Consider the following 230686-nt stretch of genomic DNA (forward strand, 5'->3'; position numbering starts at 1 on the left):
GGATAGTCGTAGAAGCCCTTGCCGTTCTTGCGGCCGTGGCGGCCGTGCTTGTCGACCATGGTGTTGATGAGCGCGAACTGGTCCTGGTCCACCGCCTTCTCGCCAAGATCGCGAATGGTCTGCTTCATGATCTTCTGCGCAAGGTCGATGGCCGTCTCATCGGTCAGCGCCAGCGGGCCGACCGGCATGCCGGCCATCTTGGCGGCGTTCTCGATCATCGCCGGAGGCACACCCTCGATCAGCATCTGGTAGGATTCCGACATGTAGCGCAGCACGCAGCGGTTCACGTAGAAGCCGCGCGTGTCGTTGACGACGATCGGCGTCTTCCTGATCGCGCGAACATAGTCGATGGCCACGGCCAGCGCCTTGTCGCCCGTCTTCTTGCCCAGAATGATCTCGACCAGCATCATCTTGTCGACCGGCGAGAAGAAGTGGATGCCGATGAAATTGTCCGGGCGCTTGGAGTTCTTCGCCAGCCCGGTGATCGGGATCGTCGAGGTGTTCGACGCGAAGACCGCGTCCTTGGCGATGACGGCTTCCGTCTGCTCGGTGGCGCTCTTCTTGACCTCCGAATCCTCGAACACCGCCTCGATGACGAGGTCGCAGCCTTCTAGGTCCTTGTAGTCGACCGTCGGGGTGATGAGCGAAAGGAGCTGTTCCTTCTGCTCCTCCGTTGCACGGCCCTTCTTGATGGCGCCGTCCATCAGGCCCGCCGAATGCGCCTTGCCCTTCTCGGCAGCAGCGATGTCACGGTCGAGAAGCACCACGGGAATGCCGGCCTTGGCCGTCACGAAGGCGATGCCCGCGCCCATGAAGCCCGCACCAAGGACACCGATCTTCTTGAACTTCGTCTCCGGTACGCCCTGCGGACGGCGCGCGCCCTTGTTGAGTTCCTGCAGCGAGACGAACAGCGAACGCACCATCATGGCGGCTTCGGTCGAGCGCAAGATTTCGGTGAAGTAGCGCTGCTCGATCCGGAGTGCCGTGTCGAAGGGCACCAGCAGGCCCTCATAGGCGCATTTCAGGATCGCCGCGGCAGCCGGATAGTTGCCGTAGGTCTCGCGGCGCAGGATGGCGATTGCCGGCGGCCACAGGTTGGCGCCGCGCGCCGAATAGACGGGTCCGCCTGGCAGCTTGAAACCCTTCTCATCCCATGGCTGCACCGGCTTCAGGCCGGCGGCGATCATCGCCTTGGCGGCATCGATGAGTTTGGCGGGCTCGACAACCTCGTGGATCAGCCCCATCTGTTTCGCCTTCTTCGGCGAGAGGTTCTGGCCCGAGGTCAGCATCTGCAAGGCGGACTGCGGATCGGTCAGGCGCGGCACGCGCTGGGTACCGCCGGCACCCGGGAAAATACCGACCTTCACCTCCGGCAGCGCCATCTTGACCTTGTCCGAGTCGGCGGCCACGCGCCCGTGGCAGGCGAGCGACAGTTCGAACGCGCCGCCCATGCAGGTGCCATTGATCGCCGAGACCCACGGCTTGCCGCAGGTTTCCAGCTTGCGCCAGAGCCAGCTCATCCGGCCGGCGCCGTCGAACAGCATCTTGATCGCCTTGTCGTGGTCGCGCGCCTCTTCCTCGCGGAAGAGCTTGAGCATGCGCTGCAGCATGGTCAGGTCGGCACCGCCGGAAAACGTGTCCTTGCCGGAGGTGATGACGGCACCCTTGACGGCCTCGTCGGCTACGACCTGGTCGATGATCTTGTCGAGTTCGTCCATCACCTCCTCGGTGAAGACGTTCATCGACTTGTCGGGCATGTCCCAGGTGACGAGGGCGATGCCGTCGGCATCGGTCTCGACGGTGAAATTCTTGTATTCAGCCATTTTTCTTATCCTCCGGACGGATCAGACGCGCTCGATGATCGTCGCGGTGCCCATGCCCGCGCCGATGCACAGCGTCACAAGTGCGGTGTTCAGGTCGCGGCGCTCCAGCTCGTCCAGCACGGTGCCGAAGATCATCGCGCCGGTCGCGCCGAGCGGATGGCCCATTGCGATCGCGCCGCCATTGACGTTGATCTTGTCGTGCGGAATGTCGAACGCCTGCATGTAGCGCAGCACCACGGACGCGAACGCCTCGTTCAGCTCGAACAGGTCGATGTCCGAGAGTTTCATCTTGGACTTGGCGAGCAGCTTCTCGGTCACATCCACCGGGCCGGTCAGCATGATCGCCGGCTCGGAGCCGATGTTGGTGAAAGCACGGATGCGCGCGCGCGGCTTGAGGCCCAGCGTCTTGCCGGCCTTCTTGGAGCCAAGCAGCACCGCGGCAGCACCATCGACGATGCCACTCGAATTGCCGGCGTGATGCACGTGATTGACCGCCTCTACTTCCGGGTGGCGCTGGATGGCGACGGCATCGAAGCCGCCCATCTCGCCCGGCATCACGAAGGACGGATTGAGCGAAGCCAGCGACTGCATGTCTGTCGAAGGCCGCATATGCTCGTCATGGTCGAGGATCGTCATGCCGTTCTGATCCTTGATCGGCACGACCGACTTCTTGAAGTAGCCCTTCTCCCACGACTTTGCCGCGCGCTTCTGGCTCTCGACCGCATAGGCGTCGACGTCGTCGCGCGAGAAGCCGTATTTGGTGGCGATCAGGTCTGCCGAAACACCCTGCGGCACGAAATAGCCGGGAAGCCCCACCGATGGATCCATGAACCACGCACCGCCCGACATGCCCATGCCGACGCGGCTCATCGATTCCACGCCGCCGGCAATCACGATGTCGTCGGAACCGCCGGCGATTTTGGCAGCACCGAGATTGATCGCATCGAGCCCGGACGCGCAGAAGCGCGAGATTTGGATGCCGGGCGCCTCGGTCGCGTAACCGGCCTCGAAGGTCGCGGCGCGCGGGATCACCGAGCCTGCTTCGCCGACAGGGTCGACACAGCCGAAGATGATGTCGTCGACGGTGGAGGTGTCAAGACCGTTGCGGTCGCGCACGGCCTCCAGCGTCTTTGCCGCAAGGCGAACCGCCGGCACTTCGTGCAGCGAGCCATCCTTCTTGCCGCGTCCGCGCGGGGTGCGCACGGCATCATAGACATATGCGTCTGCCATCTGTTTTCTCCCTTTCGACCGGCGGCGCCCTTGCGGCACCGCCCGGAGTTTCGTTGACGGTTTACTGCCCGGTCGGCATCAGCGCCTCGGGCGCAGCCCAGCCGGGCAGGTTGCGGATGCGGTCGAGCCAGTGCCCGATCGCGGGATAGTCTTTCCAGTCGGCATCGATCTGCTGCGGCCAGAAGAGATAGCCGCAAAGAGACAGGTCGGCGATGGTCGGGCGCGCGGCAGCGACCCATTCGCGGCCCGCAAGATGCGTTTCCAACACCTTCCACGCATCCTGCGCGCGACTGTAGATGAATTCGGCCGCCGGATCGCCCTTCTTGCCGCGGAAATGGCGCATGAAGCGCTCGGTTGCCGTGTAGCTGGTCAGCTTGTGGTTGTCGAAGAGGATCCAGCGCAGAATCTCGAACTCCTCGGCCTCGGTCTCGTGGCTGAACCTGCCGAAATGGCGGGCGAGATAGAGCAGGATCGCGCCCGACTGGCTGAGCGTGAAATCGCCCTCGTCGCGATGGTGGACAAGGATTGGGGCCTCACCCATCACATTGACCGCGCGATATTCGGGCGAGCGCGTCTCACCCTTGAAGAACTCGACGCCGCGAGCCTGCCAGTCGGCCCCGCAGAGCGTGAGCATCAGCGCCGGCTTGTAGGAATTACCGGATTCGAGAAGCAGTAGAGCGTGAATTCGGCCATCTTCACAGCCCCCTCGCGATCAGCAGCTTCATGATCTCGTTGGTACCGCCGTAGATGCGCTGGACGCGGGCGTCGCGATACATGCGCGCTATCGGATATTCGTTCATGTAGCCGTAGCCACCATGAAGCTGCAGGCACTCATCGACGACCTTGCATTGCAGGTCGGTCAGCCAGTATTTCGCCATCGAGGCGGTCGCCGGGTCGAGCCCGCCTTCGAGGTGACGCGCCACGCAGTCATTGTAGAAGACACGGCCGATGGTGGCCTCCGTCTTCAGTTCCGCCAGCTTGAACTGGGTATTCTGGAAGTCGATCACGGCCTTGCCGAAGGCCTTGCGTTCCTTGACATATTCGATGGTGACCGCCAGCGCCCGCTCGATCATGGCGATCGCCTGCGTGCCGATCAGCAGCCGCTCTTGGGGAAGCTGCTGCATGAGCTGGATGAAGCCCTGCCCTTCCTCATGACCCAGGAGGTTCGAGGTCGGAACCCGCACATCGTTGAAGAACAGCTCCGACGTGTCGTTGGACTTGAGCCCGACCTTGTCGAGGTTGCGGCCGCGCTCGAACCCGTCGGCATCGGCCGTCTCCAGCACGATCAGCGAGGTGCCCTTGGCGCCCTTCTCCGGGTCGGTCTTGGCGACGACGATGATCAGATCGGCAAGCTGTCCGTTGGTGATGAACGTTTTGGACCCGTTGATGCGGTACTGGTTGCCGTCCTTCTCGGCGCGCGTCTTGACGCCCTGAAGGTCGGAGCCGGCGCCCGGTTCCGTCATCGCGATAGCGCCGATCATCTCGCCGGTCGCCAGTTTCGGCAGCCACTTCTTCTTCTGCTCGTCGGAGCCATAGTGAAGAATGTAGGGCGCGACGATGGCGTTGTGCAGGGCAATGCCGAAACCATCGACGCCGACATGGCCGATCGCCTCGATGATGGCGCTCTCATGCGCGAAGGTTCCGCCCGAGCCGCCATATTCCTCGGGCATCGAAGCGCAGAGCAGGCCGTTGGCGCCCGCCTTCTCCCAGCTCTCGCGGTCGAACTTCTCGTTCTTCTCGAACTCCTCGTAGCGCGGCGCGATCTCTTCCGTCAGGAAACGGTTCGCCATGTCGTAGAGCATGCCGACTTCGTCGCCCGCCCAGGCGGGCCTTGGAAGACCGAGAATTTCTGCCGGTTGCATCGCCACGAAGACCTCCCTGATACTCTTCCGCAAGACGTTCAAGCTTGAACAGACTGGTGGAATAGTCCCTAGAAGGCGTCCTCCGCAAGAGCCATCATCGAATCCGCGCCTGCCGAAATGCGTGCCAGGTGCGCCCCGGTCTCCGGCATGACGCGCTCCATGAAATAGCGGGCCGTGACCAGCTTGGTCTCGTGCAGCGGCGTTGCCGCGCCCGCCTCGATCTTCTCCTGCGCGACCTTGACCATGCGGGCCCACATATAGCCGAGCGCCACGAGGCCGAAGAGGTGCAGGTAGTCGGTGGAGGCCGCACCCGCATTGTCGGGCTTCTGCATCGCGTTCTGCATCAGCCACATGGTTGCCGCCTGCAGATCGTTCAGCCCTTTCTTCAGCGCCTTGGTGAACGGCGCCATCTTCTCGTCGGCACGGTTCTCCTCGCAGAAGTCGCCGACTTCCTTGAAGAAGGCCTGCACCGCGCGGCCACCGTTGAGCGCCAGCTTGCGGCCGACGAGGTCGAGCGCCTGGATGCCGTTGGCACCCTCGTAAATCTGGGCGATGCGGGCGTCGCGCACGAACTGGCTCATGCCGTGCTCTTCGATGTAGCCGTGGCCACCGAAAACCTGCTGCGCCATCACCGCATGCTCGAAGCCCTTGTCGGTCAGCACGCCCTTGATTATCGGGGTCATCAGGCCGAGCAGGTCGTCAGCCGTCTGGCGGTCATTCTCGTCGCCCGAACGGTGCGCGACGTCGGACTTGAGCGCGGTCCACAGCACGAGCGCGCGGCCGGCCTCGTTGAACGCGCGCATCACCATCAACTTGCGGCGGATGTCCGGGTGGACGATGATCGGGTCGGCCTTCTTGTCAGGCGCCTTCGGACCGGAGAGCGAACGGCCCTGGATACGCTCCCGCGCATAGGCCACGGCATTCTGATAGGCGATCTCGCCCATCGAAAGACCCTGCAGCCCGACGCCGAGGCGCGCCTCGTTCATCATCACGAACATGGCCTTGAGGCCGCCATTCTCCTGGCCGATCAGGAAGCCCTCCGCCTCGTCGTAGTTCATCACGCAGGTCGAGTTGCCGTGAATGCCCATCTTTTCCTCGATGGAGCCGCAGGACACCGCGTTGCGCTCGCCGGGGTTGCCATCGGCATCCAGCTTGAACTTCGGCACGATGAACAGCGAGATGCCCTTCACGCCCTCCGGCGCGCCCTCGATGCGGGCCAGCACCAGATGGATGATGTTCTCGCTCATGTCGTGCTCGCCGGCCGAGATGAAAATCTTCTGGCCGGAAATCTTGTAGCTGCCGTCGCCGGCAGGCACCGCCTTGGTGCGCAGCATGCCGAGATCGGTGCCGCAATGCGGCTCCGTCAGGTTCATGGTGCCGGTCCAGACGCCGTCGGTCATCTTCGGCACGAAGGTCTGCTTCTGCTCGTCCGAGCCATGGGCGAGGATCGCGGCGATCGCACCCTGGGTGAGACCCGGATACATCATCAGCGCCATGTTGGCCGAAGAGAGGTATTCGCCAAGCGCCGTGTGAACCGCATAGGGCAGGCCCTGCCCGCCATATTCGGCCGGCACAGACAGGCCCATCCAGCCGCCTTCGCGATACTGGTCGTAGGCTTCCTTGAACCCCTTGGGCGTCGTCACCGAACCGTCGGCGTTGCGCGTGCAGCCCTGCTCGTCGCCCACACGGTTGAGCGGGTGCATGACGTTCTCGGCGAGCCTTGCCGCCTCTTCGAGGATCGCCTCGAGCACATCCGGCCCGGCATCCGAGAAGCCGGGTAGGTTGGCGTAGCGTTCATAGCCAAGCACATCATTGAGAACGAACAGCGTGTCCGCGACAGGCGCCTTGTAGGTCGGCATGAAAAGTCCTCCAGAGGTCGGGCAGATCTTCACCGCGCGGGATCGTTCCACGGCGAAGCCAGGATCGAAAGACACATTAACAACAATTGACGTTTGCGTAAACGTCAATTGTAAGGATGCGGCAATTTTCCACGCGGGTTTCACCCTGTCGGGCGTCTGTCACAAGGTCGCGCTAAGTGGCCGCATTCTCCATTGGAACCAGACCATGCAGACAGGCGACATAACACTGCGCCCGCACCGCCCCGACACACGGGAGATGCTCTGGAAGCCGGCGCGCTGACCAAAAGAAAAGGGGCCGCTTGAAGCGGCCCCTTTTTTCAAATTTCAAGCAATGCGGGGCCTTAGGCCGCTGCGCCCTGTCGTGCAGCCAGCGCCGAGCGCCACGTGTTCATCGCGCTTTTCAGGTCGCCGATCGCGTCCTCGATGGCGAGGCGCTGCTTCTCCAGCCGGCCGAGCTGGCGCTCGGACTTGTCGAGCAGCGTACGAAGCTGCTTCACGTTGCCGGAATCGGGATCATACATGTCCATGATCTGCTTGACCTCGCGGAGCGAGAAACCGACCTTTCGGCCGAGCATGATCAGCTTCAGGCGGGTCACGTCACGCTGCGTGTAGAGGCGCGTATTGCCCTCGCGCTTAGGGTTCAGCAGACCCTTGTCCTCGTAGAAGCGAAGGGTGCGCAGCGTCACGTCAAACTGCTTGGCCATGTCGCCAATACGTATGTACCCGTCGGAAAGCTCCGACGCATTGGCCATGCTTTCGCCGGCCGGCCTCATGTTCATCATTTCACAATTCCCCGTGGGTTGCGCTTCGGCTCGCCGGAAGCGCCGATTGGATGCGAGTGGGGCGAACAAGCATCCGATCAAGTGGACCAAACGTCGAAACGAACCGCAACGCGCGGCCCGTCAGTTGGCGCGCATATAGGCGCATATAAGTTATGCTGCAAGTGCGAAATCCTGCCGCAGGCAGTGCGCTCCGCAGGCAGCAATAAGCGAAATGGTAATTTAGGTTAACGGCTTGTTTACCACGTTCGGGGAATTGTGCGCAGGACGAAGTCCCGTGGTTATCCTGTTTTTTGTTGCTTACGGAGCCTTCCGCCGAGGGAAGCCCGGTCATGCCGATATCGGCAAAAGGGCAACCGTCGGAAAAGAGTGAAGCAACCCCCGGCCTTCCGGCTATCAAGCGGCGACGGACGTTTCGATGAACAACAGACGCTCCTATCTCGATTCGATCAACGCGGGCCGCAGGCGCAGGGCCAGCACTTCGCTCGAAGACATTGCCAGCAGCCTGGACGAGCTGGAAACGCGGATACGCAGACCTCTCGAAGATCAACGCGATCCCTATCGCCAGGGGCCGCGTGACACCCATCCCGATCAGTATGAACGCGCCTGGCGCGAGGATCGCCTATCGACTGCCGATCTTTCCTCGGAGTTGAACGCGCTTCGCCGCGACTTGCGCGACCAGATGGGTTCCGGGCTGCGCCGGGAGTTTACCGCGCTCAAGCAGGAAATCGAGGACGCAATGCAACGTTCGGGGCCGGTTGGCCAGACTGCAGACCTGAGCGCCGAGTTCGAACGCCTGTCCGGCATGATCCACAAGCTCGCCGAACAGAGTGACGACCGTCAGGTCAACATGCTGCGCCTCGAGATGGAGCAGGTGAAAAACGCGTTGGGCAAGCTGGCGCGGGAAGACACCGTGCAATCCTACGATCGCCGATGGAGCGAACTCGACCAGCGCTGGAGCAACATTGCCAGCCAGGTCGCCAATGTCGGTGGCGGCAACGCGGACGACCCTGCTTTGCAGGCGCTCAGCGCGCGCCTCGAGCAGATCGGCGACGCCGTCAACGCACTGCCGACCTCTGTCACGCTGCGCTCGCTCGAAGACAAGATGAAGATCCTGGCGACGACCGTCGACCAGTTCGCACACCAGCAGGACCGGATCGGACCGGAAGCGCTCGACGCGATCGAAGAGCGGCTGGACGAGATTTCCCGTGCCGTGGCAGCCTCTTCGGGCGCCGGCCGTCCAACGGCGTTCGATCCGGAACCGTTCGAGCGCATCGAGGCGCGAATCTCAGCGTTGGCCCGCCAGCTCGAAGACTCCGCTGTAGACAACCAGTCCGGCGTGCTTGTGGATCAGCTCGCCGCACTCTCCAGTCGTATCGAGGACATCTCCCAGCGCGTCGACCTGCCCGAGCAGGTTATCGAGCGCTTGGCCGAGCGGATCGACACGATCTCCTACAAGCTTGAGCAGGCTCCGGCTCAACCGGACATGGACCACGTTTTCCGTGGGCTCGACGATCGTTTCGCTTCCATCTCCGCGATGCTCGAGCAGCGTCACGAGGATTCCGTCGCGCAGGGTCAGGTTCTGTTCAGCGATCTGGAGCGCAGGCTGGAAAGCGTGGCCGCGCGCATTGACAACTCCGGTGCCGATGCTGCCCACGACGCCCGTTTCATCGAGGCGATGGACGCGCGCTTTGCCGATCTCGCCGCGCGGCTGGAACAGCAGCCTGCTGCGCCGGCGGACGAACAGGCTATCCGTTCGCTGGAAGCACGCATGGACACTATGTCCAGCAAGCTCGAATCCTCGCTGCTGCAAGCCCGGCATCGACAAGGACCTTATCCGCAGCCTGGAATCGCAGATCGCTGACCTCACATCACACCTTTCAAAGCCTTCGCCGGCCAGCGCAGACGAAGACATCCGTCCGCGGCTCGACAAGATCGAACAGTCCATCGTCGAAAGCCGCCGGGATGTGATCGAGGCGGCAAGACAGGCTGCCGAGGAAACGGTTCGCCATTTTGCGAGCACGGGCAGCGAGGGACCGCTGGTCGCGGGGCTCGTTGACGATCTGAAATCGCTGGAAGCGCTTACACGCCGCTCTGACGATCGCAACGCGAAGACGTTCGAGGCCATCCACGATACGCTCCTGAAGATCGTCGGCAGGCTCGGCACGATAGAGGCTGGCGGCGCGGCCGAACCAAAGCCTGCGGCGACGCCGCGCCAGACCCTTCTCGACGCCGACAGGACTCCGTCGCTCGAGCCTTCGAACGAGGCGTTGCCAATGGCTGCCACGAACGAAGTGGCTCCACCTGCAAGCGAGAAAGATACGGGCCGCACTGCCAGGCGAACCGCCGCGGCAGCCGCGGCACAGGCGGCCGCCGATGCCCTGCGCGACGATGCAGACGGAGCCAGCGCGAAAGCAGCCGGCGGACGCGTTTCGATGCTCGGCGGCTTGACGCGCGCGCTCTCGGGTCGCAAGACCAGCGCCAGCGAACAGGAACATCAGCCCCTTGCTGGTGACGCACAGGACGCCTCGCAGGCCGACAGTGTTGCGCCAAACGTCGAACTTGACAGCCGCCTGGACCCCGAGTTGGCGAACCAGCCGCTCGAGCCAGGCTCCGGAGCACCGGACCTGAACGCCATCATGAAGCGGGTGCGCGACGAGCGCGGTCAACCGCCAAAGCCCGGCGCCGACGCGGACACTGCCAAGGCTGACTTCATCGCCGCGGCGCGACGGGCTGCCCAGGCAGCAGCCGCTGAGGCCGAGATCATGAAGCGGCGGCCGGCAACCAAGGCGAAATCCGGTGGGTTCAGCCTCGGAGGTCTCCTCAAGCGCCGCCGCAAGCCGGTGCTGATGGGCGTTGCCGCAATCCTGATAGCCCTGGCCGGGCTACAGATCGGCCGGACCGTGATCGGAGGCAGCAGCGATGAGCCTGTTGCCGAAGCGCCAGCGCCGACCTCCGCACCTCTGGTTGCCGAAGCGGTTGAACCGGAGATGATCGCAGACGCGCCGGATCAGCCCGTGCGCATGGCCGGCGAAGAAGCGCCCGAAGCCAGCGACGCGATGATGACAACGGAAGCGCCGCAGGCGACCCAAGCTGCCTCAACGGACTGGCTCGAAGCCGACGCGGCCGCGCCATTGCCTGTCGAGGCTGAGGAGCAGCAACAGGAAGCAGCAGCCGCGCAGCCGGCCGAGATCGAGGAAAGCACCGCTCCGGCAGAGGAAACAACCGCCGAGATCGCGAGCATACCCGATGCCAGCGAGGAGGCCGTTGCGGCCATCCCCGTCGATGCCGGCCCGATCGCGCTGCGCGAGGCCGCCGCCGCCGGTGATCCCAAGGCGCTCTACCAGATCGGCAATCGTTACGCGGAAGGCCGCGGAACCCAGGAAGACATGGCCAAGGCGGCCGAGTGGTACCAGAAGGCGGCCGACCAGGGGCTGGCCCCTGCCCAGTACCGCATCGGCAACCTCTACGAGAAGGGCATTGGCGTCGAACGCGATGTGAAGGCGGCCAAGACCTGGTATCAGCTTGCGGCGGCACAGGGCAACGCCAGCGCCATGCACAATCTCGCCGTGCTCAATGCCATGGGCGCTGACGGCACGACCGACAACGATACGGCCGCGCGCTGGTTTGCCGAGGCAGCCGAATTCGGAGTGCAGGACAGCCAGTTCAACCTCGGCATCCTGGCGGCCAAGGGCGTCGGCATGCAGCAGAACCTCGAGGAAGCCTATAAGTGGTTCGCTCTGGTTGCCAAGGCCGGAGACAAGGACGCGGCCGCCAAGCGCGACGAGGTTGCCAAGGCACTGCGCCCCGAGCAGCTCGAGAATGCCCGTGCAGCGGTGGAACTCTGGCGCGCCAAGCCCGTCGATGCCGAAGCGAACACGGTCGAGGTTCCCGATAGCTGGAGCGAAGGCGAGGAGGTCACAGCCAGCGTCGACATGAAGCAGGCCGTCCGCAACATCCAGACAATCCTGAACAAGAACGGTTACGAGGCCGGCTCCGCCGACGGTGTCATGGGCGCGAAGACCAAGGCTGCGATCGCCGCATTCCAGGGTGACAACGGGATGAAAGCCACCGGCGAAGTCGACGAGCCGACAGTGCGCGCGCTGCTGGAACGCCGCTAATTGCGACACGGCGCGCCGCTTTAGCGCAAATACCTGCAAATCCCGGAGTTTTTCGGGATTCAATCGCCTTCGGGCGTTTGACTTCGTGGACTTGTCGGCGCAAGAACGGGGTACCGTCCTGGTCCGCTTCGAAAGCAGGAACGGTTCCAGGGTCCGGACACGAATAGTCGAGCTTGGCGGTGGGCATCTATCTCCCGATCGCGGAAATGTCGGTCAACATGGTCGTGCTTCTGGCCATGGGTGCTGCGGTGGGCTTCCTGTCGGGCTTGTTCGGTGTGGGCGGCGGATTTCTCATCACGCCGCTGCTGATCTTCTACAATATTCCGCCGGCAATCGCCGTCGCCACGGGTGCGAACCAGGTTATCGCCTCGTCCACCTCTGGCGCGCTTTCGCACTTCAAGAAGGGCACTATAGACTTCAAGCTCGGGACGGTGCTTCTGGCTGGCGGTGTCGTCGGCTCTACCGTCGGCGTATGGGTGTTCTCGCTGCTGCGTAGCGTCGGCCAGCTCGATCTCTTCGTCTCGCTGCTCTATGTCGCGCTCCTTGGCACTGTCGGCACCATGATGCTGATCGAGAGCGTGCGCGCGATGCGCCGGGCAGCGGGCGGCGCGGTTCCATCGCTGCGCAAGCCCGGCCAGCACAACTGGATCCACCGCCTGCCACTCAAGATGCGCTTCCGCGCTTCCAAGCTGTTTGTCAGCGTTATCCCCGTGCTCGGGCTGGGGGCAATTATCGGTTTCCTCGCCTCGATCATGGGCGTGGGCGGCGGCTTCATCATGGTGCCAGCCCTGATCTACCTGCTGAAAGTGCCGACAAACGTGGTTATCGGCACCTCGCTGTTCCAGATCGTCTTCACCGCCGCCTACACCACGATCGTGCACGCTACCACCAACCAGACGGTCGACGTGGTGCTGGCATTCCTCCTGATGATCGGTGGCGTTGCCGGCGCGCAGTACGGCGCCAAGGCGGGACAGAAACTGCGCGGCGAGCAATTGCGCGCACTACTCGCACTGCTGGTGGTAGCGGTGGCGCTGCGGCTGGCGTTCGACCTCTTCGTGCGTCCGAACTCGCTCTATTCCCTGTCTTCGCTGTCGGGGATCTGAAGCATGTCTGTCGTTCGCCTCCCAGCACTTGCCGGCACGCTGATGGCGATCCTGCTGCCGCTGATGCCGGCCGCGGCTCAGGCACCGGAGACCACCAATCCGGAGAACATCCAGATCGGCCTCTCCACCGACCGCGTGTCGATCACGGCAGACTTCTCCGGTGCCGATCTGACCATCTTCGGCGCGCTGGACAATGCCGATCCGCTGGTATCGCGCCACGGCCGCTACGATGTCATCGTGGTGCTGGAAGGTCCGCCCCGCCCCGTCGTCGTGCGCAAGAAGAACCGCGTGCTCGGCATGTGGATCAACACCCAGTCGGAGACCTTCGTCAGCGTTCCGGTATCCTATTCCGTCGCTACCACGCGTGCCTGGCAGGACGTGACCAATCCGGCGAGCTATCGTCAGATGGCGCTGGGAGCCGACAACATAACCCTGATACCGGCCGACAAGACTGGCGATGCGGAAACGATTGCCGAGTTCACTGCCGCTCTGCGTGAGCGCAAGAAGGCGTCCGAGCTGTTCAGCGAGCGCGTCGGCGGTGTGCATTTCCTGTCGCAAAGTCTGTTCCGGGCGACGCTGCACCTTGCACCCAACGTGCCGGTCGGCACGCACAGGGCGCGCGCCTTCCTTTTCAAGAACGGTGCTTTCATCGACGAAAGCTCCGCGCAGCTCTCGATCCAGAAGGCCGGTTTCGAGCAGCGCCTGTTCCGCGCCGCGCAGGAGAACAGCTTTCTGTACGGCGTCGCCGCCGTTGCGTTGGCCTTTCTCACCGGATGGGTCGGCCGCGTGGTCTTCCGCAAGGACTGACCGGCGTGAGCGATTGGGACGAAGACAGCAATAACGACGTCCCTCAAAACGGCCAGATCGGCAGTCTAGGCTACGCCACCCTGCTGCCGATGTGGCTACTGACAATCTGGCTTGCGAGCATCGACGCGACACATCCCTGGCGGGAACTGACGGCAGCATTGCTGTCGAGCTATGGCGCGCTGATGCTTACCTTCACTGCCGGCGCACATTGGGGTTTTGCGCCTTCGGTACGCGCGGCAGCCGGGGCGACAGCGCTCGTCATCATCGGCTGGATGGCGCCGCTTTTGCCAAGCAACGCCGCCTTCGTGCTGCTCGCCCTCGTGCTTGCGGCGCAGGGGACCTGGGATGCCTTTGCAGTCCACGAGGGCGACTTGCCGAAATGGTACGGGCGCATGCGCACCCGCATCACGTTCCTTTCCGTCATGGCTATGCTGGTCGCCTTCGTGGCAACAAACTGATCAGCGTCGCAGCCGGTGGTGCGCGACCGTATAGACCCGGTTGGTGCCGAGCATGTGGGCGAAGAAACGCTCCCAGCGGAACAGACCTTGATAGGCCTTGTCGAGCACGTTGAGGGAGCCGGTGTAGGCGCCGAAGGCCGGCATGACGAGCCGCTCGCCATCGGTCGCAAAACAGCGGCGACGCACGGCGCGGCCGCGCTGGACAACAACCGCCCCGGGGTGAAGGTGACCCGCAATCTCTCCAGGCTCGGCGCCGGCAAGCGGCTCGTGCCGGAAGCGCAGGTCGCCAAGCGCCAACTCGCCCGCGACGACGCCTGGAAGGTCAGCCGGCGCGTCCGGATCGTGATTTCCAGCAACCCAGATCCATTCACGGCCCGCCATCAGCGAAAGCAGCCTGTCACGATAGATGGACGGCATACGCTCCGCCCCGAAACCGTCGTGAAAGCTGTCGCCGAGGCTGATCACCGTCGCGGGACGGTGATCGGCTATCACCGTATCCAGAAGGTCGAGCGTCGCGCCTGTATCGTAGGGCGGCAGCAGCCGGCCGCGCCGCGCAAAGGCCGAACCCTTCTCAAGATGCAGATCGGAAACCACCAGCAGCCGCATGTCAGGAAAGAACAGTGCGCCACGCGGATCGCACAGCGCGACCTCACCGGCAATGGCGATCATGCCAGAGCCGCGCGTAAAGCCGTGTCTTTCCGGTGCGACGTTCATCAGTCTCCCATGGCCTCATGGACGAGGTCTTCCTCGACCTCCGAAAGCAGCATCTCGTCGGCATCGCCCTTCACCCGTTCCTTGCCGATCTCCAGCATGACGGGGACGGCGAGCGGCGAGATTCGATCCAGGTCCTTATGCATGATTCGTCCCCTGATCCGCGAGAGCATGTCGGCAAGCCTGCTGACATCCAGCAGTCCGGCCGCCGCATCCGCCCGCGTGGCGCGAAGCAGGATGTGGTCGGGATCATGCGTCCGCAGCACGTCGTAAATCAGGTCGGCCGAGACCGTCACCTGCCGGCCGGTCTTCTCCTGGCCGGGATGCCGCTTCTCGATCAGCCCGGCGATCACCGCGCAGGCGCGAAAGGTGCGCTTCAGCAGCCAGCTTTCGGCCAGCCAAGCGTCGAGGTCGTCGCCCAGCATGTCCTCGTCGAACAGGGCGGAGAGCGGCAACTCGCCGCTGCGGAAAAGGGCACCCATATCCGAATGCGCCCAGATGGCGAGGGCATAGTCGGTGGCGACGAAGCCCAGCGGATGGGCGCCGGCGCGTTCCAGCCTGCGCGTGAGCAGCATGCCCAGCGTCTGGTGCGCCAGCCTGCCTTCGAAAGGATAGGCGACCATGTAGTGTCGGTTGCCGCGCGGAAAGGTCTCGACCAGCAGGTCGCCTGCCTTGGGCAGCACGGATTTTTCCGACTGGATGGCAAGCCAGTCGGCCACCTGTTCGGGCAACTTCCGCCAGCGCTCGGAATCCGCCAGCATCGAACGAACCTCGGCCGCCAGATAGGTCGAGAGCGGAAATTTGCCGCCGGCATAGACCGGCACGCGCGCGCGTCCTGGCCGGTGGCGTTCGAGACGAAACACTCATTTTCGCGGATGCCCTCGAAACGGAGCATCTTGCCAGCAAACAAAAAGTGTCGCCGGGCGAGAGCGTTTCGAGGAAATACTCCTCCACCTTGCCGAGGACCGGGCCACCCGACACGTTTCCCCCTTTCCGCGCTGTCGGGTCATGCGCACGTTCAGCATCGGCGATTCGATGATCGTGCCGACGTTGAGCCTGTACTGCTGGGCGAAGCGCGGATGCGAGACGCGCCACAACCCGTCCCTGGTCTTGCGGATGCGCGCGTAGCGCTCATAGCTCCTGAGCGCGTAGCCGCCGGTTGCGACGAACTCGACGACGCGCGCGAACGTATCGGCATCGAGTTCGGCATAGGGCGCAGCACTTCTGACCTCATCCAGCAGGTCCGCCTCGTCGAACGGCTGGGCGCAGGCCATGCCCATCACGTGCTGGGCCAATACATCGAGCGCGCCCTGCTGCAGCGGCGGCGTGTCCTGCGCGCCGAGATAGTTCGCCTCCAGCGCCGCACGGCATTCCAGCACCTCGAAGCGGTTTGCCGGCACGAGTATGGCGCGGCTAGGCTCGTCCATGCGGTGGTTGGATCGCCCGATACGCTGGGCAAGGCGGCTCGCCCCTTTCGGCGCGCCAACGTGCACGACGAGATCGACATCGCCCCAGTCGATGCCGAGGTCGAGGGTCGATGTGGCCACCACGGCCCGCAGCGCATTGGCCTCCATTGCATTTTCCACCCGCCGACGCTGGGCGACATCGAGCGAACCGTGGTGAAGCGCGATCGGCAGCGTATCCTCGTTGACCCGCCACAGCTCCCGAAACAGGAATTCGGCCTGCGAGCGCGTGTTTACGAAAAGCAGCGTGGTGCGGTGCGCCTTGATCGCCTCGTAGATCTCGCCGATCGCATAACGAGCCGAGTGGCCGGCCCACGGCACCCGCTCCTCGGAATCCAAAATGGTGATGACCGGCTTGGCGCCGCCTTCGACGGTGATCACATCGGCCATCGCATCCGGCGAGCTCTGCGGAACGAGCCAGCGTCGCAAGGCGTCGGGTTCCGCCACCGTTGCCGACAGCCCGATCGTCCGCAACTCCGGCACGAAGCGCCGCAGCCGCGCGAGACCCAACGCAAGCAGGTGGCCGCGCTTCGAGGTCACCAGAGAATGCAGTTCGTCCAGAACCACATATTTCAGCCCGGCAAAGAAGCGTTCCGCATCCTTTGATGCGATCAGCAGCGCAAGCTGCTCCGGCGTCGTGAGCAATATGTCCGGCGGCACCAGCTTCTGGCGCTGGCGCTTGTGGGCCGGCGTGTCGCCGGTGCGGGTCTCGACGACGATGTCCAGCTCCATCTCGGCGACCGGCCGGCCGAGATTGCGCTCGATGTCGACGGCCAGCGCCTTCAGCGGCGAGATGTAAAGTGTGTGGATGCCGCGATAGCGCTCGCCCGGCTTGCGCCGTGGCCGCGACGCCAGATCGGTCAGCGACGGCAGGAAGCCGGCCAGCGTCTTGCCGGCGCCGGTCGGCGCAATCAGCAGCACCGAGGCTCCGCCCGAAGCCCGCGCCAGCAGGTCGAGCTGATGGGCGCGCGGCGCCCAGCCCCGGCTGGCGAACCAGCGAGCGAAGCTTTCCGGCAGAACGGTCGACGCGGCGAACGCGTCACTGGGCATAGGATTGTTCACCGCCAACAGGTAGCGCGGCGCGCGGCTATCGCCAAGGACGGGAAACCGTGCAGCGTCAATGCACCGCCGGCGTAAGCGCTTCGTCGCCGGTTTCGCCGGCGATTACCATGGCAGAGGTGGAGCTTCGCCTGGTTGCCAGCACCACCAGCCCGGCGATCGGGGCGCCACGGTCGCTGCGCAGATGCGCTTGCTCCATCGAGACGACATCGAAACCGCTCGCCTCCAGAAGCTCCGCTACATAGCGGCGGGAATGGGCATAGCGCCTCGATTCCCGCAGGATGAGGTCCTCAGGCCCGGCATGATTCTCGACGGAAAAGGCGAAGAGGCCGCCCGGCGCCAGCATTGCAGCCACCGCGCCGAACACGCGTTCGAGCCGGCCGAGATAGATCAGGACGTCGGCCGCCGTGACGAGGTCGACATGGTCTGTGCCCGAAGCCAGCATTTGCAGATCGCCCTGCTCGAGACGGTCGTAGACACCCTTCGCCCGGGCCCTGGCGAGCATGCCCGCCGAAATGTCGATCCCTTCGAGGAAGCTTGCGACGCGCCGCAGACGCTCGCCCATCAGACCGGTGCCACAGCCAAGATCGACGGCGTGCGCGAAGGCGGTGCGGCCGGAAGCGGCGATCGCCTCTGCGATCAGCTCGGGAACCCGATAGCCAAGCCGCTCCACCAGGGCGCTGTCGAACTCGCCGGCATACTGGTCGAACAGCGTTTCCACGAAGCCGCTCGGAGGCATTTCGGATACGGCCAGGACACCCGCAAGTTCGAGCTTCAGCGATGCACCCAGCCTGTCGGCGGGATCGAGGCGCAGGGCTTCCCGCCAGGCATCGACCGCCTCGCCCGGGCGGCCCGCCTCGTCCAGCATCTCGCCGAGGCGATACCAGCCCGCCACCCAGCCCGGCGCGATCGCGACCGTATCGCGCATCAGGTCGGCCGCGGCGGCAACGTCGCCACCATCGCGCAGCATCTCGGCATAGTCCGCGCGGCGATCGGCAACGAGATCGCCGGACGAGAGCGGAAGGATTTTCATGATGTGTCCGGAACCCGCGTGCATGCGGGCGGCTGGCATATGCGCCGTCAGCAGTGATTTTGCAAGGCCTTCCACAAACGCCGCGAAAGCCTATCTTTTCAGGACCATGCAAGCACGCGACCTGCTTCACCCCCGGCCGGAAGGCCTTTACTGTCCTCCGGGCGATTTCTTCATCGACCCGGTGCGACCGGTCGACCGTGCGCTCATCACGCACGGCCATTCCGACCACGCGCGTGCCGGCCACCGCCATGTGCTGGCCACGCAACAGACGCTCGAGATCATGGCTCTGCGCTACGGCGAAGACTTCGCGCACTCGTCACAGGCCGGATCGCTTGGCGAGACAATCGACGTCAACGGCGTACGCGTCTCGTTTCATCCGGCGGGTCATGTTCTCGGCTCGGCGCAGATCGCGGTCGAGCATGGTGGCATCCGCATCGTCGCCTCCGGCGACTACAAGCGGGCGCCGGACCCCACCTGCGCGGATTTCGAACTGGTGCCGTGCGACGTCTTCATCACCGAGGCGACCTTCGGACTGCCCGTCTTCCGCCACCCGCGCCCACGCGACGAAATCGGCCGGCTCCTGAAATCCGTGAGCCAGTTTCCCGAACGCGCGCATCTTGTCGGCGCCTACGCGCTCGGCAAGGCACAGCGCGTCATCAGGCTGATCCGCGATTGCGGCTACGACCATCCGATCTACATCCACGGCGCGCTCGCGCGGCTGTGCGACTACTACGACACGCAGGGCATAGACCTCGGGCCGCTCGAACCCGCGACCGTCGAGAGGTCGGCGAAACGGGATTTTTCCGGCGCGATCGTGGTGGGGCCGCCTTCGGCCTTCGCCGACCGGTGGGCACGCCGCTTTCCGGACCCCGTCACGGCGTTCGCGTCGGGTTGGATGCGCATCCGCCAGCGTGTGAAGCAGCGAGGCGTGGAACTGCCACTGATCCTGTCCGACCATTCGGATTGGGATGAACTTACCCGTACCATCACCGAAACGGGCGCCCGGGAAGTCTGGGTTACGCACGGGCGCGAGGAAGCTCTTGTGCGATGGTGCGAGTTGCAGGGCGTTACGGCCCGGCCGCTGCATCTCGTCGGCTATGAGGACGAGGCGGAATAGGATGCTCACCGACTCAAGTGCCAGCAGAGCCAGCGAATGCGCATCGGTGCGTCCTTCGAGGCTCGCTTCGCTCGCACCCCAGGATGAGGAACGCAGTGCATTGGCGCCTACTACGGGCGGGCTCCATCAAACCACCTCCCTCATCTTGAGGTGCGAGCGACGCGAGCCTCGAACCACGCAGATCGTATCTGAAGGCGGCAGGCGATGAAGTGCTTCGCCGAACTGCTGGACCGACTGCTCCTGACGCCGTCGCGCAATGCCAAGCTGAAGCTGATGGCGGACCATTTCCGCGAGGTTTCCGATCCTGATCGCGGCCTTGCGCTGGCAGCACTGACAGGCAATCTCTCCTTTGCCTCGGTCAAGCCCGCCCTGTTGCGGGCACTCATCGCCGAGCGCATGGATCCGGTGCTGTTCGCCTATTCCTACGACTATGTCGGCGATCTCGCCGAAACGATCTCACTCGTGTGGCCCGGCGCCGACGCGGCCGGCGACGAGGACATATCGCTGTCCGAGGCGGTCGAGCGGCTGCACGGCGCCAGCCGCTCGGATGCGCCGGCGGTGCTTGCCAATCTTCTCGACCAGTTGCAGCCGGACTCGCGCTTCGCCATCATCAAGCTGGTGACGGGTGGCTTGCGGGTCGGCGTCTCGGCCCGGCTCGCCAAGCAGGCGCTTGCCGATCTCGGCTCTGTCGACGTGCATGAGATAGAGGAAATCTGGCACGGGCTGGAGCCTCCCTACAACGATCTGTTCGCCTGGCTCGATGGCAAGGCGAACAAGCCGGAGCATGGCAGCCTGGCGCTGTTCCGCCCGGTCATGCTGTCGAACCCGGTGCAGGATGGCGATCTCGAACGGATCGATCCGGCCGACTACGTTGCCGAGTGGAAATGGGACGGCATCCGCGTGCAGGCAGTTTGCGAGGGCGATCTGCGGCGGCTCTATTCGCGCACCGGCGACGAGATTTCCGGGGCCTTTCCGGACCTGCTGGAAGCGCTCGACTTTTCCGGCGCGCTCGACGGCGAATTGCTCGTGGGCCACCCGCCCGACCATACCGGTTCATTCTCCGACCTTCAGCAGCGCCTCAACCGCAAGAGCGTGTCTGCCAAGACGATGCGCGACTATCCCGCGTTCATGCGCTGCTACGACCTGCTTCTCGACGGCGGCGAAGACACCCGCTCGCTTCCTTTCTCTGATCGCAGAGCAAGGCTGGAAGCCTTCGTGGGTGGGCTTGATCCGACGCGTTTCGACCTGTCGCCGATCGTCGCCTTCACCGACTGGCAGGAACTGGACCAGCTACGCAGCGAGCCGCCGCATCCGGTCATCGAAGGCATCATGCTCAAGCGCCGCGATGCGCCCTATGTGCCTGGCCGGCCCAAGGGACCGTGGTTCAAGTGGAAACGCGATCCCCACATCATCGATGCTGTGCTGATGTATGCGCAGCGCGGTCACGGCAAACGTTCGAGCTTCTATTCCGACTATACGTTCGGCGTCTGGACCGGACCCGAGACCCAGCCGGAGCTCGTGCCCGTCGGCAAGGCCTATTTCGGTTTCACCGACGAGGAATTGCGGCAGATCGACAAATATGTGCGCGACAATACTATCGACCGGTTCGGGCCGGTACGTTCCGTACGTGCGGAACGCGACCACGGGCTGGTTCTGGAAGTCGCGTTCGAGGGGCTCAATCGCTCGACGCGGCATAAATCGGGCGTCGCGATGCGTTTTCCGCGCATCTCCCGACTGCGCTGGGACAAGCCGCCGGCCGAGGCCGACCGGCTGGAAACGCTTGCCGCGATGCTCGACGGGTAGACGCTACTGCGCGGGCGTCACGCGGATGGCGTAGATGTCGACAGACTTGCCGCCATTTTCAATGTCGGGATTGATGGCGATCGTGCCACCTGCGCCGGGCTCGACCGAGGGCAGTTCGATCTCGAACAGGAACTCCTCGCGGGTGACGCCGACCGCATAGCGCTTGCGGCCGCAATCTCCCAGTTCGCCCAGGCTGCAGTCGACCGAAATCTGCGTCTCCTCGCCTTCCTGCGCGCGCGCCTCAATGTTGAAGACGGTGCGCCGGCCGGCGACCTGCTCAAGCACGCCCTGCCCCACGTCGAAAAGGATCGGCGCGCCGGAAGAGCCCGAGCGGATGCGGATGAACTGCTCGCCGTCGTCGTCCATCACCTCGGCGCCCGAATCGCCCGGCGCGGTCACCGTGGTGGGATCGGCCGGATCGAAGACCACGATCCAGTCATCGAGATTGTCGGCGCCGATTACACGCGGAGGTGCACCGGGCTCGGTCGGTTCCGGCGTGAAGTCCTCGGCATCCTCAGTGGGGCGCGGGAACGATTCGGGTCCGGGCGGTGCCAGCAACCACCATGCACCGATGCCGACAAGCGCCACGACTGCGATCGTGACCAGCGTGGCCACCCACGACCGGCTGCGACGCGGCGGCCTCGCATTCGGCACGTAGACACCCGGATCGATCTCGTCGTCGCGATAGTCCGGCCTGGAGGCTGAATCCCTTTCCTCACCCGCCAGCGTCGGTTCAAAAGACGGCTCCGCTCGCGCCGATGCCGATTGGCGCGTTTGCGGCTCGACGGTCTCGTGGCTACGTATTGTCGGCTCTACGGCTGGCACTGCGGGCAGGAATTCCGATTCGATGGCGGAAATTGTCGTCGAAAGCGCCTGACGCCGACGCGCCACCATGTCCTGAGTCACATTCGGATTTGACTGCAGCGCACGGTCGAGTGCGGCAAACGCCGAACGATAGACCTTCTCGCGATAGGCCCGCTCACTCGGGTCGCCTTTCTCGAAGGCACTTCGTATCGCTTTCTCGATCGAGTCCAAGGCCGTTCCGCCGCAAAGAATTCGTGTCTTCACGCATGGTTAGCCTTCCAGCGCCGTTCAATCAATCGCGCAGGACCGTTTGTAGGACACAATAGCGGACTGATGCTCGACGGTGTGCCGATCATTCGGCGGTTGCCCTCGTATGGTGATCTGCTAAAAAATGACGTTTACGCAAACGTCAATCGACCGATGGGGATGGAAGTTCATGGCGCTGCCCGACATTCTGAAGACCAACCTGCGCATTCCCGTCGTCGGCTCGCCGCTGTTCATCATCTCCCATCCGCCGCTGGTTTTGGCGCAGTGCAAGGCCGGCATCGTCGGCTCCTTCCCCGCACTCAATGCACGGCCGGAAGCCCAACTCGACGAATGGCTGGCGGAAATCACGGAAGACCTCGCGGCGCATGACGCGAAAAACCCCGATGCCATGGCCGCGCCCTTCGCGGTCAACCAGATCGTGCACAAATCCAACAAGCGGCTCGAGCACGACCTGTCGCTGTGCGTGAAATACAAGGTGCCGGTCGTGATCACCTCGCTCGGCGCGGTGCCCGAGGTCAACGAGGCCGTGCATTCCTATGGCGGCATCGTCCTGCACGACATCATCCACGACCGGCATGCCCGCAAGGCGATCGAAAAGGGCGCCGATGGCCTTATCGCGGTTGCGGCCGGTGCCGGTGGCCATGCCGGCACCTTGTCGCCGTTTGCGCTGGTACAGGAAATCCGCCAGTGGTTCGACGGCCCCCTGCTGCTGTCGGGCGCCATCGCCAATGGTGGCGCGGTCCTCGCCGCACAGGCGATGGGCGCCGACCTCGCCTATATCGGCTCGCCCTTCATCGCGACCCGTGAGGCTCGCGCGGCGGACGAATACAAGGAGATGATCGTCGAATCCCGAGCGGCCGACATCGTCTATTCCAACCTCTTCACCGGCGTTCACGGCAACTATCTCAAGGGCTCCATCAGCGCTGCCGGGCTGGACCCCGACAACCTGCCTCAATCGGACCCGTCGAAGATGGATTTCGGCGGCGACAAGACCAAGGCCTGGAAACACATCTGGGGCTGTGGCCAGGGCATCGGCGCCGTCAGCGAAGTGGTGGGCGCCGCCGAACTGGTCGACCGCCTCGCGCGCGAGTACGAGGCTGCGAAGAGCAAGATCGCGGCCTGATGACGCAGCCCGCGGCGCGAAGTTATTCCGGCCGCGACACGGGCATCGCAATTGCGCTGATGCTTCTGGCGTGTGCGCTGGTTGCGGCAACCACGCTGATTGCAAAGATGTTGGGATCGGGCTCCGGCACCGATGCGCTGCACCCGCTGCAGGTATCCGCCGGGCGTTTCGTCTTCGCGCTGGCGGCGTTGCTTCCACTGACCGCATGGCTCAGGCCACCGCTTTCCGGCGGAAACTGGCGAAACCACATCCTGCGCGTGCTGTTCGGATGGGCGGGCATCACCTGCCTGTTTGCCGCCTCCTCCGTCATGCGGCTGGCGGACGCGACGGCCATTTCGTTCCTCAACCCGATCGTGGCGATGATGCTCTCAATCCCCTTGCTCGGAGAACGCGTCGGGCCGTGGCGTTGGGCGGCGGCCGCGATTGCCTTTGCCGGCGCCGCGATCCTGTCCGAGCCGGGAACGGACGCGTTGCAGCCCATCGCACTGGTCGCGTTGACGGCGGCGTTCTTCATGGGCTTGGAGGCGATACTCATCAAGAAGCTGGCCGACACCGAACCGCCGCTGCGCATCCTCTTCATAAACAACCTGATCGGCGCATGCCTCGCGGCAACGGCAGCATCCTTCGTCTGGCGTATGCCCACCCCGGACCAGTGGGTGCTTCTGGCCGTTCTTGGCGTCACCATGGTGACGGTGCAGGCAATCTTCATACAGGCGATGCGGCGGGGCGAGGCGAGTTTCGTGATGCCATTCTTCTACACGACTCTGATATTCGCCGGTCTTTACGACTATCTGGTCTTTGACGAGCGCCCGACCGCAGCTGGCATCGTTGGCGCGGTGCTGATCGTCGCCGGCGCGCTGACCATCGCGTGGCGCGAGCGCATTCAACGGCGGCGCTGAACTGCTCGCGGCAAAAAGGCCGCCGGCTGATTCAACCGGCGGCCTTCCTGTTCCCTGAAGTACGGGTCAGTTCGCCTCGATAACCGTGATGCGGCCCTCGAGCTTCGGTTTGTAGGGAGCGTTGTTGGCGAGGTATTCCGCCACGATCTCCTCCATGCCGGGACCGTAGTCGTATGGGTCCACCGCGTTGGAGGCGAACAGCGCGTAGCCGTCGCCGCCCTTGCGCATGAAATCGTTGGTGCCGACGCCGTAGACCTTCTCCATCTCTATGGCCACCCACTGGTCACCGTCGAGCACTTCGACGTCCTTGATGCGGCCCTGGTCGGGCGCGACGGTCATGTCGAGCGTGTATTTGAGACCGCCGACCTGCGGGAACTTCCCGGCGCCGTTCTCGATGTCGTTCACCGCCGTTTCCAGCGAGGCGACGATGTCGGCACCCTTGAGCTTCATCGTTGCCAGCGTGTTCTGGAATGGGAGGACGGAGAGAACGTCGCCGACCGTCGCCATGCCCTCGTCGATGGAGGCACGCAGGCCGCCGCCGTTCTGTATCGCAATGGTCACGCCCTGGTCTGCCGTGCGCGCCAGAATGGCGTCGGTGACGAGGTTGCCCATCTCGCATTCCTTGGCACGGCAGCTCTCACGGCTGCCGTCGATCGGGGCCGCTACCTCTCCCACTTCCGTCGCCTTGAGCGTCTCGATCGGACCGGCCAGTTCCTTGATGCGCGCTTCGATTTCCGGATCTGGCTCGATCGAAGCATCGAGGATGCGGGTGTCGCCCGTGGCCTCCGCAACATAGCCATCGGCGTCGAAGACGAGCGTCAGATCGCCGAGATGCTTGGAATAGGCGCCTGCCTGCACGATCGGTACGGCGCGGCCGGCCGGATTTTCGACCAGCGTGGCATAGGCCGGCGCACCTTCCTCGGTGTTGGACAGCAGCGTGTGGCTATGACCGCCGATGATTGCCGAGATGCCTTCGACCGCCGCGGCGATCTCCTGATCGCGCGTGAAGCCGACATGCGACAGCAGCAACACCTTGTTGACCCCCTCGGCGCGAATACGCGACACGGCATCCGTGAGGTATTCGATCTCATCACCGAAGCTGACATTAGGGCCGGGCGACGAGGTGACGGCCGTGTCGGCGGTCAACACGGACAGGATGCCGATCTTCTCGCCGCCGGCTTCAAGGATCGACCATTCCGCGACCTTGCCGTGCAGCTTCTCCGATTCGGCGACGGTCAGGTTGCCGCAGACCACGGGGAACTCGACCAGATCGACGAAATCGGCCAGATTGTCCGGCCCGTTGTCGAATTCATGGTTGCCGAGGGCCATGGTGTCGAAGCCGATCTTGTTCATGAACTCGCCTTCCGCCTTGCCGCGGTAGGTGGTGTAGAACAGCGAACCCTGGAACTGGTCGCCCGCGTCGAGCGTGATCACATTCTCGCCGGCGTCCTCGATTTCCTTGCGGCGCTCGCGGATCTTCGTGGCAAGGCGGCCAAAGCCGCCGAAGCACTTGCCTTCCCCGGCATCCTCAGCCGAGCAGGTCGAATTGTACTTGCTGATCGATTCGACGCGCGAATGCATGTCGTTGATATGCAGCACGTTGAGTTTGTATGCCCCCTGCGCGCGGGCCGACGTCATCGAGAAATGGCCGGTCGAAACGCCGCCGGCGACGACCAGGCTGGCGCCCGCCACCTGCAGGAACCTGCGGCGGCTGAGTGCGGTTTCCGGTGTCCCGCCTGCGTTCTTCTTATCGTTGCTAGACATTTCGTGCGCCTCCTTTTTCGCGCTTTGATGTTCCCCGCGACGCCGGGCCTGGATGATGGTCGGGGACGGGTGTCCCCGGCCCGGATATGGCCCGGTTCTGTGATCGCTTGATGAATGTTCCCCTGCGTTGACCCTTTGGTCAAGAAATACCTTCGCAGCCGGCTAAAGGCAGCGGCTTTGCTGGCCCATCATCGGGGGCATGACGCGCGCGCGCGACACTGCTATTGCTGCGCCAAACATTGAAACGAAAGGCAGACAGCCGATGCTCAAGACGCCCTATCTCCTCTTTCTCGGCGACGCGCCGGACCAGCTTGCCGCGAAGGTTGCTCAGGGTATCAAGGACTGGCGGCCGGAGTTCTCGCTCGGCCAGCTCAAGCTGGAGGGCTGCAAGGCCGAGCTCGGCCTTCCCAACATGACGATCGCCGAGGCCAAGGCCGCCGGCGCGCAGACGCTCGTCGTTGGAGCCGCCAATCGCGGTGGTGTCATTTCGGACGCCTGGATCGCCACGCTGATCGAGGCCATCGAGGCCGGCATGGACATCGCCTCCGGCCTGCACAACCTTCTGCGCGATCGCAAGGAACTGGTGGACGCGGCGGCGAAGGCCGGCGTCGAGCTCTTCGACGTGCGCGTTCCGACCGTCGAATACCCGATCGCGGACGGCAAAAAGCGCACCGGCAAGCGCTGTCTGGCAGTCGGCACCGATTGCTCGGTCGGCAAGATGTACACCGCGCTTGCGATGGAAAAGGAAATGCGGGCGCGGGGCCTGAAGGCCAGCTTCCGCGCCACCGGACAGACCGGCATCCTGATCACCGGCTCCGGCGTGCCGCTCGATGCGGTTGTAGCGGACTTCATGGCCGGTGCGGTCGAGTGGCTGACGCCCGACAACGACGCGGACCACTGGGACCTCATCGAGGGCCAGGGCAGCCTGTTCCACCCGTCCTATTCGGGCGTGACGCTGGCGCTGGTGCATGGCGGCCAGCCCGACACGCTGGTTTTGTGCCACGAACCGACCCGCACACATATGCGCGGCCTGCCGCACTACCAGCTGCCGTCTCTCGAAACGCTGAGGGATACCGCGCTGGACATGGCGCGCGTGGTCAATCCCGACGTCAAGGTGATCGGCATATCGGTCAACACGGCAGGAATGCCGGTGGACGAGGCGCGCAGTTACCTCGCAGAGGTCGAGCAGCGCATGGGCCTGCCAGCGGTCGATCCGTTCCGCGACGGCGCGGCCCGTCTGGTCGACGCGCTGGGCTGAGCCCTATCAGCGTCCGAGGGCGGGACCGATGATCTCGATCCGGTTGGTCCAGACATAGCCGTCGAAGCTGGCCGGGACGCGATCCAGCGTCTCGAGGTCGTCGATGCCGGCGGTTCCCGGATCGCCGGCACTGTACGGCCCAAGCAGAATGATCTCGCTGCCGACGGCGGCGAGACGCTGCTGGAAGCGGTTCGGCCACCCCCATAGCCATGGCGCGACGTTGACCGGCAACATGACCATCGTGTTTCGGCAGGCCTCCGGCACATAGCCGGACCATCCGAGCGCGACGTATCGCCCTAGACAGGCGAAGAGGCCGCGGCGCGTCCAGGTCTTCAGCGCCGGCAGGCGTTTCTGGGCCGCGAGCGTGGGGGCGTCGCCGCCATAAGCACCCCAAAGCGATGCCCTCCACTCCGGCTCCCGCTCCGCCAGATCGGCCAGCATCGCCGCTTCTCTTTCTTCGTTGGACTTGAAATTGATCAGGAAGCGGCGTTCCGGCATGGCAGCCAGCACGTCCGCAAGTGACGGCATCAGACCCACGCCCTTGCCGCGCAGGGGAAAAGTCTCGCTGCCGTCGGCGCTATAGCCGTAGCCGACGTCCAGCGTTTTAAGATAGGCCATGTCGTGGCTGCGCGTCTCGCCAGTGCCCTCCGTCCGGCAATCGATCGTCCAGTCATGCATGACGGCGAACTGGCCATCGGTGGTCGGATGAACGTCTAGTTCGACGATTTCGGCGCCGGCAGCGAACGCGGCCTGCATGGACGGTATCGTGTTTTCGAAGAGGTCGTGCTCGGGCGGATGGATACGCAACGCCGTGCAGGTGTCGCTGTCGAGGTCGGTGCGATCGAAGGTGTGGTGAACGCCACGATGCGCGATCAGCTTCACGGCTGGCGTCTCCGGTGTGGCGGCGAGCCATGAAGCGTTCCAGAAATAGATCGCGAGCACGGCGAGCAGCGCAAGCGCGGCAAATTTCTTCATCGGCTATCCCCTTCGGCAACAGCCGAGGATAGATGCGGCGAGTGTGAACGAATTGAGGCACCGGCGCGCTTCGCTGTTCACAACCCTTCCGCGAGAAATTTTCGAACGCATGTCGGGTACCCGGCGGTGTGTGCGTCCTTGAGGCAGCAGCAACGAAGCCTCGTGAAGGAGGGACACATGAACACGACCGCGATGCTCTGGACTGGCCGCATTCTTTCAGGATTTTTCGTACTTTTCATGCTGGGTGCTTCCGTGGCGCCCAAGCTTGCTGGCATGCCAGTGGCGGAAGAGACCATGGCGCAGCTTGGCTGGCCGGCCGGCTACGCCATGATGATCGGCGTCATCGAACTCGTCTGCGTGATCCTCTACGTCTATCCGCGGACGAGCGTGCTTGGTGCGGTGCTGACCATGGGGCTTCTCGGCGGCGCGATGGCGACGCAGGTGCGAGCCGAAAGCCCGCTCTTCAGCCACGTCCTGTTCAGCCTCTATCTCGGCCTGTTCATGTGGGGCGGGCTGTGGTTGCGCGACCCGCGTCTGCGCGCGATCTTCCCCTTTGCCAGCACACGGTCAAAGACAGGAACCTAAACGGGACCGGAAACTGGTCTCATTCCTCCGGCTCGGTCGTGAACAGTAGCGGGTAGCCCTTGGCGCGACCCGCATCTGTCGCGCGCGTCGCCTTGGTTTCGGCCACATCCCGCGTAAAGACAGCCACGACGCAGACACCACGTTGGTGTGCGGTGATCATGACACGATGTGCCTGATCCTCGCTCATGCGGAACTCGCCCTTGAGCACGGTGACCACGAACTCGCGCGGGGTGAAATCGTCATTGACGAGGATCACCTTGTGCAGTCGTGGCCGCTCGATCTTCGGCTTGGTCCTGGTTTTCGGCGTCGTGGTTGGGTTGCTCGTTGGCATGACGGTTCCGCTCGTACGTCAGCGAAGCCGCATTGTCGCATTGGCGGGCGAGCCGGTCAAAGCTGCGATTCGATCGGCAGCCAGGAGACGATCCTGGCGATGATACGACGCGTCAAACCTGCCTCCGGCTCCCGATCGTAGATCTGCATCTTGCCATCACGCTCGCCTTCCCAACGCAGGTCTCCCCGGCATCGAGATAGACGCGGTAACTCATGGCGGGCGCCGTTTCCTCGGCGAAGACCTCACGCATCTGGCCGACGAGCCCTTCGTCCGCAAACAGCACGCCCATTTCCGTATTGAGCGACGCGGACCGTGGATCGAAGTTGAACGATCCGACAAAGCCGGTCTCGCCGTCCACCGTGAAGGCCTTGGTATGCAGGCTCGCCGCACTCGAGCCGAACAGCGACATGTCCGACGGGCGGGCATGCGGCTGCAGCTCGAAGAGCCGTACGCCTCCGGCAAGCAGTTGCGGACGGTAGGGCGCGTAGCCGCCATGGACCGCGGCGACGTCGGTTGCGGCGAGCGAGTTGGTGAGCACGGCCACGTCGACACCGTTCCGGACCATGCCGGTGAGGCCACCCGTTCCTTCCACACCGGGCACGAAATACGGCGATGTGATCTCGACGGAGCGGTCGGCGGAAGCGATGACCGGCATCAGCGTGGTCATCATCCAGTTATCCGGGTTCTTGGCCAGCGCCTTTTCCGGCGGATCCGAAATGACCTTGGCTTCGCTTGTCCAGTAGGTCGGCAAGCCGCCGTCGAGCATGGAAAGCACCGATATGCGTTCCAGAGCCCGATCGACATAGGGTGCTGCCTCACCGGTTCTGGACAGTTGGGAAAGACCTTTCTGCAGCGTTTCCAGTCCCCCTTCGCGCGCCGTGGCGAGCGCGCCGATCGGCATTGAGACGTCGCTGTTCCAGAAGCTGTCGAAGATGACTTCCGTCTGCCGGACCACCGGTCCCATCATGAGCATATCGATGTCGCGGAAGTTGGACGTTTCGGCCGCATCGAAATACTCGTCGCCGATGTTGCGCCCGCCGATGATGGCGAGCCTGCCATCGGCGATCCACGCCTTGTTGTGCATGCGCCGCGTCACGCTGAAAGCGCGCAGAACCATTTCAAGCCCACGCCGCAGCCCGCCATCGCGGGCCCGGCTGGGGTTGAACAGCCGAACGGAAATGCCGGGATGCGCATCAAGCGCGAGATAGATGCTGTCTTTGCCCGTGGCATTGATGTCGTCGAGCAGAAGCCGGACGCGCACGCCGCGATCGGCGGCTTCAATGAGTTCGTTGGCGAGGAGACGCCCGGTAAGGTCGTCCAGCCAGTAATAATACATGAGGTCGAGACTGCGGGCCGCCACGCGGGCGGTCAGGGCGCGCGCTGCGAAGGCATCGAGGTTGTCGGGCAGCAGGGTCAGGCCGCTGCGGCCATGCTGCGCTTCGACGCGCGGGCCGATGCCGCGATCCAAGACGGTGAAGGCAGGGTCGGTAGGCAGCGCCCACATGTCCTCGCCACGGGCATGGCGAGCGAAATGGCCATAAGAAAGCGCGGCGAGGAACGACGCCGCAACGAGAACGAGCGCACAGACCAGCAGAATCACGAACATGCGCATCGCCGCATCGCAGCTAGGAATTGACCGGATACATCATAGCCATCCCCTGCGCCTTGCCAAGGAGAAGGGGCGGAGCAGCCCCTTCCCTCGCCTTCGCGGAATGCCGCTCGTCACCCGTTTGCCGATGCCACCGCGCGCTTGGCCATGACGACGACCAGATTGGCACGATATTCGGCGTTCGCGTGGATGTCGCTCATCAACGTCCCTGCGGACACGGAAACGCCTTCCAGTGCAGAGGCGTCGAACTTCTTGGACAATGCCGCCTCGATTTCCTTCGAGCGGAAGACACCGTCCTCTCCCGCCCCGGTCACCGCCACGCGCACGCCATCTTTCGCCTTGGCAACGAACACGCCGGTCATCGCATAACGTGAAGCCGGATTCGGGAATTTCGCGTAGCCGCATTTTGCCGGCGCTGTGAAGGTGACGGCAGTGATGACCTCGTCATCCTTGAGCGCTGTCTCGAACAGGCCGGTGAAGAACTTGTCCGCGGCGATCTCGCGTTTGTTGGTGACGATGGTGGCCCCTAGTGCAAGCAGCGCCGCCGGATAGTCGGCCGCCGGATCGTTGTTGGCGACCGATCCGCCTATCGTGCCCATATGACGCACATGCGGGTCGCCGATATGCGCCGCAAGATTGCAGATCGCCGGGCAGACGGACGCCAGCTTGGCGTTCGCGGCGACCTCGGCGTGTGTCGTGGCGGCACCGATCGTCACCGTCTTTCCGGAAATCTTCACGCCTTTCAGCTCGGGCACATGGCGCAGGTCGACGAGATCGGACGGGGCCGCAAGCCGCGTCTTCATTGCCGGAATCAGCGTCATGCCCCCGGAGACGAACTTGCCGTCATCCGCCTTCTTGAGAAGCTTCACGGCGTCGGCGACGGAGGAAGCGCGATGGTAGTTGGTGGAATACATGGTCGTGTCTCCTCAGTGCTTCGTCGCGGCCTTTAGCGCCGACCAGACCTTCTGCGCCGTCGCCGGCATGGCCAGGTCGTTGTTGCCGATTGCATTCGTGATGGCATTGATGACCGCCGGCGGCGAGCCGATCGCGCCCGCTTCGCCACAGCCCTTGATACCGAGCGGGTTGCCTGGACACGGCGTGTTCGAGGTCGAGACCTTGAAGGACGGCAGATCGTCGGCGCGCGGCATGGTGTAGTCCATGTAGCTGGCCGTCAGAAGCTGGCCTGACGCGGGATCGTAGTGGGCGCCTTCCAGCAGCGCCTGGCCGATGCCCTGTGCGATGCCGCCATGCACCTGCCCCTCGACGATCATCGGGTTGATGATGTTGCCGAAATCGTCAGCGGCCACGAACTGCACAATCTCGGTCTCGCCCGTATCGGGATCGACCTCGACCTCGCAGATGTAGCAGCCGGCCGGGAAGGTGAAGTTGGTCGGGTCGTAGAACGCGCCTTCCTTCAGGCCCGGTTCCATGCCGTCCGGCAGGTTGTGGGCGGTGTAGGCAGCCAGCGCGAGCTGGAACCACGGCACCGACTTGTCGGTGCCGGCCACCTTGAGCTCGCCGTTCTCGATCACGATGTCGCCCTCGTCGGCCTCCATCAGGTGGGCGGCGATCTTCTTGGCTTTCGCTTCCACCTTGTCGAGCGCCTTGACCACGGCCGACATGCCGACAGCGCCGGAGCGAGAGCCGTAGGTGCCCATGCCCATCTGCACCTTGTCGGTATCGCCATGGACGATGGAGACGGAGTCGATCGGAACGCCGAAGCGATCCGCCACGATTTGCGAGAACGTCGTCTCGTGGCCCTGGCCGTGGCTGTGCGAACCGGTCAGCACCTCGATCGTGCCCACCGCGTTGACACGCACTTCCGCACTTTCCCATAGGCCGACGCCGGCGCCCAGCGAACCTACGGCCGCCGAAGGTGCGATGCCACAGGCCTCGATGTAGCAGCTCATGCCGATGCCGCGCAGCTTGCCCTGCTTCTTCGCCTTTTCACGGCGTTTCTCGAAGCCGGCGTAGTCAGCCTCCTTCATGGCCGCCTCCAGCGAGGTCTCGTAGTCGCCGGCGTCGTAGGCCATGATCACCGGCGTCTGGTACGGGAACTCGCGAATGAAATTCTTGCGCCGCAGCTCGGCAGGCGAAACGCCAAGCTCGCGCGCAGCCGTCTCAACCACCCGCTCCAGCAGATAGGTCGCCTCGGGTCGCCCCGCCCCGCGATAGGCGTCGACCGGCGCCGTATTGGTATAGACGGCGCGGACATTGGCGTGGATCGCCGGAATGGCGACTGGCCCGACAGCAACGTGGCGTAGAGATAGGTCGGCACCGAGGACGAGAACAACGACATGTAGGCGCCGAAATTGGCAACCGTGTCGACCTTCAACGCCGTCATCCTGTTGTCGGCGTCGAAGGCAAGCTGCACTTCGGATACGTGGTCGCGACCGTGCGCATCGGTCAGGAAGCTTTCGGTGCGGTCAGCCACCCATTTGACCGGGACGCCGGCGCGCTTGAGGCCCACAGACATACGATCTCCTCGGGATAGATGAAGATCTTGGAGCCGAAGCCGCCGCCGACATCGGGCGCGATCACCCGCAGCTTGTTCTCCGGCGCGACATTGTAGAAGGCGCTCATCACCAGTCGCGCGACGTGCGGGTTCTGCGACGTCGTCCAGCAGGTGTAGTGATCCTCGCCCTTGTCGTAGTGGCCAAGTGCCGCGCGTGGTTCCATCGCGTTTGGCACCAGCCGGTTGTTGACGATGTGCATCTTCGTGACGTGGGCCGCCTTGGCGATCGCCGCGTCGGTCGCAGCGGAATCGCCGATCTCCCAGTCGTAGATGAGGTTGCCGTCCGCTTCCGGGTGAAGCTGCGGCGCGCCTTTCTTGAGCGCCTCGACCGCATCGGCGACGGATTTCTTCTCCTTGTAGGTAACCTCGACCGCCTCCGCGGCGTCCCGCGCCTGGCCCTTCGTCTCGGCGACCACGATCGCCACGGCGTCGCCAACATAGCGCACGCGGTCTACGGCCATCGGGGACCATGCCCCCATCTTCATCGGCGAGCCGTCTTTGGAATGAATCATCCAGCCGCAGATCAGATTGCCGATCCCGTCGGCCTTGATCTCCTTGCCGGTCAGCACCGCGATCACGCCCGGCATCGCCTGCGCGGCCTTCACGTCGATCTTCTTTATGTCGGCATGCGCGTGCGGGGAACGCACGAATGCGGCATGTTTCATGCCCGGCACGACCATGTCGTCGACATAGCGGCCCGAGCCGGTGATGAACCTCTTGTCTTCCTTGCGCGCAACGCGTGCGCCGATGCCTTCAATTCCCATTGCTTCCTCCTCCGGAAGAAAGGGCAGTCGGGGAGTAAGGCAATAAGGCAGTAGGTAGGCCCGACACTTCGACAGGTATTTCCTACTGCCTTAATGCCCTACTGCCCTACTCCCGTTATTCAAGCAGCTTTCTTCGTCTTGCCCTTGGCGGCCTTGCCCATCGCCTTGGAGGCGGCAAGGATGGCCTTGACGATATTGTGATAGCCCGTGCAGCGGCAGATGTTGCCCTCGAGCTCGGCGCGCACGGTCTTTTCGTCCAGACCTTCGGGATGGCGCGCGATCATGTCGGTGGCCGCCATGATCATGCCTGGCGTGCAGAAGCCGCATTGAAGGCCGTGATGTTCTCTGAAAGCCGCCTGCACAGGATGCAGGTCCGCGCCGTTCGCCAGCCCTTCGATGGTGACGATATCCGATCCGGATGCCTGTGCGGCCAGGATCGAGCAGGACTTTACCGCCTTGCCGTCCATGTGAACGACACAGGCGCCGCACTGCGAGGTATCACAGCCGACATGCGTGCCCGTCATACCAAGATGCTCGCGCAGGTAGTGCACGAGCAAGGTGCGATCTTCCACGGTTCCGGACACCTTGCGCCCGTTCACCACCATTTCGACTTGCGACATGAATCTCCTCCAGATTGCCGGCCGGGCAAAACGCTTCTGGAGAATGGGGTCCGGACGCGCCTTACCTGAGGGCAGATTACCGCGCCTCGGCAAAGAGTCCATGGGGCCAAGGTCATAAGCGCAATAGATTTTTGGACATCAGGCAAAGGCGACGTGCGGCACCTGAACTACACACGCGCAAAATGCCAAATCTCGCGCTTGTCTTTCGTCTGCAATGACGCTATCACGCGCGCACTTTCGGCAGATGCGCAATCGCGCTGCCGAGGCGCCGCTTTAGCTCAGTTGGTAGAGCACATCATTCGTAATGATGGGGTCGCGTGTTCGAGTCACGCAAGCGGCACCACTTCCTCCCTACACCAGACCTCTATCCGCGTCGTCTCGGTACTACTGCGCCGTTCCCGTATTGTGACGCTATTTTCCCGACGCCGTGTTCTAACTCATCGCCGACATAAGCTGCTTTTGGGCACTCTACAGCATTGAAAGCTGCGCCTGCGTCCGGCGCCGGCACAGGTGACATTGGACACGAGCGGGGCGCAGGCTAATATCGAGCCGGCTTCATGGGAGAGAGCGACGATGGCAACGCGGCCGGGATCAAAGCTCGATCGTCGATCAGAGTATATCGGTCGCCTGGCGCCGGCTGCTGTAGTCGGCGCGTTGGTCGTCGTCGTGTATCTGACGATCTCACCATTTCTGCCCGCGATCATCTGGGGCGCTGTCGTCGCCATTGCGATCGATCCATGGTTTCGCTGGCTTGTCAGGAAGCTTGACGGGCGCCGTCTTCTGTCAGCGTGGATCGTGGGCGTTCTCCTCGCCGGAACCGTCGTCATTCCGGCGTTGGGCTAGCGGCTGCAATGCTCAACTTTTTACCGAATGCGCTTTCTTGGACGGGTCGTCTATCGGAGGTTGGCCCAACGGAGCCTCCGGCCATTCTTGCCGATCTCCCGGCGATCGGGCCTCAGGTTACGGCGTTTTGGCACGATCTGACGACCGATGCATCGCACGCCCTTTCTCTCTTCCGAGACGAGATCAAGACGGGTTTCCTCTGGCTGCTTGGAGAGGTCGAGATATTCGGGGTCTTCGTTGGCGAGTTCGCAATCGGCATTCTTCTGGCCGTGGTGTTCCTCTACGCGGGCGATCACCTGACGAGTGGCCTCGATAGGTTCTTTAACAGGCTGGGCGGCAGCTTCGCCCAGGAGATTGCCAGAGACTCGGCGCGCACCGCTCGGCAGACCGTTATCGGGGTACTTGGAGCTGCCCTTGTCCAGACTTTGGTGGCAACCATCGCCTTTCTTGTGGTGAGCGTTCCCAACTGGATGCTTCTGGCAGGCGTGATGTTCATGCTGGCTCTGATCCAGATCGGTCCCCTCCTTATATTCGTGCCGCTGGCGATATGGCTTTGGGCTGACGGCCATGGATGGCAGGCCGCCTACGTGCTCTTCTGGGGGATTGTGGTGGTTGGCCTCGCAGACAATATCGTGCGCCCCATGATTGCCAGCAAGGGAGGCGACGTTCCGGCCTCGCTGGCATTTCTTGGTGCTCTCGGCGGCTTCACACAATGGGGTGTGATCGGGGTCTTCATCGGACCGGTCATTCTGGCGGTAGGTTACGAGGTCGCATCGAGGTGGAGCGGGTTGCGAGCAGATCCACAAGGCGATGCTTTGCAGGACCCGGCGCCGGCGACTGCGGATCGGGAGAACGACCCCGGAACCGAGCCAAGGCCGTCGATCTGACAACGGGCTTCAGCCGGCTTTCACGCTGGCCTTTCTTCCTGCGCGCCACTCGCGCCGCGAGGGGACTTGATCACGACACGGTCGTCCGTGCTGCTGCCCTCGGCAGTTCCATTGCCAGTCAGCCGGCAAGAGAGCCTTGCTAGGCGTTTCCTTCCGAGCCGAGGAACATCAAGTCTGGATCGCGACCGCTGTTTGAGACATTGCAGCGCCATGGCGCGCGCTGCGCTCCAACCGTCATGTAGACGGTTACGGCCGCTTGTGAGGACTCAGTGCCCACGACTTCGACGCCCGCTTGGGTCATGCCCGCAAGCGCGCTCTGGCACGATTGGATCGCAGCGTTCGAGACGCTTGAATCAAATCCGACATCGGGAATTGCGCTTGCTGCCTGCTGGTCCATATTCCCGCCGGAAGGCATTTGGCCCATGTTGCCGTTACCAGTGTCAGTCTGGCAAGCGGCAAGAGCCAGGACGGCGGAAAAGGCAAATATCGGCTTCTTCATCGCAGGGAATCCTACATTATTGTTGATGGGCCGGGGTTGGCAATTGTCGCCCGAAAACCAGACAAAGCACCCTGTCGGTAAGACCATTCGTTCATCCGTCTGAACGCGTGCCGCTACCGCATTGGTGGTAGGCAACGGCGAGCCTTACCCATTCTGGTCCTTCGTAGTCCCTGCGAAGTAATATCGATGTGGCATATCACTCCCGGCGGAAATTGGCGGTCAAGGTGGCAAAACCTTTGTGCTTTTCTAAAGCCCCATCGAGGGCCTTCTCGTAATCGGGCCGGGCGGCTTCTGCGTGCGCACGGCCCTTGTCGGTGAGTACGGTGTAAACACCGCGCTTGTCGTCCGGGCAGAGGTCCCGAATCGTAAGGCCTCCTCGTTCCAAACGCTCCACCATTCGCGAGACAGAGCTTTGATTGAGCTGCAAATGGGCTGCCAGCTCCTGCATTCGCAGTTCGGATTTAGGCGATCGCGCAAGCACCTCCAGCGCCCGATAGTCCGACAGGCCGAGGCCGTGCCGATCCTGCAGAGTCCTGGCAATCTCGGCCTCGACATTGGCTATCGCGTGAATCAGCGTCAGCCATGAATCGCTTTTGTTCGACATGAGAAACCTCGATTCCTTTCCCGCCTGCACGAAGCCTGTTTTCACATATGTATGCTCATGCAGATAGAAAGCAAATGCCTATGGCTGACGCAATCTTGCTCGAAACTCCGTAAATGGGCGCAGCGCCCCGGAGACGGGAAGCTTGGCTACCGCAGGTGACCGCCAGTTCTGCGGATCATCTGCAAAGACGTGATATGCGCCGCGATAGTCGAAGCCGTGCGCGGCCACCTCGTCCCTGTCAGCCGCAAAGAGCACCTGCGAAATGCCCGCATAAAGCGCGCTCATGTAGCACATTGCGCATGGTTCTCCCGATGCTAGAAGCGTTGCGCCCCGCAGATGGGTCGCTCCATGCGTGCGGCAGGCATCGCGGATCGCCTCGACTTCCGCATGCGCTGTCGGATCGTGATGTTCCCGGACGCGGTTGACGCCGCGACCGAGAACAGCACCCCCTGATCGACCACCAAAGCAGTGAAGGGAATGCCGCCCTTGTGGACATGGTCCATGGAGAAGGCGACCGCCTCCTCCATGAGTCGCGCGAACCGCTCGGAAGGTTCGCCAACCATCAGGCCTGTCCCCGGAGCTTGGCGCTGTCGGCCAGCTTCAGCCAGACGACGCCGGCAATGATGACGCCCAGCCAGAATGCCTGGATCAGCGTCAATGGCTGGTCGAGCAGGATGCTACCGAAAGCAGCCGCTCCGACGGAGCCGATGCCAGCCCATACCGCATAGCCAATGCCCACGTCGATGGTGCGCAAGGCGACGCTCAGGAAGTAAAGCGTGAGGAGGAAGAAAATGACGGCAGCGACCGACCAGCTCAGGACTGTAAACGCCTGGCTGCCTCCAACGCTGAGCGCGTAGCCAATTTCGAAGGCGCTGGCGAGAAGCAGCATGCCCCATGCACTGCCGCTGCTCTGGGTCTTTTGAATCGTATCCATGATATTCAGTTCCTTTGAGTCAGGATGGAATTGGGGATGAAGGGTGGGCGCATCCACGTCAGGCGGCGCCGCTGAGGCGCAGGCCAACGACGCCTCCGATCACGCAGACGATGCCGACTGCCTTCTTCCAGTCCAGCTGTTGGCCGAAGAAGAGAGCTCCGAGAATGACGATTCCGACACCGGAGACGGACGTCCAGATCGCGTATCCGACACCGACATCGAAGGTGAGGAGCGCCAGGCTGAGGAAGAAGGTCGCGATGGCTCCGCTGACGAGTGTCGCGACAGTCCACCAGAGGCGCGTGAACCCCTTCGCATTGCCTGCGCTGATAGCGACCGCAATCTCAAAGACCACGGCGATCCGAGATAAAGCCAGCTCATTGCATGTATCCTTTTATGAGTGGTGAGCTTGTTAAGGCATATGCCTATGGTGGCGGCCGCTAGGCCGGATGGGAGAAACCCTGATTGACGGTTGCGCTTTCGAGCCGGTCGATTGCCTGCAGCAATTCGTGCGCCGGTGGCGTTCCCCGAAAAACCTGCTTGCCGACTACGATTGTGGGAACGGACGTGATCGCCATATCGTCCCGGGCATGGCGCAGCGCCTCGCGATGGCGCTCCGCATAGGCAGTGCTTTCCAGCGCCTGCCGAGCTTCGCCGGGATCCATTCCCGCGTTCGCGGCCAGTTCGATCAGGACTTCAGGACTGCCGATGTCGCGATCCTCCTGGAAGAACGCCCGCAGCACCCCCATCGAGTAAGGATGATCGAGCCCCCGATCCTGCGCCAGCAACAACAGTCGAAATGCCTTGTCTGTGCGCGGCTGTGGTGAGATCGACGGAAGCCGGATCGAAACTCCGAGCCTTTCGGCGAGCGGGTAAACGGACCGGCTCCAGATCGTCGGCAAATACGGATCTTCCGGCCGCAGCGTCGGCACCGGCTCGGGCCGCAGCTCGAAAGCCCGCCAGGATATGCGAATTTCACGGTCGCCGATCACATCGGAAAGAACCTGCTCCGCCAGCAGGCAGAACGGACAGACATAGTCGGCATAGACGGTCACGGAGCTCATTTGCGCCCTCCATTTGTATGCATGCACATACACTAACGTGCAACAAACAGGCTGTCAATATACATGTATGTGCAAGCATGCTCTGTCTGCAAGCACGACTGGCAGGGGCCTCAGGTGCGCTCCGTCGCCTTATGAACAGGGATCAGCGGACAATCCGATTGCTATCCGGCGGGACGAGTTGCGTCGCGAAGCCGGCAACACCGGATGGACACCGAATGTCTGCAGACATCGCGCCGCGCCGGTTGACCCCGATGGCGCACCCGGAATGGCAGGACGTGCTGCGTCATTCTTGACAGGCATCCGCCAATGACGGCGGTGCGGTCAATGGCCGAAATCGATCTGAATTCTTACCGTTTCCATTGCACGCCGCGCTCGACACAGAGTTACTTTAATGCGTCAATGCAACCTTGGCAGGCATAGAAACCTATCCCAGGGGGCGCATGAAAATCTTATCCATTCGTTCGCAGGACTTCGAGATTTCCCGGCGCGTGGAAGAATTTCAGAACGTGGTCGCTACGATTACTAAAGTGGACTTTGTTCCCGACGATCGTAAATCCTTTACCTCGGAGACGTCGATCGGCGTGTTGCAGAACATGATTGTCGGCTATGGCCGGCACTCTGCGTCAACGGCGATCCGCACGGTCTCTCATGCCGCCGAGACCGACGACAATGTGATGTTCCACGTTCCCCTGTCTGGAAGTTCTTCGATAGAACAGCGTGGAGGCGAATACACCGAGTTGAAGCCTGGGCTGGTCTACGCCGATCCTGGCGAGGTTCCCGGCGTCATCAGGTTTCATGGCGAACCTACGGAGGGATTTTATGTTTCCATTCCCCGCTCTCATTTCTCCGCCGCAGCACGCGGGCTGAATGCCATGCTGCGCCGCAGCGTGCCGCTGACGCCGCAATGGCGTGTGTTCTTCAACTATGCCCGCAGCCTGCATGCAGAAATGTCGGACCTCGCGCTTGAGGAGGCGGAGCAATGCGCAACGCATGTGCAGGACCTCGCTTTGATGGCGCTCGGCGCGACACGAGAAGCCGCTGAAATCGCAGCAGGTCGTGGCGTAAGGGCAGCCCGGCTCAAAGCCATCAAAGCCCATATCGAGCGAAATCTGACCGCACCAAATTTGACGGCGGACGGAGTAGCCAGCCGTCACGGCATCAGCCCGCGCTATCTGCGGTCGCTGTTCGAGACCGAGGGCACTTCGTTCGGCGATTTCGTCGCCGCACGGCGTTTGGCGCTCGCCTACCGGATGCTCTCCGATCCTTGCAATGCCACGAGCAGTATCGCCAGCATTGCCTTGGCCACTGGGTTCGGCGACCTATCCTGGTTCAACGTCCGCTTTCGCCGAGCCTATGGGATGACGCCCAAGGATGTCCGCGCGCTTGCGCGTTTGCGCTGAACCGTTCGCCCCGGACAACTGTTCCGCTCTCCCACAGTTTCACCTCCGCTCTCCCCAAGACGGTCGATGCAGACCCACCTACTGTGGCCCGCGCGCGCCTCAGGCGCCGGCGAGCGGTAAAACGCAGCTGGCCTTGCCGTGCAGTTCGCCAGGAGGGATCGACATCGTGACTTCGAAGAGAAAAATCGACCCGCTGTCGTGTTTGCAGCGCATCGGTTATATGGCCGCTTTCAGCGCATTGGCCGCTTTCGCGGTGCCCGTTGCGGCCCAGCAGACAGATAGCGCTTCGATTCTGATCTATGACGCCTCGGGATCGATGTGGGGCCAGATCGACGGTGGTATCACCAAGGTCGAAGTCGCCCGCGATGTGATCGGCGATTTCTTCGTCAGCCGCGACAATGCGGTCCCGCTCGGCGTCATCGCTTATGGTCATAATCGGCGCGGGGACTGCTCCGATATCGAAACGATTGCCAGTGTGGGGATGAACAACCCTTCGGATCTGTCTGCCCGGCTCAATCGTCTCAACCCGCGCGGCATGACCCCGATCACCGACTCCCTCACGCTTGCGGCCTCCATGATCCCGCCCACGGCGGAGTCGGCCGATATCATCCTCGTCACCGACGGGTTGGAAACCTGTGACGCCGATCCATGCGCGCTCGCCGCTCAGCTGGCGCAGGAGGGCATCGCCATTCGAGCACATGTCGTCGGTTTCGGGCTGACTTCGCAGGAGGCGGAGGCGATGAGCTGCGTGGCCGACGCCACAGGCGGCCTTCTGCTCACCCCGCAAACGGGACAGGAACTGGCCGACGCGCTCGACCAGATCGCGGCGGTCCAACCGGCGTCCGATGCCAAGCCGGCTCAGGAAGCATTCTTCGACATGGGGCCCAATGCCGAAGCTGGCCACACCTATGAAATAAGCTACCACGGCACCGCGCGGCCGGACTCTTATGCCGGGTTCACACCGCGCGGAGGAGACATGCCTTCGGTCAGCCCGTCATTTGGCGTTGTGGGCGGCGCCGGGGCGGCAGGGAACAATCCATTTTCAAAGACGGCACCGAGCGAGCCGGGTGAATACGATCTGATCATGGTGGCCTATGATGGATCGATCATTGCTCGTCAGCCTATTGAGGTCGTGGCGCCCTCCAACGGTTTCGACGCCATCGGGTCGGTGGAGCCGGACAAGCGCTTCCAGTTCAGTTGGCGCGGTCCCAATCAGGTCGGCCAGCGCATCGTGATCGCCCGCCCAGGTGCAGCACCCAATGACTATGAAAGTGACTGGGGTCAGCCCTACAGCAATCGCCAAACCCAGCGTATGGGCCTTCGGCCCCCGCCGAGCCCGGCGTCTATGAGCTCCGCTACATCTCGGGCAACCAGCAGGAGATCTTGTTCTTCCGTGAATTCGGCGTAGGCGTTCCCTTTGAGGACACGGACATCACCAATACCGCCGATCTGGCTGCCCAGGCCGCAGCGGCAACTCAGGCCGCGGCGGGGCAGGACGCGATGCCGCTGGTGCGAGCGACCTTCCGTATTCCAGACAATTTTCCGCGAACCCCGCTCTGGTGGTCAGCGGTTCCGCTCGACCCGGACATGAGCCCGGAGGCTTGGTCGCCCATCTCCGAAATGATCGTTGGCGAAGGCGAGTTCGAGCCCGGCCGCTATCGCATCTCGACCACGGGACCGGGTGAGGTCGAATTCAGCGCGGAAGTGGAAATCTACCCTGGCCAGAACAACGACTTCATCATCCCCCGGTTGGCGAGACCGACGACGAGGCTTCTGCGACGACACTCGGCGGCCCGTGGCAGGTGATCGGTGTGCCGCCTTATCAGGTGCAGGCGGGGGCGGATCAGTTGCTGACGCTGGCCCTAGAGCAGGCTCAGCCCAATGGCCCGATTGGCGGAAGCTGGACAGCCCAGGAGGGCCTCGCCGGACCACAGGCTACCGGCCGGGAAGGCGACTTCACGACTGCGACGCTGGATGGCGACGTGCTGCGCATGACCTTCACCGTGGGCGAGCCGATCCCGGCGCCCATGACCCTCTATCTCACACCTTACGGTATCGGTTATGCAGGCTCGCTTTCTTCGGCTGGGCAGGGCATGAGCGTCGTCATGTGGCCGGGGGCCATGTGCCCCCTTCGCTGGAGGAAATGCGCGAAGCCGTGCATGGTCAGGCGCCGTCCGATACCGCCGAGATGAGCACCACGCCCCCTATGCCATCCGGCAGACCCGCGCAGGATGGCGAAGCCGTTTCGGTGCGCCTGCTCACACCCTTCGAGATCGGCGGCAAGCGGGTGCAATGGTCGGCGATCCGCACCGACACGCCTGCCGCCGACGTCGCTTTCGCTATCAACGAGTTCGAGCACATGCTGATCATCGATCTCGCGCCGGGCACCTACGCTGTGGAAGGGATCAACGAGGCTGAAGGCATCTTCCTTGCCGAAACAATCACGGTGACCGCCGGGGGCGAAAACAGTTTTGAAATTCCTGTAGCAAGAGACGGCGATCGCAGCAGCGTTGAAACGGATCATGGCGAGGACGTCGCCTTTGTCTGCACGAACGCGCCCGGGGGCTGCGAGGTCCGGCACGAAGCAAGCGGCATCTCTCTGATGCTGCCCAACAGCTGGACCATGGGCGAACCCTATTTCTACGAAACGGCCGGCGCGCGCGCCGATCTGCCGACCGCCACATTCTTCGCGAAAGACCTGGGCAAGGTCGTAAGCGTGGAACTCAATCCGCGTCAATGGCTGGAATCGAACGGCCCTTGTCGAGCCATCGGCGCAAACCAGCTCTGCATGTTCGTTGGACAGGGTATGGGCGCGGAGATCGGTTTCGAAGCAATAGCGTCATCGCTCCAGATTTCACCATCTCGATCGGGCGACGTCGTCGCCGCGAATCGGATACCAGGATCCCCATCGATCTCGGCGGGCGCAATCCGGAATCCGTCCTGCGCGCCCTTTTCGGCAATCAGACGGGAAATTGAAGCCATGAAGAGCAAACTGGCATCTGTCCTCATCGGCTTGGCCTCGTGTTTCGGCTTAGCTCCTGCCGCACATGCACAGGCGGTACAGATCGCCATGTGCATGGAGGGCGGTTGTAGCTGCCATGTTCCAGGCACGACGCTGGCAGATGTCGAGATGATCCTTGGCATGCCAAATCCGGCGGGTGCCGCCGACATGACCCTCGTGATCTATGAAAATGAGTACAGCTGGCGCTCGCAGACACCCGAACAGATCGACGCGTCGTTCGGTGGGCCGGGCCAGTGTCCGATTCAACTGGAAGTGCCGCTAATTCCGGAAGATGGAATGTGGCGCATAACCACCGGCGCCACCGACGCCTCTGCCTGTCCTCTATTTGCGCTTGCGGGTCAGGCCGTACCGGGCCAGATGAGCGGCGAAACTCGCGAGATCAGGTGGCGGGGCTGGTTTTCCCCAGCAAACTCATGTCCGATGCCGTTGGCCATGTAAACTGGACGTTCACTGGCGGACATTCCTGGCGCGGCGTTGTCGTGGATGAACGCTTGTCAAACACATCCTCAACCACTGGGGCAAGCGTCGTTTGGCAGTTGACCTTGGTCAACTCGACCGAAATTACCGGGTCCAGTGTCTTTGAATACGACATCACATCGGGGCTCGCGGATGCAGCAGCACAGGCGATTCTTCAGAGCATGCGATGCCGCACAGTTACACCGTTTACTGCCCGAAAGGTGAGATAGCGGGCCAGAATCGTCGGCACAGCCAGCGAGGGCACTTTCCCAGACCTAGCGCAGCTCGGCTCATCGACTTTGCGTCTGATCGAGACCCGCTGCTGCGCGTCCGCTTCATAACACCTCGAAGAATGAGACCCTGACCCCATTCGCGAGCCTTGCTCCGGTTCCTATGCACACTATGCGGTTCAACCAGGCGTAGCGCGCATCGCCGGTCTCGAATCGCGGCTGCGTGCGCATGTAATATAGCGAAGGGTCCACGGCCTCGCCCCGCCCAAGCGCGTCCAGCACATCTTTCGGTCCGTGCCGATAGCCGAAATTGCGGATGTCGATACTGGCGCCGTCATGCGAGCGCATGGCGTAGCGCGTGTCGAGCTCGGCTGTGCCATCTGAAAGCACGGTCTGCCAGTCGGCGCCGAGGTTCAGGATTTCACCTGACAGCCGCTCGCCCGTCACCGTCCCGCCGATGATCGGAATGATGCGCCGGCGGCCGCGAGGACTGTCGCCCAGCTCGATAGGCGCGGCGAGTTCCACGTCGAGATGGGCAAGGTGGCGGAGCCCGGGAGCTTCTTGCATGGCGTCACTTCATCGTCATCGGGAGGTAGAGCACGATAGCCGGAAACGCGACCAGCAGGATAAGCCTGACGATGTCGCTCAGCACGAAGGGGATCACACCGCGAAAAATCGTGACGAGGCTCACGTCTCGGGCAATGGAATTGATGACAAAGACGTTCATGCCCACCGGCGGTGTGATGAGGCCTAGTTCCACCGTCATGACCACGACTACCCCGAACCAAATCGGGTCGAAACCGAGTTGCGTGACGACTGGATAGACGATCGGCACCAGAAGTATGATCATCGCCATCGCATCAAGTATGCAGCCCAGGACGAGAAACAGGCACAGAATGAGCGCCAGCGTGCCATAGGCGCCAAGGTCGAGCCCTACGAGCAAGGCGGTGATCTTCTGCGGCGTCTGTGTGATCGTCAGGAAGTAGCCAAACAGGATGGCGCCGATCAGCACCGTGTAGATGGCAACCGATGTCCGCAGCGCTTCGATCAGGCTGTCGAGAATGCGCGCCATATCAAGCCGCCCGCGCAGAATGCCGACAAGCGCGGTAAGCACCGACCCCGCTGCCGCCGCCTCCGTTGCGGTAACGAGGCCAAGATACATGCTGCCGATGATGGCAATGAACAGCAGCACGACAGCCCAGATACCCCGCAGGGATGCAAACGCTTCCGACGCGACGAAGCGCGCACCATCGGGCAGCGATCGCGCATAGGCGACCCGAACGGTAACCATGTACATCAGGATTGCGAGCAGCCCTGGGATAACCCCGGCAATGAACAGCCGGCTGACATCCTGCTCTGTTATGTAAGCATAGACGGCAAGCACGACAGACGGCGGGATGAGGATGCCCAGGGTGCCGCCGGCAGCGATGGTCCCGGTCGCGATGCGGTCCGAGTAACCGATACGACGCATCTCCGGCAGCGCGATCTTGGTCATCGTCGCAGCAGTCGCGACCGACGACCCGCAGATGGCGGCGAAGCCACCGCACGCCGCAATGGTCGACAGCGCCATTCCGCCGCGGAACTGGCCGAGCCAGGCCTGGCCGGCCCGGAAGAGTTCGCGCGAGATGCCGGAATTCGTCGCCAGCACGCCCATCAGAATGAAGAAGGGGATGAGCGTCAGGTTGAAATCGGTAATTGTTCGGATCGGCGACTGCGCCAGCAGATTGAGCGCCGGCTGCCAACCTGCGACCGCCGCAAACCCGCCGATGCCGACAACGCCCATTGCGATGCCGATAGGCACGCGCAGAGCCATCATCGCAAAGAGCGCGATAAAGCCGGCGAGCGCGACGAAATCGCCTTCAGACATCTTCGCGCCTCGTGGGGATGGTGGCGGTGTCCGCCGATTCGTGCGGATCGAGCCCGCCACGTCCCGCGCCTATAAGGAGTATGCGGGCTCCTATCGTGATGATGCTTACCGCTACGCCCGTCGCGATCAGCGCCAGAAATGGCCACGCAGGGAGCCGCAGGTCGAATGTCGCCTCGCCGCTCGCATAGGCACCAGCCACACGAGACGACATCTTCCAGAAAAGCAGGATCGCGAACGCCCAGAGGATGGTCCATGCAACGAAGTCGCAGATCCGCCTCACGCGCGACGGCATCATTTCCACGAATAGGTCAACTTTGATGTGAGACCCGCGATAACCGACGCTGGCGAAGCCCCACATGATCGCGGCCCCGATCAGGAACCTCGAAATGTCGAACGCATCAGGCACGGGCAAAGCAAACACATAGCGTCCGATCGAAGAGAGGACGATCAGCACCGTGACGATGGCAAGAAGTCCGCCGGCGATCTTCTCGATGCCGAGCGTAAATCGACCAAGGAAGTGGAAGAAGTTCATGAGTGAAGCCATGCCAAGGGCAAGGCGGCACGAGGGGTTCTCGTGCCGCCTTTGTGCCGATCACTCATAAAACGCGTCGTTGCGCTTCAGCGCTTCCACATAGGACTCGTAGATTGCGTCCGGGTCCGCCCCCTTTGCCGTTACGTCCGCGCGCCATGCCTCTATCAGAGGTTTCGAGGCTTCGCGCCACAACTGGACTTCCTCGTCGGTCGGCTTGTAGAGCGTGTGCTCGCTGGAATCGATCATCTTCTGACGCCCGGAGTACTCGTTGTCGGCCCACCCGATCGAAAACTTCTCCGACCAGTCTGCAGTGCAGTGGTCGTCAATGACCTTGCGGTTCTCCTCGCTCATGCCCTCATAGGTCGCCTTGTTAAGAAGCAACATCTGGGACGACAGATAGAATGGCATATCGAGATGATATTTCGTCGCCTGGTCGATGCCGAAGATATAGATGGAGTTCCAGGGGAACGTCATGGCATCGGCCGTGCCCTTGGTGATCGCCTCGCGGGCTTCCGGCGCCGGAACCTGCACGCTGGCACCACCCAGCTGGCTGATGAAGCGCGCCATCGTGGCGTGGGCCGGGCGAATATTCTTGCCCCTGATGTCCTCCGGCACCTTGATCGGCTCCTTGGAATGAAGCGTGCCGGGATCGTGCGGATTGATCAGACAGAACTTGACGTCCGCCATCTCGGTTTCAGCGATCGGCGCATACCATTCATGCAGCGCCTTTGCGCCGGACTTGGCATTGGTGGCGTGGAACGGAATCTCCGCCAGGCTGTAGATCGGGAAGCGGCCAGCCTGATAACCGGGGTTGACGTAAGAAATGTCTGCTATGCCGTCGCGCGCCATATCGTAGTGATCAGGTGCCGCGCCAAGCTGGCTCGCCGGGAATATCGTAACGTCGACGCGGCCCTCGGAAGCCTGCTTGATCGACTCGATCCAGGGCTCAATGCCAAGAGCCTGGACCGGATGTGTTGGTGGCAGCCAGTGGGCGAGCCTCAGCTCTACCTCTGCTGCGGCAGCCGGGATGGCCGTCGATGCAAGCAAGGTGGCGGCAACAGCCGCTGCAATCGTAAACTTCATGATCTCCTCCCATTGGTCGCTTCGCGACTATGTGTGCGATCGTCACTGAAGCGGAAGGAGATTGTTATTGAATAGAACTATACAATCAAGCGGAAACTCCAGCGCCTGATCGCGGCGAAAATAGACGGGCAGCTCCCTTCGAGCTGGAAGTTACAGGTGGGGCGAAGCCATGCCTCCGCCCCACCTGCTCACAGTATCAGCTATGGGTAATCTTGGTGCCCAGCACTTTCAGGCACTCGCGCATGAATGCGGCAAGGCCAGTCCAGCCCTTCGCCGAGACCATATTGCCATCGACATGGGCTTCCGTCGGCCCGACGTCGACATAGATTCCGCCAACGGCAGTTACTTCGGGTTCACACGCGCCAAGTCCGGCAACCTTCCTGCCCTTCAACACGCCCGGCACTGCCATGAGAATCTGGACGCCGTGGCAGATCGTGAAGATCGGCTTGCCGGTCTCGTGGAAGTGGCGAACCATATCCTGAATCCGCTTGTCGGTGCGGATGTATTCGGGGCCTCGTCCGCCGGCCGCGTAGACAGCGTCGTAATCCTCGACCTTCACCTCCGCGAACGTCTTGTTGATGTCGGCATAGTGACCGAGCTTCTCGGTGTAGGTCTGGTCACCTTCGAAATCGTGCAGCGAGGTCTTGATGCGGTCGCCGGCCTTCTTGTCGGGGCAGACGACATGGACGGTATGGCCGACGGCCTCCATGCCCTGTTGAAACACGTAAATCTCATACTCCTCGGTGAATTCACCGGTGAGCATGAGTATCTTCTTGCCGCTCATCGTGGCTCTCCTTGTCGTGGTCGTTGAACGGCGACGCCCGAAACGGTCCGGGCGCCGCCCGATTGTCAGAACGGGGAATCGGGGAAGTAGAACTGATCCGCGTTTTCCGGCGTGATCAACGGTGCATCAAGCAGGAAGGAACCGCGCATCGGAGCCTGACCAGCGAACTGCCCGGCGGTCATGTAGATCGCCGATTTGATCATCGACGGCGGATACGGTGTAGAGATCGGCGTGCGCTCGTTGCCTTCCTTCACCATCTCGATGACCTGCTTCATGCCGTTGCCGCCGAGCGCATATTTGATGTCCTCGCGTCCAGCCTGATCGACCGCCTCGATGACGCCCAGCAGCATGTCGTCGTCGTTCGCCCACACGGCATCGATCTTCGGATACTTGGCCAGGTAGTCCTGCATCAGCGTGAAGGCCTCGTCCTGGTTCCAGTTCGCATATTGGATGTCGAGAATCTTGATGTTGGTTTCCGCGATAACATCCGAAAAGCCCTTGATGCGCTCATCGTCGATGACGGTCGGAATGCCGCGCAGAACCACGATCTCACCCTCGCCGCCCAGCTTGTCGGAAAGCCAGCGGGCCGTGTTCGCTCCCACCGCTATGTTGTCACCGGCCACGTAAAGGTCCTGGATCGACGGATCGGTCAGCCCACGGTCCACAACCGCGATGAAGGTTCCCTTCGATTTGACCTGCTCAACCGGCCCGGTCAGCTCCTCCGAGGTGAATGGCAGGATGACGAGCGCGTTGAGGTCGCGGGTCGCCGAGAGATCTTCGAGAGCGGAAACCTGCGCCGTTGCCGAAGATGCCGTGGAAAGGACCACGTCGATATTGGGGAATGCCGCCTCGATCTCCTTCTCAGCCTGTTCGGCGTGATAGACGACACCGCCGGTCCAGCCGTGGGTCGCCGCCGGGATCGACACGGCTATCGTGATGTCCCGCTCCTGCGCGCCCGCCGATCCCACCGACATGGCGCAGGCCATGGCGATACCGGATACGAACATTCCTGCCTTGATCATGATGGATTTCATTTTCTTCTCCTCCGTTGAAGTCTTTTGCCGCCGCCTTCAGCGGCTGCTGGTGAAGCGATGCGCCAGCATGGCAATGATGATGATTGCGCCCTGCACGCGGCGACGAGGTATTCGGAAACCATGTCCGACAGGACCATCACGTTGGCGATCACCTCGAGAATGAGCGCGCCTGCGACGGTGCCCCAGATGCGTCCTCGACCGCCGCGCAGGAGCGTACCGCCGATGACGACGGCGGTAATGACCTGCAATTCCCAGAGCTGACCGGTCGTCGGCGTCGCTGCGCCGAGGCGCGGCACGTAGCAGATTGCCGCGACAGCCACGCACAGTCCCTGGATGACGTAGGCTATGGTGCGCACGCCGCCGACGTTGACGCCCGAGAAGCGCGCAACCTCCGCATTTGAACCCACCGACGTCAGGCGGCGCCCATATTTGGTGCGATAGAGCAGGAATGCGCCCAACAGCACGACGGCCAGCGTGATGAGCACCGGATAGGGGATGCCCATGAAATTGCCGAAATAGACGGGCCGATAGGCCTCGCGCAGGCTGCGGTCGATCGGCAGTGAGCCGCCATCGGTCATGAACGTGATGAAGGCGCGAAAGATGCCCATCGTACCGAGCGTGACGATAAACGGTTCTATGCGCCCGACAGTGACGATCAGCCCGTTGAAAAGGCCGCAAAGAGCGCCGACAACGAGGGCTACGCCCGCCCCCATGACGATCGCCCAGCCGCCATAGGACGGCGCCAGTCCGTTCATCGTCATGATCATGATGCCCGTGACGAACGCCATCATCGAGCCGACCGAGAGATCGAGGCCGCCCGAAGAGATGACGAAAGTGGCGCCCACGGCGATGATCGCGATGAATGCGCTGCGCGTGATGACATTGATGAGATTGGCGGAAGACGTGAAGTTGGAGTTTATCAGCGCACCCAGGATCACGATCACCGCGAGCGCGATGAACGGCGCGAGATCGGCCCAGCGAATGCGGCGGCGTTCGTCAGCGGTCGCGACGGTTGCGGTCGCTGTGGTCATGTGATCCCTCCCAGGTGCTGCCATGACCGCCGGTCGTCGCGGCATAGACAACGTTCTCTTCATTGATCTCGTCACCTGAAAGTTCGGCGACGATCCTCCCTGCACGCATCACCAGAACCCGATCGGCGAGACCGACCAGCTCCTGCATTTCCGACGAGATGACGATGCAGGCCTTGCCGGCCCTCACCATCCTGTCGATGAAGTCGTAGATCTGGCTCTTGTTGCCGATGTCGATGCCGCGCGTCGGCTCATCGATGATGACGACAGACGGGTCGGTCATCATCACCTTGGCTAGGAGCAGCTTCTGCTGGTTTCCGCCCGACAGCTTGCCGGCGTCCGACGCGAGCGACCCGACGCGGATGTCGTAATCGGCCACCGCCTTGCGCAGGGCCGCCATCTCCCTGCCACGGTCCAGAACCGCGCCGGGGTTGACGCTCTCAAGGGCCTGCAAGGTCAGGTTCGGCGCCAGCTTCTCGTCTAGAAGCAGGCCTTTGCCCTTGCGGTCCTCGGTGAGATAGACAAGCCCTGCGTCCATCATCGCCCCAACGGAGCGATGCGTCATCTCGCGGCCATTCACCACGACGCTGACCGCCTGCGACTGGCGAAGCCCCATCAACCCTTCAACGAGTTCCGTGCGACCCGAACCGATCATGCCGCCCAGCCCAAGCACCTCCCCAGGCCGCACGAAGAACGAAGCTTGCTGCGCGTGGTGGTCCACCTGCAGTTCGGTGACCGAGAGCAACGGCACGGCCGTACTCGCCTGGCGCTTGGCAGGATAAAGCATGTTGAGTTCACGGCCGACCATCAGTTCGGCCATCTGGCGCTGGCTGAGGTCGGCTGCCGGCCAGGTGCCGATCATGCGGCCATCACGCAGGACCGTAATCCGGTCCGCCAACATCTCGACCTCTTCGAGACGGTGGGAGATGTAGAGAACCGCCACACCGTGATCGCGAAGGCCGCGCACGATATCGAGCAGCGCCTCCACTTCGTCGTTCGCCAGGACAGCCGTCGGCTCGTCGAAGATGATGACCTTACGCTCGTCCAGCAGGGCGCGGGCGATCTGCACGAGTTGCCGCTGCGCCAAGGGAAGGTCGCCAACCCGGTCGCCCGGCCGAGCGACTGAGCCTACCCGCTCAAGCAACTGCGCAGTGACACGGTTCATCGCGCGATCGTCGACCATCCAGCCGCGACTGAGTTCGCGCCCGAGAAAAAGGTTCTGCGCCACCGTCAGGTCGGGAGCGAGCAGGATTTCCTGATGAACGAGGACTATGCCGGCATCCTCGGCATCGACCGCGTCGATGAAGGATGCCGACTGTCCATCCATCGCGATACGTCCCGCGGTCGGCTGGACATGGCCGGACAGGAGCTTCATCAGCGTGGATTTGCCGGCGCCGTTCTCGCCGATGATCGCATGGACCTCGCCGGCGCGGATCTCGAGGGTGACGTCGGACAGTACGTTCACGGCCCCGTAGGCCTTGCCCAGGCCCTCGGCGCGCAACGTTACCGCAGGCGGCGCCGGCTGGCCCGCCACGCGATCGGGTTGCGGTAACGCGCTCATTCGAATGCCGAAAGGAGCCTGTCGCGCGAACGCTCGATGTGTTCGTGCATGGCCTTGAACGCCGCGTCGGGATCGCCGGCCCGGAACGCCGCGAGCAGGCGCTCGTGCTCCTCGAGCGCTTCCTGGGTCACGCGGGTATGGAACATCAGCCTGAAGATGTGCAGGTGCACATGCTGGTTGAACAGCGTGCTACGGATCACCTCATTGCCGGCGATCTTCATGATGTCGTCGTGAAAATGGGCATCGGCGCGCGCAAAGCGCGAATAGCGGGTATTGCGGTCCACCGGCGCCGCGCCATGTCCCATGTCAGCTGCCGAATTCTCCAGCAGGGCGAGTGCTTCCGCAGACATATTGTGGACAGCAAGCCGCGCCGCCTCTGGCTCCAGCAGCAGCCGGAAGACGTAGAGGTCCTCGAACTGCTTGCGCGTCCACTGGGGTGCGGCGCTGTAGCCGATGAGATGCTCCTTGCGAACGAGGCCTTCGCGCTCAAGACGACTCAGAGCCTCACGAACCGGGGTCTGCGACACGCCAAGCTCACGTGCCAGAACATCTATGGGGATGCGCGCGCCCGGCGCGATCTCCAGCGACATGAGCCGGTGGTAGATGCCGTCGTAGACGCCCTCGACCACGCTGCTCGGCCTGAGACTTGCAGGCTTGTTTTCCCGTTCGGCTGCGAATGCCACGTGGGCTCTCCCGAATGTCCTGTTGACATGGGCGAAGGTGTTGCAGATAAGCTATCCGATGTCAAATACAATATCGTATACGATCTGATATAGGATTTTAGGTGAGAGCTTCGGCAGATCAGCTTCGGCAGATAGCGGTGGCATCGCTGGAACAACGCGGCGCGCCACGTCACAACGCCCAGCTTCAGGCCGAACTGCTGGTTGAAGCTGAGCTGCGGGGACTGTCTTCTCATGGCCTCCAAAGGCTGCCGACACTGCTGAAGCGCATTGAACGGGGACTGGCCGATCCCCGCGCCAGCGGCATTTGCCAGTGGCAGCGGCCAGCGCTGGTCAACATCGATGGCGAGCGCGGGCTTGGGCCTGTCGTGATGATGACCGCGATGAACGAACTGGCCTCTGCAGTGAGTTCCTGCGGGATCGTGATTGCAGCGATCCGCAACACCAACCACCTCGGCATGCTCGCCTACTACGCAGAGGCCGCCGCGATGGCAGGTCGCATCGGCATCGTCATGTCGACGAGCGAAGCCCTGGTGCACCCCCATGGCGGCACCAAGGCGATGCTGGGCACCAACCCGATTGCCATCGGCATTCCCACCGACGCCAAGCCCTTCGTGCTCGATCTTGCCACCAGCATCGTTTCGATGGGCAGGATTCACAGTCACGCGCTGCGCAACGAGCCGATCCCGGTGGGCTGGGCAGTCGACGCGACGGGTCGCCCGACGACCGATCCCGATGCTGCCAAGCTGGGCGCGATCGCGCCTTTCGGCGGCCCAAAAGGCTATGGGCTGGGCCTCGCCATCGAGCTTCTTGTAGCCACGCTGGCCGGCTCCGAAATGGCCCCGGATGTTCGCGGCACCTTGGACGACACCGACCCCGCAACCAAAGGCGACGTGTTGATCCTGATCGATCCGGCAGCCGGCGCGGGCAGCACGGCAGCGCTTACCTGCTATCTCGAAAGCCTGCGCTCCTCATGCCCCGCCGAACCTGGCCGCCCCGTTGCCATTCCCGGTGACGGCTCGCGTACGCGCCGCGCCGAAGCGCTGTCCGCGGGCGTCGAGGTGCCGGATGCGCTTTTCCACAAATTGTCGGCTCTCGCGGCCGCGTAAGTCTCTAGAGGAGGAAACGGCAGAATGAACTTTTTGGGACTATCAGGGCCCGCGGGAACTGGTCTTCGGGTCGGGCCAGCGGTACTCGCTGGGCCGTGTGGCCAGCAGGCTCGGAGGCCGCGCACTGGTCGTGACGGATGCACGGCTAGCAGCGGACGCGGAGTTTGCATCAACGGTAGAACAGCTGGAGAAGGCCGGACTTGCGGTGCGGGTCGACGATACGACCCTGCCCGACGTTCCAGTCGATTCCGCTGTGGCAAGTGCTGCCGCAGCTCGCGATTTCGCCCCTGACGTGGTCGTCGGCTTCGGCGGAGGCTCGTGCCTCGACATGGCAAAATGCGTTGCCGTTCTGCTCACCCACGGCGGCAGGCCACAGGACTATTACGGCGAGTACAATGTTCCGGGTCCGGTCATGCCGATCATCGCATTGCCGACGACAGCCGGTACCGGATCGGAGGTCACGCCGGTGGCGGTTCTCTCGGACGCGGAGCGCAGCCTCAAGGTCGGTATCTCCAGCCCGCACATCATTCCCACCGCCTCGATCTGCGATCCCGATTTGACGCTCACCTGCCCTCCTGGCTTGACCGCTGTCGCCGGCGCGGATGCGTTGACCCACGCCATCGAGGCCTTCACAGCCATACGGCGCGACCCAGTGGCCGGCATCGCGCAAGAGCGTGTTTTCATCGGCAAGAACGCCTTCTCCGATCACTTCGCACTACGTGCGATATCGCTTCTCTGGCAGGGGCTCGAGGCCGCCTACAAAGACGGCTCGAACACCCGCGCGCGTGAAAAGGTGATGATGGGGGCAACGTTCGCCGGTCTTGCCTTCGGTGTCGCGGGCACGGCCGCCGCACATGCGATACAGTACCCGGTAGGTGCGCTCACCCATACCGCGCACGGCGCGGGTGTCGCCTGCCTGATGCCCTATGTGATGCGCTGGAACGCGCCGCAAATCTCGGGAGAGCTGGCGGAGATCGCCGGTGCCACGGGACTGGATGGGGCTGATGAGGTGATCCCCGCCGTTGCCGCGCTGTTTTCAAGGTTGGGCATCGCGCCCACGCTGCGCGAGCTGGGCCTTGACGAAAACCGCCTCGACTGGGTCGCCGAACAGAGCTGCGGAATTGCCCGGCTGGTCCAGAACAACCCTCGTCCCCTGCCGCTGCCCGACATGCGCAGGCTGGTTGCCGCCGCTTACAGCGGCGATGTCTTGCAGCTCGCCTGATATCTGAAGGAAACCCATCCATGACCCTGCACACTAAGATTGCCGGCTACGCCGATCCTTCTCTTCACGCGCACGGCCTCTATATCGGCGGACAATGGGAGAAAGGTGCGGGCATTCCCGTGCTAGATCCCTCCACCGGCGAAGTGCTCGCCGAGGTTGCCGACGCGTCCGTGGAGAACGCGCTCCTCGCGGTCGACGCAGCCGAGGCGGCAGCTTCGCAGTGGCGTCAGACCCCACCACGCCAGCGCTCCGAGATCCTGCGCCGCTGGTTTCAAGTGATGAGCGACCGCGCGGAGGAACTGGCAACACTCATTTCGCTCGAAAACGGCAAGGCATTGGCCGATGCGCGCGGAGAGGTGGCTTACGCCGCTGAATTCTTCCGCTGGTATGCAGAGGAAGCCACCCGCATTCCAGGCGAATACCGGCACACGCCCTCCGGTTCCCACAACATCCTCGTCGACCATGAGCCCATCGGGATATCGGTACTCATCACCCCGTGGAACTTCCCGGCAGCAATGGCAACGCGCAAGATCGGCCCCGCACTGGCCGCAGGCTGCACCGTCATTCTCAAGCCGGCATCGGAAACACCGCTGACGGCCTACGCAATGGCACGGCTGGGCGAGGAGGCAGGGGTCCCGGCGGGAGTCGTGAACGTCGTGACCACGACCAACCCAGGCCCGGTGACGAATGCCATGCTGGCAGATCCTCGCGTGCGCAAGCTCTCCTTCACGGGCTCCACCGGCGTTGGCCGCATTCTGCTGGCGGAAGCGGCGAAATCAGTCGTCAGCTGTTCGATGGAGCTCGGCGGAAACGCGCCCTTCGTCGTTTTCGACGATGCCGATCTCGATGCCGCACTCGATGGCGCCATGGTTGCAAAGATGCGGAATGCCGGCGAAGCATGCACCGCGGCCAATCGCTTTTATGTGCAGGCCGGCATTCACGACGCCTTCGTCGAGGGACTGAGCAAGCGCATGGCGGGTCTCAAGATCGGGAAAGGCTACGACGCGGACACGCAATGCGGTCCGATGATCACGACCAAGGCCGTTCAGAAGATCGATCAGCTCGTTTCGGAGGCTGTCCGGCGCGGCGCTCGCGCGACGACAGGTGGTGCACCGTTGCCCGGCAGCGGCTATTTCTATCCGCCCACCGTCTTGGTGGACGTGCCGGTCGACGCATCCATCGCACACGAAGAAATCTTCGGCCCCGTTGCTCCCGTTTACAGGTTTGAGAGCGAAGAGGAGGCCATCCGCCTTGCCAACGACACCGAGTACGGCCTTGCCGCCTATGTCTATACACGGGATATGAAGCGCGCGATGCGTGTCGGCAGAGGCATCGAGACAGGCATGCTCGGCATCAATCGCGGGTTGATGTCAGACCCGGCGGCCCCATTCGGAGGTGTCAAACAAAGCGGGCTCGGTCGCGAGGGTGGTGTCACCGGCATTCTGGAGTTCATGGAGGCCAAGTATTACGCCATAGAGTTGTAGCCGCTTGCACGGCCGGCTGACCGATGTTCCGCCGTGCCGCCGATTGCAGCCAAGACACTCTGTTTCCGGAGAGGCATATGACTGGAACCGATCTCTACCGCATCCGCGATTTCGTGCCGGATTTCGACGCCATTGCGGCCGAGTTTGCTGCGCGCAGCCGGGGCATCGAGGCACGCGCCAGCATACGGACCGATGTGGCCTACGGCACGGGTACGCGCGAAACGCTCGATATCGTTTTTCCCGCAAATGCGACTGCGGACGCGCCACTGCATGTCTTCGTCCACGGAGGGTACTGGCGCTCCGGCGAGAAGAAGGACTATCGCTTCGTGGCCCAGCCGGTGCTGGCGGTCGGCGGCATCGCCGCCCTGGTGGAATACGATCTGATGCCCGGCCACAGGCTGCCGACCCTGGTCGATCAGGTGCGCCGCGCCGTCCTTTGGCTCCAAGACCATGCCCGCGAGTTTGGTGCCGATCCGGAACGCATCACCGTCAGCGGGCATTCGGCGGGCGCTCATCTGTCATCCTATCTGGCAGCGACGGGATCGCAAGACGCCTCGCCCTCTACCCTTCCCATCGTGAAAGGCCTGCTACTGGTCAGCGGTATCTACGACCTCTCCGGCATACCGGACAGCTTTCTGCGCCACGAGGCGGAAATGACACCGGCCGAAGCCGCTGACTGGTCACCGCTCGATGCGCAGGAGCACGCGGTGCCGGTTCGCATCGTTGCCTACGGCCAAGACGAAACAACGCCCTTCCACGAACAGGCCCGCGCGCTGCACGACAAGTTTTCCATCAACAGCCAACCGTCGGAACTTTTGCCGATACCCGCGCGCAATCACATGAACATCGTCCTGGATCTTGCCGATTCCGATACAACGCTGGGCGCCAGGCTCGCCGACCTCGCCGTATGCCGCTGACGCCGATCAGATAACGACGGCAAGGCGCGTGACTACGCGTCTTGCCGGTCCCCGTGATAGGATTTTCCGCCGGTGTCGAAAAGATGGAGCTCGCTCGTATCGAAGCTGACATTCACGACATCGCCGGGGCTGACCTGTGAGCGTCCCCCGTCCTGCGCGATGATCGGAGTGCCGTCGGCCAATTGCATATAGACCAGCGTCCTGTTGCCCAGATGCTCGACCACAGTGGCCTTGCCCGATGTCGTGCCCTCGCTTTCGGTCACACGCACAGCCTCGGGACGGATGCCCAGTTCGTAGCTGCCGCCGGCAGGAACGCGGATTTTCATGTCGATTTTCGACAATTCCACCTTCAGAAAGTTCATGGCCGGACTGCCGATGAATCCGGCGACGAAACGGGTGGCGGGATTGAGTAGACCTCCATCGGCGTCCCGATCTGCTCGATACGACAGTTGTTGAGCACAACGATCCGGTCGGCCAGCGGATGCGGCAGCGTCGACGTGCCGACTCCCCGCTCGGCCGAGACTTAGCGTGCCTCTTGCAGCCGTCAGGACGCGCGTTTTGCTTCGCTCTGATATGTCATCGTCCTCACCACCTGCTGCGAAGGGCGCTTCTCACCCGCGAGAACCTCGAAGTCGAGGTGGTTTTCCAGAGGAACCACCGGGCAGGTGACGAAGTTCGTGAACGCGCATGGCAACGCAACGGCATAGTTGAAGTCGATCCAGTCGATGCGGGTTTGCGCCTCATCGGCAAACTGCAATTCGATCACACGACCGGCGCCGTATGTGATCGGGCCACTGGTCTTGTCGCGAATGTGCGCCACAGGCTGCACGCCTGTCGCCGCCTGTTTGCCAATCAGCGTGAGGGTGTGGCTCCTGCCATTGTGCTCGAAGGTGAACGTGCCGATCCGCGGCGTCGATTCACGCACGCCGGCTTCAACGGTTTCCGCTTCGTAATCAGTAAGCTTGCTCGGCGTGTACACGCCCCGGATACGCCAAGCGTGATCGTAGTCGAAGGCCGTGACGCCAGCATCTTCCAGCCGAGTAGCCTGTCGCGGATCCCGCACGCGTACGCCATAGAGCGGCTTGCCATCATGCGTGCTGCGCAGGATCGTCTCGACCTCGTTCAGGCCGAAGTAGACCGGCTCGCTGTCGCCGTGGCCATAGGTCTGGTTGCGCCCCGGAACGATTTCGACCGGCTCCGACGGATACTCGCCGTTCACTGAAAGTGTCGGCCCAGAGGCCGGCGGGGTAAAAATGATCCGGCCGCCATCGACCGACCAGGTCCCGGGAAGCAGGTCGAAGCTGACATTCTTGTCATTGGCTTCAAGCCAGTACTGGGCAACGAGCGAGGTCCAGCCATACGGGCGAAACATCTTTGCGACATGAGCGTAGCGCCATTCACGCCACTGGCCTTCCAGATGTTCTTTCGTAGGCATGTTCGTCTCCATTTCGAAGGATTGAGGACCGGGCTCGTACGAGAGACCCGGCTGGCTTACTTTTGGCTTGAGGATCCGGTGACTTCGTCCAGGAAGGCGAGCATGCCTTTCCACGAGCCCTCGTTGGCTCTGGCATTGCCGGACGGCGTGCCGCCATTCGTGTAGGGCACCTTCGAGACCGGATGTTCACGGCTCAACTGTGTCGACGGTACAATCGGGAGGTTGATGGCATGCCCCGCATCGTCGAAGTCGAGATGGCGAACCAGTCCAGGATGGCCGGCGCGGTGCAGAGACGAGACAACCATGCGCGAGTACAAGCTGGAGGGCCAGGCGCGGTCGTCGCGTCCCGAGATCAGCAGCACCGGACCCGTGATGTTCTCTACCGGAATGCGTGCCTGCTCAACGAGAGCTTTATCCTTCAGCCCCTCGAAGAATACGGAGTGATGACGGCTCGGCGGAGTATCGCCGGCCCACGGATGCCAATGCACCGCTTGGTTGTCCTGCCAAAGATGCGTCAGGGGAACGCCGCCCCTTGTCCAGGTCGTACCCTGCCAGCCGCCTCGTGCCGGATCGCCTGCACCCTGGGCCCCATGCACGACGGCGCCCGGAACGAATGCGATCACGGCGGAAACCAGATGCGGGAACGTCGCCCCGAGCAGCAAAGCCAGTTCACCGCCTCGCGACTGACCGCTGACCGCAACGAAGCCGTCCTTGGGTTCGAGCTTACGGCGCGCCCAGTCAAGGCCGGTTTCGAGATATTCGAGGGGGTTTCGGTGATGAAGGGCGACAGCCCCGGCGCCTTGAAGTAGCCGAGCGCAAAAGCCTGGTACCCGCGTGAGGCAAGCAGAGCTCCGCGCGGTTCGTTGATGCCGCCACCGGAGCCGTTGAGCACCACCACGACTGGATGAGGGCCTGGGTCCGCCGGCGTGAACAGCGTGCCTACCAACCCCTCTTCGCGTATTTCCCGGCGATCGACACCTGGTCCGGCAAAACGCTGCAAAAGCTCGGCTTTGGCCTGGATACCGCCGGCGGTTTCGGCGGTCAGTGTCGTCCGCAGCGGCTCCATGACTTCATCGGCGAAGATTTCGTGATTGGCGCTTTCAACAGGCTGCTGGCTCCAGATCAGTCCCATGGCCGAGACTTCCGCGTAGTCACCGCCGACGGGCGCGTCGCGAGCAAGATCGATCACGCCATCCGCGTCGGCCATGAACGTCGCCTGACTCATCCAGACCGCTCCACGCGCGCGCTGCGTGTGTGCAGAAATGGCGACCAGTTCGTCGGAAACGAGACCCGAAACGACAATCCGACGGGGTTGGTCGATCAGCCCGTCGACAGGATCGATTGAAATGACCGGGGCGGAAACAGGATTCGTCATCGGGTCGTCATCTCTTCAGACAGCCGTGCAAGGTGCGCGTCCAGGCGCTCGCCAAAGTCACAACTCATCACCGTGTCCGGCGACACAGTTCCCCCTTGGGCCAGTGACCGCCGCCTTCCAGCCAATCGTTCTTCAGTCCCGCAAGCCTTTGCCGCCAATCGGTGTGCTCCTCCGCTGCGGCCGGATCGAGAGCAACGATGAACACCCCCGACCCGCCGGGTCGCCCCGGCCTCCGCCGGCGACGCCAGCCATGAGTTCGACCACAAGCCCAAGCAGGGAGCCAATCTGCCCGCCCCGCGGCAGCAATGCCGCAACGTCTGCGGCGGCGGTGGTTGGCTGCCCCGAGCCATCCACGGCGATCCCTGCTGGCAGTGACGCGCCGGACGCCCGAGCATTGCGGATAGCGGCCATTGTCGCCGTGCTGCTCGCAACGTCGATAACCACGCGATCCTCACCCTGGCCCATCGCAAATGCGAAAGGATTTGTGCCGATCACAGGACGGGTGCCACCTTGAGGTGCGACGAATGGCGGTCCTTCGGCGCCAGCTATGCCAAGGAGGCCGGCATCGGCAAGATGGCGAACGAACGGGGCAAGCCTACCAAACCCCCTCACCCCACGCAGGAAGACGGCGGCAACGCCGAATTGTCGAGCGGCCGCGGCCAGGTCGAGCGTCGCGCTTGCCACTGCGAGCGGCGCGAAACAGGACGAGCGGTCGAGCCAAGTTATGGCCTGGGAAACCTCCGCTCTCGGTGCGGAGGCGAGAGCAGGCGTCCACTCGTCAAGCATGGCGATACCGAAGCGTGGCAGCTCGAGGGCATCAGCCTCTATCAGGGCCGAAGCCGCAAGCGTCGCTGCCGGACCTCCTCCCAGTGCGGTTGCCAACCGCTCTGTCGCGTCGCAGATGGCGATCATTCGGATCCGCTCCGCGCTGCATTGCCGAGCTGGATTTCGCTTTGCGACAGATAGCCCAACGTCATCAAGCGCTCGATCAGGAATTCGCGGCTGTGCCCGATATGGTCCGCTTCTATCGCAGCAGCCCGTTCCCCATCACCGGCTTCGATTGCGTCGACGAGCGCTGTGTGTTCGTCGGAATGCTCACCCGTCTTCACCGTGAAATCGATGGCGAAGCGCAGCAGGCGTTCAAGCTCATCAAACAGGTTCTCCGAAAGCGCGACGACGCGCTTGTTGCGGCTGCAGCGGGCGATGGCGATGTGAAACCTGCGCGCAACCTGCTGCATCGCGCCGATATCGAGCGGAGCTGCGTATTCGCTGACGATCTGGCGCAGCAGGGCTATTTCGGCCGGCGTTGCGTAGCGCGCAGCCTGCCTCGCCGCATGCGGCCCGATCGCTGCGCGTAGATCGAGGATTTCATGCACGGCCTGGAAGGTGATCGGGGCGACTCGATAGCCACTGCGCGGCAGGATCGTAACCAGCCCGTCAGCGGCAAGTTTCTGCATGGCATCGCGTACCGGTGTCTTCGAAACCTCGTAACGGCGGGCGATGGACGCTGCGTCGAGCGTCGCTCCCGGGGCGATCTCACAGTGCATGATCTCCTGACGGAGACCAAGGTAGATGCGCTCCGAAACGGAACCATGGGAGGTTACATCGTGGCGGACATCGGCGGTCATGCGCTTGCTCTCAGCCGTTCAATGCTTTGCCCAGGGCACGAGGTGCCGCTCCAGCGCCTCGAGCGCCAGGATCGTCAGATAGCCCATGGCCGAAATCACAACTATTCCGACGAACATCCGCGACACGGCAAACGTCTGCCACGATGCCCATATGAAAAAGCCCACGCCGCCGCTGCGCGCACCCAGAAACTCCGCAGCCGCGATGATGATGAAGGAAGATCCAGCTGCAAGCTTGAGCCCTGTGAAGATGCTCGGCAGAGCCGACGGCAGGGCTACGCGACGGAAAGTCTGGAATTTCGTCGCGCCGGCGTTGCGGGCGACATCAAGATAAATCTGCGGTATCTGCATCACGCCGCCAAGCGTGTTGTAGAACATCAGGAAGAACACGCCGATTGCGATGACCACGAACTTCGACGCATCGCCAACGCCGAAGATCAGCAGGATAAGCGGCAGGATGGCGATCTTCGGTACAGGATAAAGCGCGGCAAAGATTGGCCCCAGGACGCGACGCGCGGGTGCGGAGAGGCCAAGTATGAGGCCGAGCAGCACTCCGGGTATCGCGCCCATGGCATAGCCAACCCAGACGCGGCGCAAGGTCGCCCCTATATGGTCGAAAAGTTCCAGGCTGGCGATCATCTGCCAGGCCGTGCCCGCAATGGCGCTCGGAGGAGGAAAGAAGCGGCGATCGATCAACGCGACCTGCGCTGCCACCTCCCAAAGCAGAAGCAGTAGCAACGGACTGAAGTAGGAGAAGATGCGATAGATCCGTTCGCGGCGCGCGGGTGCCTTCAGGCGTTCAATCTCATCGGGCGAGAGAGAAGGATGGGCGGTCGTCATATCAATGCTCCGGGGCTGCGGCCAGCAACCGCCAGACCTCATATGTGAGATCCCAGAAGCGCTTGTCGCGGCGCATTTCCACAACGTCGCGCGGTCGTTCGAAGGGCACCGAGAGGTCGGCAACCATTGTGCCCGGTCGCGGCGACATGACCAGCACGCGGTCCGCCAGTGTCAGCGCTTCGTCGACGCTGTGGGTGATGAACACCACGGTCTTGCCGGTACGCTCCCAGATGCGAAGCAGCTCCTGCTGCAGGGTGAGGCGCGTCTGCTCATCAAGAGCTCCGAAAGGCTCGTCCATGAGAAGAATGTCGCGATCGTCGACCAGCGCACGCGCCACCGACACGCGCTGTTTCATGCCGCCGGAAAGCTGATGCGGATGAGCATCGGCGAATTCGGTCAAACCCGTCAGCGCCAGCAGCTCGGCAACGCGCTCGCGCTGTTTCTGCGCGGACACACCCTTGAGGCTCAATGGAAAGGCAACGTTCTGCGACACCGTGAGCCAGGGAAACACAGATGCTTCCTGGAACACCATAGCGGGCTGAGTCATGCTGTCGATGCGGACCTCACCGCTCAACAGTTGCTCCAGACCCGCAAGGATCCGCAGGACCGTGGTCTTGCCGCACCCACTCGGTCCGACAATGCAGACGAACTCCCCTCGCCGGACGGTGAAGTTCACATCTGTGGCCGCAAGCGTAATGCGATCGCCGGAGGCGTCGTAGAACGCCTTGACGAGGTTCCGCACCTCGATCACCGAAGCGGCTTCGGCCGAACCGGAGGTCCGGCCTTCCTGTGGGACTGCCACGTTCATTGCTGTGCGAGCAGCGCGTTTGCCTTCTCCAGGAGATCGGTTCGATAGACGGATTCGATGTCGATCGGCCCCTCATATTCGAGGGCGCCACGTTCGCGGAAGAACTCTTCCTGCTCGCGAACCGACGTAAGGTCGATTGAGCCATCTTCCGAGCGGATCGTATAGGCGATACCCTTGAGCGTTTCCTTTTCCGTACCGGTGTACTCAGAAACGATGTCGAGAATCTTTTCGTCCTGCCAGCCGCCATTGTCGAGCTGACGAGCAGCCTTCAGGAACGCGGCGAGGAAGTTGACGACGGCGTCCTCATTCTCCACCGCAAACTCGTTGTTGAACGCGATGAAACCGAGTTCGGTGCCGAACGTGTGGTCTTCCACGAGGCGGCGCCCGAGACCTTCCTTCTCCAGTTGCAATGCGAAAGGTTCGATACTCCAGCCAGCCTCCAGCCCGCCATTGGCAAAGGCGGCCGCGGTTGCCGGTGGAGGCAGGTAGATTGCCTCAACGTCATCGACGGTGAGGCCACCTTTCTCCAAAGCCTTGGCGACCGAATACAGGCCGAACCCGCCCGGCCCGGGAATGCCAACGCGTTTTCCCTTAAGATCCTTCACGTCGCGGATGCCGTCCTGCCATGCCTGCTCGGAAACCATCAACGGTGAAGGCGACGGCACGGTATCGGGCATCTTGGCCAGCGTGGCGACAATGGTTACGGTCGCGCCGCTGTTGATGGAATTGAACAGCCCTGCGCCCCAAGTGGCCGCACCGGACACAACGTTGCCTGAGGCCAGCATCTGGATCGTTTCCGCCGTACCACTCTTGGGTGACAGCGTCACGTCCAAGCCGAATTCGTCGAAATAACCCAGCTCTTTCGCGACAAAAAACGGCGCATAGTCCGCAAAGGGCGAATAGAGGAATTCGATCTGCGGCTTCTCCTGACCCCAGGCCGGAGCAGAGAGCGAGAACGCCAGCGCGGCGGCTGTAGATACAATGAAATTACGACGGCTGATCGAAGACATTCCCGACAATCCTCCTGTGCCCAACGACCTCGACGGCCGCCTCCCGGACGTTTCAGTACTCACGCATGACGGTACATCTGATGTATCAATTATGCAATGTGATACTTCAATCAGCCTGATCACTTGGTGCAGGTTTCACCGATGGCCGCCCGCCGGCCGATTTCCCGCGTCGGCTGGTCCGGTGTCGAACGACTGATGGCTCGTCTCATACGCCAGGCGGCACCTATTCAACGATTCTCGGAACCTCCGCGGACTTTGACGATTGTGTCTGTGTTGAGGGAGGTGAAGGTGGACTTTTTAACGCGACGTCATGTGATGCGGTTGATGCTTCTTGGGGGCACCGCGCTGGCAGCACCGCATGGCTTTGCCGCAGAACTTGGAGGTGGCGACGGAGTGCCGTGGGCACCTTCCAAAGGCGAGAATCCGTACTACGGGACCCGGGACGACAGGTTCTTCACGCCTGAGGAACGCGAAACCGTCGCCGCAATCTGTGCAAGGCTCATTCCGAGCGACGACGATGGGCCGGGCGCAACCGAAGCGGACGTCGTTACCTTCATCGACCGCCAGATGGCTGGATTCTACGGGCGCGGACAGCACTGGTACATGAAGGGCCCGTACAGTCAGGGGACCGCTACGCAAGGCTACCAAAGTGAGCACCCCCAGCGATCCTGTACAGATTGGCGCTTGCGGAACTCGAGACCTACTGCGCATCCCAACACGAGGCGCGCTTCGTCGACCTCTCTGAAGATCAGCAGGACACTGTCTTGACCGGTCTCGACGAAGAAGAAATCCAATTCGATGGGGTTTCTGCAAAGGTCTTCTTCGACCTTCTTCTCAAGAACGCGATCGAGGGTTTTTTTGCCGATCCCATCTATGGCGGCAATCGCGACATGATCGCGTGGCGTTACATCGGTTTTCCCGGAACCCGTTACGACTACCGCGACTTCGTGGACCATCGCGGCAAAGCCATACCGCTTGAGCCGGTCAGCCTGATGGGCCGGCCCGGCTGGAGCCGACCTTAGACTACAGCATCCTGAGGATTTCGATGACCAAGCAATTGCCAGGCGTCGACATTGTTCTAGTCGGTTTCGGCTGGACGGGCGCAATCTACGCCGAGAAACTGACAGCGGCAGGGTTGAATGTGCTGGCGCTGGAGCGCGGGCCTTGGCGCGACACTCCAAATGACTTCGCCACCACATTTGCCCAGGACGAGCTACGTTACTACTGGCGGCACGGCATGTTTCAGGAGGCCTCCCAGGCTACCCTGACCTTTCGCAACAACAGTGCACAAACAGCCCTCCCGATGCGCCACTGGGGTTCTTTTCTACCCGGCAATGGCGTTGGGGGTTCTGGCGTACACTGGAACGGGCAGACTTATCGCTTCCTGCCATCGGACTTCGTGGCACGCACCCACAACGAGGAACGGTACGGGCCGTTGCCCGAACACGTGACGGTGCAGGATTACGGCGTCACATATGACGAGCTCGAACCGCATTTCGACTACTTCGAGAAGATTTGCGGCATTTGCGGGCAGGCAGGCAATTTGAATGGCGAGACCGTTGAAGGCGGCAACCCGTTCGAAGGTCCGCGCAGCGACAACTACCCCAACCCCCGATGCAGATGACGTTCTCGCAAGACAGATTTGCAGCCGCGGCGCGGGAACTGGGGCTTAGTCCATTCCCGGTCCCTTCGGCGAACATGTCGCGGGCGTATGTCAATCCGCTTGGGCTGCAACTGGCTCCCTGCACCTATTGCGGATTCTGCGAGAAACACGGCTGCGGCAACTACTCGAAATCGTCGCCTCAAACGACAATTATTCCTGTGCTCATGCAGAGGCCCAACTTCGCTCTGCGCACCAATTCTGAGGTGCTGTCGATCGACAAGGCCCCCGACGGCTCCAGGGCTTCGGGCGTCACCTATATCGACGCCAATGGCGACAGCTTCTTTCAACCGGCGGAGGTGGTCGTGCTTTGCGCATACCCGCTGGAGAACACCCGCCTGCTTCTGCTGTCGCAGATCGGTGAGCCCTACGACCCGCAAAGCGGCGAAGGGGTTGTCGGCAAGAACTACTGTTATCAGGTGATGTCCTCGGCGACGGTCTTCTACGACGAAGAATTCACAAATGGCTTCGTCGGCGCCGGTGCACTCGGCATGGTTATCGATGACTACAACGGCGACAATTTCGATCACTCGGGCCTCGGCTTTATCGGGGGCGGCTATATCGCCTGCCACACGACCAATGCGCGGCCCATTGAAAGCCACCCCGTCCCCGACAACGTGCCGAGCTGGGGAAGCCGCTGGAAGAAGGCGGTCCGCGAGAACTTTCTGAAGACAACAAGCGTCGGCGTGCATGGGTCGTCGATGGCCCACCGCAGCAACTATCTCGACCTCGACCCGACCTATACGGACGCCCATGGTCGTCCGCTACTGCGCATGACCTATGATTTCACGCTCAACGACCGGCGGCTAACGCAACACCTGACCCCCGTGGCAGAGCAGATAGCCAATGGCATGGGTGGCCGCGAGGTCAAGGTCAACATCCGCCGCGGCTCCTACGACTCGGTGCCCTATCAGACCACCCACAATACCGGTGGCACGATCATGGGTGCCGATCCGAAGTCGAGCGTGGTCAACAGATACTGTCAGAGCTGGGATCTGCCGAACCTCTTCGTCGCCGGCGCGGGACTGTTTCCTCAAAACGCCGGTTACAATCCCACAGGCACTGTAGGAGCGCTGGCCTACTGGTCGGTCGATGCGATCATCAACCAGTACCTGCGGCAGCCTGGCCCGTTGGTGCAGCCATGAGACCGCTGTCCCCCACTCTCATAAGCATGGCGGCGCTGGCTCTCATCGGCAGCGCAACACTCACGCCCGGATCGTCCCAGGCTCAGGAATTGTCTTATTCGCAAGTTGAGCGTGGCCGCTACCTGACCGTGGCCGGCGACTGCCAGGCGTGTCACACCGATCTGGAGAATGACGGTGTACCATTTGCCGGCGGGCGTGGCCTGGGCACCCCCTTCGGAACCATTTTTTCGTCCAATCTGACGCCCGACGACGAAACCGGTATCGGCCGCTGGACACGGGACGATTTCTATCGCGCCCTCAACGAAGGCGTGGATCGCGACGGAAACCACCTCTATCCGGCGATGCCTTACCCCTATTTCACGTTGATGACGAGAGACGATACCGACGCGATCTTTTCTTATCTGCGAACGCTCGACCCGGTGACGACCGAGGTGCCGGAAAACGAACTTCCATTCCCCCTGAGCGTCCGTCGTTCCGTGTGGGGTTGGAAACTACTCTTTTTCGATGACCAGGAATTTGTGAGCGACCCGAACGCGTCAGATGCGTGGAACCGTGGGCGCTATCTTGTCGACGGACCTATGCACTGTGGAGGTTGCCACACCGGCAAAAATGCGTTGGGTGCCGACGATTCAGACGAATACCTTCGTGGCGGTGTGCTGGAGAACTGGTACGCCCCGAACATTCGCGGCGGAGAGAGTGGTGGAATCGCCGACTGGACCCAGGACGATATCGTCGAGTTCCTCCGCGACGGGCGTTCGAGGCATACGGCCCCCATGCAGCGGATGGGCGAAGTTGTTGCAATCTCAACCCAACATCTACACCAGGAAGACCTTGAGGCCGTGGCTACCTACCTCAAGAGCCTCGATGACGAACCGCGAGAAGGCCAGTCCGAGCCGGATGCAGCACGCGTCGAGGTTGGGGAAGCCATCTACTTCGACAACTGCGCAGCCTGCCATGCGTCAGACCGGTCGGGTGTTCCTTACCTGTTTGCTTCACTTGGAACTTCAAACAAGGTGCTGGCCGAGGACCCGTCAACCGCCATCCGCATTATCCTTGGCGGAGCGCGCGCCCAACCGACGGAGGCAGTGCCAAGCGTCCTCGCAATGCCGCCGTTCGACTGGAAGCTGTCCGACGACCAGATCGCCGATCTCATGACCTACCTTCGCCATTCCGGCGACAGAAATGCCGGCCCGGTCTCGGCCTCGCAGGTCAGCGAGATGCGCGAATACCTTGCAGGTGAACACTGAGGCCTTGAGATGATGCGTATACCCCCGTGCTCCCTCTTCCTGCTGTTGGGGTCCATCGGCGTCGGCTTCGCACAACCGATTTATCTCGGCGAGGCGAAATTCGAGACCGAGGACCGCGGCGCAATGGCTGCTCTTATCGACCACTGCACCCAACTCGCGTCGGAGGAACAAAGCGACATCGAAAGCTCTGAATCTCGCGCGCAGGAGGCGACGGAACGTACTGACACGGAGCAAGGTGCCGCCACACCATCTGTGCCGTCTGGCACCGAAGCAAAAACACGCGACGACCCTGCGACCCTGTCGATAGACATTGATGGGCTGGCCTCGGTCAGTAGCGAACAGGCTCCCGCGGGAGAAGGCGCAAATGCAGCCGCCCCACCGGGGGAAACGTCGGAGGTCGAGACGGAACCGGATGTCTCAAGCATTACATTGCAGTCGTGTCGGGAAGCGGGTCTTGTCTATTAACCGCGTCGCCCGGGGATCTGCTGCCGGCTGACCGGTGATTGTGCAGACCGTAACTTCCACAGCCATCAAGAACAGCTACCATGTCTTGTGGCATCAGTCTTGAGAGGATGAACAAGCCATGGTCCTTGCGCAGTGCTAGAATGGCTGGCGTCTACCATTCCCTTGTGGAAAGCCCTGCATGTGACCGCACTCTGTGTCTGGTGCGGCGGGCTCATCACGCTTCCATTAATGCTGACAAGGCACGATCCCGCCATCTCGCAGAACGACTACCGCCTTATCCGACATGCCACCCACCTGACCTATACGATCGTGGTCACGCCGGCAGCAGTCATTGCCGTGGTCGCCGGGACTTGGCTGATCTTCCTGCGAGAGGCTTTCGTTCCGTGGCTTTTCGCCAAGCTGGTCTTCGTCGCGTTGCTGCTTGTTCTTCACGCATGGATTGGCAGCAGCATCGTGCGCATCGCCGAAGAACCAGGCGATCACAAACCGCCGAACCCCTCCCTGCCCGTGACAGGCATAACAGTGTGTGCCATCGCCATATTGCTGCTCGTTCTCGCAAAGCCCGAGCTTAACTGGATCGCGTTTCCGGACTGGTTGACGGAGCCGCGCGGCGGTCAGCTTCCCTTCGCTGTACCCAACCGATAGTCGAAGACGAGCTTGCCGCCATGCCAGCCCGTGAAAGCCACAACCGCCACACACACTGCCGAGAGCAGTATGCCGTACGGCAGCACCGCGGTTTCGTAGCCATACAGCCGGTAGCCCCAATTGGCTCCGAGAAGCGAGAGCAGGGTCACTGCGATGATGAAATGGGTCCATGCGGCGGCACGGGCTCGAATGCCGGACACGAGCAGCAGCTCTGCGGTGCCCGAAAAACCCGCGAACATCCCGAACAGGAAACCGGCCCCGACCGCCCACATTGCTGCGCGCGCCCAGAAGGGATCGCCCGTCCACCAGTACAGCAGGTCGGCAGCGAAGGTGCAGAAGGTCAGCGCCACGGGGAACGCGACGCTCATGGCGTGGATAGGGTGACCGAGAATGGCGATGCGCGACTCGGTGTCGTCAAAGCCGGGCTGCTCCGCAACCGGGTCGATAAGCTGTTCGTTCTCGCCCTTGAATTTCTGGTCCGCCATTCCACACCCCTCCTCAAGGTCTTTCTGCTTTCCACAACGGCCATCGTCGTGTCCGGTTGCGCCGGTCCGCTCTCGACACTTGACCCAGGCGGGCCAGCCGCCCGCATCATTGCCACCTTGTGGTGGGTTATGCTGGTAGGCGCAACGGCCATCTTCGCCCTGGTGATGGCGCTGCTGGCGCTCGCATTCCGTAGCAAGCGGCTACAGGGTGAACCGGCTGCGAGCGAACGCGTCTGGATCGTGGGGCTGGGACTCGCCTTCCCGGCCGCGGTTCTCCTGTCGCTTCTCACCTACGGTCTATGGGCAGGCGAACGTCTGCTGCCCTGGGACGCTGCAGATGTCGCGCGAGTCCATGCACAGGCCGAGCGCTGGTCCTGGACCTTCTCCTACGACGATGCCCCGGGCCGGACCACCACCGACATACTGCACATACCGGCCAATCGGCCTGTCGATGTCGCCATAACGACCGCCGATGTGATCCACAGTTTCTGGGTGCCGCGTCTGGCCGGGAAGCTCGACGCCATCCCCGGCCATGTGAACGTGCTGCGGCTGGAAGCCGATGTGCCGGGCACCTATGCGGGCCTGAGCGCGGAATATAGCGGACCGGGCTACGACCGTCATTCCTTTACGGTCATCGCGCACACCCCGACTCCTGGCGGGCGTTTCTGGAGGTTGACGAATGAACGCGCTGGCCCGCCACCGGCGACTTACCGCGATATGGTCTTCCAACCCTGGCTGGAAGGGCTGGTTCTCCACGGTCAATCACAATGACCTGGGGCTGATGTTCCTCGTCACGGCCTTCTTCTATTTCCTGATCGGCGGCGTGCTGGCCATGCTCATAAGGGCACAGCTTGCCACCCCCGGCTCCGCATTCGCAGGTCCGGAAATATACAGCCAGCTTTTCACGATGCATGGCGTCATCATGATGTTCCTGTTCGCCATACCCGCCATCGAGGGTCTGGCGATCTATCTCCTGCCGAAAATGCTCGGCACGCGCGATATGGCGTACCCACGCCTGACCGCTTACGGCTACTGGTGCTACTTCTTCGGCGGCGCCATGCTTTTGGTATCGCTGCTTCTCGGCATCGCGCCGGACTCCGGCTGGTTCATGTACCCGCCATTGACCGGACGCATCTATTCACCGGGCATCAACACCGACTTCTGGCTCATCGGCATAACCTTCGTGGAAATTTCGGCGATCTGCGCCGCCGTGGAGCTGACGGTTTCGATCCTGCGATACCGCGCGCCCGGCATGTCGCTTGGCCGGATGCCGATCTTCGCATGGTACATTCTGGTGGTGGCGCTGATGATCCTGACGGGGTTCCCGCCGCTGATCCTGGGCTCGATCCTGCTCGAGCTGGAGCGCGCCTTCGGCATGCCCTTCTTCCAGGTTGAACTGGGCGGCGACAGCCTGTTGTGGCAGCACCTTTTCTGGCTGTTCGGCCATCCCGAGGTCTACATCATCTTTCTCCCGGCCGCCGGTGTCATCTCGACCATCCTGCCTGTCATGTCCTCGACGACGCTGCTTGGGTATCGATGGGTGGTAGCTGCGACCGTCGCGCTTGCGATCCTCAGCTTCGGGCTTTGGGTCCACCACATGTTCACCACAGGCATTCCCCATATGGGACTGGCGTTCTTCTCGGCTGCTTCGACGCTGGTGGCCGTTCCGACGGCGGTACAGGTGTTTGCCTGGATAGGCACCATGTGGAAGGGCACGCCTCGGCTACGCCTGCCGATGCTTTACATTCTCGGCTTCTTCGTCACCTTCGTCATTGGCGGGCTGACGGGGGTGATGGTCGCCGTCGTGCCCTTCGACTGGCAAGTGCACGACACCGCTTTCGTGACCGCCCACCTCCACTATGTCCTTTTCGGCGGTTTCGTCTTCCCACTCCTGGCCGGCCTTTACTACTGGCTCCCCCTCGCCACGGGCCGCAAGCGGTATTTCCGATTGGGGCAAGTCGCCTTCGCACTGATATTCGTGGGCTTCCATGTGACCTTCCTCGCGATGCATTGGGTGGGCCTGATGGGCCAGCGGCGGCGCATCTCGACCTATGGGCCGGAGGACGGTTGGACTGCGATCAACCTGATCTCCTCGATCGGAGGCTTCGTGCTCGCGTTCGGCCTCGTCATCGTGCTCCTGGAGGTGGTGCTCAACGTCATCGTGCGTCACAGGTCACTGCGCAACCCATGGCGCTCCGGGACGCTCGAATGGGCAACGACGATGCCGGCTCCCGCATACAACTTTGCCAGTCTTCCGCAGGTTAACTCGCGCGAACCGCTGTGGGACGATCCGAACCTGCCTACACGTATCGCGCGCGGCGAGTTCTATCTCGGCGATCCCGCCAGCGGACAACGCGAAACGCTGATCGTGGACATCGCCACCGGCACGCCGCAGCAGCATGTCGTCTATCCCAACAACACACGGCTTCCGATCTGCATGGCAGCCGTGACGGGGACTTTCTTTCTGTCCATACTCCTCAAGGTTTTCTGGCTGGCCCCATTCGCGATGGCAGGTGTCGCCGTGCTTGCCATGCGCTGGGCCTGGACGCTCGGTTCGAAGAAGGACCTCGGCGACCAGCCTATCGGTCGCGGGGTCCTGGTTCCCAACATCGCCGAAGTCGACAGACCGCCGGGCTGGTGGGGTTCAGCTTTCCTGCTGGTGGCGAATGCAACCCTGTTCGGCTCGCTGCTGTTCGGATACGCGTTCCTCTGGACCATCGCGCCCGGGTGGCCGCCGCCATTCTTCGTGGTTCCGTCGGCCCTTGTCTTGATAACGGCCGTCATCGGCATGGCTGCGGCGGTCGCCGGCATCGGCCGCGCCGTCAGCAGCAATCGCAGAGGCGCGAAACCGATGGCCGGCCTCTTGATCGCACTGGCCGGCATTGCCGCGCTCGGGTCTCGCTGTTGGCCTTCCTCACGATGGCTCCATCTCCCACGTCGCACGCCTATGGCGCGACGCTGTGGGTGCTGGGCAGTTACGGTCTCGTGCATGTGCTGGTGGCAGCGCTGATGCTGGTCTTCCTTCTGTTGCGTCTGCGGGCCGGCTACATGTCATCGCGGCGACGTGCAGAACTGGCCGTCGCGCCGCTCTGGATCGGCTATCTATGCGTAACGACCGCCCTGATCCTCTTCTGCGCTTATCTTCCGGGCATGGTGGCATGAGGGACCTGCTGCGCATACTCGTATCGCCCGTCGTCTGGCTAGCAGCGTTCAGCGCGGTCTACGGCCTGCATGGCATTCTTTGCGAAATCGATCTCGGCGCGGCATTCGCCGGTGCGTCGTGGCGGCGACTATCGCTCGCCATCGCCTTTGCGCTTGCCATTCTGGTTCAGGTCGTTCTGCTGATGATGCTCCACTCCGACCGGTTTGGAGCCGCGCCGGGATTTTCGCGAGTGGTGAGCCGGGCTAGCGGCTGGGTTGGACTGGTGGCGGTGGTGTGGACGCTGTTTCCCGTGCTGACCACAACGACATGCGGATAAGCCGCGGCTGGCCCCTTGCTGCCGGACTGGTGCTGCTCGCCTGGCTGTGGATGGGCCCTCTGCCTGATTTGGCCCGCAGAGCCTTTTCCCCGCACATGATCCTTCATCTTGCCGTCGCGGTGGTCGCTGCGCCAATGATCGTCATTGGCCTGTTGCGGCTTTTCCCAAACATCCGAGCGCCGCGCCGGTTGTTGCTGTCCGCACTCGCGGTTTCCGCTTTTGAGTTCGCGGTCGTCTGGGGGTGGCATGCGCCTTGGATGCATGAGGCGGCTGCGCGCTGGCTCCCGATATTCGCGGTCCAGCAACTCACCTTTCTGCTTGCGGGCATGGCCCTGTGGTGGGTCTGTCTTGCCGATCGCGACCGGAGAGGTCTGGTGATCGGCGCCGGCGCCATGCTGTTCACGTCGATGCACATGGCAATGCTAGGCGTGCTGCTGGTGCTCGCGCCGGCCCTGATCTACGCACCGCAATACTGCCTCGGTGCTTTCGGTCTGGATCCCCTTGCCGACCAGCAGTTTGGAGGCGGCATGATGGCATTATTCGGAACGCTGCCTTTCGTCATCGGCGGTTCCTGGCTGGCCTGGAGACTCGTCGGCGAGTAGGTGAACGCCGGCGTCCCGGTTCTGCCAGCCGGATGTTGTCGCGACGTCGTTCTCCGGTGATGTTCACATCCGTGAACATCGCCGGTTCAAGCGGTTCACATCCAGCAACACTTCGCGAGGCCGATGCACCGCCGCGGTGAGCGGGAATCCGCGGAAAACCGGGATTCTTTTCCAAAACATGCGATCCGGCGCCAACTGGCACAGATCTTCCATTGGGAGTTTCGACACGGAACGCCTGATGATGACCATTTTAGCACTCGTTGCCTTTTCCTTTCTTTCTGCGCCGTTCGTTGGCTGGGCGGGTGGACGCTCGTGGCAAGTTATTGCCGCCGTGCCCCTGCTTCTTTTTGCGGGGTTCTGCCTTTTCCTGCCTATCCTGACGGCCGGTGAAGTCGCACTTGAGACCTATCGCTGGATTCCGTCGCTCGGAATCGACGCCGCATTCAGGGTCGATGGTCTCTCGCTTACCTTCGCCCTTCTCATCTGCGGCATCGGCACTGCCGTCTTCCTGTATGCCTCGTCATATCTGAAGGGCGCCCCAAGGCTTGCCCGCTTCTACACGGTGCTGACGCTCTTCATGGCGTCGATGCTCGGCGCGGTGCTTGCCGACAATCTGGTGCTGCTGGTCGTGTTCTGGGAATTGACCAGCCTGACTTCGTTCCTGCTTATAGGCTATTCGCCGGAGCGGGCGGACACCCGGCGCTCGGCACAACAGGGATTTCTCATCACCGTTGCCGGCGGTCTTGCAATGCTCGCGGGCGTGATCCTGCTGGGGTGGGTTGCCGGCACCTTCTCCATCACCGCGATCCTGGGGCAAGCGGAAGTGATCGCCGCGCATCCGACTGCGCCGGCGATCATAATCCTCTTCGCGGCGGGTGCGTTCGCAAAATCGGCGCAGGCTCCGCTGCACGCCTGGCTTGCCAACGCCATGGTCGCGCCCACGCCCGTGTCGGCCTACCTGCACTCGGCAACCATGGTGAAGCTGGGTGTCTACCTGCTCGCAAGGCTGGACCCGGTGTTTTCCGCACATGCGCTTTGGATCGCACTGCTGACGAGCTTTGGAGCCTTGACCATGCTCACGGGAGCGGTGCTCGCAATGCGCGAGACCGATCTGAAGCGTGTGCTCGCATATTCCACGATCGTATCACTGGGCACTCTGGTGATGCTGATCGGCATCGACGGCGAACTCGCCTCGGTGGCCGTCGTGATTTTCCTGGTCGTCCATGCGCTCTACAAGGCGTGCCTGTTCATGGTGGCCGGGATCATCGACCACGAAACCGGTACGCGTGACTCCTCGACCCTTGGCGGCCTCCGGCACCATATGCCGATCACGGCGGGTGTTGCGATGCTGGGCGCGCTGTCGATGGCTGGCTTGCCGCCTTTCATCGGCTTCGCCGCCAAGGAACTCGTTTACGAAACAGGGCTCGAACTCTCCGGATCCTGGATACTCGTCGTCATTGCCCTCGTTGCCAATGTGTCGATGGTGGTCGTCGCCGCGATTGTTGCGATCCGGTGCTTCTATGGCGATCTCTCGTCGACACCCAAGGCGGCTCATGACCCCGGCGTCGCAATGCTTGCCGGTCCGGTTGTGCTCGCCGCCCTGGGCCTCCTTTTCGGCGCCATGCCGTGGCTTATCAGCGACAGCCTGATCGTGCCCGCAGCCAGCGCCACGGCCGGCGCGCCGCTGGACTACTACCTTACCCTTTGGCACGGCTTCACGCCGATGCTCGCGCTCAGTGTGCTCACCTTGGCGTTGGGCGTCGTAACATACCGGCGCTGGGACGGTTTGCGGCTCAGGCTTGCAGCCATCGACAACATTGATCGGTGGGGACCGGACCAGGCTTACGATCGATTGATTAGCGGCCTGCAAGCGTCTCGCTGCATGGCAGACCCGTCTCATCCAGACCGGCAGCATGCGTGTATATGTTGGCCGCACACTGCTCACCGTCGCAGCGGCAGGCGGGATCACGCTCGTGGCGCGCGGCGGGCTTGAGTTGCCGTCATTCGCAGACAGCCTCGTGCCCGAAATAGCGATCGCGGTCATCCTGGCGGTTGCTGCGCTTGCCATCTTACGGGCACGCAATTTCGTGGCCGGCATCGTTGCCGCAGGCATGGTCGGTTTCGCGGTCGCGCTGCTGTTTCTCTTTCAGGGTGCGCCGGATCTCGCTTTCACGCAGTTCTCTGTCGAAGCGCTGGCGATCGTCATCATGCTGGCGATCGTGGGGCGAATGCCCTTCCGCGAACAGGAGTACCGTTCGAAACCTCAGCGCACCCGTGATTGCTGGATAGCGGCAAGCATCGGCCTGGTCGCTTCGCTGTTGATGTTGAGCGTCCTGGCACAACCCTTCGACGATCGCCTTTCCGTGTTCTTCCGCGAAACTGCGGTGCCCGAAGCCCATGGCCGCAACCTCGTCAACGTCATCCTCGTCGATTTCCGCGCCATCGACACGCTCGGCGAGATCGTTGTCCTCGGCCTCGCGGCGATCGCAGCCGCTGCGGTTCTGGCGGGAATGCGTCGGGCGAAGCAGGAGGAGCGCCAATGAACTCGATGATCCTTCGTGCGACCAGCCGCCTTATATTGCCGGCAGCGCTCATCTTCTCAATCTACGTCCTGCTGCGGGGCCACAACGAGCCAGGCGGCGGCTTCATCGGGGGCTTATCGCCGCCGCCGGCATCGCCGTTCACGCGCTCCCGCGTGGCCGTGTGTCGTTGACGCAACTCATCTTCGCGTCGCCCAAGACATATATCGGCGCGGGCCTCGTCATCGCCCTTGCGTCCGGCATGCCCGCTCTGTGGCTGGCACAGCCATACCTCACGCATCAATGGCCTTTCGAGGCGATCGCCCTCGGCACCACGCTCATCTTCGACATTGGCGTCTATCTGGTCGTCATCGGCGCGGTTCTGAGCTTTCTGTTCTACTATCTGGAGGAGTGAGATGGAGCCCGTCTTCGCTCTCGCTTTCGGTGTGATGGTGGCCGTCGCCGCCTATCTGCTGATGTCACGCAACGTGCTCAGGGTGGTGCTCGGCCTCCTCGTGCTCGGCAATGCCACCAACCTGTCGATATTCCTGGCTGGGCGGATGGGCTCGCGCACACCTCCACTCGTCGCCGCCGGCGAGACCGCTCTGGTCGGCGGCGCCAACCCGCTGCCCCAGGCTCTGATCCTGACGGCGATCGTGATCTCCTTCTCGCTCGTCGCTTTCACGACCGTGCTGTTCGAAAGCGCCCACCGGCGCCTCGGAACGGTCGATACCGATGCCATGCGCGAGGCCGAGCCCGAGGCCGCCAAAAAGGTCCCGACCGATCGCAGCCAGGCCGCGGCCAGAAAGATGGAGCCCGCGGAATGACGGCCGATCTGCTGCTGACACTACCGGTTCTGGCGCCGGCGATCGGCGTAGCGCTCTGCGCCTTGGCGTGGGGTCACCCGCTGCTCCAGCGTCTGATAAGCCTGGCTGCCAGTCTCGGCCTGTTCTGCGCATCTGTCGTGCTGCTGCTTGCTGTGCGCGATGGTACGGTAATTGCCACGCAGTTCGGCGGGTGGGCGCCGCCTTTCGGCATCAGTTTCGTCGGCGACATGTTTTCAGCGGCCATGGTTCTCATCACCGGACTCATGGCGGTCGCGGTAGGCGTCTACGGGCTGGTCGGCGATGTCGAAGCACGCGAGAATGCCTTCTATCACGTGCTCTATCAGGGCTTGCTTCTTGGCGTGACCGGCGCATTCCTGACCGGCGACATCTTCAATCTCTATGTCTGGTTCGAGATCATGCTGATCTCGTCCTTCGGCCTGCTGTCGCTGGGCGGAACGCGCGAACAGCTCGACGCCGGCATCAAATACGTCACGCTCAACCTCATCGCGACGACCTTCTTCCTGATGAGCGTCGCGTTTCTCTACGGCATGACCGGGACGCTCAACATGGCGGACCTGGCACGCGTCATCCCAACGCTGGAAAACCAGGGCCTGGTGACGGCGTTGGCCCTCATGTTCCTTGCGACGTTCGGCGCGAAGGCTGCGGTCTTTCCGCTGTTCTATTGGCTACCTGCCGCCTACCACACTGCGTCTGCGCCGATCGTGGCTATCTTTGCAGCATTGCTGACCAAGGTCGGCGTCTACGCCATCATCCGCACGTTCACGCTGCTGTTCGATGGCGATGCCGGCTACACGGGGCCAATCGTCACGGCTGTCGCGATCTTCACGATGGTGACCGGTGTTCTGGGGGCGGCGGCCCATTTCGACATTCGCCGCATCCTCTCATTCCACATCGTCAGCCAGATCGGCTACATGCTGTTCGGCATCGCCGTGGCCACGCCCCTGGCGATCGGCGGGTCGATCCTCTACGTGATCCACCACATCATCGTGAAAGCCAACCTGTTCCTGATCGCGGGCGTCGTGAACCGCGCAGGTGGATCCTTCGATCTCAAGCAGACCGGCGGCCTCTACAGAACCATGCCGATGCTGGGCGTGCTGTTCCTCATTCCCGCATTGTCACTTGCCGGCCTTCCACCCCTCTCCGGCTTCTGGTCGAAGTTCACCGTCATCAAGGCAAGCCTGGACGCAGGCCACATCGTTCTTGCAACGGCGGGCCTCGCGGTCGGCATCCTGACACTCTATTCGATGATCAAGATCTGGAACGAAGCGTTCTGGAAAGCGGCACCGGATCAGTCGGGCCAGACGATGCGCCGCTGGCAGGCCGATCGCCGGGCGAAGATCATCATGCTCTCGCCGGTCGTGGTCCTTGCGGCCATCACGCTGACGATCGGCCTCTTCGCCGAGCCTTTCGTCGACTACTCGCTGCGCGCCGGCGAACAGCTCCTCGACAAGTCCGCTTACATCGACGCCGTCTTCGGCGCTCCCGCACAAGTCACGGAGGCACGCCCATGAATGTGGTTCTCTCCTGGTGCCGTCTGTCCGGCATCTTCTTTCGCGAACTAGCCCTTTCCGTGAAGGACGTCGTCATGACCGTGCTCAACCCGCGCCGGCCGATCCGATCGGCAATCGTCGCGGTACCGCTCGATGTGGAAAGCCGCGCCGGGATCACGCTGCTCGCCAACATGATCACGCTGACGCCGGGCACCACCAGCCTGCATGTGAGCAAGGATCATTCGACCCTTTACGTGCACGTGATGAACGTTTCCGACCAGAGCGTCGCCCAGATCAAGGATGGCTTCGAAAGGCGGGTGAAGGAGGTGCTGTCATGATGGGCGGAGCTCTTTTTGCCGCCGGTGTGGCGATCTCCGGCATCCTCCTGTTCGCCGCCATGCTGTGTGCGGGCCTGCGTATCATCCGGGGCCTTCCGGCCCCGACCGCGTCGTCGCACTCGACCTGCTCGGCCTGCTGGGTGTCGCCGCTGCCGGCATGGCAGTCGTTGTCTCGGGCTCGGTCGCGTTCGTGGACATCGCGCTGGGCGTGGCGCTTATCGGCTTCCTCGCCACGGTCGCCTTCGCCGGCTTCATAGAACGCGGCTCGATCGACGAAGAGGAAGGGCCATGATGGCGTTGCTCTCCGTCGCCTTCCTGATAGCCGGCGCCGGCCTGTGCCTGATCGCCGCGCTTGGCATTCTGCGCCTGCCGGATTTCTTCATGCGCATGCATGCCGCCACCAAGGCCGGCGTCGTCGGCTGCGGCCTGTTGCTTGTCGGCGTTGCCTTCGCCGAACCGTCGGCCGGCACATGGATCAAGGTGACGATCGCCATCGCCTTCCTGCTTTTGACCCAGCCGATCGCGGGACATCTGCTGGCTCGAGCCGGATACGTCGCCGGTGTGCCGCTGTGGGGCGGAACGCGTGAAGACCAGCTCGAGGGCGAATTGCAGCGTGGCGATTTCGATCATCCCGCATCCGCAGTGTTTCGGAGGAAAACCATGAACCACAAGATTGAAAAGGTCGTTCTCGGCATAGCAAGCGGGCCGGGCATGGATGCGGCAATCACCCATGCGATCGCAATGGCCAAGGCACATAAGGTCGATCTGGCCGGACTGGCGATCATCGACACCAAGACGCTGCATGACGTCGGGCCGGTGCCCATCGGCGGAAACTACTACGCCAAGGAGTTGCGCAACACCCTGACAGCAGGAGCGCGCCGACGGGTCGCCGAAACGGTCGAAGTCGTCGAAGAAGCCGCGACCCAGGCCGGCGTGCGCTTCGGGCTGTATGTCGAGGAGGGAGACCCTATCCCGATACTTCGCGATCGTCTGACCGACGGCGTTGCGCTGGTCCTGTCGCGCCAGGCCTGGTTCGATCACGGCCTGGCTGACAAGAAGATCGCCCCAATGTCCAAGCTCACGCATCACCGGATAGCTCCTGCGAGCGAACCCCGGGAAGACGATGCCCCGATCGTCGTTTTCGGTTGAAGCGCGACGCCCGACTTGCGAACCTGAAAAGGACATCGCAATCGGGAGTGTCGGAGCCCTGGAACCGTTAGCGCAGAAGATTCCCGTCACCGTACGGTTGCCGGTGATTGTGGCGATGATGATCTTCGTCGCCGCTGTGGTCTCCACGCAGACCGCGATCGTCGTCATGTCTCGGCAGGCCGAGCGCCAGGCCGAGACTCTCGGCCACGTCTATCTGGACGGGTTGTCTGCGGCGGTGCTTCCCTATGTGCGCAACGGCGACGACGAAGCCGTCGGCTCCGTTCTCGAACAGGCGCTGGAATTCCATGAAGGTGTCGTCGATCGGCGGCTCATGTTCCTCGACAACGACCTGAACGTCAGAGCCGAGGCACTGCGCGCCGGTGAAAATGCGGTGCCTGAACTTCCCTCCGAATTGGGCCTGGCCGAAACCGGCACACTGCCGATGTCAAATGACGGCGGGATGTGGATCTGGCGCGGATTGCATTCCAATGGTGTGCGGGTGGGAACGGTCGCCGCCGATCTCGACCTTTCTGCCTTCCAGGAATCACCTCGGCAGTTGCGATGGTTGCTGCTGCTGTTCGATCTCGCGTTCAGTCTGGTCTGCGCGCTGCTTGGCTTCTTCATGGTGCGACGGATGCAGCGGCCGGTCGCCCTGCTGGCACGCCGACTGTATGATGCGGCGTTCGGAGATCCCCGCCCGATCACGGAGGGTGAGATCCCGCTTGGCGACCGGCAATCGGCGAGAATGTTCCATGCTTTCAATGCAATGGCGCATGCCACGCACGAACGTGAAGCCCTGCTCAAGCACCTTGCCGACAGAGAACGGGAAGCCGTGCTCGGGCGACTTGCTGCCACCATTGCTCATGAAGTCCGCAATCCGCTGGGCGGCATGCGTGCCGCCATCGGCACCTTGAAGCGCTTCGGTGACCACGAGCAACCCCGTCGCGAGGCAATCGAGTTCCTCGACAGAGGCGTCAGTGCGCTTGACGAGGTCGTGAACGCTACGCTTGCGAGCCACCGCACACGGATACGGTGGCGCCCACTTTCGCGTCAGGACTTCCAAGATCTGCGATTGCTTGTGGATGCAGACGGTAAATCTCGCGATGTCACGATCAACATGGATCTTTCGATTCCGGATGAAGTACCGGTAGCCGCTCTTGAAGTGCGGCAGGTCCTTCTCAATCTTCTGCTCAACGCCGTGCAGGCATCGAACAAGGGTGGAAGCGTCAGGCTGTCGGCAAAGCTGCTGGGCAAGCAACTGGAGATCGAAGTGGAAGATCAGGGAAGCGGCCTGGAGCCGCAGATGACACAGGCGCTGCAAAAAGGAACACCGTCACCCGATCTGCCGGGGCTCGGCATCTCCGTGGTCGTTCGCCTGGTAGAGCGCCTCAACGGTCGCGTTTCGGTGCAGTCCCTTCCCCAGCTCGGCACGCGCATCACATTACATCTGCCCCTACAGGTCCAAGGCGGCGGCGAATGAGCAGGCACCATGTCGTGGTTGTGGAGGATGACGCCATCCTCGGCGGCGCGCTGACCCAACGGCTGAAACTGGAGGACTTCGAGGTCACGTGGGCCAAGGACTGCGACCAGGCTTTGATCGCCATGAGACGCCGCCGACCCGATTTCGTCCTCTCCGACATCGTGCTGCCGGACGGTTCGGGTGAAGACCTCTACCGCAGAGCCCAGCCATGGCTCGGAGATACGCCGATTCTGTTTGCCACCGCCTTTGGCGAGATCGACCAGGCTGTACGTCTGGTCAAGGCTGGTGCGGACGACTATTTGACCAAGCCCTATGACGTCGACGATGTCATCGAACGTATTCGCGGGCGCCTGCGCCGACCGGCTGTAGAAGTCGAGGAAAACGGCGTAGTCGACTTCGCTCTTTCGCCGGCAACCGAGCGCATTGCCGAGCAGCTCCGGCGTGTCGCCAACACCGATCTGCCAGTGCTGATCACGGGCGAAACGGGAACGGGCAAGGAGGTCTCCGCGCGTTACCTTCACGCGACATCCCGCCGTGCACAGAAGCCGTTCGTTGCCGTAAATTGCGGTGCGATCCCGCATGAGCTCCTGGAAAGCCAGTTCTTCGGCCACGAGCGCGGAGCGTTCACCGGTGCCTCGCAGTCCCACGTCGGCTTCTTTGAGGAAGCAGGCGAAGGCACACTCTTTCTCGATGAGATTGGAGAACTGGATGCACGCCTGCAGATCGCGCTGCTGCGTGTCTTGGAGGACGGTCGCTTTCGTCCCGTCGGCTCGCGCACTGATCGCTCGTTCCAGGGCCGGATCATCGCTGCGACGAATGCCGATCTCGACACGATGCGCATCGAAAAGACCTTTCGGGAGGATCTCTATTACCGGTTGTCGGTAATCGAAATCTCGCTGCCCCCACTGCGCCATCGAACCGCTGAAATCGAGCCGCTTGCCGATAGGTTGCTGAGGCAGGCAGCTCATCGCCACGGCATGGACGTTCGCTTGATCTCGCCGGACGCGTTCACGGTCCTCCTTCACCACGACTGGCCCGGAAACGTTCGTGAACTCCGCAACCGTCTTGAGCGCGCCACGGTGCTTGCGCGCGGGAACATGCTGGCACCTGAGGATATTTTTCCGGAGCTTGCGCTGGCTGCGCCGGAACCCGACACCCTCGCCGACGCTCGCAGACAGGCGGAAAGCGAACGTATCGATCGCGCATTGATTGAAAGCGACGGGAAGGTCGGCGAAGCGGCAAGGCGGCTGGGGATTTCACGAACAACGCTCTGGAAGCGACGGTCAAGCAACAAGCGCGATCAATGATTTCCAAAACATGGCGTATGCCACGCCGGCAACATCGCCGCCGTTCACCCCCGCAGCGATAGAACCCATAGAAGACGATACGGACCTTTCGCGGTTCCCGAAGCCGCAAGATGTTGGCCCGGGCGCGACGCCGGGCCAACATCCGGAAACGCTCAACCGCTAGAGATCAACCTTGGCGTTATCGCCAAAGTCAGGCTTGGCTCCAGTCACCGCAGCCAGCGCCATCTTGGCAGTCGCAATGATGCGCCCTGGGCTATCCCACAGTTCCCCTTCATCCGGGGTCACCGTTATCAGGCGAATGTCTGGGTCCTGAGCGCTGTCCCACCACGCCTCGTCGGTGCGCTCCCAAAGCTTTGCGATCTTGTCACGATCGTTCGAAACTTCGGCATGCCCCGAGACGGTGACGAATTTGTACCGTCCGCTATCCGTCCAGGCCATCGTGACCTTGGGATATTCGGCCAATTGCTCGTTCTTAGGGCTGTCGTCGTTGACGAGAAAATAGATGGCATTCTCATCTCGATGAACGCGTGCGGAAAGAGGCCTCGCCCGGTTGTACTCTCCATCCCACGTCACGAACATGCAGATGTCGATCTCCTTGGCGAGCTCCCATATGCGATCCTGGACCTCGGCGGCTGAAAGGTCGGACTTCTGTTCCTGGTTGTCCTGCTTGGCCATGTGCATTTCCTTGCGAAAGAGTGAGTTAGCGACTCAACTCGCGCGCCGGGGCGGCGGTTCCTTGGTCACAGTAGGAATAACCGGAAGCTTGCTGGTGTTATGGTCGGGCAACTCGGCTAGCAGGCGGCCGGAACCATTTCTCTCGTTGTAGGTTTAGCTGCGCTGCCGCCCCGCAGCATCCCGAAAAAGACTTCGAAATGAAAAGGGCTTTGTCATGCGCAATGCGGCGTTCCAGCGTCCCGTCACAGTCCTGGTCGGACTTGGTTTCCCCCGGTCGATCGCCAGCGTGCGCGAAGCGTTCGCATATCTCGAGGACGTGCCCAAGCTCCTTCGAGACGAGGTCTATCACGCGACATGCGATGCCTGCCGCGATGCCTTGACGGAGCGCTGCTCCCCGCAGGAAGCGCACGACGTATTCGTCGCTTATGCGCGTCGGCGTGGCGTACTCCTAGACGAGCCCATTGCGACAACGGGCCTTCGCAGCCAGGGTCAGTTCGTCAGAACCTGACGTCATGCGGCCGTCACCCGGCTGAGATACGATGTATCGGCTGCGTCGTCTAGCAAAGCGCAGGCAGCCGCGGCGTGGATGCCATGTTGAACATTGTTGGCGGCAGCGTCCGCAGCGCCCGGCCCGGACCGGCGGTGAAAGAAGTGACGTACCGGTGGCTTGCGCCAATGTGCAGCCGCTTGCCTTCCGGGTAATTAACTTACGCAGATCGCTGTCATCCTGGCCGATTGTTTCAGGTTTGAAACACCTTTGGCAATAAGCTTGAAAATGATTACGCGGGGGCTCGTCGGCCTCCACCGCAGCCAGTCAATCCGGAAACGCTAAAATAACCTGAAATCAGCGGGTTAGGCGACCGGCACCGGTGGTCAGGAAGCCTGAAAAAGGGCGCTTTTCAAACACAATCCCCTCCCTTATGGTACCCGCCAATCGTGGGCGGGCTCAGGCCCTCACGGGGAACATTGAACAAACAAAAAAGAGTTTGGGAGCCACTATGCGTAAACTTCTTCTCACTGCGAGCGTTCTCGCGCTCGGCGCCGCTGTCATGCCGGCGTCCGCGGAAACCGTTCGCTGGGCCCGTGCGTCCGACGCGCTGACGCTCGATCCGCATTCGCAAAACCAGGGTGTAACGCACACCTTCGCCCACCATATCTACGAAACGCTGGTGGATCGCGACGTCGAGGGCAATCTGATCCCGCGCCTCGCCACTGAGTGGGCGGTCAAGGAAGGCGATCCGACGGTGTGGGTGTTCACACTGCGCCAGGGCGTCAAGTTCCATGACGGCGCCGACTTCACCGCCGAAGACGTGGTGTTCTCGCTCGACCGCGCCCGTTCCGACAAGTCGAACATGAAGCAGCTTCATGCCGGCGTCCAGGGCGTCACCGCCGTCGACGACCACACGGTCGAGGTAAAGATGAGCGGACCTTCGCCGCTCTATCCGAACAACCTGACCAACACCTTCATGATGGACAAGACCTGGACGGAAGCGAACAACGCCGTAGAGGTCCAGGAAGCCGGTTCGACAGACGACAACTTTGCCGTGCGCAACACCAACGGCACCGGCCCGTACATGCTGGAATCGCGTGATCCGGACGTGCGTTCGGTCCTCAAGCTGAACGAGAACCATTGGGCGGAGACCAAGCCGGCAGTCACAGAGATCATCTATCTCCCGATTGCCGACAACGCCACCCGCGTCGCGGCACTGCTGTCTGGTGAAGTGGATCTGGTGCAGGACGTGCCCGTGCAGGACATCGAGCGCCTGGGCTCGAGCGACGGCATCAAGGTCACCACCGGCCCCGAAAACCGCGTGATCTATTTCGGTTACCGCTTCGGCGACGCACCGCTGAAGTCGTCCAACATCACCGACAAGAACCCGATCAACGATCCCAAGGTTCGCGAGGCGATGCACCTGGCCATCGATCGCAACGCCATCCAGCAGGTGGTGATGCGCGGACAGTCGGTGCCGACCGGCGTGGCGACCCCGCCCTTCGTCAACGGCTGGACGCCCGAGCTGAACGCGTATCCGGAAAAGGCCGATGTCGAGGGTGCCAAGGCGCTGCTGGCGGAAGCGGGCTATCCGGACGGCTTCACGATCACGCTCGACACACCGAACAACCGCTACGTCAACGATGAGGCGATCAGCCAGGCGGTCGTAGGCATGCTCGGCCAGATCGGCATCAAGGCCACGCTGGCCTCGCGCCCGATCACGCAGCACTCGCCGCTGATCCAGAATTCGGAGACGGATTTCTACCTGCTCGGCTGGGGCGTTCCGACCTTCGATTCGGCCTACATCTTCAACGACCTGATCCACACGCAGTCGGGTCACTACGGTGCCTATAACCCGAGCGGGTATACCAACCCGGAACTCGACGCAAAGATCGAATCTCTTGAGACGGAGGTCGACCTGGACAAGCGCAACGCCACGATCGCCGAGATCTGGGCGAAGGTTCAGGAAGACCGCGTGCTGCTGCCGATCCACAATCAGGTTCTGGCCTACGCCATGAAGGATGGCATGAACCTGGACGTGCATCCGGAAAACCAGCCGCGCCTCTACAACGTTACCTTCGGCGAGTAATAGGACTTGCGTTGAACGCCCGCGTCGCAAACTTTGCGGCGCGGGCCTTTTTCGTTAGCATCCCGCACTCAAAGGTCGCGGTTTCCGCCTCCATCCTAATCGATGGACCGGTGGACGCCGCGATGCCGTGCATCGTTCGTTCGGCAACGCCGGACGCTGCACCCTATGGGGACCAAAGTCATGCTTGCCTTCATCCTCAGACGGCTAGCCCAGTCCATCGTCGTGATGCTGGTCGTCGCCCTCATCTCTTTCATGCTCTTCCGTTATGTGGGCGATCCGGTCGCCTCGCTGCTCGGTCAGGATTCGCGTCTGGAAGACTTCGAAGCCCTCCGTGAGAGGCTGGGTCTGAACGACCCGGCTTACATCCAGTTTTTCCGCTTCATCACCAATGCCATACAGGGCGAATTCGGCATTTCGTACCGCCTGCAGCAGCCGGTCAGCGAACTCATCATGTCACGCCTGCCGGCAACCATCGAACTGGCGTTTACCTCGGCGCTGATCGCGCTGGTCGTCGGTGTCACGCTTGGTGTCTTCACGGCGCTGCGGCCGAAAAGCCTTTCGACCGCGATCATCATGACGCTGTCGCTGGTTGGTGTTTCGCTGCCAACCTTCCTGATCGGCATCGGGCTCATCTACATCTTCGCGGTGGAGCTGCAGTGGCTACCGTCCTTCGGCCGCGGCCAGGTGGTCGATCTCGGCTGGTGGCGCACGGGGCTGTTGACTGAATCCGGCCTGCGCTCGCTCATCCTGCCGGCGATAACGCTGTCGCTTTTCCAGCTCACGCTCATCATGCGCCTCGTGCGCGCGGAGATGCTGGAGGTGCTACGGCAGGACTATATCCGCTTCGCCAGGGCGCGCGGGTTGTCCAAGCGTGCGATCAATTTCGGCCACGCGCTGAAGAACACGATGGTTCCGGTCATCACCATCACCGGCCTGCAGCTCGGCTCTGTCATCGCCTTCGCGATCGTCACCGAGACCGTATTCCAGTGGCCCGGCGTAGGCTCGCTGTTCATCAACTCGGTGCAGGTCGTCGACGTGCCGGTGATGGCCGCCTACCTGATGTTCATCGCCTTCGTTTTCGTCGTGATCAACCTGATCGTCGATATCCTCTACTACGCCGTCGATCCGCGCCTGCGGGTACACGCCTCCGGATCGGGGAAATAGGCCCATGTCCACACCACAAAACCCGGCCACGCCCGTGGCCACCAAGCCGCCGTCCCGCCTCTACCGCATGTGGGATTCCGACGTCTTCTTCTCGTTCCGGCGCTCGCCGGTCACCATCGTCGCTGCAACCGTGGCATTCGTGCTCGTGCTCGCGGCGATCCTGGCGCCATGGATCGCGCCCTACAATCCGTTCGACCCTGCAAGCCTCAACCTGATGGACGGCTTCACCGCGCCGAACTCAAACTCGATGATGGGCAACTACTTCCTGCTGGGCAGCGACCATCAGGGGCGCGACGTGCTGTCGACCATTCTTTATGGCAGCCGCGTGTCGCTGTTCGTCGGCGTTTCGGCAACGCTGTTTGCGATGGCGATCGGCATTTCGCTCGGCCTCACCGCCGGGTATGTCGGCGGCACGACCGACTCCATCATCATGCGCGTCGCCGACATCCAGCTCTCCTTCCCCGCCATCCTGATCGCGCTGCTCATCTTCGGCATCGCGCGCGGCATCATTCCGCCAAGCCAGCAGGAAGGCATGGCGATCTGGGTGCTCATCGTGGCGATCGGCCTTTCCAACTGGGCGCAGTTCGCACGCACGGTGCGCGGGGCCACCATGGTCGAACGGCAGAAGGACTACGTTTCGGCAGCTCGCATCATGGGCGTGCATCCGCTGGTCATCCTCGTCCGTCACGTGCTGCCGAACGTTATGGCTCCCGTGCTGGTGATCGCCACCATCGGGCTTGCGCTGGCGATCATCGAGGAGGCGACGCTGTCGTTCCTCGGCGTCGGCGTACCGCCGACCCAGCCCTCGCTCGGGACGCTGATCCGCATCGGTCAGCAGTTCCTGTTCTCGGGCGAATGGTGGATCCTGTTCTTCCCCGCCATCACGCTGGTGCTGCTGGCTCTGGCCGTGAACCTGCTTGGCGACTGGCTGCGCGACGCGCTCAACCCGAGGCTGCGCTGATGACTGAGCCCATCATTTCAGTCCGCAACCTCGTCGTCGAATTTCCGCTTCGACGAGGCCTGTTCACCGCCGTCAACGACGTGTCCTTCGACATCATGCCGGGTGAAATCCTCGGTGTCGTTGGCGAGTCCGGTGCCGGCAAGTCGATGACGGGCGCTGCCATCATCGGCCTGATCGAGCCGCCGGGCCATATTGCCGGGGGCGAGATTTACCTGAGCGGCAAGCGCATCGACAACCTGCCGCCGGAAGAAATGGCCAAGCTGCGCGGCAAGCGCATCGGCATGGTCTTCCAGGACCCGCTGACATCGCTCAACCCGCTCTACACGGTGGGTCAGCAGCTGGTGGAAACCATCCGTCGGCATCTGCCGATGAACGAGGCGCAGGCCCGGCAGCGGGCGATCGAGCTTCTCGGCGAAGCCGGCATCCCTCGCCCGAAACCCGCATCGACAGCTATCCGCACCAGTTCTCCGGCGGCATGCGCCAGCGTGTCGTCATCGCGCTGGCACTGTCGGCGGAGCCCGACCTGATCATCGCCGACGAACCGACCTCGGCGCTGGACGTGTCGGTTCAGGCGCAGATCATCAAGGTGCTCAAGCAGTTGTGCGAAAGCCGCGGCGCGGCCGTCATGCTCGTAACGCACGACATGGGCGTCATCGCCGAAACGGCGACCCGCATGATCGTGATGAACAAGGGCAGGATCGTCGAGACCGGTACAGTCGGCGACATCATCAAGCGACCGAAGGAAGAGTACACGATCGGCCTGATCGACTCGATCCCGTCGATCCGTGACGAGACACGCCGCCACGACGTGCCGCCGGCAGCGACACAGCTCGTCAAGGTGGAGAACCTGACGCGGGACTTCGACTTGTCGCCGTCGTTCTTCGACCGGCTCGTGAAGGGTTCGAAGCGCTCCGTCGTCAAGGCGGTGCAGGACGTGTCCTTCGGCATCCGCAAGGGCTCCACCTACGGGCTGGTCGGCGAATCCGGCTCCGGCAAGTCGACGTGCGCGCGCATGCTGGTGGGGCTCATCCCGCCGACATCGGGCCGGGTGCTGCTGGAAGACGAGGACATCTGGGAAAGCGGATCGGGTACGCAGAAGCGCCGGCAGCGCGTGCAGATGATCTTCCAGGATCCCTATGCCAGCCTCAACCCGCGCTGGCGGGTCGGCGACATCATTGCTGAGCCGATGCGGGCGCTGAAACTGGTCAGCGGCAAGCGCGAGGCGGAGGACCGCGTCGCCGACCTGCTCGAAAAGGTTCGTCTCGATCCGATCGTCATGCGCAAGTTCCCGCATGAGTTCTCCGGCGGCCAGCGCCAGCGCATCGCCATCGCCCGCGCGCTTTCCAGCCAGCCGGAGTTCATCGTCTGCGACGAGCCGACCTCGGCGCTGGACGTTTCGGTACAGGCGCAGGTATTGGACCTGATGCGCGGGCTTCAAGACGAGTTCGGTCTGACCTATCTGTTGATCAGCCACAATCTCGCAGTCGTGCGACAGATGGCCGACGATGTCGGCGTCATGCACGGCGGTGTGCTGGTGGAACAGGGTCCGGTCGACGAGATTTTCGACGCCCCGAAGGTTGAGTACACACGCATGCTGCTCAACTCGGTGCCGGACATCTCGAAGGTTGAATAGGAAAGGGAAAAGCCATGACGCGCGAAAAGTGGGTCGACGACATCCTCAAGTTCTGGTTCGAGGAACTCACCTATGAGGACTGGTTCGGCGGCGCACCGGAACTGGATGAGAAAATAAGATCGCGCTTTCTGGACGTCTATGAGCGCCAGAAAGCCGAACTTGACGTGAAGACGATTGACGACCCGCAGACGGCGCTGGCGGCGATCATCCTGTTCGACCAGTTCCCGCGCAACATGTTCCGCAAGACGGCGGCCGCCTTCGCTACCGACGACCTTGCCATCGGCATCGCCCGGCTGGCTGTCGACCGCGGCTACGACAGCCAGGTCGAGCCGAAGGCCAAGTCGTTCATCTACATGCCCTTCATGCATTCGGAGGTTTCGGCGGATCAGGAGCGGTGCGTCGACCTCTTCCGGATGCTGGGCGAGGACGACGGGCTGAAATACGCGATCGAGCACCGTGACATCGTTGCGCAATACGGACGCTTTCCACACCGCAACCGCGTGCTTGGGCGCGAAAGCACCCAAGCCGAGGTTTCGTTCCTCGAAGGGCATTCCGGCTACGGGCAGTAAGAGCTGCCCGTACTTCCCCAGCGAGACTTGCACCCGCGTGGGTTGTCGCCCTAGATAGACGCATAACAAGAGCTCTCAGGGAGGAACTCGTGGCCAAGACCCCGGCAAAGACTGCTTCCGGCAAAAAGTCGGCAGCAACCAAAACGACCAAGAAGGAGCCGGGTGCGAAGGCCGCCGAGGCGAAGACGACGGCCGCGCCGAAGAAGACCACGACCGCCGCGAAGGCCAAGCCGGCGGCAACCAAGACAGCGGTGACAAAGCCTGCTACCGCAAAAGCGCCGGCAAAATCGTCCGCCGCCCAGCGAAAGGCGCCGGCCAAGGCCGCAGCCCCGAAGACGGCGACCGTCAAAGCTCCTGCGAAGGCCTCACCGACGTCGAAGACTGCTGCAACCAAAGCTTCCGCTGCGAAGGTCACCGCCGACAAGGCAGCTCCGGCCGCCAGGAAGGCGGCTACAAAGCCCACAGCCAAGGCAGCGGCAAAGGCCGCTCCCGCATCCAAGGCGACATCTGCGAAGACTGCAAAGGCGGCCTCCACGCCAAAGAAGGCCGCATCTGCCAAGGCATCGGCAAAGCCGTGGCTTGCGAGCTATCCCGACGTGGTCAAGCACGAGATCGAGCCGATTGCCGACGCCTCGATCGGCGACATGATGGTCAAGTCGTGCGCGACCTTCGCTGCGCGGCCGGCCTTCAGCTCGATGGGCAAGACGCTCACCTTCTCGCAGCTTGAGGAGCATTCGCGCCACCTTGCCGCCTATCTTCAGTCGAAGGGTCTCGCCAAGGGCGCGCGCGTCGCGATCATGATGCCCAACGTGCTGCAATATCCGGTGACGATGATGGCAGTCCTGCGGGCCGGCTACACCGTGGTCAACGTCAATCCGCTCTACACGCCGCGCGAACTCGAGCACCAGTTGAAGGATTCCGGCGCCGAGGCGATCGTCATCCTGGAAAACTTCGCCACCACGCTCCAGGCGGTGCTCAAGAACACCCCGGTCAAGCACGTGATTGTCGCCGCCATGGGCGACATGCTCGGCCTCAAGGGCTTCATCATCAATCTCGTCGTGCGCCGGGTGAAGAAGATGGTGCCCACCTGGTCGCTGCCCGGCCACGTCAAGTTCAACGACGCGCTCAGCCAAGGCCGGTCGAAGACCTTCAAAAAGCCCGATGTCGGCCTCGATGACGTTGCGTTTCTGCAATATACCGGCGGCACGACCGGCGTTTCGAAGGGCGCAACGCTGCTGCACAGCAATGTGCTCGCCAACGTTGCCCAGAACGCACTGTGGGTGGAAAGCGCTTATGTGAAGCGGCCGAAGCCGGACCGGCTGATCTATGTCTGCGCGCTGCCGCTCTATCATATCTACGCGCTCACCGTGAACGCGCTGATGGGCATGCAGCAGGGGGCCGAGAACATCCTCATCGCAAACCCGCGCGACATCCCCGCCTTCGTGAAGGAACTGCAGAAGTATCCGGTCAACGTCTTCCCGGGCCTCAACACGCTGTTCAACGCACTGCTGAACAACGAGGATTTCCAGAAGCTCGACTTCAAGCCTCTGCTTCTCACCTTCGGTGGTGGCATGGCCGTGCAGAAGGCGGTCGCCGAGCGCTGGAAGAAGCTGACGGGCATCGTCATCTCCGAGGGCTATGGCCTGTCGGAAACGTCACCAGTCGCAACCGCCAACCGATTTGACGCCGACGAATTCTCCGGCACGATCGGCCTGCCGATCCCGTCGACGGAGATCGCCATCCGCGACGAGGACGGCAAGGACGTGCCGCTCGGCGAAGTGGGCGAGATCTGCATCAGGGGCCCTCAGGTCATGGCGGGCTACTGGAATCGTCCTGACGAGACCGCCAAGGTGATGACCAAGGACGGCTTCTTCAAGTCGGGCGATATGGGCTTCATGGACGAGCGCGGCCACGTCAAGATCGTCGACCGCAAGAAGGACATGATCCTGGTCTCCGGCTTCAACGTCTACCCGAATGAGATCGAGGACGTCATTGCCATGCATCCGGGCGTGCTCGAGGTGGCGGCGGTCGGCGTGCCCGACGAGAAATCCGGCGAGGTGCCGAAGATCTTCGTCGTGAAGAAGGACCCGAACCTTACCGACAAGGACCTCATCGAGTTCTGCAAGGACAAGCTGACCGGCTACAAGCGGCCCAGACAGGTCGAGTTCCGCACCGAGCTGCCGAAGACCAATGTCGGCAAGATTCTTCGGCGCGAGCTGCGGTAGCCCACCAGGCGCGCCGGCAGGCGAATTCCGTCAGCCGGCGCTTACCTTTTCGTTGAAGTTGGAGAAGAACTGACCCGCCAGCTTCTTCGACGTCGAGGCGATGAGCCTGCTGCCGAGCTGGGCGATTTTGCCGCCGACATCGGCCTTCGCTTCATAGCGCAGGATCGTCGCGTCGGGACCATCCTCGGTCAGCGTCACGTCGGCACCGCCCTTGGCGAAGCCGGCGATGCCGCCCTTGCCTTCGCCCTGGATGGTGTAGGAGTGAGGCGGCTTGAGATTCTTGAGCTCGACCTCGCCGTTGAACTTGGCCTTGATCGGCCCGATCTTGAGGGTCACAACCGCCTCAAGCTCAGTGTCGGATTTCTTCTCGAGGCTTTCGCAGCCGGGGATGCTGGCGGCCAGCACCTCCGGGTCGTTCAGCGCTTCCCAGACCTTGCCGATCGGCGCCTCGATCCGCTCCTCGCCTTCGATCGTCATCGCCATGGCTCAAATCCTCCCGCGTGGCTTGCTCAGATGTAGCGTAATCGCCTGCGAGCATGCAATAAATGGAGCCTGCTACAAAAGAGGGAAATGCACATGGCCGGTACAGCCAGGACGAAACTTCGGTCCCAGCAATGGTTCGACAACCCCGCCGACCCGGGCATGACCGCACTCTACATCGAACGCTATCTCAACTACGGGCTTACCCGCGAGGAGCTTCAGTCCGGCAAGCCGATCATCGGCATCGCACAGACCGGCTCCGACCTGTCGCCTTGCAACCGCCACCACATCGAACTGGCAAAGCGCGTGCGCGACGGCATCACCGCGGCCGGCGGGCTCGCCTTCGAGTTTCCGGTTCATCCGATCCAGGAGACAGGCAAGCGCCCCACCGCCTCGCTCGACCGCAACCTCGCTTATCTCGGCCTGGTGGAGGTGCTTTACGGCTATCCGCTCGACGGCGTTGTGCTCACCATCGGCTGCGACAAGACCACGCCGGCGATGCTGATGGGCGCTGCCACCGTCAACATTCCCGCCATCGCGCTTTCGGTCGGCCCAATGCTCAATGGCTGGCATCGCGGCGAGCGCACCGGCTCGGGCACCATCGTCTGGAAGGCCCGAGAAATGCTGGCCGCCGGCGAGATCGACTATAGCGGCTTCATGGACCTCGTCGCCTCATCGGCCCCTTCGGTCGGCTACTGCAACACGATGGGCACGGCCACGACGATGAACAGCCTTGCCGAGGCGCTGGGCATGCAGCTTCCGGGCTCCGCGGCCATTCCCGCACCCTACCGTGAACGCGGCCAGATCGCGTATGAGACGGGCCGGCGCGCGGTGGAGATGGTGCACGAGGATCTCAAGCCCTCCGACATCATGACGCGCGAGGCGTTCGAGAATGCCATCGTCGTAAACTCCGCCATTGGTGGCTCGACCAACGCGCCGATCCATCTCAATGCCATCGCGCGCCATCTCGGCGTGCCGCTCGACAATGACGACTGGCAGAGCGTCGGCCACCATGTGCCGCTGCTGGTCAATTTGCAGCCGGCCGGCGAATATCTCGGCGAGGACTATCACCATGCTGGCGGTGTGCCGGCTGTGGTGGCCGAGTTGATGAAGGGCGGTCTCCTTCCGCATCCCGATGCGCGCACCGTGAACGGCCGCACCATGGGCGAGAATTGCGCCAAGACGGAAAACCTCGACGACAAGGTAATCCGATCGGTTTCCGCACCGCTCAAGGAGCATGCCGGCTTTATCAACCTCAAGGGTAACCTGTTCGATTCCGCCATCATGAAGACGAGCGTGATCTCGACGGAATTCCGCGAACGATACCTTTCCAACCCCGAGGATCCGGACGCCTTCGAAGGCAAGGCGATGGTGTTCGACGGACCGGAAGACTATCACAACCGCATAGAGGACCCTGCGCTCGGCATCGACGAAAACACCATTCTGTTCATGCGCGGGACCGGGCCGGTCGGTTATCCGGGTGCGGCGGAAGTCGTGAATATGCAGCCGCCGGCCTATCTCATCAAAAAGGGTGTGCACGCCCTGCCATGCATCGGCGACGGGCGGCAATCCGGCACGTCGGGCAGTCCGTCGATCCTCAATGCGTCACCGGAGGCCGCGGTCGGCGGCGGGCTGGCTCTGCTGAGGAGCGGTGACCGCGTGCGGATCGACTTGCGCAAGGCGACAGCCGACATCCTGATTTCGGACGCGGAACTCACCGAGCGCCGCGCGAAACTGGAAGCCGATGGCGGCTACGCCTATCCCGAGCACCAGACGCCGTGGCAGGAAATCCAGCGCGGCATGGTCGACCAGCTCTCAGCCGGCATGGTGCTGAAACCCGCGGTGAAATACCGGCGGGTCGCGCAGGAAAAAGGCGTGCCGCGAAACAATCACTGAACGAACGGGGCCGCGCCAGAAGGCACGGTCCCGTTTCGGCTTGCTACGCCACCGTCAGAGGTGGCGTACCCTCATGCATGGCATTCCTGATTTCCTTCCGGAAGTCGGGAGTGTCGTGCTCTCCATGCACAGCAACGGCATGCTGAACGGCGGCTTCGACGAGTTCGTCTTCGCCATCGGCCGAGATTGCAACCGTGCATTTCATTTCACTTGGAAATTCGCGGCAGTCTATGTATTTGCGCGCCATGTCGAACCTCCCGGTACCAGGCACAAACCCCGCTTGGGGCATATTGTACTCCCGTACTGGATGCTCGTCACACGGTTTGCTCTACGCAAAAAAGATGTGCCGTCACATTATTGCGTATAAGTAACCGGTCCCGCTTTTGTGGCTCAACGGAACGTATTCTTGACCAGACGCAATTCATCTCTCGGCTTCTTCGGATTGTTCGGCCGCTCGGAAGACTTGCGCCGGCTGGATGCCGCGCTGCGATCCGTCGACCTTCACCCCGCGCTTGTCCCCGAAGGCGTCAAGCTGACGATCGTCAACCTGATGAAGGATCACTGGCCGGATGCCGAGCCTCCGCCTGAAGCCTATCCGCCACTGGCCGGCCTGTTCGCCTATTGCGCGGTGGGTCCGGAGGCGTTTGCAGCCGTCAACGGCACCGATCGCGTGAACGATGTCGAGGCCCGCATCGAACACGCCCTGGACGGCAATGGCGGCATTGATGCGCAACTGGTGCTGCTCGCGCTTCATGCGAGGCTGATGCACCCTGAAATCATCGCCCGCTTTGAGCTGAGCGTCGAGTAGATTCGGCAAATCCGACGACGGCATGCGGCTCTGTCGTGCGTCCTTCGAGGCTCGCGGAACCTGTCCTCGGGCTTGCCGAAGGCAAGACCCGGGGGCTCGCACCTCAGAATGAGGGAAGTGGGTTGATCAAACACTCAACGCTGTAGGCTCCGACCTGCGTGCAACAGACCGATCTTCGATCCCACCACCTTGCGGGAGCACTGCAAAACAGCCCTCATCCTGAGGTGCGAGCGTAGCGAGCCTCGAAGGACGCACCGATCATAGCGGCGATAGACCGCGCCGCGCGATCTTCAGCCCCGCCTACCAGCCCATCGCCTTGCGCGGCAGGTAGATGTTGGCATGGCGGGCGCGCAGCGCATCGTCGATTTCGCGGGATATGTGCCGGGGAAAGTGCGTTTCCAGGATACGCCGCTTCTCGGCGATCGCGCGCTGGAGCATGTCGGGCCTGCTCTTCTCGTTCCATTCCTTCGGGCTGAACCGGTCGGCGATGGCCGGATAGAAATATTCCGTCTGCATCAGCCGCAAGGTCTGCTCGTGGCCGAGATAGTGGCCCGGCCCGTTGAGGCAGACATCGGCTATCGAAGCGACCGACAGGCTTGCCTCCGACACCTCGATGCCGCGCACGCAGCGCAGGCACTGGCCGATCATGTCGTTATCGATGATGAGGCTCTCCAGGCAGAAGCCGAGGAGCGAGGCGTGCATGCCGGCCGACTCGTAGACCAGATTGAGCCCGGAAAGGCCCGCCATCACGTCGGTGATGCCCTTCTCGTAACCTGACTGGGCGTCGGGCAGCTTGGAATCGGCCATGCCGGCCGCCGAGCCGCCTGGCAGGTCGTAATATTGCGCCATCTGCGCGCAGGCCGCCGTCAAGAGCGCCTGCTCGCCGGAGCCGCCCGACATCGCACCGGTGCGCAGGTCCGACACGAAGGGCCATGTGCCGAAAATGCAGGGATGCCCCGGCACCAGCGCGTTGACATAGACGAGGCCTGCCAGCACCTCGGCAACGGCCTGCACCACCGCGCCGGCGATGGCAGCAGGAGCCGTCGCGCCCGCCTGCCCCGCGGAAAGCAGCAGGATCGGAATGCCGCCCTCCACACAGGCCTCCAGCACACCGCAGGCATCCTCGGCGAACTTCATCGGCGGCACGACGAAGCAGTTGGAATTGGAGACGAACGGGCGGGCGCGGAAACTCGCCTCGCCGCCGGCGATAGCATAAAGCATGTCGAGCGCTGGCGCGACGTTTTCGCGAACCGTGAAGCTGGTGCCGACATGCTTGGTCGTGCCCATCAGGCAGGCATAGAGCGTGTTCAGGTCGAGATCGGCGGGGTCGACCATGTCGCGCGCCACCATCGGGCGCTGGAAGAAATGGATGTTGTCCATCGCGTCGACGATGCGGGCGGCATCGTAGATGTCCTGCAGCAGCGATTCCCGGTATTCGCGCTTTTCGACATCGACCACATGCACCGCCGCGCCCGCCGTGCCGTAATGCACCCGACTACCCTGCACGACCATGTCGTGCCGCTCATCCTGGCCGTGGAGGGTGAAGTGGCGCGCGGCCTTTGCGACCGTCTCCAGCACCAGCGCGCGCGGAAAGCGGATGCGGCCGTCCGCGCCATATTGCGCCCCGGCCCGCGTCAGCGCGGCGATACAGCTCGGAATGGCGTTGGCGAAGCCGACCGTTTCGAGGATCGTCAGGACTGCCTCGTGGATCTGGTCCATGTCGTTACGGTCGAGCGGTTGGTAGCGGCCGCCTTCAAGCCCCGGCCTGACCGGATTTATGTCCTGCGCAAGGGGCGCTGCCCGCATCGCACGCCGCGCCTCGCGGCCGCCTGAGCGCCTGGAAGCGGGTGCGGCAGCCTGTTGTTCATCGACCGTGACCGGCATCGACAGTTCCCCAACTGGCGTTCGGGCAGCGGGGGCGGCCATCTACGGGCCACTCTTGTCGCTGCGCCTTCGGGAACTATGGCGCGGTCGCGGTTTGCGGGATTGTGCCAGCCGATTCGGCGAAGATGAGCCAGCACTGAAATGCTGGCTCAAAGGATAGGATCAGGCGGCGGCCGGCCTGCGACCTGCCGCCGTCGCCAGTTCGCGGATGCCCGGCTCGATGTGCTGCAGCGCAATCGACGAAATGCCCAGCCGCAGGAAGTGCCCGTTCTTTCTCGGGTCGGTCGAAGAAGCGCGCGCCTGGCTCGACCAGAACCCCGCGCGCCTCAGCCATCTGGGCCAGCGCGGCGCTGTCCGTGCCACGTGGGCCTTCCAGCCAGAGCGAGGTTCCGCCGGGCGTCTCGCCGAAACGCCATTCCGGCAGGAAGGCGTCGACCGCATGGGCAAGCCGCTTGCGGCGTTCCGCGAACGCGGCCGACAGCCGGCGCACCAGCGCCTCGTGGTGACCGAGCGAGAGGAACAGCGCCACGGCGCGCTGGTTGTTTGCCGGCGGATGCCGCAGCATGAAGCGGCGCAGTGCGCGCAGCTCGGCGATAAGGCCGGCGGAGGCGACGATGTAGCCGAGCCGCAGGCCCGGCGCGAGCGTCTTGGACATCGATCCGACGTAGACCACCCTCCCAGAACGGTCCATGCCGCGTAGCGCCTGCTGCGGCGCGTCGTCCATGAGCTGGCTGTCATAGCCATCCTCGATGATGATGCGGTCGTGCGCCTCGGCATCGGCCAGCAACTGCCGGCGACGCGCCTCGCTCAGCGACACCATCGTCGGGCAATGGTGGTTGGGCGTCACGAAGACAAAGTCGCTCTCGCGGGGGATGGCGCCTACATCGATGCCGTCCTTGTCGACCCTGACTGGCGCGACCTCGGCACCTGCAAGCTGGAAGATGGAGCGCGCATCGGGATAGCCCGGATCCTCCATAGCCACCCGCGAACCCTTGTTCATCAGCAGCGTGGCCAGCATGTAGAGCGCGTTCTGCGCGCCCAGCGTGACGATGATCTCGTCCGGATTGGCGAAGATGCCGCGCCGCGCAGAAGGCGCGCCTGGATCTGCTCGATCAGCAACGGATCGTCGCGGTCGACCATGTCGGCCGCCCAGTTACGAATCTCCAGCACGGCAAGCGCCATGCGGTTGCACTCGCGCCATTCTGCGGTCGGAAACAGCGCCGGATCGAACTGCCCGTAGACGAACGGGTAGGACGACTTGATCCAGTTCTCCTGCTTGGTCGGCTCGGGCATGTCGGAAGCGGCGATCTGCCGGCGCGCTTTCCAGTCGATCTTGTCCTGCTGCTCGCGGTTGGGAACCTCGCGCATGCGTCCGGGGGTTGCGAGCACCTCAGGGTTAACGAAGTGACCGCGGCGCTCCTTCGCGATGAGAAATCCCTGATCGACGAGCTGCTGGAACGCCAGCACCACCGTGCCGCGCGCAACGCCGAGCTTTTCCGCCAAGATACGGCAAGAGGGCAGCGGCATCGACGCCGCGATCTGCCGATCGAGGATGGCGGCCACGATGGCCTGACGGATCTGCGCCTGAAGCGTCTGGCCGGAATCGGCCGAAATCCTGAACAAGCCGGACCATATGGCCGGATCGGTTCGCGTAGGCATGGCTTCACTCCCGAATGCCGAGAGACTCGACGGTCTCTGGCGCAACGCATTCAAGACTGGGCCAATGACTTAAGCCAATGAAATAAATTGATGATACCAATTTGTGCCACTGATAGATCGGCGTTTGGGCCATTTGCCGCTTGAACGTTCGGCTGCCCAAGGCTTATGAATCCGCGCGCGCCGGCACGACCGGTTGCGGCTGCCCCAAAAGCTGGCGGAGACAGATATGGACAGGACAGGTTTCGACGAGGCGCTCGCCGCGCTCAAGACCCACCACGCCGCGCTTATGCCGCTCGACATGCGCGCAGCCTTCACATCCGACCCGGGCCGTTTCGAGGCCTTCTCGCTGCGGCTGGACGATCTGCTCTTCGACTTCTCCAAATGCGCGGTAACGGCGGAAACGTTTGCGCTGCTCGAACAGCTTGCCCGCGCCGCCAAGGTGGAGCAGCGCCGTGCCGCCATGTTTGCCGGCGAAGCGATCAATACTACCGAGGGGCGCGCGGTCCTGCACACCGCCCTGCGCAACCGCTCGGATCGTGCCGTAAAGTCGACGGCGCCGACGTGATGGGCGACGTGCGCGCAGTCCTGGATGCGATGGCAGCTTTCGCCGACGGCATCCGCTCCGGCACGATCGCCGGCGCCACCGGCAGCAAGATCACCGACGTAGTCAATATCGGCATCGGCGGTTCCGACCTGGGACCAGCCATGGCGACGCTGGCGCTCGCGCCCTATCATGACGGCCCGCGCGCGCATTACGTCTCCAACGTCGACGGCGCTCATATCGCCGACACCTTAAAGGGGCTCAACCCCGCCTCGACGCTTTTCATCGTCGCATCGAAGACCTTCACCACCATCGAAACCATGACCAACGCCGAGACGGCACGGCGCTGGATCGCCGGAGCGCTTGGCGAAGACGCGGTGTCGGCCCATTTCGCGGCCGTCTCTACCGCGCTCGACAAGGTGGCCGCTTTTGGCATCGCTGAAGACCGTGTCTTCGGCTTCTGGGATTGGGTCGGCGGGCGTTATTCGATGTGGTCGGCCATCGGCCTGCCGGTGATGATCGCGATCGGGCCGGAGAATTTCGGCAGGCTGCTCGATGGTGCCAATGCGATGGATCGGCATTTCGAGACCGCACCGCTGCAGCACAATCTGCCGATGATGCTGGGGCTGGTCGGCTACTGGCATCGCGTCGTCTGCGATTATCCTGCCCGTGCGGTTATTCCCTACGACCAGCGTCTTGCCCGGTTGCCGGCGTATCTCCAGCAGCTCGACATGGAATCGAACGGCAAGGGTGTGACGCTCGACGGGACGCCGGTTTCCACACCCACCGGCCCGCTTGTTTGGGGCGAGCCCGGCACCAACGGCCAGCACGCCTTCTTCCAGCTCCTGCACCAGGGCACGGACGTCATCCCGGTCGAATTTCTCATCGCGGCAGTGGGCCATGAGCCGGAGCTGCACCACCATCACGATCTGCTCGTCGCCAATTGCTTCGCGCAGTCGGAAGCGTTGATGAAGGGCCGCACACTGGAAGAAGCGTGCGCGCAGATGCTTGCGAAAGGCATGGCCACACAGGAGGTCGAGCGCATCGCGCCGCACCGTGTTTTCTCCGGCAACAGGCCGTCGATAACGCTGCTTTACCGCACGCTCGATCCATTCACGCTCGGCAGGCTGATCGCGCTCTACGAGCACCGGGTCTTCGTGGAAGCGCAGCTCTTCGACATCAACGCGTTCGACCAGTGGGGCGTGGAGCTCGGCAAGGAGCTGGCCACGGGGCTTCTGCCTGTCGTGGAAGGCAAGGAGGATGCCGCAGGCCGCGACGCATCCACCGCAGGCCTCGTGCGACACATGCGCGAACTCCAGTAGCGAAGGCGATTAACTTGGCCGACATCAAGGGCATCCTTTTCGACAAGGACGGCACACTTGTCGATTTCCACGCCACATGGTTCGCCATCGGTGACATTCTCGCGCTGCGCGCGGCGGACGGCGACCGCGACCGCGCCAACGATCTGCTCGACGTGGCCGGCTTCGATTTCGCGACGCACAGCTTCCGGCCGGACTCGATCTTCGCCGCCGGCACAAATGCCGATATCGTCAGCCTCTGGTATCCACATCTTGCCAACGGCGCCCGGCAGGCGCTGATCGCCGAATTCGATCGCTTCACCACCGAGGAAGGCGCATCCAAGCCAGTCGTTCTGCCCGGCTGCCGGGAAGCGCTTGCCGCCTTGCACGCAACCGGCCGCCAGCTCGGCATCGCGACCAACGATTCCACCGGCGGCGCCGAACGCACGCTGCTTGCGCTGGGGGTCGCGCAAATGTTCGCCGCCACTTACGGATACGACGCCGTTGCCAATCCGAAGCCGGCGCCCGATACCGTCTACGCGTTCTGCGACTTCACCGGCCTGCGGCCTTCGCAGGTAGCCATGGTGGGCGACAACCGCCACGACCTCGAAATGGCAAAGGCGGCAGGCGCAGGGCTCGCCGTCGGTGTGCTTTCGGGCACTGGAACCCGCGACTCGCTCAGCCAGCTCGCCGACGTGATTCTCGATTCGGTGGCGGACCTGCCGGAGTACCTGGCCGTACAGGCGTGATAAGGGCGACTAGCTGCTTCTGCGACCTTTGAAATCCGCTGGCCGCTTCTGCAGGAAGGCGGCAACGCCTTCCTTGTAGTCGTCGGACCAGCCGGCTTCGCGCTGCAAGCTGCGCTCGACCTCGAGCTGCGCATCGAGGTCGTTCATTGTCGCGGCCTGGATCGCCTGTTTTGTCAGCGCATAGGCGCGCGTGGGGCCTTTGGCGAAGCCTTCGGCAAGAGCCGTCGCCTCCTCCATCAGCCTGTAGTCATCCACCGCCTTCCAGATCAGCCCCCACTGCGCCGCATCCTCTGCGGAGAGCGGATGCGCCGTCAGCGCCAGCGCCTTGGCGCGTGCTTCGCCAAGATGTTTCGTCAGCCAGTAGGTGCCGCCTGCATCGGGGATGAGACCGATCTTTGAGAAGGCCTGTATGAACTTCGCCGATTTGCCCGCCAGCACGACATCGCAGGCAAGGGCGATGTTGGCGCCTGCGCCCGCAGCCACACCGTTGACGGCGCAGATGACCGGCATTTCCAGCGCCCGCAACTTGCGCACCAGTGGGTTGTAATAGGTCTCCAGCGTCATGCCGAGGTCGGGACTCTCGCCCAGGATCGTAGGATCGCGGTCGGACAGGTCCTGCCCGGCGCAGAAACCGCGCCCTGCCCCCGTCAATACGATCGCGCCACAATCCCTGTCGGCCTCGCAGGCCTCCAGCGCGGCGCGCAAAGCCAGATGCTGGGCCTCGTTGAACGCATTCAGCCGTTCGGGCCGGTTCAACGTGATGACGGCATAGCCGTCGCGGCGTTCATGAATGACGGGTGTTTCGGACAAAGGTTCCTCCCTGAATTGAGGGGAATAAGGCAGTAGGGCATTCAAGCTCTTCTCCCCTCACTGCCTTACGCCCTGTTCCCCTAATCCCCTACTCGAATACGATTGCCGGCGCTGCCGCTGCAGACGCGGCGCTTGCGGCCTTCACCTGCTCCCAGACCTTGCCGGCGATGTCGCGATAGACCGTAGCCTGTGCGCCCTGCGGGTCGGAGACGACAACCGGCGTACCAGCGTCGGAGGATTCGCGCACGTCCATCGTCAGCGGTACCTCGCCAAGGAAAGGCACGCCGAGGCGCTCGGCCTCCCGGCGCGCGCCGCCGTGGCCGAAGATGTCGTAGCGCTTACCGGTGTCAGGCGCGAGGAAATAGCTCATGTTCTCGACGATGCCGAGCAGCGGCACATCGACCTTGTGGAACATGTTCAGTCCCTTGCGGGCATCGATCAGGGCGAGGTCCTGCGGTGTCGAGACGATGACGGCGCCCGCGAGCGGCACGGCCTGCGCCATGGTGAGCTGCGCGTCGCCGGTGCCGGGCGGCATGTCGACGACGAGCACGTCGAGCGCGCCCCATTCGACCTCGCGCAGCATCTGGGTCAGCGCCGACATCACCATCGGCCCGCGCCAGATCATCGGCGTCTCCTCATCGACGAGGAATCCCATCGACATGACCTTTACGCCGTAATTCTCCATCGGTTTGAGAATCTTGCCGTCGACCGTCTGCGGCCTGCCGGAGATGCCGAGAAGCCGCGGCATCGAGGGACCGTATATGTCGGCATCGAGGATGCCGACCTTGAGCCCGTTGGCCGCGAGGCCAAGCGCGAGATTGACGGCGGTGGTCGACTTGCCGACACCGCCTTTGCCCGATGCAACCGCGATGATCGCCTCGACGCCCGGCACGCCGGCCTTGCCGCGCTGCTTCCCGGCGGGCGCAGCCTGGGCCGGCGCCGGACGCGGCGGCGCGGCCGGCCGGGGCGGTGGTGGCGGGGCCGCTGCTTCCATGCCGCCGCCCTTCTTTTCGGCCGTCAATGCCACGACGGCGCCCTCGACGCCCGGCATCGCCTTCACCGCGCGCTCGGCGGCCGCGCGCAATGGCTCCAGCGCCTGCGCACGATCGGCGGGTACGGTGACGGAAAAGAACACCTTGGAGTTGGCGATGAAGATATCGGAGACCAGCCCCAGCGAGACGATGTCGCCCTCGAAATCGGGGCCCTTGATCGTCCTCAGCGTTTCGAGGACTGCTTCCGTGGTCACGGACATGGCGTTTGCTTCCGCTTGTTTCTTTGTGCTGCCCAGATAATGCAGTTTGCATGCCTGGCCAAGGGCAGGCCCACAGTGACTGTGGCGATCCGGCGCTGACGAGACTAATGTCCGCCCATGATCGACAAGCTCGAATTCTTCATTGCGCTGGCGCGCACGCGGCATTTCGGCAAGGCAGCCGAGGAACTGGGCATCACCCAGCCGACGCTTTCGGCCGCGGTCAAGCAACTCGAGGACCAGCTTGGCGTGATGCTGGTGCAGCGCGGATCGCGCTTTCAGGGCCTGACGCCGGAAGGCGAACAGGTGCTTGCCTGGGCGCGGCGCATCACCGGCGACGCCCGCACGATGAAGGAGGAGATGCGCGCAGCCCGCCACGGCCTCTCCGGCCGCCTTCGGATCGCAGCCATTCCGACCGCGCTCGCCATGACGCCGCTTCTGACCACGCCATTCCGCAAGAAGCACCCCGGCGTCACCTTCACCATTCTGTCGCGCACCTCGATCGAGGTGCTGTCGCTGCTCGGCAATTTCGACATCGACGCCGGCATCACCTATCTCGACAACGAGCCGCTTGGCCGCGTGGTCTCGGTGCCGCTTTACGCCGAGCGCTACCAGCTCATCACGGCGGCGGGAACGCCGCTCGCCGACCGGGAACGCGTAACCTGGGCTGAAGTCGCCGAACTGCCGCTGTGCCTGCTGACCCCCGACATGCAGAACCGCCGCATCATCGACCAGCATCTGGCCGAAGCGGGCACCGGGGCGCGGCCGACGCTGGAATCCAACTCGATGATCCTGCTGTTTTCCCATATCCGCACCGGGAAATGGTCATCGATCATGCCGCTCAACCTCGCGGAAACCTTCGGCTTCTCGGAGCCTATCCGGGCCATACCGATCGTCGAACCCGACGCCCGCCACATCGTCGGCCTCGTGGCGGCCAAGCGCGAGCCGCACACGCCGCTGGTGGCGGCGCTGCTTGACGAGGCGATGACGCTGGCAGGCGATTTTGCCGAACATCTCTAATCCATGATCCCGGCACGACCCGAACGATAGACAACTTCTATCAAACGACGGGACTGCTTTATTGATATTGCCGGTTTCGTCTGTTCTCATAAAGACTTAGCGAATTCCGGCAAGGAACAGGGAGGGCGCTGCAGCGTGATGCAGTCGCAAGGTACCGAAACCGAGGCGCAGGTCGCCGCGATCATCGAGGAACTTAAGGGCCTCGAGGGGCCGCTTCTGCCCATCCTCCACGGCGTTCAGGAAGAGTTCGGCTACGTGCCCACCGAGGCGCTTCCGGTCATCGCCGAGGCGCTGAACCTCTCCAAGGCCGAGGTACACGGCGTCGTCACCTTCTATCACGACTATCGCATCCAGCCTGCCGGACGGCATGTGCTCAAGCTCTGCCAGGCGGAAGCCTGCCAGTCGATGGGTTCGGACGCGATCGCCGCGCAGGTCAAGGCCGCGCTCGCCGTCGACTTTCACCAGACGGCGGCGGATGGTTCGGTCACGCTTGAGCCGGTCTATTGCCTCGGCCTCTGCGCATGTGCGCCAGCCGCCATGCTCGACGGAGAGGTGATCGGACGGCTGGACGCAGACACGGTCGCGGAAATCACGGCGGAGGTGCGGACGTGAGCCCCGTCATCTACATCCCCGGCGATTCGGGCGCGCTGGCGCTTGGCGCGGAGAAGGTCGCGAAGGCCATCGCCGCCGAGCTTGGAGCGCGCGGCATCGAGGCGACCATCGTGCGCAACGGCTCGCGTGGCCTCTACTGGCTGGAGCCGATGGTCGAGGTGGCGACTGACGCCGGCCGCGTCGCCTATGGTCCGGTGAAGCCATCCGACGTCACCTCGTTGTTCGATGCCGGACTGATCTCGGGCGGGCAGCATCGGCTGTCGCTTGGCAATCCTGAACAGATACCGTTCCTGGCGAAGCAGACCCGGCTGACCTTCGCGCGCTGCGGCATCACCGACCCGCTTTCGCTCGACGATTACGAGGCCCATGGCGGGCTGGCCGGCCTGAGGAAGGCCGTGGCGATGGCGCCGGCCGACATCGTGCAGACGGTGACGGATTCCGGCCTGCGCGGACGCGGTGGTGCGGGTTTTCCCACCGGGATCAAGTGGAAGACCGTTCACGACACGGTTGCCGAGCGCAAATACATCGTCTGCAACGCTGACGAAGGCGACAGCGCGACCTTCGCGGACCGCATGATCATGGAGGGCGACCCCTTCGTGCTGATCGAGGGCATGGCGATTGCAGGCATCGCCACCGGCGCGACAAAGGGCTTCGTCTATATCCGTTCCGAATACCCGCACGCGATCCGCGCCATGGAGGCGGCGGTCCGCGTCGCGCGGCGCGCCGGTGTTCTGGGTCCAGCCGTTCTCGGGTCGCCCAACGCCTTCGACATCGAGATCCGTGCCGGCGCCGGGGCCTATGTCTGCGGCGAGGAAACGTCGCTACTCAATTCGCTCGAAGGCAAGCGCGGCGTGGTGCGCGCCAAGCCGCCGCTGCCGGCCATCCAGGGGCTCTTTGGAAAACCAACCGTCATCAACAATGTGATTTCGCTCGCCTCGGTGCCGATCATCCTCGACAAGGGCGGCGAATTCTACCGCGACTTCGGCATGGGCCGTTCGCGCGGCACGATCCCGATCCAGATCGCCGGCAATGTGAAGCATGGCGGCCTGTTCGAGGCCGGCTTCGGCCTCTCGCTGGGCGAGATCGTCGACGAGATCGGCGGCGGCACGGCCACCGGCCGGCCGGTCAAGGCGGTTCAGGTCGGCGGACCGCTTGGCGCCTATTTCCCCCGCGACCTGTTCGATACGCCCTTCGACTACGAAGCCTTCGCGGCCAAGGACGGGCTTATCGGCCATGCCGGCATCACCGTCTTCGACGATACGGCCGACATGCTCAAGCAGGCCCGTTTCGCGATGGAATTCTGCGCCATCGAAAGCTGCGGCAAGTGTACACCCTGCCGCATCGGTTCGACGCGCGGGGTGGAGACGCTCGACAAGATCGCTGCCGGCATCGAGCCGGAAAAGAACCGCGCACTCGTTACCGACCTCTGCAACACGATGAAGTTCGGATCGCTCTGCGCACTGGGCGGCTTCACGCCCTACCCAGTCATGAGCGCCATCAACCATTTTCCGGACGATTTCGCGCCGCAGGCGAAGCTGGAGGCCGCGGAATGAACGAGAAGGTCAAAGGCCCCGCTTCCTATTTCCCATCGATCGAAAAGACCTATGGCCAGCCGATCGACCATTGGAAGACGCTGATCCAGCAGCGGGTCGGCGCTAAACACATGGAAATCGTGAACTGGCTGAAGAGCGAGCACGGCCTCGGCCATGGTCACGCAAACGCACTCGTCGCGCACACGCTGACAGAGAACAAGGACCGCTAGGAGCATTCCCATGGGTCTCATCCACGAAATCGACTACGGCACCCCCGCTTCGAAGGCCGAAAAACAGGTTACGCTGACCGTCGACGGCTTCGAGGTCACCGTACCCGAAGGCACCTCGGTCATGCGCGCCTCGATGGAGGCGGGCATCCAGATTCCGAAGCTGTGCGCCACCGACATGGTCGACGCATTCGGTTCCTGCCGGTTGTGCCTTGTCGAGATCGAAGGCCGCAACGGCACCCCATCCTCCTGCACCACGCCGGTTGCGCCGGGCATGGTGGTGCATACCCAGACCGGCCGGCTGAAGGACATTCGGCGCGGGGTGATGGAACTCTACATCTCCGACCACCCGCTCGATTGCCTGACCTGCGCGGCCAATGGCGACTGTGAACTGCAGGACATGGCCGGCGCAGTGGGGCTGCGCGACGTGCGCTACGGCTATGAGGGCGACAACCACGTCTTCGCCAAGGATCGCACCGACGGAGCGGACAATTTCCGCTGGATGCCGAAGGACGAATCCAACCCTTATTTCACCTACGATCCGTCGAAATGCATCGTCTGCTCGCGTTGCGTGCGGGCGTGCGAGGAGGTGCAGGGCACCTTCGCGCTGACGATCGAGGGGCGCGGCTTCGAAAGCCGGGTATCGCCCGGCATGCACCAGGATTTCCTCTCGTCCGAGTGCGTATCCTGCGGCGCCTGCGTGCAGGCCTGCCCGACGGCGACACTGACCGAGAAATCGGTCATCGAGATCGGCCAGCCGGAACATTCCGTCGTCACCACCTGCGCCTATTGCGGCGTCGGCTGCTCGTTCAAGGCCGAGATGCGCGGCGATGAGCTGGTGCGCATGGTGCCCTGGAAGGACGGCAAGGCCAATCGGGGCCATAGCTGCGTCAAGGGCCGGTTCGCCTGGGGTTACGCCACCCACAAGGAGCGCATCCTCAACCCGATGGTGCGCGAAAAGATCACCGATCCCTGGCGCGAGGTGAGCTGGGAAGAAGCGTTCGCGCATATCGCCAGCGAGTTCCGCCGCATCCAGTATCAGTACGGCAGGGGCTCGATCGGCGGCATTACATCCTCGCGCTGCACCAACGAAGAGACCTATATCGTCCAAAAGCTCATCCGGCAGGGCTTCGGCAACAACAATGTCGACACCTGCGCCCGCGTCTGCCACTCGCCGACGGGCTACGGCCTCGGCCAGACCTACGGCACCTCGGCCGGCACGCAGGATTTCGATTCCGTCGAGCATTCCGACGTGATCATGGTCATCGGCGCCAATCCTTCAGCCGCGCATCCGGTCTTCGCCTCCCGTATGAAGAAGCGCATCCGTCAGGGGGCAAAGCTGATCGTGCTCGATCCGCGCGTCACCGAGACGGTGGATTCAGTGCATGCGAAGGCAACGCATCACCTTCCGCTGCGGCCCGGCACCAATGTTGCCGTCGTCACCGCGCTCGCGCATGTCATCGTCACCGAGGGCCTTTTCAACGAAGCCTTCATCCGCGAGCGCTGCGATTGGTCGGAGTTCGAGGATTATGCGTCCTTCGTCGCCGACGAAAGCAATTCCCCGGAGGTTGTCGGCAAGCTCGCAGGCGTCGATCCGGAGACCATCCGCGGGGCCGCGCGGCTCTATGCCACCGGCGGCAACGGCGCGATCTATTACGGCCTCGGCGTGACGGAGCACAGCCAGGGCTCCACCACGGTGATGGGCATCGCCAACCTCGCCATGCTGACCGGCAATATCGGCCGGCCCGGCGTTGGCGTGAACCCGCTGCGCGGCCAGAACAACGTACAGGGCTCCTGCGACATGGGCTCCTTCCCGCACGAGCTGCCGGGCTACCGCCACGTCTCCGGCGATGCGGTGCGCGACATCTACGAAGCGCTGTGGGGCGTCAAGCTCGACAACGAGCCGGGCCTGCGCATTCCGAACATGCTGGATGCCGCGGTCGAAGGTTCCTTCAAGGGCATCTACATCCAGGGTGAGGACATCCTGCAGTCCGACCCCGACACCAAGCACGTCTCTGCCGGCCTTGCCGCGATGGAATGCGTCGTCGTGCACGACCTGTTCCTCAACGAAACCGCCAACTACGCCCACGTGTTCCTGCCGGGCTCGACCTTCCTGGAGAAGGACGGGACCTTCACCAATGCCGAGCGCCGCATCAACCGCGTGCGCAAGGTGATGGCGCCGAAGAACGGCTATGCCGATTGGGAGGTGACGCAGAAGCTCGCCCAGGCCATGGGGCTCGACTGGGCCTACACCCATCCCTCGCAGATCATGGACGAGATCGCCACCACCACGCCGAGCTTCCAGAATGTCAGCTATGCGTTGCTGGACGAAAAGGGCTCGGTGCAGTGGCCCTGCAACGAGAAGGCCCCGGAAGGCACGCCGATTATGCATGTCGGCGGCTTCGTGCGCGGCAAGGGCAAGTTCATCCGCACCGAATATGTCGCGACCGACGAGAAGACGGGGCCGCGCTTCCCGCTGCTGCTCACCACCGGCCGCATCCTTTCGCAATACAATGTCGGCGCGCAGACGCGCCGCACCGAAAACGTGATCTGGCACGATCAGGACGTGCTCGAAATCCATCCGCACGACGCCGAACAGCGCGGGGTCCGCGACGGCGACTGGGTGCGGCTGACGAGCCGGGCAGGCGAGACCACGCTTCGGGCGCAGATCACCGATCGCGTGTCACCGGGCGTCGTCTACACGACGTTCCACCACCCCGACACGCAGGCCAACGTCATCACCACGGACTTCTCAGACTGGGCGACCAACTGCCCGGAATACAAGGTGACCGCGGTTCAGGTCGGCCCGTCCAACGGCCCGTCGGAATGGCAGGAGGAATACGAGGAACTGTCCCGCCAGTCCCGCCGCATCGCCGGTCGGCTGGAGGCGGCGGAGTAAGGATGCGTCCCGCGTGACTTTACCCCCACCCCGTACGCTTTGATGAGGAACCCCCTCGCCTCCACCACACGCATCGCGCGCCGAGCCGGCGGCACCAAGGCCGCGGCGCGCATGGTGCCTGAGGAAACGCCGGTCGCGCTAAGCTATGCCGGCACGACCCACGCTGTGATGATGGCGTCGCCCGCCGACCTTGAGGATTTCGCCACCGGCTTCTCGCTGACGGAGGGCATCGTCGCCTCGCCGGAGGAGATCGATGCGATCACGGTGGAAGAAGCGGGCGAAGGCATCGATATACAGATCCGCCTGAAAGACACCGCCAACCGGCAGTTCGAGGCGCGGCGTCGGCGTCTGGCTGGCCCCGTCGGTTGCGGGCTCTGCGGCATCGAATCGATCGACGAGGCGATGCGCCAGACGCGCGACGTCAGTGCGTCTTCGCTTACGCTTTTTGCGGACGACATTGTTCGAGCTGTCGGCGACCTGTCGCGCCTGCAGCCACTGCATGCGCAGACCGGCGCGGTTCATGCCGCGGGCTTCTACCTGGTAGGCAAGGGCATAGTCGCCGCGCGCGAGGATGTCGGCCGCCACAACGCGCTCGATAAGCTCGCGGGCGCACTGGCGCGCGCGGGCGTCGACGGATCGACCGGCGCGGTCGTGGTGACGTCGCGCGTCTCGGTCGAAATGGTGCAGAAGGCGGCGGCCATCGGCTCGCCCGTCATCATCGCCATTTCCGCGCCAACCGCCCTTGCGGTCCGCACCGCCGAGGACGCCGGCATGACGCTGGTTGCGCTGGTGCGCGGCGAGGAATTCGACGTTTTCACCCATCCCCATCGTCTGACAAGTGGAGTGGCCAGGCATGTCGCATGACGATACCGGGGCCAATGGCCCGCACGCGAAGCTGATCCGCATGGCGAACCAGATCGGCACCTTCTTCCTGTCCAAGCCGCACGATGAAGGCGTTGCCGGCACCGCCGAGCACATCAACAAATTCTGGGAACCGCGCATGCGGCGACACTTCTTCGAGGTCGTCGACGCCGGCGGCGAGGGACTTCTGCCCATAGTTCTCGAAGCATCGGCCTCGATCCGGCGCCCGGCCGAAGAGCGCAAGGCGGGGTAGATCCAGCCTTTCCGTGCGTCCTTCGAGGCTCGCTGCGCTCGCACCTCAGGATGAGGACTGTAGTGCATCGAGCCCGCTGTGAGTGGGGTCGATCAATCCACTTCCCTCATCCTGAGGTGTGAGCGCAGCGAGCCTCGAAGGACGCACGGATAAGGGGAGCGGCATCGACCACAAGCGATAAAAACGAAAAAGGCCGGGATTGACCCGACCCTTCCCTACATCCCGCCGTCGATGCCAGTTCATCCGTGGTCATCGGGAGGACGATTTCGTGTTGGCAGCGTTTCTAGATGCCCAATATGTCGTCCATATGACGCCGGTCTTGCGACCCTAACACCTTCCGCAATATCAGAACTGCCGGTCGGGCGTGGCCGATTGACAACCCGCTAGACCTCGAAACACTCTGCGGCCATGGACTCTCTCTACACCGCCATTCGCAATCTTCCCTGCTGGAAAGGCGACATCACGATTTCGCCGCTGCATGGGGGCCTTTCAAACGAGAACTTTCTCGTCGTCGACGATGCCGGCAAGCATGTCGTGCGGTTCGGCGATGACTATCCTTTCCACCACGTTCATCGCGAGCGTGAGAGGATGACGGCCCGCGCAGCCCATGAAGCAGGCTTTGCCCCAGCACTGGAGTTCGCGCAGCCAGGCGTGATGGTCAGCCAGTTTCTCGGCGCGAAAACCTACGGCGCTGAAGACGTGCGAGCCAATATCGGTCGGGTTGCCGACCTGATGCGTGGTTTCCATACGACTATGCCGACTCACGTGACCGGCGCGGGATTCATCTTCTGGGTGTTCCACGTCATTCGCGACTACGCGCGCACGCTGGAAGCAGGCAACAGCCGCAAGGTCGCCGACCTGCCGGGCTATCTCGCGCTTGCCGAGGAGATGGAAAAGGCTCAGCTCCCGCTGCCGATCGTCTTCGGGCATAACGACCTGCTGCCCGCAAACTTGCTCGACACCAGCGACCGGCTCTGGCTGATCGATTTCGAATATGCCGGCTTTTCGACCGCCATGTTCGACCTTGCGGGGCTGTCGTCGAACGCCGACTTCTCCACCGAGGAATCCGAGGCGCTGCTGGAGGCCTATTTCGACGCACCACCCTCGCCGGAACTGAAGCGCTCGCTCGCCGCCATGCAATGCGCCTCGCTGCTGCGCGAGGCGATGTGGAGCATGGTATCCGAACTTCACCTGGATACGCCGGGCGTCGATTTCGTCGCCTACAGCGAAGAAAACCTCGAGCGCCTTGCCGCCGCGCTGGACACCTATCGCTCGACCTACGGAAAGCCCTGACATGAGCCTGCCATCACACGCCCAGATCGTCGTCATCGGCGGCGGTATCATCGGCTGCTCCACCGCCTATCACCTGGCTCGCGACCACAAGGCCGATGTGGTGCTGCTGGAGCAGGGCAAGCTCACCTCGGGTTCGACCTGGCATGCGGCCGGCCTCGTCGGGCAACTGCGTTCGTCAGCCTCGATCACGCGGGTGCTGAAATATTCGGTCGACCTCTACAAAGGTCTGGAGGCTGAGACGGGCCTTGCCACAGGCTGGAAGATGACGGGGGCTGCCTGCGCCTTGCCACCAATCAGGACCGCTGGACGGAGTTCCGCCGGCTTGCGACGACGGCCAGGAGCTTCGGCATGGATATGCACCTCGTCTCGCCGGACGAGGTCAAGCGCATGTGGCCGCTGATGGACACCAGCGACCTCGTCGGCGCGTCATGGCTGCCGACCGATGGCCAGGCGAGCCCGTCCGACATTACCCAATCGCTTGCTAAGGGCGCGCGCATGCACGGCGCGAAACTGTTCGAGGACGTGCGCGTCACCGGTTTCGAGATGGACGGCAAGCGCATCGTGAAGGTGAAGACGACGCAGGGCGACATCGGCTGCGAAAAGGTGATCAACTGCGCAGGACAATGGGCCCGGCAGGTGGGTGCGATGGCCGGCATCAACGTGCCCCTGCAGCCGGTGAAGCACCAGTACATCATCACCGAGGCGATCGACGGGCTTTCGGCCGACGCGCCGACGATCCGCGACCCGGACCGTCGCACCTATTTCAAGGAGGAGGTCGGCGGGTTGGTGATGGGCGGCTACGAGCCCGACTCGCAGGCATGGGAAACGAACCTCCCTGGCGGGGACGTGCCGGACGACTGGGAGTTCCGGCTGTTCGACGACGATTTCGACCATTTCGAGCAGCATATGATACAGGCGATCGCGCGCGTTCCCGCACTCGAAACCGTCGGCGTCAAGCAGATGATCAACGGCCCGGAGAGTTTCACGCCCGACGGCAACTTCATCCTCGGCACCGCACCCGAATGCGCCAACATGTTCGTCGGGGCGGGTTTCAACGCCTTCGGCATCGCGTCCGGCGGCGGCGCGGGCTGGGTTCTGGCGCAGTGGGCGATTGACGGCGAAGCGCCGCTCGACCTGTGGACGGTCGACATCCGCCGCTTCTCCGGCCTGCACAAGGATCGCGACTGGGTCTGCGCGCGCACGCTGGAAGCCTATGGCAAGCATTACACCGTCGCCTTCCCTCACGAGGAATATGAAAGCGGCCGCCCCCGCATCGTGTCGCCGCTCTACGAGCGCCTGACGACGCATGGCGCGGTCTTCGGTTCCAAGCTCGGCTGGGAACGACCCAACTGGTTCTCGACAAAACCCGGCGCGCGTGACGAATACTCGATGGCCCGGCAGAACTGGTTCGACGCCGTTGGCGAAGAGCATCGCCACGTGCGCGAGAAGGTCGGTATCTTCGACCAATCGTCCTTCGCCAAATACGAACTGACCGGCGCCGACGCGCAAAAGGCGCTCGACTGGATCTGTGCCAACGACGTGTCGAAGCCGGCGGGGCGCCTCACCTATACGCAGTTGCTCAACACCCGCGGCGGCATCGAGGCGGACCTGACGGTGGCGCGGCTTGCCGAAGACCGGTTCTACATCGTCACCGGCACCGGCTTCCGTACCCACGATTTCGGCTGGATCGAGGACCACATCGAGGCGGGCCGCCACGCCAAGCTGCTGGACGTGACCGAAGATTTCGGAACGCTGTCGCTGATGGGACCGGAGGCACGCAACGTGCTTGCGGCGATCACGGATGCCGACGTCTCCAACGCAGGCTTTCCGTTTGGCCATGTCCGCGAGATCGCGATCGCCGGCCACACCGTTCGCGCACTGCGAGTCACCTATGTCGGCGAGCTCGGCTGGGAGCTTCATGTTCCCATTGCCGCCACCGGCGAGGTTTTCGACGCGCTTGTGGAGGCAGGCAAGCCGTTCGAGATAAAGCCGGTCGGCTACCGCGCGCTGGAATCGCTGCGGCTGGAGAAAGGCTACCGCGCCTGGGGTTCCGACATCACTCCCAACGACTCGCCGTTCGAGGCGGGGCTCGGGTGGGCGGTGAAGCTGAAGAAGGACATCGATTTCCTCGGCCGCAAGGCCACCGAAGAGGTGGCTGCGAAGCCTCTCGGCAAGCGGTTGGCCTGCTTCACGGTGGACGATCCCGACGTCGTGCTGCTGGGGCGCGAAACTATCCTGCGCGACGGAGAGCCGGTCGGCTACCTGACCTCCGGTGGCCACGGCTACACGGTCGGCAAGGGCATCGGTTACGGCTATGTCCGCAAGGCGGAAGGTGTTTCCGAAGACTTCCTCCGGTCAGGCCGCTACGAGCTGGTCGTGGCCATGGAAAACGTGCCGACCGAGATTCATCTCGAACCGCTCTACGATCCGTCTGCCAGCCGCGTGAAGGCGTGAGCTAGTTCGACGGCGGCACCGGAACCGGAACCGGTCTATAAACCACCATCGGCCGGCTGAATTCGAACGAAGCCATGTTGGCGCGGCGCTCGGCGCGCCTGTCGAGCTCGATGCGCTGCAAGCACTCGGCGAATGCCTCGCTGCCGTTGCGGAATCCGTATTCGCCGCATGTCTCCTCATCCGCCGCGCGGCGCTCCTCAGGTGTCATCGTGGTGCAGCCTGCCAGCACGGCCAAGGCAATCAGGGTCGGAACGATCGGCTTCATGGTGTCCTCGCGACATCCGGGATGATGCAACAAAATTGAGCGCGACAGTCCACTTTGGCAAGGGGCGGCTCAACAGATTCCTGCCACGCCGCCGCAGCCTGATCAGTTAGCCTGTTACAACTACAGGCTCTGGCCCCGCCATGGCCGGCTCTCTGGCGGCCAGTTCGACGGCCTTGGGCACCGACAGCCACAACGCGATGGCGAAACCTGCAATGCCGCCGCCGAGCTTGCCGAGTATCAGCGGCAGGATCGTGGCGGGCTGGAAATTGGCCGAGAATGCCAGATGGTCGCCGAACATGAACGCCGCGCATACGGCAAAGGCAATCGCCAGCACCTTGTCCCGGGGACGCATGGAGCCGACCAGCCGGTACATCGCCAGGATATTCGCGCAGGCCGCCAGCAGTCCCGCCGCACCTTGCGCCTCAACACCAATGCGCTTGCCAAGCGCCTCCATCGGCGTCGCAAGATATTTGGTCAGCAGGTAAACCATCGGGAAGGCGCCCGCGAGCATGATGCCGATATAGCCGGCGATCTCCAGCGCACGAAACTGGTCGGCCTCGTCGGCGATGATCGGGTCGAAGCCCCAGCCCCCAAACACGTTGGTGAAGAAGCCGGTGAAATATTCGACGATGGAGAAGACCAGCACCAGCGTGATCCCGGCATACATGATGCGGCCGAACCAGAGGAACCCGGCGATCATCGCATCGGGCGCGAAGCGCAGGCCGAGCGCGATCGCCACGCAGAACACGATCAGCGGCAGCAGGTTGGCGAAGATCGCGCCGAAGGTGAGGCCGATGGCGTGCATGGTTTCGGGGTCGGCGGTCGCAACGACCGGGCGCACCTCGAGCCCTGAAACCGCAAGCAGCGCGCAGGTGATAAAAACGCCGATGGGCACGCTGAGGATGCCCGACATGATGCCAAGCGCCATGTATTTGTGATCGCGTTTCTCCAGCATCGCCAGTCCGACGGGAATGGAGAAGATGATGGTGGCGCCAGCCATGTAGCCGACCACCGCCGCCATGATCCAGCCGTCGCGCGTTTGCGCCAGCGCGTCGGCGAGCTGGTAGCCGCCCATGTCAACGGCGATGATGGTGGTTGCGGCGATTGCCGGATCGGCGCCGATCGCGGAAAACAGCGGCCCCACCAGCACGCGCACGAACTCCGACAGATACGGGATAGCCGCCATGATGCCGGCCACCGGAATGAAGATCGGGCCTATCGCATAGATGCCTTCGCGGAACTCCTTGCCCAGCCCCTCTTCCGCATTCCTGATCGAGGCAATCGCGCCGGCGACGGCGCATGCCATGATGATGTAGATGACGATCGTTCCGATGGCAGCCATGTGTCCTCCTCCCCCTGCCCGCGACTCTCGCAGGCGGGCGAATGATGCCGCAGGGGAAGCCCGATGGGAAGCGGCGCGGAAATGCGGCCCTGACCGGAAACGTCCGCCCCGATCGATCTACCGGCTACGGGGCGTTTCGTGACGGCGATGAATGCTCGCTGGCCGGCCGGGCAGTGCCAGGGCCATGTGGCGCCTCTCGCGTTCGGCGACCACCTTGCCCTTGGCGACGACCCAAAGCCGGTCGGCGCGCAGGCGGATCGCTTCCACCGGGTTGCCGGCGTCGAGCACGACGAGGCTCGCCTTGTTGCCGATCGCGAGGCCGTAACCATCGAGGCCCATGATGCCGGCGCTTTCCGTCGTCACCATGTCGAAGCAGCGGCGCATCTCGTCGGGATGCGACATCTGGGCGACGTGCAAGCCCATGAAGGCGACGTCGAGCATGTCGGCGGTGCCGAGCGAATACCAGGGGTCGAGAACGCAATCCTGTCCGAAGCCGACGCGGATGCCATGCGCCAGCATTTCCTTCACACGCGTGAGGCCCCGCCGCTTGGGGAAGGTGTCATGCCGGCCCTGCAGCATGATGTTGATGAGCGGGTTGGGAATGGCGGCGACCTGTGCCTCCGCGATCAGCGGCAGCAGCTTCGAGACATAATAATTGTCCATCGAGTGCATGGAAGTCAGGTGCGAACCCGCCACCCTGCCATGCAGGCCGAGGCGCTGGGTCTCGTAAGCGAGCTGCTCGATGTGGCGGGACAGCGGGTCATCGGTCTCGTCGCAGTGCATGTCGACCATCAGACCGCGCTCGGCGGCCATCTCGCACAGCTCCGTCACCGAGCGGCGGCCATCGTCCATGGTGCGCTCGAAATGCGGGATGCCGCCGACGACATCGACGCCCAAGTCCAGCGCGCGGACGGTGTTGGTCTTCGCGGTCGGATCGCGGAAATAGCCATCCTGCGGGAACGCGACAAGTTGCAGGTCGATATAGGGCGCGACCTCGCGCCTGACTTCCAGCAAGGCCTCGACGGCAAGCAGCCTGTCGTCGCAGACATCGACGTGGGTGCGGATCGCAAGCAGCCCCATGGAGACGGCCCAGTCGCAATAGGCAAGCGCGCGCGCTTTCACCGCTTCATGCGTCAGCAGCGGCTTCAGCTCGCCCCAGAGCGCGATGCCCTCAAGCAGCGTGCCCGACGCGTTGATGCGCGGGATGCGTAGGAGAGAGCGTCGCATCCATGTGGAAATGCGGGTCGACGAAGGGTGGCGAGACGAGGCAGCCGGATGCGTCCACCATGCGGCCTGCCTCAGCCTCGATGCGCGGTTCGATTGCCGCGATCCGATCTCCGGAAATGGCTATGTCGGCAGACTCGCCGGATGGCAGGGTGCCGCCCTTCACGATCAGGTCGAAACTCATCTCTCGCCTTTCTGGTAGGGGATCATCAGCGCCTTCGGGTAGGCCGCGCGCCGCGACATGACGACGAGGGCAAGGATCGACAGCACGAACGGCATCATCAGGAAGAGCTGGTAGGGCACGACACCGCCGGTGAGCTGCTGGAGCCGTACCTGATAGGCGTCGAAGGCCGCGAACAGGATCGCACCCAGCAGCGCCTTGCCGGGCCGCCACGAGCCGAACACGACAAGGGCAATGCAGATCCAGCCGCGCCCGTTGATCATCTCGAAGAAGAACGAGTTAAAGGCCGACATCGTCAGAAACGCGCCGCCGATCGCCATGAGCGCGCTGCCCACCATCACCGCGCCCATACGCACCGCATTGACGCTGATGCCCTGCGCCTCGACGGCGGACGGATTCTCGCCCGCGGCGCGCACGGCGAGCCCCAGCGGCGTGCGATAGAGCACCCAGGCGACCACCGCGACGGTTGCGAAGGCCAGGTAGGTCAGCGGCGTCTGGTTGAAAAGCGCTGGCCCCACGACGGGAATGTCGGAAAGCAACGGCACCGGCAGTGGCTGGAAAGGCTCGATGCGCGGCGGCGACGTCACTTCCGGCAGCACGATCCGGTAGGTGAAATAAGTGAGGCTGGTGGCGAGCAGCGTGATGCCGATGCCGACGACATGCTGCGACAGGCCCAGCGGTACGGTCAGCGTCGCGTGAAGCAGGCCGAAGGCAGCGCCCGCAAGTGCCGCGACCGCCACGCCGAACCACAAATCGCCCCCATATACACCGTGAGCCAGCCGGCGAAGGCGCCGACGACCATGATGATGCCCTCGATACCGAGATTGAGTACGCCGGCCCGTTCGCAAATCAGCTCCCCCATGGTGGCGAAGATCAGCGGTGAGGCAATGCGGATCGCGGCGACCCAGAAAGACGCGGTGAAAAGGATCTCGAAGGCTTCGATCACGGGGCGTCTCCGTTGTGGATAGGCCCGCGCTCCTTCGCGCCCCCTCTGTCCTGCCGGACATCTCCCCCACAAGGGGGAGATCGGCAGCTTCACGCCCATCGCTCCTTCTGCAATTCCGGCGATTGGCGAAAACCGAACGGTCGGCCGCTCTCCCCACCCGTGGGGGAGATGTCCGGCAGGACAGAGGGGGCAACGTAGAGCGCCAACATTCGCCTCATCTCCACCTCACCCGGAACCGCGTCAGCATGATCGCGACGACCATGGTCAGCAGCGCGGTCGCAACCATCACCTCGGCGATGTAGGACGGCACGCCGGCCGTACGGCTCATGGCGTCGGCGCCGACGAAGATGCCTGCGACGAAGATCGCCGCCAGCACCACGCCGAGCGGATTGAGCATGGCGAGCATGGCAACGACGATGCCCGTGTAGCCGAAGCCCGGCGACAGATCGAGCGTCAGGTTACCCTTGAGGCCGGCGACCTCGGAAAAACCGGCGAGAGCCGCCAGCCCACCGGACAGAAGCGCGGTCTTCATCAGCACCCCGTTGACGGGGATGCCGGCAAAACGCGCGGCCTCGGCGTTCTGCCCAACGGCGCGCATCTCATAGCCGAGCGTCGTCTTCTTCATGACGACCCAGACGGCGACGGCGGCAAGAACGGCGATCAGGAAGCCGGCATGGAGCCGCCAGCCCTGAACCAGACGCGGCAGCCGAGCCTCCGCGACGACCCTCTGGGACTGCGGCCAGCCGAGACCCATCGGGTCCTTCAGCACGCCTTCGAGCAGCATGGAGACAAACAGCAACATGATGAAGTTGAGCAGCAGCGTTGTCACCACCTCGTCGACGCCGAAGCGGGTCTTGAGTATCGCCGGTCCAAGCAGCAGCAGCCCGCCGGCAGCCACGGAGACGATCATCAGAAGCGGGAGAAGCACGAGCGCGGGAAGCGGCAGCGCGCCAGTTCCCAAGACCACGGTGATGACGGCGCCCGCATAGAGCTGCGCTTCAGCACCTATGTTCCAGAGCTTGGCTCGAAAGGCGACGGCAACGGCAAGGCCGGTAAAGATCAGCGGCGTCGCCCGCGTCAGTGTCTCGACGAGCGCGAAGGGCGAGCCCGCCGCCCCCTTGACCACGAGGCCGAACACCGAGAACGGCGATGCGCCGGCGGCCAGCACCAGCAGCGACGACAAAACGAACGTCACGACAACGGCGCCGAGCGGAAACAGCAACGTGACGGCGAGCGTCGGCGCAGGCTTGGCTTCAAGCCGCATGATGCGCCGCCTCCGCTCCGTGGCCAGCCATCAGTTCGCCAAGCTCGCTTATGGAGCGTTCGCCGCGTTGCGAGGGGGCTGAAATGCTGCCGCGAAACATCACCCTCACCTCGTCGGACAGGGCCATGATCTCATCGAGGTCCTCCGAGATCAGCAGGATCGCAGCACCCCTCGCCCGCGCTTCCAGCAACCTCCCATGCACGTAGGCGATAGCACCTACATCGAGGCCCCGCGTCGGCTGGTTGGCAAGGATGATTTTCGGCTCGGGGTCCAACGCACGGCCCAGGATAAGCTTCTGGATATTGCCTCCCGACAGCAGGCGGATACGCGTGTCGGGTGACGGGCATTTCACGTCGTAGTCGCGGATGAGAGCCTCGGCGAAGCCGCGCGCCGATTTCCAGTCGACAAGGCCGCGACTGCTGAAACGCTCGGAGCGGTAGCGTTCGGAGATGACGTTTTCGGTCACACTCATATCGGCGATCGTTCCGACGGCGTGACGGTCCTCGGGAATGCGCGCGACGCCTTTTGCAAGTGCTGTACGCGGCGACCAGTTTGTGATCGCTTCTGCATCGATCATCATGACGCCATCTGCCGGAACGGCTGTGCCGGCGAGAAGTGCGGCAAGCGCTGCCTGTCCGTTGCCGGACACACCGGCGAGCCCGGTGATGACGCCCTCGTGCAGCGCGAACGACACGCCATCCAGCCGGCTGCCGCCGCCCAGCGGCGCTGTGGAGACATTGTCGAGCGTTAGCAACGCCCGGCCCCGGGATACCGGCGCAACGGCCGGCGCCTGGACCTCCTCTCCGACCATCAGCGCGGCCAATTCCTGCCGAGTCGTGTCGCGCGTGGTCCGTTCCCCGGCGATGCGCCCGGCGCGCAGAACCAGCACCCGGTCGCTGACGGCCATAACCTCGTGGAGCTTGTGCGAGATGAAGATAATCGAAAGCCCCTTGGCGACAAGCATCTTCAGCGTCGCGAAAAGGGCGTCGGTCTCGCCCGGCGTCAGCACCGCCGTCGGTTCGTCGAGGATCAGTATCCGGGCGTCGCGATAGAGCGCCTTGAGGATCTCGACGCGCTGGCGTTCGCCAACAGACAATGCCGCGACCTGCCTGTCAGGCTCGACCGCGAGGCCGAAATCGCGCGAGAGCTCGCGGATGCGCGCCCGGGCCTGCGCACGATCCAGCCGCAACGACCACGGGCTCTGCGTTCCCAGCACGATGTTTTCGAGCACGCTCATATTGTCGGCCAGCGTGAAATGCTGGTGCACCATCCCGATGCCGGCAGCCAGTGCCGCACGCGGGTCACCGGGCGGCAATGCCTCGCCGAACACCTCCACCGTACCCTCATCGGCGACATAGTGGCCGAAGAGGATGTTCATGAGAGTCGTCTTGCCCGCGCCGTTCTCACCAAGCAAGGCCACCACCTCGCCCTGCCCAAGCTCGAGCGAGATCGCATCGTTGGCGACGAGCGACCCGAAGCGCTTGGTGATCCCGGAAATGCGGAGGGCGGGTGCGGTCATGAAGCCAAACCAAGAGAGTCCAACTGCCGGTTATCGACGAGGTGCGTCCTTCGAGGCTCGCTGCGCTCGCACCTCAGGATGAGGTGCGTCGTGCATTAGCATCCCTCATCCTGAGGTGCGAGCGCAGCGAGCCTCGAAGGACGCACCATGACACCGGTCAGCATCGCCAAGCGGTATCATCGTGTGCGCCACGGGTAGGCTCTCTTCAAGCGAGGAGAAGAACGGGTGCCTAGCTCGATTTCGGCTCTTCGTCGTTGATCTCGACCGTGAAACTTCCATCCTTGATGGCGGCTTCCTTCTCCGCCACCAGCGCCTTCACTTCGGCGGGCACCTTGCCTTCGAACGTACCGAGCGGTGCGAGCGAGCAGCCACCCTCCTTCATGAAGGAATAGACCCCGTAATCGGCCGCGGTGAAGCTGCCAGCCTTGACCTGTTCGATCGCCTTGTCGAGCGTCGGCTCGAAATGCCAGATCGCCGAAGCCACAACCGTCTCCGGATAATCGGCCTGGGTATCGATGACATTGCCGATGGCAAGGATACCGCGCTCCTGTGCGGCATCCGATACGCCGAAGCGCTCGGCATACATGACATCCGCGCCGGCATCGATCTGGGCGAAGGCGGTTTCCTTAGCTTTCGGCGGGTCGAACCACGAACCGATGAAGGCGACCTGGAACTTCGCGTCGGCCGCCACCTCGCGCACACCGGCCATGAAGGCATGCATCAGCCGGTTGACCTCCGGTATCGGGTAGCCGCCGACCATGCCGAAATTCTTGGTCTGCGACATGGCGCCCGCGATCAGCCCGGTCAGGTAGGACGCATCCTGGATGTAGTTGTCGAACGGCGCGAAGTTCGGCACCGATGGGTCTTCCTTGAAGCTGGAGCCCATCAGGAAGGCGACGTCCGGATAGTCGCGGGCAACGTCGCGCGCCGCATCCTCGACACCGAACACCTCGCCAAGGATGAGCTTCTGGCCGGCCTCGCAATATTCGCGCATGACGCGCTCATAGTCGTTGTTGGCTGTGTTTTCCGAATAGACATATTCGATGTCGCCGCGGTCCTTGGCGGCATTGGCCGCAAGGTGAATGCGGCTCACCCACTGCTGCTCCGTCGGCACGGTGTAGACGGCAGCGACCTTGAGCGGCTCCTGCGCGAAAAGCCGCGACGGCAAGGTGCCGGCGAGACCGAGCGCGGCACCCGCACCCGCGGTTTTGAGCAGGGCGCGGCGCGAAACTGGCAAAGTTCTGGACGTGTTTGAAAAGCTGGGCATTGAACCACCTCTGGCTGGCGCGAAACTCTGTTGGAATCCCGTCTTTTTATCGTTTGGTCAAAGCTATGCGAATTTTATGGGCCCGGCAATCAAGCTGCCTTGTTTTGCAGCAGAATCTTGGATGAAGGGGCATATCCCCCGCAACATCTCAGCCTCCTGCCACCGCAAGCGCTATGGCCGCACGCAACTCGTCCATCCCCTCGCCCTTTTCCGACGACGTCGCGATGATCGCGGGTAGGCCGCGGGCCGCTTGCGCACTTTCGCGGCCGTCTCCTCTATGAGGCGCGGCACGCCGGCCGCCTTGATCTTGTCCGCCTTGGTCAAGACGATCTGATAGGACACGGCGGCCTTGTCGAGCAGGTCCATGACCTCCTCGTCGTTCTTCTTGACACCGTGGCGCGCGTCGATCAGCAGATAGACGCGCTTCAGCGTCACTCGCCCCTTCAGATAGTCGAAGACGAGCTTGGTCCAGGCATCCACCTGTGCCTTGGGCGCCTTGGCGTAGCCGTAGCCGGGCATGTCGACCAGCGCCATTGGCGGCAGGTCTCCCTTCTCTCCGGAGAAGCCGTCGGGCACGAAATAGTTGAGTTCCTGGGTACGGCCTGGCGTGTTCGATGTACGCGCGAGGCCCTTCTTGCTGACGAGCGCATTGATGAGCGAGGACTTGCCGACATTCGACCGGCCAGCAAACGCGATCTCCGCCGGCCCTTCCGGTGGCAGAAACTTCATCGAGGGAACGCCGCGGATGAAAACCCATGGGCGCGAGAACAGGTCGCGCGTCGCGTCCTCAGCATCATTCGTCATCGCGGGTTCCCTCATGCCGACCGTTCGAGCCGATCGATGTCGGCGCCGCGGATGGCATCAAGGTTGCGGGTGATCTTGTCAACCGGCCAATCCCACCACGCGACAGCGAGAAGGCGGCGGACCGTCTGCTTGTCGAAGCGCATCTTGACGACGCGCGCCGCATTGCCGGCGGCAATAGCGTAGGGCGGCACATCGTGCGTGACCACCGAACGCGCCGCAACGATGGCGCCGTCGCCGATTGTCACACCCGGCATCACCACCGCCTCCATGCCGATCCACACATCGTTGCCGATCACCGTATCGCCGCGCAGCTCGCGCTCCCATGTCGTCTCGTCGAACCCCTCTTCCCAGCCTGCGCCGAAGATGTTGAACGGATAGGTGGAAAAGCCGGACATGGCATGGTTGGCGCCATTCATGATGAAGCGTGCCCCTTCGGCAATCGCCGTGAACTTACCGATCACCAGCCTGTCGCCGATGAACTCGTAATGATGCAATACGCACTTCTCGGCAAAGGCGTCGGGCCCGTCGGGATCGTCGTAGTAGGTGAAGTCTCCGATCTCGATATTGGGCCGATTGATGAGTGGCTTGAGAAAGCCGACGCGCGGGTGCATCGGGATGGGATGCTTGATCTCGGGTCTTGGGCCACTTCCTTCCATGGACGCTCTCCAATCCTGCTGCAGATCGCAGAGCAATAATCCATCGCGACCAGTCCGAGGGCAAGGCACGGCGACAAAGAGGGCTACCGCGCCTTGCGTTTCGTCATGCGGCGGCCCTTACGGCGAGGATGAAGGCGCCGCTGGAAACCAATCCACCGACCGTGCGGACATGGTTCCACATCGTCCAGCGATCGAGATAGTCGGCCCACAAGGCTGCGCCGGCAGCGCTCGACGGATCGACCGCAGCCAGGGCGTTGTTCATCGGCACGTTGAAGAGCACGGTGACCAGGATCACCCCGGCCAGATAAGCTATGCCTGCGGCAAGCAGCCAGGGCATGCCAAGCCCGGCAAAGTTCATGGCCGCGAAAGCTACCAGAACCAACGCCAGAAGCGCCGTGCCAAAGAAGCCGAGAAAGAAGATCGGGTTCAGCACGACCTCGTTGATGACCTGCATAGCCTCGATGCCGGCCTGCGGCGTTAGCCGCCGCAGCGAAGGCATGACGAGATTGGAGAATGCGAAGAAGAAACCGCCCATCAGGCCCGCGCCGAGCGCGGCGGCCACCGTGGTCGAATAGATGATCGGGCTCATGGCACTCATCCTTTCCAGACGCCGGATGCCGCAGCGGCACGCGCATAGTCGCGGAAGTCGCGCGGTTCGCGGCCGAGCGCCCGGCGTACACCGTCGGACAGGCTCTCGTTACGGCCGTCTAGAACCTCGCGGGTGAGCATCACCAGCAGATCGATATATTCGTCCGGGACGCCTGCCTGTCTGAGGCCCTCCGCATAGTCATCGACACTGAGTGGAACGTAGCGGATCTGCTGCCCCGTCACTTCCGCGATTTCCCCAACAGCCTCTGCAAATGTTATGAGGCGCGGGCCGGTTACTTCGTAGATCTGCCCCACGTGGCCGTCACCGATGAGCGCTTCCACGACCACGTCGGCGATATCCTCGACATCGACAAAGGGCTCGCGCACAGCATCGGCGGCGAAGACAACTTCCCCCGAAACGACGCCCTCTGCGAGGAAGCTTTCGCTGAAGTTCTGCATGAACCACGATGCACGAACCACCGTCCAGTCCGCTCCGGAGCCTATGAGCACCTGTTCGGCACGGATCGCCTCCTCTTCACCACGACCCGACAGCAAGACAAGACGACGCAGGCCGCTATCAAGCGCAAGCCGGACGAAAGCTTCGATTGCCTCAACGGCGCCGGGAACGGTGACGTCTGGATAATAGGTAATGTAGGCCGCGCTTGCGCCCTCCATTGCCGCAGGCCACGTGCTCGCGTCGTGCCAGTCGAAAGACGGCGTGGCGGATCGGGAGCCCAGTCGGACCGCTATCCCCTTAGCCTCCAGAGCGTCGGCCACGCGACTGCCCGTCTTGCCCCTTCCCCCGATCAACAGAACCGGACCGCTGCCTGCATTGATGCCACTCATTTGATCTCTCCTTCAAAATATGAGTATTGCTCGCATTTGCAAACGTGATACATCCTCGTATTATGGGCGTCAAGCAGAATATGAGGACTACTCATGATAGATGGCCGACTGTCGGAGAATAGCGCCGCGACCGAGGCGCCCGCGCCGCGCCGCGAGCCGGTACAGAAGCGCAGCCGCGAGCGCTACGAGCGCATGCTGGAGGCGGCAAAAGAGCTGATTACGCAAGGCGGCAGCGATGCCATGAAGATGAGCGACATCGCCGCCCGCGCCGGGGTTCCGATCGGCTCGCTCTACCAGTTCTTCCCAGACAAGGCATCGATCGTGCGGGTGCTGGCGGAGCGCACTCATGCGGAAAGCCGCCAGTGCATCGAGGACGGGCTGGCAGGCGCGCGGGAAATGAGGGCCTTGCGCAGCTCGTTCGCCGATTTGATCGACGAGTACTACGCGATCTTCCTCGCCGAACCGGTCATGCGGGACATCTGGGGGCGATGCAGACCGACAAGTCGCTGGCCGCGCTGGAACTCGCCGAAAGCCGTCGTAACGGTGCGCTGCTCGCCGAAGCCATCATGACGCTCAAGCCCGATGCCGACGCCGAGACGGTCTCAACCTCTGCCTTACTGATCATGCATCTTGGCGAGGCAACGATGCGCATAGCGTTGCAACTGCCGCCCGATGAAGGGCGCACGATTGTCGATGGTTTCAAGCGGATGGCGGACCGGGAACTGGCCGCGCTCTGACTGGCATCGAAACGAAAACGGCCCGCGCAAGGCGGGCCGTTGGTAGTTGGGCAGCCGGCTATTCCGCCGGTTGACTCGGTTTCTTTCGGAACAGGCCGATCAGATTGTCCCACAACTCGATCTTGGCGCCCTGGCGTTTCATGATCACGCCCTGCTGGATGATCGAGAGCGTGTTGTTCCATGCCCAGTAGATCACGAGGCCGGCCGGGAATGTCGCCAGCATGAAGGTGAAGACCACCGGCATCCAGTTGAAGATCATCGCCTGGGTCGGATCGGGCGGGGTCGGGTTCATGCGCATCTGCAGGAACATGGTGACGCCCATGATCAGAGGCCATACGCCGATCATCAGGAACGACGGCACGTCGTAAGGCAGCAGGCCGAACAGGTTGAACACGGACGTCGGATCGGGCGCCGACAGATCGCGAATCCAGCCGAAGAACGGCGCATGCCGCATCTCGATGGTGACGTAGAGCACCTTGTAGAGCGCGAAGAAGACCGGGATCTGGATAAGCACCGGCCAGCAGCCCGCGATCGGATTGATCTTCTCCGTCTTATAGAGCTCCATCATCGCCTGCTGCTGCTTCATCCGGTCGTCCGCGTATTTTTCGCGGATTTCCAGCATCTTCGGCTGCATCTTCTTCATGTTCGCCATCGACTTGTATGACTTGTTGGCGAGCGGGAAGAAGATCGCTTTCACAATGACGGTGGTGGCCAGGATGGCGAGGCCGAAGTTGCCGAGCACCCTGAACAGCCAGTCGATCAGGTAGAACATCGGCTTGGTAATGAAGTAGAACCAGCCCCAGTCGATCAAGAGGTCGAACTGCCTGATCTGGCGGTCTTCCTCATAGGCATCGATCAGGCCGGTTTCCTTGGCGCCGGCGAAGACCAGTGTCTCGACGGTCTGCGACTGGCCGGGCTGGACCACCAGCGGGTCGGTCAGGTAGTCAGCCTGGAAACGGATGCGGCCATCGTCGAAATAGGCATAACGCGGCTGGAAAGGCTGGGCGCCCGAGGGCACCATTGCCACGGCCCAGTACTTGTCCGTGATGCCAAGCCAGCCGTCCTGCGACTTGCCGGGCACGATCTGGCGGTCGTCAACGAGGTTGCTGTACTTGATTTCCTGCAGCCCCTCCTCGCCGGTGACACCGATCAGACCCTCGTGCAGGATGAAGAACCCTGCGGTCTTCGGCGTTCCGATGCGTGCGACGCGTCCGTAGTTGGACAGCGAGATCGCTTCGCCGCTTTCGTTCGTCACCGTATCGGAGACCGTGAACAGGTAGTTGCTATCGACGGCGATGGTGCGCGCGAATGTCAGCCCACGGTCGTTGGTATAGGTCAGCGTAACAGGCGTGTCGGGCGTCAGCGTCGGCTGCCCCTCGACCGTCCACACAGTGTCAGGGCCCGGCAGTGAACCGACGGACTCGTTGCCGATATAACCGACCTCGGCATAGTAGCCGTCGGCCATCGACGCTGGATTGAGCAATTCGATGTTGGGCGAGTTGCGCTCGACGGTCGTGCGGTAGTCCTTGAGGATCAGATCATCGATACGCGCACCGGTAAGGCTGAGAGAACCCGAGATGCGCGGCGTATCGATGGCGACGCGGCCCGAAGCAGCCAGCGCGTCGGCGCGGCTGGACCCCGCTGCCACTCCACCGCCGGCGCCCGGCACACCGCCCGAAGGCGCCTCGCCGCCCGGCAGGTCGGCATTGCCGGCGGCCGTTTGCTGGCCCGGCTGCGGTGTCGCGGACGGTTGCGCCTGTTCCTGCTGCTCCGCTTCGATGCGGGCTGCTTCACGCTGCGCCTCGATGCGCGGGTTCATATAGAACACCTGCCAAAGCACCAGAATCAGCACGGAAAGCGCGATCGTGATGAAGAAGTTACGATTGTTTTCCATACGGTTCCCTTACCGCGCGCCGCGTATCCTGCGGGAAAGTTCTCGCTTGAGATCGTCGAAGGGGACTGCGAGCACCTCGCGCCGCCCGACGATCACATAGTCGTTGCCGGTCGACATGTCACCACCGGCATGCACGCGCGTGGCTTCTTTAAGCCGTCTTCGGATGCGGTTTCTCACCGCAGCGTTCCCGACTTTCTTCGTGACCGTCAGCCCGAAGCGGGGCGGCGCGTCGTCCGCGCGATCGAGAACTTCAAGCAAGAACAGCCGCCCGCGGCGCTTTTCGCCCCGCCGGACAGCCAGAAATTCCGAGCGCTTCTTCAAGCGCCCGGGTGATGTGCCGGTTGGCCGGTTCGACAACTGCCCGGCCTGCGGCCACGTCAGGCCGACAGCCGCTTACGGCCGCGGTTGCGGCGGGCGGCAATCACGCCACGGCCGCCCTTGGTGGCCATGCGTGCACGGAAACCGTGACGGCGCTTGCGAACAAGCTTCGAGGGTTGGTAGGTGCGCTTCATTTGTTTAATACCGCGGGTGCGGCCCTTCTTGGATCTGTCTCTGTATGAGCAGGAGCGTCCGCCCGACCGGTTCATGCACAGCACAAGGCTGCGCCGGACCCTGGGTCCGAGCGTGAGCGGGCTTATAGGGATGTGCCGGGATCGTGTCAATAATGCGCACCGGCGTCCGGCGGCAGCTTAGTCCATTGCCGATACTTGCGGCGAGCTGCCGCTCCATCGTAAGAACGCGCAGGGGTCGCGAAATGCCGCCAGCCGTATCAGGCGGGCATGCGGAATAATGCGCGAAAGGACAAGTCCAGCCCCTTGGCCACCCAGATTCTTAAACCCGACATCTGTGTCATCGGCGCGGGAGCAGCCGGCCGTGCGATCGCCGCGAGGGCCGCGGCAGCCGGTGCAACAGTCGCACTCGTGGGCAGCGCCGGCGCACAGGACGCCCATATCGGCCATCCAAGCGTAGCCGTCCGCGCGTTTTGTGCGGCCGCGGCTCATTCGCATGCGATACGGCGCGCCCCGCATTTCGGCGTCACGGGGCGCGAAGCGGAGATCGATTTCCGCCATGTGATGCGTCATGTACGCAACGCAGCGGCTGCAACCGCCCCGGACATGTCCGACGAGCGGCTTGGCGCCTTGGGCGTACGTATCGTTTCGGCTCACGCGCGCTTCAAGGACCGGCGGACAGTCGAGGCCGGCGCGTTCGAAATCAGGGCGCGGCATTTTGTCGTGGCCACCGGGGCACAACCGGAAATGCCACCGATCGCCGGCCTCGACGAGGTTGGCTGCCTGACGGTCGAGACAATCTTCGCCCTGACGCGGCGCCCTGCCCGCCTGCTGATCACCGGCGGAGGCCATGCCACGCTTGAACTGGCACAGGCATTCACCAGGCTCGGATCTCAGGTCACAGTCGTCGGCACACCCGTCTCGCTTGCCCTGCAGGATCCGGAGGCAGCATCGATCCTGTTGCGTGAGCTTCGGGCCGAGGGCCTCGACATGCGCGAAAGCGCCACCGCCACCCGGATCGAGCGAAAAGGCCGAAGCGGCGTGCGCCTTTACCTCTGGAGCGAGACCGGAGGCGAAGAGATCGTCGACGGCACGCAGCTTCTCGTACTTCCGGATACCCGGCCCACGACCGAGGAACTCGACCTCAAAAAGGCCGGCATCGGCTTCGACAAGAACGGCATCAAGGTCTCCGACCGGATGCGCACGACGAACCGCAAGGTTTACGCGATCGGCGACGTGACGGGAGGACAACAGTCGATCCATGCGGCCGCCCGCCAGGCCGAAATCGTGCTGGATGCCATCCTTGGCAAAGGCACGGCGCAGGCAAACGAACTGCTCCTGCCGCGCGTGATCGCGACGGAGCCAGCATTGGCCAGCGTAGGCCTCACCGAGACCGTGGCACGCCGCCAGCACAAGTCGATCCGCGTCCTGCGCTCCGCCTATGCAGACAATGACCGGTCACAGGCCGAAGGCAGCACCGTCGGCTTCGTCAAGATCATCTGCGACGAGCCTGGACGCATACTGGGCGTGACAATGGTCGGGTCCGAGGCCAATGAACTGATCGGCGTCTGGACGCTGGCCTTGGCCAGAGGCCTTACCGCAGACGACATGTCATCCTATCTGCCCGCCTACCCGTCATTCGGGGAAATTGGCAAACGGGCGGCCTCGGCGTATTTTGCAGACAAAGCCCGTCGGTCGATCGTGGGACGGCTGACAAGCATGCTGCGCGGCTCCGGCTAAGCGACAGGGAGATTGGTTTGCCGCTCAACGGCGACACGGACCAGACAGAACAGAGCCGCGCCGGACAGCAGGTGCCGCTGTCACGCGGTCTTTCGACCAAGCTGCTGCTGCTGACGATCCTGTTCGTGCTGCTGGCGGAGGTGCTGATCTTCCTGCCGTCCATCGCGAATTTCCGGCTGCGCTGGCTTGAGGAGCGCCTTGCGACGGCTGCTGCCGTGGGCATCGTATTGATGGAGAGCGATCCCGAAAGCCTGTCCCGCGAGGTGCAGGATGACGTGCTGATCGCGCTCGGCGCCAAGGCAGTGGCTGTGCGTGCCGAGGGTGCGTCCCAGCTTCTGGTGGTGACGGCGATGCCGCCGCAGGTGGATGTGCATGTCGACCTCGCCAACACGCCTCCGCTGATGGCCATGCAGGAGGCGATCTACACCGCCCTGTTCGGCGGCAACCGCGTTCTGCGCGTGTTCGGGCCGGTGGGCGAAAGCGACACCGAGTTCGAACTGCTGATCGGCGATACCCAGCTTCGCAACGCGCTTCTATCTATGCGCGCAACGTCGCCCTTCTGTCGCTGGTCCTGTCGCTGAGCACGGCAATGCTGGTCTTTTATGCCATCAACCGCATCATGATCCGGCCGATCCGCACCATGACGCGCTCGATGCTGGAGTTCGCCGAGGCTCCGGACGATCCCGCCCGGATCATCCGGCCGGACGCCCGCGAGGATGAGATCGGCGTTGCCGAGCGAGAACTCGCCGCCATGCAGAGCCAGCTCCAGCGCACGCTCGGTGAGCAGAAGCATCTGGCCGATCTGGGTCTCGCCGTTTCCAAGATCAACCATGACATGCGCAACATGCTCGCTGCCGCGCAGCTGATGTCGGACAGACTGGCGAAGGTGATGGACCCGACAGCGCAGCGCGTCGCTCCGCGGCTGGTGCGCGCGCTGGACCGGGCGGTCTCCTATTCCAACGGCGTGCTCTCATATGGCCGCACGCAGGAAGCGCCGCCGGCCCGCAGGCGGCTGCGGCTGCGGCAATTGGTCGATGAAGTCAACGAACTGCTCGGCATCGATCCGGACGCCGGAATCGAATTCGTCAACGCGGTTGAGCCTGATTTCGAGATCGACGCCGATTCCGAGCAGCTCTTCCGGGTTCTTTCGAACCTGTCGCGCAATGCCATTCAGGCGATGTCCGGCGAGCAGGAAGGAACGCTGGTGCGGCGCCTTTCGGTTCATGCGGACCGGACCGGCACGATATGCCGGATACTCGTCGAGGATACCGGTCCCGGCCTTCCGCCCAAGGCCCGCGAACACCTGTTTACCGCGTTTCGTGGTTCGGCGCGCAGCGGCGGCACAGGGCTTGGCCTGGCGATCGCCCATGAGCTGGTGCGCGCCCATGGCGGCACACTTGAACTGATGGAGAGCCGCGGCGGCCGCACCGTCTTTTCGATCACCATTCCCGACCAGCCTGTCGACCTCGACGCAGCGCGCGATGCGCTGCGACGGCCGGCCTGAACAATCCGATGAAAGTTTTGCGACGGGCCGCTTGCAATTCTCGCGATGAGTGGCTAGGAACGCCGCACGAAACGCGGCGATCAACTGTCGTTGCGGTTTTGGCCGGTCTCCCGGCCCATTGCGCGCCCGTAGCTCAGCTGGATAGAGCACCAGACTACGAATCTGGGGGTCAGAGGTTCGAATCCTTTCGGGCGCGCCATTTAACTCTCTGAAATCACTTTATAATCTCCCTTAGCCGCGATGGCTCCCCAGCATAAAAATCCATTTTAGTCTGGGGTTTAGTCTGGGGTTTTTCTCCAGAATCGGCGGGGCGCATCAGCACCGATTGCGCGTGAATCGCGGGTTTGGATCGCTGGTGGGACGATTTTGATGGTTGTCTTTGGGGGAAAGCCTTCCCCCTGGCCGGCACTTCGTTGCCGGCGCACCCCCTTCTGCGGGGAGACCCCCGCAACGCCCCCTTAGAGTGAGAGGCAGGCCGGGTTTGCCGTGACGGGTCGGGATCGGGAGAGAGGCTCCCGAGGCCCGTCGCGGAGTAATCCCGATGGCAAGACATGACCGCAGCGCTCGCGCCGGCTCGGACCGGACGAGCCTTTACGACGACATCACCGACAAGATCATCGCCGAGCTGGAGGCAGGCCGCGTGCCCTGGGTGCAGCCCTGGGGCACGCCCGAGGCCGACGCGCTCCTCGGCCTGCCGAAGAACGCCGCCACAGGCCGCCGCTATTCCGGCATCAACATCCTCCTGCTCTGGGGCGCCGTGGTCGAGCGCGGCTTCCCCGGCCAGGGCTGGCTCACCTTCCGCCAAGCGCTCTCGCTCGGCGGCAATGTCCGCAAGGGCGAGCGCGGCACCACGGTCGTCTACGCCGATCGCTTCATTCCCGACGACGAGAAGAAGCGCGCTCAGGAGACCGGCGAGGAAGCCCACGCGATCCCGTTCCTGAAGCGCTTCACCGTGTTCAACACGGCGCAATGTGAGAACCTTCCCGAAGACGTCACCGTCACGGCGCCGCCCCCGCCGCCCGGCCAGATCGAGCCCACGGTCGAGGCGCTCATCAAGGCCACCGGCATCGACTTCCGCATCGGCGGCAGCAAGGCGTTCTACGTTCCGGCGCTCGACTATGTGGTGGTGCCGCCGCCGGCCGCCTTCTTCGAGCCGATCAACTGGCACCGCACAGCCCTGCACGAACTGTCGCACGCCAGCGGCCATCACTCGCGTCTCGCCCGCGATCTCGGCGGCTCCTTCGGCTCGAAGAAATATTTCATCGAGGAATGCGTGGCCGAGCTATCAAGCGCGTTTTGTTGCGCGGCGCTCGGCATCACGCCCACGGTGCGGCATGCCGATTATATCGGCGCGTGGATCGACACGATGCGCGAGGACAATCGCGCGATCTTCCGCGCCGCGTCGCAGGCCAGCAAGGCGGCCGACTGGCTGCTCTCCTTCCTCCCGGCCGATCAGCAGCCCGACGCAGATGCCGTCTCCTCGATCGACAGGAGGGCGGCATGATGACCTACGCGCAGTTGCGCACGGCGCTCGCCCGCATGGAGGAGAGCCTGGCGCAGACCCGGCACAACCTCGCCCTTGTCGAGCGCCGGCTTTGCGACGGCGCGGAAGCCGAGACCATCAGGCGGCGCCCGAAGTCGCGCTGGTATCATCGCCGGATGAGCCGCTGGACCGGCGCCAACGAGGCCGAATACCGGCGCATCCTCGATCGCATGACCGATGCCGCTCAGGCCGAGCTTGAACGGCTTCGCCGCAAGGCCGAGCGGCAGAACGGCGCCATCGAGGCGCTGCGCTGCAAATACCGCTTCAACGGCGAGCGGCCCCGGCAGTTCGCGTTGTGACCTTCCGGGCCGATGGCTGCGCTGGCTTGTGCCGGCGCAGCCGAGAGGAAGAGAGGGGCCGGGGTTTCCGTGACGGGTTGGAAGCGGAGAGAGAGGCTCTCCGCGCCCGTCGTGGAGAAACCACGATGGCAAGAGCTGCCAGGAAGAAGTCCACCGCCCCGATGATCGTCTTCTCGCGGGCTCGCGATATTCCGTTCAACCGGATCAGGCTGTCGGACAGCAATGTCCGCGAGGTCGACGTCGAGGCCGGCCTCGACGAACTTACCTTCGACATCGACCGCCGCGAGGATCTTGTGCAGGGCCTCAATGTCCGCGCCATCCTCGATGCGGACGGCAACGAGACGGGCGATTTCGAGACGCCTGCGGGCGGCCGCCGCTACAGGTCGATCGCCCGGCTCGTCAAGGCGGGGCGTTTCCCCGAGGACGGTCTGATCCCCTGCATCGTCAAGAAGGCCGATGCCAGGACGTCGGCCGTGGACGACTCGCTGGCCGAGAACACGTTCCGGCTCGCCCTGCATCCGCTCGATCTGTTCCGCGCCTTCAAGCGCATGGTCGACGGCGGCATGTCCAAGGCGGAGGTCGCCACCGCCTACCTCACCACGGAGCGCTATGTCGAGCAGCGCCTTGCGCTCACCGAGGTCTCGCCCAAGCTGCTTGAGGTCTATGCCGAGAACGGCATGACGCTGGCGTTGCTGGAGACCTTCACCGCGAATCCCGATCACGTTCGCCAGGAGCAGGTATGGGATGCCGTGAGGCAGTCGCACTACCGCGAGCCCTGGCATGTCCGCCAGATGCTCACCGAGACCAGCGTTCCGGCCTCCGACAAGCGCGCCCTGTTCGTCGGAATCGACGCTTACATCGCCGCCGGCGGCCCGGTGCTGCCCCGCTACCTGTTCGACGAGGAGGATAGCGGCTGGCTCGACGACGTGCCGCTGCTCGACAGGCTGGTGGCCGAAAAGCTCAGGACCGTCGCCGACGAGGTGGCCGCCGAGGGCTGGAAGTGGATCACCGTCAGCCTCGACCTTCCCCTCGGCCATGAACGGGGCCTTCGCCCGCTCACCGGCACCTTGCCCGAACTCACGCGCAAGGAGCGCAAGCAGCGCCAGGCGCTGCGCGACGAGTACGACGCTTTGATGGCCGAGCATGACGGCTGCGACGAGCTGCCCGACGAGACGCACCAGCGGCTCACGGAGATCGAGGCGGCGCTGGACGCCTTCGAATGCCGCCCGGCCGTCTACGATCCGGCCGAGATCGCCATCGCCGGCGTCTTCATCTCGGTCGATTCCGATGGCGATCTCGTCGTCGATCGCGGCTATGTCCGCCCAGGGGACGAGCCGGCCGCCACGGTCGACGCCGATGCGCCGGAGAGCGAAGGTGCCGAGGCGGATGGCGACGGCTCCGGGGAGCCGCGCGTCATGCGAACCGTCATCACCATCGGCGGTGAGCCGTCCGAGACGGAGGACGACGAGGAAGACGTCATCCGTCCGCTGTCGGAACGGCTGGTGGCAGAGCTGACCGCGCATCGCACGCTCGCCCTGCGCGACGCGCTGGGCGCCAACCCGCAGGTCGCGTTCACGGCGCTGCTGCACAAGCTGGTGCGCGACACGTTCGGGCGCTCCACCACCGGAGCTGCTGTCGGGGCCTCCGTCCGCGAGATCTACTTCCGCGAACAGGGACCGGACCTCAAGGACAGCCCCTATGCGAAGTCCGTCAAGGACCGGCACGACGGCTGGAAGTCGGACCTTCCGTCCGACGACGACGCGCTGTGGGACTGGCTCGCCGCGCTCGACGAGGCCAGCCGCCTGGCGCTGCTCGCCCATTGCGTCAGCTTCGGCGTCAACGCGCTCTACGAGCGGCCGAACCCGATCAGCGCCAGCGGCATCTCGCAGCACGGTCTCGACCTTCGCATGGCGGAGGCTGACCGGCTTGCCCGCACCACCGGCCTCGACATGATCGAGGCGGGCTTCCGGCCCACGGTCGAAAACTATCTCGGCCGCGTTCCGAAGACCCGCATCCTCGAAGCCGTCCGCGAGGGCGCAGGCGACCGTGCGGCCGACCTGATCGCCCATCTGAAGAAGGGCGACATGGCGGACGAGGCCGAGCGACTCCTGGCCGACACCGGCTGGCTGCCCGAGCCGCTGCGCCGCTCGACACCGAGCCGGAGCTTGACGCCGGCACGGAGGGCGATGGCGAGGCGCTGCCCGCGTTCCTCGCCGATGACGAGGCCGAAGTGGCGGCCGGCACCGAGGGCGATCCCGAGCACCTGGTCGCCGCCGAATAGTCGCGGGGCGGCTTCGGCCGCTCCGTTCCTTCCTTCACTCTCGGCCCGGCCACGCGCCGGGCCGCTTTCGTTTCAGGAGATCACGATGGCGATTCCCGACCATGCCCGCACCAACTTCAACACGCTGCTGAGAGCCGCGGGCGAAGGCAACCTCGCGCTGATGGAGTGCCAGGACGCCACGACCGGCGACCTGCGCTACGTCATCTGCGCGGTCGGCCGCGACGGCGGCGAGCACGTCTTCACGCCGTTCGGCCATCTGGCCGATGGCAATCCCTACGACGCCTATCTTCCGCCGGACCCAAACGATCCGTCCGGCTTCCTGCCGCGCGATGACGGAGGCCGGTGATGTTGCAGTCGCATTATCCCGATCTCGGCGTCAGCCCGCTCGATACCGGACGGGCCGTGGTCCGTGCCGCCGCCAAATATTTGCCGCCCGAAGTCCGCGCCGATCCGTGCCGGCGGCTGCTCCGCAGGATGTTCTACTGCGCCATGCTTCGACGCCATGCGGAGATCCAGCGCGCCTTCATGCGAACCCGCCACTGACGCGGCTCCCGAACTTTCTCCCAACCCCGCCCGGCCTCGCGCCGGGCTTTTTCGTTTCAGGAGGCATCCATGCCCATCTTCACCATCGAGACCGCGCATGACGTGCCGGTCTACCGTCTTCGCAGCTACGAGGCCGATACCGTCGACAAGGCGTGCCGGCTGGCGGTGGAAGATGAGGATTGGTCGATCCGCAAGATTTCCCACGACACCCCCGGCGAAACCTTCGTCAGCGGCATCTGGGAAGGAACCGGCGCTCCCCACTCGGCGCGCAGCCTGCCGGTTCCCTCGCAATATGGCGACACCATGCGCCGGAAGGCCCGGCATTTCGAGGTGCTGCTCGGCCTTCTCAAGATATTCACCGCCGCCGATCCGGCAGCGCCCGAACTCGCGCTCTGGCGAAGACGTGCGGTGTCGGCGATCGCCAAGGCCGAAGCCATCATGGCCGCCGCCCGCGATCCCAAGGGGAGCGAGCGCGATGCCTGAGATCGTCCATAACGCCTCGCGGGTGCCCGACAATCGCCGCGAGGGCTTCCTGCCGGCTCTGTTCGGCATGCCGCTCCTCATCATCGCGGAGAATACGGTCTACAGCTTCATGGAGCGGCTCAGCCCGCAGGACTATGGCGGGGGCTTCTGGGCATTCTACGAATACCGTGGAACGCCGCTCTTCCTCGCCCCGACCTCGAAGCCCCGTTTTCGGATCGAAGGCGAGATCACTGGATTTCGCGGCGAGGTCTCGGCGGATGCCGCCGGAATCCTGGCGACGCTGCTCACGCTCTCGCATCTTTCCGTCCGGTACGAATCCGAGCTGCTGGCGCAGCGCTACTATCGGCTTCGGGTTTACTCGGTCCGCCATCCGGAGGCATCGGAGATTTCCCAAGTCCTCGACTGAACATTGCAGGCGGCCCGCCTTCCGGCGGGGCGCCTTTCTCCATGTCGGCCATGCCTGCGGCCTGAGAGGGAGAGGAAGACCGGGACGGGTTCGAGCCGGTGCGGTCGAGAGAGCGCTGCGCGGCTCGTCCCGTTCCCGCTCTCCTTTGAGGCTCCCCGATGAACATGATGCCCGCTACCGTGGCCGCGAACGCGGCCGCGCCGGTCCCGCTCGCCTCCGAGCCCGACACCGCCGCCGCTATCCTCGCGGCCGCGCAGCTCCTTCTCCCCCATTTGGAACGCGGCCAGCGCATCGACGCTCCGGCCCTGCGCCACGCGATGGAAACCGCCTTCGGCGGCTCCGACGCGGCGGGCGTCTGGAACTGGAAGACCGCCTACGAAGCCTGCGAGGCAGCCACGGTGCTGTTCCTGCGCCGCTTCGGCAAGGCGCTGCTCCGCAAGGGCGGCTCCCCGGCGGCGAGCCTGCCGCTTCTGGCGAAGATCGCGGCGCTGATGCCGACCCACACGCGCCGCTCCGAGGAGGCGCAGTCCTTCCAGCAGTTCTCGACGCCGATCCCGCTCGGCCTGGTCGCGGCCACCGCCGCGGCGATCACGCCGGCCGACCGCGTGCTGGAGCCCTCGGCCGGCACCGGCCTGCTCGCCATCCTGGCCGAGATCGCCGGGGGCACGCTCGTCCTCAACGAGCTGGCCGAGACCCGCGCCTCGCTGCTTTCCTCCCTCTTTCCGGCCCTGTCCGTCACGCGCTTCGACGCGGCCCAGATCGACGACCACCTCGACCTGGCCGTGACGCCGACCGTGGTGCTGATGAACCCGCCATTCTCCGTCATGGCGCATGTCGAGACCCGAATGGCGGACGCGGCATTCCGCCATGTCGCCTCTGCGTTGGCGCGGCTCGCTCCCGGCGGTCGCCTCGTGACCATCACCGGCGCGAACTTCGCACCCGACGCGCCCGAATGGGCTTCCGCCTATGCCCGTCTGCAGGAACGCGGCCGCGTCGTGTTCACGGTGGCCGTCGACGGGGCCGTCTATGCCAAGCATGGCACGACGTTCCCGACGCGGCTCACCGTCATCGACAAGCAGCCGGCCGACGATCCGGCCGCATTTCCGGCGTCGCCCGGCATCGCCCCGGACGCGGAGACGCTGATGGGATGGGTTGCCGAGCATGTGCCGGCCCGCCTGCCGGTCGATCCCGCCGTCGCGGTTCCGGTCGCAGCCACGCCCGCGCCCCGCACCGTGCGCGGCTATCTCGCCCGCGCCGCGAAGGTCGCGCCGAGGAAGCCCCTGGCCGAGCCGGAAGGGGTCGACCTCAGCTACGAGACCATCGACCGCCAGGATGCCGGGGCCGCCGGCATCACCGATTCCATCTATGAGGAATACGCGCTCCAGTCGATCCGCATCCCCGGCGCTCAGCCTCATCCGACGAAGCTGGTGCAGTCGGCGGCGATGGCGTCCGTCGCGCCGCCGAAGCCGAGCTATCGGCCGCGCCTGCCGGGCAATATCCACGATCTCCTCTCGGACGCCCAGCTCGAAACCCTGATCTATGCCGGCGAGGCCCATTCCGACTATCTCGCCGGATCGTGGACGGTCGATGAGACCTTCGACGTCGTGAAGGCGGCCCCGGACGACGCGACGGGCGCGGTCCGCTTCCGGCGCGGCTTCATGATCGGCGACGGCACCGGCGTCGGCAAGGGCCGCGAATCCGCGAGCATCATCCTCGACAACTGGATGCGAGGCCGCCGCAAGGCGCTGTGGATCTCGAAGTCGGACAAGCTGCTGGAAGACGCTCAGCGCGATTGGTCGGCGCTCGGCATGGAGCGCCTGCTGATTACGCCGCAGTCGCGCTTCCCGCAGGGCAAGCCGATCACGCTGCCCGAAGGCATCCTCTTCACGACCTACGCCACCTTGAGGACCGAGGAGCGCGGCGAGAAGGCGTCCCGCGTCCAGCAGATCGTGGACTGGCTCGGCACCGACTGGGATGGCGTCGTCATCTTCGACGAATGCCACGCGCTTCAGAACGCGGTCGGGAGCAAGGGCGAGCGCGGCGATGCCGCCCCGTCGCAGCAGGGCCGCGCCGGGCTTCGCCTCCAGCATGCGCTTCCCGACGCCCGCATCGTCTATGTCTCGGCGACCGGCGCCACCACGGTTCACAATCTCGCCTATGCCCAGCGGCTCGGCCTGTGGGGCGGCGAGGACTTCCCGTTCTCGACGCGGGCCGAGTTCGTCGAGGCGATCGAGGCCGGCGGCGTCGCGGCAATGGAGGTGCTGGCCCGCGATCTGCGCGCGCTGGGCCTCTACACCGCCCGCTCGCTCTCCTTCGACGGCGTGGAATACGAGCTGGTCGAGCACGAGCTGATGCCCGAGCAGACCCGCATCTACGACGCCTATGCCGGCGCCTTCGCCATCTTATGCGCAGCTCGCCATAAGATGGCTTATCGCGAGGAAGCGGTAATGCGGAGGAACGCGGCGTAGTCCTGCAAAGCTGCGGAACATTTCGCCACGTCCTTCACATTATTCTATAGGGTGTCGAGCCATCCCATCAGATTGGCATCTCGCTTCCACGAAGGTGGCACGTTGCTCGCCGCCGGGGCGCCAACCTGTTCCAGCGCCTTTCGTTTGGTCTCCAGATTGGCCTGAGCATAGTGATTGGTCGTATCGAGACTGACGTGCCCGAGCCAACTGCGGATGACGGTGATATCGACCCCGGCGGCAACGAGGTGGACGGCGGTCGCGTGCCGGAAGCTGTGAGGCGTAACGTGTTTTGACTGGAGGGTCAGCGTCGATTTCGCGGCTTGTTCCACGTAGGCGTTGAGCTTGAACCGCACCCCTGACGCCCCTAGCGGTTCACCGTATCGATTGACGAAGATCCGCTCATCGGGCGCACGCGGCTGTCGCTCCAGTAGCTTCCTGAGCAATGCCACGGTTTCTGGCCAGAGCGGGCAGATGCGTTCCTTGCGCCCCTTGCCGTAAAGACGCACGAAGTTCGGTGCATCGAACCGGATTGCTTCGGGACAGAGGTCAAGCGCCTCTTGGATTCGCGCGCCACTGTTATAGAGGAACGAGAGCAGTACATGGTCGCGCAGCCCTTCGAGTGTCGATCGGTTGGGCTGGGCGAGGATGGCCTCGACCTCCTCGGGCTCGAGGTAGCACGGCGCGGAGGTGGGCTCCCGCTTCAACGGAACAGCCAGGACCTCTGAGCACTGCGCGATGTATTCCGGATTCTTGTCCGCCACGAAGCTGAAGAAGCTGCGGATGGCGGCCAGTCGGCAGTTCCGCGTGCCGATCGTGGTCTTGCGGCCATGCTCGGTATGATGAAGGAACGCGCGCACCTCGCCGGCCGAGACGTCGGTGAGCGTCAGCCGCGCGACCCCGCAGCCTTTTCGCTCCGCGACGAACCGAAGCAGCAGCCGCCAGGTGTCGCGATAAGAGCGGATCGTGTGGATTGACGCGCTGCGCTGCTCGGCCAGCCACTCCTGGAAGAACGCCCGCAACAACGCGGGCAATGGATTGCCTTTCCTCATGGCCGCGCCTCCGTGACAAGGCACGGGGCGCCGAGCGCGCGGAACCGTTCACTGGCTTCCTGCAACAGATCCTGCGTGACGGTGATGTAGACCAGCGTGGAGTGGAGATCCCGGTGCCCCATGTAGGTCGAGAGGAAGTGCAGTTTTTCCTGAGGGTTAATGCCGGACCGGTACCACTGGAGGATGCGGTTCACCACCATCGAGTGACGAAGGTCATGGACCCGCGGCCCGGTCCGGCCCGAAGCGGGCTTGAGCCCAGCACGGCGCATGACGTTGGTAATCATTGTCGTAACCGCCTCGGGCCTGTAGCGGTCATTTAAGTGGGCATGCCAGAACAGCCCTGATTTCGGGTTCTGTGGGCCGCCAGCGCGCCGCCTCGCATCGATGTACGCGCGCAGTTCGACCGCGACACTGTCGGATAGAGGCAAGATCCTGGTCTTGTAGAACTTCGTTTCCCGGATCGTGATCGTGCTTGATTGCAGGTCCACGTCACCAAGATCGAGCCATGCCAGCTCGCTTCGCCGTAGCCCGGCACAATAGGCCAGCATGATCATGGTGTAGAGGGTCAACGGCCGCAGCGGAGCGTCCGGCGACGGATAAGTCCGTGCGGTATCGAGCATACGCCGAACGTCAGCCGGGCTGAAGATATGCGGTTGCCGATGCTCCCGCGCTACTTCCCGCTCTGGCCGGGGATTGAAGCGCTTTGGCGGGATAGTCGGATCGAGGCGGAACCGCGCCTTGGTCAGGATGCGCGCCAGCTTCTGGCATTCAGCCGCGTGGTTGCGGGTCGGCTTGGCAGCCGCCCAGCTCGCAATCATTGCCTCAAGTGGTTGCTCCGCGAGGTCGGGACGGGCCTGAAGGAACCGATCGAACCGCAGCAGCCAGTGAGCCTGCGCTTCATATTGATATCCCCGGCTGCGCATCAGCATGACATGGTCTTGCATGAAGTCACCCAGCACGCTGCCGAAGGGCGCAGGCCGTCGTAACGCGGCCAAGGATTCGTCGGGATTCGGGGAAGCCAAGGCCCGCCAGATCGGCTTGCTTTGCTTGACGTTGTACCGACGGCGAAGTGCAGCAACAGGGTTGTCGGCGATCAGCCCGATTTCGACGAGGTGGTCGAGGAAGCGGTCGACAATGCAGACCTGATTGAGCAGCGTCGACAATCGCCAACGTTTTTGCATCTCCTTCAGCCAGGCGTCGAGCATCTGCCGGTCCACCGCCGGATGCCGGCGGGCAACATCTTCGAAGGTGCAAAGGAACCAGCGATATGTCGGTACGCTTCCCGGCCGGAACTGCGATTTTACCAGGAAGGCGTCGACGACGGTGCGATCGGGATCGTGCCAGGCGCTCATGACAGCACCTCCATTCCAGGCACCTCGAGTGCCACGGCTCGGAGATCATCTGTTGCCAGTTTGAGATAAGTATTGGTGGATTCGGTGGATCGATGCCCGAGCACGTCGCCGATGATCTTTGCGGGACCGATGCCCGCAGCATTTCGACCGCACGTGCGTGGCGGAAGACATGCGGCCCCCGCTTTCCTGCTGGCACTACGCCTGCGGCGGCCAACCGACCGCGGATCATGCCGTACAGGTTCGTCATTGCGATATAGGGTGCGCAGGATCGGACGAAGATTTCCCGCACTTCAACCTGGGGCCGCCCAAGGCGCAGATAATCCAGCAGCGCTTCACCAACAGTCACCATTAGCGGCATGTACGAGTACGCGTTGGTCTTGGTGTGGCAGATCCGGAGGGATTCTGCGCGCCAGTCCACGTCATCGAGCCGAAGGCGGCATATCTCACCTTCGCGCAGCCCATACGTGGCAAGCAGCTGAAGTATCGCATAATCGCGTAGTCCGCGTGGCGATCTGTCCTCCTGCGTTGTCGCCAGAACCGCGGCGATTTGGCTCCTTTCCAGCGTCGACGGCACATCTTCGTAGGCATAGAGCATGGGGCCGATGATGTGTGGCGTCAGATCGGTCGGGATGCGACCCGTCCGATGCAGATGGCGAACCACCGAACGGAGACGCTCAGCGACATCGGCCAATGATTTGCGCCGTAAACCAGGCGCGCGCATGTCCATGTAGAGATCGATGTCCACGATGCTCAACGTTTCGAGGCTGGCGGCACCGGCCCGGTCGAACTGCCATCGCAGGAAGTTTCGCGCCTCCCACATCAGCGCCGCAATGGACGCGCTTGCCAAACCGCGCTCCTCGCGCAGCCATGCCTCGTATTCGCGGCAAATTTCATGTCGATGCTCGTCATCGGGACCGATCATTTCTGCGTCCGGGGGCCAATTGCCTTGAGCAAGCCGGAGGAGCTTGGCGATCGCGGTGCGGGGCAACATGTGCCAACGCGCACTGGGAGGCCGACCGTACTGGATCTCAAAATCCTGAACCGCATAGCCAAAATACTGATCGACCTGCTGCGGCGTCACAGTCTCGACCTGTATATCGCACTCGGCCAGATAATCGAGAAACGCGCGGGCGTAGAGACGGTGGTTCGCCACGACCACGGGATTGTAATTCTGTGTGGTGAGCGAATTCGAGAGTTCGGTGATCAACTCGTCATGCAACTTCAACATGATTGCCTCCTCAGCTGGTCCAGGGACCGCCGAGGTTCGCAACCAATATAATGCGCAGCAACTGCGCACACTATCATGGGAATTCGCCGGTTACGCCGCGCTCCTCCGCATTACCGCTTCCTCGCGATAAGCCATCATCCACAACAACCTCGACGCCGCCATGCAGGCCGCCAACATCACCGGCGGCAGCGAGGGCGGTTCCGGCACGCTGAACAAGCAGGCGAAGTCGGCCGCGCGCTCCGCCTTCGAGAGCGCCAAGCAGCGTTTCTTCGGCCATCTGCTCACCAGCATGAAGACGCCCACCCTGATCCGCTCGATCGAGCGCGATCTGGAGGCGGGCCATGCCGCCGTCGTGCAGATCGTCTCGACCGGCGAGGCGCTGATGGAGCGCAGGCTGGCCGAGCTTCCCACGGAGGAATGGAACGACGTCCGCGTCGACATCACGCCGAGGGAATACGTCCTCGACTACCTTCGCCATTCCTTCCCGGTGCAGCTCTATGAGCCCTTCACAGACTCGGAGGGGAGGCTGTCGTCGCGGCCAGTCACGCGCGACGGCCAGCCGGTCGAAAGCCGTGAGGCCGTCGCCCGCCGCGATGCGCTGATCGAGAAGCTGGCAAGCCTGCCGCCGGTCCCCGGCGCGCTCGACCAGATCGTCCAGCGCTTCGGCACCGACATCGTAGCCGAGGTTACTGGCCGGTCGCGGCGCATCGTCCGCAGGACCAGCAACGGCGGCCATGATCGCCTTGTCGTCGAGACGCGAGCCGGCTCGGCCAACCTGGCCGAGACCGCCGCCTTCATGGACGACCAGAAGCGCGTGCTGGTGTTCAGCGACGCGGGCGGGACCGGCAGGTCGTATCACGCCGAACTGTCGGCCCGGAACACGCGCCTGCGCGTCCACTACCTGCTTTTGACGTATTCCTCGTTGGATATCCTTAGCGCGGTACGGCCGCAGAGTCGACGGTTACGGGAGACTTGGCCGCGACACTTACGGCCGGGATCGGCTGCTGCTGTGTTGGCGGAGGGCGTAGCCCGGAGCCAACACAGCAGCAGCCGATGGCCTTTCAAATTCTGGGGTGCAGGGGGTTGCGGGAGCGAGCCTTATGGAGATCCTCAACTTGTCGCGGGCCGGACGGCGCGGTTGAGAGCAGCATAGTTTCGAGCCGCCCTGTTGAGATAGTATCGCAAGCTACGCCAGTCGGAATGCCCAAGTTCTTCTGCGGCGTCGATCAAGATCTGGTGGTCATCGAACAGGATGTCGGAACTCCCCTTTGCCAATGCATACAGCCGGAAGACGACTTCCTCCGCAAAGCAGGCACGCAATCGATGGCCGCTACCCCGAACGTCAGCCACGACGAAGGCATCCTTGACGATATCTCCGACTGCCTTGGCGGTTAATCCATCTTTGGTTTTCAGCGACAGCCACAAATATCCGTGAAACACCGGCCCGGAAGACTGCACCTTGGCGCGTTCCGACCATATAAAGTCGAGGGTCTGGTGGAGTAGTTGAAACGGCACCTTGATTTCGCGGGTCTTTCCGCCCTTCTCTATGATCTCTGCGGTGACGAATGTGCGGCCGCTCTGACGGAAGCGTTCCACCGCGCCGCGCATCTCCGTACGAGATTTCGATGATGTGCCTGCGCGCGTAAAATGTTCGTTGGGCGCGAGAATGCCCTCGGCGACCAGCGACGCCCGCAAGCGTTCGATCGTCAACGAGGCAACGCCCGCACGACGTAAGCCCACGTCTCGCATCCAGCGTGCGATCAGCCAGTTCCTCGCGGCGAGATAGGGATTATCCGGACTGGAAAGCACATCCAGCACCTGTTCGACCGCATCATCCGACGGCGTCGGGCGGCCACCGTTTTTGGCTTTTGCGCTATAACCGAACGTCACCTTGCCTGTGCTGGGGTCAGATAAACGGGCATCCAGACGCGCAACATAGTTTGCCGCGCGCCATTCCTCATGGCCCTGCGAGTAGCTGTGTTCCTGAAGCAGGTAACGATGGAAGCGTGAGATTACGTCGAGGCAGCGCGACAGGCGGCGACGCGTTCTGGCTCCCGGGTTTCCGAGCCTCAGACGTTCGAGTTCCGTTCCTGTCCAGCTGACAATCGAGTCGAGGCTTATGCTGCTCGTCGCGGGTTGCCCGAGTACGAAGTCCCACCAGGCGCAGAGAATATAAGCCTCATCTTCAATACTTCCCGGCGCCAGATGGCGCTGAACGGCCTGGGCGCGCAAATAGTCGAAGATCGGTTCGACCAACGCCCCGCCAGGATCGAGAACGAGCGGGAATCGCGGTAGACGATGCTTTTGCAGCACAAAGTCTTCGGATGCCCGCACGATCCTGGTACGGCCTAAGCTGGCCTTCATCGGATCGGCACAATGCGGGCGAGCTCGGATCGCGCTTCCGCAAGTTGGGCCTGGGCGATCTCCTTCAACTGTCGCTCACGGGTCAGAGCTTGTCCCATAAGTCGGTGCTCGCTGGAGAGGACAGCCATTTGCTGGGCGAGCGCCTGGACCTCTCGTTTCAGAGACTGAAGTTCCGTGCCCGGTCGTTGTACGGGTTTCAAGAGCTTGGCCGCAACCGTATCAAAACGCGCGCGCAATTCTGGATAATGACCGGACGGGGCCGGAGCTGCCAAATTGGGATTCGACCAGGCGGTGAGCCCCCGTTCCATATCGACCCAACGGGCAAGTTCTGCTGGCCCGCGTGGGCAATATTCTCCCTCCGGAAGGCCTCCCTTCGCAGCCCAGGATTCGAGCAATTCAACTTTGCGCTGAAAGGATTCCCTGGCAGCAGATGGTTTCATTTCTGATCGACTCCATGGAAACGGGCCAGGTGATCTTCGGCCGCTTGCCGTCTTTCGGCCATCCTGGCTGCCAGCACTGTTCCCGGGCACATGAGGCAAGCGCTATTGGCGCTTTCTATCACCTTTTCCCAGTATCTCCTGTTCTCGGCCAACTGCACATTGTGCGGGCATCCGGCGCAGATCAGATCTTCAGCGTACCGTAAATCGGGACCTTGGCGTCGTTGTGCCTCCGGATTCTTTCTTCGGGCCGCAATCACACAGCCCGCCACGCTGAGGTCCTTTTCCGAGTTACCACACGCGCAATAGGAATGGCCCTGGCCATTCGGTTCCAGACTTTGCGCCCCCGCAAACTCAATGAGCAGTCGATCGAATGTCGGCCCGTCTGCACCGTAGTCGCCGACCTCGGCGCGTGCTTGCCAATCAGCCTTGAGACGTTGAAGGTCGTTCAGGATCCTTGTCCCGGCCCTGCCGCTGAGTTGCTCATGACCATCGAGTGCCCGACGATAGATCTCGAGACGGAAGTCGAGGCCGACCTCCTCGAATGTTCGCAGCCTCAGGTCTTCGCGTGCAAGCGCACGCCTGGCCTGTTCAAGGTCTGCTCGGGCATGGTCGACAAGCTTGAAGAAACCTCCGAACCGCGCTTCGGTGATGTACGAACGGGTGCTGTCCGGATCATAGTGGCAAAGATATTGGGATAGGGCGGTCAGCGAGCGGTCCCGATACCGATAATAATAGACGACCGCGAAAAACCGACGGAACTGGTGTGGAGCGAAGGACCAATAAGTGCCGTCGGGAAGCGCAGGCACCTTCATCTCCTCGGCAAAGGCCAGCAAGCCGCGGCTGATGTTGGGGGTCTGGACCGACGGGGCCCTGGCGAATGGGTTGTGTAACTGTAGCAGCCACCGTGATCCGGATTCCTTGCGTGCGGTTGCACTCAGCCACATCAATATCTCCACGGCTTTTGCTACCGCCGCCGGGGCCGGAATCCGCTCCCGACCGCGGACGCTTTTGGCGATGAAGGTCTTGAGCCAAAGCTCACCGCCATCATCCTCCAGGCAATCATCTCGTAAGCTGAGAATTTCCTCGATCCTTCTTGCCGAGAAGGCCGCGATGACGATCACGCACGCAGTGGGAAGCAGGCGCAGGAAGATATGGTGGAGGCTGGTCGTGACATTGTTGATAGCCGCGCCATCGAAATGGCCGATGCTGGGAATGCCCAGTGCTCCATCCTCGCGCACATGCTTGAGCGCCGGACTGTTCCAGATGTCGTGGACCAGTTTTGCACGACGCCATTTGCCAGGCTCGTTCCTGAACCCTCGCTCGGCATGACGGACGTCATCGACAAGTGTCTTCAGATCGTCGGCGTAAAACAATACCCATCGAAGTGCGCGATCAATGAGAAAACAGGTTTGGGTTGCCGGCGCGGTCGGGGTTTTGGAAAGCGGTGCACCGAGCTTCCTGGCTAACCGGGCGGAGTCGATCCTTCTGTTGAATGGTCTATATCCAATCGGATCATGTGTGAGTTCTTCCTGGAGGCGGCCAAGTCGTTCCCAAACGCGCATATAGCGATCTAAGGATTGCCCACAGAATGTCTGATCTCTCTTGCGATTGTTTACCCGGTTATGAAGACAGGGGGTGATTTTGAGGCCGTTCTCAACGGCCCAATCAGCAAAAATCTTCGCCGCATTGTCCGATAGCTGTTTGCTATATTCGAAACCGGCCAGCCTGCTGGCCGCTTCGACGGAGAAAGTATTCGGGTCACTTTGTTGAACAGGCGGAGCGCGGCCGGCATGACGACATCTTTTAACGGCTTCTCGCGCCGCAGCTTCAGATCGGATCAGTCCTTCCATGCCGGCGTGCTTCAGGCTGTCGCAAAACTCCTCGAACCAGGCCTGTGTCAGATCCGACATGCCAGGAAGCCCACACGCGGTGCGCCAACGAAGGAATGCAACGAACCCCGCATATTCCTCCCGGATGGTCGAGGCAGAGCGGACCCAGGCATTCGGCCCGGTAAGCGCGTAATAGACGTATTTCTTGGCGGTAAGGAGATCTCGCCATTCGGCGTAGTCCGTCAGGCGTCGGTCTGGTGCGATCAAGATGTCGAACCGGATCGTCGTGCTCGCGTGCCGGCGTATCGTCGGGTTGTCGAGCTCAACCAACCAGGCATTATCCTCGAGAGTGCCGTCCTTGAGCCAGAGCGGCCTCGGGTTTTGCAGGAACTCGCAAAAGGCGGCAGCACCTGCCTCGCGGGCGTGTCGTGGCGGTTGATGGACCCGGCTCACCATAACTCGATGGCCCGCACAGTGCCCGCCGTCAGGCCGGCATCGACTTCGGCCTCCATCATCCTGAGAGCGCGACGGTGATGGGAGGACCGCAACCGATCAAGAATGACTTCGCAGAGAGCCTGGAAATTCAGCCAGACCTCGGCCCATCTTGCAGGATTGTTCGCCTTGAACGCTTCCTCCTGCCGGCCAAGAGATCGTTGGAAAAGGACAAGCGCCCGGATGCTATCGTTGCTCGGCCGGAACTGCCGGAAATGACAAGTCGCGCATTTGTCGATGGCCATGCAGGGTCCTGTATCCTCGTTGTTGGACGTCTTGGGGGCCGTGCAGAGAAAGCCCAGGCCCGTGGTTCTGGCGTGGTCCAAGGCGCTCTCGTGCGTCATCGATGTTCCAAGGGTATCGGCCGCTCCTTCGATGGGTTCGATGAGGCCCGCTTCTAATGCGGCTAGGAATGTCCGCATTTTTGAGGCAAGAAGGGCTTTGAACCACGGACGGCTCAGATACCGCATGGTGGTGGCTGAGTTCTTGTGCTGAGCCAATCGCGCCGCGACCGTATGTTCGAAATTGGCGCGCGCCGCTTCCAGTTGAAGGACCGTGGGCCGGATCATCTGGCGACGTAGCGGTAGCCGGCCAATGACGGGGTGCTCGAAATTCTCGGCCAGCATCGCCTGCCAGTGGTGATCGATGGCAGCGGTTGTCATCGGACCGATACGGTTGCGGTCGGATTTATATCCAGGCACGATCCAGAGCTTATCGGCAGTGGGCAATTCGAGGTATCGGGCCGTTGCCCGAATGCGCTCCGACAGCTTCTGCCAGGCGCGGATCGCTTCGGCACCGCTGAGATCGCCGTCGTTGTGGCGGACGTCAATGTCGGCGCCTTCCCAAAGGGTGCCTTCCTGGATTTCGCCACGGGCGCGCAATTTTGCCGCGGCGACGGTGATGATCCGGACTTTGCCCCGGTGAATATCACCGATGAAGGGATCTGCGGCGAGCCGGTCACAGGTCGATACATTGAATGCGGTGTCGATCATGACGATGGTTTGCGCAGCGAGCAGCAACCGAACGTTGCCCTCAACGTGACTGACGGCTTCCGTCCAGCCACCGAGCGCCGTGCCATGGCAGCCCAGCATCGTATTCTTCCAGTCGTTGAAACTCCGTCGATGCGGTTCCGCCAGCGCGAGATAGCGCACCATGATGGCCATGCCTCGCTGTCTGGCATTGGCACGATTCTCGTCGGAGAGCGTGGCTCTTCGGACGTGAAGCGCGCTCAAATCCTGGAGGAGGTCCTCTGGTGTCCGCGGTGTCGGTAGATCCCGCGCTGCTGTGAAAGCCTGACCAGTTTCCCACTTGGCTATTCCGGCGCGCAGAGTACGCACGCAGATTGCCCGCAGCGCATAAAGTCGTTCATCGTTGAGACGGATGACTTCGCGCCAGTCGAGCTGGTCGTATTTCGGTCGTACCCACCCTTGTAGATCCGTCGGCAGTTCGACCTTGTTGAGTTCGCCGAATGATGGAATGTTCCGTCCCGTCAGTTGCCCCCGGGCAACGGGTGTAAATCTACCGGGATCGCTCCAGAGGCCGGCGCGGGACAGCCGCCGCAGGCAACTGACAACGGCTTCGAGGAGAGCTTTCCTGGAAAGCAGGTTGGTGTTGTTGATGATTTCGAAGCACTCGATGTCGCGTAACCGTGACGCCCAAGCCTCGCCCACCTCGTACATGAGCATTTTCGTCAAGCGCTCTGACCGCCCGAGCTGGATCGAATTGAAGAATAGGGCCTCTGCAGATTCTGCGCATATTTCGGCCCTCAGAGCCACCCAGCGGAGAAAGCGGACGAACGCCCGAAAATAACCCGCAGTTGTCGACGCGGTACAGCCGATGAATTGCTGCTCCCACGCAGACGCGAGGCGCTTGGCCGCCGCGGTGCCATAGAGCGGAACCACCACGGCGAAATCGAAAATCCTGCCGTCGACCTTGACTTCGAAGCTGTCCAACGTACCCTCCAATCAAGCCTGTGAGGATACATATCGAGTCGAGCAGATTCGCTAAGCGGCTGTGTTGATAGCGAAAATCTGATTCGATATCGATCGCAAAACGCCAAAAATCTGCTCGAACCCGGCTGGAAGGCCGACGCCGCCATCCAGGGGCTCGGCCGCACGCACCGGACCAACCAGGCGCAGCCGCCGCTGTTCCGGCCGATAGCCACCAACGTCAAGGCCGAGAAGCGGTTTCTCTCGACCATCGCGCGCCGGCTCGACACTCTGGGCGCGATCACGCGCGGCCAGAGGCAGACGGGCGGTCAGGGCCTGTTCCGTCCGGAGGACAATCTGGAATCGCACTATGCCCGCGATGCGCTGCGCCAGCTCTACATGCTGATCGTGCGCGGCAAGGTCGAGGGCTGCTCGCTGGAGCGGTTCGAGGCATCGACCGGACTGAAGCTGATGGACTCGACCGGCATCAAGGACGAGTTGCCCGGCATCTCGACCTTCCTCAACCGCCTCCTGGCGCTCACCATCGACATGCAGGGCATCATCTTCACCGCCTTCGAGGGTCTGCTGAATGCCCGGATCGAAGGCGCCATAGCGTCGGGCAGCTACGATGCCGGCCTGGAGACGCTGAGCGCGGAGAGCTTCGTCGTCACCGGCCGGGAGACCATATACACGCACCCCGGCACCGGCGCCGAGACGCGGCTGCTCGCCATCTCAGAGCGCAGGCGCAACCGGCCGGTCACGCTCGATGCCGCGCTCGACCATCTCCTTGACCCGCGCGCGAAGCTGCTGGTCAACGAGCGCTCCGGACGTGCCGCGGTGCAGGTCCATGCCCCGGCCGTCATGACCGACGATGGCGATGTCCAGTATCGCGTCCGCCTGATCCGGCCGATGGAGGCGCACACCATCCCGTTCGGTGCGATGGTCGGAAGCCATTGGGTCGAGGCGGGCCGCGACGCCTTCGCATCGGTCTGGGATGCCGAGGTGGCCGAGGTGCCGGAGTTCTCGGACTCCACCATCCACATCGTCACCGGCCTGCTGCTGCCGATCTGGCGACGCCTGCCCAACGAATCCTCGCGCGTCTACCGGCTTCAGACCGATGACGGCGAGCGGATCATCGGCCGCAGGGTCTCGCCCGCATGGGCGGCGAACGCCGTGACGACCGGATCGGTCTCGCTGTCGGCCGACGACGCATTCGCGGCGCTCATGGAGGGAAGGACCATCATCGACCTCGACGATGGGCTCCAGCTTCGCCGCGTCCGCGTCATGGGCGCCTACCGCATCGAGCTGTCCGGCTTCACCGACACGATGCGCGAACGCTTGTCCGCCTATGGCTTGTTCCACGAGATCATCTCGTGGAAACTGCGCATGTTCGTTCCCACGGACGCGAGCGGGGTCGCGGTGCTGGCGAGGCTGCTCGACCGATGGTCGGTCGGGTGCATCATCGAACGGGAGGCCGCGTAATGCCCCGTCTCGATGCTTCGGAACTTGCCCGCCGTCTCGGTCTCCATGCCGAGGCGGCCTGCCGCCATTATCTGTCGAACGGAAGGCGCGAGGGCAATTACTGGCTGGTCGGGGACGCACGCAATCTGCCCGGCCGATCCATGTATGTCCGGCTGCGCAGCTCGGCCAAGGGACCAGCCGGCCACTGGACCGACGCCGCCACCGGCGAGCACGGCGACATGCTCGATATTGTCCGCGAAAGCCTCGGCCTCGTCGACTTCAAGGATATTGCCGACGAAGCCCGGCGCTTCCTCAACGAGCCCCGTCCGGAGCCCGACACCGGCACGCTCGTCGGCGGGCCGGGCCGCCGCGCGGCAGGGTCGCCCGAAGCGGCGCGGCGTCTGGTCGGCATGTCGCGCCCCATCCGTGGCACGCTCGCGCAGACCTATCTGCGCGGGCGGGGCATCACGGACCTGTCCGGCATCACCAGCCTGTGGTTCCATCCGCGCTGCTATTACCGTCCCGACGAGCGCAGCCCCAGAAAGACCTTGCCGGCGTTGATCGCCGCCGTCACCGACCTCGACGGCCGGCTGACCGGGGCGCACCGCACCTGGCTCAAAGCGGACGGTTCGGGCAAGGCCGACGTCGACACGCCGAGGCGGGCGATGGGCGACCTGCTCGGACACGGCATCCGCTTCGGCATGGCGGACGACGTGCTTGCGGCCGGCGAAGGCATCGAGACGGTGCTGTCGCCCCGCATGGTGCTGCCCGGCATGCCGATGATCGCCGCGACCTCGGCCGCCCATCTCGCGGCCATCCTGTTCCCGGCGACGCTGCGGCGGCTCTATGTCCTGCGCGACCGCGATCAAGCCGGCGACGGCGCGCGGGATCGGCTGGTCGAGCGTGCGACGAGCGCCGGGATCGAGGCCGTGGTGCTGTCGCCGCGCCTCGAGGACTTCAACGAGGATCTGCGCCTTCACGGCTCCGAAGCCCTGCGGGCGCTGATCCGGCCCCAGCTCGTCCATGAGGACGCCACCCGCTTCATGGCGGTGGCGGCGTAGCAGATCGGTGATAGAGCGGGCGGCGGCACCGCTGTCCCCGATTCGCTTCCGCGCGGGCTCCACCGATCGTCGGCGGGGACCGCAACCCGGCCTTCCTAGAGGGCGATCGAGCCCACAAACGGCGCGGACAGGCAATGGCCGCGGCCGACGATTTTCCGCCGGCGGGCAAGCCCGCCTTTGCATCGCGAAGCAAATTCGCCTGCCTTGGCCATCATGGCCCTCGCGAGCGAGGACTGCCAGTCCGGCCCGCCCGTGGGCTTCCGACGCCATGAAGGCCGCGAGGGTCGCGGTCGGACCGACGAAGGAGACCACGCAGATGAGAAGCGAACAGGACGACGGTTTCGAGCCGCAGCACGCTTCATCCCCCACCGACCGCCTGCTCACCGAACTTCAGCTCTATGGCTGGCGCCCCTTCGAGGACGAGCCCGATCCGAGGCCGCTGCCCGAGGGCAACATGGTGGCCGGAGCCGTCGCAGACATCTTCGATGCCTTGATCGCCACCCTTGGCGACACCCGCCTCGAACCCGATCTCGACGATCTGCTCTGGTCGACCGTCAACCTCTTCCACCGCACCGTCCAGCGGATCGAGCGGGCGCTGGACGACAACGAGCAGGCGCAGCGCCGCCTTCAGCGGGAACAGGACGGCACCGAGATCAAGGCCGTCGAGCTGGAGCGCCTCACGGCCGAGGGCCAGACCATGATCGAGCGGCGCGACGCCTTCGAGATGATGCGCGACCATGCCGCCGAGCACTACGAGCGCCACACCGGATCAGGCTGGCGGCCGCGTTCCGGCTCGATGGTCAACCATCGCAACCTGACCTCGGCGCTGGTCGACAGCCGCGACTTCCTCGCCGCACGCCGCAAGGCGGACGCCGAGGTGCTGGTCCCGGCCGGGCCGAGGATCGCGGTTTCCGGCGCCAGCACCTTCAACGACCACGATCTCATCTGGAGCGTGCTCGACAAGGTTCACGCCAAATATCCGCAGATGGTCCTCCTGCATGGCGGCGCCAGGACCGGCACCGACCTGATCGCCGACAGATGGGCCGCGAACCGCAAGGTGCCGACCGTGCCATTCCCGCCCGATTTCGTGAAGTATCCGGCGAAGCAGGCGCCCTTCAAGCGCAACGACGCCGTGCTCGAAACGCTTCCCATCGGCGTCATCGTCTTTCCGGGTGGCGGCATCCAGGGCAACCTTGCCGACAAGGCGAGGAAGCTCGGCATCAACGTCTATGATTTCCGCGATCGAGGCGGCGCTTAGGCGCCGCCGCTCAGGCGGTCACGGCCGCCCTCGCTTGACGATCGCCAGCAAAAGGGGTCAAATCCGTGCATCCTCGCAGCACCGGCACAGAAGCAAAGTCGCAGGCGGAGCGTATCGTCAGACAGCCTGTCGTGATCTTTGAACCGATCATCCGGAGGCTTCCATGACCCTCATCCTGCTCGCCGTCTCGCTCTCGATCGCCCTCTGCGTGATCGCCTTCAACTTCGCGATTTACGCACTGCCCTTCATGGTCGGGCTTGCCGCCTTCCGCTACGTCCATGCGACCGATGCGAGCGTCGCCATGTCCCTCATCGTCGCGCTCGGCGCGGCCGGGCTTTCCGTCATGGTCGCCGCCGCCGTCCTCGCCTTCGTGCGGGCACCCCTCCTGCGTCTTCCCGTCCTCGTGCTGTTCGCCGCGCCCGCCGCCCTCGCAGGCTATGCGGTGGTGCATGGCGTTGCCCACAACGTCATCGAGTCGACCGTCGCGCTCAATCTTCTATGCGGCGCCGGCGGCCTGTTCGTCGGCATCGCCGCGCTGATGAACATCAACGCACACGCAGCCGCCTTCACGCCGCGCTGACAGACGACTCACACGCGCCGCTCCCCGATAGCCGACAGCTCCCGGCCGGACCGCCAAGGACTTGGTGGCAGATCGTCACCGTGTCCTCGCGGACACGCGCCGATCCACTTCTCCGATCGGCCATCGGATTCGTCCAAAAACCAGATTCCACTTTTTGGTCCGATGGTCCGGGCTTCGTGAAAAGGGGCTTGGCCCCTCTCACGCTCTCCCCATGAAGGAAGGGCCGCACCCCTCCTTCAAGCATCCTCCCCTGGAAAGGGGTGCCACACACCCTTCAAGACCATCCCCTTTCCAATGCGGACACGGCGTCTGGTCGACGCCGTGCTTGCTCCTCTATCTCTGACTGTCCATTTTACGCCAGCCCATTCGGCGTCAAGGACAGCGCGGCACCTCAATTTTCAGCCCCGAACCGAAGGCCCGGATCAGAAAATCGGTTCCTCCGCTTGCCGCACGGCGGCCGCGTTCCGCGGTCCCTGACCCCTCTGGGCTACAGCGTGGACACCTTTCGTCAGAACGAAAGGAGACCTGAAATGCCTAAGCTCGATTTCCTCGACTTCCACACGAAGTTCATCGCCTTCGAGAAGATGGTTCGCGCGAACCGCACCAGGTGCGATACCCGCTTTGCCGAGGTCGTCCACGACCGGCTGGCCGACGCGCTCCAACGCCTTGCCGGCTTCTGCCGGGAAGGCAACCAGGCAGAAACGATGCTGCGGACCGAAACCGATCCGACCGCCCGCGAGGCTCTTGAGGAGATCATCAACTTCTGCGTGGGTGATCTCGAAACCAGCGGTGGTGGTTTCTATCCCTGGCATCTGCTGGATTGCATCGACCCCGAGATGGACTGGGGCGGATACAGAGATCCCGTTGCGGAAATGTGGTGCCCTCATCCGATCCCGAAGAGGTTCACCGTCGCCGACGAGCACCTGCACGGGCTCAGCGAGATTATCGCGCGGATCGCGGCCGAGACCGGCATCCGCTTCACTACCTATCTCTACTACGACTGCATCGGGCCGGAAGGGGCGAAGAGCCTCGATCCCGAAATCTACGAGAAGCCGATCGGCAACCATCGGTACGGTTGACGCCGACAGGGCGGCAGACGGCGAACGCCGCCTGCCGCCTTCTGTCTGTTCCGGTAGCGACTCCGGCCGGATCGACCGGCCTTCACCGCTCATGAAAGGGGGCAGGCCGCCCCTCTCACGCTCTCCCCATGAAGGAATGGCTGAAGCCCCTCCTTCAAACTTCCTCCCCTGGAAGGGGGTGTGACACCCCTTGCCAGACCATCCCCGATCCATACGGACACGGCGTCTCGTCGACGCCGTGGCTACTCCTCTCTCTCTGACTTCCCATTTTACGCCAGCCCATCCGGCGTCAAGGACATCGCGGTCTCCCCCAATTTTCTTCCGCCGGCCGAAGGCCGACTCCACAAAATCGGTTCCCCCGCTCGCCGCGTAGCGGCCGCTTCGCGGTCCCTGACCCCTTTGGGCTACAGCGTGGACACCTTTCGTCAGAAACGAAAGGAGAACTTCCATGTCTGATTGTAGCTACACCCTGCTCTTCGCAAAGCTCAGCGGCTTCCGCGTTCTGGTCCTGGCCAATCGCCTGGGTTGCGACAACGATCTTGCGCGGCAGGCGCACGATGCCCTCGTCAGGCATCTCGACAGGCTCATCGGCCTTCTGCGCCAGGAATCGAACGCCCATCTTGCGCTTGCCCGCAACACCGATCCCGCCCAGGCCGAAGACCTCGACGAGGATCTCCACCATGCGCGGTGCCTCATCGACGACTTCATCCACGAGGGGCGACACGCGCTGCTCGACTTCGTGGACGTCGATCATTTCACGCATGAGTGGTATGACCGCTATGAAGGCACCTGGCGGTGGGGCACCAACCCCGTCATGAACGATGTGTCCAACCGGACGCTCTGTGGCCTGCGCGAAATCATGCACCGTATCTGGCGGGAAACCCGGCTGGGCTTCGACGCCTATCTCGACGAGGTTTCCAGTGAGAAGGTCGATCCCGACATCTTCTGGGAAATCCCGCCGGTGCGCGAGGCGCCGGTGGATGACATCGAGGGCGAGGACGACGGATACGGCTACGAGGATCGCTGCTGCGACCTCCCGCACGGCCCGGACAGGTAGCTGTCCGTCGGCGACAGGCGGCTTCGGCCGCCTGTCGCCTTCGCCTTGGTGCTGGCAGCAGATCGGGCCGGATCGACCGGCCTCCATCGCTTATGAAAGGGGGCAAGCCGCCCTCTCACGCTCTCCCCATGAAGGAAGGGCTGAAGCCCCTCCTTCAAACATCCTCCCCTGGGAAGGAGGGACGGTTCCCTCCACCTCCTTCCCAAACCCATCCTCCTCTCCCTGACATTCAGCCTGGTCGCGGATGGTGCGATCGGCCGCTCCCGTGACGAAGGGCCTCGACGGCATCTCCACCAGCTCTGCGAACCTCGCTCATGACGGGCTGGCCGCCGGTATCCGCTCCGGCTCCGCATCGCCGTCTCCGCATCTTGCCGGCGTGAAACGCCACCGGTCGGCATGATCGCGTGTGTGGTGGTCTCGACGTTCTGGCTGTCGGCCCACCGAGGCGTGGCAGGGCAGCGTGCCGAAGCATGCTTCATCCCCTTCAGGCGCGCACGATCCGTCGCCGTGGCCGCCGAAACGGAGACGGCGCATTCGCCCGGAAGCCGGTGCCGGCATTCTCCCTCATCTGCCATCCGAGATCGGCATCTGCGTGAGACAGGCGTGGTGATCGCGGTGTTTCCGGACACGGCGCGGGTTCGAGGCCGCGACCGATGGCCGGGCCGGCAAGGAGGAAGGTTCTGCGGGTTCTCCGTGATGCGTTCGCGGAATGACATGCCCTCCGACTGACTGATCCCCTACGGCCGAGCGGTTTCCGCCCTCAACCCCCGCGGCTCCGGACCGTGTTGGCGCGAAGCGCCTGCCCGCCCCACTCCGGGCCTTAAGGGTTGCTGTCGGCTCCCGGCGACCGTGGCCGGGTCTCGTCGGAGGGACGGTCCCTCCGATTGAAGTAACGGAGAACTACCATGCAGAACATTGTCCTTCTCGCCGGCAACATCGGACAGGACCCCGAGGGCCGCACCACCATGAACAACACGCGCATCGTCCACTTCCCCCTGGCCACCTCGCGCCCCCGCTACGCGGAAGGCAAGGTTCTGCGGGACAAGGACGGCTACCGGGTCCAGGAGACCGAATGGCACCGCATCACCTGCTTCAACGGCCTCGGCAAGACGGTCGAAGAGAATTGCCAGAAGGGGACGAAGGTGCTGGTCCGCGGCCGTATCCACTACACGAAGTGGACCGACAAGGAGAACGTCGAGCGCTACAGCACGGAGATCATCGCCGAGACGGTGGACTTCCTGACCTGGCCGAAGCGTGAGGACGACAGCCGCGGCGCCAACGATCCCGACGACGAGATCCCGTTCTGAAAGGAGGTGTCGAGAGCCCGGCGGCGAAAGCCGCCGGGCCTTCTTCATGTTCGCGGCCAGAAACTTCGCGACCCGGCGTCGAGCCTTCCCGCAACGCTCACTCGACTTCTCGCCCTGTCCCGGCCTGAGCATATCCGCTGCCGATCCGCTGCCAGGTGGCGGGCAGGCATCGACGGGCCACCCCCGCGCGAATGCCCGAGCCTGGCACGGAGGTGAGGCCGAGGCCCCCGGCGCATCTGCGCGAGGACATGCAACTCCGTGGGGAGGAATGCCACCCTGCTCTTTGAGGCTTACCTTGGTTCCAGTCTCGGCCTTCCACGATCAACCCCAAGGGGTCGGACTATGCGGAGCATGCCGCCGCCGAGGGCTTCGCCCCGGCGGTGATCGCGGCCGCGGCCGAAACGCATCGGGCGCCTGTCGAGCGGGGATGGCCCCCGCTCCAGATCAGGAGCCGCAGCAATGTCCCTTCCAGACGCGCAAGCCTTCGCCTTCAGCCTCGCCGCCACCCTGCTGGTCACGATCGTCATCTTCCGCGCCGGCGACGGCACGGTCGGCGTCACACCGGCCGCCGAATTCGACGGCGACGACGACGCCATCATCCGCGAGATCGACCCGTTCGCCCCTTGAGGGCGAACGTCAGGGTTTCGACACGCGGATCAGCTCGCAGGGATCGACGTCGAGCGCGTCCGCCACCTTTCCGAGAATGCTAACGCTCGCCGAAACCTTGCCGCGTTCGATCGAGCCGATATAGCGAGCGCTCAGCCCCGAGCGCTCGGCCACTTCTTCCTGCGTCATATCCTTGTCATGGCGCAGCCGACGCATGTTGATCGCCATGACCTCTTTGAGGTCCATGACGCATCGGAACCAGAACCGGAATTATCGTTCTAGGAACGATCGTTCCGATTCGATATGGTCAACCACATGCGCGGAGATCGAATGCGTCGCAGCCCGCCGACTTTCTGTCGAATCGCGGAATGGAAGCATTCCGAGAATCTTCGATGCCAGTCGCGGAACTTCTATTGCACCTCAAAGCGATGACGTATTTGTGAACTACTTGCGCGAGGAAGTAAGGACACGATGATGAGCAAATCCCCTTCAAGGACAGCCCTCCGCTGACCGACAGGGTGAATGCCTATGACGAAGCCAACCTCGCAACCTATCTGCGCCTTCTCGACGCCGCCGCGGAGGGCGCGGACTGGCGAGAAGTCGCGAAGATCGTGTTCGCCCTCGACGTCGACGCCAATCCCGAACGCGCGAAGCGGATGCACGACACCCATCTCGCCCGCGCCCGCTGGATGACGGAGAAGGGCTACAAGCATCTGCTGGAACCACGCATGCAATGATGGGTGGCGCATCACCGCATCGTTGACGACAGCGCGACCTCGGATTGCTCGCCCAGGTCGAGATTTCCATTCCGATTTTCCATCTTCACGCGAGGTCGACCCCGCCAATACTCGAATCATCCCGATGGCAAAGACCGGGCGGGGAGGATTTCGACATGGAGCCGCTGCACGACTGGCGATCACCGCAGTTCGAGGAACATCTGGGCCGTCTCGACCGGGGCGGCGTGTCGTTCGAGTTTCTTCGTCGCAACCGTGAATACCGGCAGGACTATGCCGACACGCTGGCAAGGGTCGCCTCCGGCGGTGCGGGCAAGGCAGAGGCAATATCGCGCCTGTCCCGCCGCTGGGGGCTCGCCTTTCCCGGCGGACCCCTCTGCATCGGCCTTGAGCGTTCGGCCCGTCTGGCTACCCCAGGTCTTCCCTGCCGTGCTCATTGTCATGGTTGCCCCCGAAGGCTTTGCAGCTTCTTCACTTCCTGATCCGCGCACGCTGCCTGTCCTCGGCGAGGTGGTCGGCGACGGCTTTCACGCCGTCGCCGAAGATGAGGCCGGGGATCACCGGCTCTGGCTCCGGTATGGCAAAGAACCGGCCAGCGCAGGCATCTTCCTTCCATTCGACGAGCATTTCTGGTGGCGTCACAGAAATGCGGGCCGCCTGAAGCGGCGCCTCGACGGAAAGCCGTCCGGTCCCTGGCCGCGCCAGCAGCGACTCTCCGCCTTCCAGATTCGTCGCGCCGCCCTGATGCTGCGCGCTTGGGACGGCGTCGAATCCGGTGCCTCGCGCCGCGTTGTCGCCGCCGTCCTCATCAACCGGACGGTCGAGACAATGCGCGCACTCGACTGGCAGAACGCTCCGGAGCGGCGGCGGCTCGCCCGTATCCTGGCGGCCGCTCGCCGTCAGATCGAGAGCGGCTATCTGCGCTGGCTCACCCCGCAGGGATCGCGCGGCCACCGCAAACGCGATCGAGACTGACTCGCCAGCAGGCCCGCTCGAAGGGGGACACTTCTCCTAAGACCCCCTTATTATTGTCACTCCGTTGGACCGCTGATTTTTCGCCATCGTCGCACCTGACTCGCCGTTCTCACGGCGGCCCCGACGGAGGCCGATCATGGACAACATCACCGACAGCAACTGGCCGCGCTTCGTGCGGACCCCGGAGGCGGCGCGCCTCCTCGACCTGTCTCCCCGCACGCTGGAAAAGCACCGCTGCGACGGGACCGGGCCGATCTACCATAAGCTCGGCGGCCGCGTGGTCTACGCCGTCGCCGACCTGCAAGCCTGGATCGACGCCAGCGCCCGTCAATCGACCTCCGAGCCGGCGACGCCGGGCCTGCCCGCGTCGCGCGACACGGGCGCGGCCGACGCTCCCCGCTAACGACCGCATGACCGGGCGCCGCACATATCAGGGCCAGCAGCTCGAACTTTTCCGGGCGCGTTCCGGCGAGATCGCCGCGCGCGACGCCCAAGACCTCATGTCCTGGCCCTTCTTCTCGCTCGGCAAATCGCGCCGCATCACGCCGATCGACTTCCGCATGGGCGATGTGTCGATCCGCGTCGAGGCGACGGCCGAGCACGGCATGGCTACGATCTGGGATGCCGACGTGCTGATCTGGGCCGCAAGCCAGATCGTCGACGCGCGCGACCGTGGCCTCTCCACCTCGCGGTTCATGGCGTCCACCTCCTACGAGATCCTCACCTTCATCGGCCGCACCGATTCCGGCTTGAACTACGACAGGCTGAAGGCAGCGCTGGACAGGCTGCAATCGACCACCATCGTCACCTCGATCCGCCAGCCATCCGAGCGCCGCCGGCACCGCTTCTCTTGGATCGCGGAGTGGAAGGAGCGGCTCGACGCGCAGGGACGGTCTCTCGGCATCGAGCTGATCCTGCCGGACTGGTTCTATGCCGGCGTTCTCGACGACGCCCTCGTGCTGACCATCGACCGCGACTATTTCGGGCTGACCGGCGGCCTCGAACGCTGGCTCTACCGGCTCGTGCGCAAGCATGGCGGCCGGCAGAGCGGCGGCTGGAGCTTCGACGTTCCGCATCTTCATCTCAAGTCCGGAAGCCTCTCGCCGCTCCGGCGATTCCGCTTCGAGCTGCGCGCCATCGTCCAGCGCCAGCCGCTGCCCGGCTACCGCCTGGCGCTGGACGATGCTCCCGATGGCCGGCAGCGCCTGACCTTCCAGCCGATCGGTGAGCAGCCAATGCCGCGCCGCCGCGGGCGTGCGGGAGTGGCATCATGATCGCGCCCAGGACCTCGCTCCACCGCAGTCGTGGAAAGCCTGTGGATGGAACCGTACTATCGGGAACGCCGATTCCCGTCTTTTCGGGAACGCGAATCCCGTACCATCGGGAACGCGACCGGCCGGCAAGCATCGGATTCGACAGGCGGAATCCGGCCCCTCTAACTTCCCTAACTGAAGAATCCTTCGGATTCTTGCTAACGCGCCCTCCTATTTCACGAAATCGCGGACAATGGCGCCGAAGCCTGATCGGCATGCGGAGGATCGCGCCATGACGATCCTGACCGGGGATTGCCGCAACCTGATGCCGGCGCGCACCGTGCGGCGCAAGAAGCCACCGCCGCATACCGGCCGGATCGACGCCGGCCACTATGTCAGCGAGGACGGCGGCCCGCGGCTGATGCGCTCCGTCATCTTCCTGCGCAACGCGCATGGACGCGCCATCCACCCCACGGAAAAGCCCGTCTTCCTCCTCGAAATCCTGATCCGCACGAGCTGCCCGCCCGGCGGCCTGGTCGGCGACTGGTTCGCCGGTTCCAGTGCTGCCGGCGAAGCCTGCCGGCTGACCGGCCGGCGCTATCTCGGCTGCGAGATCGACGCGGCGATGGCCGAGCGCGCGCGGGCGCGCATCGCGTCCGTGCTGCCCTTCACGGAAGGGACACCGCCATGACCGCAGACATCCGCAGCGCCGGCCTGCCGGCCGACCGCACGGTGGTCGAGCTGACCTGGCGCAAGAACCACGTCGAACACTGGATACGCTTCGGCCGCATTGCCGAGGACCAGCGCCTCGACCGCCATCGCCGTGTCGTCGTCTTCGCGCGGGGCAGCGTCTTCGCCTTCGTCCGCTGGGCCGGCAACGAGCATGGCACGATCATCTCGCGCATCGACATCGTGCGCGCCGTGGCGTCCGGCGAGCCGTTCCAGACGCTCCCGTTCGTGCGGCCGGGCGGCGAGATCCTGCTTCGCATCACAGGCTGGCCGAAGGTCGAGGCGGTGCTTAAGGTGGTCGACGCGATCGAGGCGCTCGGCATCGACCCAGCCGAAGTCCCGCCGGATCACTGGCGTCACATCCACAACCGCATCAGCGTCAACGAGCCGTTCCGCGCCTATTCGTCCGAGCAGCACCGTGCCTGGCTGCGCCGCCGCGAGGTGACGCGATGATGGACCTCACCACCGGGCGCCGCCTGACCCTCATCACGATGCTTGCCGGCGCGGTGCTGGTCGCGGCTCCGGCATGGAATCGGCCCGATCTGCGCTTCATCTGGAACGCATCGGCCAGCGTGCCGGTCGGCCTCTACCGTATCGTGCCCGCCGACCGGATCGCGGTGATGGACCTCGCCGTCGTCATGCCGCCCGACGAATTGGCGGACTTCCTCGCCGAACGCGGCTACCTGCCGCGCGGCCTGCCGCTCATCAAGCGCGTGCTGGCGCTCGGCGGAACCGAGGTGTGCCGGCACGGCAGGACCGTCACCGCCTACGGCGCGACCTATGGCGACGCTCGCGCGCTCGACACGCACGGCCGCCCGCTGCCGGTCTGGCAGGGCTGCCGCACGCTCGGCGACAGCGAAGCCTTCTTCATGAACTGGGACAGCCCTGAGAGCTTCGACAGCCGCTATTTCGGGCCGCTCCCCGTTGCAACCATCGTCGGCCGAGCGGTCCCCGTCTGGACAACCGACGATCCCGATCCGGCCGCCGAATCCTTCCGCGAGCCGGTCTTCGACGAGCCGTGACGGCTCGTTCTCCAACCTCGCGAAAGGAACATCGCATGGCCCAGATTGGCACATTCACCCGCAACGATGACGGCTTCTTTGGCCGCGTCCGCACGCTCACGCTCGATGTCGAAGTCGCCATCCTCCCGGCCGAGGAATCGGATGCCGAGAACGCGCCCGAGCATCGCGTCTTCCTCGACGGGCAGGAAGTCGGAGCGGCCTGGGACCGCACCGGCGACAAGGCCGGAAGCTATCTGTCCCTGACCATCGACGATCCGTCCTTCTTCGAGCCGATCCGCGCAAGGCTGTTCGAGTCCGACACAAAGAAAGGCGCCTGGAACCTGCTCTGGACGCGCCGGAAGAAGAACGACGGCGAGGCATGACGGATCATGCGCTGCCATCGTTCTCGTCATCCTTCAGGCTCACTTCCCTTGATCGGTCGAGTGCCGGTCACTCCCCTCGACCCGATCGCCTGTCGGGCGGCCGGCGCGCGCAGCGGAGGCCAAGGGCGGCGGCCTGTTTTCCGGGTAGCGGTCATGTCGCCCGCCGATGCCCGTCCGGAAAATGTCGGCCGCCGGCGAAGCCTTGCCCTTGACCGCGGCGAGCACGATGGCAGGCTGGTGGCGCATCGGGACGGCGGTGCCTGCGCTGCCGTCCCGACCCTCATGGCGATGCTGGTCGCATGCGCCTTGATCGCGGTCACGGCGGCTCCCGCGTCGGCCGAGCCGCCGCCCGGCGAGCCGCTTCCCGCCACCGTCTCGGCCGCTCCGCGATCCGATCCGTGGGCGGCGCATATCGCCGAGGCCGCCCGCCTCTTCGCCATTCCCGATCGATGGATACGCGCGGTCATGGCCGTCGAGAGCGTCGGCGATCCCGCCGCGCTCTCGCCCAAGGGCGCCATCGGTCTCATGCAGGTCATGCCTGCGACATGGGATGAGCTGCGCGCGAAGCATGGCCTCGGTGCGGACCCCTGGAAGCCGCGCGACAACATCCTCGCCGGCACGGCATATCTGCGCGAGATGCACGACAGATACGGGTCGGTCGACGCCATGCTGGCCGCCTACAATGCCGGTCCTGGCCGCTATGACGAGCATCTCGCGAGCGGCCGCGCGCTGCCGGCCGAGACCGTCGATTACGTCGCGAAGATCGCGCCGATGATCGACGGCACGGCACCGATCACGCGCTCGGCTGGTTCATCGTCATTGCCGTCCTGGCGTCGTGCTCCGCTCTTCTTCGCGCGCTCCACTGACCGCGATCACGACGATTCGGACGACTCCCTCTCTCTTTCCGGCCGACCTTCCGACGACCCGCCGATCGTCGATCTATCGGCGCTCGCGCCGCCATCCGACGGTCTGTTCGTGGAACGGCCGGCAAGGGAAGGAGATCGGCGTTGAAGATCGCATTTCCTCGCTTCGCGTGGTGCGCAATCGCAGGGATTGCGGTGCGCTGCGGGGCAGCGGCACATCAGGCCGAAGGAGGGCGGGATAAAAAGCGGCACATCGCCGCTCGGTTGGGGTGTTGTTTCGCTTGCGCTTTTTGGATTTCCGCGCACATCGCGGATCAGGCGCGCGAGGTGCGCGCCAAGGTATTCGTGTGCGATTTCAGCGGAAACCGCACATCGCGGCGGAAACGGCCATGAGCCGGGACGACGATTTCCGCGTCCGGCCGGGCCGTATCCGTTCGAGCCGGGCGCAGCGGGCGAAGCCCTTCGTCGCCCAGGCGCTTGCCGCCGCGCAGAAGGCCGGCGGCCGTATCTCCCGCTCCGGCCGGATCACCTCGGGCAACGGCTCACGCTTCGGACGTGGCCGCGTCGCGAGTGTGCGCGCAAACCGCCTCATCTCCAGCCGCTCGCGCGGCGCGGTCATCAAGACCCGCGTGGTCAGGCACACGACGCGCTCCGCGCCGCTCACAGCCCACCTCAACTATCTGCGCCGCGACGGCGTGACCCGCGACGGCGAGAAGGCGCGCATGTTCGGCCCGGAGACCGACGACGCCGACGTGAAGGATTTTGCGGAACGCTGCGAGGACGACCGGCACCATTTCCGCTTCATCGTCTCGCCCGACGACACTACGGAAATGTCAGACATCAAGACCTTCACTCGCGATCTGATGGTTCAGGTGGAAAAGGATCTCGGCACGAAGCTCGACTGGGTGGCTGTCGATCACTGGAACACCAAGCATCCCCATGTCCACGTCATCCTGCGCGGTCGCGCCGATGACGGCAACGACCTCGTGATCGCCCGCGACTATATCAAAGAGGGGATGCGCAACCGTGCGCAGGACCTCATCACCCAGGAACTCGGCCCGCGCACCGATCTCGACATTCGCCGCACGCTGGCCGCCCAAGTCGAGGCCGAGCGCTGGACCCAGCTCGACCGCCAGCTTGCCCGCGACGCCAACAAGCACGGCGTCATCGACGTGGCGCCGTCACCCGACAGGCAGCCAGACGAATATGTGACGCTGAAGGTCGGCAGGCTTCGTCATCTCGAACGCCTCGGCCTCGCGGAGACCATCGGTCCCGGCCGATGGATCATCGCCGATGAAGCCGAAGCCACGTTGCGCGAGCTGGGCGAGCGCGGCGACATCATCAAGCGGATGCACCGTGCGCTCACCGAATGCGGCATAGATCGCGGCCTGACCGATTACGTCATCGCCGGCGAGGTCAACGCCGATCCCATCATCGGCAGGCTGGTCGAACGCGGCCTGATGACGAGCTGCGCGGCAGCGCCTATGCCGTGATCGACGGCATCGACGGGCGCACCCATCACATCCGCTTCCACAATCTCGACGCGGCCGGCGATTCCGCGCCCGGCTCCATCGTCGAGCTGCGCCGCTATGAGGATGCCGGCGGCCGGACCCGCACGGCGCTCGCCGTCCGAGCGGACCTGTCCATCGAGGCGCAGACCACGGCGACCGGCTCGACCTGGCTCGATCGACAGCTCGTCTCCCGCGATCCCGTCGATCTTGGCGGCGGCGGCTTCGGCCTGGAGGTGAAGCAAGCGATGGACGCCCGCGCCGACCATCTCGTCGCCGAGGGCTTCGCCCGGCGCGAAGGCCAGCGCATCGTCTTTGCCCGCAATCTCCTCAACACCCTGCGCGAGCGCGAGCTGGACGCGCTCGGCCAGAAGCTCGCGGCCGAGACCGGCACGCCGTTCCAGAAGGCGGCGGACGGCGAATATGTCGCCGGCACCTATCGGCAGCGCTTCGCGCTCGCCTCCGGCCGCTTCGCCATGATCGACGACGGGCTCGGCTTCAAGCTCGTGCCCTGGACGCCATCGGTCGAGAAGCACATCGGCCAGCACATCTCCGGCGTCGCCCGCGCCGGTGGCGGCGTCGATTGGTCGTTCGGCCGAAAGCGGGGGCTGGGGCTATGACCGGCAACCGCGAATGTGCACCGCATCCCGCAAGTATTTTCCGCGAGCAGTTCGATCGGCTTCGAGCCACCGGCCATGCGGCATTGAATCCCGCGCGCAGCATGTCCTTCTGCGACGTGCCGCATCGAACATAAGGAGATTGCCGCCTTGTCCACCAGCCGTGTCATGTGGGGCCAGATCATTGTGGTGTTCTCGATCGTGCTGGTCGCGGTCTGGGGCGCGACGCAATGGACGGCATGGCGGCTCGGCTTTCAGGCGCAGCTCGGCAATCCGTGGTTCGAGCTGGGCGGCCTGCCGGTCTATCCGCCGCCCGCGTTCATTTGGTGGTGGTATTTCTACGACGCCTATGCGCCGACGATCTTCTACGAGGGCGCCGGTATCGCCGCCTCCGGCGGGCTCCTCGCCATCGCGGCCGCCATCCTCATGTCGATCTACCGCGCGCGCGAGGCCAAGGATGTTCGCACCTTCGGCTCTGCCCGCTGGGCCGAGCGCAAGGAGATTGCTGTCGCAGGCCTGCTCGGCGACGATGGCGTGGTGCTCGGCAAGCTTGACCGCGACTATCTCCGTCATGACGGCGCCGAGCATGTCCTGTGCTTCGCCCCGACACGCTCCGGCAAAGGCGTCGGGTTGGTGGTGCCGACCCTTCTCACCTGGCCGGGCTCCGCGATCGTCCACGACATCAAGGGCGAGAACTGGGATCTGACAGCCGGCCTGCGCGCCCGCTTCGGTCGCGTCTTGCTCTTTGACCCCACCAATGCGCAGTCCGCCGCCTATAATCCGTTGCTCGAAGTCAGGAAAGGTGAGTGGGAGGTCAGGGATGTACAGAACGTCGCCGACGTGCTGGTCGACCCGGAGGGCTCGCTTGAGAAGAGGAACCATTGGGAGAAGACCAGTCACTCACTGCTGGTCGGCGCCATCCTCCATGTCCTCTATGCCGAGAAGGACAAGACGCTCGCCGGCGTCGCCGGTTTCCTCTCCGATCCCCGCCGCCCGATCGAGACGACCCTTGCGGCGATGATGACGACGCCGCATCTCGGCGAGAAGGGACCGCATCCCGTCATCGCCAGTGCCGCGCGCGAGCTGCTCAACAAATCGGACAACGAGCGCTCCGGCGTGCTGTCCACCGCTATGTCCTTCCTCGGCCTCTATCGCGATCCCATCGTCGCGGCCGTCACCGCCCGCTGCGACTGGCGCATTGCCGACGTCGTGTCCGGCGAGCGGCCGACAACGCTCTATCTCGTCGTCCCGCCCTCCGACATTTCCCGCACCAAGCCGCTCGTCCGCCTGGTCCTCAACCAGATCGGCCGCCGGCTTACCGAGGAGCTTCACGCGAAGGGCCGCCGCCACCGCCTTCTTCTGATGCTCGACGAGTTTCCCGCGCTCGGCCGGCTCGACTTCTTTGAATCCGCGCTCGCCTTCATGGCCGGCTACGGCATCAAGGCGTTCCTGATCGCGCAGAGCCTCAACCAGATTGAAAAGGCTTACGGCGCCAACAACTCCATCCTCGACAACTGCCATGTCCGCGTCAGCTTCGCGACCAACGACGAGCGCACCGCCAAGCGCGTGTCGGACGCCCTCGGCACCGCCACCGAGATGCGCGCCATGCAGAACTACGCGGGACACAGACTGGCTCCCTGGCTCGGTCATCTCATGGTCTCGCGCTCCGAGGCCGCACGGCCGCTGCTCACCCCCGGCGAGGTGATGCAGCTTCCGCCGGACGACGAGATCGTCATGGTCGCCGGCATCGCGCCGATCCGCGCGAAGAAGGCGCGCTACTACGAGGATGCCCGCCTCACGGAGCGCCTGCTTCCCGTTCCGGCCGATCCTCGTGCCGGCCTCGTTCCGCAACCGGATGATTGGTCGGCGCTGAACCCGGCCCCGACTGTGACCACAGGCGCGGTCCCGATGCTAGGCAATGCCGCTGCTGCCGCGCCGGCCGCGAACGGCGCGGCGGAGTCACCCTCGGCAACCAGGCCCGACGACGACCCGGCGAATGCCGGCCTGCGTCGCGAGCCCGGCCTTGAGCCCCACAAGGACATCGCGCCGGAACAGCCCAAGCCGCCCGCCAACGAGTTCGAGCCCGACATTGACGAGCCCGACAGCGATGCCGCCACCAATCGCATGCTCGTGCGCAACATGCGGCTCGTCGCCCGCCAGGTCTCGATGGACCCTGGCGACAACATGGATCTGTGACCCATGCACGAGCCGCCCCGTGAACAGCGCGAGCGCCCTGATCGGAAGAAGCGGCTTTCCGTCTATCTCGGCGCCGAGTTGATGCGCCTGCTGGCCGACTTCGCCGATCGTCGCGAGCAGTCCCGCTCCCTGATCGCGGAAGCCGCCATCGCCTCCTTCCTCTCGCCCGATGCCGACGAGCGGCAGGAGGCCGCCATCGCGAAGCGCCTCGATCGAATCGACCGCAACATTCAGCGCCTCGAACGCGACATCGGCATCGCTAACGAAGCCTTCGCCATATTCATGCGCTCCTGGCTGACCTCCACGGCGACAATGCCGGAAGCTGTCCAGGCGGCCTCCCAGGCCAAAGGCGGTGAGCGTTACGACAGATTTCTTGAAGCACTCGGTCGCCGGCTTGCCAAGGGGCCAAACCTTAGGCAGGAAATTCCCGACGACTTATAGCCGACTTGCGGTCAATGCACGGCTCCAAGCCGCTAAGCTTCCCGTGTCAGCAGGGCGAGTTCGTCGCGAGGATATGCACTTAAACCGACGATCTCACACCTTTCCCGGTATTCATCGCGTCGCTGCCTGAACCGTTTCCGCCGATCTCGAATTTGCTAGTTTGGCGACGAAGTGAACCGAAGAGAACAGAGGATAAGGATGATGGCTCCACCTACAATTGCCACGTCTGCGATGTTGAATGTCGGCCAATGCCATGAGCCGGCATGGAGATCGATGAAATCCGTCACTTTACCCCGCTGGACGCGGTCGTAGATGTTGCCAAGCGCGCCCCCTGCCATAAGGCCGAGCGCCGCCGTCGTGACGAAGCTATGAGAAAAGATCATCCATATCAGTAACACAATCGCCAGAGCCAGAGCCATCCAGATCAGTAACGCGGACCAGTCCCTGAAAACGCCCGAGAAAAGTCCAAAGCTGATTCCTTCATTATAACTAAGGATTATATTCAAAAATGGCGTGACGTAGATTACACGAGGCGGCTGCATTATTATCTCGACGATGACAGTCTTCGTAAATTGATCGATAGCGAATGCCGAAAGGATGCAGATTAAACCAACCAGAATGCGCGTTGTGTTGGTGCCTCGCATCATCGCTAGCTGCCCCGTGGTTTGCAGACCACATATCGCTCGCACCTCTAGCTGGCTGAGCTTCAAGAGGGCGGCTGAAGGTGTCTGTTGAAAAACAGAAATCGGCACGAGGCGCGCACTCACGAGAATGTTACGGTGATGCAATGGACCTCACGGCCTATTGCCGTTAGGCGTTTAGTAACGAAGTTTAACCGATTAGGTGGGGGCTCCGATGGGGGCATTGTGTCGGTCGCTGGCGACCTTCGCTATCGCACTGTCAACGCTTGGCTGGACTTCCGCAGCCCAGGCGCACCCTTCACCGATGATTACCGGCGGTCTCACATCGCAACCGATCGGTCACTATGAGTTCTGCAAGCGGAAGCCGGCAGAGTGCTCGGTCAGGTCTCGTGACATCAATCCGTTAACTATGTCCGAGGAACTGTTGGCACGCCTGGAGAGGCTTACCGTCAAGATCAATCGGGCAGTGAAGCCGAAAAGCGACCTTGAGCTTTACGGAGTCGACGAATACTGGACGTATCCGGTCGACGCCGGAGATTGCGAGGATTACGCGCTGGCGAAACGCCGCATCCTGCTCACGGAAGGCGTGTCGACCTCGAATCTTCTCTTGACGGTGCTTAAGCGGCCCAATGGCGAAGGCCATGCGGTGCTAACCGTACGAACCAACAGCGGCGACGTGATCCTCGACAACCTTACCGATGCGATTCTGAACTGGGACGAAACACAATACCTTTATCTAAAGCGGCAGTCGACCACGCATTCGGGCCGATGGGTTACGATCAGGGAAGGCGATGCGCCTCTCGTGGGTTCGCTCCACTAAGGATCTGCTTGAGCTCATCTCGCCGGGCTTGACTCTTTCTTCGGAAAGTCATGCCAACGGCGATCAAGATGCCCACAACAATCAAAGTAGGCATATCGCCGAGCTTACTGTACAGCGTACGCTGCGGAATGGGGCTGGGTAGGGACGTGTCGAAAACGCCTTCGGCCGCCAATGGTAGCATCTGCTGAATTCGGCCATAGCCATCCACGACCGCGCTGATCCCGCTGTTCGCGGTGCGGATCATAGGGAGGCCCGCTTCGATTGAGCGGACCCTTGCTGATAGGAAATGCTGGTAGGGTCCCGCCGAAAGGCCGAACCAGGCGTCGTTCGTGACGTTGAGCAGCCATCGCTCCTCATTGACCTTCGGCGACGGGAAAATCGCCTCATAGCAAATCAGCACCCGAAAAGGTGGCAGTGCCGGAAGAGTCAATGGTGAGCTGTCCGAACCCGGCACGTAGTCGATATCGCCTGCTGTGAGCTTGGCGATCCCGGGGAAGCCTTTGAGGGGCGTGAACTCGCCGAAGGGCACCAGCCTGATCTTGTCGTAGTCAGCAACGACCTTGCCCGTATGATCGACGGCGAGCAGGCTGTTCAGCAGTCCCCCAACTTCAGCTGTTTCCCCGGGGAAGCTCGTACCGCGCCGAACAGCAGCAAACCATCCTCGGGAATGCTCCCGAGTAGAGCTTCCGGAAAGCTGACATCGTCGGAATAGAGATACGGATATGCTGTTTCCGGCCATATGACGACCCGTGACCGCTCGGGAGCGGCCGACGTACTGAGGTCATGCAGCTTCCGAAGGTGCCGCGTTGCCGCGTCTGGATCCCATTTTTGATCCTGCGGGATGTTCGGCTGAACGACACGAATCCAGGGACCAGCATCGCCGGCGGTTTCGGCGTTTGCAAGCCGAACCGCTCCGAAAGCCCAGAAGAACCCTGCCCCGATCATAGGCACAACGAGTATCGTCACTGCGAAGGCCCATGGTCGGAGACGATATCGTTCTGCAAGCGCTAGAGGAACCATACATATCATCACGGTGACGAAGCCAACTCCGTGAACGCCGATCGCCGACATAGGCTGAAGCGTCGCGTCGCTGAAGCCCCAGACATACCCTGTCAGGTTCCAAGGAAAGCCGGTGAAGAGGACGCCGCGCGCCATTTCGGCAAGCGTCCAGAATCCCGGAAACATGAGAAAGGCGATCGGTCCGCGTCCACCAAGATAGCGCGTCGCAGCTGCGGCAAATGCCGGGAACAGGGCGAGGAAGCCGGAAAGGCCCAACACCGCCGGCCAGGCGAGTGCCCCGAACCGAACCGCGTCGACGAAAAAGCTCTCGGAAATCCACCGCAGGCCGACCAGGAACTGGCCGATGCCAAAGCCCCAGCCGATCAGCAAGGCGGCACCCGACCCGCCGCAGTGACGGATGAACAGAGCGAAGGCGGCAAAGCCGACTAGCACAAGCGGGAGAACGAAGTACGGAGCAAAAGCTAGAGCTGTGAGGGCGCCCATCAACGCGCAGACCGGGAGCGACACGGCGAGTCCCGACCACGGATAGGTTATCCGGCCAAGGCTGCGTTCCGGTCCGATCACCCCCGGTCCGTCATTCTACTCAGCCGACATAGGCAAGTCCTGGAAACCGCTCCAGAAGCCAGAACGCGATCAGCGTCATGCGGCCCGTCATCATCAGCAAGCCCATCGTGATCATGATCGCGCCGGCGGTGACGTTTAGAACATGGCCGGCGTAGCGCGCCCTTTTCATGAAGCCGGCAACTTTCCCGAACGCGAGCGCGACGACCAGAAACGGGATACCGAGGCCGAGGCTGTAGGCGGCGAGGAGGACCGCTCCGCTTCCGGACGACACCGCGGTCAACGTCAGGATCGAGCCCAGAACCGGCCCGATGCATGGCGTCCAGCCGAAGGCAAAGGCGAGGCCAAGAGTGTATGCGCCAGCGGGGCCGGATACGACTTGTGGTCCTTCTACGCGGTAATCCTGCATGAGGAAGGGAAGCCTGATGAGGCCGGTCATCATCAGGCCGAACAGGACCAGCAGGCCGCCGCCCACGAGGTTGGCTTCAAAGCTATAGCGAAGTAGCAGGCCGCCGAGGAACTGCGCGCCCAACCCGAGAATGACGAAGATAGTCGTGAACCCCGCGATAAAGAACATCGCCGACCAGACGATCCGCAACCGGTCGCCGAGTTGCGCCGACTGTGGATTCACGCCGCTGGAAACGAACGAGAGATAGCCCGGCACCAGAGGCAGGACACAGGGCGAGACGAACGAGATCGCGCCGGCCACGACCGCCGTTGCGAGACCGACTGCCGAGACGTCGATCGTCATTTCAGGTCCTCTTCCTTCGTCGGATTCGGTGTGGACGAACGTAGCGCCCATACATGCTCTAGCAACATGAGGTTCAAGGCCGGATCGAGGCTCGTCCTGCGTGACATTGCGCCGCGCCGATCGATCGAGGCCGGAGCGCGGGCACTCAGCCTTCGTTCGTCGCGTAAACCTTCTATCTCGCCTCTATCGTAGCAGCGTGCGGATCGCGTTGTTGGCAAGTTCGATCACGACGACGATCGTCAGTGTGGCGACCTTTTCGTACTGGAAGGTGCGGACATAGGTCTGGATGTAGAAGCCGATTCCGCCGGCGCCGACGAGGCCGAGGATGAGGGACTCCCGCAGGTTCATCTCGAAGCGGAAAGCGTGTCGCACGATTTCGGGCGCGATCTGTGTCCAAGCGCCAACACGCCCCCTGGCCCGCCAGCTAGGCAGAGGTGATCTCGGCGTCGGCCATTGAACAGCTTTTTCAACGTGCAGGCGAACGTCGTCAGTTCCTCCCAGGCGAAGTGGAATACCGACCCCGGTCCCTCGAACTTCCGATAGGGCTCGTCGGCATTGCCAGCGGCCTCCGGATAGGCCGTGAGGTCTGCGCGCTCGCCTTCCGTTGGAGCAAGCCGGTATCGGCTGTCGAACCAGTCATCACGCTTGCGGGCGTCGGCAGCGAGCGTCATGGAAGTAGGGGAGCGGTGAAGCGGTTCCAGAGACGGGTGGGCGTGTCGTAGGCGCCGTCGCGCGCGTTGCCGTAACCGTGCATAGGAAAGTCGGCATCAGGCCAACCGCATGCACTCAGCGTGAAAGTTCCAGCTGAATCAACTGTGTCGGATCGTCTTCAGTCGCACCCATATCGATTTAACGCAGTTGCGATTTCAGCAGAATGAAAATGCCGGATGCCGCGCGCGGTATTCGGCTGAGTCGTTGCTAGTGACGACCTAGAACTGCTCACCCCTGCCATTGAGCGCATGGGCGCAAAGATTTTGTCAATCATACGTCCCCTCACGTTCATCGAGCCTTGGTCGCACCAAGGGTTACGGTACCCGACAAGCCACAATGCTGAAGCGGGGGCAGCTCTTTTCGCAATCCGATCATCAAAGCAACTTTGCCAACGCGTGAGACCTTATTGCAACCTGCCATGACAAACGCATTGACGACTGTCAGCGATATGTCTATCTTGCAATTGAAAATCATTCGCAACAGACAGCCATATGTCTTCTCCATCCTTGGATTCTGAAACCCTCGTTGTCCGTGGCTGGCCACAATGGCTGGCGTCGCACCAGCCCGACGCCGTCACTCTCCGAAGTCTTTGGCTCGATCGTCGTGCCGCGTGGCAGCACGGTGTTCCGAAGGTTTCTCGCCTTCGTCGGCCCTGGCTATCTGGTCGCGGTCGGCTATATGGACCCTGGCAACTGGGCGACTTCGCTCGCCGGCGGCGCCAAGTTCGGCTACACGCTCCTGTTCGTGGCGCTGCTGTCCAACGTAATGGCGATCCTGCTGCAATCGCTGTGCGCGCGCCTCGCCATCGCGTCCGGGCGCGACCTAGCGCAGGCCTGCCGGGATGCCTATCGGTCATGGGTGTCGTGGCCGCTATGGATTTTCGCGGAGGCCGCGATCATCGCCACCGACCTCGCCGAGGTCATCGGCGTGGCAATCGGTCTCAACCTGTTGTTCGGTATCCCACTCGAAATCGGCGTCTTCATCACCGCCGCCGACGTGTTTCTGATCCTGTGGCTGCAGAACCGCGGCTTCCGCTGGGTGGAAGCATTTGTCATTACGCTTCTGGCGGTCATAACCGCCTGCTTCTTCGTGCAGATCGCCATGGCCGATCCAGACTGGGCAGGTGTGATCGCAGGCTTCGCGCCCTCGACCGATATCGTGACCAATCCGGAGATGCTCTACATCGCACTGGGCATCATCGGCGCCACCGTGATGCCCCACAATCTCTACCTGCACTCCGGCATCGTGCAGACGCGCAACTGGGAGACGACGCCGGCACGAAGGTTCGAGGCGCTGCGTATGGCGACCTGGGATTCGACCATCGCGCTGATGTTCGCCCTGACCATCAACGCTTCTATCCTGATCCTCGCTGCGGCAACCTTTCACGCGAGCGGCAACACCGAGATTGTCGAGATCGATCAGGCCCATGCGCTGCTGGCGCCGCTGCTCGGCGGTTCGATCGCACCGATCATGTTCGGCATCGCACTGCTGTGCTCCGGCCTAAACGCCACCGTGACCGCCACAATGGCTGGCCAGATCGTCATGGAAGGCTTCATCAATTTCCGTATCAGTCCAGTGCTGCGCCGGCTCGTCACACGCTCGATCGCGATCGTCCCGGCGGTCATCGTGATCTTGATATGGGGAGTTCAGGCACCGGCCAGTTGCTCATCCTCAGCCAGGTCGTGCTGAGCTTCCAGTTGCCTTTCGCCATCGTGCCGCTGGTCATGTTCACCGCCAGCAAGGCCAAGATGGGCGACATGGTCGCCCCGCTGTGGCTGACCGCGCTCTGCGCGCTGATCGCCGTCACCATCATCGCGCTGAACATCAACCTGCTCTGGTCCGTGGCCGTGATGGGATGGTAGCCGCTTGCGCATTTTGACCGCAGTCAGAGGCCCGGGACCATTGGAGAATTCACGAGATCTGCGGCCTGGTGAAACGTCTCGTCAGGCGAAAACCCTATCAGGCAACAAAAGCCGCCTGGAAGAACCCTGTTGACACGACATGCCGCCCGAAAGGCTGATTATCGGAAAATCTACGCAAAATCCGCATCAATAAATGACGAGCGCCAGCAGATCCTCATGTGCGCAGTGGTCTAGGACAGTCTACCCGAAACCTGCGAAAGTCGCACAATAGGAATTGTCGCGCGTAGTTGCACCCGCGAGTTCTAAGGGGTGAGAATAGGGCTGAAGCCCCTGCCCCATGATGATCGGACAATCGGCCGCGCCCCCAGCCGTTCAGGTCGGTTTATAGCGGACAAGCCGACCGATTATCTCTCAAACAGATGCCCCGTGTGCTGCGTCTTAACCGATCATCAAGGTTAACAATTCATTTTTGCTTCCGAGGCCCCTCAGGAGATCGGTCGTTGTCGTCGAAGCAAAGTCAGAGCTCGAAATCCAGATCCGCTGCCCGGCGAGGTCGGATCGTGGCAACCCTTTTTGCAAGCTGGCTGACCTTCGGATTCGCGTCGCCGACAGCCATCCAGGACATGCGTTCCGAGCTGGCAACCGGCACCGTTCTCGTGCAGCGCGGCGGCGTTCCAGGTGAGGATGCTTGTTCCCATCTGCGAAAGCTCAGGGTTGGTTTGGCAAGCGGGGCTGAGAGGTTTGCGAGCGGGCCGTCCGCAAGCTGGAGCGGAGACTTCTCCGATGACGCGTTGCGAGGCGCGCGCGCGTCAGGTCAGAATACCAGTTCGGCAAAAGCGGCAAGGCTTCCCGAAACTGCCTCCGACGGCGGCCTTGATCGAACAGGGCTGGCCACTGCCTTGTTCTCGAATCGCCTTGACGCTCCGGCTGGCTTGCGCGGCTTCCTGCCCGAAGCAGATTCCGATGTCGTGAACGCGATGGCGACCCTCCACCGCGCAGATAGTCATCGGCTCGAGGGCGTGCCCCCGATCCTGGCTGATCTCGTGAACAACGACCGTGCGGATATTCTTGCAACGGCTTACGCTCCTAGTGATCCGTACCATCGATCGTCAGGACCCTTCGATGCACTGCTTGGCAATTCGGGCGCCGGCGGCCGTTTCGTTCCGCCCATGGCGGAGGGTGACCATTCGTGGATGACGGTGCCGCTGCCGAAGATTGTCTTCACCGCCGCCGAACAGAAGTGCCTGGCGACCGGAATCTATTTCGAGGCTCGCGGCGAGGAATTGAGAGGGCAGGCAGCGGTCGCCCAGGTTATTCTGAACCGGGTCAGGAACCCGGCCTATCCGGACACCGTCTGCGATGTAGTCTATCAGAACCAGCACATGCTCAACAGGTGCCAGTTCTCGTTCGCGTGCGACGGAGCCCCTGAGGTGATTTCGGATCGTAGGGCATACCGGCTTGCAAAGGATGTTGCGCTTGCCGTCACCGCGGGTAAGATTTTCCTGCCGGAGGTGGCGTCTTCGACGCACTACAACGCCACCTATGTCCATCCGAAATGGGCTCAGTCGATGGAGCGGATGACGCAGATCGGCAAGCACATTTTCTATAGAACCTATGGCGGCGGCTGGAGCTAGCGTGTTGAGGAGCCGATGAGCATCACTATGTCGCGCATCTTGCTGGTCCGAGCCTTCTCCATTCTCCTTATGGCGACCCCGGCGGCGATGGCAGAGACGCTGGATCGCTCGGGGGTCGAGAAGATCATCCGCGAGTACATCCTCGAGAACCCCGAGATCATAGAGGAAGCGCTGATCGAGCTCGAGAACCGTTCGCGCAGGGCACAGGAGGAGGCCAGAGCGGAAACGATTCGCGCCGAGCAGGACGCCCTGCTGCGGAACGATGCCGATTTAATTCTGGGCAATCCTGATGGCGATGTGACGCTCGTCGAGTTCTTCGACTTCAACTGCGGCTACTGCAAGAGGGCTTTTCCCGACCTGCAGGCGTTGAAGGCCGAGGATTCACAGTTGCGCATCGTCCTGAAGGACTTTCCTATCCTGGGGCCTGGATCCGTCGAGGCGGCAAAAGTTGCGCTCGCCGTGAAGCGGCTGGGTGACGACGAGAGCGCCCGCGATCTCCATGCGCGGCTGATGGGTATGCAGGGTCAGGCCAACGCGGGCCGGGCCTTGTCGCTGGTGGAGGAAATGGGCCTCGATCGCGCGCGTGTTGAAGCCGAGATGGCATCTCCCGAAATCGAGGCAATCATATCCTCGAACCTGGCGCTCGCCCAACGCCTCGGGTTGACGGGCACGCCCTCCTTCGTCGTCGGCGATCGGATTATCGAAGGGGCCGTCGGCAAGGAGCCTCTGGCCGAGGCTGTCCGGTCGGTCCGTGAGTGACCGATCGACCCGCCGCGGTCGTCAGGACTCGCGATCGGCCAGAAGCCGCTGGACGATGAGCTCGGAGTCGGGTCCAGCTCCCATGATCAGCGCCGAAGCCCTGTTTCGCTGCCAAGGCCGCCCGACGAAATAGAGGCCCTTGACCGGCGAAACTCCGGCTACGTGGCGGAAGGTGCCGTCATCGTTCGTCGCAAGCGGAACGTCGAGCCAGGAACTGTCGTCGCGGTAGCCGACCGTCCAGATGACGGTTCGGACCTCGGCCGAGCTTCCGTTCGCGAACTGTGCTGTTGTCTCGTCTGCATCCACGAGCCGGGGCGCGATTCGTATGTCCTTTCTTTTCAGGCTTTCGAGGCTGCGGTCGCGGTCAGGGAAGGCGTCAGTTGCCCTGACTCTCCTGCCTAGCCAGGAATCCGGCGATGCCGTCAACGCGCCGGTAAGATGAAGCCACCACCAGATCGACTTTCCAAGGATGCGCTCGGGCAGCAACTTTCGGGGCTTTCCGGTCGCCAGGATCACCGGTTGAGCCTGACGGCACTCGACCGCGATGTCGCGGCCGCTCGCACCATCTCCTGCGACGAGCACGGGGCCGTCCGGCAACTGTCGTGCATTGCGAAAGATGTCGGTCGTCAGGTGGAGGACATCGCTGCCGAACTTTCCGGCGACTGTCGGAACCGATGGAACCTGAAAGGCTCCAGTCGTCACGATGACCTCGCTCGCTTGTCGCTTTCCGCCGTCCTCAAAGGTCGCCTCGAAACTTCCATCGTCGCGTCTGCAAAGGCGGACTAATCGCTTTCCGGTTTCTACCGGCAGCCTCAGGCGCGAAGCATAGGCTTCCAGATAGTCCGCGAACTCGTCCCGGTCGGAGTAGCCCTCGCGATTTCCCGCAAGCTCCAGCCCGGGCAGCGCACTGAACTGGCGCGGGGTGAATAGGGTCAGAGCGTCATAGCGCGCTCGCCAGTTATCACCGACGCGCCGGTTCGCATCCACAATGGAGTAGTCGGTGCCGGCCCGGGTCAGGTGGAAAGCAGCCGCGAGACCCGCCTGCCCGGCGCCAATGACCAGCACCGATTTTTCCATCAGACCACCACGACTCGGGAGCCGAGCGGCACACGTTCGTAGAGCTCTTCCACATGCTCGTTCACCATGCGGATGCACCCGTTCGACACGGCCTGACCGATCGTCCATGGCTCGGTGGTGCCATGGATGCGGTAGTATGTGTCGCGTCCGTCGCGGTAGAGATAGAGCGCGCGCGAACCTAGCGGATTGCCCGGTCCCCCAGGAACGCCATCCGCGTATCTCGCGTACTTTGCGGGATCGCGTCTGATCATGTTGGCGGTCGGCCGCCAGGCCGGCCACTTTGCCTTGCGTTCGATGATGGCCGAGCCGGAAAATGCGAGACCTGCCTTGCCTACGCCGATCCCGTAGCGTCGTGCCGCACCTCTGCCCTCGATCAAATACAGGAATCGGTCCCGTGGAGCGACCACGATCGTACCGGCCGGCTGAGCGTATGGTGAGACGACGGTTTGGGGAAGAAAGCGCGGGTCGAGCTTTACTCTCCTATTAGCGAGAGCCGAGGTAGGCAAGTGGACTGCCGAAACGGCTGCGATTAGCCCTGTTGCGAACGATCTGCGATCAATCATGATAAAGCCCCTCAATAGTTGCCGAAGCGCGCGTTCAGTGATCGTGCCCGTCGTCTGCCTGCGGTGGCGTGACGTCGGGAACGAGCTTTTCGACCTGGGCGGCGGCGCGTAGCCCCGCGAGAAGCCGTTGCTCTTCAGCAGACTCGAGCGCTTGCCGGATCTGCGGTTCGACAGTCTCGAAGGGAGGAGGCGGCCTATTGCGCGCTTCTTCCAGCATCACGACATGGAAGCCGAAGGCAGTCGCGACCGGCGTTTGAGTGAACTCGCCCGGCTCAAGTTGGGCTGCGGCATCCTCGACTTCCGGCACGGTTCCACCCTCAGCGATAAATCCGAGATCGCCACCTTTCTCTTTGGAAACCGGATCGATGGAGTGCTGTTGTGCAAGATCTGCGAAGGACTGCCCCTCCCCCAGCCCACGAATTATGTGCAGCGCTTCGCCTTCGGTCCGCACAAGGATATGCCGCAACTTTCTTTCCATGACCGGCGGAACGCTGGCGACCTGACCGTCATAGGCAGCCCTTATCGCCGCGTCCGTCACGGCTTCGGCCACGCGCTGCTCGATGAACACGGATCGAAGCGTCTGGGCCTCGAAGAACGCCAGCTGACGCTTGAATGCGTCCTGCTCCGTGACATTTGCCTCGCGCGCAGCGTCGGCCACGATGCGCAGCTCGATGAGAGCGTTCACGAGAACGGAACGCTTGGCGTCTTCCGGCATCTGGCCGAGCTGAGGTCCATACATTTCTTCGGCGATTGCGAGATCGGCGACCGTGATTTCCTGGCCGTTCACGCGCGCAACGACTTCGGCCTCCTGGCCGTGAGCCAGCGGTGGCAGCATCGCTACCATCATCGCAACGGCAACGAACCCTTGGACTCTGAGCCCGGAAGCGAGAGAGCGAGTTCCCATCTTGCGCCCTCCCCTTACTGGCCGCTCGCCGCGATCAGCGGATCGACGATTTCGCTGAAGCGGTCGATGCTCAGTACGCCCTTGTACATTTCGCCGTTGACGAAGAACGTGGGGGTTGAATCGACGCCGAAGGACTTGCCCGTCTCAGCGACGGAATTTACCTGCTCGAGAAGTTCCTGATTCTGAAGACACGCCTCGAAGGCAGCCTCGTCCATCCCGGTCATGCCCATGACCGTCCTTAGCGAGCCTGAGCCGTCGGACGACCGCGCCCAGTTGTCCTGGGTCCGGTAGAGCAGGTCGATGGTAGCGTACCACTTGTCGTCGCCGGCGCACCTGGCCAGCATGAATCCTGCTGAAGAGCGCGGATCGAACGGGAACTCGCGCATGATGAAGCGCACCTTGCCTGTGTCGACATACTTCTCCTTGAAGGCGGGCCAGACATTCATATGGAAGTTGCGGCAGTGGCCGCAGGTCAGCGACGCGTATTCGATCACGGTGACCGGAGCGTCTTCCGGACCGAAGCTCTTTTCCGTGAGCGCTCCCGGCGCGAGCAGCTCTTCGGGAGTGGGTTGGGCAAGCGTGAGACGTGGAAAGGCGGCTGCCGCTCCGAGAGCGGACAGTCCGTATAGAACGTTGCGTCGTTTCATGGTCGTTTCCTTAAGTGAGATTCTACTTTGCAAGCTCTAGCCCCTGGAGGAGCAAGCGCTATCTTTGTCGTCAGGCGATCGCTCTCGGACCGCTTCGCACGATGATCGGCGAGGGGATCGAGACACGATCGTAGAGGTCGATGATGTCCTGGTTGATCAGACGGACGCAGCCGCTCGACACCGCGCGCCCTATGGTCCAGTACTCAGGTGAGCCGTGCAGCCGATAGAGCGTGTCCTGACCGTTCTGGAAGATGTAGAGCGCTCGTGCGCCGAGAGGGTTGTCGAGCCCAGGCGGCTGTCCCCCGTTCTCGGCGCTGAACTCTTCAAGCTCGGGCTGGCGCGCGATCATCTCCGCCGGTGGAGTCCAGACTGGCCAGGGTCGCTTCCACTGGATGACCCCCTCACCGGACCAGGTGAACCCCGCCCGCCCGAGGCCGACGCCGTATCTCATCGCCTTGCCGTCGGGCAGAACGAGATAGAGGAAAAAGGACTGCGTATCGACGACGACGGTTCCGGGACGTTCGCCGGTGGGGTCGTCGACGAACTGGCGGTAGAACTGCCGGTCGACCCTTTTAGGTCCACTGCGGGGATCGGGAAATCCTCTTCCGGCATCGCCCGATACATGGAAACGAAGGAGGGATCGATCCTCGGGGTTTCAGGCGCCACAGTGACGGGCTGGATATCGGTGGTCGTGCAGCCAGCGAGCGTCAAGGATGCCGCCGAAGATGCGGCGAGGGTCAGGACTTGCCGCCTGGTCAGGCCTGTGCGTGATGGTGTGAATGTCAATGCTTCGCTCCCAATACGGTCGTGGTCCATTGCTTCCCGCAGAAAGCAATTGGTGAGGACGAATTGCGACCGTCTGGATCGGAGCCGCCTTCTTCAGGGCTGCGCCCGAAGAAACTCGATCTCCTACCGGCCGTTTCGCCTGTTCGACGTTATTGGGGCGGAGGGACGATGATGGGAATGAAGGTGAACGACAGGTCCTGCTCTCTGCCGTGGATCGACAGCAGGCCCGCGCTGGCAGCGTGGGGTGAAAGCCAGACTGTGAATCCGGCGCACTGGTCGTGGCACTTTGTGGTGGCGTGCGGCGAAAGGGGCAACGCATCGTCGTTGCTCTCGCTCGGCAGTTCGGAACCGCTGCCGCCAGCCATCATCGCGGTGGCCGCAAACTCCTGAATCGGCGTATTCGCGGCCACGGCTGTAGGCGCCGCCAAATGGACGGCGACCATGAAAGCCAAGAGGAACGCGAGGAATCGGATCATCGTGCTGTCGTTCTATTCCTTGGGCGAATGTGGGTCTCCGAGCGCCGCTGATGGCCGACTGACAGGTACGGAGGTCAGCGACGTTCTTTTGGCCAGTGTTTGCTCGCCGGAACGCTCCAGAAGACTACGAAAACTGGGGTGCATTCCGCCATCGATGTAGGCATGTGCGCTGCGTGCCGTGCCGCTTTCCAGCAGGCTTTGCATCGCGAGAAGATCGGATTCTGCCCGGCGGGCGACAAGGGGTCGTCGCCATTCACCGCCGGCGGACATGCCGCAAGAGGATCGCGCGGCTCCCCTCCTTGGAACTCCATGTCGAAGACGTAGCGCCGGCCGCAGTGGGAGACCCTGGGCTGGCGGCGGGTGACCTCGAAGATATCGTAGCCGCGCTTCAGGTCGGCCCAGAAAGAAAAGTTCGGGTCGTCGCGATGCTTCGCCATGTTCTGGGCGGTCATGCGAAATGGAAATGCCTGCACCTGGAAAGCGGGCTGACCGCCCCTGAGGGCCTCGCGGGCCACGGCGTAGATCTCGGCCACGCCCTCGTCCGTCAGGGCGAAACATCCCGACGACGAACACGCGCCATGCACCATGAGCGCTTCGCCTGTGTAGCCGAGGGCCGCCTCGAGGCGGTTCGGATAGCCGAGATTGAAGGAGAGATAGTATTGCGAGTTCGGGTTCAGCATGCCGGCGCTTACGTGGTAGAACCCCTCGGGGGCCTGGCGGTCGCCCTCTCGGGTCTTGGGACCGAGCTTTCCGGACCAGCGGCACATCGGATAGGTCTTGAGCAGGGCGAACTGGCCGCTGCGGTCGCGCTTCCAGATCTCGAGCTCGCTTTCCTGCTTGAAGATCCGCACGAGGATCGGCGCGGCTGGCGACATGGTTTTGCGCGACATTTCGGCAAGGAGGGCAGCAGGGATGGGCTGTGACGCCTTGTTGTCGACCTCGAGGACCGTCGACACGCATCCGCTCACCAAAAGGGCAAGCAAACCCACCACGCCTATCCTTAACGCTTGCAACATGTTCGCGCTTTCATGATCCTTTGCGCCGATCCGCCCTCGGGATCGAGCCGTAAGTTTGGGGCTATCATAGTTAAGAAGATGTTGCCCCTAACATATTTGCGAGCGGCAAAGAACCGCAGTTCGTCCGACTATCCGTGCTCGGGGTGGAGTCGATATGAAGAACGCAAGTGAGGCCGAGACGCCTTGTCAGAGACTTTGGAACGAGGGTGCGATGAATTCGCTGGAGCAGATGACCCTGGAAGACTCACGGGGCCTTGGTCGCAAGAGAGCGCGCAAGAACCTGTTTGTCGTGCTCCTGCTTGTAGGCTTTGTCGGCGCTGTGTTCTTCGCCAGCTTCGGCCATATCGTGACCGAGATGCGCCCGGCTCAGGTAGACAGCCAACCCGAATAACGGAATGGTCACATAGGGTTGAGTGGCATCGGGCAGCCGACAATGAAAGAGTGGACCGGCATTTCTCCTATTGCCGGTCCACCTATGTTCATACGTCTAGGGTGTTTTCTGGTTGCCGGTGCCGCAGCCTATGTCGTGCTCTCCACGATTTTCAGTCTCGTGTGCTTCGGTGTCGGTCACAACACCATGGAGATGATCTACGGAGGCACCGCCGTCTATCTTCTCACCCTTGCCGCAGCCGTGGAGGGAGCCTGGTTGTTGCCCGAGGATATCAGGAGATCATCCTCATCCACCAGGCTGACCCACTGGTTCAGGTCACGCTGGGACTGACGCTTCAGGAAGTAGATCCTGGCGTCACTCCACAGGAGCACTCGCTGCTCCAGATTGTCGAGGATGAAGTCGCCGAGATCCGTGACCACGGACAGCACCGCGTGCCCGCCGCCCTTGGCATCGAGAGCGGTCGTCAGCAGCAACGCGCCGAGCGGGTAGCCCATCTCGTTCAGCCGTTGGCGCTTCAGCAGCGCATAGTCTTCGCAGTCGCCAACGGTTGTCGGATACTCCCACCGCTCTTCGACGCCGTAGATTTCCATGTCGGTCATCGCAATGACCGCGGTATTGACCTCCGCGTTGACGCTTACGATATCGCTCCAGCTCGCCCGCGTGAGCTGGATCATCGTTCCCTCCGGCCCTCTGGCGCACCGCTGCCTGTAGCGAAGGCAATACTCGTAATACCCGACCGGAATCGAGGTCGCGCCGAACGTCGCCATGTTGCGAGCGTTGAATGGCTGCGACGGGTTGAACTCGGACGCACTCGCCAAGGCCGACGTGCAGAAGACCAAGAGCGCGAGCGCGCTCATCCAAAGCTTTTTCATTATTTGACTCTCCCCGAAGTGATGGGAAGAAGCCTAGCCCAGAAACCTCAAAATCGAAGAAAATCAGTGGTTTGTATTCGATTCAAACTCGGCGCAAATCGCAACGGATTTCGAAATCCTTCATTTACCAGGATCGAGCGCTTGCAGAGAGCTAGTTAGCGGCACGATCAGCCTCGCCGTGCCGGTGGTTTGTCAGAAGATCTGATGTCTGCACGAGATGGGCTGACACCTCCACTTCCCGGCCATCATCGAAGATCAGCATCAGGCGTTCGCTCTCCGATAGCTCGATTGCAGACGCGGGATCGGCAAGTAGTAGGTGGATGCCGCCTTTGCGCATCTGCAGTTCGGCATGTGCTGGAATTACAAGCGGGCCGCTGGCCGGCTCAGCCGCGTCATCGTCGGAGTTGAATGGAGTACGCATGATCGTGCTGCTTGCAAAAGTTTCGCTTCTCACCGCAGCGAGATAGGCGTGCGTATCCGTGCCGTTCCAGATCGTTAGGAAACCTCTCGCTGGGGAGCCATCGCGATCATCGATCAGTATCTCGGCATGTTCGACCGTCAGCGTCCGAGGGGGATTGGCGTGGTCAAGCGTCCGCTCGGAGGCCGCTGCCGACGCGGCGAGCAGAACGAACGCAACAAGAGCGATCGGAAGTCGGCAAGAAGTCGCCATGTACATTGCTTATGTCCCCTCCACGACTATTGGCCGTGAACGTCCGTGATGAATCGGGCAAGGCTGTGAACCGGGCCCGCCATCTGGATGCGGCAATTCCGCACTGTTGCACGACCGCTGTTCCTCCGCCAATATCTATAGGAGCTGGAGGTAATCATGCTGACGATCGGAGAGTTGTCGCGCGTCACCGGGGTGAAAGTTCCGACCATCCGCTATTATGAGCAAAAGGGCCTGTTGGTGGCACCGGGCCGGTCGGGCGGCAATCAACGGCGTTACGAGCCCAGCGAACGTGAACGGCTGTCCTTCATCAAGCACGCCCGCGACCTCGGGTTCACGATCGGGGCCATTCGTGAACTGCTTGAGCTGAGCGAGCATCCGGAGCGGCCATGCGCGGATGCCGACAGCATCGCGGTGCGCCAACTGCAGATTGTCCGCGAGAAGATTGCAAAGCTCAGGCCCCTTGAGCGCGAACTCGAACGCATCGCAACTCGATGCCACGGCGATCAGATCAAGGACTGCTACGTCATCCAGTCTTTGGCTAACCACGAACTGTGCTCGAACGAGCACTGAAGGCCTGCTCAGACCTCGGTCTGTTCGTCGAAGCGGCAATAGTGCGCTACCCTGTCGGCAGGGCCGTTTGTCGAGGGCACGTTGCGAAGGATGATGGTGATGGTCACGCTGTCCTTTGGCGCCACGATCGAGCCGGATATGGTGATCGTCGGGTGATCCTCCGGCACCAGCTCGAACGTCGTTTCGTCGCCGACCGTAGGACCAAGGCGCAATGTCCCCGTATCGTAGTCCCCTTCCGCGGAGAACGTGGTTTCCATCCGGTCCTCTGAAAGGAAGAGATAGAACTCAAGCTCCGACCCGAAGGGTGCGCGGCCCCAGAGCCAGGCTTCGGCCTTTTCCAGCGACGGTCCAACGCGCGCGACGACGTCGTCGCAGTCCTGCGATGTTGGCGTGCCCTGCTCTGGATACCAGAGAAACACGCCGGTCGGCGGGCTCGCCAGGGCATGACCCGCGCCAGCAAGCCATAAGGCAGCTCCGAAAGCAGGTACTGTCAAGCGCGGTCTCATCTCATGTCCCACGCAGCCGGCGCGGCTGTCCTTCGTTTTCGCACTTGGGTGGTCGTCAATCCGGGATAACCACGCGCGCAACGACTGGCAGATGATTGGAGCCGAATTTCGGCCCCAAAGCCAATTCCTCCAGCGCCATCGTAGGCGATAAGACGATTCGGTCGATTGGCGTGCCGATCTGCGTGAGCGACCAGAGGCGTATGCTGAAGCGGGTCGGCAGCGGCCACCACCGGGATTCCGTTGTCCGGTATCCCGTCGAGGACAAGAAGTCGCGAAAGAACGGAGACCAGGGCGGCGTGTTCCAGTCGCCGGCGACGACGACCAGAGCGTCCGACGGCTCCGACTTCACGGCTGCTTCCAGATCGCGAAGGTACGCAGCGCGCGCCTCCCAGGCACGGGGGCCTCGCGGGGTCTGGGGATGGATTGCATAGAGAACGACGTTCGTCCCTTCGACCGACAGCTCGTAGCGCACCGCGAACCTGCCGTATGTATCGGTGCTCTCGGAAGAGACCGTCCGTTCGTCCAGGATCGGGAAACGGCTGAGGACCTTCATATCGGTGTTGCCGGCCAGGTCGCGGCTGCTTTCGAAGGGCCAACGCCCGCTGGCGATCAGTGCGTTCTGCCAGAGAGGTCTCACTTCCTGCAGAACAAGGATGTCCGCTGCGCCGACATCGCGCAGCGCGAGAAAGGGGCGCGGGTCCAGATTGTCGGTCAGCACGTTGGCGGAGATCATTGTGAACGTCGTTCCCGGCGCAGCCGGCGCTGGAGACGGGAGCAGGAAGTAGGGAAAGCCGGCAGCCAGAAGCGCAACCGTTCCCGCGATCTTCGTGGAGCGCGGAGGAAGCACAAAACCGACCACGAACAGAACGACGCCCGCGACCAGAAGATGGGGACGGATGAAGTTCGCGAGGTCCGCGATCCAAAGGTCTCGGGATAGCGCCAACGATACGAGCTGTGCCGCAGCAAAGACAAGCTGCACCAGGACAACAGCGGCGACGAAGAGCTTCGGCATTCCGCCGCTGGCTGACGAGAGGGGCACCGGCATCGATCCTGCTGTGTGCGCTTCGGGGGTGGATAATTGCCGTGGCGTCGGCTTCGGCCAATGGGGCAATCTGGCGCATAGGCTTCGCTATTCAGTGGGCTCCCGCGCTGGATTCCTGCCTCTGGTTCGTTGGCCTCGCAATTGGCACAGAATTTGAGGAAAAAGAGACCCCGGCTTGCGGGGTCCTCATACGCTCCCCCGGCAAGTCGGAGTCCTTTGCTTTAAGTTTGCTGAGCGCCGCGTAGGTTTGGACCGAAGACCGAAGTCGAGACAGCGAAAACTATTGCCGCATGTTTTGCTTCAGATTGTTCCATTGACTCCGGCTGTCGAGGGATGATTCACGAATCATCGGTTTTCGCTCTTGATCCTATATGAGCTAGAGGTTCTACAACACGGCCAATATGATGGAGCACGTTGGCGCAGAAAGCAGGAACGATCATGAGCGAAAAATTGCGTTTGGACATCCCTGTTCTGCTTCCCGACGTCGCGCACGTGGCCGATGCATGCGTGGCGCGGCTGACATCCGATCTGGAAGCACGCGAGGGTGTAGAGAAGGTCCACGTCGTTGCGGCCGAGGCAAACGAGCCCGCCAAGCTCTGTGTCCATTTCGATCAAGAGGCCCTGCCGCTCAGCCGGATTCGCGAGATCGCCCAGGCTTCCGGCGCGCGGATCACCGCCCGCTTCGGACACCTTACGTGGCAGGTCAAGGGCATCGGGCACGAACGCCGCGCGCGTACGGTCGCGGAGAAGCTCAGGTCGCTCGCCGGCGTGCTCCAGGCCGAGGCGAACGCAGCGGGCACGGTGCATGTCGAGTTCGACCGCGACGCAACTTCCGAGGAAGCGATAGCCGAGGCGCTGCGCACACTCGGGGTCCAGCGAGCCAAAGGGCCTGCATCAATTTCAGAAGACGGCAGGGACGAGCACGCCGGTCACGACCATGGGCCGGCAGGCGGAAAGCATTGGGAAGGTGAAGGCCACGACCATGCGCATGGCGAGTTCCTGGGGCCGAACACGGAGCTGATCTTCGCCCTGTCGAGCGGCGCGCTGCTCGGGATCGGCGTCGCCGTCGAGTATCTGGTCTCGGGCGCGCCGGGCTGGCTGCCCACAGCCTGCTTCATCGCTGCCTACTTCTTCGGCGGCTTCTTCACGCTACGCGAGGCCATCGACAATCTGCGCCTCGGACGGTTCGAGATCGACACGCTGATGCTGGTCGCGGCAGCCGGCGCGGCGGCGCTTGGCGCATTCGAGGAAGGCGCGCTGCTCCTGTTCCTGTTCAGCCTAGGCCACGCGCTGGAACACTACGCCATGGGACGTGCCAAGCGCGCGATCGAGGCGCTGGCGGAACTCGCGCCGCCCGTCGCGACCGTCAGGCGCGACGGCGAAACCCGCGAGATCCCGGTGGAGGAGCTGGTGGTCGGCGACATCGTCGTCGTGCGTCCCAACGAGCGGCTTCCCGCCGACGGCTTCCTCGTCAAGGGCACGACCAGCATCAACCAGGCGCCCGTTACCGGCGAGAGCATCCCGGTCGACAAGCGTCCGGTCGCCGACACCGAAGCGGCACGGGCGCGGCCCGACTCAGTCGACAGTGCTTCGCGCGTCTTCGCCGGCACGATCAACGGCGCGGGCGCGGTCGAAATCGAGGTGACGCGGCGTTCCACCGAGAGCGCGTTGGCCAAGGTGGTCAAGATGGTGAGCGAGGCGGAAGCGCAGAAGTCGCCCACCCAGCGTTTCACCGAGAAGTTCGAGCGCGTCTTCGTGCCGGTGGTGCTGGCGCTGGCTGTGGTGATGCTGTTCGGCTGGGTCGTCATCGACGAACCGTTCCGCGACAGCTTCTACCGGGCGATGGCCGTGCTGGTCGCTGCCAGCCCCTGCGCGCTCGCCATCGCCACGCCGAGCGCCGTCCTGTCGGGCGTCGCGCGTGCGGCGCGCGGCGGCGTGCTGGTCAAGGGCGGCGGACCGCTCGAGAACCTCGGCTCGCTGACGGCGATCGCCTTCGACAAGACCGGCACGCTGACGGAAGGCCAGCCACGCATCACCGACATCGTCACCGCTGAAGGCGTCGACGAGCAGGAACTGCTGACGGTGGCTGTCGCCGTGGAGAGCCTGAGCGACCATCCGCTGGCCGAGGCGATCGTGCGCGACGGCAAGGAGAAGCTTGGCGGAAAGGCCGTCACCGCCGCATCTGATCTCAAGAGCCTCACCGGCAAGGGTGTGACCGCGACGTTCGACGGGCAGACGGTGTGGATCGGCAAGGCCGAGATGTTCGGAAGCGACGGCATTCCGGCTCTCGGCGATGCCATGATCGAGGCGATCGCACGGCTTCGGGACGGCGGCCGCACGACGATGGTGGTCCGGCAGGGCGACCGCGATCTGGGCGCGATCGGGCTGATGGACACGCCCCGCGCCGCGGCACGCGATACATTGAAGAAGCTGCACGAGATCGGCATCACGCGCATGATCATGATCTCGGGCGACAACCAGAAGGTCGCCGACGCGATCGCTAAGGATGTCGGGCTCGACGAGGCCTGGGGCGACCTGATGCCCGAGGACAAGGTGGAGGCGATCAAGAGGCTGCGATCCGAAGGCAAGGTCGCCATGGTCGGTGACGGCGTCAACGACGCCCCCGCAATGGCGAGCGCCACGGTCGGCATCGCCATGGGGGCGGCCGGCTCCGACGTGGCGCTGGAGACGGCCGATGTCGCGCTGATGGCCGACGACCTATCGCACCTTCCCTTCGCGGTGGGGCTCAGCCGGCACACCCGTTCGATCATCCTCCAGAACGTGGTGGTCAGCCTCGGCATCGTCGCCGTGCTCGTGCCCGCGACGATCCTCGGATTGAGCATCGGGGCGGCGGTCGCGGTGCATGAAGGCTCGACGCTGCTGGTCGTGTTCAACGCGCTCAGGCTACTGGCCTATCGCGATCCCTATGGAAAGGTGCGGAACGGCAGCGGCGGGGCGGCCGCTTGAGCGGCCGGCGCCGGGTCTGCGAGAGCGCGACCGCGTCTGATGTCACATCGCGACCTCCATGGACGTGCCAGAGGGCCGAGGCGACGCCGATTCAATGATGCGGCAGTCGGCAACCGTTCCGCAGCGACATTGCGTGATCAGGCGGTCGAGCTCGCCTTGCAACGCCTTCAGGTCGGCGGTTTTCCGCTCTACCTCGCGCAGATGCTCCTTGGCGATCTCGTCCACCGCCTCGCAGGAGCGCGACTTGTCGTCGGAGAGGTCGAGCAGTGTGCGGACCTGGTCGATCGAAAAGCCGAGATCCCTAGCGCGACGAATGAAGCTCAGCCTGTTGAGATGAGAGGTTTCGTAGGCGCGATAGTTGCCCTTGGTGCGTGCCGGCGCCGGCAGCAAGCCGCACTTCTCGTAGAACCGGATCGTCTCGACATTGGTCCCGGTGATGCGGGCGAGCTTTCCGATCGGCATGCCGCTCGCGATCATGCATCAGTCATTGTAGTTGAGGCGCTTCATTAACTTCCAGTCGTGAAGCGCCCTAGTCGTTCCTGCTCGTCAGCCCTCGTCTATGAGGCGCTTCAGTTTCGCCAGCATCACTTCGGGCGCCTCCTCATAGGCCATGGTTCCGAAGAACTGCCCGCTCGCGTCCATTAGAAGCACCGAGGCGGTGTGGTCCATCGTGTAGTCCCCGCCCTCGACGGGGACGCGGGCGTAGTAGACCTTGTACGCTTGGGTAACAGCATCGATCTGATCTTCTGTGCCGGTGAGCCCAATGATGCGTTCATCGAAGGCCGTGAGATACTGCTTCATCTCCTCCGGACCGTCGCGGCCAGCATCGACGGAGATGAACACGAAATTGATCCTGTCAGCGTCGCTGCCCAGTTGCTCCATCAGGCTCGTCAGTTCGAATAGCGTCGTGGGACACACGTCGGGACAAAAGGTGAAGCCGAAGAACACCGCGCTCGGCTTGCCGAGTAGCTCCTTTTCGGTGACCTCCTGTCCCTCGGTGTCGACAAGCGTGAAGGGCCCGCCGACCGTCGCAACACCAGTGGACTGGAGCACTGGCGCCCTTCTGGAGTCGATCACGATGGAGAATGCCGCCAGCGTCATGACGATCGCCATGACCCCGGCCGCTATGAATCCGACAACACGGCCGCTCATCATTCATGCCCTTCATGGCTGGAAGACGTGGCGTTGCCGTGTCCCGTCGCCGTGGAGCCGATCGGGCCAGCCGCCAGTTCGACGTCGACGGCGCCGGCTTGCTCGAACTCGAGCGTCACCGGGACCATTTCACCTTCGGTGATCGGCTTCTTCAGTTCCAGTAGCATCAGATGATAGCCGCCCGGCGCCAGGTTCACGGTTTCGCCGGCGGGAATCTCCACACCCTCCGGAACAGGACGCATCTTCATGATGCCGTCGGTCATCTCCATGTTGTGGATCTCGACGCGGGCGGCGACGGGTGAGGAACCGCCTAGAAGACGGTCGGCTGTGTCGCCTGCATTGGTCAGTTCGAGGTATCCGCCCCCTACCTTTGCCGCTGGTGGTGTCGCGCGCGTCCATGGATGGCCGATCTCGATGTCTCCGGCGCGATAGTCGTGCGCGACGGTGGGTGTGGCTGCGGCAACAAAGGCGATAGCCGCCAGCATCGAAAAGAGGTGTCGCATTGAAGTCTCCATATGTGATGTTCCGGCGCGTCGCTGGACGCAGCCGTAAGGTTGAAGCATCAGATGGAGAAGGCGGGCGGGGCGCGGGCATCCTTTATGGCGCCAGGCTCTCCGGGCGGCGCGCGCTGCGAACGCGGGCGGAGTGGATCGTCGTTCGACAGGACGGGCCGAAATTCGAACGATCCGGTTTCCGAAGGCTGAAGGGTCGGACCGACAGAACTGGCGGCCGCACACAGTGCGGAACAGCACTCCTTGACGATAAGTTCGAGCGGATCGACGTCCGGCTGGTCCGCCGTGCCCAAAGGCGAGCATATGATGAAGGCGGGCGCAAGCTGGTCGACCGCCATCCACGTCTTGGCATAGGACGTGGCGAGCCCTTGCAGCAGCACGAGATAGGTGATCAGACCGATCATGAGACCGGCTGTCAGGCATCCGCCTCTGGATGTTCCCCTATTGCGCATGCGCAACTCATGATCCCGGGCGTCCGATTTGTCACTGCGACATGTGCGCTCTGCCCGGCGCTTTTTCCCGAACCGATTAAACCTGGCGGAAGGGCGGGAAGCTCCCTTTCGCAGATACATGGACCTCGGCTCCTTCAGGCAAGCGGCCCTGCTGCATGACGTCGACCTGCAACTCCAGGCCGCCGCATTCGACCCAGTAGGTCATGTCATGCCCCTTGAACTCCACGGAGAGAATTCGGCCATTCGGCTTTTCACCTTCATGGGTACGACGGATGCTTATCCGTTCGGGCCTGACGGAGAAATGCACAGCGCCGGATACGGGCTCCGTCAAGGCTAGATCGCCCAAGGGCGTCTTGGCGACGCCGCGTTGTGCCGACGCTTCGAGCAGGTTGGTGCGGCCGAGAAAACTCGCGACGAAGGCATCGAGGGGTCGATCGTAAACCTCCTGCGCCGATCCGCTCTGGAGAATGCGACCATCGCGCATCACAGCGATGCGGTCGGCAAAACTCAACGCCTCCTCCTGGTCGTGGGTGACGAACACGATGCCGAGCCCAGACGATTTCAGGAGCCGTCTGATCTCGCGGCGGGCGGTGCTGCGCAGTGCGGCGTCGAGGTTGGAAAATGGCTCGTCGAGAAGGATTACCTCCGGCTCGCAGGCCAGGCATCGAGCAAGCGCAACGCGCTGCTGCTGCCCTCCCGAAAGCTGGTCGGGATAGCGGCGCCCAAGCCCTGCTAGCCCGACCATACCGAGATAGCGCTCGACCACTCCGGCCTCCTTGCGGCGGGCGCCGAACTGGATGTTCTCTGCGACCGTCATGTGCGGGAACAACGCATAGTCCTGGAACATCATGCCGACGCCGCGCCTTTCGGCGGCGACGCCGGTTATGTCGCGGCCGGAAAGGAGTATATGGCCCTCGTCCGGCGTCTCGAACCCGGCGATCATGCGCAGCGTGGTCGTCTTGCCGCAACCGGACGGCCCGATCAGAGCGAGAATCTCGCCCGGATAAATCTCCAGCGACAGGTCGTCGACCACGGCCGCTCCGCCGCGAACGAAGCGTCGCGACAGGCCTCGAGCCGAAAGAAGGGCGGGTTCTTCCATCGTCAACTCCCTCCGCTCGCGCGGCGCAGATCCCGGCTCTCGTGTTTCAGCATCAGTCCGACGAAGAGGCTGGAGAACAGGATGATGCTCAGCGCGAACGGCGCGGCCTCGCCCATCATGCCCTCGTTGGTGCGGCTGAAGACGTTCATTGCCAGGGTTCCATATCCCGTCGGAGCCACCAGATAGGTGATCGGCAGTTCCTTGACGACCATGATGAAAACGAGCAGGCCGCCTGCGGCAATCGGCCGGCGCAGCGGCGTGGCAGCACCACGCGGACAAATGCCTGGGCGGGAGTGGAGCCGAGACCACGGGCTGCTTCCTCCTGCCTGGTCCCGATCTGGAGGAGCGCCAGACGGATCGGCCCGAATGCCAGCACAAGGAAACTCATCATATAGGCGAAGAGCAGCAACGCGTAGGACTGGTAGAGGACCGGCGCGGCCTGAAGCGAGAAGAACACCATGGCCAGCGCGAATGCGAGCGGCGGTGTCGCATAGCCCAGATAGGCCAGCCGGTCGACCAGCGAGGAAAGCGGGCCGGGATGGCGCAAGGTCAGGAGAACGACAGGCAGGGCCAGCGTCGTCGTAAGTAGCGCGGCGGGACCGGCCGCCAAGAGCGTTCCGATCGCGGTTCTGCCAAGCTGGGCCAGATCCATTTCGGGAAGACCGAGCCGCATCCAGTGGATCAGCACAAGCAAGGGAAGCCCCAGAGAGCAGAGGACCACCATCACCAGGAAGGCCCATGCCAGGACCGCCCAGCGCCCGAGCGCGATCGGCCGCGCAGGCCTTGGTATTCCGGTCCCTGTGGAGGCAAAACGCATGTTTCTCGTCACGACCCGCTGGAGGCAGAGCACCGCCACCGTCAGCACCAGCAGCATCAGACAGAGCCAGGCTGCGTAGGTGCGGTCGAAGGCCCCGCTGTACTGCGTGAAGATGGCGTAGCTGAAGACCTCGTATCGCATCAAGGCGATGGCCCCGAAGTCGCCGACGACGTAGAGGCCGACGATCAGCCAACTCGCCACCAGCGCGGGCCACAGCAGCGGCAGGATGATGCGTCGGAAGATCTCCGATCGCCCCCGCCCGAGGCTTTGCGCCGATTCCTCCAGCGCAGGGTCCATTCCCAGAAAGGCCGCTCGTAGGTTTAGGAACAGATAAGGGAAAGTATACAGCGACAGTGCAAGACCTGCGCCCCAAAGGCCATGGAGCGGCGGCAGCGCGATGCCGAACCATTGCCGCACGAACCCATAGTAGCCGGAAATACCCAGCAAGGCGTAGGCCATCACGTAGCCCGGCATTGCCAGAGGCAGTGCCATCAGGAAGGACAGAATCTTCTTGAATCGGATGTCGGTGCGCGTCACGAGCCATGCGGCGGGCAAGGCGATCAGCGTGCCGATCACGAGCACGACGGCGACCAGCTTCAGCGTGTTGAGGAGCAGCAGGAGGTTTCGCTGACGGAAGACGATCTCGCCAAGTTGCGCCGGTTCCGCATCGAAAGCGCGAAGGAGCAGGTACAGAGCCGGCAGGCAGGTTCCCAGAGCAACAACGAGCGCGGGAAGCACCAGCAAGGGCGACGGGCGGGATTTGTGGCCCGCCCTCGCATGTGACGAAAGACCAGTCACGAGCCCGTTATAGCAGGCCGACCTCACGAAGCAGCGCAAGCGTCCCTTCGAGATCGCCGATCTGGTTGAGATCGACCTGGGGGCTGATCTCGTTCACGGTTTCGAGGGATTCAAGGGTGTCGTGCGGGATGATGCCTGAGCGCACCGGATATTCGTAGCCCTGGAGGGTGATGAACTGCTGGGCGGCCGGCGAAAGCAGGAAGTCGATGAACTTCTGTGCATTTTCCTTGTTGTCGCTCGCCTCGACGATGCCCGCGCCGGCTACGAGGATGAGATTGCCGATGTCACCGGAAGCGAACGGCGTCTGGCCTACCGGGAACTCTGCATCCCGCGCGGTGTAGCGGCCGAGATAGTAATTGTTGACCAGGCCGAAATCGACCTCGCCATTGGCAATCGCGTCGATCTGCGTGCCGTTGTTGCGGTAGACCTTCGCATCGTTGGCGATCATGCCCTCCAGCCACTCTTTGGTGGCCTCGTCGCCATGGGCGACGCGGAAGGCCGTGACGAACGCCTGGAACCCGCCATTCGTCGGTGCCCAGGCGACACGCCCTTTGTACTTCTCGTCGGTCAGGTCGGCGATGCCCTGCGGCAGATCATCCTCCTCGACACGCTCCGTCGAGTAGATCAGAACGCGGTTCCTTCCGGACGTCGCGACCCATTTGTTGGCATCCGACCGAAAGGCTTCGAGGACTGCACCATTCACCTCTGCCGGCAGTTCGGCAAACGCTTCAGAGAGCGCGCCGAGCGCGCCCGCATCCTGCGCCCAGAACACATCCGCTGGGCTGTTCGCGCCTTCCTCCAGCAGCAACGTCGCGAGTTCGGATGTGCCGCCGTAGCGCACTTCGGCGGTTATGCCGGATTCGGCTTCAAACTGCCTGATCAGCGGCGCGATCAGCGCCTCGCCGCGGCCCGAGTAGATGGTGACGGATTCAGCCAGGGCAAAGGTCGTCATGCCAAGCACCAGACCGAGGCTCGCCAGGATGGTTCTCTTCATTAATGTCTCTCCTGTATATATTTTTCCACACCCGTGAGGATGGGACGCTTGAAGCCGCGGTCGACGGATGCGGTCCGTGCGCCTTGGCAAAGCTAAGCCGGGCAGATGCGGCACATGTCCGCCATCCGCCGGCGAGCACACCAGGTGCGGCCAGTTAAGAAGACCTGCGGAGGTGGAAGTCCTGGCGAACGTTCACACGATCATCGATCGCGTCGGCTCAGATGGAGACCGCCCCTTGGTCCGTTGACGACAGATAACTATTCAAAAATTGTCCACTTTAATATCGGCCTAAGACCATTGGCCACACGTATGGGGCTAAAGTCCGATACGGTCAGCCCGCCGGCTCGGCGCTCCGCCAGACCATCGCAGCTTCCGTGCGGTTGCGCACCTGCAGCTTCTGCAGGATGCGGGTCACGTGGTGCTTCACCGTCTTTTCCTGCATGTCGCCTTGCCGGGCGATCTCCTTGTTGGAAAAGCCGGCTGCCACCATCTTGAGCACATGCGCTTCACGCGGCGTCAGTTGTGCCAGACGGCGGTTGGTTGGGTCCCCTATGTCTGGCTCCTTCGTCTGGAACCATCCCTCGGCGCCGTTGTGTCCGGACAGGATCGCCGCTGCCAGCGTCGGCGCAACGTGGCCCACTCCTCGCGCGATATCGCGCACCGCGTCGATCAGTGCGTTGCCTCCGACGCCTTTCAGAACGTAGCCCCGCGCGCCAAGCTTCATCGCCTTCAGGACGTCATCGCAATCCTCCGATGCGGTGAGCACGGCAACGCGCAACGCGGGCTGGCAAGCGCGGATATGCTCCAGCGCAGCGAACCCGCCACCCGGCATCGACAGATCGAGCAGGACGACATCCGGTTGCAGGTCGCGCGAAAGGTCGACAGCATCCTGTGCGCACGTCCCTTCGCCGCAGACGACGAGATCTTCCGTTTCGCCCAGCGCCATGGAAAGACCCTGGCGGAAGAGCGGGTGATCGTCGACGATCAGAACACGTGTCGTCATGTCATCGCCTCCTTGTCTTCCGGCAGACGCATGACGACGCGCGTTCCGCCGCCCTGGCGGCTGTGCAGATCGAAGCAGCCCTTAAGGCCAGCCACGCGCTCGCGCAGGCCCAGCAGGCCGAGTCCTTCTCCCCCTTCCGGTGGGGCGAATCCGGGACCGTCGTCGCAGACCTGGACCTCGATGCCGTCCGAAGACCTGGCGATCGCCACGGTCTGGCGTGCTCCATGCGCATGCTTCGATCCATTGTTGAGCGTTTCCTGCAGGAAACGATAGATGCAGGTCTTGGCCGCCGGCGACAGTTCTGGCAGATCGTCCTCCAGGTTCAGGACGACCTTGCGGCCCGTCCGCCGCTCATGCGCAGACACGACCTTCTTCACTATCGTCGCCACCGACCAGGCCTCTACCTCCGGCAACGCCAATCCGCTGCAGATATCACGGATCTCCTTCATTGCCTCATTGACGGCCTGGCGAACCTGTTCACGCCTGGAGTGTTGCGGGCTGTCGAGACGAAGCGCCGCAAAGGCGAGCAGCTGGACCGGTCCATCATGCAGCTCGGCGGAGATCCGCCGAAGGTTGCGCTCGTTAAAGTCGGCGATGCGATGGTTGGCCTGTTCGACACGCTGGGTAAGCCCCGTGTTTTGTTCCAGCAGCGCCGAAAGCTGATCGATCTGATCGTCCAGAGCCCGGCGCTGGAGCGAGATTGTCCTGTTGCCGCGCGCGAACAGTGCATAGAGCGCCGAGAACATGCCGAGGGAGACCAGACCGACGACGAACCAGCTCTTGACGCGCGCGTCGAAAAGATGCTCCCGCAGCCTCTCCGCGGTCGTGTAGAACTCCGCCACCGCTATAATCCGGCCTGTCGTGGCCGAGCGCACCGGGCTGTACACTTCCAGAAGCGGTGCATTCCGGTCGATATCGCTGACGATATGGGATTGGCGCGCCAGCGCCGCGTCGACCCTGCCTGCAAGAGCCTGCGCCAGACCGTCGCTCACATCGAAGATGCTACCTACAAGGTCGGGATTGTCGCTGAACACGATCCGGCCACTCGGGTCCCAGAGCTTGAACGCGGAGACTTCGTCGCGGAGCGCGCCGCGCCTGACGATGAAGTCGAGCTCACGTCTGGCTTCGTCTCCAAGGCTTCCTCCATCGTCCAGTTCCTGGGTCACAGGCGCGATGAGTGCGTCGACATAGAGCGCGGTGACCGCTCCCGCGCTGTCCGTGACGCCTTCCTCGATCTCGGACGTGACCCAGAGTCCGATGACAAGCATGCCTGCGATGAGCACAGTTCCTGACACCATCATGAATTGGGTGACGAGGTTTCCCGGTTTCGGGATCTGGCTCTCGCGCCTGGGTAGAATTGTTTCGCTCATCAGGTTCTCGACCAGTCTGACATTGGACCGCGGCAATCCACGGCCGTTCCTGCAGGCGGCCAGCGTGCTGGCACGGGGTGAACGCCATCATTGCTGAGACTATATCCGATGAAAGATCATTTTCACCGGTGCACTTGCGTCTCCTTCGGTGGACTGTGCCGGGGCTGTTGTGCTTGGACCGAAATGGCCGCCGGGCAAGACGCCAAACGTCAAAGGGGTCGATCGTCAAGAAATCTGAAATTGCCTCTTGATCCTCTAGCTGCTGTAGGTCGTATGAGTGCGCTCCTGAGATCCAGGAGTGATGAATGATGACGGTGCCGCAACGCCAGACGCGCTTTCGCGTGGAGGGGATGGATTGCGCGAGTTGCGCAGCCAAAATCGACACGGCTGTTCGTCGAATCGCCACAGTCAACGATGTGAGTGTCTCGGTCGTGGCCGGCACGATGACGGTGACCCACGGGCCTGATGCCGATCTCGATAGTGTCGCGCGCAAGGTCGGGAGCCTCGGCTACAAGGCTGCCCGTCTCACGCCCGCCGATGACGCCACTGCTCCCCGTGTCGCCGGCGCAGCACATGTCCACGGACCTGAATGCCGCCATGAGGGGCATCATCATCACGAGGGCCACACCCACGATGGCGCAGATCATCGACACGACCACGCACACGGACCCGTGGTGCGGGGGTCGGAGCACGAAAAGCACGCCCTTCACGGCATGCATGGTCATGATCATGCACCGACTGACGGTCCATGGTGGAGCACATCCAAGGCGAAGCTGACGATCATCTGCGGCGCCGCGCTCGCCGTCGCCTTCGGGCTGTCGCAGCTTCTGCCGCAGACGCAGCCTTGGGGTTTCATCGTCGCCATGGCGGTCGGTCTCGTTCCGATTGCGCGGCGGGCGCTGTTCGGTGCGATGAACGGCAGCCCGTTCTCGATCGAGACGCTCATGACGGTAGCTGCGGTGGGGGCCGTCATCATCAATGCTGCGGAAGAGGCTGCGGTCGTCGTCTTCCTGTTCCTCGTCGGTGAACTGCTGGAGGGCATCGCGACGGGGCGGGCTCGGGCCTCGATCCGCGCGCTGGCCACGCTGATGCCCAAGACCGCACTGCTGGAAAGCGAGGGCGGGACGCGGACCGTTCCGGCGGACAGCCTCACGGTCGGTTCGATCGTGATGATCCGTCCAGGCGATCGCGTGCCTGCCGACGGCGTCGTGCTTTCCGGGGAGAGCGCGGTCGACGAGGCACCGGTGACAGGCGAGTCGGTTCCCAAGCGCAAAGAGGAAGGCGACAAGGTGTTCGCCGGCACGGTGAACCAGGAAGGCGTGCTGCGTGTGCGCGTGACTGCGGCCGCAGCAGACAACACGATCGCGCGCATCATTGCGCTGGTCGAGGAGGCGCAGGAGTCGAAGGCTCCGACCGAACGCTTCATCGACCGCTTCTCCAAATACTATACGCCAGGAGTGATGGTCGTGGCGGCACTCGTGGCGATCCTGCCGCCGCTGCTGGGCGGCGCAGAGTGGAATACCTGGATTTATCGCGGCCTCGCAGTGCTCCTGATCGGCTGCCCGTGCGCCCTCGTCATCTCGACGCCGGCGGCGATCGCGGCAGGACTTTCCGCCGGCGCCCGGCGTGGCCTTCTGATGAAGGGCGGAGCTGTGCTGGAGAACCTGGGCAAGGTCGACCGCGTCGCTTTCGACAAGACCGGGACACTGACCGAGGGCAAGCCGAAGGTAACCGACATCGTCGGCGTCGCGCGCGAAGAGCGCGAGACTCTCCGCCGCCTCGCGGCTTCGCTGGAGGTGGGTTCCAGCCATCCACTGGCGGTTGCGATCCTGGCAAAGGCCGAGGCCGAGAATGTGCCCGTGGTTGCCGCGACGGAGGCGGCCGCCGTGGGTGGCAAGGGCGTGGTCGGAACGCTCGAGGGTGTGAAGCTGTTCTTCGCCTCGCCCCGGGCGGCCGGCCAGCAGGTCATGCTGGGCGAGGCCCTTTCCGCGCGCATAGCCTCGCTCAACGACGAGGGCAAGACGGTGTCGGTACTGCTGGCAGGCGGTCAGGTCGCCGGTTTGATTGCGATGCGAGACGAGCCACGCGACGACGCCAAGGCCGGCATCGCCGCGCTGCGTGAACTGGGTGCTGACTCTGTCATGCTGACTGGCGACAACCAGCGCACGGCCAAGGCGATTGCCGCCTCGCTCGGGATGGAAGCGCGTGCGGAGCTCTTGCCTCAGGACAAGCAGAAGATCGTCGGCGAGATGCGGGCGACGGGTTCGTTCGTCGCCAAGGTCGGCGACGGCATCAACGATGCGCCGGCACTTGCCGCCGCCGACATCGGCATCGCCATGGGAAGCGGAACCGATGTTGCCCTGGAGACAGCAGATGCAGCGGTTCTGCACGGCCGCGTCAAGGACGTAGCGAACATGGTGGCGCTGTCGCGTGCCACCATGCGCAACATCGTTCAGAACATCGTCTTGTCGCTTGGGTTGAAGGCGGTGTTCCTCGTCACAACCGTCCTCGGTGTGACCGGGCTGTGGCCGGCGATCCTCGCCGATACCGGCGCGACAGTGCTCGTCACCGCCAACGCCATGCGGCTGCTCGCATGGCGAGGCATCAAGGATGCCTGAAGCGCGGCCGGGAACTATGGACACGGAGGCCACGCGCCATGACCTTCGTCAAGCTGTTCCGCATTGCCATCGTGGTAGCAATTGCGGTCCTGGGCATGTTCCTGGTTGTGTCGACACAGTTGACCGGACAGCGCCAGCCCGCGGAAGCTTCGACCGGGGCGATGCGTATGGGCGGTCCCTTCTCGCTCGTGTCGCACGAAGGAGACCGCGTGGACAACCAGTCGCTGACGGGGCGATCCTATGTGGTGTTCTTCGGCTTCACCCCTTGTCCCGAGATCTGCCCGACGACGCTGTTCGAACTGACCGACCTTATGGGCGAGCTGGGTCCGGATGCGGACAAGCTTGAGGTCCTGTTCATCACCGTCGATCCCGAGCGCGACACTCAGGACATGCTGGCCGGCTACATGACGCCATTCGACAGTCGCATCACCGCGCTGCGGGGAACGGCCGAGGAGACCGAAGCCGCCCTTGCCGCATTCTCCGCCTACGCGGCAAAGGTACCCCTCGAAGGCGGCCAATACACTATGGACCACACGGCAGGTGTCTTCCTCATGCGGGGCGACAGCAGCTTCGGTGGCATTCTCGATATGCACGAACCGCGCGATACGAGGCTGGAGAAACTGCGCCGTCTCGTGAGCGCCTGAACGGGACAAGACGATGCTCGACAAAGTGACCGGTAAATCCGTTGAAGACTGGAATTCCTGGTGGCTTCTGGTCGCCTGGCTGACCGCGGCCGGGTCGACGCTGGCAGCTCTGTTCATCGGTGAGATCGTGGGGCAGGCTCCGTGCAACCTTTGTTGGTTCCAGCGTGTGTTCATGTTCCCGCTCGCCATAATGCTCGGCATCGCGGCGTTCAGGCTCGATGTCGGTATCAGAATCTATGCATTTCCTCTGGTCGCAGTCGGCGCTGCGATCGCGGCGTTTCACTCGCTGATTTACTTCGGCCTCACTGATGAGGGCATAACACCATGCGCGCGCGACGGCCCGTCCTGCTCGGGCGCTGACATGACCATTTTCGGCGGCGTGCCGCTGCCGCTCGTGTCGCTGCTCGCGTTCCTCGCGATCGGCGGCAGTCTTGCCTTGTGCCGACCTGGAGTTTTCAAATGAACCGTCGACAGGTGACCATCCTATCCGTTGGATTGGCCGCAGGGGCAATCTTCGGTGCGTCTGCGCTCTACTACAATCGCGCCGGCAGCCTCGATCCGTCCGGCGCCGAAGCTCTCGTGAGGGAGCATTCTCCGGTGATGGGGCCGCCGGACGCTCCGGTGACGATCGTGGAGTTCTTCGATCCCTCGTGTGAAGCCTGCCGGGCCTTTCATCCCCTCGTGAAGAACATCCTTGCGCAGTATCCCGATGACGTCAGGGTCGTATTCCGTTACGCAGCTTTTCATGACGGTTCGGATCAGGCGGTCGGGATCATTGAGGCCGCACGACGGCAGGACCTCTTCGTGCCGGTGCTCGAAGCTCTTCTTGCCGCGCAGCCCGAGTGGGCCTTGCATGGCAACCCGAACCTCGACCGCGCGTGGCAGGCCGCCGCCGCTGCCGGCCTCGACCTCGAGCGCGCGCGCCAGGACGCGACATCGGCTGAGGTCGCGGCTGTGCTGCGGCAGGATACGAGCGATGTCGACGCGCTCGGGGTCAGGCAGACACCGACGTTCTTTGTGAACGGAAAGAGCTTGCCGTCTTTCGGACCCCAGCAGCTGATTGAGCTCGTCGAGGCCGAAGTGCAGCTTGCTCGCCAAGGCGGGTGAACTGATCGGCAATGTTTGAGCGCACTGCTGAAAGGCAGGATCACTCGTGCTCGATCTTGAGTTCGCCTGGCGGGTCCACCTGCACGGTGACGTGGTCGATCGCATAGCGCTCCTTGAGCCAGGCCGAGACGAGCGGCGGGAGGCTGAGCGGATCCGTTCCTGTCGCCGGGCTGACATGGACCGTGGCAACGCTCGTCTCGTCCGTCAGCGTCCAGGCGTGAAAGTGGCCGGCCTCGGCAACGCCCGGTATGCCTGAGAGCCCCCGCTCAGCCTCGATCGCGTCCACACCTCGCGGAACCGCTTGCAGCAGGACGCGGATTGAATCCGAGACCAGGCTCCATGCGGACCTGACGACGAGCCCCGCCACCAGCACCGAAAGGATGGGATCGAGGATCGTCCAACCGGTCAGCATGATCCCGATCGCCGCGGCGATTGCACCGACGGATCCGAGCAGGTCGCCGATGACATGCAGAAACGCGCCCCTGAGATTGCTATCGCCCTTGTTGCCCGACCACAGGATCCAGGCGCCGGCAACGTTCACGCAAAGGCCGATCACCGCGACGATCAGCATCGGGCCCGCCAGTATCTCGACCGGCGCGTTGATGCGTTGCACTGCCTCCCAGGCGATCCAGGCCACGAGCAGCAGCAGCGTCGCACCGTTGGCAAGCGCTGCCAGGACCCGCACCCGATGGAAGCCATAGGTGCGCGTGGCATCCGCCGCGCGGCGAGCGATGCGATAGGCGATCAGGGCGAGCAGCAGCGCGGCCGCGTCGGAGACCATGTGTCCCGCATCGGCGATCAGCGCGAGCGAGCCTGAAAGCCAGCCGCCGATCGCCTGCACGATGGCGTATCCGGCGGTGAAGACGAGGACGAACCGGATTCGCCGTTCATTGGAGGAGGTCACGACCTGTGAATGATCGTGTCCGTCCTCGTGCGCGTGCCCTTGATGGTCCGTTTTCGAGATCTCTGGATTTCCGGTCACATCAAGCTCCTCTGGAAAGACGCCTCATGCCCCACCACGCTACAGGTGCGAGCAGCACGACGCTCGCCATCCCGGGAAAATAGGCAAAAAGCTCTGGGGCAAACCAAGGGAAGACGATAAGGTGCGCGAGCTCGGTGATGCCCATGGCGGCGAAGAAGGTCCAGGCGAGATAGGAGCCGAAGCGATATCCGCGCATGACCAGAACCGGCATCAGCAGCCACGCTCCGACGGACAGCAGCACCAGCATGATCACCTGCCAAGAAGCGGTATCGGGAGTGACTATGCCGGTGATCGTCGCCAGCTTCTCGAAGAAGCCCATCGAGTACTCCTCGACGCGGTGAAGGGCGAAAAGTGCCAACGCCAGAAAGTACGGGATCCTGATCGCAGTGAAGGATGGGGATGCCGGAAAGAACAGCCACAGCACGAACCCGCCGACGAATCCGGAGGTGAAGATTAGCATCGTCCAGAAGCCGAAAGCGGCATAGCCGAGGGCAAGAACCGCTACGGTGAAGAGAAATGCGGCTGTGACGGTATAGGAGTTGCTGGTCATGGTCGGCCCGGCAACGCGAATGTCCAGGCACGCAGGATTAGATCCTGATCGGGCTTGTTCGGCCCACGGGTGCTTACTTCGTATGACAACCCGGCGTTGCTCGAAAGTGTGCAAGGGCCGTCGGTCTGCTGCTTATAGGATGCGGTTTCGCGGATCATGGGTGGCTCGCCTGATGCAGTCTTGACCCAAACTGCATCCTCTAGCCGCTAGAGGAGCAAGCGAAATTTGCACGCTGGAATCGGCCCGCGATGAAACAGCTACTCAGTCGAGTGTCGAACATCGCGCTCGGCTGCCATCGCGATCATGGTGCATCAGACCGTTGCTGCGGCGAGATGAGCGCGACGAACTGGTAGAGCGCGACGCCTGCATAAGGTGAAAGGCCGGCACCCACATCAGAAGGCCGGAAAGCTGCTGGTCTTCCAACGGGGTCAGGCCGAAAGCCAGCGTCGTGGTGAAATGCGGGGCAAAAAGGGGCTGCCGGGCAAAAACGAGCAGGGCGCCAAGAAATCCCATCTGCATGATCGTCGCCAGCAACGCCAGCACGACACTGCCCCGATGAGCGCGCGGCGCAAAGACCTCTCGCCAGAGTAGCCATGCCGACAGGAAGAGGGTCGCTTGCATGAGCCAATAGGCGGAGTGCGATGAGAGCGCGAACGCATAGGGAGCGGGCGCGTGCCAAATCCAAACCATCGCGGCGTGCAGGATGACCAGCGCCGCCAGCGGCAGCGTCGGCCCCTTGGGCCACGGAAACGCGATCGCCAGCAGCGGTGCGATACCGCCGATCAGGATGAGGTGATGTGCAACCCTTGCCGAGAACAGAGCCGATGAAAGCGCGCAGAGCGGAGAGATGAAGGCCAGAAAGATCAGGGCATAGGCGGCGACAAGGCAGGTTCGCCCCATCCTGTCGTTGCGACCGCCCAGGCGCCAGACGATGAGCCCGATTGCCAGAGCGCCGAGGAGGAATGGATCGAAGTTCCAGCTTGTCCAAAGGTTCGACGGCACCGGGGCGGATCCGCAGTATGGATTGAAGCTTTCAAATGGCATGACGCAATGTCTCCCCGACGTTGTACCAGGCTTTTGTGAGCTTAAGCGTCTTAGTCTACCGCGTTAGTGGAAACTATGGGCCTCGAACTTTTCTCGTGGTTCAGGTCGCAGATTACGTCCCGGGCCTTGCCCCCGCCGCCAGTAAGTTTTGCTGCAATCGACGAAGTAAGCATGTGGGCCAATTCGAAAAACGCGGCAGGCATTGTAAAAACGGCTCGACCGTGAGATCGCGAAGCAGCGCACGGCTCGGGTTCGGTGTAGGAACGTCGATCCAGCGTCAGCGGACGGTGCATGGAACCGTCGGCACGGTTCCATGCACGCGCCAACAGAAATGCCTGAAGACTCAACTGGCCTTTTGTCCCTGATCGCTTTTTGCCGGCTCACTGATCGCATTGCCGGTTTCCTTACCAAGCACCGCCTCGGTGATCGAGTTGGGGAGACGTCGGGGCGTCTCGAGAAGCCCCAATAGCGGCATAACGATGAGGAAGAAGCCGAAATAGAACAGCGTCGAGACCTGCATCAGCGGCACGTAGACGCCTTCCGCGGGCTTCGCTCCCAGCCACCCGAGGAAAAGGGCGTTGGCTGCGAAAAGCCAAAAGAACAGCTTGTACCAAGGACGATAGACCGCCGAGCGAACCTTTGACGTGTCGAGCCAGGGCACGAAGAACAGTACGGCGATCGCGCCGAACATCGCGAGCACACCGCCGAGCTTCGCGTCGATGGGCCCAATGTTGAAGGTAATCGCTCTCAGGATCGCGTAGAACGGCAGAAAGTACCATTCGGGGACGATCTTCGCGGGCGTCCTGAGCGGATCGGCTTGAACATAGTTGTCCGCATGGCCGAGATAGTTCGGAATATAGAAGACGAAATATGCGAACACGATCAGAAAGAGCACCATGCCGACCGCGTCTTTCGCCGTTGCATAAGGCGTGAAGGGCAACGTGTCGGTCTTGTGCTTGACTTCTATTCCAGTGGGGTTGGTCTGTCCTGTGACGTGCAGCGCCCAGACGTGCAGGACGACCACGCCCGCAATCATGAACGGCAGAAGGTAGTGGAGCGCGAAAAACCTGTTCAGCGTAGGACTGTCGACCGCAAAGCCGCCAAGCAAGAGCTGCTGGAGCCATTCTCCGACCAGCGGGATAGCGGTGAAGAATCCCGTGATCACCGTCGCGCCCCAGAAGCTCATCTGCCCCCAGGGGAGTACGTAGCCCATGAAACCAGTAGCCATCATCAGGAGGTAGATGATGCAACCGAGGATCCACAGCAGCTCGCGAGGTGCCTTGTAAGAACCGTAGTACAGTCCGCGAAAGATGTGGAGGTAGACGGCAATGAAGAAGAATGATGCCCCGTTGGAATGCAGATACCGCAGGAGCCAACCCGAATTGACGTCGCGCATGATCTTCTCGACCGAGTCGAACGCCGTTGCGGTGGTCGCCGAGTAGTGCATCGCCAGCACGATTCCGGTCGCTATCTGGAGGACCAGCATCAGAGTGAGAATGCCGCCGAACGTATAGGCGTAGTTCAGATTGCGCGGAACAGGATAGGATACGAAGGAATCATGGACCAGTCGCGGAAGCGGCATGCGTGCATCGACCCAGCGGCCAATACCTGACTTTGGGACGTAGCTGGATGGCGACCCCGACATTCTGTTCCCCTCCTTATCCGGTCGATCTGCGGAGACACAATCCGGAACGGGTAACACCTCAAGTTGCTAGAGCTTCAAGACCCTTCGAGGCTTCTTGATGCGACAAATTTGCCCGCACGACATCGAGGTCCGAGGACAGGAGGCGAGATGGCGGGCACCTTGAGCATCATCTCAAACGTGCTACATCGGCGGGTAACGAGAGGATTGCGAGGACCATGGGCGCAAGGACGTACTCGATCGGCGAGGCGGCAAAAGAGAGCGGGGTCAAGGTGCCGACAATCCGCTACTACGAGGATATCGGCTTGCTTGGGAGAATCGCGCGCAGCGACGGTAATCGGCGCTTCTACGACCGTTCCGACCTCAGCCGCCTCTCCTTCATCCGCCACGCGCGTGAGCTTGGATTCGAGGTGGATGCGATCCGCACGTTGCTGAGATTGCAGGACGATCCCGACCAAACTTGCGAGGCTGCTGACGCAATTGCCAAGGCGCGCCTCGACGATGTGGAGCGGCGGATCTCAAGCCTGAAACTGCTGCGCTCCGAGCTCAAGAAGATGATGCACGAGTGTGCTGCCGGCCGGATCAGCGAATGTCGCGTTATCGAAATACTCGCGGACAGCAGTCACCATCACGGCAGGCTCGTCGAGCCTTGAACTAGGCTCGCCAAAGTGGCGGCTATCTTCTCATCGTTGTGCGAGCCAGGATAGCGGCACGATGATCGCGAGGAGGATTGGCTGGTGCAGAAGGTATATCGCGAGGCTGCGGCGCCCCATCCAGACGAGCAGGCGTGCTGGTGTTCGGGCGGCGAGCACGTTCGCGTAGGTGGCGTCCAGGCTGGCTGACAGGAGCCACTTTGCCACGGCCATGCCCATCAGGGTCAAGCCGACCCACGGAAAGATCGGCACGAAATCGTTGCTGGGCGGCACCTGCTGCGCGAACCCGATCCAGGCCAGCCAGCGCGTGTCGAAGATCGCAGACCGCCAAAGCATCGGCATGGAAAAGACGGTGATGCCTGCTAGGAGGCATGTCCATGCGGGCGCCCGCAGGAACAGCGTACCGATCAAAGTGGCCGCAGCGATCGCGTGCAGGATGCCAAAGTAGATGAACGTCCCCGGAAGGACATACCACGTCACGGCCGTGATCGCAGCGGCGGCCGTGGCGATTTTTGCCAAGCGTTTGAAGTAGCGAAAGGCCGAAAGCCGCTCCGGTCCGCCAGTACGAGACCGACACCGACAAGGATCATGAAAGTGCCGGCAAGGCTACGTCCGAATGCCAGCCATAGCGGATGATTGGCGATGCCGGCAATAAAGCCCGTGAACTCCAGATCCCAGACGAAGTGGAACAGGACGACACCGGCGATGGCGGCGCCGCGTACGGCGTCGATAGCCCATAGTCGCAAGGAATTCGTCATGCAATGCCTTCACCCAAGGTTCCACGGGACACACAATAGGAGCTCGACCTACTAGAGGTTCAATCCCGATTTCTTGCTCGCTTGCGCGAACTATCGAGCGCAGTTCGACCTACCACTATGGCATGGTGCGCGAAGGGATGGACTGCCTCTCGCTGCGACCGAGTTGAAAGGGCGCGCTCGCGGATCACCGAACGTCGCCGCGCGAAATCAAGAACGACGCGCCGTTCCAACTCCTGCCCCAATTCCGCGGCACTGGTTGCGGCTGGGCAGTATGACGGGCTTGGGGGTATCTGATGTCTGATTGGATCAACCGACGCAATGTGCTGTTGGGCGCGAGCGCGCTGGCAGCAGGCGGCGCTCTGTTTTCTGTGGAACATGGCTGGACGCAACCGGCAGATGGCGACCGCTCCAACCACGCTGTCCTGGTGGCTGTGACCGAGTATCCGCACCTTCCGCCCAGCGCCAAGCTGGTCGGTCCCAACAACGACGCGCAACTGGTCTACGAGTATCTGATGGGCTCCGCGCCTGTCACGTTCGCGCCGGAGAACGTTATCCTCCTTGCGGACGGGCTCGATAACGCGATCTCGCCGAGCCGCGATGCGATCCGAAGAACGCTCGACGATCTTGTGACCAAGGTTAGAGGCGGCGACTTCGTCTATCTTCATTTTTCGGGTCACGGCACGCAGCAGCCGGCGATGGACCCCACTGTCGAGCCGGACGGCCTGGACGAGATTTTTCTTCCCCGCGATACCGGGCAATGGACGGATCGAACCAAGGGCGTGCCCAACGCGCTGATCGACAAGGAGGTCCGCGATCACCTGCAGGCGATCCGCGACAAGGGAGCCTTCGTCTGGGTGGTGTTCGACTGCTGCAATTCGGGTACGATGACGCGCGCCGTCGGGCTGACCGATGGCGAAGAGGTGGAACGCAGGGTTCTTCCTGCCGATCTCGGGATACCGGATGCGGTAATGGCCGAGGCGGCCGCGCTGGGCGAAGCGACGCGCGGAACGGGGAGCCCGCCCCGCGCCAGAACGCGCTAGGGCTGATCTCGACGAAACCGACAGGTGCGGAATCGGGCTCCCTCGGCGGCATGGTTGCATTTTTCGCCTCGCAAACCACGGAGACGACGCCCGAGATGCCGCTGCCGCGCGGCGCGGCGGACGCTACGAGGCTGGGGCTCTTCACCTTCACGCTCTACAGCATGTTGGCCGAGAACCCGGCCGTCACCTATCGCCAACTCGGGCAGGCGATCCTTCAGGCCTATTCCGGAAACAACCGTACGCGGCCGACTCCGCTCTTCGAGGGAGATCTCGACAGGCCTGTGTTCGGTATGAGCAATGCCGATCGCATCGCGCAATGGGCGATCAGGGTCGATGGGAATGCGCTCGAAATACCGGCCGGAATGCTTCACCGAGTGTCGCCGGGCGCGAAGCTGGCTATTCTGTCGTCGCCGGGCGCCACGCTCGATCAGACGCTGGGCTACCTGGAGGTAACCGCCGCCAGGAACCTGACCAGTCGCGTGGTGCCGGTTGCCCATGAGGGGCTTCCCGTGATCGCAGTCGCCGACATCCCGCTAGGCGCCTATGCGCGCCTGACCGAGGTTTCGATCGGTTTCGAGCTGGTGGTGGCACGCCCGCAGGACGAGGCTGTAGATTATTCGGAGGAGGTAGCGCTTCTGAATGCCGCTCTCGACAGAATCGCCGGCGATGAACAGGTGCCTGTGAACCTGCGTTTTGTCGGTGTGAGGGACGACGCGGACGTGAAGCTGGCCGTGATGAGCGAGCAGGAGGTCGCCAGGCTCGTTGCAGCTCAGGCGGACGGGCCGGAAGCCGGACGCGCCGCTCTCGCCGCCGAACCGCGCGTATGGCTATTGCCTCCTTCGGCGGAGCTGTCGCTGGATGACGGACGGCGCGCCCCCTCGCTATCCCTCGCGGGCGCGACCGCCGACGAGATCGCCGGCAAGCTCGCTGAGAACCTCGTAACCATGTTCCGGGCAACCAGCCTGTCCCGTCTTTCCGCGGCCTCGGACTTTAGCCCGGATCAGTTCAGCGTCGGCTTCTCCATCAAACGGCAGGAAACGGGCGGCACGGAGCCCTTGCCGCCCGGCGTCGTGCCTGTCGTGCATCCCGGCGACCAGGTGCATCTCGAGACGCGCAACGGAACCTCACGACCGATCGACATCAACGTCCTTTACATCGGCAGCGACTATTCGATCGGCCACATGTATGCCGAGCGCCTGCACAGCGGAAACGAGATCACCGTTCCCCTTCTGGAGTTCACCTCATCCAGCTTCGGCATCGAGCGCATGGTGGTCGTCTTGTCGGAAGCCGCCCCGCAGACGCCGGTGGAGGATCTCAGCTTCCTCGAGCAGGTCGGAGTGCGTCAGCAATCCCGCGCCGCCGGTGCTGGCACGGCCGGATTCGGAGACCTGCTGCGTGATGTGGCCGGAGCCCCGGCAACGCGTGGAGCTGCGAGAATTGGCGACAGTTCGCGATCGAAAGGCTCGGTCATGATCTTCCCGATGGAAACGCTACCCCGTGGGTGATCTTCGCCAGGCGGTGCCCCGTGACGGGGGCCGAAGGGCAGCTGGGCATTGTCGAAATCGTCAACTTGGCAGATCGGCCGTACCTGCCAGGCTGGGGATCGCTCGACGACCGATCCGATAGACAGAAGCCGGCGGAAAGTTGCGGAACTCCGTTCCGACCATCTCAACCTTCAGATCAAGACGTCGCAGGACGCTTTCAGGAACAGGGTTTCTCCATCCATAGGTGAACTGGAAAAAGCCTGCTTCCGGTTCCAGCAGCGAAAATGCCCCGGCAAGGATCCGCAGCACTTTGGAAGCCGGCATTGCCAGCAGCGGCAGTCCGCTGATGGCCGCTCCATAGAGCTTTGGCTGGGGGAGATTTCTCATTGATAGACGCGCAGCGTCGGCGCGCACGATAGTCGCCTGGGGGTAGCGCCGCGCAAGCATGTCACCAAATTCGTCTCCCAGCTCAACCAAGGTTAGATCCTGCTGCCGCACGCCTCGGCGGATCAACGCCTCCGTGAACACCCCGGTGCCAGGCCCGAGTTCGATCACCGGCCCAATCCCTGGGTGAACATGCCTGGTGATCAATGCAGCGAGGTGCTGGCTCGAGGGGATGGCAGCACCGACGCGCAAGGGGTTGGTGAGCCATGCACGCAGGAACGTTAGCGCGTCGGCCGATTGGGGCATTGTTTCAATATCTCGCTGCCGAGTGGAGTCCCTCGCAGCCGGGAAGGTGTTCGAGGTTTCCCCGCGAATCATCCGCTCGGCTGGATAGGTGGCTGATGGTCCCACCTCTAGCAGCATGAGGTTCAAGTCCTCGCTTCGCGGATCCTCAAGACCTTCCATCGCGATCAGGTGCTCGCCACGCCCGACGGTCATGGCCAATGAGGAATAGATCCGTGAAGCGCGGGCTGGAACCTCTGAGCCGGCCAGGTCATATTCGAGCCCAATTCTCTCCATAGTCGGATCGGATCAAGCTGCGAACGAGGCCGTTGGCGCTACTCCGCGGAGGCGTTCCAGGACTGGTTACGTTTTTACGGCGTGGAGGAGTTCCTCGTAGCAGGGGCGATACGCGTGTTGACCCTGATGGTCTTCACGCTATGAGAGACATTTATGAAAGCCTGAGGGATAGCAGCTACAACAAATGCCGTCTGTCGACGACACTCTTGCTGCGTTGGGAAACGAACCGCCGTTGGTTGTCGGCGGCCGAACGAAGCCCCCGGACCGGCGTGAAGTGTCGATCCGTTGGCTATCGGGAACATTTCTGACCGGCGTTACCTCAAGTGTGCTGATGGGCGCGGCGTTGTTTGCAGCCCTTGACGGTCGCGAAGTACTGGCCACGCCCCCTGAGACCCTTAACCTCGCTGCAATCGAAGGACCTACTGGCCGGCAGGTCAGCGCCAAGGCGGGCCGATTGGTGCCGCTGCGCAATCTGGCCAGCTTGACCGACCGCAGGCGAATGGAACTGGCGACAATGACCCGGTCGGGCGACCGCGATGTGTTGCGCACGGTGCCGTTTGTGCAGGCCCGAATGTCACTTGCCGCGGGCCACGCGACGAGCCGGGCATATCCTGCCTTCGACGGCCTCGAAATTTTCGCCGAGGAAGGGGCAAATCAGTTCACCTCGAGCACAGGCATTCTTTATGGTGCCAGCATCGAAAACATAGTCCGTTTGCGGACGATCGATTTTCCCCTTGATACCGAGTCCTTCGACCCGAGCAATGCACTGTCGGCCGATGAGGTTGAGTTCGTGGTACGGAATCTTGGCGCAATCCTCACAGATGGCGATGTGCGGGTGGCGGCTCTCCATTTCGTCGACCCTGAGCGTTTCGGCGATCTGCAGCCCACAAATGGCACGGATGGGCCTACCGGCATTAGGATTGTAGCGGAGAATGCGTCGGTGGCTAACCGGGGGAAAATGGACGATCCCATTATCGACTATGCCGAGGACGTCATCCCCTTCCATGCCGAAGGCGAGATTAGGGAAGCGCTGGAGCGGGCAGGCTATGCGAGCGCTGATGCAGATGGAATGGCGACGGCGCTTTCCACCATGCTGGGGACGCCGGTGCTGAGGGCCGGCAGTGTTCTGCGGCTCGGTATCGAGGCGCGTCGCGGGGAAAGCCGCATCGTGCGAGCGAGCGTTTACGATACAGACCGGCATGTGTCCACGGTCGGGCTCAACGACAGGCTGCAGTATGTGCCAGGAAGCGAGCCGGAGCCAAGTCCCGCGGTGCAGGCGGCGTTCGACACCACTCACCCGCCCTCGATGTACAGCCGCGACGATCCACCATCCCTCTATGATGGAATTTACCGAGCCGCTTTCTCTCACGGGCTAACGCGTTCGATGACCCGGCAGCTGGTTCGATTGCTCGCCGCGGATGTCGATCTTCAATCGGGTCTCGATCAAGCCGACCGTATCGAGGTCTTCTTTTCCCAGCCTGATGGTGAGGATAACGCCACACAAGACCCGAACTCCTGTTCGTGCGGGCCAGCGTGGGCGGTGCCGAGCGCGCATTCTATCGCTTCCAGATGCAGGACGGCACTATCGGCTATTTCGACGAGGGTGGCCGCAGTGCGCGACAGTTTCTCCTCCGGAATCCGATTCCGAACGGGAGATTCACATCTGGCTTCGGCAATCGACGCCACCCGATACTCGGCTACGCCCGCGCTCATACCGGAGTCGATTGGGCGGCCCCCGAGGCACGCCGATAATCGCTTCCGGCGACGGCGTCGTCGAACAGGCGGGCTGGAGTGGCGGCTATGGCCGTCAGACCATTATCAGCCACGCAAACGGCTATCAGACCACGTTCAATCACCAGAGCAGGATTGCAGATGGAGTGGTCCCGGGCGCGCGGATCCGGCAAGGCCAGATTATCGGCTACGTAGGCTCAACGGGCCTTTCGACAGGCAACCACCTTCACTACGAACTGATCGTCAACGGCTCCAAGGTGGATCCGATGCGAGTGCGTTTGCCGGCCGAGCGAACGCTCACAGGAGATGAGTTGCAGGCCTTCCTGGCCGAGCGAGCGCGCATCGATGGAGCTCTGCTTCTGGAGCAAGCACGCTCAACGGCTACCCTACGTGCGCCTGTCTAGCGGCCGAAAGCATTGTAGGGAACTGGAGTGGATACCGCTCCGACCGAAGAATCACACGAACAACAAGTCAATCATTACGGCGGCGACCATCATTCCGACCGCGAGGGCTAGCGTGATCTTCACTTACTCGCTTGCCGTCCACCGAAGATCCATGAGAAGCGTCTCGTCGGAATTTGCGAGGGCAGCACCGCCGACGGCTCCAGGTGAGCGTTCCGCGAACACTACCCGGGTGGAAAGGTGAAAGAAGGCGTCGGCGAAAAATTGCCACTGAAGCGCCTTCGTCACCACGATCCACGCGCGATGTCTTAGGCAACCCGATCCATCGGCGCCTGTCTTTTTCGGTTGAACCTCTAGCTGGGTGAGGTTCTAGACATCTGCTGACCGTTTCGTTGGAAGCGAATGAACGGCGCGATATCCAACCGAGACATGGACGCTAGGAAAGATGACGGGCAGCAGAAACGAGCATCCGGCGCTGGCCAAGTCGCTTGGTGTCGTAAGGCTGTCGCTCTATGGCGTCGGTACGATCATCGGCGCGGGGATCTATTCTGTCATTGCGCCCGCAGCCGGCGCCGCGGGCGACGGCATATGGCTGAGTTTCCTGCTCGCCGCAGTGATATCAGCATTTTCGGGCCTGTCCTACGCTGAAATCGCCTCGGCGCTTCCAGGTGCTGGTGCGGAACACAACTTCCTGCGTAAGACGTTTCCATCGTTTCCGGCTCTGGCGTTCATGATCGGGCTGTTCATCGCCGTTCATGGCGCCGCCACCCTGGCAACGGTGGCACTCACTTTCGGTAATTACGCGCAGACACTCCTTCCGTTTGCGCCCGTCGTCGTTGCCATTGCGCTCATGGGCGTCGCCACGCTGATCAATATTGCCGGGATCGGCAAGGCGGCTTTCGTCAGCGCGGCCCTGACCGTGCTCCAGGTCTCCTGTCTCGTGGGCTTTGCATTGTTCGCCATACCATCCGGCAGCAGTAGCTTGCAGGACATCGCGGTCTGGCCCGACAATCCCGCCGGCATCCTTCAGGGTGCTGCTATCCTGTTCTTCATATATTCCGGCTACGAGCACATGGCCTCCCTCTCTGAAGAGGCCAAGCGTCCCGACCGCGATTTGTGGCGCGCCTTCATGATCGCGCTGGGCATCACCACTGTGGTCTACATGGCCGTGATTTTCGGCGTCCTGAGCCTGATGAGTGCTGACAGTCTTGCAGGTTCTCAATCTCCGCTCGCCGACGCGGCCGAGCAACTGGGCGGATCTTTCGGCATGATCATCATCGCTGCTGCCCTCATCGCTACCGCGAACGCTGTCGTCAGTTCCTCGCTGTCGGGGAGCAGGCTCCTTTTCGGCATGGCCCGCGACGGCGATCTTCCGAGTTCATTATCCAGAACCTTGCGCTTCAGTCGAAGCCCGTGGATCGCCGCGCTTATCTATCTCGTGATCGCCTGCGCCTTCGTGGCCGTCGGGGAAATCGCGTTTGTCGCAAGCCTGTCCTCGCTGGGAGTGACACTTGTCTTCGCCGCGATCAATACGGCCGTGATCGTCCTGAGGTTTACACAGCCCGACCTCGAGCGGCCTTTCCGGCTGCCATCGATCGCAAACGTGCCGCCGACTGCGGTCCTGGGAGTGGTGACCTCACTCTTGCTGGCCACTCAATACGAGTGGGCCGTCTATCTGACATTCGCCGGCGTGTTCGTACTTGGCGCGGTGCCATACGTGTTTATCCGACGGCGGGCAGGCGCGACAACGCGGGCGAGTGGCGGTGAACGCTAGAGCGCCGGGGCCGGTTCCGGGAACTTGGCAACGTGGTCGGGCTCTTGCACCTCATCCTGCTAGAGGTTGCAAAATGGGCTTGATCGGGGCGGCGGCATCGGTTTGCTGCGCCAGTCCCGGGCATTTTTTCTTGATCGGAGAAGGGAGTCGGCTTTCGCGTTCCCGGTGATCATACGTACGGTTAGCCCCGTCGCGGCGAGACGGCTTGCGCGCGCAATCTCCAACCGTATCGCCCTCAGAGGCTGCTCGGGACATCGCCATGATTGTTGAGTTGGGACATTTCGCGCTCGTGCTGGCATGTGTGCTGGCCACGGTCCAGTTCTTCCTCCCGTGGCTCGGCACGCGACTTAGCGACGATCGCCTAATGGCGGTTGCCAGGCCGGCTTCGGTGGCGGTTTTCGGCTTCGTCGCGCTGTCGTTCGCTGCACTGACTACAGCTTATGTGACTTCCGACTTCTCGGTTCAAAATGTCTGGGAGAATTCGCATTCGCTAAAGCCAATGCTTTTCAAGATCACCGGAGTTTGGGGAAACCACGAGGGCTCCATGCTGCTCTGGGTCCTGATCCTGGCCTTCTTCGGCGCACTTGTTGCCTGGTTCAGCGACAATCTTCCGGCCAGCCTGCGCACGAATGTGCTGGCTGTGCAGGGGCTGGTGGGCGCCGCCTTCCTCCTGTTCATTCTCGCCACATCGAACCCGTTCGCCCGGATCAACCCCGCGCCGATCGAGGGTCGCGACCTGAATCCGATCCTTCAGGACATCGGCCTCGCCATCCATCCGCCGTTGCTCTATCTCGGCTATGTCGGCTTCTCGGTGTGTTTCTCCTTCGCGGTGGCGGCGCTGATCGAGGGCCGGATCGATGCCGCATGGGCGCGTTGGGTACGGCCGTGGACGCTTGTTGCCTGGTTGTTCCTGACCGGCGGTATCGCCATGGGCTCCTACTGGGCCTACTACGAGCTGGGCTGGGGCGGCTGGTGGTTCTGGGACCCGGTCGAGAACGCCTCCTTTCTGCCCTGGCTTTCGGGCACCGCGCTGCTGCATTCCGCGATCGTCATGGAGAAGCGCTCGGCGCTGAAGATCTGGACGCTGCTGCTCGCAATCCTGACCTTCTCGCTGTCGCTGCTCGGCACCTTCCTGGTGCGCTCGGGCGTCTTGACCTCCGTGCACGCCTTCGCCACCGATCCGGCGCGCGGCCTGTTCATCCTGATCATCCTCATCCTGTTCATCGGCGGCTCGCTGGCGCTGTTCGCCGCGCGCGCCTCGGCGCTGACCCAGGGCGGGCTGTTCCATCCCGTCTCTCGCGAGGGCGCGCTGGTGTTGAACAACCTGTTCCTGACCACGGCTGCCGCCACTGTGCTGATCGGCACGCTCTATCCGCTGATGGTCGAGGCCGTGACGGGCGACAAGATCTCGGTCGGCGCGCCCTTCTTCAACCTCACCTTCATTCCACTCATGATCCCGCTGCTGCTGGCCGTGCCATTCGGGCCGCTGCTCGCCTGGAAGCGCGGCGATCTCTACGCCGTCGCCCAGCGCCTGTTCGCCGCCTTCGGCACCGCACTGCTGACGGCGCTGGTGGTGTACTTCTTCGTGGAAGGCAAAGGGGCGCTCGCCGCTTTCGGCGTCGGACTTGCAGTCTGGCTGATGCTGGGTGCGCTGACTGATCTTGCGCTGAAGGCAGGCATCGGCAGCGTGGGCGCGGCAGTAGCTTGGCGGCGGTTCAAGGGGCTTCCGCGCTCGGTGTTCGGTACCGCTGCGGCGCATCTCGGGTTGGGCGTGACGGTACTTGGCATTGCCGCCGTTACCTCGCTCGAGATTGAGCGAATCGTCGTGATGCGCCCCGGCGACACGCTGCCGATAGCCGGATACACGTTGCGTTTCGACGGTATCGCGCCGCATCGCGGCGCGAACTTTACCGAGGAGCAAGGCCGCTTCGTCTATCTCGACAGCGCGGGCCGCCAGCGCGGCGAGATCGTCTCGTCCAAACGGCTTTACACGGCCCGCCAGATGCCGACCACGGAGGCGGGCATCGCCACGCGCGGCTTCAGCCAGCTCTACGTTTCGCTGGGCGATCCCACGCCCGACGGCGGCTTGGTGGTGCGCGTGTGGTGGAAGCCGATGGTGCTGCTGCTCTGGCTCGGCGGTGTTGCGATGATGGCTGGTGGCGCAATATCGCTGTTCGATCGTCGGTTTCGGGTAGGCGCGCCGTATCGGAAAGGGACGGCACTTGTCAGATCGGACGTGCCAGCGGAATGACTCGCCACAGTCCTGTAGCGAGCCAGGCACCAAGTTTGAAAGCAACTGGCCAAGCTATCCAACCTGAAAGTGGCTCGCAGCGCATCTTCGATAACGCCTCTCCAGCAGTCCCGTCAAGGCTGTGGGAATCGGGCCGCCGAACCGCCGGAGTGAGTCCTTTACTTTCTGCGTCAACATAACTTTGAAGCCTTGAACCTAAAGGGGCCTGAGGTTTTATCTCTACAAATCACCTTCCGCACTGAGCACGCTTTCGCAAGACTAGCTCCCATCAGACCTTGGAGGAAAATCGGTGGAAGTGCGCCACCTTCGCTACATTGTCGCAAGCGCCCGCAATGGCAGCTTCAGCGCGGCCGCGCAAGAACTCAACGTCCAACAGCCCATAGTCAGCAAGAGGATCAAGGAACTTGAGCAAGGACTTGGCGGTGTCGCGCTGTTCGACCGCTCCACGGCTGGCGCGCGGCTGACCCCGGCCGGCGAGGAGTTCATCGTCGCGGCGCGCCGCATTCTCGAAGACGTCGAGCGGCTGCGGGAACGAATGAAAGCGAGCGCGGCCGGCAAAGCCGGTCGCGTCGTCGTGGGGTTCTATAAGTCGCTTTCCACCGGAGGCTTCCGCGCCGCGCTCCGCGACTTCCGTCGCCAGCACCCCGAGATCGAGGTCGAGCTGGTCGAGTCGCCTTTCGTCGAGCTTTCGGCCGCCGTGCTTTCGGGCGCGATCGACACCGCCATCATCCTCGGCGATGCCGGCAAGTGCGAAGCGATGGAGTCCGTGGCGCTGTGGTCGGATCAGCTAGTTGTCGCCCTGCCGGAAGACCATCCGTTGGCCGAGAAGCCGGTGATCTACTGGCCGGAGCTGAAGCGCGAGCGCTTCATCATCACGCACCACGACCCCGGCCCGGACATCCGTGTCGTGCTGCTTCGCCACCTTGCCGCGCCCTCCGACCACCCCGAGATCGTGACCCGGCGTCTCAGCCGCGAAAGCCTCCTCAGCGAAGTCGCGGACGGCCAAGGCATCGCCTTGCAATGCGAATCCGCTGTCGGCCTATCCTGCCTCGGCGTCGTCTTCCGGCCGCTGCACGACGGCAACGGCGCGACCCGCCTTGGCTATATCGCCTGCTGGAAGCCAAACAACGCCAATCCGGCGCTGAAGACCTTCCTCGACACCGTAAAGCCGAGAGCGTGATTCGGTCCGGAATGGCATTTCCGGTGCTCGCGAGCCCGGATTTGCCGCCGCAAGATTCAAGTATTTTTCGATGCTCTACGAGCGCCTACGAAACCGCGAATAATCTGGTTGCCCGCCCGTAATTTGTGCCTTTCTTGATTGTCCCCGTCGCCATCCGATCGTCTTGCGGATGGCCGGAAGCGGGGACGAATGCCGGCACATCGTCATCAAAACGAAGGTCTATCGCGGAGCGCGCGCATGCTGCGCACGGCGCTCGGCCCGGCCATCGCCCGCTATCTCGAAGACCCTTCCGTCGTCGAGGTGATGCTGAACCCCGATGGCCGCATCTGGGTCGATCGGCTGCGCGAGGGCCTCGTCGCCACCGGCGATGTGCTGATACCCGCCGATGGCGAGCGCATCGTCCGCCTTGTTGCGCACCATGTCGGTGCCGAGGTTCATCCCGGCAGCCCGCGCGTCTCGGCCGAGTTGCCCGAGACCGGCGAGCGGTTCGAGGGATTGCTTCCTCCCGTTGCCACCGCGCCGGCCTTCGCGATCCGCAAGCCGGCCGTCGCCGTGTTTACGCTGGCCGACTACGTGATCGCCGGCATCATGACCGACACCCAGGCCGAGGTGCTGCGGCTCGCGGTCGAGAAGCGCAAGAACGTGCTGGTCGCCGGCGGCACCTCGACCGGGAAGACCACGCTCACCAACGCGCTCCTGGCCGAAGTCGCGAAGACCGACGACCGCGTCGTGCTGATCGAGGATACGCGCGAGCTGCAATGCGCCGCGCCCAATCTGGTCGCGCTGCGCACCAAGGATGGCGTGGCCTCGCTGTCCGACCTCGTGAAGTCGTCGCTGCGGCTGCGGCCTGACCGCATCCCGGTCGGCGAGGTGCGCGGCGCCGAGGCGCTCGATCTTCTCAAGGCGTGGGGCACCGGCCATCCCGGCGGAATCGGCACTATCCACGCTAACACCGCGATCGGTGCACTGCGCCGGCTCGAGCAGCTTGTGCAGGAGGCTGTCGTCACGGTCCCGCGCGCACTCATCGCCGAGACGGTCGATGTCATCGCCGTGCTCTCCGGCCGCGGCTCCGCAAGACGCCTCGCCGAAATCGCGCTGGTCGAAGGGCTCGATCCCGCGACCGGCGACTACCGCACCCTCAACGCAAGACTCGAATCCTCCAGCCCCACACAAGGAGACTCCGTATGACGACAAAGCCCGATACTTTTCGCAGCCTACGCAGCCGGCTGCTTTCCGGCGCATTTATGAACAGCCTCGGCACGGCGGGTATCACCGCCGCCGGATTGCTCTACACCGCGCCCGCTTGGGCCGCCGGTTCCTCGATGCCCTGGGAGGAACCGCTTCAGCAGATCCTCGAATCCATCGAGGGGCCGGTCGCCAAGATCGTCGCCGTAATCATCATCATCGTCACCGGCCTGACCTTGGCCTTCGGCGATACGGCCGGCGGCTTCCGGCGTCTGGTGCAGATCGTGTTCGGCCTGTCGATCGCCTTCGCGGCCAGTTCCTTCTTCCTGTCCTTCTTCTCCTTCGGCGGCGGGGCGCTGGCGTGATGCCCGGATCGCTGATGGATGAGGACGTTCGCGGCTTCTTCGCGCCGGTCCATCGGGCGCTGACCGAGCCGATCCTGCTCGGCGGCGCACCACGCGCCGTCGCCATCGCCAACGGCACGCTGGCCGGCGCGGTCGGCCTCGGCCTGCGGCTCTGGCTCGCCGGCCTCGTCATCTGGGCCATCGGTCACTTCGCAGCCGTGTGGGCGGCGAAGCGCGACGCGCAGTTCGTCGACGTGGTGCGCCGGCACCTCCGCTACCCGACCCATCTCGGCCTCTAGAGGACGCTGCCGTCATGATGAACCTCGCCGAATACCGCAAGCGTTCCGCCAGCCTTGCCGACTTTCTGCCCTGGGCCGCGCTGGTCGCGCCCGGCGTCGTTCTCAACAAGGATGGCAGCTTTCAGCGTACCGCGCGTTTCCGCGGTCCCGATCTCGACAGCGCCACCCCGGCCGAGCTGGTCGGCACGACCGCGCGCCTGAACAATGCGCTGCGTCGGCTCGGCTCAGGCTGGGCGATCTTCGTCGAGGCGCAGCGCAACCCTGCCACCGACTATCCCGAGAGCCTGTTTCCCGACAGCGCATCCGCTCTGGTCGATGTGGAGCGCCGCGAGCAGTTCGAGGATAGCGGCGTCCTGTTCGAGTCGAGCTACTTCCTCACCTTCGTCTGGTTGCCGCCGGCCGAGGAAGCCTCGCGGATGGAATCCTGGCTCTATGAGGGCCGAGAGCGCAGCGGCGTCGATCCGTGGGAGTTGCTCAAAGGCTTCATCGACCGCACCGACCGCGTGCTCAATCTGGTCGAGGGTTTTGTCCCAGAGGCCGACTGGCTCGACGACGCTGAGACGCTGACCTACCTGCATTCGACCATTTCCGTCTCGCGCCATCGCGTCCGCGTGCCGGAGACGCCGATGCACCTCGACGCGCTGCTCGCCGACCAGCCGCTCGCCGGCGGGCTGGAGCCGCGCCTGGGCGGCTTCCATCTGCGCACCCTGACCGTGATCGGTTTCCCGACCACGACGTTCCCGGAATCCTCGACGACCTCAACCGGCTCGCCTTCCTCTATCGCTGGTCGACGCGCGCCATCATGCTCGACAAGACCGACGCGACGCGGCTGGTCACGCGCATCCGTCGCCAATGGTTCGCCAAGCGCAAGTCGATCGCGGCGATCGTCAAGGAGGTGATGACCAACGAGGCGTCGGTGCTGATGGACACTGACGCCGCCAACAAGGCGGCCGACGCCGATGCAGCACTTCAGGATCTCGGCTCCGATCAGGTCGGGGAGGCATATGTCACCGCCACGGTGACGGTGTGGGACGCCGATCCGCGCATTGCCGACGAGAAGCTGCGGCTGGCCGAAAAGGTGATTCAGTCCCGGGACTTCACCTGCATCGTCGAGGGCGTCAATGCGATCGAGGCGTGGCTGGGCTCCATTCCCGGCCAGGTCTACGCCAATGTCCGCCAGCCGCCGATCTCGACGCTCAACCTCGCGCACATGATGCCGCTCTCGGCGGTCTGGGCCGGGCCGGCAACGGACGAGCATTTCGACGCACCGCCGCTGTTCTACGCCAAGACCGAAGGCGCGACCCCGTTCCGCTTCGCGCTCCATGTCGGTGACGTCGGCCACCTGATGCTGGTCGGCCCGACCGGCGCGGGCAAGTCGGTGCTGCTGGCGCTGATGGCGCTCCAGTTCCGCCGCTATTCCGGCAGCCAGGTCTTCGTGTTCGACTTCGGCGGCAGCATCAGGGCGGCGACGCTGGCGATGGATGGTGACTGGCAAGACCTCGGCGGCTCTTTCTCCGACGACGCGGAGTCCTCCTCGGTCTCGCTCCAGCCGCTCGCCCACATCCAGCATACGCCGGAACGGGCATGGGCCGCCGACTGGCTGGTCGACATCCTCGCGCGCGAAGGCGTCGCCATCACGCCGGAGGTGAAGGAGCACATCTGGACGGCGCTGACCTCGCTCGCCTCCGCGCCGCTTGAGGAACGCACCATCACCGGCCTGACAGTGCTGCTGCAATCCACCGCGCTGAAGCAGGCGTTGCGACCATACTGCATCGGCGGCGCGCACGGCCGGCTGCTAGACGCCGAGCACGAATATCTCGGCGCGGCAGAGGTGCAGGCGTTCGAGACCGAGGGGCTGGTCGGCACCAGGGCTGCGCCCGCCGTGCTCTCCTACCTGTTCCACCGGATCGAGGCGCGTTTCGACGGACGGCCGAGCCTGCTCATCATCGACGAGGGCTGGCGCGCGCTCGACGATGGCGGCTTTGCCGACAAGATCAAGGAATGGCTGAAGACGCTCAGGAAGAAGAATGTCAGCGTCGTCTTCTCCTCGCAGTCGCTGGCCGACATCGAGGCGTCGCCCATCGCGCCGGTGCTGGTCGAGAGCTGCCCGACCCGCATCTTCCCGCCAACGAGCGGGCGATCGAGCCGCAGATCGCCGCCTTCTATCGCCAGTTCGGCCTCAATGACCGCCAGATCGAGATTCTCGCCCGCGCCACGCCGAAGCGCGACTACTACTGCCAGTCCCGGCGCGGCAACCGCCTGTTCGAGCTTGGCCTGGGACACATCGCACTGGCGCTCTGCGCCTCGTCCGACAAGGCCGCCCACGCCCTGATCGACGAGCTGTTGCGCGACGGATCGCGGGCCTACTTCCTCGAAGCCTGGCTTCACGCCAACGGCCTCGCCTGGGCTGCCGAACTCGTCCCCGAGCTTTCCAACGTCATCGACCGATCCGCCCCCGCCACCCCGGAACTTCCGGCGGCCCCGGAGCTGCCCGTCGCGAGCGACGATCCCGATCCCGTCCACCCGTCAGCCGAACAGGAGGTTTGACCATGCCCCACACCCCTCGAAACGTCCGCCTTCGCCACGCGCTCGCCGGCGCACTGGCGCTGTCGCTCGCCGCGCCCGCCATCCTCGCCGTCACCGTGCCCGCCCACGCGCAGTTCTTCGGCGGCCGCATCGTCTACGACCCGACCAACTACAGCCAGAACCTTCTCTCGGCCGCCCGCGCCCTGGAGCAGATCAACAATCAGGTGACGTCGCTCGCCAACGAGGCGCAGATGTTGCTCAACCAGGCGCGGAATCTCACCAGCCTGCCCACCTCCATGATCTCCGAGATCGAGGGCAATTTCTCGGAGATGAAGAACCTGCTCGGCCAGGCCGAGCGGCTCGCCTACAGCGTGCAGGACATCGAGAGCCAGTTCACCTCGACCTATCGCGACTTCGCCGGCGACAAGACCGGCGAGCAGCTTGTCGCCGCTGCCCGCGAGCGCTGGCAGCAGTCTCTTTCGGCCTACGAGCATTCGCTGAAGGCCGGCGCGACCGCCGTGGGCAATATCGACGGCACGCAGGCACAGACCCGCTCGCTGGTCGGCGCCAGCCAGTCGGCGGTCGGCATCCTTCAGGCGACCCAGGCCGGCAACGAGCTGCTCGCCGTGCAGGCGAGCCAGATCGCGGACCTGACCGCCATGCTGGCCGCGCAGGGACGCGCCGAAGCACTGGAGCAGTCCCGTCGCGCGGCCGCGCAGGAGCAGGCCCGCGAGCAGTTCGGCCGCTTCATGTCCGGCAGCGACTACAGCCCGTCCACCGTGCGCATGTTCAACGACTGAGGACACGCACGCGATGGACCTGAAGATCGCCGCCCGGATGATCGCCGTCCTCGCTATCGGCGCAGCCATGATTGCTGCCGTCGCTGCGCTGCGCGAGGCAGGCTCGGAGGACAACGCCCCCGCCACCCGCCTCCGTGATCCGGGCGGCGAGCCCGCCAATACCGAGCTGGTACGCTGCCGCGACCTCGGCATGGCGGCCGCCGACGATGCCGCCTGCCTGAAGGCATGGGCGGAGAAACGCCGCCGCTTCCTCGGCGCACCGCCTGAGAGCGCGCAGCCATGAACGACGTCGGCGTCATCGACCGCTTCCTCAGCGTCTTCACCAGCTACATCGACTCCGGTTTCGGCCTGCTCGGCGGCGAGATCGCCTTCCTGACCACCACGCTGATCGTGATCGACATCACCCTTGCCGGGCTGTTCTGGGCCTGGGGCGCGGATGAGGACGTGCTTCAGCGGCTCGTGAAGAAGACCCTCTATATCGGCTTCTTCGCCTTCATCATCGGCAACTTCAACTGGCTCGCCAACATCGTCTTCGAGAGCTTCTCCGGCCTCGGCCTTCAGGCCGGCGGCGGATCGCTTTCCGGTTCCGAGCTTCTCCAGCCCGGCCGCGTCGCCCAGGTCGGTATCGACGCCGGCAATCCGATCCTCGAGGCCGCCGGCGACCTCATGGGCTATCTGTCCTTCTTCGAGAACCTCGTCCAGATCGTCGTGCTCATGACAGCCTGGGCGATCGTGCTGATCGCCTTCTTCGTGCTGGCGATCCAGATCTTCGTCACGCTGATCGAGTTCAAGCTGACGACGCTCGCCGGCTTCGTGCTGATCCCGTTCGCGCTGTTCGGCAAGACTGCCTTCCTCGCCGAAAAGGTGCTCGGCAATATCGTTGCTTCCGGCGTCAAAATCCTCGTCCTGGCCGTGATCGTCGGGATCGGCTCCGGCCTGTTCGGAGAGTTCACCTCCGGCTTCCCGCCAGAGCCCACCATCACCGACGCCATGTCGCTGGCGCTCGGCGCGCTCGCGCTGATGGGCCTGTCCATATTCGGTCCCGGCATCGCCACCGGCCTCGTCTCCGGAGCGCCGCAGCTCGGCGCCGGCGCGGCGGTGGGAACCGGCCTGGCCGTGGCCGGAATGGGAGCGGCAGGCTACATGGGCGCGCGCGCCGCGGCCGGTGGCGGTGCTGCGGCGATCGGAGCCGGCGGGCGCATGTCGGCCGCCGCAGCGCGTGGCGGCGCGCATCTCGCCGGCAGCACGTCGGCCGCCTACGGCCTTGCGGCTTCCACCTCCGGCCAGACGGGCATGGGCGCCGTCGCCGCCGGTCTCGGCGGCGTCGCCAAGGCCGGCGCTGGCGCCGCCGCTCAACCCGCCCGTCAGGCCATGTCGCGCGCGGCCGATGCCATGCAGTCCAGCTTCCGCTCCGGACAGGCCGGCGCATGGACAGCTACCGGCGGCCAATCGCCCGTCGCCGGCATGGCGGCCGGGGCGGGCAGCGCCGCCGCCGCGTCCTCAACCGAATCCGGGCAACCGGCCTGGGCCGCCCGCATGAAGCGCGGCCAGACCATGAGCCACGGCGCAACCGCAGCCGCGCATGCCGTCCGCTCAGGCGATTCCGGCGGCGGCTCCATGAACGTCTCCCTCAATCAGGACGACCGCAGATGAACCTCTTCAAACGACCGTCGGTGCGCTACGCACGCACGCCCGAACCGGAAACCCCATACCAGAAGGCCGCACAGGTCTGGGACGAGCGGCTCGGCTCGGCCCGCGCGCAGGCGAAGAACTGGCGGCTCATAGCCTTCGGCTCGCTGCTGCTCGCCGGCGGCTTCGCGGCCGCGCTCGTCTGGCAGTCGACGCGCGGGACCGTCGTGCCCTGGGTGGTGCAGATCGACCGATTCGGCGAGGCGCAGGCTGTCGCATCGGCGGTCGCCGACTACCGGCCGACCGATCCGCAGATCGCATGGCATCTCGGCCGCTTCATCGAGCAGGTCCGCTCGATCCCGGCCGATCCGATCATCGTGCGGCAGAACTGGCTGCGCGCCTACGAATACACCACCGATCGAGGCGCGATCGCGCTCAACGACTACGCGAGGTCGAACGATCCGTTCGCGCGTGTCGGCCGGCAGCAGGTGGCGGTCGAGATCTCGTCCGTCATCCGTGCCTCGCCGGATTCCTTTCGCATCGCCTGGACCGAGCGCCGCTACGAGAACGGGCAGCTCGCTGCAACCGAACGCTGGACCGCGATCCTGACCGTGGTGATCCAGCAGCCGCGCACCACTGAGCGCCTGCGGGCCAATCCGCTCGGCGTCTACGTCAACGCAATCAACTGGTCGAGGGAGATGGGCTCATGATGGGGGCCTTGAGGAAAAGGACTTCGCTGCCGCTGGTCGTGCTGGTGTCTGCAACGGCGCTCGCCGGCTGCGCCAGAAAGTATATTCCGCCGGAGATCGACTACGACGATGCCGCGCCCGCCGTGCTGACCGCCGATCCGCCGGGTCCGGTCCGCATCGTCGAGACGCCGAAGCCGCTTCCGCTTCCCGGCCAGTTGAAGCCGGTCGACGGGGCGGCGGCGAAGCCCGAGCCGGCCGATCCGCGCCAGCGCATCACCCAGGCCAACGAGGCCGCCCGCATGCAGCCCGTCCGCGACGGCTTCATCAACGCCGTGCAGGTCTATCCGTATTCGGCAGGCGCGCTCTATCAGGTCTATGCCGCGCCCGGCCAGGTGACTGACATCGCGCTCCAGCATGGCGAGCAGCTCGTCGGCTCCGGTCCCGTCGCCGCCGGCGACACGGTGCGCTGGATCATCGGCGACACCGAGAGCGGCAGCGGCGATCGTCGCCAGGTCCATATCCTCGTCAAACCGACGCGGCCCGATCTTCAGACCAACCTCGTCATCAACACCGACCGCCGCACCTATCACCTTGAGCTGCGCTCGACGCCCTCGACCTACATGGCGTCGGTCTCCTGGCAGTATCCGCAGGACCAGCTCATCGCGCTGCGCCGCCAGAACGCGCGGGCGGCCCAGGTCCAGCCCGTCGCCTCCGGCGTCGACATCTCGAAGCTCAATTTCCGCTACCGCATCGAGGGCGACGCAGCACCCTGGAAGCCGCTGCGCGCCTTCGACGACGGCTCCAAGGTCTATATCGAGTTCCCGTCCGGCATCGCCCAGGGCGAGATGCCGCCGCTCTTCGTCATCGGCGCGTCCGGCAACTCCGAGCTGGTCAACTACCGCGCCAACCAGAACTATTACGTCGTCGACCGGCTGTTCGCGGCGGCCGAGCTGCGCATGGGCGACAAGGACGCCCAGCGCCGTGTCCGCATCGTCCGCACGGACGGCAGGCCGGCGGCGCGCCGTCCCGCGATCTTCGCCAGGGGAGAAGGGCGATGACCGACGCCCAGACCCCTCCCGGCGGCGACATCCGCGCCGAGCTGCGATTGCGCCCCGAACCGCCCCGCGTGACCCGCCTCTCGCGCAAGGCGCTGATCGGCCTCGGCGGTGTCGCTTCCGTCGCCGTCCTCGGCGCGCTGGTCTGGGCGCTCGACACGAGCCGGCGCAGCGGCCAGCAGTCGTCCGAGCTCTACAGCACCGAGAACCGCTCGACGGCGGACGGCTTGCAGAACTTGCCGCGCGACTATACCGGCCTGCCGCGTCCGGACGTGCCCGAGCTGGGGCCGGCGCTGCCCGGCGATCTCGGCCGCCCGATCCGACGCGCGCAGGAGCAAGGCAGGCCGGTCGCACCGCCGACGATACAGACTCCGCAGGCCGATCCGGAAGAGCAGCGCCGCCTCGCGGAAATCGAGGCCGCCCGCACCGCTAGGCTGTTCACCGACAGCCGCGGCGAGCGCACCACCGGCCAGCAGATCGCGGGCGCCACCGTTCCGGGCGGAACGGGCCTCGACGGGCTGACCCTTCCGGC

At 63.4% G+C, this 230686-nt stretch carries 206 protein-coding genes, 2 tRNA genes and 26 pseudogenes (2 of these 234 only partly in view); 129 read left to right on the forward strand and 105 right to left on the reverse strand.

From position 1 onward, the window contains the following. From HK436_RS02745 to HK436_RS02770, 6 genes are all read right to left on the reverse strand, one after another. On the reverse strand, positions 1 to 1823 hold the 5' portion of the coding sequence (locus HK436_RS02745; RefSeq protein ID WP_173187156.1) for a 3-hydroxyacyl-CoA dehydrogenase NAD-binding domain-containing protein. It extends 394 nt beyond the left edge of the window; only the first 1823 of its 2217 coding nucleotides appear in the window; its start codon is at positions 1821 to 1823; its stop codon lies off the left edge, out of view. 21 nt (positions 1824 to 1844) lie between these two features. After that, a complete protein-coding gene (locus HK436_RS02750; protein WP_173187158.1) occupies positions 1845 to 3053 on the reverse strand; it encodes an acetyl-CoA C-acetyltransferase in 1209 nt (402 codons plus the stop codon). Positions 3054 to 3114: 61 nt separating this feature from the next. Then, positions 3115 to 3687 carry a glutathione S-transferase family protein gene (locus HK436_RS02755; protein ID WP_244648467.1) on the reverse strand — a complete coding sequence of 191 codons (573 nt, stop codon included), beginning with the start codon at positions 3685 to 3687 and terminating at the stop codon, positions 3115 to 3117. Positions 3688 to 3748: 61 nt separating this feature from the next. Continuing rightward, positions 3749 to 4915, reverse strand: a complete 1167-nt coding sequence (locus HK436_RS02760; protein ID WP_173189882.1) for an acyl-CoA dehydrogenase family protein — start codon at positions 4913 to 4915, stop codon at positions 3749 to 3751. 68 nt (positions 4916 to 4983) lie between these two features. Beyond that, positions 4984 to 6774, reverse strand: a complete 1791-nt coding sequence (locus HK436_RS02765) for an acyl-CoA dehydrogenase C-terminal domain-containing protein (RefSeq protein WP_173187160.1) — start codon at positions 6772 to 6774, stop codon at positions 4984 to 4986. A gap of 341 nt (positions 6775 to 7115) precedes the next feature. Continuing rightward, positions 7116 to 7553 carry a MerR family transcriptional regulator gene (locus HK436_RS02770; RefSeq protein WP_173189884.1) on the reverse strand — a complete coding sequence of 146 codons (438 nt, stop codon included), beginning with the start codon at positions 7551 to 7553 and terminating at the stop codon, positions 7116 to 7118. A gap of 418 nt (positions 7554 to 7971) precedes the next feature. Here HK436_RS02770 and HK436_RS32810 point away from each other — a divergent pair, with 418 nt between their 5' ends. The 5 genes from HK436_RS32810 (at position 7972) to HK436_RS02790 (ending at position 14042) form a co-directional block, all read left to right on the forward strand. After that, on the forward strand, positions 7972 to 9417 hold the full coding sequence (locus tag HK436_RS32810; protein ID WP_312860467.1) for a hypothetical protein: 1446 nt from the start codon (positions 7972 to 7974) through the stop codon (positions 9415 to 9417). Between the two features lie 103 nt (positions 9418 to 9520). Beyond that, complete coding sequence (locus HK436_RS32815; protein ID WP_312860468.1) at positions 9521 to 11674, forward strand: peptidoglycan-binding protein; 2154 nt, start codon at positions 9521 to 9523, stop codon at positions 11672 to 11674. A 179-nt stretch (positions 11675 to 11853) separates the two neighbouring features. Then, positions 11854 to 12777 (forward strand): sulfite exporter TauE/SafE family protein, encoded by a 924-nt coding sequence (locus HK436_RS02780; protein WP_173187162.1) that lies wholly within the window; start codon positions 11854 to 11856, stop codon positions 12775 to 12777. Positions 12778 to 12780: 3 nt separating this feature from the next. After that, entirely contained in the window at positions 12781 to 13584 is an 804-nt protein-coding gene (locus HK436_RS02785; RefSeq protein ID WP_173187164.1) for a TIGR02186 family protein, read from the forward strand. Between the two features lie 5 nt (positions 13585 to 13589). Beyond that, the gene (locus tag HK436_RS02790) at positions 13590 to 14042 is read left to right on the forward strand and encodes a DUF3429 domain-containing protein (protein WP_173187166.1); all 453 of its coding nucleotides are present in this window, start codon (positions 13590 to 13592) and stop codon (positions 14040 to 14042) included. Here the strand turns inward: HK436_RS02790 and pdeM are convergent, their stop codons facing one another. From pdeM to HK436_RS02805, 3 genes and pseudogenes are all read right to left on the reverse strand, one after another. Then, positions 14043 to 14711: a ligase-associated DNA damage response endonuclease PdeM gene (pdeM, locus tag HK436_RS02795; RefSeq protein WP_244648745.1), complete on the reverse strand. Its 669-nt coding sequence runs from the start codon at positions 14709 to 14711 to the stop codon at positions 14043 to 14045. 44 nt (positions 14712 to 14755) lie between these two features. Further along, a pseudogene (locus tag HK436_RS02800) lies at positions 14756 to 17266 on the reverse strand (ligase-associated DNA damage response DEXH box helicase). Positions 17267 to 17333: 67 nt separating this feature from the next. Continuing rightward, positions 17334 to 18308 (reverse strand): class I SAM-dependent DNA methyltransferase, encoded by a 975-nt coding sequence (locus HK436_RS02805; protein ID WP_173187170.1) that lies wholly within the window; start codon positions 18306 to 18308, stop codon positions 17334 to 17336. Between the two features lie 106 nt (positions 18309 to 18414). Between HK436_RS02805 and HK436_RS02810 the strand changes: the two genes are divergently transcribed. Continuing rightward, the gene (locus tag HK436_RS02810) at positions 18415 to 19425 is read left to right on the forward strand and encodes a ligase-associated DNA damage response exonuclease (RefSeq protein ID WP_173187172.1); all 1011 of its coding nucleotides are present in this window, start codon (positions 18415 to 18417) and stop codon (positions 19423 to 19425) included. A gap of 204 nt (positions 19426 to 19629) precedes the next feature. After that, positions 19630 to 21228, forward strand: a complete 1599-nt coding sequence (locus tag HK436_RS02815; protein ID WP_173187174.1) for a cisplatin damage response ATP-dependent DNA ligase — start codon at positions 19630 to 19632, stop codon at positions 21226 to 21228. A gap of 3 nt (positions 21229 to 21231) precedes the next feature. Here HK436_RS02815 and HK436_RS02820 read toward each other — a convergent pair whose 3' ends face one another. After that, a complete protein-coding gene (locus tag HK436_RS02820) occupies positions 21232 to 22296 on the reverse strand; it encodes a hypothetical protein (RefSeq protein WP_312860469.1) in 1065 nt (354 codons plus the stop codon). A gap of 172 nt (positions 22297 to 22468) precedes the next feature. On the opposite strand from HK436_RS02820, the gene HK436_RS02825 reads away from it, so the two are divergent. Both HK436_RS02825 and HK436_RS02830 read left to right on the forward strand, forming a co-directional pair. Next, complete coding sequence (locus tag HK436_RS02825) at positions 22469 to 23422, forward strand: NAD(P)H-dependent flavin oxidoreductase (protein WP_173187176.1); 954 nt, start codon at positions 22469 to 22471, stop codon at positions 23420 to 23422. Then, complete coding sequence (locus HK436_RS02830; protein WP_173187178.1) at positions 23422 to 24321, forward strand: DMT family transporter; 900 nt, start codon at positions 23422 to 23424, stop codon at positions 24319 to 24321. The genes HK436_RS02825 and HK436_RS02830 overlap by 1 nt, the downstream gene beginning before the upstream one ends. A gap of 66 nt (positions 24322 to 24387) precedes the next feature. Here the strand turns inward: HK436_RS02830 and HK436_RS02835 are convergent, their stop codons facing one another. Next, positions 24388 to 26085, reverse strand: a complete 1698-nt coding sequence (locus HK436_RS02835) for a bifunctional metallophosphatase/5'-nucleotidase (RefSeq protein ID WP_173187180.1) — start codon at positions 26083 to 26085, stop codon at positions 24388 to 24390. A 262-nt stretch (positions 26086 to 26347) separates the two neighbouring features. On the opposite strand from HK436_RS02835, the gene dgcN reads away from it, so the two are divergent. After that, positions 26348 to 27343 carry an N-acetyltransferase DgcN gene (gene dgcN, locus HK436_RS02840; RefSeq protein WP_173187182.1) on the forward strand — a complete coding sequence of 332 codons (996 nt, stop codon included), beginning with the start codon at positions 26348 to 26350 and terminating at the stop codon, positions 27341 to 27343. 6 nt (positions 27344 to 27349) lie between these two features. Here dgcN and HK436_RS02845 read toward each other — a convergent pair whose 3' ends face one another. Further along, positions 27350 to 28318: a glycerophosphodiester phosphodiesterase family protein gene (locus HK436_RS02845; protein ID WP_173187184.1), complete on the reverse strand. Its 969-nt coding sequence runs from the start codon at positions 28316 to 28318 to the stop codon at positions 27350 to 27352. 177 nt (positions 28319 to 28495) lie between these two features. On the opposite strand from HK436_RS02845, the gene HK436_RS02850 reads away from it, so the two are divergent. Next, entirely contained in the window at positions 28496 to 28903 is a 408-nt protein-coding gene (locus HK436_RS02850) for a DoxX family protein (RefSeq protein WP_173187186.1), read from the forward strand. A 19-nt stretch (positions 28904 to 28922) separates the two neighbouring features. Here the strand turns inward: HK436_RS02850 and clpS are convergent, their stop codons facing one another. The 5 genes and pseudogenes from clpS to HK436_RS02875 all read right to left on the reverse strand — a co-directional run bounded on the left by clpS (position 28923) and on the right by HK436_RS02875 (position 34742). Continuing rightward, the gene (gene clpS / locus HK436_RS02855) at positions 28923 to 29234 is read right to left on the reverse strand and encodes an ATP-dependent Clp protease adapter ClpS (protein WP_173187188.1); all 312 of its coding nucleotides are present in this window, start codon (positions 29232 to 29234) and stop codon (positions 28923 to 28925) included. Positions 29235 to 29290: 56 nt separating this feature from the next. Beyond that, positions 29291 to 30846 (reverse strand): annotated as a pseudogene (locus tag HK436_RS02860) (phospholipase D family protein). 110 nt (positions 30847 to 30956) lie between these two features. Continuing rightward, positions 30957 to 31757 (reverse strand): FAD binding domain-containing protein, encoded by an 801-nt coding sequence (locus tag HK436_RS02865; protein ID WP_173187190.1) that lies wholly within the window; start codon positions 31755 to 31757, stop codon positions 30957 to 30959. A 12-nt stretch (positions 31758 to 31769) separates the two neighbouring features. Further along, a pseudogene (locus HK436_RS02870) lies at positions 31770 to 34122 on the reverse strand (xanthine dehydrogenase family protein molybdopterin-binding subunit). Positions 34123 to 34241: 119 nt separating this feature from the next. Beyond that, positions 34242 to 34742 carry a (2Fe-2S)-binding protein gene (locus tag HK436_RS02875; RefSeq protein WP_173187192.1) on the reverse strand — a complete coding sequence of 167 codons (501 nt, stop codon included), beginning with the start codon at positions 34740 to 34742 and terminating at the stop codon, positions 34242 to 34244. A gap of 267 nt (positions 34743 to 35009) precedes the next feature. Here HK436_RS02875 and HK436_RS02880 point away from each other — a divergent pair. The 3 genes from HK436_RS02880 (at position 35010) to HK436_RS02890 (ending at position 36472) form a co-directional block, all read left to right on the forward strand. Continuing rightward, positions 35010 to 35085, forward strand: a tRNA-Thr gene (locus HK436_RS02880). Positions 35086 to 35315: 230 nt separating this feature from the next. After that, complete coding sequence (locus HK436_RS02885) at positions 35316 to 35585, forward strand: hypothetical protein (RefSeq protein ID WP_173187194.1); 270 nt, start codon at positions 35316 to 35318, stop codon at positions 35583 to 35585. An 8-nt stretch (positions 35586 to 35593) separates the two neighbouring features. Beyond that, complete coding sequence (locus HK436_RS02890; RefSeq protein WP_173187196.1) at positions 35594 to 36472, forward strand: AI-2E family transporter; 879 nt, start codon at positions 35594 to 35596, stop codon at positions 36470 to 36472. Positions 36473 to 36611: 139 nt separating this feature from the next. Here the strand turns inward: HK436_RS02890 and HK436_RS02895 are convergent, their stop codons facing one another. From HK436_RS02895 to HK436_RS02920, 7 genes and pseudogenes are all read right to left on the reverse strand, one after another. Beyond that, positions 36612 to 36971: a membrane lipoprotein lipid attachment site-containing protein gene (locus HK436_RS02895; protein WP_173187198.1), complete on the reverse strand. Its 360-nt coding sequence runs from the start codon at positions 36969 to 36971 to the stop codon at positions 36612 to 36614. Positions 36972 to 37167: 196 nt separating this feature from the next. Further along, positions 37168 to 37575, reverse strand: a complete 408-nt coding sequence (locus HK436_RS02900) for a MarR family winged helix-turn-helix transcriptional regulator (RefSeq protein ID WP_173187200.1) — start codon at positions 37573 to 37575, stop codon at positions 37168 to 37170. 78 nt (positions 37576 to 37653) lie between these two features. Then, positions 37654 to 37869, reverse strand: coding sequence for a tRNA-specific adenosine deaminase (locus tag HK436_RS30990; RefSeq protein ID WP_244648469.1), 216 nt, complete (start codon positions 37867 to 37869; stop codon positions 37654 to 37656). Next, positions 37870 to 37965: pseudogene (locus HK436_RS34075) on the reverse strand (nucleoside deaminase); the annotation flags it as partial. It lies immediately after the preceding gene. A 172-nt stretch (positions 37966 to 38137) separates the two neighbouring features. Beyond that, positions 38138 to 38509, reverse strand: coding sequence for a DMT family transporter (locus tag HK436_RS02910; RefSeq protein WP_173187202.1), 372 nt, complete (start codon positions 38507 to 38509; stop codon positions 38138 to 38140). 58 nt (positions 38510 to 38567) lie between these two features. Then, positions 38568 to 38861, reverse strand: coding sequence for a DMT family transporter (locus HK436_RS02915; protein ID WP_312860471.1), 294 nt, complete (start codon positions 38859 to 38861; stop codon positions 38568 to 38570). Positions 38862 to 38946: 85 nt separating this feature from the next. After that, the gene (locus HK436_RS02920; protein WP_173187204.1) at positions 38947 to 39570 is read right to left on the reverse strand and encodes a DsbA family oxidoreductase; all 624 of its coding nucleotides are present in this window, start codon (positions 39568 to 39570) and stop codon (positions 38947 to 38949) included. Positions 39571 to 39977: 407 nt separating this feature from the next. Between HK436_RS02920 and HK436_RS02925 the strand changes: the two genes are divergently transcribed. From HK436_RS02925 to HK436_RS02945, 5 genes are read left to right on the forward strand one after another with little or no spacing between them, the layout of a single operon-like run. Continuing rightward, the gene (locus HK436_RS02925; RefSeq protein WP_173187206.1) at positions 39978 to 40970 is read left to right on the forward strand and encodes a helix-turn-helix transcriptional regulator; all 993 of its coding nucleotides are present in this window, start codon (positions 39978 to 39980) and stop codon (positions 40968 to 40970) included. Next, entirely contained in the window at positions 40942 to 42378 is a 1437-nt protein-coding gene (locus HK436_RS02930) for a vWA domain-containing protein (protein WP_173187208.1), read from the forward strand. Before HK436_RS02925 ends, HK436_RS02930 begins: the two co-directional genes overlap by 29 nt. Further along, the gene (locus HK436_RS02935; protein ID WP_173187210.1) at positions 42354 to 42776 is read left to right on the forward strand and encodes a hypothetical protein; all 423 of its coding nucleotides are present in this window, start codon (positions 42354 to 42356) and stop codon (positions 42774 to 42776) included. The genes HK436_RS02930 and HK436_RS02935 overlap by 25 nt, the downstream gene beginning before the upstream one ends. Before the next feature lie 5 nt (positions 42777 to 42781). Continuing rightward, on the forward strand, positions 42782 to 43162 hold the full coding sequence (locus HK436_RS02940; protein WP_173187212.1) for a hypothetical protein: 381 nt from the start codon (positions 42782 to 42784) through the stop codon (positions 43160 to 43162). Further along, a complete protein-coding gene (locus HK436_RS02945; protein ID WP_173187214.1) occupies positions 43114 to 44430 on the forward strand; it encodes a hypothetical protein in 1317 nt (438 codons plus the stop codon). The genes HK436_RS02940 and HK436_RS02945 overlap by 49 nt, the downstream gene beginning before the upstream one ends. A gap of 353 nt (positions 44431 to 44783) precedes the next feature. Here the strand turns inward: HK436_RS02945 and HK436_RS02950 are convergent, their stop codons facing one another. The 9 genes and pseudogenes from HK436_RS02950 to HK436_RS02990 all read right to left on the reverse strand — a co-directional run bounded on the left by HK436_RS02950 (position 44784) and on the right by HK436_RS02990 (position 53250). Then, positions 44784 to 45245 carry a DUF3237 domain-containing protein gene (locus tag HK436_RS02950; protein ID WP_173187216.1) on the reverse strand — a complete coding sequence of 154 codons (462 nt, stop codon included), beginning with the start codon at positions 45243 to 45245 and terminating at the stop codon, positions 44784 to 44786. Positions 45246 to 45249: 4 nt separating this feature from the next. After that, positions 45250 to 46545: a TRAP transporter large permease gene (locus HK436_RS02955; protein ID WP_173187218.1), complete on the reverse strand. Its 1296-nt coding sequence runs from the start codon at positions 46543 to 46545 to the stop codon at positions 45250 to 45252. Then, positions 46538 to 47077, reverse strand: coding sequence for a TRAP transporter small permease (locus HK436_RS02960; RefSeq protein ID WP_173187220.1), 540 nt, complete (start codon positions 47075 to 47077; stop codon positions 46538 to 46540). Before HK436_RS02960 ends, HK436_RS02955 begins: the two co-directional genes overlap by 8 nt. 60 nt (positions 47078 to 47137) lie before the next feature. Then, complete coding sequence (locus HK436_RS02965; protein WP_173187222.1) at positions 47138 to 48160, reverse strand: TRAP transporter substrate-binding protein; 1023 nt, start codon at positions 48158 to 48160, stop codon at positions 47138 to 47140. 196 nt (positions 48161 to 48356) lie between these two features. Then, positions 48357 to 48944, reverse strand: a complete 588-nt coding sequence (locus HK436_RS02970; RefSeq protein ID WP_173187224.1) for a DJ-1/PfpI family protein — start codon at positions 48942 to 48944, stop codon at positions 48357 to 48359. A gap of 65 nt (positions 48945 to 49009) precedes the next feature. Then, positions 49010 to 49978 (reverse strand): substrate-binding domain-containing protein, encoded by a 969-nt coding sequence (locus tag HK436_RS02975; protein WP_173187226.1) that lies wholly within the window; start codon positions 49976 to 49978, stop codon positions 49010 to 49012. A gap of 36 nt (positions 49979 to 50014) precedes the next feature. Beyond that, a pseudogene (locus HK436_RS02980) lies at positions 50015 to 51009 on the reverse strand (ABC transporter permease). Next, entirely contained in the window at positions 50975 to 52567 is a 1593-nt protein-coding gene (locus HK436_RS02985) for a sugar ABC transporter ATP-binding protein (protein WP_173187228.1), read from the reverse strand. Before HK436_RS02985 ends, HK436_RS02980 begins: the two are co-directional and overlap by 35 nt. Further along, positions 52564 to 53250: a GntR family transcriptional regulator gene (locus HK436_RS02990; protein WP_173187230.1), complete on the reverse strand. Its 687-nt coding sequence runs from the start codon at positions 53248 to 53250 to the stop codon at positions 52564 to 52566. The genes HK436_RS02985 and HK436_RS02990 overlap by 4 nt, the downstream gene beginning before the upstream one ends. A gap of 101 nt (positions 53251 to 53351) precedes the next feature. Between HK436_RS02990 and HK436_RS02995 the strand changes: the two genes are divergently transcribed. From HK436_RS02995 to HK436_RS03010, 4 genes are all read left to right on the forward strand, one after another. Continuing rightward, positions 53352 to 54356: an Ldh family oxidoreductase gene (locus tag HK436_RS02995; protein ID WP_173187232.1), complete on the forward strand. Its 1005-nt coding sequence runs from the start codon at positions 53352 to 53354 to the stop codon at positions 54354 to 54356. 97 nt (positions 54357 to 54453) lie between these two features. Beyond that, positions 54454 to 55578 (forward strand): iron-containing alcohol dehydrogenase, encoded by a 1125-nt coding sequence (locus HK436_RS03000; RefSeq protein ID WP_376769121.1) that lies wholly within the window; start codon positions 54454 to 54456, stop codon positions 55576 to 55578. Positions 55579 to 55598: 20 nt separating this feature from the next. Continuing rightward, positions 55599 to 57062: an NAD-dependent succinate-semialdehyde dehydrogenase gene (locus tag HK436_RS03005; RefSeq protein WP_173187234.1), complete on the forward strand. Its 1464-nt coding sequence runs from the start codon at positions 55599 to 55601 to the stop codon at positions 57060 to 57062. 77 nt (positions 57063 to 57139) lie between these two features. Further along, positions 57140 to 57979 (forward strand): alpha/beta hydrolase, encoded by an 840-nt coding sequence (locus HK436_RS03010; RefSeq protein WP_173187236.1) that lies wholly within the window; start codon positions 57140 to 57142, stop codon positions 57977 to 57979. A gap of 32 nt (positions 57980 to 58011) precedes the next feature. Here HK436_RS03010 and HK436_RS03015 read toward each other — a convergent pair whose 3' ends face one another. The 9 genes and pseudogenes from HK436_RS03015 to HK436_RS03050 all read right to left on the reverse strand — a co-directional run bounded on the left by HK436_RS03015 (position 58012) and on the right by HK436_RS03050 (position 65072). Next, the gene (locus tag HK436_RS03015) at positions 58012 to 58341 is read right to left on the reverse strand and encodes a TOBE domain-containing protein (RefSeq protein ID WP_244648471.1); all 330 of its coding nucleotides are present in this window, start codon (positions 58339 to 58341) and stop codon (positions 58012 to 58014) included. A gap of 182 nt (positions 58342 to 58523) precedes the next feature. After that, positions 58524 to 59426, reverse strand: coding sequence for a DUF1684 domain-containing protein (locus tag HK436_RS03020; protein WP_244648473.1), 903 nt, complete (start codon positions 59424 to 59426; stop codon positions 58524 to 58526). 44 nt (positions 59427 to 59470) lie between these two features. Beyond that, positions 59471 to 60118, reverse strand: a pseudogene (locus HK436_RS31000) (acyl-CoA thioester hydrolase/BAAT C-terminal domain-containing protein); the annotation flags it as partial. Further along, entirely contained in the window at positions 60034 to 60789 is a 756-nt protein-coding gene (locus HK436_RS31005) for an acyl-CoA thioesterase/BAAT N-terminal domain-containing protein (RefSeq protein ID WP_244648475.1), read from the reverse strand. The pseudogene HK436_RS31000 and the gene HK436_RS31005, both read right to left, overlap by 85 nt. A gap of 132 nt (positions 60790 to 60921) precedes the next feature. Next, positions 60922 to 61701, reverse strand: coding sequence for an Ldh family oxidoreductase (locus HK436_RS03030; protein WP_244648477.1), 780 nt, complete (start codon positions 61699 to 61701; stop codon positions 60922 to 60924). Further along, complete coding sequence (locus tag HK436_RS03035) at positions 61698 to 62417, reverse strand: GntR family transcriptional regulator (RefSeq protein ID WP_173187238.1); 720 nt, start codon at positions 62415 to 62417, stop codon at positions 61698 to 61700. Before HK436_RS03035 ends, HK436_RS03030 begins: the two co-directional genes overlap by 4 nt. A gap of 18 nt (positions 62418 to 62435) precedes the next feature. Then, complete coding sequence (locus HK436_RS03040; RefSeq protein WP_173187240.1) at positions 62436 to 63254, reverse strand: ABC transporter permease; 819 nt, start codon at positions 63252 to 63254, stop codon at positions 62436 to 62438. 1 nt (position 63255) lies between these two features. Then, entirely contained in the window at positions 63256 to 64062 is an 807-nt protein-coding gene (locus tag HK436_RS03045) for an ABC transporter ATP-binding protein (RefSeq protein WP_173187242.1), read from the reverse strand. After that, positions 64059 to 65072, reverse strand: coding sequence for an ABC transporter substrate-binding protein (locus HK436_RS03050; protein ID WP_173187244.1), 1014 nt, complete (start codon positions 65070 to 65072; stop codon positions 64059 to 64061). Before HK436_RS03050 ends, HK436_RS03045 begins: the two co-directional genes overlap by 4 nt. A gap of 324 nt (positions 65073 to 65396) precedes the next feature. On the opposite strand from HK436_RS03050, the gene HK436_RS33360 reads away from it, so the two are divergent. The 7 genes from HK436_RS33360 to HK436_RS03080 all read left to right on the forward strand — a co-directional run bounded on the left by HK436_RS33360 (position 65397) and on the right by HK436_RS03080 (position 70234). After that, complete coding sequence (locus HK436_RS33360) at positions 65397 to 65840, forward strand: gluconate 2-dehydrogenase subunit 3 family protein (protein ID WP_376769147.1); 444 nt, start codon at positions 65397 to 65399, stop codon at positions 65838 to 65840. Next, positions 65750 to 66094 (forward strand): gluconate 2-dehydrogenase subunit 3 family protein, encoded by a 345-nt coding sequence (locus HK436_RS32235; RefSeq protein WP_173187248.1) that lies wholly within the window; start codon positions 65750 to 65752, stop codon positions 66092 to 66094. The genes HK436_RS33360 and HK436_RS32235 overlap by 91 nt, the downstream gene beginning before the upstream one ends. A gap of 23 nt (positions 66095 to 66117) precedes the next feature. After that, positions 66118 to 66696: a GMC family oxidoreductase gene (locus HK436_RS32820; protein WP_312860472.1), complete on the forward strand. Its 579-nt coding sequence runs from the start codon at positions 66118 to 66120 to the stop codon at positions 66694 to 66696. Between the two features lie 74 nt (positions 66697 to 66770). Beyond that, positions 66771 to 67877, forward strand: a complete 1107-nt coding sequence (locus HK436_RS32825) for a GMC family oxidoreductase (protein ID WP_312860473.1) — start codon at positions 66771 to 66773, stop codon at positions 67875 to 67877. 26 nt (positions 67878 to 67903) lie between these two features. Then, the gene (locus HK436_RS03070) at positions 67904 to 69124 is read left to right on the forward strand and encodes a c-type cytochrome (protein ID WP_173187250.1); all 1221 of its coding nucleotides are present in this window, start codon (positions 67904 to 67906) and stop codon (positions 69122 to 69124) included. A 9-nt stretch (positions 69125 to 69133) separates the two neighbouring features. After that, positions 69134 to 69589 (forward strand): hypothetical protein, encoded by a 456-nt coding sequence (locus tag HK436_RS03075; protein WP_173187252.1) that lies wholly within the window; start codon positions 69134 to 69136, stop codon positions 69587 to 69589. 132 nt (positions 69590 to 69721) lie between these two features. Next, on the forward strand, positions 69722 to 70234 hold the full coding sequence (locus HK436_RS03080) for a CopD family protein (protein WP_173187254.1): 513 nt from the start codon (positions 69722 to 69724) through the stop codon (positions 70232 to 70234). Here the strand turns inward: HK436_RS03080 and HK436_RS03085 are convergent. Next, complete coding sequence (locus tag HK436_RS03085) at positions 70204 to 70719, reverse strand: DUF2231 domain-containing protein (protein ID WP_173187256.1); 516 nt, start codon at positions 70717 to 70719, stop codon at positions 70204 to 70206. The genes HK436_RS03080 and HK436_RS03085 overlap by 31 nt on opposite strands. A 48-nt stretch (positions 70720 to 70767) precedes the next feature. Here HK436_RS03085 and HK436_RS03090 point away from each other — a divergent pair, with 48 nt between their 5' ends. The 15 genes and pseudogenes from HK436_RS03090 (at position 70768) to HK436_RS03155 (ending at position 83931) form a co-directional block, all read left to right on the forward strand. Beyond that, positions 70768 to 71490: a cytochrome c oxidase subunit II gene (locus tag HK436_RS03090; protein ID WP_312860474.1), complete on the forward strand. Its 723-nt coding sequence runs from the start codon at positions 70768 to 70770 to the stop codon at positions 71488 to 71490. Next, positions 71399 to 73729 (forward strand): cytochrome c oxidase subunit I, encoded by a 2331-nt coding sequence (gene ctaD / locus HK436_RS03095; RefSeq protein WP_244648479.1) that lies wholly within the window; start codon positions 71399 to 71401, stop codon positions 73727 to 73729. The genes HK436_RS03090 and ctaD overlap by 92 nt, the downstream gene beginning before the upstream one ends. After that, positions 73684 to 73881 (forward strand): hypothetical protein, encoded by a 198-nt coding sequence (locus HK436_RS31015; RefSeq protein ID WP_244648481.1) that lies wholly within the window; start codon positions 73684 to 73686, stop codon positions 73879 to 73881. Before ctaD ends, HK436_RS31015 begins: the two co-directional genes overlap by 46 nt. Further along, entirely contained in the window at positions 73878 to 74198 is a 321-nt protein-coding gene (locus tag HK436_RS03100) for a hypothetical protein (protein ID WP_173187258.1), read from the forward strand. Before HK436_RS31015 ends, HK436_RS03100 begins: the two co-directional genes overlap by 4 nt. Further along, positions 74189 to 74800, forward strand: coding sequence for a cytochrome c oxidase assembly protein (locus HK436_RS03105; RefSeq protein ID WP_173189893.1), 612 nt, complete (start codon positions 74189 to 74191; stop codon positions 74798 to 74800). The genes HK436_RS03100 and HK436_RS03105 overlap by 10 nt, the downstream gene beginning before the upstream one ends. Positions 74801 to 75038: 238 nt before the next feature. Beyond that, positions 75039 to 76793, forward strand: coding sequence for a proton-conducting transporter transmembrane domain-containing protein (locus HK436_RS03110; protein WP_173187260.1), 1755 nt, complete (start codon positions 75039 to 75041; stop codon positions 76791 to 76793). Continuing rightward, positions 76714 to 77343, forward strand: coding sequence for a hydrogen gas-evolving membrane-bound hydrogenase subunit E (gene mbhE / locus HK436_RS03115; protein WP_173187262.1), 630 nt, complete (start codon positions 76714 to 76716; stop codon positions 77341 to 77343). The genes HK436_RS03110 and mbhE overlap by 80 nt, the downstream gene beginning before the upstream one ends. A 5-nt stretch (positions 77344 to 77348) precedes the next feature. After that, positions 77349 to 77734: pseudogene (locus HK436_RS03120) on the forward strand (MnhB domain-containing protein). 1 nt (position 77735) lies between these two features. After that, positions 77736 to 78146 (forward strand): NADH-quinone oxidoreductase subunit K, encoded by a 411-nt coding sequence (locus tag HK436_RS03125; protein ID WP_173187264.1) that lies wholly within the window; start codon positions 77736 to 77738, stop codon positions 78144 to 78146. Then, the gene (locus tag HK436_RS03130) at positions 78143 to 79678 is read left to right on the forward strand and encodes a Na+/H+ antiporter subunit D (RefSeq protein ID WP_173187266.1); all 1536 of its coding nucleotides are present in this window, start codon (positions 78143 to 78145) and stop codon (positions 79676 to 79678) included. The genes HK436_RS03125 and HK436_RS03130 overlap by 4 nt, the downstream gene beginning before the upstream one ends. Beyond that, positions 79675 to 79995 carry a Na+/H+ antiporter subunit E gene (locus HK436_RS03135; RefSeq protein WP_173187268.1) on the forward strand — a complete coding sequence of 107 codons (321 nt, stop codon included), beginning with the start codon at positions 79675 to 79677 and terminating at the stop codon, positions 79993 to 79995. Before HK436_RS03130 ends, HK436_RS03135 begins: the two co-directional genes overlap by 4 nt. A gap of 64 nt (positions 79996 to 80059) precedes the next feature. Then, entirely contained in the window at positions 80060 to 80287 is a 228-nt protein-coding gene (locus HK436_RS31020) for an MrpF/PhaF family protein (RefSeq protein ID WP_206680475.1), read from the forward strand. After that, positions 80284 to 81144, forward strand: a complete 861-nt coding sequence (gene mnhG, locus HK436_RS03145; protein ID WP_173187270.1) for a monovalent cation/H(+) antiporter subunit G — start codon at positions 80284 to 80286, stop codon at positions 81142 to 81144. Before HK436_RS31020 ends, mnhG begins: the two co-directional genes overlap by 4 nt. Positions 81145 to 81259: 115 nt before the next feature. Further along, positions 81260 to 82624 (forward strand): sensor histidine kinase, encoded by a 1365-nt coding sequence (locus tag HK436_RS03150; protein ID WP_173187272.1) that lies wholly within the window; start codon positions 81260 to 81262, stop codon positions 82622 to 82624. Beyond that, complete coding sequence (locus HK436_RS03155; RefSeq protein ID WP_173187274.1) at positions 82621 to 83931, forward strand: sigma-54-dependent transcriptional regulator; 1311 nt, start codon at positions 82621 to 82623, stop codon at positions 83929 to 83931. The genes HK436_RS03150 and HK436_RS03155 overlap by 4 nt, the downstream gene beginning before the upstream one ends. Before the next feature lie 159 nt (positions 83932 to 84090). Here the strand turns inward: HK436_RS03155 and HK436_RS03160 are convergent, their stop codons facing one another. Continuing rightward, entirely contained in the window at positions 84091 to 84606 is a 516-nt protein-coding gene (locus HK436_RS03160; protein ID WP_173187277.1) for a pyridoxamine 5'-phosphate oxidase family protein, read from the reverse strand. A 214-nt stretch (positions 84607 to 84820) separates the two neighbouring features. Between HK436_RS03160 and HK436_RS03165 the strand changes: the two genes are divergently transcribed. From HK436_RS03165 to HK436_RS03195, 8 genes and pseudogenes are all read left to right on the forward strand, one after another. Further along, the gene (locus HK436_RS03165; protein ID WP_173187279.1) at positions 84821 to 85114 is read left to right on the forward strand and encodes a DUF982 domain-containing protein; all 294 of its coding nucleotides are present in this window, start codon (positions 84821 to 84823) and stop codon (positions 85112 to 85114) included. A gap of 490 nt (positions 85115 to 85604) precedes the next feature. Then, complete coding sequence (locus tag HK436_RS03170) at positions 85605 to 87185, forward strand: ABC transporter substrate-binding protein (protein ID WP_173187281.1); 1581 nt, start codon at positions 85605 to 85607, stop codon at positions 87183 to 87185. A gap of 180 nt (positions 87186 to 87365) precedes the next feature. Then, positions 87366 to 88349, forward strand: coding sequence for an ABC transporter permease (locus HK436_RS03175; RefSeq protein WP_173187283.1), 984 nt, complete (start codon positions 87366 to 87368; stop codon positions 88347 to 88349). Between the two features lie 4 nt (positions 88350 to 88353). Then, entirely contained in the window at positions 88354 to 89310 is a 957-nt protein-coding gene (locus HK436_RS03180; protein ID WP_173187285.1) for an ABC transporter permease, read from the forward strand. Further along, positions 89310 to 90112: pseudogene (locus tag HK436_RS31025) on the forward strand (ABC transporter ATP-binding protein); the annotation flags it as partial. The gene HK436_RS03180 and the pseudogene HK436_RS31025, both read left to right, overlap by 1 nt. 186 nt (positions 90113 to 90298) lie before the next feature. Then, positions 90299 to 90943: pseudogene (locus HK436_RS31030) on the forward strand (ATP-binding cassette domain-containing protein); the annotation flags it as partial. Positions 90944 to 90957: 14 nt separating this feature from the next. Continuing rightward, entirely contained in the window at positions 90958 to 91512 is a 555-nt protein-coding gene (locus tag HK436_RS03190) for a DUF924 family protein (RefSeq protein WP_173187287.1), read from the forward strand. Between the two features lie 251 nt (positions 91513 to 91763). Then, entirely contained in the window at positions 91764 to 93737 is a 1974-nt protein-coding gene (locus HK436_RS03195; protein ID WP_312860554.1) for a long-chain fatty acid--CoA ligase, read from the forward strand. A gap of 30 nt (positions 93738 to 93767) precedes the next feature. Here HK436_RS03195 and HK436_RS03200 read toward each other — a convergent pair whose 3' ends face one another. Next, positions 93768 to 94220: an SRPBCC family protein gene (locus tag HK436_RS03200; protein ID WP_173187291.1), complete on the reverse strand. Its 453-nt coding sequence runs from the start codon at positions 94218 to 94220 to the stop codon at positions 93768 to 93770. A gap of 93 nt (positions 94221 to 94313) precedes the next feature. On the opposite strand from HK436_RS03200, the gene HK436_RS03205 reads away from it, so the two are divergent. Beyond that, positions 94314 to 96113 carry an IlvD/Edd family dehydratase gene (locus HK436_RS03205; protein WP_173187293.1) on the forward strand — a complete coding sequence of 600 codons (1800 nt, stop codon included), beginning with the start codon at positions 94314 to 94316 and terminating at the stop codon, positions 96111 to 96113. Between the two features lie 43 nt (positions 96114 to 96156). Here HK436_RS03205 and HK436_RS03210 read toward each other — a convergent pair whose 3' ends face one another. Next, on the reverse strand, positions 96157 to 96360 hold the full coding sequence (locus HK436_RS03210) for a DUF1059 domain-containing protein (RefSeq protein ID WP_173187295.1): 204 nt from the start codon (positions 96358 to 96360) through the stop codon (positions 96157 to 96159). Positions 96361 to 96519: 159 nt separating this feature from the next. On the opposite strand from HK436_RS03210, the gene HK436_RS03215 reads away from it, so the two are divergent. Then, positions 96520 to 96921: a hypothetical protein gene (locus HK436_RS03215; RefSeq protein ID WP_173187297.1), complete on the forward strand. Its 402-nt coding sequence runs from the start codon at positions 96520 to 96522 to the stop codon at positions 96919 to 96921. A 300-nt stretch (positions 96922 to 97221) separates the two neighbouring features. On the opposite strand, the gene HK436_RS03220 is transcribed toward HK436_RS03215, so the two are convergent. Further along, positions 97222 to 98805: a trimethylamine methyltransferase family protein gene (locus tag HK436_RS03220; RefSeq protein WP_173187299.1), complete on the reverse strand. Its 1584-nt coding sequence runs from the start codon at positions 98803 to 98805 to the stop codon at positions 97222 to 97224. Positions 98806 to 98967: 162 nt separating this feature from the next. Continuing rightward, positions 98968 to 100464 (reverse strand): annotated as a pseudogene (pdxR, locus tag HK436_RS33365) (MocR-like pyridoxine biosynthesis transcription factor PdxR). 226 nt (positions 100465 to 100690) lie between these two features. On the opposite strand from pdxR, the pseudogene pgi reads away from it, so the two are divergent. Both pgi and HK436_RS03235 read left to right on the forward strand, forming a co-directional pair. After that, positions 100691 to 102327: pseudogene (pgi, locus tag HK436_RS03230) on the forward strand (glucose-6-phosphate isomerase). Between the two features lie 14 nt (positions 102328 to 102341). Next, positions 102342 to 103052, forward strand: a complete 711-nt coding sequence (locus HK436_RS03235; protein ID WP_173187301.1) for an HAD family hydrolase — start codon at positions 102342 to 102344, stop codon at positions 103050 to 103052. A 9-nt stretch (positions 103053 to 103061) separates the two neighbouring features. On the opposite strand, the gene paaG is transcribed toward HK436_RS03235, so the two are convergent. Both paaG and HK436_RS03245 read right to left on the reverse strand, forming a co-directional pair. Beyond that, complete coding sequence (gene paaG / locus HK436_RS03240; protein ID WP_173187303.1) at positions 103062 to 103862, reverse strand: 2-(1,2-epoxy-1,2-dihydrophenyl)acetyl-CoA isomerase PaaG; 801 nt, start codon at positions 103860 to 103862, stop codon at positions 103062 to 103064. A gap of 88 nt (positions 103863 to 103950) precedes the next feature. Then, complete coding sequence (locus HK436_RS03245; RefSeq protein WP_173187305.1) at positions 103951 to 105114, reverse strand: Mrp/NBP35 family ATP-binding protein; 1164 nt, start codon at positions 105112 to 105114, stop codon at positions 103951 to 103953. A gap of 117 nt (positions 105115 to 105231) precedes the next feature. Here HK436_RS03245 and HK436_RS03250 point away from each other — a divergent pair, with 117 nt between their 5' ends. From HK436_RS03250 to HK436_RS03290, 9 genes and pseudogenes are all read left to right on the forward strand, one after another. Continuing rightward, positions 105232 to 106131 (forward strand): LysR family transcriptional regulator, encoded by a 900-nt coding sequence (locus HK436_RS03250; RefSeq protein ID WP_173187307.1) that lies wholly within the window; start codon positions 105232 to 105234, stop codon positions 106129 to 106131. 138 nt (positions 106132 to 106269) lie between these two features. After that, positions 106270 to 106743, forward strand: a complete 474-nt coding sequence (locus tag HK436_RS03255; RefSeq protein WP_173189895.1) for a formate dehydrogenase subunit gamma — start codon at positions 106270 to 106272, stop codon at positions 106741 to 106743. After that, on the forward strand, positions 106740 to 108296 hold the full coding sequence (locus HK436_RS03260) for a formate dehydrogenase beta subunit (protein ID WP_173187309.1): 1557 nt from the start codon (positions 106740 to 106742) through the stop codon (positions 108294 to 108296). Before HK436_RS03255 ends, HK436_RS03260 begins: the two co-directional genes overlap by 4 nt. After that, the gene (locus tag HK436_RS03265) at positions 108293 to 108505 is read left to right on the forward strand and encodes a DUF4287 domain-containing protein (protein WP_173187311.1); all 213 of its coding nucleotides are present in this window, start codon (positions 108293 to 108295) and stop codon (positions 108503 to 108505) included. Before HK436_RS03260 ends, HK436_RS03265 begins: the two co-directional genes overlap by 4 nt. 10 nt (positions 108506 to 108515) lie before the next feature. Continuing rightward, on the forward strand, positions 108516 to 111401 hold the full coding sequence (fdhF, locus tag HK436_RS03270) for a formate dehydrogenase subunit alpha (RefSeq protein WP_173187313.1): 2886 nt from the start codon (positions 108516 to 108518) through the stop codon (positions 111399 to 111401). 42 nt (positions 111402 to 111443) lie between these two features. Then, entirely contained in the window at positions 111444 to 112265 is an 822-nt protein-coding gene (fdhD, locus tag HK436_RS03275; protein WP_173187315.1) for a formate dehydrogenase accessory sulfurtransferase FdhD, read from the forward strand. Further along, positions 112255 to 112515, forward strand: a complete 261-nt coding sequence (locus tag HK436_RS03280; RefSeq protein ID WP_173187317.1) for a formate dehydrogenase subunit delta — start codon at positions 112255 to 112257, stop codon at positions 112513 to 112515. The genes fdhD and HK436_RS03280 overlap by 11 nt, the downstream gene beginning before the upstream one ends. A 408-nt stretch (positions 112516 to 112923) precedes the next feature. Next, positions 112924 to 113808: a phosphotransferase family protein gene (locus tag HK436_RS03285; protein WP_173187319.1), complete on the forward strand. Its 885-nt coding sequence runs from the start codon at positions 112924 to 112926 to the stop codon at positions 113806 to 113808. 1 nt (position 113809) lies between these two features. Next, a pseudogene (locus tag HK436_RS03290) lies at positions 113810 to 116262 on the forward strand (GcvT family protein). A 1-nt stretch (position 116263) separates the two neighbouring features. Here HK436_RS03290 and HK436_RS03295 read toward each other — a convergent pair. The 11 genes and pseudogenes from HK436_RS03295 to HK436_RS03345 form a co-directional block, all read right to left on the reverse strand. Then, positions 116264 to 116527 (reverse strand): hypothetical protein, encoded by a 264-nt coding sequence (locus HK436_RS03295; protein ID WP_173187321.1) that lies wholly within the window; start codon positions 116525 to 116527, stop codon positions 116264 to 116266. Positions 116528 to 116633: 106 nt separating this feature from the next. Beyond that, complete coding sequence (eutH, locus tag HK436_RS03300) at positions 116634 to 117869, reverse strand: ethanolamine utilization protein EutH (protein ID WP_173187323.1); 1236 nt, start codon at positions 117867 to 117869, stop codon at positions 116634 to 116636. A 117-nt stretch (positions 117870 to 117986) separates the two neighbouring features. Continuing rightward, positions 117987 to 119277: pseudogene (locus HK436_RS03305) on the reverse strand (amidohydrolase family protein). Then, positions 119274 to 120220: pseudogene (locus HK436_RS03310) on the reverse strand (ABC transporter permease). Before HK436_RS03310 ends, HK436_RS03305 begins: the two co-directional pseudogenes overlap by 4 nt. A gap of 214 nt (positions 120221 to 120434) precedes the next feature. Beyond that, on the reverse strand, positions 120435 to 121484 hold the full coding sequence (locus tag HK436_RS03315; protein WP_173187325.1) for an ABC transporter permease: 1050 nt from the start codon (positions 121482 to 121484) through the stop codon (positions 120435 to 120437). Beyond that, positions 121474 to 123003: an ABC transporter ATP-binding protein gene (locus HK436_RS03320; protein WP_173187327.1), complete on the reverse strand. Its 1530-nt coding sequence runs from the start codon at positions 123001 to 123003 to the stop codon at positions 121474 to 121476. The genes HK436_RS03315 and HK436_RS03320 overlap by 11 nt, the downstream gene beginning before the upstream one ends. Positions 123004 to 123232: 229 nt before the next feature. Then, positions 123233 to 124270 (reverse strand): BMP family protein, encoded by a 1038-nt coding sequence (locus HK436_RS03325; protein WP_173187329.1) that lies wholly within the window; start codon positions 124268 to 124270, stop codon positions 123233 to 123235. Between the two features lie 148 nt (positions 124271 to 124418). Further along, a pseudogene (yihA, locus tag HK436_RS03330) lies at positions 124419 to 125074 on the reverse strand (ribosome biogenesis GTP-binding protein YihA/YsxC). Between the two features lie 11 nt (positions 125075 to 125085). Beyond that, on the reverse strand, positions 125086 to 125730 hold the full coding sequence (locus HK436_RS03335) for a CatB-related O-acetyltransferase (RefSeq protein ID WP_173187331.1): 645 nt from the start codon (positions 125728 to 125730) through the stop codon (positions 125086 to 125088). Positions 125731 to 125833: 103 nt separating this feature from the next. Next, positions 125834 to 126319: an anthrone oxygenase family protein gene (locus HK436_RS03340; protein WP_173187333.1), complete on the reverse strand. Its 486-nt coding sequence runs from the start codon at positions 126317 to 126319 to the stop codon at positions 125834 to 125836. Between the two features lie 5 nt (positions 126320 to 126324). Next, on the reverse strand, positions 126325 to 127164 hold the full coding sequence (locus tag HK436_RS03345) for a Rossmann-fold NAD(P)-binding domain-containing protein (RefSeq protein WP_173187335.1): 840 nt from the start codon (positions 127162 to 127164) through the stop codon (positions 126325 to 126327). 93 nt (positions 127165 to 127257) lie between these two features. Here HK436_RS03345 and HK436_RS03350 point away from each other — a divergent pair, with 93 nt between their 5' ends. Then, on the forward strand, positions 127258 to 127734 hold the full coding sequence (locus HK436_RS03350) for a TetR/AcrR family transcriptional regulator (protein WP_312860475.1): 477 nt from the start codon (positions 127258 to 127260) through the stop codon (positions 127732 to 127734). Continuing rightward, on the forward strand, positions 127653 to 127901 hold the full coding sequence (locus HK436_RS32830; protein WP_312860476.1) for a hypothetical protein: 249 nt from the start codon (positions 127653 to 127655) through the stop codon (positions 127899 to 127901). The genes HK436_RS03350 and HK436_RS32830 overlap by 82 nt, the downstream gene beginning before the upstream one ends. A gap of 58 nt (positions 127902 to 127959) precedes the next feature. On the opposite strand, the gene yidC is transcribed toward HK436_RS32830, so the two are convergent. Genes yidC through rpmH form a run of 3 tightly spaced genes read right to left on the reverse strand, consistent with a single transcriptional unit; the run spans position 127960 to position 130307 of the window. Further along, positions 127960 to 129795: a membrane protein insertase YidC gene (yidC, locus tag HK436_RS03355; protein WP_173187337.1), complete on the reverse strand. Its 1836-nt coding sequence runs from the start codon at positions 129793 to 129795 to the stop codon at positions 127960 to 127962. A gap of 9 nt (positions 129796 to 129804) precedes the next feature. Continuing rightward, positions 129805 to 130152, reverse strand: coding sequence for a ribonuclease P protein component (rnpA, locus tag HK436_RS03360; protein ID WP_173187339.1), 348 nt, complete (start codon positions 130150 to 130152; stop codon positions 129805 to 129807). Positions 130153 to 130172: 20 nt separating this feature from the next. Next, a complete protein-coding gene (rpmH, locus tag HK436_RS03365) occupies positions 130173 to 130307 on the reverse strand; it encodes a 50S ribosomal protein L34 (RefSeq protein ID WP_011579721.1) in 135 nt (44 codons plus the stop codon). A 303-nt stretch (positions 130308 to 130610) separates the two neighbouring features. On the opposite strand from rpmH, the gene HK436_RS03370 reads away from it, so the two are divergent. From HK436_RS03370 to HK436_RS03420, 10 genes and pseudogenes are all read left to right on the forward strand, one after another. Next, a complete protein-coding gene (locus HK436_RS03370) occupies positions 130611 to 132044 on the forward strand; it encodes a dihydrolipoyl dehydrogenase family protein (protein WP_173187341.1) in 1434 nt (477 codons plus the stop codon). A gap of 17 nt (positions 132045 to 132061) precedes the next feature. After that, positions 132062 to 133548: pseudogene (locus HK436_RS03375) on the forward strand (sensor histidine kinase). 122 nt (positions 133549 to 133670) lie between these two features. After that, positions 133671 to 133747, forward strand: a tRNA-Arg gene (locus HK436_RS03380). A 342-nt stretch (positions 133748 to 134089) separates the two neighbouring features. Further along, the gene (locus HK436_RS03385) at positions 134090 to 135052 is read left to right on the forward strand and encodes an ArdC family protein (RefSeq protein ID WP_173187343.1); all 963 of its coding nucleotides are present in this window, start codon (positions 134090 to 134092) and stop codon (positions 135050 to 135052) included. Then, positions 135049 to 135390, forward strand: a complete 342-nt coding sequence (locus HK436_RS03390) for a hypothetical protein (protein ID WP_173187345.1) — start codon at positions 135049 to 135051, stop codon at positions 135388 to 135390. The genes HK436_RS03385 and HK436_RS03390 overlap by 4 nt, the downstream gene beginning before the upstream one ends. Positions 135391 to 135515: 125 nt before the next feature. Next, entirely contained in the window at positions 135516 to 138017 is a 2502-nt protein-coding gene (locus HK436_RS03395; protein ID WP_244648490.1) for a DUF6117 family protein, read from the forward strand. Continuing rightward, the gene (locus HK436_RS03405) at positions 138017 to 138214 is read left to right on the forward strand and encodes a hypothetical protein (protein ID WP_173187349.1); all 198 of its coding nucleotides are present in this window, start codon (positions 138017 to 138019) and stop codon (positions 138212 to 138214) included. Before HK436_RS03395 ends, HK436_RS03405 begins: the two co-directional genes overlap by 1 nt. A 69-nt stretch (positions 138215 to 138283) precedes the next feature. Then, positions 138284 to 138697 (forward strand): hypothetical protein, encoded by a 414-nt coding sequence (locus HK436_RS03410; RefSeq protein ID WP_173187351.1) that lies wholly within the window; start codon positions 138284 to 138286, stop codon positions 138695 to 138697. After that, positions 138690 to 139103, forward strand: a complete 414-nt coding sequence (locus HK436_RS03415) for an antirestriction protein (protein WP_173187353.1) — start codon at positions 138690 to 138692, stop codon at positions 139101 to 139103. The genes HK436_RS03410 and HK436_RS03415 overlap by 8 nt, the downstream gene beginning before the upstream one ends. 158 nt (positions 139104 to 139261) lie before the next feature. Beyond that, a pseudogene (locus tag HK436_RS03420) lies at positions 139262 to 141508 on the forward strand (strawberry notch-like NTP hydrolase domain-containing protein); the annotation flags it as partial. A gap of 107 nt (positions 141509 to 141615) precedes the next feature. Here the strand turns inward: HK436_RS03420 and HK436_RS03425 are convergent. The 3 genes from HK436_RS03425 to HK436_RS03435 are packed head-to-tail and all read right to left on the reverse strand — an operon-like array spanning position 141616 to position 145200. Next, positions 141616 to 142620 (reverse strand): site-specific integrase, encoded by a 1005-nt coding sequence (locus HK436_RS03425; protein ID WP_009823939.1) that lies wholly within the window; start codon positions 142618 to 142620, stop codon positions 141616 to 141618. After that, positions 142617 to 143564 carry a tyrosine-type recombinase/integrase gene (locus tag HK436_RS03430; protein WP_244648756.1) on the reverse strand — a complete coding sequence of 316 codons (948 nt, stop codon included), beginning with the start codon at positions 143562 to 143564 and terminating at the stop codon, positions 142617 to 142619. Before HK436_RS03430 ends, HK436_RS03425 begins: the two co-directional genes overlap by 4 nt. Before the next feature lie 4 nt (positions 143565 to 143568). Then, positions 143569 to 145200, reverse strand: coding sequence for a tyrosine-type recombinase/integrase (locus tag HK436_RS03435; RefSeq protein WP_446685673.1), 1632 nt, complete (start codon positions 145198 to 145200; stop codon positions 143569 to 143571). A gap of 130 nt (positions 145201 to 145330) precedes the next feature. On the opposite strand from HK436_RS03435, the pseudogene HK436_RS03440 reads away from it, so the two are divergent. Then, positions 145331 to 146111: pseudogene (locus HK436_RS03440) on the forward strand (strawberry notch C-terminal domain-containing protein); the annotation flags it as partial. Between the two features lie 199 nt (positions 146112 to 146310). Here HK436_RS03440 and HK436_RS03445 read toward each other — a convergent pair. The 4 genes from HK436_RS03445 to HK436_RS03460 all read right to left on the reverse strand — a co-directional run bounded on the left by HK436_RS03445 (position 146311) and on the right by HK436_RS03460 (position 152277). Beyond that, entirely contained in the window at positions 146311 to 147456 is a 1146-nt protein-coding gene (locus HK436_RS03445) for a site-specific integrase (RefSeq protein ID WP_173186677.1), read from the reverse strand. Between the two features lie 104 nt (positions 147457 to 147560). Continuing rightward, complete coding sequence (locus HK436_RS03450; RefSeq protein WP_152567572.1) at positions 147561 to 148004, reverse strand: hypothetical protein; 444 nt, start codon at positions 148002 to 148004, stop codon at positions 147561 to 147563. Then, positions 148001 to 150289, reverse strand: coding sequence for a site-specific integrase (locus HK436_RS03455; protein ID WP_037554237.1), 2289 nt, complete (start codon positions 150287 to 150289; stop codon positions 148001 to 148003). Before HK436_RS03455 ends, HK436_RS03450 begins: the two co-directional genes overlap by 4 nt. Beyond that, positions 150283 to 152277: a hypothetical protein gene (locus HK436_RS03460; protein ID WP_173186685.1), complete on the reverse strand. Its 1995-nt coding sequence runs from the start codon at positions 152275 to 152277 to the stop codon at positions 150283 to 150285. The genes HK436_RS03455 and HK436_RS03460 overlap by 7 nt, the downstream gene beginning before the upstream one ends. 30 nt (positions 152278 to 152307) lie before the next feature. Between HK436_RS03460 and HK436_RS03465 the strand changes: the two are divergent. The 9 genes and pseudogenes from HK436_RS03465 to HK436_RS03500 all read left to right on the forward strand — a co-directional run. Then, positions 152308 to 153735, forward strand: a pseudogene (locus tag HK436_RS03465) (strawberry notch C-terminal domain-containing protein); the annotation flags it as partial. Beyond that, on the forward strand, positions 153735 to 154775 hold the full coding sequence (locus HK436_RS03470) for a DUF7146 domain-containing protein (protein ID WP_173187355.1): 1041 nt from the start codon (positions 153735 to 153737) through the stop codon (positions 154773 to 154775). The pseudogene HK436_RS03465 and the gene HK436_RS03470, both read left to right, overlap by 1 nt. A 316-nt stretch (positions 154776 to 155091) precedes the next feature. Next, positions 155092 to 156033, forward strand: coding sequence for a DUF2493 domain-containing protein (locus HK436_RS03475; RefSeq protein WP_173187357.1), 942 nt, complete (start codon positions 155092 to 155094; stop codon positions 156031 to 156033). A 163-nt stretch (positions 156034 to 156196) separates the two neighbouring features. Then, positions 156197 to 156613 carry a hypothetical protein gene (locus HK436_RS03480; RefSeq protein ID WP_173187359.1) on the forward strand — a complete coding sequence of 139 codons (417 nt, stop codon included), beginning with the start codon at positions 156197 to 156199 and terminating at the stop codon, positions 156611 to 156613. Positions 156614 to 157143: 530 nt separating this feature from the next. Next, a complete protein-coding gene (locus HK436_RS03485) occupies positions 157144 to 157692 on the forward strand; it encodes a hypothetical protein (protein WP_173187362.1) in 549 nt (182 codons plus the stop codon). Between the two features lie 448 nt (positions 157693 to 158140). Beyond that, a complete protein-coding gene (locus HK436_RS03490) occupies positions 158141 to 158749 on the forward strand; it encodes a hypothetical protein (RefSeq protein ID WP_173187364.1) in 609 nt (202 codons plus the stop codon). A gap of 265 nt (positions 158750 to 159014) precedes the next feature. After that, positions 159015 to 159149 (forward strand): hypothetical protein, encoded by a 135-nt coding sequence (locus HK436_RS32240; protein WP_280515577.1) that lies wholly within the window; start codon positions 159015 to 159017, stop codon positions 159147 to 159149. Positions 159150 to 159654: 505 nt separating this feature from the next. Beyond that, positions 159655 to 160056, forward strand: coding sequence for a single-stranded DNA-binding protein (locus HK436_RS03495; RefSeq protein ID WP_173187366.1), 402 nt, complete (start codon positions 159655 to 159657; stop codon positions 160054 to 160056). 459 nt (positions 160057 to 160515) lie between these two features. Next, positions 160516 to 160683, forward strand: coding sequence for a hypothetical protein (locus HK436_RS03500; RefSeq protein WP_173187368.1), 168 nt, complete (start codon positions 160516 to 160518; stop codon positions 160681 to 160683). Positions 160684 to 160692: 9 nt separating this feature from the next. On the opposite strand, the gene HK436_RS03505 is transcribed toward HK436_RS03500, so the two are convergent. Continuing rightward, the gene (locus tag HK436_RS03505) at positions 160693 to 160908 is read right to left on the reverse strand and encodes a helix-turn-helix domain-containing protein (protein WP_173187370.1); all 216 of its coding nucleotides are present in this window, start codon (positions 160906 to 160908) and stop codon (positions 160693 to 160695) included. Between the two features lie 236 nt (positions 160909 to 161144). Between HK436_RS03505 and HK436_RS03510 the strand changes: the two genes are divergently transcribed. The 13 genes and pseudogenes from HK436_RS03510 to HK436_RS03570 all read left to right on the forward strand — a co-directional run bounded on the left by HK436_RS03510 (position 161145) and on the right by HK436_RS03570 (position 171362). Continuing rightward, positions 161145 to 161399, forward strand: coding sequence for a DNA -binding domain-containing protein (locus HK436_RS03510; RefSeq protein ID WP_173189897.1), 255 nt, complete (start codon positions 161145 to 161147; stop codon positions 161397 to 161399). Positions 161400 to 161554: 155 nt separating this feature from the next. Further along, positions 161555 to 161878, forward strand: coding sequence for a transcriptional regulator domain-containing protein (locus HK436_RS30405; protein WP_194248438.1), 324 nt, complete (start codon positions 161555 to 161557; stop codon positions 161876 to 161878). Then, positions 161838 to 162371 (forward strand): DUF2285 domain-containing protein, encoded by a 534-nt coding sequence (locus tag HK436_RS03520; RefSeq protein ID WP_173187372.1) that lies wholly within the window; start codon positions 161838 to 161840, stop codon positions 162369 to 162371. The genes HK436_RS30405 and HK436_RS03520 overlap by 41 nt, the downstream gene beginning before the upstream one ends. Positions 162372 to 162507: 136 nt before the next feature. Then, positions 162508 to 162774 carry a helix-turn-helix transcriptional regulator gene (locus HK436_RS03525; protein ID WP_173187374.1) on the forward strand — a complete coding sequence of 89 codons (267 nt, stop codon included), beginning with the start codon at positions 162508 to 162510 and terminating at the stop codon, positions 162772 to 162774. A gap of 7 nt (positions 162775 to 162781) precedes the next feature. Further along, positions 162782 to 163645, forward strand: a complete 864-nt coding sequence (locus HK436_RS03530) for a replication initiator protein A (RefSeq protein ID WP_173187376.1) — start codon at positions 162782 to 162784, stop codon at positions 163643 to 163645. 310 nt (positions 163646 to 163955) lie between these two features. Beyond that, positions 163956 to 164315, forward strand: a pseudogene (locus HK436_RS03535) (DNA methyltransferase); the annotation flags it as partial. Continuing rightward, a complete protein-coding gene (locus tag HK436_RS03540) occupies positions 164312 to 164806 on the forward strand; it encodes a DUF2840 domain-containing protein (protein ID WP_173187378.1) in 495 nt (164 codons plus the stop codon). The pseudogene HK436_RS03535 and the gene HK436_RS03540, both read left to right, overlap by 4 nt. Continuing rightward, positions 164803 to 165375 carry a S26 family signal peptidase gene (locus HK436_RS03545; protein ID WP_244648492.1) on the forward strand — a complete coding sequence of 191 codons (573 nt, stop codon included), beginning with the start codon at positions 164803 to 164805 and terminating at the stop codon, positions 165373 to 165375. The genes HK436_RS03540 and HK436_RS03545 overlap by 4 nt, the downstream gene beginning before the upstream one ends. A 35-nt stretch (positions 165376 to 165410) precedes the next feature. Next, complete coding sequence (locus HK436_RS03550; RefSeq protein ID WP_173187380.1) at positions 165411 to 165737, forward strand: DUF736 domain-containing protein; 327 nt, start codon at positions 165411 to 165413, stop codon at positions 165735 to 165737. A gap of 153 nt (positions 165738 to 165890) precedes the next feature. Then, entirely contained in the window at positions 165891 to 166748 is an 858-nt protein-coding gene (locus HK436_RS03555) for a lytic transglycosylase domain-containing protein (protein ID WP_244648494.1), read from the forward strand. Between the two features lie 241 nt (positions 166749 to 166989). Then, positions 166990 to 168728, forward strand: a pseudogene (locus HK436_RS03560) (relaxase/mobilization nuclease domain-containing protein). A gap of 147 nt (positions 168729 to 168875) precedes the next feature. Continuing rightward, positions 168876 to 170921: a conjugal transfer protein TraG gene (locus HK436_RS03565; protein WP_173187384.1), complete on the forward strand. Its 2046-nt coding sequence runs from the start codon at positions 168876 to 168878 to the stop codon at positions 170919 to 170921. Between the two features lie 3 nt (positions 170922 to 170924). Further along, positions 170925 to 171362, forward strand: a complete 438-nt coding sequence (locus HK436_RS03570; protein ID WP_173187386.1) for a CopG family transcriptional regulator — start codon at positions 170925 to 170927, stop codon at positions 171360 to 171362. 155 nt (positions 171363 to 171517) lie between these two features. On the opposite strand, the gene lspA is transcribed toward HK436_RS03570, so the two are convergent. After that, a complete protein-coding gene (gene lspA / locus HK436_RS03575) occupies positions 171518 to 172129 on the reverse strand; it encodes a signal peptidase II (RefSeq protein WP_312860478.1) in 612 nt (203 codons plus the stop codon). A 178-nt stretch (positions 172130 to 172307) separates the two neighbouring features. Here lspA and HK436_RS03580 point away from each other — a divergent pair, with 178 nt between their 5' ends. Beyond that, positions 172308 to 172823 carry a transglutaminase-like cysteine peptidase gene (locus tag HK436_RS03580; protein ID WP_244648496.1) on the forward strand — a complete coding sequence of 172 codons (516 nt, stop codon included), beginning with the start codon at positions 172308 to 172310 and terminating at the stop codon, positions 172821 to 172823. On the opposite strand, the gene lnt is transcribed toward HK436_RS03580, so the two are convergent. From lnt to HK436_RS03600, 4 genes are all read right to left on the reverse strand, one after another. Then, positions 172783 to 173421, reverse strand: coding sequence for an apolipoprotein N-acyltransferase (gene lnt, locus HK436_RS03585; RefSeq protein ID WP_244648757.1), 639 nt, complete (start codon positions 173419 to 173421; stop codon positions 172783 to 172785). The two genes, HK436_RS03580 and lnt, sit on opposite strands and share 41 nt — an antisense overlap. Next, positions 173415 to 174407, reverse strand: a complete 993-nt coding sequence (locus HK436_RS31045; protein ID WP_312860479.1) for an apolipoprotein N-acyltransferase — start codon at positions 174405 to 174407, stop codon at positions 173415 to 173417. The genes lnt and HK436_RS31045 overlap by 7 nt, the downstream gene beginning before the upstream one ends. A gap of 19 nt (positions 174408 to 174426) precedes the next feature. Next, entirely contained in the window at positions 174427 to 175155 is a 729-nt protein-coding gene (locus HK436_RS03595; protein WP_173187394.1) for a cytochrome c biogenesis CcdA family protein, read from the reverse strand. Positions 175156 to 175338: 183 nt separating this feature from the next. Then, positions 175339 to 175527 carry a PhnE/PtxC family ABC transporter permease gene (locus HK436_RS03600; protein ID WP_206680476.1) on the reverse strand — a complete coding sequence of 63 codons (189 nt, stop codon included), beginning with the start codon at positions 175525 to 175527 and terminating at the stop codon, positions 175339 to 175341. Positions 175528 to 176376: 849 nt separating this feature from the next. Between HK436_RS03600 and HK436_RS03605 the strand changes: the two are divergent. The 3 genes and pseudogenes from HK436_RS03605 (at position 176377) to HK436_RS03615 (ending at position 180121) form a co-directional block, all read left to right on the forward strand. Beyond that, positions 176377 to 177728, forward strand: a pseudogene (locus tag HK436_RS03605) (Nramp family divalent metal transporter). A gap of 560 nt (positions 177729 to 178288) precedes the next feature. Further along, the gene (locus HK436_RS03610; RefSeq protein WP_312860480.1) at positions 178289 to 179362 is read left to right on the forward strand and encodes a cell wall hydrolase; all 1074 of its coding nucleotides are present in this window, start codon (positions 178289 to 178291) and stop codon (positions 179360 to 179362) included. A 15-nt stretch (positions 179363 to 179377) separates the two neighbouring features. Further along, positions 179378 to 180121: a DsbA family protein gene (locus HK436_RS03615; RefSeq protein WP_173187396.1), complete on the forward strand. Its 744-nt coding sequence runs from the start codon at positions 179378 to 179380 to the stop codon at positions 180119 to 180121. A 21-nt stretch (positions 180122 to 180142) separates the two neighbouring features. Here the strand turns inward: HK436_RS03615 and HK436_RS03620 are convergent, their stop codons facing one another. The 7 genes and pseudogenes from HK436_RS03620 to HK436_RS03650 all read right to left on the reverse strand — a co-directional run bounded on the left by HK436_RS03620 (position 180143) and on the right by HK436_RS03650 (position 185590). Further along, positions 180143 to 181186, reverse strand: coding sequence for a flavin-containing monooxygenase (locus HK436_RS03620; RefSeq protein WP_312860481.1), 1044 nt, complete (start codon positions 181184 to 181186; stop codon positions 180143 to 180145). A gap of 11 nt (positions 181187 to 181197) precedes the next feature. Further along, positions 181198 to 181761, reverse strand: coding sequence for a L,D-transpeptidase (locus tag HK436_RS03625; RefSeq protein ID WP_173187400.1), 564 nt, complete (start codon positions 181759 to 181761; stop codon positions 181198 to 181200). Positions 181762 to 181795: 34 nt separating this feature from the next. Continuing rightward, a complete protein-coding gene (locus HK436_RS03630) occupies positions 181796 to 182665 on the reverse strand; it encodes a peptidylprolyl isomerase (RefSeq protein WP_173187402.1) in 870 nt (289 codons plus the stop codon). 14 nt (positions 182666 to 182679) lie between these two features. After that, the gene (locus HK436_RS03635; protein ID WP_173187404.1) at positions 182680 to 183312 is read right to left on the reverse strand and encodes a DsbA family protein; all 633 of its coding nucleotides are present in this window, start codon (positions 183310 to 183312) and stop codon (positions 182680 to 182682) included. 70 nt (positions 183313 to 183382) lie between these two features. Beyond that, positions 183383 to 184128: pseudogene (locus HK436_RS03640) on the reverse strand (L,D-transpeptidase). Between the two features lie 119 nt (positions 184129 to 184247). After that, positions 184248 to 184574 carry a hypothetical protein gene (locus HK436_RS03645; RefSeq protein WP_173187406.1) on the reverse strand — a complete coding sequence of 109 codons (327 nt, stop codon included), beginning with the start codon at positions 184572 to 184574 and terminating at the stop codon, positions 184248 to 184250. 12 nt (positions 184575 to 184586) lie between these two features. After that, a pseudogene (locus tag HK436_RS03650) lies at positions 184587 to 185590 on the reverse strand (L,D-transpeptidase family protein). Positions 185591 to 185801: 211 nt separating this feature from the next. On the opposite strand from HK436_RS03650, the gene HK436_RS03655 reads away from it, so the two are divergent. Next, positions 185802 to 185981, forward strand: a complete 180-nt coding sequence (locus HK436_RS03655; RefSeq protein ID WP_173187408.1) for a hypothetical protein — start codon at positions 185802 to 185804, stop codon at positions 185979 to 185981. A 215-nt stretch (positions 185982 to 186196) separates the two neighbouring features. Here HK436_RS03655 and HK436_RS03660 read toward each other — a convergent pair whose 3' ends face one another. Both HK436_RS03660 and HK436_RS03665 read right to left on the reverse strand, forming a co-directional pair. After that, positions 186197 to 186853 (reverse strand): transglutaminase-like cysteine peptidase, encoded by a 657-nt coding sequence (locus tag HK436_RS03660; RefSeq protein ID WP_173187410.1) that lies wholly within the window; start codon positions 186851 to 186853, stop codon positions 186197 to 186199. Between the two features lie 151 nt (positions 186854 to 187004). Then, the gene (locus tag HK436_RS03665) at positions 187005 to 187523 is read right to left on the reverse strand and encodes a copper chaperone PCu(A)C domain-containing protein (RefSeq protein WP_173187411.1); all 519 of its coding nucleotides are present in this window, start codon (positions 187521 to 187523) and stop codon (positions 187005 to 187007) included. Positions 187524 to 187679: 156 nt separating this feature from the next. On the opposite strand from HK436_RS03665, the gene HK436_RS03670 reads away from it, so the two are divergent. Further along, positions 187680 to 188093 carry a MerR family transcriptional regulator gene (locus HK436_RS03670; protein ID WP_173187413.1) on the forward strand — a complete coding sequence of 138 codons (414 nt, stop codon included), beginning with the start codon at positions 187680 to 187682 and terminating at the stop codon, positions 188091 to 188093. Between the two features lie 8 nt (positions 188094 to 188101). Here the strand turns inward: HK436_RS03670 and HK436_RS03675 are convergent, their stop codons facing one another. Together HK436_RS03675 and HK436_RS03680 are read right to left on the reverse strand one after the other, a co-directional pair. After that, on the reverse strand, positions 188102 to 188587 hold the full coding sequence (locus HK436_RS03675) for a hypothetical protein (RefSeq protein ID WP_244648500.1): 486 nt from the start codon (positions 188585 to 188587) through the stop codon (positions 188102 to 188104). A gap of 67 nt (positions 188588 to 188654) precedes the next feature. Next, positions 188655 to 189644 carry an endonuclease/exonuclease/phosphatase family protein gene (locus HK436_RS03680; RefSeq protein WP_173187417.1) on the reverse strand — a complete coding sequence of 330 codons (990 nt, stop codon included), beginning with the start codon at positions 189642 to 189644 and terminating at the stop codon, positions 188655 to 188657. A 435-nt stretch (positions 189645 to 190079) separates the two neighbouring features. On the opposite strand from HK436_RS03680, the gene HK436_RS03685 reads away from it, so the two are divergent. Further along, positions 190080 to 192608: a heavy metal translocating P-type ATPase gene (locus HK436_RS03685; RefSeq protein ID WP_173187419.1), complete on the forward strand. Its 2529-nt coding sequence runs from the start codon at positions 190080 to 190082 to the stop codon at positions 192606 to 192608. Between the two features lie 42 nt (positions 192609 to 192650). On the opposite strand, the gene HK436_RS03690 is transcribed toward HK436_RS03685, so the two are convergent. The 10 genes from HK436_RS03690 to HK436_RS03730 all read right to left on the reverse strand — a co-directional run bounded on the left by HK436_RS03690 (position 192651) and on the right by HK436_RS03730 (position 200805). Beyond that, complete coding sequence (locus HK436_RS03690; protein ID WP_376769122.1) at positions 192651 to 193070, reverse strand: MerR family transcriptional regulator; 420 nt, start codon at positions 193068 to 193070, stop codon at positions 192651 to 192653. Positions 193071 to 193154: 84 nt separating this feature from the next. Then, positions 193155 to 193763 (reverse strand): SCO family protein, encoded by a 609-nt coding sequence (locus tag HK436_RS03695; protein ID WP_312860482.1) that lies wholly within the window; start codon positions 193761 to 193763, stop codon positions 193155 to 193157. Continuing rightward, on the reverse strand, positions 193760 to 194263 hold the full coding sequence (locus HK436_RS03700; RefSeq protein ID WP_173187423.1) for a copper chaperone PCu(A)C: 504 nt from the start codon (positions 194261 to 194263) through the stop codon (positions 193760 to 193762). Before HK436_RS03700 ends, HK436_RS03695 begins: the two co-directional genes overlap by 4 nt. Before the next feature lie 59 nt (positions 194264 to 194322). Next, positions 194323 to 194676, reverse strand: coding sequence for a hypothetical protein (locus HK436_RS03705; protein WP_173187425.1), 354 nt, complete (start codon positions 194674 to 194676; stop codon positions 194323 to 194325). Between the two features lie 124 nt (positions 194677 to 194800). Beyond that, positions 194801 to 195823 carry an ABC transporter ATP-binding protein gene (locus HK436_RS03710; RefSeq protein ID WP_173187427.1) on the reverse strand — a complete coding sequence of 341 codons (1023 nt, stop codon included), beginning with the start codon at positions 195821 to 195823 and terminating at the stop codon, positions 194801 to 194803. A gap of 2 nt (positions 195824 to 195825) precedes the next feature. Further along, positions 195826 to 195972 carry a hypothetical protein gene (locus HK436_RS30875; RefSeq protein WP_210261672.1) on the reverse strand — a complete coding sequence of 49 codons (147 nt, stop codon included), beginning with the start codon at positions 195970 to 195972 and terminating at the stop codon, positions 195826 to 195828. Further along, complete coding sequence (locus HK436_RS03715; protein ID WP_312860556.1) at positions 195969 to 197378, reverse strand: ABC transporter permease; 1410 nt, start codon at positions 197376 to 197378, stop codon at positions 195969 to 195971. Before HK436_RS03715 ends, HK436_RS30875 begins: the two co-directional genes overlap by 4 nt. Positions 197379 to 197445: 67 nt before the next feature. Continuing rightward, a complete protein-coding gene (locus HK436_RS03720; protein ID WP_173187429.1) occupies positions 197446 to 198432 on the reverse strand; it encodes an iron ABC transporter substrate-binding protein in 987 nt (328 codons plus the stop codon). Between the two features lie 331 nt (positions 198433 to 198763). Continuing rightward, entirely contained in the window at positions 198764 to 199435 is a 672-nt protein-coding gene (locus HK436_RS03725; protein WP_173187431.1) for a response regulator, read from the reverse strand. After that, positions 199432 to 200805, reverse strand: coding sequence for a sensor histidine kinase (locus HK436_RS03730; RefSeq protein WP_173187433.1), 1374 nt, complete (start codon positions 200803 to 200805; stop codon positions 199432 to 199434). The genes HK436_RS03725 and HK436_RS03730 overlap by 4 nt, the downstream gene beginning before the upstream one ends. 308 nt (positions 200806 to 201113) lie before the next feature. Here HK436_RS03730 and HK436_RS03735 point away from each other — a divergent pair, with 308 nt between their 5' ends. From HK436_RS03735 to HK436_RS03750, 4 genes are all read left to right on the forward strand, one after another. After that, complete coding sequence (locus HK436_RS03735; protein ID WP_173189907.1) at positions 201114 to 203423, forward strand: heavy metal translocating P-type ATPase; 2310 nt, start codon at positions 201114 to 201116, stop codon at positions 203421 to 203423. A gap of 38 nt (positions 203424 to 203461) precedes the next feature. Then, positions 203462 to 204067, forward strand: coding sequence for an SCO family protein (locus HK436_RS03740; RefSeq protein WP_173187435.1), 606 nt, complete (start codon positions 203462 to 203464; stop codon positions 204065 to 204067). 13 nt (positions 204068 to 204080) lie between these two features. Next, positions 204081 to 204530 carry a disulfide bond formation protein B gene (locus HK436_RS03745; RefSeq protein ID WP_173187437.1) on the forward strand — a complete coding sequence of 150 codons (450 nt, stop codon included), beginning with the start codon at positions 204081 to 204083 and terminating at the stop codon, positions 204528 to 204530. 137 nt (positions 204531 to 204667) lie between these two features. Continuing rightward, complete coding sequence (locus tag HK436_RS03750) at positions 204668 to 205174, forward strand: DsbA family protein (RefSeq protein WP_312860557.1); 507 nt, start codon at positions 204668 to 204670, stop codon at positions 205172 to 205174. A gap of 40 nt (positions 205175 to 205214) precedes the next feature. Here the strand turns inward: HK436_RS03750 and HK436_RS03755 are convergent, their stop codons facing one another. The 4 genes from HK436_RS03755 to HK436_RS03770 form a co-directional block, all read right to left on the reverse strand. Next, entirely contained in the window at positions 205215 to 206156 is a 942-nt protein-coding gene (locus HK436_RS03755; protein WP_312860483.1) for a cation diffusion facilitator family transporter, read from the reverse strand. A gap of 1 nt (position 206157) precedes the next feature. Next, positions 206158 to 206706 carry a hypothetical protein gene (locus HK436_RS03760; protein WP_173187441.1) on the reverse strand — a complete coding sequence of 183 codons (549 nt, stop codon included), beginning with the start codon at positions 206704 to 206706 and terminating at the stop codon, positions 206158 to 206160. 261 nt (positions 206707 to 206967) lie between these two features. Next, positions 206968 to 207708: a cytochrome c oxidase assembly protein gene (locus HK436_RS03765; RefSeq protein WP_206680477.1), complete on the reverse strand. Its 741-nt coding sequence runs from the start codon at positions 207706 to 207708 to the stop codon at positions 206968 to 206970. A gap of 385 nt (positions 207709 to 208093) precedes the next feature. Next, positions 208094 to 209395, reverse strand: a complete 1302-nt coding sequence (locus HK436_RS03770) for a cytochrome b (RefSeq protein ID WP_173187443.1) — start codon at positions 209393 to 209395, stop codon at positions 208094 to 208096. Between the two features lie 215 nt (positions 209396 to 209610). Here HK436_RS03770 and HK436_RS03775 point away from each other — a divergent pair, with 215 nt between their 5' ends. Continuing rightward, positions 209611 to 210045: a MerR family transcriptional regulator gene (locus HK436_RS03775; RefSeq protein WP_173187445.1), complete on the forward strand. Its 435-nt coding sequence runs from the start codon at positions 209611 to 209613 to the stop codon at positions 210043 to 210045. A gap of 30 nt (positions 210046 to 210075) precedes the next feature. Here the strand turns inward: HK436_RS03775 and HK436_RS03780 are convergent. Further along, positions 210076 to 210803: pseudogene (locus tag HK436_RS03780) on the reverse strand (heparan-alpha-glucosaminide N-acetyltransferase). A 293-nt stretch (positions 210804 to 211096) separates the two neighbouring features. Between HK436_RS03780 and HK436_RS31050 the strand changes: the two are divergent. After that, positions 211097 to 211843, forward strand: coding sequence for a caspase family protein (locus tag HK436_RS31050; protein ID WP_244648502.1), 747 nt, complete (start codon positions 211097 to 211099; stop codon positions 211841 to 211843). Between the two features lie 50 nt (positions 211844 to 211893). Beyond that, on the forward strand, positions 211894 to 213348 hold the full coding sequence (locus HK436_RS31055; protein WP_244648504.1) for a hypothetical protein: 1455 nt from the start codon (positions 211894 to 211896) through the stop codon (positions 213346 to 213348). A 60-nt stretch (positions 213349 to 213408) separates the two neighbouring features. Here the strand turns inward: HK436_RS31055 and HK436_RS03790 are convergent, their stop codons facing one another. Together HK436_RS03790 and HK436_RS32835 are read right to left on the reverse strand one after the other, a co-directional pair. Then, entirely contained in the window at positions 213409 to 214215 is an 807-nt protein-coding gene (locus HK436_RS03790; RefSeq protein WP_312860484.1) for a class I SAM-dependent methyltransferase, read from the reverse strand. Between the two features lie 649 nt (positions 214216 to 214864). Further along, entirely contained in the window at positions 214865 to 215491 is a 627-nt protein-coding gene (locus HK436_RS32835; RefSeq protein WP_312860485.1) for a hypothetical protein, read from the reverse strand. Positions 215492 to 215771: 280 nt separating this feature from the next. On the opposite strand from HK436_RS32835, the gene HK436_RS32840 reads away from it, so the two are divergent. The 14 genes and pseudogenes from HK436_RS32840 to HK436_RS03860 form a co-directional block, all read left to right on the forward strand. Beyond that, entirely contained in the window at positions 215772 to 216425 is a 654-nt protein-coding gene (locus tag HK436_RS32840; RefSeq protein ID WP_312860558.1) for a M23 family metallopeptidase, read from the forward strand. A gap of 442 nt (positions 216426 to 216867) precedes the next feature. Further along, the gene (locus tag HK436_RS03800; protein ID WP_173187447.1) at positions 216868 to 218196 is read left to right on the forward strand and encodes an APC family permease; all 1329 of its coding nucleotides are present in this window, start codon (positions 216868 to 216870) and stop codon (positions 218194 to 218196) included. Between the two features lie 259 nt (positions 218197 to 218455). Continuing rightward, positions 218456 to 220447 (forward strand): heme lyase CcmF/NrfE family subunit, encoded by a 1992-nt coding sequence (locus HK436_RS03805; protein ID WP_194248439.1) that lies wholly within the window; start codon positions 218456 to 218458, stop codon positions 220445 to 220447. Positions 220448 to 220736: 289 nt separating this feature from the next. Then, the gene (locus HK436_RS03810) at positions 220737 to 221627 is read left to right on the forward strand and encodes a LysR family transcriptional regulator (protein WP_173187449.1); all 891 of its coding nucleotides are present in this window, start codon (positions 220737 to 220739) and stop codon (positions 221625 to 221627) included. Positions 221628 to 221816: 189 nt separating this feature from the next. Next, the gene (gene trbB / locus HK436_RS03815; RefSeq protein WP_376769123.1) at positions 221817 to 222815 is read left to right on the forward strand and encodes a P-type conjugative transfer ATPase TrbB; all 999 of its coding nucleotides are present in this window, start codon (positions 221817 to 221819) and stop codon (positions 222813 to 222815) included. 56 nt (positions 222816 to 222871) lie between these two features. Continuing rightward, positions 222872 to 223177, forward strand: a complete 306-nt coding sequence (locus tag HK436_RS03820) for a TrbC/VirB2 family type IV secretion system protein (protein ID WP_206680510.1) — start codon at positions 222872 to 222874, stop codon at positions 223175 to 223177. Positions 223178 to 223191: 14 nt separating this feature from the next. Next, positions 223192 to 223455, forward strand: a complete 264-nt coding sequence (locus tag HK436_RS03825) for a VirB3 family type IV secretion system protein (protein ID WP_173189914.1) — start codon at positions 223192 to 223194, stop codon at positions 223453 to 223455. 14 nt (positions 223456 to 223469) lie between these two features. After that, positions 223470 to 226002 (forward strand): annotated as a pseudogene (trbE, locus tag HK436_RS03830) (conjugal transfer protein TrbE). A 2-nt stretch (positions 226003 to 226004) separates the two neighbouring features. Continuing rightward, positions 226005 to 226781 carry a P-type conjugative transfer protein TrbJ gene (trbJ, locus tag HK436_RS03835; RefSeq protein WP_173187455.1) on the forward strand — a complete coding sequence of 259 codons (777 nt, stop codon included), beginning with the start codon at positions 226005 to 226007 and terminating at the stop codon, positions 226779 to 226781. A 13-nt stretch (positions 226782 to 226794) separates the two neighbouring features. Then, on the forward strand, positions 226795 to 227064 hold the full coding sequence (gene trbK-alt / locus HK436_RS03840) for a putative entry exclusion protein TrbK-alt (RefSeq protein ID WP_173187457.1): 270 nt from the start codon (positions 226795 to 226797) through the stop codon (positions 227062 to 227064). Beyond that, positions 227061 to 228434 carry a P-type conjugative transfer protein TrbL gene (gene trbL / locus HK436_RS03845; RefSeq protein WP_173187459.1) on the forward strand — a complete coding sequence of 458 codons (1374 nt, stop codon included), beginning with the start codon at positions 227061 to 227063 and terminating at the stop codon, positions 228432 to 228434. Before trbK-alt ends, trbL begins: the two co-directional genes overlap by 4 nt. Then, positions 228431 to 229120, forward strand: a complete 690-nt coding sequence (gene trbF, locus HK436_RS03850) for a conjugal transfer protein TrbF (RefSeq protein WP_173187461.1) — start codon at positions 228431 to 228433, stop codon at positions 229118 to 229120. Before trbL ends, trbF begins: the two co-directional genes overlap by 4 nt. Further along, the gene (gene trbG, locus HK436_RS03855; protein WP_173187463.1) at positions 229117 to 230157 is read left to right on the forward strand and encodes a P-type conjugative transfer protein TrbG; all 1041 of its coding nucleotides are present in this window, start codon (positions 229117 to 229119) and stop codon (positions 230155 to 230157) included. The genes trbF and trbG overlap by 4 nt, the downstream gene beginning before the upstream one ends. After that, positions 230154 to 230686, forward strand: the 5' portion of a protein-coding gene (locus HK436_RS03860) for a TraB/TrbI/VirB10 family type IV secretion system protein (protein ID WP_173187465.1). It continues 694 nt past the right edge of the window; the window shows 533 of its 1227 coding nt (coding positions 1-533); it begins with the start codon at positions 230154 to 230156; its stop codon lies beyond the right edge, outside the window. Before trbG ends, HK436_RS03860 begins: the two co-directional genes overlap by 4 nt.

The sequence above is a fragment of the Neoaquamicrobium sediminum genome, assembly GCF_013240295.1.
GTDB lineage: Bacteria > Pseudomonadota > Alphaproteobacteria > Rhizobiales > Rhizobiaceae > Aerobium > Aerobium sediminum.

Bases quoted from the DNA above. Each gene is read 5' to 3' on its own strand.
- HK436_RS03030 (WP_244648477.1), bottom strand. From the start codon at position 61,701: ATGATCGCCATCTGCGACGCGACAGAGCGGTTGGCAACCGCACTGGGA.
- HK436_RS02825 (WP_173187176.1), top strand. From the start codon at position 22,469: ATGGCGCTGCCCGACATTCTGAAGACCAACCTGCGCATTCCCGTCGTC.
- HK436_RS03775 (WP_173187445.1), top strand. From the start codon at position 209,611: ATGGGCGCAAGGACGTACTCGATCGGCGAGGCGGCAAAAGAGAGCGGG.
- HK436_RS03050 (WP_173187244.1), bottom strand. From the start codon at position 65,072: ATGTCTTCGATCAGCCGTCGTAATTTCATTGTATCTACAGCCGCCGCG.
- HK436_RS03485 (WP_173187362.1), top strand. From the start codon at position 157,144: ATGCCTAAGCTCGATTTCCTCGACTTCCACACGAAGTTCATCGCCTTC.
- HK436_RS02830 (WP_173187178.1), top strand. From the start codon at position 23,422: ATGACGCAGCCCGCGGCGCGAAGTTATTCCGGCCGCGACACGGGCATC.
- HK436_RS03495 (WP_173187366.1), top strand. From the start codon at position 159,655: ATGCAGAACATTGTCCTTCTCGCCGGCAACATCGGACAGGACCCCGAG.
- HK436_RS03200 (WP_173187291.1), bottom strand. From the start codon at position 94,220: ATGGCGATGACGATCGAAGGCGAGGAGCGGATCGAGGCGCCGATCGGC.
- HK436_RS02865 (WP_173187190.1), bottom strand. From the start codon at position 31,757: ATGTATTCCACCAACTACCATCGCGCTTCCTCCGTCGCCGACGCCGTG.
- HK436_RS03825 (WP_173189914.1), top strand. From the start codon at position 223,192: ATGGATGAGGACGTTCGCGGCTTCTTCGCGCCGGTCCATCGGGCGCTG.
- HK436_RS02815 (WP_173187174.1), top strand. From the start codon at position 19,630: ATGAAGTGCTTCGCCGAACTGCTGGACCGACTGCTCCTGACGCCGTCG.
- HK436_RS03040 (WP_173187240.1), bottom strand. From the start codon at position 63,254: ATGACGACCGCCCATCCTTCTCTCTCGCCCGATGAGATTGAACGCCTG.
- HK436_RS03525 (WP_173187374.1), top strand. From the start codon at position 162,508: ATGGACAACATCACCGACAGCAACTGGCCGCGCTTCGTGCGGACCCCG.
- HK436_RS03410 (WP_173187351.1), top strand. From the start codon at position 138,284: ATGCCCATCTTCACCATCGAGACCGCGCATGACGTGCCGGTCTACCGT.
- HK436_RS03805 (WP_194248439.1), top strand. From the start codon at position 218,456: ATGATTGTTGAGTTGGGACATTTCGCGCTCGTGCTGGCATGTGTGCTG.
- HK436_RS03345 (WP_173187335.1), bottom strand. From the start codon at position 127,164: ATGAGTGGCATCAATGCAGGCAGCGGTCCGGTTCTGTTGATCGGGGGA.
- HK436_RS03660 (WP_173187410.1), bottom strand. From the start codon at position 186,853: ATGAAAAAGCTTTGGATGAGCGCGCTCGCGCTCTTGGTCTTCTGCACG.
- HK436_RS02845 (WP_173187184.1), bottom strand. From the start codon at position 28,318: ATGAAGAAATTTGCCGCGCTTGCGCTGCTCGCCGTGCTCGCGATCTAT.
- HK436_RS02900 (WP_173187200.1), bottom strand. From the start codon at position 37,575: ATGTCGAACAAAAGCGATTCATGGCTGACGCTGATTCACGCGATAGCC.
- HK436_RS03150 (WP_173187272.1), top strand. From the start codon at position 81,260: ATGATGATCTTCGTCGCCGCTGTGGTCTCCACGCAGACCGCGATCGTC.
- HK436_RS03210 (WP_173187295.1), bottom strand. From the start codon at position 96,360: ATGGCGCGCAAATACATAGACTGCCGCGAATTTCCAAGTGAAATGAAA.
- trbL (WP_173187459.1), top strand. From the start codon at position 227,061: ATGAACGACGTCGGCGTCATCGACCGCTTCCTCAGCGTCTTCACCAGC.
- HK436_RS03430 (WP_244648756.1), bottom strand. From the start codon at position 143,564: ATGCAAGACCATGTCATGCTGATGCGCAGCCGGGGATATCAATATGAA.
- HK436_RS31005 (WP_244648475.1), bottom strand. From the start codon at position 60,789: ATGACGAATCCTGTTTCCGCCCCGGTCATTTCAATCGATCCTGTCGAC.
- HK436_RS03450 (WP_152567572.1), bottom strand. From the start codon at position 148,004: ATGAAACCATCTGCTGCCAGGGAATCCTTTCAGCGCAAAGTTGAATTG.
- HK436_RS03700 (WP_173187423.1), bottom strand. From the start codon at position 194,263: ATGCGACACCTCTTTTCGATGCTGGCGGCTATCGCCTTTGTTGCCGCA.
- HK436_RS03395 (WP_244648490.1), top strand. From the start codon at position 135,516: ATGGCAAGAGCTGCCAGGAAGAAGTCCACCGCCCCGATGATCGTCTTC.
- trbG (WP_173187463.1), top strand. From the start codon at position 229,117: ATGATGGGGGCCTTGAGGAAAAGGACTTCGCTGCCGCTGGTCGTGCTG.
- HK436_RS02910 (WP_173187202.1), bottom strand. From the start codon at position 38,509: ATGGATACGATTCAAAAGACCCAGAGCAGCGGCAGTGCATGGGGCATG.
- HK436_RS02875 (WP_173187192.1), bottom strand. From the start codon at position 34,742: ATGTCGCAAGTCGAAATGGTGGTGAACGGGCGCAAGGTGTCCGGAACC.
- HK436_RS32810 (WP_312860467.1), top strand. From the start codon at position 7,972: ATGAACAACAGACGCTCCTATCTCGATTCGATCAACGCGGGCCGCAGG.
- HK436_RS03350 (WP_312860475.1), top strand. From the start codon at position 127,258: ATGATAGATGGCCGACTGTCGGAGAATAGCGCCGCGACCGAGGCGCCC.
- HK436_RS03265 (WP_173187311.1), top strand. From the start codon at position 108,293: ATGAACGAGAAGGTCAAAGGCCCCGCTTCCTATTTCCCATCGATCGAA.
- clpS (WP_173187188.1), bottom strand. From the start codon at position 29,234: ATGCCAACGAGCAACCCAACCACGACGCCGAAAACCAGGACCAAGCCG.
- HK436_RS02885 (WP_173187194.1), top strand. From the start codon at position 35,316: ATGGCAACGCGGCCGGGATCAAAGCTCGATCGTCGATCAGAGTATATC.
- HK436_RS03070 (WP_173187250.1), top strand. From the start codon at position 67,904: ATGGCGGCGCTGGCTCTCATCGGCAGCGCAACACTCACGCCCGGATCG.
- HK436_RS03180 (WP_173187285.1), top strand. From the start codon at position 88,354: ATGTCCACACCACAAAACCCGGCCACGCCCGTGGCCACCAAGCCGCCG.
- HK436_RS03520 (WP_173187372.1), top strand. From the start codon at position 161,838: ATGGTTGCCCCCGAAGGCTTTGCAGCTTCTTCACTTCCTGATCCGCGC.
- HK436_RS32840 (WP_312860558.1), top strand. From the start codon at position 215,772: ATGGTGAGGATAACGCCACACAAGACCCGAACTCCTGTTCGTGCGGGC.
- HK436_RS03615 (WP_173187396.1), top strand. From the start codon at position 179,378: ATGAGCATCACTATGTCGCGCATCTTGCTGGTCCGAGCCTTCTCCATT.
- HK436_RS30405 (WP_194248438.1), top strand. From the start codon at position 161,555: ATGGAGCCGCTGCACGACTGGCGATCACCGCAGTTCGAGGAACATCTG.
- HK436_RS03315 (WP_173187325.1), bottom strand. From the start codon at position 121,484: ATGCGGCTTGAAGCCAAGCCTGCGCCGACGCTCGCCGTCACGTTGCTG.
- HK436_RS03820 (WP_206680510.1), top strand. From the start codon at position 222,872: ATGAACAGCCTCGGCACGGCGGGTATCACCGCCGCCGGATTGCTCTAC.
- HK436_RS02960 (WP_173187220.1), bottom strand. From the start codon at position 47,077: ATGAACTTCTTCCACTTCCTTGGTCGATTTACGCTCGGCATCGAGAAG.
- trbJ (WP_173187455.1), top strand. From the start codon at position 226,005: ATGCCCCACACCCCTCGAAACGTCCGCCTTCGCCACGCGCTCGCCGGC.
- HK436_RS03550 (WP_173187380.1), top strand. From the start codon at position 165,411: ATGGCCCAGATTGGCACATTCACCCGCAACGATGACGGCTTCTTTGGC.
- HK436_RS03455 (WP_037554237.1), bottom strand. From the start codon at position 150,289: ATGGTGAGCCGGGTCCATCAACCGCCACGACACGCCCGCGAGGCAGGT.
- HK436_RS03665 (WP_173187411.1), bottom strand. From the start codon at position 187,523: ATGGCGACTTCTTGCCGACTTCCGATCGCTCTTGTTGCGTTCGTTCTG.
- HK436_RS31050 (WP_244648502.1), top strand. From the start codon at position 211,097: ATGTCTGATTGGATCAACCGACGCAATGTGCTGTTGGGCGCGAGCGCG.
- HK436_RS30875 (WP_210261672.1), bottom strand. From the start codon at position 195,972: ATGAACGTCTTCAGCCGCACCAACGAGGGCATGATGGGCGAGGCCGCG.
- trbK-alt (WP_173187457.1), top strand. From the start codon at position 226,795: ATGGACCTGAAGATCGCCGCCCGGATGATCGCCGTCCTCGCTATCGGC.
- HK436_RS02850 (WP_173187186.1), top strand. From the start codon at position 28,496: ATGAACACGACCGCGATGCTCTGGACTGGCCGCATTCTTTCAGGATTT.
- HK436_RS03255 (WP_173189895.1), top strand. From the start codon at position 106,270: ATGCAGTCGCAAGGTACCGAAACCGAGGCGCAGGTCGCCGCGATCATC.
- HK436_RS03110 (WP_173187260.1), top strand. From the start codon at position 75,039: ATGATGACCATTTTAGCACTCGTTGCCTTTTCCTTTCTTTCTGCGCCG.
- HK436_RS03075 (WP_173187252.1), top strand. From the start codon at position 69,134: ATGATGCGTATACCCCCGTGCTCCCTCTTCCTGCTGTTGGGGTCCATC.
- HK436_RS03100 (WP_173187258.1), top strand. From the start codon at position 73,878: ATGAGGGACCTGCTGCGCATACTCGTATCGCCCGTCGTCTGGCTAGCA.
- HK436_RS03015 (WP_244648471.1), bottom strand. From the start codon at position 58,341: ATGAACTTTCTGAAGGTGGAATTGTCGAAAATCGACATGAAAATCCGC.
- HK436_RS03670 (WP_173187413.1), top strand. From the start codon at position 187,680: ATGCTGACGATCGGAGAGTTGTCGCGCGTCACCGGGGTGAAAGTTCCG.
- HK436_RS02805 (WP_173187170.1), bottom strand. From the start codon at position 18,308: ATGAAAATCCTTCCGCTCTCGTCCGGCGATCTCGTTGCCGATCGCCGC.
- HK436_RS03475 (WP_173187357.1), top strand. From the start codon at position 155,092: ATGAGAAGCGAACAGGACGACGGTTTCGAGCCGCAGCACGCTTCATCC.
- trbB (WP_376769123.1), top strand. From the start codon at position 221,817: ATGCCGGCACATCGTCATCAAAACGAAGGTCTATCGCGGAGCGCGCGC.
- HK436_RS32830 (WP_312860476.1), top strand. From the start codon at position 127,653: ATGCAGACCGACAAGTCGCTGGCCGCGCTGGAACTCGCCGAAAGCCGT.
- HK436_RS02930 (WP_173187208.1), top strand. From the start codon at position 40,942: ATGTCCGCGCGCTTGCGCGTTTGCGCTGAACCGTTCGCCCCGGACAAC.
- HK436_RS03745 (WP_173187437.1), top strand. From the start codon at position 204,081: ATGCTCGACAAAGTGACCGGTAAATCCGTTGAAGACTGGAATTCCTGG.
- HK436_RS03735 (WP_173189907.1), top strand. From the start codon at position 201,114: ATGACGGTGCCGCAACGCCAGACGCGCTTTCGCGTGGAGGGGATGGAT.
- HK436_RS03130 (WP_173187266.1), top strand. From the start codon at position 78,143: ATGACGGCCGATCTGCTGCTGACACTACCGGTTCTGGCGCCGGCGATC.
- HK436_RS02785 (WP_173187164.1), top strand. From the start codon at position 12,781: ATGTCTGTCGTTCGCCTCCCAGCACTTGCCGGCACGCTGATGGCGATC.
- HK436_RS03770 (WP_173187443.1), bottom strand. From the start codon at position 209,395: ATGTCGGGGTCGCCATCCAGCTACGTCCCAAAGTCAGGTATTGGCCGC.
- HK436_RS03295 (WP_173187321.1), bottom strand. From the start codon at position 116,527: ATGAAGCCGATCGTTCCGACCCTGATTGCCTTGGCCGTGCTGGCAGGC.
- HK436_RS03325 (WP_173187329.1), bottom strand. From the start codon at position 124,270: ATGCCCAGCTTTTCAAACACGTCCAGAACTTTGCCAGTTTCGCGCCGC.
- HK436_RS03480 (WP_173187359.1), top strand. From the start codon at position 156,197: ATGACCCTCATCCTGCTCGCCGTCTCGCTCTCGATCGCCCTCTGCGTG.
- HK436_RS03035 (WP_173187238.1), bottom strand. From the start codon at position 62,417: ATGACCGCCGATGTCCGCCACGATGTAACCTCCCATGGTTCCGTTTCG.
- HK436_RS03540 (WP_173187378.1), top strand. From the start codon at position 164,312: ATGACCGCAGACATCCGCAGCGCCGGCCTGCCGGCCGACCGCACGGTG.
- HK436_RS02895 (WP_173187198.1), bottom strand. From the start codon at position 36,971: ATGAAGAAGCCGATATTTGCCTTTTCCGCCGTCCTGGCTCTTGCCGCT.
- HK436_RS03740 (WP_173187435.1), top strand. From the start codon at position 203,462: ATGACCTTCGTCAAGCTGTTCCGCATTGCCATCGTGGTAGCAATTGCG.
- HK436_RS03280 (WP_173187317.1), top strand. From the start codon at position 112,255: ATGTCGCATGACGATACCGGGGCCAATGGCCCGCACGCGAAGCTGATC.
- HK436_RS03500 (WP_173187368.1), top strand. From the start codon at position 160,516: ATGTCCCTTCCAGACGCGCAAGCCTTCGCCTTCAGCCTCGCCGCCACC.
- HK436_RS02810 (WP_173187172.1), top strand. From the start codon at position 18,415: ATGCAAGCACGCGACCTGCTTCACCCCCGGCCGGAAGGCCTTTACTGT.
- HK436_RS02770 (WP_173189884.1), bottom strand. From the start codon at position 7,553: ATGAACATGAGGCCGGCCGGCGAAAGCATGGCCAATGCGTCGGAGCTT.
- HK436_RS03285 (WP_173187319.1), top strand. From the start codon at position 112,924: ATGGACTCTCTCTACACCGCCATTCGCAATCTTCCCTGCTGGAAAGGC.
- HK436_RS03655 (WP_173187408.1), top strand. From the start codon at position 185,802: ATGAATTCGCTGGAGCAGATGACCCTGGAAGACTCACGGGGCCTTGGT.
- HK436_RS02765 (WP_173187160.1), bottom strand. From the start codon at position 6,774: ATGCCGACCTACAAGGCGCCTGTCGCGGACACGCTGTTCGTTCTCAAT.
- HK436_RS03695 (WP_312860482.1), bottom strand. From the start codon at position 193,763: ATGATGAGCGGCCGTGTTGTCGGATTCATAGCGGCCGGGGTCATGGCG.
- HK436_RS03170 (WP_173187281.1), top strand. From the start codon at position 85,605: ATGCGTAAACTTCTTCTCACTGCGAGCGTTCTCGCGCTCGGCGCCGCT.
- HK436_RS03625 (WP_173187400.1), bottom strand. From the start codon at position 181,761: ATGATTGATCGCAGATCGTTCGCAACAGGGCTAATCGCAGCCGTTTCG.
- HK436_RS02835 (WP_173187180.1), bottom strand. From the start codon at position 26,085: ATGTCTAGCAACGATAAGAAGAACGCAGGCGGGACACCGGAAACCGCA.
- HK436_RS02750 (WP_173187158.1), bottom strand. From the start codon at position 3,053: ATGGCAGACGCATATGTCTATGATGCCGTGCGCACCCCGCGCGGACGC.
- HK436_RS03105 (WP_173189893.1), top strand. From the start codon at position 74,189: ATGCGGATAAGCCGCGGCTGGCCCCTTGCTGCCGGACTGGTGCTGCTC.
- HK436_RS03245 (WP_173187305.1), bottom strand. From the start codon at position 105,114: ATGTCCGTGACCACGGAAGCAGTCCTCGAAACGCTGAGGACGATCAAG.
- HK436_RS03760 (WP_173187441.1), bottom strand. From the start codon at position 206,706: ATGACCAGCAACTCCTATACCGTCACAGCCGCATTTCTCTTCACCGTA.
- HK436_RS03470 (WP_173187355.1), top strand. From the start codon at position 153,735: ATGCCCCGTCTCGATGCTTCGGAACTTGCCCGCCGTCTCGGTCTCCAT.
- mbhE (WP_173187262.1), top strand. From the start codon at position 76,714: ATGCGTGTATATGTTGGCCGCACACTGCTCACCGTCGCAGCGGCAGGC.
- HK436_RS02920 (WP_173187204.1), bottom strand. From the start codon at position 39,570: ATGAGCTCCGTGACCGTCTATGCCGACTATGTCTGTCCGTTCTGCCTG.
- dgcN (WP_173187182.1), top strand. From the start codon at position 26,348: ATGCTCAAGACGCCCTATCTCCTCTTTCTCGGCGACGCGCCGGACCAG.
- HK436_RS03335 (WP_173187331.1), bottom strand. From the start codon at position 125,730: ATGGAAGGAAGTGGCCCAAGACCCGAGATCAAGCATCCCATCCCGATG.
- HK436_RS03320 (WP_173187327.1), bottom strand. From the start codon at position 123,003: ATGACCGCACCCGCCCTCCGCATTTCCGGGATCACCAAGCGCTTCGGG.
- HK436_RS33360 (WP_376769147.1), top strand. From the start codon at position 65,397: ATGCTTCTTGGGGGCACCGCGCTGGCAGCACCGCATGGCTTTGCCGCA.
- HK436_RS32820 (WP_312860472.1), top strand. From the start codon at position 66,118: ATGACCAAGCAATTGCCAGGCGTCGACATTGTTCTAGTCGGTTTCGGC.
- HK436_RS02965 (WP_173187222.1), bottom strand. From the start codon at position 48,160: ATGAAGTTTACGATTGCAGCGGCTGTTGCCGCCACCTTGCTTGCATCG.
- HK436_RS03190 (WP_173187287.1), top strand. From the start codon at position 90,958: ATGACGCGCGAAAAGTGGGTCGACGACATCCTCAAGTTCTGGTTCGAG.
- HK436_RS03680 (WP_173187417.1), bottom strand. From the start codon at position 189,644: ATGCCGGTGCCCCTCTCGTCAGCCAGCGGCGGAATGCCGAAGCTCTTC.
- HK436_RS02755 (WP_244648467.1), bottom strand. From the start codon at position 3,687: ATGCTCACGCTCTGCGGGGCCGACTGGCAGGCTCGCGGCGTCGAGTTC.
- HK436_RS03705 (WP_173187425.1), bottom strand. From the start codon at position 194,676: ATGATCGGTCTGATCACCTATCTCGTGCTGCTGCAAGGGCTCGCCACG.
- HK436_RS03750 (WP_312860557.1), top strand. From the start codon at position 204,668: ATGGGGCCGCCGGACGCTCCGGTGACGATCGTGGAGTTCTTCGATCCC.
- HK436_RS03635 (WP_173187404.1), bottom strand. From the start codon at position 183,312: ATGAAACGACGCAACGTTCTATACGGACTGTCCGCTCTCGGAGCGGCA.
- HK436_RS03545 (WP_244648492.1), top strand. From the start codon at position 164,803: ATGATGGACCTCACCACCGGGCGCCGCCTGACCCTCATCACGATGCTT.
- HK436_RS03250 (WP_173187307.1), top strand. From the start codon at position 105,232: ATGATCGACAAGCTCGAATTCTTCATTGCGCTGGCGCGCACGCGGCAT.
- HK436_RS03005 (WP_173187234.1), top strand. From the start codon at position 55,599: ATGACCCTGCACACTAAGATTGCCGGCTACGCCGATCCTTCTCTTCAC.
- eutH (WP_173187323.1), bottom strand. From the start codon at position 117,869: ATGGCTGCCATCGGAACGATCGTCATCTACATCATCATGGCATGCGCC.
- fdhF (WP_173187313.1), top strand. From the start codon at position 108,516: ATGGGTCTCATCCACGAAATCGACTACGGCACCCCCGCTTCGAAGGCC.
- HK436_RS03725 (WP_173187431.1), bottom strand. From the start codon at position 199,435: ATGACGACACGTGTTCTGATCGTCGACGATCACCCGCTCTTCCGCCAG.
- HK436_RS32825 (WP_312860473.1), top strand. From the start codon at position 66,771: ATGTCGCGGGCGTATGTCAATCCGCTTGGGCTGCAACTGGCTCCCTGC.
- HK436_RS03160 (WP_173187277.1), bottom strand. From the start codon at position 84,606: ATGGCCAAGCAGGACAACCAGGAACAGAAGTCCGACCTTTCAGCCGCC.
- HK436_RS32835 (WP_312860485.1), bottom strand. From the start codon at position 215,491: ATGCCGGTCTGTATCGTAAACGCTCGCTCGCACGATGCGGCTTTCCCC.
- HK436_RS02955 (WP_173187218.1), bottom strand. From the start codon at position 46,545: ATGTCTGAAGGCGATTTCGTCGCGCTCGCCGGCTTTATCGCGCTCTTT.
- HK436_RS03385 (WP_173187343.1), top strand. From the start codon at position 134,090: ATGGCAAGACATGACCGCAGCGCTCGCGCCGGCTCGGACCGGACGAGC.
- HK436_RS03205 (WP_173187293.1), top strand. From the start codon at position 94,314: ATGGCCGGTACAGCCAGGACGAAACTTCGGTCCCAGCAATGGTTCGAC.
- trbF (WP_173187461.1), top strand. From the start codon at position 228,431: ATGAACCTCTTCAAACGACCGTCGGTGCGCTACGCACGCACGCCCGAA.
- HK436_RS31055 (WP_244648504.1), top strand. From the start codon at position 211,894: ATGGTTGCATTTTTCGCCTCGCAAACCACGGAGACGACGCCCGAGATG.
- HK436_RS03045 (WP_173187242.1), bottom strand. From the start codon at position 64,062: ATGAACGTGGCAGTCCCACAGGAAGGCCGGACCTCCGGTTCGGCCGAA.
- HK436_RS02950 (WP_173187216.1), bottom strand. From the start codon at position 45,245: ATGCAAGAAGCTCCCGGGCTCCGCCACCTTGCCCATCTCGACGTGGAA.
- HK436_RS03710 (WP_173187427.1), bottom strand. From the start codon at position 195,823: ATGGAAGAACCCGCCCTTCTTTCGGCTCGAGGCCTGTCGCGACGCTTC.
- HK436_RS02985 (WP_173187228.1), bottom strand. From the start codon at position 52,567: ATGAGCGCGTTACCGCAACCCGATCGCGTGGCGGGCCAGCCGGCGCCG.
- HK436_RS02760 (WP_173189882.1), bottom strand. From the start codon at position 4,915: ATGCAACCGGCAGAAATTCTCGGTCTTCCAAGGCCCGCCTGGGCGGGC.
- HK436_RS03390 (WP_173187345.1), top strand. From the start codon at position 135,049: ATGATGACCTACGCGCAGTTGCGCACGGCGCTCGCCCGCATGGAGGAG.
- HK436_RS02890 (WP_173187196.1), top strand. From the start codon at position 35,594: ATGCTCAACTTTTTACCGAATGCGCTTTCTTGGACGGGTCGTCTATCG.
- mnhG (WP_173187270.1), top strand. From the start codon at position 80,284: ATGATGGCGTTGCTCTCCGTCGCCTTCCTGATAGCCGGCGCCGGCCTG.
- yidC (WP_173187337.1), bottom strand. From the start codon at position 129,795: ATGGAAAACAATCGTAACTTCTTCATCACGATCGCGCTTTCCGTGCTG.
- HK436_RS03800 (WP_173187447.1), top strand. From the start codon at position 216,868: ATGACGGGCAGCAGAAACGAGCATCCGGCGCTGGCCAAGTCGCTTGGT.
- HK436_RS03730 (WP_173187433.1), bottom strand. From the start codon at position 200,805: ATGAGCGAAACAATTCTACCCAGGCGCGAGAGCCAGATCCCGAAACCG.
- HK436_RS03555 (WP_244648494.1), top strand. From the start codon at position 165,891: ATGTCGCCCGCCGATGCCCGTCCGGAAAATGTCGGCCGCCGGCGAAGC.
- ctaD (WP_244648479.1), top strand. From the start codon at position 71,399: ATGAACGCGCTGGCCCGCCACCGGCGACTTACCGCGATATGGTCTTCC.
- HK436_RS03135 (WP_173187268.1), top strand. From the start codon at position 79,675: ATGAATGTGGTTCTCTCCTGGTGCCGTCTGTCCGGCATCTTCTTTCGC.
- rpmH (WP_011579721.1), bottom strand. From the start codon at position 130,307: ATGAAGCGCACCTACCAACCCTCGAAGCTTGTTCGCAAGCGCCGTCAC.
- pdeM (WP_244648745.1), bottom strand. From the start codon at position 14,711: ATGATCGCCATTGCCGGTGAGGTCGCGCTGTGCGATCCGCGTGGCGCA.
- HK436_RS03125 (WP_173187264.1), top strand. From the start codon at position 77,736: ATGGAGCCCGTCTTCGCTCTCGCTTTCGGTGTGATGGTGGCCGTCGCC.
- HK436_RS03425 (WP_009823939.1), bottom strand. From the start codon at position 142,620: ATGAGGAAAGGCAATCCATTGCCCGCGTTGTTGCGGGCGTTCTTCCAG.
- HK436_RS03685 (WP_173187419.1), top strand. From the start codon at position 190,080: ATGAGCGAAAAATTGCGTTTGGACATCCCTGTTCTGCTTCCCGACGTC.
- HK436_RS03435 (WP_446685673.1), bottom strand. From the start codon at position 145,200: ATGTTGAAGTTGCATGACGAGTTGATCACCGAACTCTCGAATTCGCTC.
- HK436_RS03645 (WP_173187406.1), bottom strand. From the start codon at position 184,574: ATGATCCGATTCCTCGCGTTCCTCTTGGCTTTCATGGTCGCCGTCCAT.
- HK436_RS03405 (WP_173187349.1), top strand. From the start codon at position 138,017: ATGTTGCAGTCGCATTATCCCGATCTCGGCGTCAGCCCGCTCGATACC.
- HK436_RS03630 (WP_173187402.1), bottom strand. From the start codon at position 182,665: ATGGGAACTCGCTCTCTCGCTTCCGGGCTCAGAGTCCAAGGGTTCGTT.
- HK436_RS03690 (WP_376769122.1), bottom strand. From the start codon at position 193,070: ATGCCGATCGGAAAGCTCGCCCGCATCACCGGGACCAATGTCGAGACG.
- HK436_RS03570 (WP_173187386.1), top strand. From the start codon at position 170,925: ATGCACGAGCCGCCCCGTGAACAGCGCGAGCGCCCTGATCGGAAGAAG.
- HK436_RS03175 (WP_173187283.1), top strand. From the start codon at position 87,366: ATGCTTGCCTTCATCCTCAGACGGCTAGCCCAGTCCATCGTCGTGATG.
- HK436_RS03415 (WP_173187353.1), top strand. From the start codon at position 138,690: ATGCCTGAGATCGTCCATAACGCCTCGCGGGTGCCCGACAATCGCCGC.
- HK436_RS03165 (WP_173187279.1), top strand. From the start codon at position 84,821: ATGCGCAATGCGGCGTTCCAGCGTCCCGTCACAGTCCTGGTCGGACTT.
- HK436_RS30990 (WP_244648469.1), bottom strand. From the start codon at position 37,869: ATGTGCTACATGAGCGCGCTTTATGCGGGCATTTCGCAGGTGCTCTTT.
- HK436_RS03720 (WP_173187429.1), bottom strand. From the start codon at position 198,432: ATGAAGAGAACCATCCTGGCGAGCCTCGGTCTGGTGCTTGGCATGACG.
- HK436_RS03530 (WP_173187376.1), top strand. From the start codon at position 162,782: ATGACCGGGCGCCGCACATATCAGGGCCAGCAGCTCGAACTTTTCCGG.
- fdhD (WP_173187315.1), top strand. From the start codon at position 111,444: ATGAGGAACCCCCTCGCCTCCACCACACGCATCGCGCGCCGAGCCGGC.
- HK436_RS03595 (WP_173187394.1), bottom strand. From the start codon at position 175,155: ATGACGATCGACGTCTCGGCAGTCGGTCTCGCAACGGCGGTCGTGGCC.
- HK436_RS03220 (WP_173187299.1), bottom strand. From the start codon at position 98,805: ATGCCGGTCACGGTCGATGAACAACAGGCTGCCGCACCCGCTTCCAGG.
- HK436_RS03490 (WP_173187364.1), top strand. From the start codon at position 158,141: ATGTCTGATTGTAGCTACACCCTGCTCTTCGCAAAGCTCAGCGGCTTC.
- HK436_RS03580 (WP_244648496.1), top strand. From the start codon at position 172,308: ATGATTACCGGCGGTCTCACATCGCAACCGATCGGTCACTATGAGTTC.
- HK436_RS02970 (WP_173187224.1), bottom strand. From the start codon at position 48,944: ATGAGCGGCAAGAAGATACTCATGCTCACCGGTGAATTCACCGAGGAG.
- HK436_RS03020 (WP_244648473.1), bottom strand. From the start codon at position 59,426: ATGGAGACGAACATGCCTACGAAAGAACATCTGGAAGGCCAGTGGCGT.
- HK436_RS02975 (WP_173187226.1), bottom strand. From the start codon at position 49,978: ATGAAATCCATCATGATCAAGGCAGGAATGTTCGTATCCGGTATCGCC.
- HK436_RS03505 (WP_173187370.1), bottom strand. From the start codon at position 160,908: ATGGACCTCAAAGAGGTCATGGCGATCAACATGCGTCGGCTGCGCCAT.
- HK436_RS02945 (WP_173187214.1), top strand. From the start codon at position 43,114: ATGCGCGAAGCCGTGCATGGTCAGGCGCCGTCCGATACCGCCGAGATG.
- HK436_RS03155 (WP_173187274.1), top strand. From the start codon at position 82,621: ATGAGCAGGCACCATGTCGTGGTTGTGGAGGATGACGCCATCCTCGGC.
- HK436_RS03085 (WP_173187256.1), bottom strand. From the start codon at position 70,719: ATGGCGGACCAGAAATTCAAGGGCGAGAACGAACAGCTTATCGACCCG.
- HK436_RS03010 (WP_173187236.1), top strand. From the start codon at position 57,140: ATGACTGGAACCGATCTCTACCGCATCCGCGATTTCGTGCCGGATTTC.
- HK436_RS03340 (WP_173187333.1), bottom strand. From the start codon at position 126,319: ATGAGCCCGATCATCTATTCGACCACGGTGGCCGCCGCGCTCGGCGCG.